Origin of the sequence: Streptomyces sp. NPDC048290 (genome assembly GCF_040652095.1) — a bacterium.
In the GTDB taxonomy this organism is placed as follows: domain Bacteria; phylum Actinomycetota; class Actinomycetes; order Streptomycetales; family Streptomycetaceae; genus Streptomyces.
Genome location: NZ_JBEZLM010000017.1, coordinates 1 through 204,705, shown reverse-complemented (window position 1 = coordinate 204,705; position 204,705 = coordinate 1). Strand labels below are relative to the sequence as shown.

The 204,705-nt window shown below is 72.5% G+C and carries 170 protein-coding genes, 3 tRNA genes and 3 pseudogenes; 84 read left to right on the top strand and 92 right to left on the bottom strand.

The window, feature by feature from the left end; all coding sequences use genetic code 11:
- The first annotated feature begins 403 nt into the window (after window positions 1-403).
- Window positions 404-1,009: a lytic polysaccharide monooxygenase gene (locus tag AB0D49_RS27550; protein ID WP_362762118.1), complete on the top strand. Its 606-nt coding sequence runs from the start codon at window positions 404-406 to the stop codon at window positions 1,007-1,009.
- Window positions 1,010-1,205: 196 nt separating this feature from the next.
- On the top strand, window positions 1,206-2,894 hold the full coding sequence (locus AB0D49_RS27545; RefSeq protein WP_362762116.1) for an AMP-binding protein: 1,689 nt from the start codon (window positions 1,206-1,208) through the stop codon (window positions 2,892-2,894).
- Here the strand turns inward: AB0D49_RS27545 and AB0D49_RS27540 are convergent.
- The 6 genes from AB0D49_RS27540 to ehuB all read right to left on the bottom strand — a co-directional run bounded on the left by AB0D49_RS27540 (window position 2,860) and on the right by ehuB (window position 7,054).
- Window positions 2,860-2,933, bottom strand: a tRNA-Lys gene (locus tag AB0D49_RS27540). The genes AB0D49_RS27545 and AB0D49_RS27540 overlap by 35 nt on opposite strands.
- 86 nt (window positions 2,934-3,019) lie before the next feature.
- Complete coding sequence (locus tag AB0D49_RS27535) at window positions 3,020-3,778, bottom strand: IclR family transcriptional regulator C-terminal domain-containing protein (RefSeq protein WP_362762114.1); 759 nt, start codon at window positions 3,776-3,778, stop codon at window positions 3,020-3,022.
- A 183-nt stretch (window positions 3,779-3,961) separates the two neighbouring features.
- The gene (ehuA, locus tag AB0D49_RS27530; RefSeq protein WP_362762112.1) at window positions 3,962-4,783 is read right to left on the bottom strand and encodes an ectoine/hydroxyectoine ABC transporter ATP-binding protein EhuA; all 822 of its coding nucleotides are present in this window, start codon (window positions 4,781-4,783) and stop codon (window positions 3,962-3,964) included.
- Window positions 4,773-5,417 (bottom strand): ectoine/hydroxyectoine ABC transporter permease subunit EhuD, encoded by a 645-nt coding sequence (ehuD, locus tag AB0D49_RS27525; RefSeq protein WP_362762110.1) that lies wholly within the window; start codon window positions 5,415-5,417, stop codon window positions 4,773-4,775. The genes ehuA and ehuD overlap by 11 nt, the downstream gene beginning before the upstream one ends.
- Window positions 5,414-6,142, bottom strand: coding sequence for an ectoine/hydroxyectoine ABC transporter permease subunit EhuC (ehuC, locus tag AB0D49_RS27520; RefSeq protein ID WP_362762108.1), 729 nt, complete (start codon window positions 6,140-6,142; stop codon window positions 5,414-5,416). Before ehuC ends, ehuD begins: the two co-directional genes overlap by 4 nt.
- A 15-nt stretch (window positions 6,143-6,157) precedes the next feature.
- Window positions 6,158-7,054 carry an ectoine/hydroxyectoine ABC transporter substrate-binding protein EhuB gene (ehuB, locus tag AB0D49_RS27515; protein WP_362762106.1) on the bottom strand — a complete coding sequence of 299 codons (897 nt, stop codon included), beginning with the start codon at window positions 7,052-7,054 and terminating at the stop codon, window positions 6,158-6,160.
- A gap of 247 nt (window positions 7,055-7,301) precedes the next feature.
- Here ehuB and AB0D49_RS27510 point away from each other — a divergent pair, with 247 nt between their 5' ends.
- Window positions 7,302-7,961 carry a decarboxylase gene (locus AB0D49_RS27510; protein WP_362762104.1) on the top strand — a complete coding sequence of 220 codons (660 nt, stop codon included), beginning with the start codon at window positions 7,302-7,304 and terminating at the stop codon, window positions 7,959-7,961.
- Between the two features lie 172 nt (window positions 7,962-8,133).
- Window positions 8,134-9,264 (top strand): LLM class flavin-dependent oxidoreductase, encoded by a 1,131-nt coding sequence (locus AB0D49_RS27505; protein WP_362762102.1) that lies wholly within the window; start codon window positions 8,134-8,136, stop codon window positions 9,262-9,264.
- Here AB0D49_RS27505 and AB0D49_RS27500 read toward each other — a convergent pair.
- Complete coding sequence (locus AB0D49_RS27500; protein WP_362762100.1) at window positions 9,261-11,171, bottom strand: EAL domain-containing protein; 1,911 nt, start codon at window positions 11,169-11,171, stop codon at window positions 9,261-9,263. The genes AB0D49_RS27505 and AB0D49_RS27500 overlap by 4 nt on opposite strands.
- Window positions 11,172-11,504: 333 nt before the next feature.
- Here AB0D49_RS27500 and AB0D49_RS27495 point away from each other — a divergent pair, with 333 nt between their 5' ends.
- A complete protein-coding gene (locus tag AB0D49_RS27495) occupies window positions 11,505-12,770 on the top strand; it encodes a M6 family metalloprotease domain-containing protein (protein ID WP_362762098.1) in 1,266 nt (421 codons plus the stop codon).
- Between the two features lie 79 nt (window positions 12,771-12,849).
- Here the strand turns inward: AB0D49_RS27495 and AB0D49_RS27490 are convergent.
- From AB0D49_RS27490 to AB0D49_RS27460, 7 genes are all read right to left on the bottom strand, one after another.
- Window positions 12,850-12,923: transfer RNA gene (locus AB0D49_RS27490), tRNA-Lys, on the bottom strand.
- Entirely contained in the window at window positions 12,914-13,615 is a 702-nt protein-coding gene (locus AB0D49_RS27485; protein WP_362762097.1) for a hypothetical protein, read from the bottom strand. The genes AB0D49_RS27490 and AB0D49_RS27485 overlap by 10 nt, the downstream gene beginning before the upstream one ends.
- A 1,019-nt stretch (window positions 13,616-14,634) precedes the next feature.
- Window positions 14,635-15,003 carry a hypothetical protein gene (locus AB0D49_RS27480; protein ID WP_362762095.1) on the bottom strand — a complete coding sequence of 123 codons (369 nt, stop codon included), beginning with the start codon at window positions 15,001-15,003 and terminating at the stop codon, window positions 14,635-14,637.
- Window positions 15,004-15,126: 123 nt separating this feature from the next.
- Complete coding sequence (locus tag AB0D49_RS27475; RefSeq protein ID WP_362762093.1) at window positions 15,127-16,479, bottom strand: AAA domain-containing protein; 1,353 nt, start codon at window positions 16,477-16,479, stop codon at window positions 15,127-15,129.
- Complete coding sequence (locus tag AB0D49_RS27470; RefSeq protein WP_362762091.1) at window positions 16,476-18,098, bottom strand: hypothetical protein; 1,623 nt, start codon at window positions 18,096-18,098, stop codon at window positions 16,476-16,478. Before AB0D49_RS27470 ends, AB0D49_RS27475 begins: the two co-directional genes overlap by 4 nt.
- A complete protein-coding gene (locus AB0D49_RS27465) occupies window positions 18,089-19,225 on the bottom strand; it encodes a hypothetical protein (RefSeq protein ID WP_362762142.1) in 1,137 nt (378 codons plus the stop codon). Before AB0D49_RS27465 ends, AB0D49_RS27470 begins: the two co-directional genes overlap by 10 nt.
- Window positions 19,164-20,159 carry a phosphatase PAP2 family protein gene (locus tag AB0D49_RS27460; protein WP_362762089.1) on the bottom strand — a complete coding sequence of 332 codons (996 nt, stop codon included), beginning with the start codon at window positions 20,157-20,159 and terminating at the stop codon, window positions 19,164-19,166. The genes AB0D49_RS27465 and AB0D49_RS27460 overlap by 62 nt, the downstream gene beginning before the upstream one ends.
- A gap of 324 nt (window positions 20,160-20,483) precedes the next feature.
- Between AB0D49_RS27460 and AB0D49_RS27455 the strand changes: the two genes are divergently transcribed.
- On the top strand, window positions 20,484-21,077 hold the full coding sequence (locus tag AB0D49_RS27455; protein ID WP_362762087.1) for a histidine phosphatase family protein: 594 nt from the start codon (window positions 20,484-20,486) through the stop codon (window positions 21,075-21,077).
- Window positions 21,078-21,720: 643 nt separating this feature from the next.
- Here AB0D49_RS27455 and AB0D49_RS27450 read toward each other — a convergent pair.
- Entirely contained in the window at window positions 21,721-23,124 is a 1,404-nt protein-coding gene (locus tag AB0D49_RS27450; RefSeq protein WP_362762085.1) for a tetratricopeptide repeat protein, read from the bottom strand.
- Window positions 23,125-23,400: 276 nt separating this feature from the next.
- On the opposite strand from AB0D49_RS27450, the gene AB0D49_RS27445 reads away from it, so the two are divergent.
- Together AB0D49_RS27445 and AB0D49_RS27440 are read left to right on the top strand one after the other, a co-directional pair.
- A complete protein-coding gene (locus AB0D49_RS27445) occupies window positions 23,401-23,841 on the top strand; it encodes a hypothetical protein (RefSeq protein WP_362762083.1) in 441 nt (146 codons plus the stop codon).
- A gap of 103 nt (window positions 23,842-23,944) precedes the next feature.
- The gene (locus AB0D49_RS27440) at window positions 23,945-24,820 is read left to right on the top strand and encodes a fused MFS/spermidine synthase (RefSeq protein WP_362762081.1); all 876 of its coding nucleotides are present in this window, start codon (window positions 23,945-23,947) and stop codon (window positions 24,818-24,820) included.
- Between the two features lie 305 nt (window positions 24,821-25,125).
- Here AB0D49_RS27440 and AB0D49_RS27435 read toward each other — a convergent pair whose 3' ends face one another.
- Complete coding sequence (locus AB0D49_RS27435; RefSeq protein WP_362762079.1) at window positions 25,126-25,674, bottom strand: hypothetical protein; 549 nt, start codon at window positions 25,672-25,674, stop codon at window positions 25,126-25,128.
- Between the two features lie 110 nt (window positions 25,675-25,784).
- Between AB0D49_RS27435 and AB0D49_RS27430 the strand changes: the two genes are divergently transcribed.
- Both AB0D49_RS27430 and AB0D49_RS27425 read left to right on the top strand, forming a co-directional pair.
- Window positions 25,785-26,489, top strand: coding sequence for a response regulator transcription factor (locus AB0D49_RS27430; protein ID WP_362762078.1), 705 nt, complete (start codon window positions 25,785-25,787; stop codon window positions 26,487-26,489).
- Window positions 26,486-27,889, top strand: a complete 1,404-nt coding sequence (locus AB0D49_RS27425; RefSeq protein ID WP_362762076.1) for a HAMP domain-containing sensor histidine kinase — start codon at window positions 26,486-26,488, stop codon at window positions 27,887-27,889. The genes AB0D49_RS27430 and AB0D49_RS27425 overlap by 4 nt, the downstream gene beginning before the upstream one ends.
- A 214-nt stretch (window positions 27,890-28,103) precedes the next feature.
- Here the strand turns inward: AB0D49_RS27425 and AB0D49_RS27420 are convergent, their stop codons facing one another.
- The 4 genes from AB0D49_RS27420 to AB0D49_RS27405 form a co-directional block, all read right to left on the bottom strand.
- Window positions 28,104-29,594 (bottom strand): GH1 family beta-glucosidase, encoded by a 1,491-nt coding sequence (locus AB0D49_RS27420; protein ID WP_362762074.1) that lies wholly within the window; start codon window positions 29,592-29,594, stop codon window positions 28,104-28,106.
- Window positions 29,595-29,894: 300 nt separating this feature from the next.
- Window positions 29,895-30,806: a carbohydrate ABC transporter permease gene (locus tag AB0D49_RS27415; RefSeq protein ID WP_362762072.1), complete on the bottom strand. Its 912-nt coding sequence runs from the start codon at window positions 30,804-30,806 to the stop codon at window positions 29,895-29,897.
- Between the two features lie 10 nt (window positions 30,807-30,816).
- Window positions 30,817-31,830, bottom strand: coding sequence for a sugar ABC transporter permease (locus tag AB0D49_RS27410; RefSeq protein ID WP_362762140.1), 1,014 nt, complete (start codon window positions 31,828-31,830; stop codon window positions 30,817-30,819).
- Between the two features lie 5 nt (window positions 31,831-31,835).
- A complete protein-coding gene (locus tag AB0D49_RS27405) occupies window positions 31,836-33,149 on the bottom strand; it encodes an extracellular solute-binding protein (RefSeq protein WP_362762070.1) in 1,314 nt (437 codons plus the stop codon).
- Between the two features lie 393 nt (window positions 33,150-33,542).
- On the opposite strand from AB0D49_RS27405, the gene AB0D49_RS27400 reads away from it, so the two are divergent.
- A complete protein-coding gene (locus AB0D49_RS27400; RefSeq protein ID WP_362762068.1) occupies window positions 33,543-34,598 on the top strand; it encodes a LacI family DNA-binding transcriptional regulator in 1,056 nt (351 codons plus the stop codon).
- A gap of 229 nt (window positions 34,599-34,827) precedes the next feature.
- Here AB0D49_RS27400 and AB0D49_RS27395 read toward each other — a convergent pair.
- The 4 genes from AB0D49_RS27395 to AB0D49_RS27380 form a co-directional block, all read right to left on the bottom strand.
- A tRNA-His gene (locus tag AB0D49_RS27395) sits at window positions 34,828-34,900 on the bottom strand.
- Between the two features lie 115 nt (window positions 34,901-35,015).
- Entirely contained in the window at window positions 35,016-35,618 is a 603-nt protein-coding gene (gene orn, locus AB0D49_RS27390) for an oligoribonuclease (protein WP_362762066.1), read from the bottom strand.
- 178 nt (window positions 35,619-35,796) lie between these two features.
- A complete protein-coding gene (locus tag AB0D49_RS27385; RefSeq protein ID WP_362762064.1) occupies window positions 35,797-37,008 on the bottom strand; it encodes a helix-turn-helix domain-containing protein in 1,212 nt (403 codons plus the stop codon).
- A 379-nt stretch (window positions 37,009-37,387) separates the two neighbouring features.
- The gene (locus tag AB0D49_RS27380; protein ID WP_362762062.1) at window positions 37,388-37,828 is read right to left on the bottom strand and encodes a hypothetical protein; all 441 of its coding nucleotides are present in this window, start codon (window positions 37,826-37,828) and stop codon (window positions 37,388-37,390) included.
- Between the two features lie 316 nt (window positions 37,829-38,144).
- Between AB0D49_RS27380 and AB0D49_RS27375 the strand changes: the two genes are divergently transcribed.
- On the top strand, window positions 38,145-38,672 hold the full coding sequence (locus tag AB0D49_RS27375) for a universal stress protein (RefSeq protein ID WP_362762138.1): 528 nt from the start codon (window positions 38,145-38,147) through the stop codon (window positions 38,670-38,672).
- Between the two features lie 188 nt (window positions 38,673-38,860).
- On the opposite strand, the gene glmS is transcribed toward AB0D49_RS27375, so the two are convergent.
- The gene (glmS, locus tag AB0D49_RS27370) at window positions 38,861-40,678 is read right to left on the bottom strand and encodes a glutamine--fructose-6-phosphate transaminase (isomerizing) (protein ID WP_362762060.1); all 1,818 of its coding nucleotides are present in this window, start codon (window positions 40,676-40,678) and stop codon (window positions 38,861-38,863) included.
- 55 nt (window positions 40,679-40,733) lie between these two features.
- The gene (locus AB0D49_RS27365) at window positions 40,734-40,991 is read right to left on the bottom strand and encodes a hypothetical protein (RefSeq protein WP_362762058.1); all 258 of its coding nucleotides are present in this window, start codon (window positions 40,989-40,991) and stop codon (window positions 40,734-40,736) included.
- Between the two features lie 171 nt (window positions 40,992-41,162).
- Here AB0D49_RS27365 and AB0D49_RS27360 point away from each other — a divergent pair, with 171 nt between their 5' ends.
- On the top strand, window positions 41,163-42,776 hold the full coding sequence (locus AB0D49_RS27360; protein WP_362762056.1) for a metallophosphoesterase family protein: 1,614 nt from the start codon (window positions 41,163-41,165) through the stop codon (window positions 42,774-42,776).
- Here the strand turns inward: AB0D49_RS27360 and AB0D49_RS27355 are convergent.
- Entirely contained in the window at window positions 42,763-43,632 is an 870-nt protein-coding gene (locus tag AB0D49_RS27355; protein WP_362762054.1) for a DUF4429 domain-containing protein, read from the bottom strand. The two genes, AB0D49_RS27360 and AB0D49_RS27355, sit on opposite strands and share 14 nt — an antisense overlap.
- A 136-nt stretch (window positions 43,633-43,768) precedes the next feature.
- Here AB0D49_RS27355 and AB0D49_RS27350 point away from each other — a divergent pair, with 136 nt between their 5' ends.
- Window positions 43,769-45,373 (top strand): beta-N-acetylhexosaminidase, encoded by a 1,605-nt coding sequence (locus AB0D49_RS27350; protein WP_362762052.1) that lies wholly within the window; start codon window positions 43,769-43,771, stop codon window positions 45,371-45,373.
- Between the two features lie 196 nt (window positions 45,374-45,569).
- On the opposite strand, the gene AB0D49_RS27345 is transcribed toward AB0D49_RS27350, so the two are convergent.
- From AB0D49_RS27345 to AB0D49_RS27305, 9 genes are all read right to left on the bottom strand, one after another.
- The gene (locus AB0D49_RS27345; RefSeq protein WP_362762050.1) at window positions 45,570-47,336 is read right to left on the bottom strand and encodes an IucA/IucC family siderophore biosynthesis protein; all 1,767 of its coding nucleotides are present in this window, start codon (window positions 47,334-47,336) and stop codon (window positions 45,570-45,572) included.
- A complete protein-coding gene (locus tag AB0D49_RS27340) occupies window positions 47,333-47,872 on the bottom strand; it encodes a GNAT family N-acetyltransferase (protein ID WP_362762048.1) in 540 nt (179 codons plus the stop codon). The genes AB0D49_RS27345 and AB0D49_RS27340 overlap by 4 nt, the downstream gene beginning before the upstream one ends.
- Window positions 47,869-49,146 (bottom strand): SidA/IucD/PvdA family monooxygenase, encoded by a 1,278-nt coding sequence (locus AB0D49_RS27335; RefSeq protein WP_362762046.1) that lies wholly within the window; start codon window positions 49,144-49,146, stop codon window positions 47,869-47,871. Before AB0D49_RS27335 ends, AB0D49_RS27340 begins: the two co-directional genes overlap by 4 nt.
- On the bottom strand, window positions 49,130-50,572 hold the full coding sequence (locus AB0D49_RS27330) for an aspartate aminotransferase family protein (RefSeq protein ID WP_362762044.1): 1,443 nt from the start codon (window positions 50,570-50,572) through the stop codon (window positions 49,130-49,132). Before AB0D49_RS27330 ends, AB0D49_RS27335 begins: the two co-directional genes overlap by 17 nt.
- Window positions 50,573-50,867: 295 nt before the next feature.
- The gene (locus AB0D49_RS27325) at window positions 50,868-51,929 is read right to left on the bottom strand and encodes an ABC transporter substrate-binding protein (protein ID WP_362762042.1); all 1,062 of its coding nucleotides are present in this window, start codon (window positions 51,927-51,929) and stop codon (window positions 50,868-50,870) included.
- 129 nt (window positions 51,930-52,058) lie between these two features.
- Entirely contained in the window at window positions 52,059-53,219 is a 1,161-nt protein-coding gene (locus AB0D49_RS27320; RefSeq protein WP_362762040.1) for an acyl-CoA dehydrogenase family protein, read from the bottom strand.
- 14 nt (window positions 53,220-53,233) lie between these two features.
- The gene (locus tag AB0D49_RS27315; protein WP_362762038.1) at window positions 53,234-54,202 is read right to left on the bottom strand and encodes a hydroxymethylglutaryl-CoA lyase; all 969 of its coding nucleotides are present in this window, start codon (window positions 54,200-54,202) and stop codon (window positions 53,234-53,236) included.
- A complete protein-coding gene (locus AB0D49_RS27310) occupies window positions 54,199-56,220 on the bottom strand; it encodes a biotin carboxylase N-terminal domain-containing protein (RefSeq protein ID WP_362762137.1) in 2,022 nt (673 codons plus the stop codon). The genes AB0D49_RS27315 and AB0D49_RS27310 overlap by 4 nt, the downstream gene beginning before the upstream one ends.
- A 50-nt stretch (window positions 56,221-56,270) precedes the next feature.
- Complete coding sequence (locus tag AB0D49_RS27305; protein ID WP_362762036.1) at window positions 56,271-57,887, bottom strand: carboxyl transferase domain-containing protein; 1,617 nt, start codon at window positions 57,885-57,887, stop codon at window positions 56,271-56,273.
- Window positions 57,888-57,980: 93 nt separating this feature from the next.
- On the opposite strand from AB0D49_RS27305, the gene AB0D49_RS27300 reads away from it, so the two are divergent.
- Window positions 57,981-58,604 (top strand): TetR/AcrR family transcriptional regulator, encoded by a 624-nt coding sequence (locus AB0D49_RS27300; RefSeq protein WP_362762034.1) that lies wholly within the window; start codon window positions 57,981-57,983, stop codon window positions 58,602-58,604.
- Between the two features lie 28 nt (window positions 58,605-58,632).
- Here AB0D49_RS27300 and AB0D49_RS27295 read toward each other — a convergent pair whose 3' ends face one another.
- The gene (locus AB0D49_RS27295) at window positions 58,633-59,874 is read right to left on the bottom strand and encodes a helix-turn-helix transcriptional regulator (protein ID WP_362762032.1); all 1,242 of its coding nucleotides are present in this window, start codon (window positions 59,872-59,874) and stop codon (window positions 58,633-58,635) included.
- A 102-nt stretch (window positions 59,875-59,976) separates the two neighbouring features.
- On the opposite strand from AB0D49_RS27295, the gene AB0D49_RS27290 reads away from it, so the two are divergent.
- From AB0D49_RS27290 to AB0D49_RS27270, 5 genes are all read left to right on the top strand, one after another.
- Window positions 59,977-60,159, top strand: a complete 183-nt coding sequence (locus AB0D49_RS27290; protein ID WP_362762030.1) for a hypothetical protein — start codon at window positions 59,977-59,979, stop codon at window positions 60,157-60,159.
- Window positions 60,160-60,170: 11 nt separating this feature from the next.
- Window positions 60,171-60,626 carry a DUF6415 family natural product biosynthesis protein gene (locus tag AB0D49_RS27285; protein WP_362762028.1) on the top strand — a complete coding sequence of 152 codons (456 nt, stop codon included), beginning with the start codon at window positions 60,171-60,173 and terminating at the stop codon, window positions 60,624-60,626.
- 110 nt (window positions 60,627-60,736) lie between these two features.
- Window positions 60,737-61,894, top strand: a complete 1,158-nt coding sequence (locus tag AB0D49_RS27280) for an acyl-CoA dehydrogenase family protein (RefSeq protein ID WP_362762026.1) — start codon at window positions 60,737-60,739, stop codon at window positions 61,892-61,894.
- 46 nt (window positions 61,895-61,940) lie between these two features.
- Entirely contained in the window at window positions 61,941-62,810 is an 870-nt protein-coding gene (tesB, locus tag AB0D49_RS27275; protein WP_362762024.1) for an acyl-CoA thioesterase II, read from the top strand.
- An 11-nt stretch (window positions 62,811-62,821) separates the two neighbouring features.
- Window positions 62,822-63,802 carry a cation diffusion facilitator family transporter gene (locus AB0D49_RS27270; protein WP_362762022.1) on the top strand — a complete coding sequence of 327 codons (981 nt, stop codon included), beginning with the start codon at window positions 62,822-62,824 and terminating at the stop codon, window positions 63,800-63,802.
- Window positions 63,803-63,813: 11 nt separating this feature from the next.
- On the opposite strand, the gene AB0D49_RS27265 is transcribed toward AB0D49_RS27270, so the two are convergent.
- Entirely contained in the window at window positions 63,814-64,614 is an 801-nt protein-coding gene (locus tag AB0D49_RS27265) for a phosphatase (protein WP_362762020.1), read from the bottom strand.
- Between the two features lie 323 nt (window positions 64,615-64,937).
- Complete coding sequence (locus AB0D49_RS27260; RefSeq protein WP_362762018.1) at window positions 64,938-66,530, bottom strand: PucR family transcriptional regulator; 1,593 nt, start codon at window positions 66,528-66,530, stop codon at window positions 64,938-64,940.
- 195 nt (window positions 66,531-66,725) lie between these two features.
- On the opposite strand from AB0D49_RS27260, the gene AB0D49_RS27255 reads away from it, so the two are divergent.
- The 3 genes from AB0D49_RS27255 to AB0D49_RS27245 are packed head-to-tail and all read left to right on the top strand — an operon-like array spanning window position 66,726 to window position 70,895.
- A complete protein-coding gene (locus AB0D49_RS27255; RefSeq protein WP_362762016.1) occupies window positions 66,726-68,195 on the top strand; it encodes a sodium:solute symporter in 1,470 nt (489 codons plus the stop codon).
- A gap of 49 nt (window positions 68,196-68,244) precedes the next feature.
- Window positions 68,245-69,213, top strand: coding sequence for an agmatinase (gene speB, locus AB0D49_RS27250; RefSeq protein ID WP_362762014.1), 969 nt, complete (start codon window positions 68,245-68,247; stop codon window positions 69,211-69,213).
- Complete coding sequence (locus tag AB0D49_RS27245; protein ID WP_362762012.1) at window positions 69,210-70,895, top strand: thiamine pyrophosphate-binding protein; 1,686 nt, start codon at window positions 69,210-69,212, stop codon at window positions 70,893-70,895. Before speB ends, AB0D49_RS27245 begins: the two co-directional genes overlap by 4 nt.
- Before the next feature lie 93 nt (window positions 70,896-70,988).
- On the opposite strand, the gene AB0D49_RS27240 is transcribed toward AB0D49_RS27245, so the two are convergent.
- Window positions 70,989-71,798: an endonuclease gene (locus AB0D49_RS27240; RefSeq protein ID WP_362762010.1), complete on the bottom strand. Its 810-nt coding sequence runs from the start codon at window positions 71,796-71,798 to the stop codon at window positions 70,989-70,991.
- 199 nt (window positions 71,799-71,997) lie between these two features.
- Here AB0D49_RS27240 and AB0D49_RS27235 point away from each other — a divergent pair, with 199 nt between their 5' ends.
- The 3 genes from AB0D49_RS27235 (at window position 71,998) to AB0D49_RS27225 (ending at window position 75,342) form a co-directional block, all read left to right on the top strand.
- The gene (locus tag AB0D49_RS27235) at window positions 71,998-72,840 is read left to right on the top strand and encodes a serine hydrolase (RefSeq protein ID WP_362762008.1); all 843 of its coding nucleotides are present in this window, start codon (window positions 71,998-72,000) and stop codon (window positions 72,838-72,840) included.
- 83 nt (window positions 72,841-72,923) lie between these two features.
- Entirely contained in the window at window positions 72,924-73,979 is a 1,056-nt protein-coding gene (locus AB0D49_RS27230) for an esterase-like activity of phytase family protein (RefSeq protein ID WP_362762006.1), read from the top strand.
- Window positions 73,980-74,253: 274 nt separating this feature from the next.
- Window positions 74,254-75,342, top strand: a complete 1,089-nt coding sequence (locus AB0D49_RS27225; protein ID WP_362762004.1) for an extracellular solute-binding protein — start codon at window positions 74,254-74,256, stop codon at window positions 75,340-75,342.
- Window positions 75,343-75,630: 288 nt separating this feature from the next.
- On the opposite strand, the gene AB0D49_RS27220 is transcribed toward AB0D49_RS27225, so the two are convergent.
- Window positions 75,631-76,467 (bottom strand): undecaprenyl-diphosphate phosphatase, encoded by an 837-nt coding sequence (locus tag AB0D49_RS27220; RefSeq protein ID WP_362762002.1) that lies wholly within the window; start codon window positions 76,465-76,467, stop codon window positions 75,631-75,633.
- A 204-nt stretch (window positions 76,468-76,671) separates the two neighbouring features.
- Between AB0D49_RS27220 and AB0D49_RS27215 the strand changes: the two genes are divergently transcribed.
- From AB0D49_RS27215 to AB0D49_RS27205, 3 genes are all read left to right on the top strand, one after another.
- On the top strand, window positions 76,672-80,508 hold the full coding sequence (locus AB0D49_RS27215; protein WP_362762000.1) for an ABC transporter ATP-binding protein: 3,837 nt from the start codon (window positions 76,672-76,674) through the stop codon (window positions 80,506-80,508).
- Window positions 80,509-80,610: 102 nt separating this feature from the next.
- Window positions 80,611-81,009 (top strand): hypothetical protein, encoded by a 399-nt coding sequence (locus AB0D49_RS27210; protein WP_362761998.1) that lies wholly within the window; start codon window positions 80,611-80,613, stop codon window positions 81,007-81,009.
- Window positions 81,010-81,193: 184 nt separating this feature from the next.
- Complete coding sequence (locus tag AB0D49_RS27205) at window positions 81,194-82,621, top strand: S28 family serine protease (protein ID WP_362761996.1); 1,428 nt, start codon at window positions 81,194-81,196, stop codon at window positions 82,619-82,621.
- Between the two features lie 155 nt (window positions 82,622-82,776).
- Here AB0D49_RS27205 and AB0D49_RS27200 read toward each other — a convergent pair whose 3' ends face one another.
- The gene (locus AB0D49_RS27200) at window positions 82,777-84,660 is read right to left on the bottom strand and encodes a glycoside hydrolase family 3 protein (protein ID WP_362761994.1); all 1,884 of its coding nucleotides are present in this window, start codon (window positions 84,658-84,660) and stop codon (window positions 82,777-82,779) included.
- A 271-nt stretch (window positions 84,661-84,931) separates the two neighbouring features.
- Window positions 84,932-85,849, bottom strand: coding sequence for a LysR family transcriptional regulator (locus AB0D49_RS27195; RefSeq protein WP_362761992.1), 918 nt, complete (start codon window positions 85,847-85,849; stop codon window positions 84,932-84,934).
- Window positions 85,850-86,095: 246 nt separating this feature from the next.
- Between AB0D49_RS27195 and AB0D49_RS27190 the strand changes: the two genes are divergently transcribed.
- Together AB0D49_RS27190 and AB0D49_RS27185 are read left to right on the top strand one after the other, a co-directional pair.
- Entirely contained in the window at window positions 86,096-87,094 is a 999-nt protein-coding gene (locus AB0D49_RS27190) for an EamA family transporter (RefSeq protein WP_362761990.1), read from the top strand.
- Between the two features lie 78 nt (window positions 87,095-87,172).
- Window positions 87,173-87,751 carry an alpha/beta hydrolase gene (locus AB0D49_RS27185; protein WP_362761988.1) on the top strand — a complete coding sequence of 193 codons (579 nt, stop codon included), beginning with the start codon at window positions 87,173-87,175 and terminating at the stop codon, window positions 87,749-87,751.
- Window positions 87,752-88,080: 329 nt separating this feature from the next.
- On the opposite strand, the gene AB0D49_RS27180 is transcribed toward AB0D49_RS27185, so the two are convergent.
- The 4 genes from AB0D49_RS27180 to AB0D49_RS27165 form a co-directional block, all read right to left on the bottom strand.
- The gene (locus AB0D49_RS27180) at window positions 88,081-88,902 is read right to left on the bottom strand and encodes a sugar phosphate isomerase/epimerase family protein (protein WP_362761986.1); all 822 of its coding nucleotides are present in this window, start codon (window positions 88,900-88,902) and stop codon (window positions 88,081-88,083) included.
- Window positions 88,903-88,913: 11 nt separating this feature from the next.
- Window positions 88,914-89,894: a bifunctional helix-turn-helix transcriptional regulator/GNAT family N-acetyltransferase gene (locus tag AB0D49_RS27175; protein WP_362761984.1), complete on the bottom strand. Its 981-nt coding sequence runs from the start codon at window positions 89,892-89,894 to the stop codon at window positions 88,914-88,916.
- A gap of 149 nt (window positions 89,895-90,043) precedes the next feature.
- Window positions 90,044-90,487, bottom strand: a complete 444-nt coding sequence (locus tag AB0D49_RS27170) for a nuclear transport factor 2 family protein (protein ID WP_362761982.1) — start codon at window positions 90,485-90,487, stop codon at window positions 90,044-90,046.
- Between the two features lie 598 nt (window positions 90,488-91,085).
- Complete coding sequence (locus tag AB0D49_RS27165) at window positions 91,086-92,138, bottom strand: LacI family DNA-binding transcriptional regulator (protein ID WP_362761980.1); 1,053 nt, start codon at window positions 92,136-92,138, stop codon at window positions 91,086-91,088.
- Between AB0D49_RS27165 and AB0D49_RS27160 the strand changes: the two genes are divergently transcribed.
- The 4 genes from AB0D49_RS27160 to AB0D49_RS27145 all read left to right on the top strand — a co-directional run bounded on the left by AB0D49_RS27160 (window position 92,137) and on the right by AB0D49_RS27145 (window position 95,729).
- Entirely contained in the window at window positions 92,137-92,424 is a 288-nt protein-coding gene (locus AB0D49_RS27160) for a hypothetical protein (protein ID WP_362761978.1), read from the top strand. The two genes, AB0D49_RS27165 and AB0D49_RS27160, sit on opposite strands and share 2 nt — an antisense overlap.
- Before the next feature lie 127 nt (window positions 92,425-92,551).
- Window positions 92,552-93,703: a Gfo/Idh/MocA family oxidoreductase gene (locus AB0D49_RS27155; RefSeq protein ID WP_362761976.1), complete on the top strand. Its 1,152-nt coding sequence runs from the start codon at window positions 92,552-92,554 to the stop codon at window positions 93,701-93,703.
- Window positions 93,700-94,875 carry a dihydrodipicolinate synthase family protein gene (locus AB0D49_RS27150; RefSeq protein ID WP_362761974.1) on the top strand — a complete coding sequence of 392 codons (1,176 nt, stop codon included), beginning with the start codon at window positions 93,700-93,702 and terminating at the stop codon, window positions 94,873-94,875. The genes AB0D49_RS27155 and AB0D49_RS27150 overlap by 4 nt, the downstream gene beginning before the upstream one ends.
- Before the next feature lie 53 nt (window positions 94,876-94,928).
- A complete protein-coding gene (locus AB0D49_RS27145; protein ID WP_362762135.1) occupies window positions 94,929-95,729 on the top strand; it encodes a sugar phosphate isomerase/epimerase family protein in 801 nt (266 codons plus the stop codon).
- A gap of 263 nt (window positions 95,730-95,992) precedes the next feature.
- Here AB0D49_RS27145 and AB0D49_RS27140 read toward each other — a convergent pair whose 3' ends face one another.
- Window positions 95,993-96,895, bottom strand: a complete 903-nt coding sequence (locus tag AB0D49_RS27140; protein ID WP_362761973.1) for a ribokinase — start codon at window positions 96,893-96,895, stop codon at window positions 95,993-95,995.
- 99 nt (window positions 96,896-96,994) lie between these two features.
- Window positions 96,995-98,035 carry a LacI family DNA-binding transcriptional regulator gene (locus tag AB0D49_RS27135; RefSeq protein ID WP_362761971.1) on the bottom strand — a complete coding sequence of 347 codons (1,041 nt, stop codon included), beginning with the start codon at window positions 98,033-98,035 and terminating at the stop codon, window positions 96,995-96,997.
- A gap of 190 nt (window positions 98,036-98,225) precedes the next feature.
- Between AB0D49_RS27135 and AB0D49_RS27130 the strand changes: the two genes are divergently transcribed.
- Window positions 98,226-98,828, top strand: coding sequence for a GNAT family protein (locus tag AB0D49_RS27130; RefSeq protein ID WP_362761969.1), 603 nt, complete (start codon window positions 98,226-98,228; stop codon window positions 98,826-98,828).
- A gap of 53 nt (window positions 98,829-98,881) precedes the next feature.
- Here the strand turns inward: AB0D49_RS27130 and AB0D49_RS27125 are convergent, their stop codons facing one another.
- The 3 genes from AB0D49_RS27125 to AB0D49_RS27115 all read right to left on the bottom strand — a co-directional run bounded on the left by AB0D49_RS27125 (window position 98,882) and on the right by AB0D49_RS27115 (window position 100,944).
- On the bottom strand, window positions 98,882-99,649 hold the full coding sequence (locus AB0D49_RS27125) for a hypothetical protein (protein WP_362761967.1): 768 nt from the start codon (window positions 99,647-99,649) through the stop codon (window positions 98,882-98,884).
- 220 nt (window positions 99,650-99,869) lie between these two features.
- Window positions 99,870-100,379: a TetR/AcrR family transcriptional regulator gene (locus AB0D49_RS27120; protein WP_362762132.1), complete on the bottom strand. Its 510-nt coding sequence runs from the start codon at window positions 100,377-100,379 to the stop codon at window positions 99,870-99,872.
- A gap of 88 nt (window positions 100,380-100,467) precedes the next feature.
- Entirely contained in the window at window positions 100,468-100,944 is a 477-nt protein-coding gene (locus AB0D49_RS27115; protein ID WP_362761965.1) for a DUF4260 family protein, read from the bottom strand.
- Window positions 100,945-101,293: 349 nt separating this feature from the next.
- Between AB0D49_RS27115 and AB0D49_RS27110 the strand changes: the two genes are divergently transcribed.
- From AB0D49_RS27110 to AB0D49_RS27100, 3 genes are all read left to right on the top strand, one after another.
- Window positions 101,294-102,433, top strand: a complete 1,140-nt coding sequence (locus tag AB0D49_RS27110; RefSeq protein ID WP_362761963.1) for a class I SAM-dependent methyltransferase — start codon at window positions 101,294-101,296, stop codon at window positions 102,431-102,433.
- 574 nt (window positions 102,434-103,007) lie between these two features.
- The gene (locus AB0D49_RS27105) at window positions 103,008-103,337 is read left to right on the top strand and encodes a hypothetical protein (protein ID WP_362761961.1); all 330 of its coding nucleotides are present in this window, start codon (window positions 103,008-103,010) and stop codon (window positions 103,335-103,337) included.
- A 20-nt stretch (window positions 103,338-103,357) separates the two neighbouring features.
- The gene (locus tag AB0D49_RS27100; protein WP_362761960.1) at window positions 103,358-104,188 is read left to right on the top strand and encodes a cytochrome P450; all 831 of its coding nucleotides are present in this window, start codon (window positions 103,358-103,360) and stop codon (window positions 104,186-104,188) included.
- 144 nt (window positions 104,189-104,332) lie between these two features.
- On the opposite strand, the pseudogene AB0D49_RS27095 reads toward AB0D49_RS27100, so the two are convergent.
- Window positions 104,333-104,443 (bottom strand): annotated as a pseudogene (locus AB0D49_RS27095) (ATP-binding protein); the annotation flags it as partial.
- Between the two features lie 172 nt (window positions 104,444-104,615).
- Between AB0D49_RS27095 and AB0D49_RS27090 the strand changes: the two are divergent.
- The gene (locus AB0D49_RS27090) at window positions 104,616-105,452 is read left to right on the top strand and encodes a helix-turn-helix transcriptional regulator (RefSeq protein WP_362761958.1); all 837 of its coding nucleotides are present in this window, start codon (window positions 104,616-104,618) and stop codon (window positions 105,450-105,452) included.
- Window positions 105,452-105,655 (top strand): DUF397 domain-containing protein, encoded by a 204-nt coding sequence (locus tag AB0D49_RS27085; RefSeq protein ID WP_362761956.1) that lies wholly within the window; start codon window positions 105,452-105,454, stop codon window positions 105,653-105,655. Before AB0D49_RS27090 ends, AB0D49_RS27085 begins: the two co-directional genes overlap by 1 nt.
- Window positions 105,656-105,792: 137 nt before the next feature.
- Here AB0D49_RS27085 and AB0D49_RS27080 read toward each other — a convergent pair whose 3' ends face one another.
- Together AB0D49_RS27080 and AB0D49_RS27075 are read right to left on the bottom strand one after the other, a co-directional pair.
- Complete coding sequence (locus AB0D49_RS27080; RefSeq protein ID WP_362761954.1) at window positions 105,793-106,404, bottom strand: dihydrofolate reductase family protein; 612 nt, start codon at window positions 106,402-106,404, stop codon at window positions 105,793-105,795.
- A 12-nt stretch (window positions 106,405-106,416) separates the two neighbouring features.
- Window positions 106,417-107,334: a metalloregulator ArsR/SmtB family transcription factor gene (locus AB0D49_RS27075; protein WP_362761952.1), complete on the bottom strand. Its 918-nt coding sequence runs from the start codon at window positions 107,332-107,334 to the stop codon at window positions 106,417-106,419.
- A gap of 317 nt (window positions 107,335-107,651) precedes the next feature.
- Here AB0D49_RS27075 and AB0D49_RS27070 point away from each other — a divergent pair, with 317 nt between their 5' ends.
- Together AB0D49_RS27070 and AB0D49_RS27065 are read left to right on the top strand one after the other, a co-directional pair.
- Complete coding sequence (locus AB0D49_RS27070) at window positions 107,652-109,907, top strand: ATP-dependent RecD-like DNA helicase (protein ID WP_362761950.1); 2,256 nt, start codon at window positions 107,652-107,654, stop codon at window positions 109,905-109,907.
- 273 nt (window positions 109,908-110,180) lie between these two features.
- Window positions 110,181-111,470 (top strand): citrate synthase, encoded by a 1,290-nt coding sequence (locus tag AB0D49_RS27065; protein ID WP_362761948.1) that lies wholly within the window; start codon window positions 110,181-110,183, stop codon window positions 111,468-111,470.
- A 1,127-nt stretch (window positions 111,471-112,597) separates the two neighbouring features.
- Here AB0D49_RS27065 and AB0D49_RS27060 read toward each other — a convergent pair.
- The 3 genes from AB0D49_RS27060 to AB0D49_RS27050 form a co-directional block, all read right to left on the bottom strand.
- Window positions 112,598-112,837, bottom strand: coding sequence for a heavy-metal-associated domain-containing protein (locus tag AB0D49_RS27060; protein WP_362761946.1), 240 nt, complete (start codon window positions 112,835-112,837; stop codon window positions 112,598-112,600).
- A gap of 89 nt (window positions 112,838-112,926) precedes the next feature.
- On the bottom strand, window positions 112,927-113,880 hold the full coding sequence (locus tag AB0D49_RS27055) for a PrsW family intramembrane metalloprotease (protein ID WP_362761945.1): 954 nt from the start codon (window positions 113,878-113,880) through the stop codon (window positions 112,927-112,929).
- A gap of 170 nt (window positions 113,881-114,050) precedes the next feature.
- Window positions 114,051-114,659 (bottom strand): TetR/AcrR family transcriptional regulator, encoded by a 609-nt coding sequence (locus tag AB0D49_RS27050; RefSeq protein WP_362762130.1) that lies wholly within the window; start codon window positions 114,657-114,659, stop codon window positions 114,051-114,053.
- 524 nt (window positions 114,660-115,183) lie between these two features.
- On the opposite strand from AB0D49_RS27050, the gene AB0D49_RS27045 reads away from it, so the two are divergent.
- A complete protein-coding gene (locus tag AB0D49_RS27045; protein ID WP_362761943.1) occupies window positions 115,184-117,475 on the top strand; it encodes an MMPL family transporter in 2,292 nt (763 codons plus the stop codon).
- A 321-nt stretch (window positions 117,476-117,796) separates the two neighbouring features.
- On the top strand, window positions 117,797-118,876 hold the full coding sequence (locus AB0D49_RS27040; protein ID WP_362761941.1) for a zinc-dependent alcohol dehydrogenase family protein: 1,080 nt from the start codon (window positions 117,797-117,799) through the stop codon (window positions 118,874-118,876).
- 342 nt (window positions 118,877-119,218) lie between these two features.
- Here the strand turns inward: AB0D49_RS27040 and AB0D49_RS27035 are convergent, their stop codons facing one another.
- On the bottom strand, window positions 119,219-119,422 hold the full coding sequence (locus AB0D49_RS27035) for a MerR family transcriptional regulator (RefSeq protein WP_362761939.1): 204 nt from the start codon (window positions 119,420-119,422) through the stop codon (window positions 119,219-119,221).
- Window positions 119,423-119,861: 439 nt separating this feature from the next.
- Here AB0D49_RS27035 and iolC point away from each other — a divergent pair, with 439 nt between their 5' ends.
- From iolC to mmsA, 5 genes are all read left to right on the top strand, one after another.
- A complete protein-coding gene (gene iolC / locus AB0D49_RS27030) occupies window positions 119,862-120,812 on the top strand; it encodes a 5-dehydro-2-deoxygluconokinase (RefSeq protein ID WP_362761937.1) in 951 nt (316 codons plus the stop codon).
- A 146-nt stretch (window positions 120,813-120,958) separates the two neighbouring features.
- On the top strand, window positions 120,959-121,834 hold the full coding sequence (locus AB0D49_RS27025) for a deoxyribose-phosphate aldolase (protein WP_362761935.1): 876 nt from the start codon (window positions 120,959-120,961) through the stop codon (window positions 121,832-121,834).
- Between the two features lie 8 nt (window positions 121,835-121,842).
- Window positions 121,843-122,706 carry a 5-deoxy-glucuronate isomerase gene (gene iolB, locus AB0D49_RS27020; protein ID WP_362761933.1) on the top strand — a complete coding sequence of 288 codons (864 nt, stop codon included), beginning with the start codon at window positions 121,843-121,845 and terminating at the stop codon, window positions 122,704-122,706.
- Window positions 122,703-124,691 carry a 3D-(3,5/4)-trihydroxycyclohexane-1,2-dione acylhydrolase (decyclizing) gene (gene iolD, locus AB0D49_RS27015; RefSeq protein WP_362761932.1) on the top strand — a complete coding sequence of 663 codons (1,989 nt, stop codon included), beginning with the start codon at window positions 122,703-122,705 and terminating at the stop codon, window positions 124,689-124,691. Before iolB ends, iolD begins: the two co-directional genes overlap by 4 nt.
- Window positions 124,692-124,705: 14 nt before the next feature.
- Entirely contained in the window at window positions 124,706-126,208 is a 1,503-nt protein-coding gene (mmsA, locus tag AB0D49_RS27010) for a CoA-acylating methylmalonate-semialdehyde dehydrogenase (protein WP_362761930.1), read from the top strand.
- Between the two features lie 147 nt (window positions 126,209-126,355).
- Here the strand turns inward: mmsA and AB0D49_RS27005 are convergent, their stop codons facing one another.
- Window positions 126,356-127,762 (bottom strand): condensation domain-containing protein, encoded by a 1,407-nt coding sequence (locus AB0D49_RS27005; RefSeq protein ID WP_362761928.1) that lies wholly within the window; start codon window positions 127,760-127,762, stop codon window positions 126,356-126,358.
- A gap of 285 nt (window positions 127,763-128,047) precedes the next feature.
- On the opposite strand from AB0D49_RS27005, the gene AB0D49_RS27000 reads away from it, so the two are divergent.
- From AB0D49_RS27000 to AB0D49_RS26985, 4 genes are all read left to right on the top strand, one after another.
- A complete protein-coding gene (locus AB0D49_RS27000; protein WP_362761926.1) occupies window positions 128,048-130,708 on the top strand; it encodes an alpha/beta fold hydrolase in 2,661 nt (886 codons plus the stop codon).
- Between the two features lie 53 nt (window positions 130,709-130,761).
- Entirely contained in the window at window positions 130,762-131,640 is an 879-nt protein-coding gene (locus AB0D49_RS26995; protein ID WP_362762129.1) for an ABC transporter permease, read from the top strand.
- Window positions 131,641-131,815: 175 nt separating this feature from the next.
- The gene (locus AB0D49_RS26990; RefSeq protein ID WP_362761924.1) at window positions 131,816-133,357 is read left to right on the top strand and encodes a von Willebrand factor type A domain-containing protein; all 1,542 of its coding nucleotides are present in this window, start codon (window positions 131,816-131,818) and stop codon (window positions 133,355-133,357) included.
- A 182-nt stretch (window positions 133,358-133,539) separates the two neighbouring features.
- Window positions 133,540-135,462, top strand: coding sequence for an AMP-dependent synthetase/ligase (locus AB0D49_RS26985; RefSeq protein ID WP_362761923.1), 1,923 nt, complete (start codon window positions 133,540-133,542; stop codon window positions 135,460-135,462).
- Between the two features lie 87 nt (window positions 135,463-135,549).
- Here AB0D49_RS26985 and AB0D49_RS26980 read toward each other — a convergent pair whose 3' ends face one another.
- Together AB0D49_RS26980 and AB0D49_RS26975 are read right to left on the bottom strand one after the other, a co-directional pair.
- Complete coding sequence (locus tag AB0D49_RS26980) at window positions 135,550-135,957, bottom strand: rodlin (protein ID WP_362761921.1); 408 nt, start codon at window positions 135,955-135,957, stop codon at window positions 135,550-135,552.
- Between the two features lie 362 nt (window positions 135,958-136,319).
- Window positions 136,320-136,730 carry a rodlin gene (locus AB0D49_RS26975; protein ID WP_362761919.1) on the bottom strand — a complete coding sequence of 137 codons (411 nt, stop codon included), beginning with the start codon at window positions 136,728-136,730 and terminating at the stop codon, window positions 136,320-136,322.
- A gap of 298 nt (window positions 136,731-137,028) precedes the next feature.
- Between AB0D49_RS26975 and AB0D49_RS26970 the strand changes: the two genes are divergently transcribed.
- The 5 genes and pseudogenes from AB0D49_RS26970 (at window position 137,029) to AB0D49_RS26950 (ending at window position 139,130) form a co-directional block, all read left to right on the top strand.
- On the top strand, window positions 137,029-137,442 hold the full coding sequence (locus AB0D49_RS26970; RefSeq protein WP_362761917.1) for a rodlin: 414 nt from the start codon (window positions 137,029-137,031) through the stop codon (window positions 137,440-137,442).
- A 376-nt stretch (window positions 137,443-137,818) separates the two neighbouring features.
- The gene (locus AB0D49_RS26965; protein WP_362761915.1) at window positions 137,819-138,046 is read left to right on the top strand and encodes a chaplin; all 228 of its coding nucleotides are present in this window, start codon (window positions 137,819-137,821) and stop codon (window positions 138,044-138,046) included.
- Window positions 138,047-138,179: 133 nt separating this feature from the next.
- Window positions 138,180-138,380, top strand: a pseudogene (locus tag AB0D49_RS26960) (chaplin); the annotation flags it as partial.
- Window positions 138,381-138,657: 277 nt separating this feature from the next.
- A complete protein-coding gene (locus tag AB0D49_RS26955) occupies window positions 138,658-139,077 on the top strand; it encodes a hypothetical protein (RefSeq protein WP_362762144.1) in 420 nt (139 codons plus the stop codon).
- Window positions 139,044-139,130 (top strand): hypothetical protein, encoded by an 87-nt coding sequence (locus AB0D49_RS26950; RefSeq protein WP_362762127.1) that lies wholly within the window; start codon window positions 139,044-139,046, stop codon window positions 139,128-139,130. The genes AB0D49_RS26955 and AB0D49_RS26950 overlap by 34 nt, the downstream gene beginning before the upstream one ends.
- A 76-nt stretch (window positions 139,131-139,206) precedes the next feature.
- Here the strand turns inward: AB0D49_RS26950 and AB0D49_RS26945 are convergent, their stop codons facing one another.
- Window positions 139,207-140,466 carry an ATP-grasp domain-containing protein gene (locus tag AB0D49_RS26945; protein WP_362761913.1) on the bottom strand — a complete coding sequence of 420 codons (1,260 nt, stop codon included), beginning with the start codon at window positions 140,464-140,466 and terminating at the stop codon, window positions 139,207-139,209.
- A 170-nt stretch (window positions 140,467-140,636) separates the two neighbouring features.
- On the opposite strand from AB0D49_RS26945, the gene AB0D49_RS26940 reads away from it, so the two are divergent.
- Window positions 140,637-142,046, top strand: coding sequence for a glycosyl hydrolase (locus tag AB0D49_RS26940; RefSeq protein ID WP_362761911.1), 1,410 nt, complete (start codon window positions 140,637-140,639; stop codon window positions 142,044-142,046).
- A gap of 31 nt (window positions 142,047-142,077) precedes the next feature.
- On the opposite strand, the gene AB0D49_RS26935 is transcribed toward AB0D49_RS26940, so the two are convergent.
- The 9 genes from AB0D49_RS26935 to AB0D49_RS26895 form a co-directional block, all read right to left on the bottom strand.
- Window positions 142,078-143,205 (bottom strand): GNAT family N-acetyltransferase, encoded by a 1,128-nt coding sequence (locus AB0D49_RS26935; protein ID WP_362762126.1) that lies wholly within the window; start codon window positions 143,203-143,205, stop codon window positions 142,078-142,080.
- 101 nt (window positions 143,206-143,306) lie between these two features.
- Entirely contained in the window at window positions 143,307-144,014 is a 708-nt protein-coding gene (locus AB0D49_RS26930; RefSeq protein WP_362761909.1) for a lipopolysaccharide biosynthesis protein, read from the bottom strand.
- Window positions 144,011-145,363 carry a glycosyltransferase gene (locus AB0D49_RS26925; protein WP_362761907.1) on the bottom strand — a complete coding sequence of 451 codons (1,353 nt, stop codon included), beginning with the start codon at window positions 145,361-145,363 and terminating at the stop codon, window positions 144,011-144,013. The genes AB0D49_RS26930 and AB0D49_RS26925 overlap by 4 nt, the downstream gene beginning before the upstream one ends.
- A 1-nt stretch (window position 145,364) precedes the next feature.
- A complete protein-coding gene (locus AB0D49_RS26920) occupies window positions 145,365-146,054 on the bottom strand; it encodes a polysaccharide deacetylase family protein (protein WP_362762124.1) in 690 nt (229 codons plus the stop codon).
- Between the two features lie 70 nt (window positions 146,055-146,124).
- On the bottom strand, window positions 146,125-147,816 hold the full coding sequence (locus AB0D49_RS26915; RefSeq protein WP_362761905.1) for a lipid II flippase MurJ: 1,692 nt from the start codon (window positions 147,814-147,816) through the stop codon (window positions 146,125-146,127).
- Window positions 147,813-149,147 carry an O-antigen ligase family protein gene (locus AB0D49_RS26910; RefSeq protein WP_362761903.1) on the bottom strand — a complete coding sequence of 445 codons (1,335 nt, stop codon included), beginning with the start codon at window positions 149,145-149,147 and terminating at the stop codon, window positions 147,813-147,815. The genes AB0D49_RS26915 and AB0D49_RS26910 overlap by 4 nt, the downstream gene beginning before the upstream one ends.
- Window positions 149,148-149,338: 191 nt before the next feature.
- Window positions 149,339-150,775, bottom strand: a complete 1,437-nt coding sequence (locus AB0D49_RS26905; protein ID WP_362761901.1) for a sugar transferase — start codon at window positions 150,773-150,775, stop codon at window positions 149,339-149,341.
- Window positions 150,772-151,938, bottom strand: coding sequence for a glycosyltransferase (locus AB0D49_RS26900; protein WP_362761899.1), 1,167 nt, complete (start codon window positions 151,936-151,938; stop codon window positions 150,772-150,774). Before AB0D49_RS26900 ends, AB0D49_RS26905 begins: the two co-directional genes overlap by 4 nt.
- Before the next feature lie 52 nt (window positions 151,939-151,990).
- The gene (locus AB0D49_RS26895; protein ID WP_362761897.1) at window positions 151,991-153,076 is read right to left on the bottom strand and encodes a DUF3344 domain-containing protein; all 1,086 of its coding nucleotides are present in this window, start codon (window positions 153,074-153,076) and stop codon (window positions 151,991-151,993) included.
- Between the two features lie 255 nt (window positions 153,077-153,331).
- Here AB0D49_RS26895 and chpG point away from each other — a divergent pair, with 255 nt between their 5' ends.
- The 7 genes from chpG to AB0D49_RS26860 all read left to right on the top strand — a co-directional run bounded on the left by chpG (window position 153,332) and on the right by AB0D49_RS26860 (window position 158,224).
- Entirely contained in the window at window positions 153,332-153,571 is a 240-nt protein-coding gene (chpG, locus tag AB0D49_RS26890) for a chaplin ChpG (protein ID WP_362761895.1), read from the top strand.
- Between the two features lie 289 nt (window positions 153,572-153,860).
- Window positions 153,861-154,724, top strand: coding sequence for a hypothetical protein (locus AB0D49_RS26885; RefSeq protein WP_362761893.1), 864 nt, complete (start codon window positions 153,861-153,863; stop codon window positions 154,722-154,724).
- Between the two features lie 216 nt (window positions 154,725-154,940).
- Complete coding sequence (locus AB0D49_RS26880) at window positions 154,941-155,228, top strand: hypothetical protein (protein WP_362761891.1); 288 nt, start codon at window positions 154,941-154,943, stop codon at window positions 155,226-155,228.
- 265 nt (window positions 155,229-155,493) lie between these two features.
- Window positions 155,494-155,991, top strand: a complete 498-nt coding sequence (locus AB0D49_RS26875) for a DUF5949 family protein (RefSeq protein ID WP_362761889.1) — start codon at window positions 155,494-155,496, stop codon at window positions 155,989-155,991.
- 248 nt (window positions 155,992-156,239) lie between these two features.
- Window positions 156,240-156,755 (top strand): hypothetical protein, encoded by a 516-nt coding sequence (locus AB0D49_RS26870; RefSeq protein WP_362761887.1) that lies wholly within the window; start codon window positions 156,240-156,242, stop codon window positions 156,753-156,755.
- Between the two features lie 163 nt (window positions 156,756-156,918).
- Window positions 156,919-157,374, top strand: a complete 456-nt coding sequence (locus AB0D49_RS26865) for a tyrosinase family oxidase copper chaperone (protein WP_362761885.1) — start codon at window positions 156,919-156,921, stop codon at window positions 157,372-157,374.
- Complete coding sequence (locus AB0D49_RS26860) at window positions 157,358-158,224, top strand: tyrosinase family protein (RefSeq protein WP_362761883.1); 867 nt, start codon at window positions 157,358-157,360, stop codon at window positions 158,222-158,224. The genes AB0D49_RS26865 and AB0D49_RS26860 overlap by 17 nt, the downstream gene beginning before the upstream one ends.
- A 100-nt stretch (window positions 158,225-158,324) precedes the next feature.
- Here AB0D49_RS26860 and AB0D49_RS26855 read toward each other — a convergent pair whose 3' ends face one another.
- The 3 genes from AB0D49_RS26855 to AB0D49_RS26845 form a co-directional block, all read right to left on the bottom strand.
- Window positions 158,325-158,624 (bottom strand): chaplin, encoded by a 300-nt coding sequence (locus AB0D49_RS26855; protein WP_362761882.1) that lies wholly within the window; start codon window positions 158,622-158,624, stop codon window positions 158,325-158,327.
- A gap of 134 nt (window positions 158,625-158,758) precedes the next feature.
- Window positions 158,759-159,718 carry a D-2-hydroxyacid dehydrogenase family protein gene (locus tag AB0D49_RS26850; RefSeq protein ID WP_362761880.1) on the bottom strand — a complete coding sequence of 320 codons (960 nt, stop codon included), beginning with the start codon at window positions 159,716-159,718 and terminating at the stop codon, window positions 158,759-158,761.
- Between the two features lie 333 nt (window positions 159,719-160,051).
- Window positions 160,052-160,597 carry a PadR family transcriptional regulator gene (locus tag AB0D49_RS26845; protein ID WP_362761878.1) on the bottom strand — a complete coding sequence of 182 codons (546 nt, stop codon included), beginning with the start codon at window positions 160,595-160,597 and terminating at the stop codon, window positions 160,052-160,054.
- A gap of 245 nt (window positions 160,598-160,842) precedes the next feature.
- Between AB0D49_RS26845 and AB0D49_RS26840 the strand changes: the two genes are divergently transcribed.
- The 4 genes from AB0D49_RS26840 to AB0D49_RS26825 all read left to right on the top strand — a co-directional run bounded on the left by AB0D49_RS26840 (window position 160,843) and on the right by AB0D49_RS26825 (window position 164,612).
- Entirely contained in the window at window positions 160,843-161,406 is a 564-nt protein-coding gene (locus tag AB0D49_RS26840) for a hypothetical protein (RefSeq protein WP_362761876.1), read from the top strand.
- A 26-nt stretch (window positions 161,407-161,432) separates the two neighbouring features.
- A complete protein-coding gene (locus tag AB0D49_RS26835; protein WP_362761874.1) occupies window positions 161,433-162,812 on the top strand; it encodes a carotenoid oxygenase family protein in 1,380 nt (459 codons plus the stop codon).
- A gap of 198 nt (window positions 162,813-163,010) precedes the next feature.
- On the top strand, window positions 163,011-163,757 hold the full coding sequence (locus AB0D49_RS26830) for a sigma-70 family RNA polymerase sigma factor (RefSeq protein ID WP_362761871.1): 747 nt from the start codon (window positions 163,011-163,013) through the stop codon (window positions 163,755-163,757).
- Window positions 163,758-163,922: 165 nt separating this feature from the next.
- On the top strand, window positions 163,923-164,612 hold the full coding sequence (locus tag AB0D49_RS26825; protein ID WP_362761869.1) for an alpha/beta hydrolase: 690 nt from the start codon (window positions 163,923-163,925) through the stop codon (window positions 164,610-164,612).
- A 134-nt stretch (window positions 164,613-164,746) separates the two neighbouring features.
- Here the strand turns inward: AB0D49_RS26825 and AB0D49_RS26820 are convergent, their stop codons facing one another.
- The 4 genes and pseudogenes from AB0D49_RS26820 to AB0D49_RS26805 form a co-directional block, all read right to left on the bottom strand.
- Complete coding sequence (locus AB0D49_RS26820) at window positions 164,747-166,066, bottom strand: amidohydrolase (protein WP_362761867.1); 1,320 nt, start codon at window positions 166,064-166,066, stop codon at window positions 164,747-164,749.
- Window positions 166,067-166,189: 123 nt separating this feature from the next.
- Entirely contained in the window at window positions 166,190-166,621 is a 432-nt protein-coding gene (locus AB0D49_RS26815) for a hypothetical protein (protein WP_362761865.1), read from the bottom strand.
- 113 nt (window positions 166,622-166,734) lie between these two features.
- Entirely contained in the window at window positions 166,735-168,087 is a 1,353-nt protein-coding gene (paaK, locus tag AB0D49_RS26810) for a phenylacetate--CoA ligase PaaK (protein WP_362761863.1), read from the bottom strand.
- 44 nt (window positions 168,088-168,131) lie between these two features.
- Window positions 168,132-168,299: pseudogene (locus AB0D49_RS26805) on the bottom strand (phenylacetic acid degradation protein PaaD); the annotation flags it as partial.
- A 283-nt stretch (window positions 168,300-168,582) separates the two neighbouring features.
- On the opposite strand from AB0D49_RS26805, the gene AB0D49_RS26800 reads away from it, so the two are divergent.
- From AB0D49_RS26800 to paaE, 8 genes are all read left to right on the top strand, one after another.
- Complete coding sequence (locus AB0D49_RS26800; protein WP_362762122.1) at window positions 168,583-169,821, top strand: acetyl-CoA C-acyltransferase; 1,239 nt, start codon at window positions 168,583-168,585, stop codon at window positions 169,819-169,821.
- Window positions 169,818-170,573 carry an enoyl-CoA hydratase/isomerase family protein gene (locus AB0D49_RS26795; protein ID WP_362761861.1) on the top strand — a complete coding sequence of 252 codons (756 nt, stop codon included), beginning with the start codon at window positions 169,818-169,820 and terminating at the stop codon, window positions 170,571-170,573. Before AB0D49_RS26800 ends, AB0D49_RS26795 begins: the two co-directional genes overlap by 4 nt.
- A complete protein-coding gene (locus tag AB0D49_RS26790; protein WP_362761859.1) occupies window positions 170,570-171,436 on the top strand; it encodes a 3-hydroxyacyl-CoA dehydrogenase family protein in 867 nt (288 codons plus the stop codon). Before AB0D49_RS26795 ends, AB0D49_RS26790 begins: the two co-directional genes overlap by 4 nt.
- 488 nt (window positions 171,437-171,924) lie before the next feature.
- Entirely contained in the window at window positions 171,925-172,869 is a 945-nt protein-coding gene (paaA, locus tag AB0D49_RS26785) for a 1,2-phenylacetyl-CoA epoxidase subunit PaaA (protein ID WP_362761857.1), read from the top strand.
- On the top strand, window positions 172,866-173,168 hold the full coding sequence (paaB, locus tag AB0D49_RS26780; protein WP_362761855.1) for a 1,2-phenylacetyl-CoA epoxidase subunit PaaB: 303 nt from the start codon (window positions 172,866-172,868) through the stop codon (window positions 173,166-173,168). Before paaA ends, paaB begins: the two co-directional genes overlap by 4 nt.
- A 12-nt stretch (window positions 173,169-173,180) precedes the next feature.
- Window positions 173,181-174,020 (top strand): 1,2-phenylacetyl-CoA epoxidase subunit PaaC, encoded by an 840-nt coding sequence (gene paaC, locus AB0D49_RS26775; protein ID WP_362761853.1) that lies wholly within the window; start codon window positions 173,181-173,183, stop codon window positions 174,018-174,020.
- A complete protein-coding gene (gene paaD / locus AB0D49_RS26770) occupies window positions 174,014-174,529 on the top strand; it encodes a 1,2-phenylacetyl-CoA epoxidase subunit PaaD (protein ID WP_362761851.1) in 516 nt (171 codons plus the stop codon). Before paaC ends, paaD begins: the two co-directional genes overlap by 7 nt.
- On the top strand, window positions 174,529-175,653 hold the full coding sequence (gene paaE, locus AB0D49_RS26765; protein ID WP_362761849.1) for a 1,2-phenylacetyl-CoA epoxidase subunit PaaE: 1,125 nt from the start codon (window positions 174,529-174,531) through the stop codon (window positions 175,651-175,653). The genes paaD and paaE overlap by 1 nt, the downstream gene beginning before the upstream one ends.
- Before the next feature lie 28 nt (window positions 175,654-175,681).
- Here paaE and AB0D49_RS26760 read toward each other — a convergent pair whose 3' ends face one another.
- The 12 genes from AB0D49_RS26760 to AB0D49_RS26705 all read right to left on the bottom strand — a co-directional run bounded on the left by AB0D49_RS26760 (window position 175,682) and on the right by AB0D49_RS26705 (window position 194,109).
- A complete protein-coding gene (locus AB0D49_RS26760; RefSeq protein WP_362761848.1) occupies window positions 175,682-176,368 on the bottom strand; it encodes a TetR/AcrR family transcriptional regulator in 687 nt (228 codons plus the stop codon).
- 162 nt (window positions 176,369-176,530) lie between these two features.
- The gene (locus AB0D49_RS26755; RefSeq protein ID WP_362761846.1) at window positions 176,531-177,556 is read right to left on the bottom strand and encodes a hypothetical protein; all 1,026 of its coding nucleotides are present in this window, start codon (window positions 177,554-177,556) and stop codon (window positions 176,531-176,533) included.
- Window positions 177,557-177,701: 145 nt separating this feature from the next.
- Window positions 177,702-178,502: a hypothetical protein gene (locus AB0D49_RS26750; RefSeq protein WP_362761844.1), complete on the bottom strand. Its 801-nt coding sequence runs from the start codon at window positions 178,500-178,502 to the stop codon at window positions 177,702-177,704.
- A 175-nt stretch (window positions 178,503-178,677) separates the two neighbouring features.
- A complete protein-coding gene (locus AB0D49_RS26745; protein WP_362761842.1) occupies window positions 178,678-182,007 on the bottom strand; it encodes a right-handed parallel beta-helix repeat-containing protein in 3,330 nt (1,109 codons plus the stop codon).
- Between the two features lie 708 nt (window positions 182,008-182,715).
- Window positions 182,716-183,057 carry a hypothetical protein gene (locus AB0D49_RS26740; RefSeq protein ID WP_362761840.1) on the bottom strand — a complete coding sequence of 114 codons (342 nt, stop codon included), beginning with the start codon at window positions 183,055-183,057 and terminating at the stop codon, window positions 182,716-182,718.
- Complete coding sequence (locus tag AB0D49_RS26735) at window positions 183,050-183,487, bottom strand: YbaB/EbfC family nucleoid-associated protein (protein ID WP_362761838.1); 438 nt, start codon at window positions 183,485-183,487, stop codon at window positions 183,050-183,052. Before AB0D49_RS26735 ends, AB0D49_RS26740 begins: the two co-directional genes overlap by 8 nt.
- A gap of 40 nt (window positions 183,488-183,527) precedes the next feature.
- The gene (locus tag AB0D49_RS26730) at window positions 183,528-187,046 is read right to left on the bottom strand and encodes an AAWKG family protein (RefSeq protein ID WP_362761836.1); all 3,519 of its coding nucleotides are present in this window, start codon (window positions 187,044-187,046) and stop codon (window positions 183,528-183,530) included.
- Window positions 187,047-187,100: 54 nt separating this feature from the next.
- Window positions 187,101-187,526: a type VII secretion system-associated protein gene (locus AB0D49_RS26725; protein ID WP_362761834.1), complete on the bottom strand. Its 426-nt coding sequence runs from the start codon at window positions 187,524-187,526 to the stop codon at window positions 187,101-187,103.
- A 130-nt stretch (window positions 187,527-187,656) separates the two neighbouring features.
- Entirely contained in the window at window positions 187,657-187,959 is a 303-nt protein-coding gene (locus AB0D49_RS26720) for a WXG100 family type VII secretion target (protein ID WP_362761832.1), read from the bottom strand.
- A gap of 57 nt (window positions 187,960-188,016) precedes the next feature.
- Window positions 188,017-188,361, bottom strand: a complete 345-nt coding sequence (locus tag AB0D49_RS26715; RefSeq protein ID WP_362761830.1) for a hypothetical protein — start codon at window positions 188,359-188,361, stop codon at window positions 188,017-188,019.
- A 400-nt stretch (window positions 188,362-188,761) separates the two neighbouring features.
- Window positions 188,762-190,510 carry a hypothetical protein gene (locus AB0D49_RS26710; protein WP_362761828.1) on the bottom strand — a complete coding sequence of 583 codons (1,749 nt, stop codon included), beginning with the start codon at window positions 190,508-190,510 and terminating at the stop codon, window positions 188,762-188,764.
- Between the two features lie 473 nt (window positions 190,511-190,983).
- Window positions 190,984-194,109 (bottom strand): hypothetical protein, encoded by a 3,126-nt coding sequence (locus tag AB0D49_RS26705; RefSeq protein ID WP_362761826.1) that lies wholly within the window; start codon window positions 194,107-194,109, stop codon window positions 190,984-190,986.
- Between the two features lie 257 nt (window positions 194,110-194,366).
- Between AB0D49_RS26705 and AB0D49_RS26700 the strand changes: the two genes are divergently transcribed.
- Window positions 194,367-195,629, top strand: coding sequence for a S8 family serine peptidase (locus AB0D49_RS26700; RefSeq protein ID WP_362761824.1), 1,263 nt, complete (start codon window positions 194,367-194,369; stop codon window positions 195,627-195,629).
- An 8-nt stretch (window positions 195,630-195,637) separates the two neighbouring features.
- Here AB0D49_RS26700 and eccCa read toward each other — a convergent pair whose 3' ends face one another.
- Window positions 195,638-199,675 (bottom strand): type VII secretion protein EccCa, encoded by a 4,038-nt coding sequence (gene eccCa, locus AB0D49_RS26695; RefSeq protein ID WP_362762120.1) that lies wholly within the window; start codon window positions 199,673-199,675, stop codon window positions 195,638-195,640.
- Window positions 199,676-200,289: 614 nt separating this feature from the next.
- Between eccCa and eccD the strand changes: the two genes are divergently transcribed.
- The 4 genes from eccD to AB0D49_RS26675 form a co-directional block, all read left to right on the top strand.
- Complete coding sequence (gene eccD / locus AB0D49_RS26690) at window positions 200,290-201,702, top strand: type VII secretion integral membrane protein EccD (RefSeq protein WP_362761822.1); 1,413 nt, start codon at window positions 200,290-200,292, stop codon at window positions 201,700-201,702.
- Window positions 201,703-201,777: 75 nt separating this feature from the next.
- Window positions 201,778-203,328, top strand: coding sequence for a type VII secretion protein EccB (gene eccB, locus AB0D49_RS26685; RefSeq protein WP_362761820.1), 1,551 nt, complete (start codon window positions 201,778-201,780; stop codon window positions 203,326-203,328).
- A gap of 235 nt (window positions 203,329-203,563) precedes the next feature.
- Entirely contained in the window at window positions 203,564-204,229 is a 666-nt protein-coding gene (locus AB0D49_RS26680; protein ID WP_362761818.1) for a response regulator transcription factor, read from the top strand.
- Between the two features lie 144 nt (window positions 204,230-204,373).
- The coding region (locus AB0D49_RS26675; RefSeq protein ID WP_362761816.1) for a hypothetical protein at window positions 204,374-204,705 on the top strand (332 nt) is incomplete at its 3' end.

Genomic DNA, 204,705 nt, shown 5'->3' with positions numbered 1-204,705 from the left:
GGTCGTAGTCGTGGTCCCAGCGGGCCGTGTGGAAGACCTTGCCGGGGAAGGTGTCGAGTCCGGGGACGTCGGGGACCTTGGGGTCGCACGCCCCCCGGGACTCCCCCCCGGGGGACGCCCCCCGGGACGCCCCCCCGGGGACGCCCCCGGTCACCCCCCCCGACTCATCCCCGCCGTCATCACCCAGCCCCCCACACCGGAAGAACACCCCCCGAACACCCCCCGAACACACCATCCCCGCACCATCGCCACGCACCCCCACAACCACCGCTGACACGTGCCCAGCCCGCCGCTCGCTTCTGAGATTGGTATGGACATGTTCAACTCGCGGCCATACATTGATGCTTGGTCTAGACCTGCACGGCTCACTGATCCACCCCCACGTTCTCCAGGAGCGGCAGACATGCGCACTAGGACCAAGATGTACGCCGCCGCGGTGGGACTGGCGACCACCGGAGCCCTTGTGCTCTCGTCCGGCGGCGCCACCGGCCACGGCTACACCGATCTCCCCCTCAGCCGTCAGAAGGCGTGCCAGAACGGCACCGTCACCAACTGCGGCAACATCCAGTGGGAGCCGCAGAGCGTCGAGGGCCCGAAGGGCTTCCCGTCCGGCGGCCCCGCCGACGGCTCGATCTGCAACGCGGGTCTCGGGCAGTTCTCCCAGCTCAGCGCCCCGCGGACGCCGTCCGGCGCCGCATGGCCGGCCACCCGGGTCACCGGCGGCCAGAGCTACAGCTTCCGCTGGCAGTTCACCGCCATGCACGCCACGACCGACTTCAAGTACTACATCACCAAGCCGGGCTGGAACCAGAACCACAACCTCGCCCGGTCCGACCTCAACCTGACCCCGTTCCTCACCGTCCCCTACAACGGCCAGCGCCCGCCGGCCACCCTGTCCCACTCCGGCACGATCCCCTCGGGCCTGAGCGGACGGCACGTCATCGTGGCGGTCTGGACCGTCCACGACACGACGAACGCCTTCTACGCCTGCTCGGACGTCACCTTCTGACACCTCCCGAGTCCTCCGGCACAGACGGCGTACAAGGCGCACGCGGCGCACACAGCGCACACAGCGCAGACCGCGTAGACCGCGCCGACCCGCGCACACACCGGCACCGGCCCCCCGGTGCCGGTGTGTCCCCTCCGTCCCTCCCCCCCGTCATGACCCTCCCTATCTGACGACTCGTCAATTACCGTGCGCTCCCATGGAGCCCACGGCCGCCACCGCCCCCACTCCCACCCCCACCGTCGCCGAACTCGTCCTCGCCCGCTGGGGCGACCACCGGCCCGGTCTGTGGTGCGGGGACCTCACGCTCACCCATCACCAGGTCGCCGCCGGTGCCGCCGTCCGCGCCGCGCTGCTCGACGATCTGCTGCCCCCGGACGCCGTACCGCATCTCGGGGTGCTGCTGGACAACACCCCGGAGTACCCGCTGTGGCTGGCCGCCGCCGCTCTCGCCGGGGCGGCCGTCGCCGGGGTCAACCCCACCCGGCGCGGCCCGGAACTCGCCCGGGACATCCGCCACACCGAATGCCGGGTCCTGGTCACCGAACCCGCCCACCTCCCCCTGCTGGCCGGGCTCGACCTGCCCGGCGTCCGGGTCCTGGTCACCGGCACACCCGACTACGACACGCTCCTCGCCGCCCGCGCCGGTGCCCGTCCCGACGCCTCCCGCGCCACCGCGGCCGACCGCCTCCTGCTGTACTTCACCTCCGGTTCTACCGGCGCCCCCAAGGCCGCGATCTGCACCCAGGGCAGGCTGGCCGCGGCGGGCCGCTCCCTCGCCGACCACTTCGCCCTCGGCCCGGACGGCGTCCACTACATCTGTATGCCGATGTTCCACGGCAACGCGGTGATGGCCGACTGGGCCCCGGCGCTCGCCACCGGCGCCGGTATCGCCCTGCGCCCCCGCTTCTCGGCGTCCGCCTTCCTCTCCGACGTACGGCGCTACCGGGCCACCTACTTCACCTACGTCGGCCGGGCCGTCCAGTACGTGCTGGCCACCGAGCCCCGTCCCGACGACCGGGACAACCCGCTGCGGCTCGGCTTCGGCACCGAGGCGGGCGCGGTGGACGCGGCGGCGTTCCAGCAGCGCTTCGGCGTCCGGCTGGTCGAGGGGTACGGCTCCTCCGAGGGCGGCGCGGCGGTGCAGTGGACGCCCGGCACCCCGCCCGGCGCGATCGGCCCGGCCGGTCCCGGGCTGGCCGTCCTCGACCCGGCGACCGGTGCCGAGTGCCCGCCCGCCCGGCTGGACGGGCACGGCCGGCTGCTCAACGGGGCGGACGCCATAGGTGAGCTGGTCAACCGCGCCCCGAGCCCCTTCGAGGGCTACTGGCGCAACGCCCCCGCGGAGGCCGAGCGCCGCCGCGACGGCTGGTACTGGACCGGCGACCTCTTCTACCGCGACCCCGACGGCTATCTCTACTTCGCGGGCCGTACCGACGACCGGCTACGGGTGGACAGCGAGAACCTGTCGGCCGCGATGATCGAGAACATCCTCGCCCGCTACGAGGGCGCGGCGGCGGTCGCCGTGTACGCGGTGCCGGACCCGGTGACCGGCGACCAGGTGATGGCGGCTATCGCCGGGGACTTCGAGCCGGACGGGTTCGCCCGGTTCCTGCGCGCCCAGCCGGATCTGGGGACGAAGATGGCGCCGCGGTTCGTCCGGGTGCTGGCCCGGATGCCGGTCACCGCCACCCACAAGATCCGCCGGGCGGAGCTGCGCCGGGAGGGGCTCGGCTGCGCCGACCCGGTGTGGTGGTGTCCGCCGGGGGAGGGGACGTACCGTCCGCTGAGCGCGGCGGACGCCCGGACATACGTCGAAGGGCCCCCCGCTCCCACGGAGGGCCCTTCGTCGGTGCGCCGCCAGGGACTCGAACCCCGGACCCGCTGATTAAGAGTCAGCTGCTCTAACCAACTGAGCTAGCGGCGCATGACTCCCGCCGTCCGCTTTCGCGGGTGGCGACGGAGAAAATACTACCCGGTCCGAGGGGGTGCTCCGGACCGCCGCCGGGCGGCTCAGAGCGCCAGCGACAGCAGAAGCGGCGCCGCGTTGCGGTTGAGGGTGTCCGCCGCCTGGCGCAGCCGGTGCACATGCTCGACGGGCAGCGACAGGGCGAGGCAGCCGGTAGCGGACCCGGCCGTGAGCGGTACGGCCGCGCAGACCGTACCGATCGCGTACTCCTGGAGGTCGAGGACCGGTACGGTCGGCGGCTGGGCGGCGAGCCGGGACAGCAGCAGCTTGTCGCTGGTGATGGTGCGCGAGGTCAGCCGGACCGCGCGGTGCCGGGAGAGATGGTCGCGCCGCCCGTCGTGGTCGAGCTGGCCCAGCAGGCTCTTGCCGAGCGCGGTGGCGTGCGCCGAGTGGCGGAAGTCCACCCACTCGTTGACCACGGGGGTGCCGGGTCCGGCCGCGTACTGGGTGATCTTCACCTCGCCGTCGATGTAACGGCTCAGATAGACGGCGGCGCCGACCGAGTCCCGCAGCCGGTCCAGGGTGCGCTGGATCTGGGCCCGCAGCGCCTGCTCGCGTCGGTGCGCGGAGCCGAGCCGGGCGAGCGCCTCGCCGGTGACATGGGTGCCGTCGGCGGTCTGCTCGACGTACCCCTCGCGGCGGAGCATACGCAGCAGGGGGGTGAGCCGGTCGGCGGTGAGGCGGGTGGCGCGGGCCAGTTCGGGGCCGGTGATCCCGGCCGGGTGCCGTGCCACCGTCTCCAGGACCCGCAGGGCGTCCTGGGCCGAGTGGTACGGGGCGGTCGGCTCGTGCGTCAGCGCCACGGTGTCCCCCCGGTCGCTTGGGCCGTGATCCGGTCGGCGAATCCTTTCCACGATAACCGGCAAGTAGCCGGAGCGGAGCGGTTGTTGGCGAGAACCTGTCGTTTCCGACCGCGGGAGACGTCAGGCGGCAGCCGCTCCGGGCGTGCTCCGGAGCGTGCCGCGCGCCCTTTCCCTACCCCTCCCTCACCGCACCGCGCCCAGGAATTCCCGGGTGCGGGCGTGCTCCGGGTCACCGAAGATCCGCTCCGGCGGACCCGACTCGATCACTCGCCCCGAGTCGAACATGAGTACGGTATCGGAGATGTCCCTGGCGAAATTCATCTCATGGGTGACGCACAGCAGCGTGATGTCCGTACTGCGCGCGATGTCCCGCAACACGTCCAGCACTCCCGCCACCAGTTCCGGGTCCAGCGCCGAGGTCACCTCGTCCAGCAGCAGGATCTCCGGGCGCATGGCCAGCGCGCGGGCGATGGCCACCCGCTGCTGCTGACCGCCGGACAGCTGGGTCGGATGGGCGTCCACCTTGTCGCTCAGCCCGACCAGCTCCAGCAGTTCCCGGGCCCGCTCCTCGGCCTGGGCGCGCTCCATGCCCAGCACCGTGACCGGGGCCTCGGTGATGTTCCGCAGCACACTCATGTTGGGGAACAGATTGAACTGCTGGAAGACCATCCCGATCTTCCTGCGGATCTCCCGCTGGTACTTCTCGCTCGCCGGGCGCAGCCGCCCGTCCGGGCCCGGCATGTGCGACAGCGGGGTGCCGTCCACGGTGATGGTCCCGGCGCTGACCTGCTCCAGTGTCATCAGCAGCCGCAGGATGGTGGTCTTGCCCGAGCCGCTCGGCCCGATCAGCGTCACATGCTGCCCGCGCTCGACGGTGAAGTCGAGATGGTCGAGCACCACCTGGTCGCCGTACCGCTTGACCACCTGGGCGAACTCCACCAGGTGCCCGGACGTGGCGGGGGCCGGGACGGTCTTCTGCAACGGGTCGGTGGCGTCAGTGGCCAAGGCGCTTCTCCAGCTTTCTCATCAGCAGCGAGGTCGGATAGCTCGCCAGCAGGAAGATCAGTCCGGCGAGGGTGAAGGTCTCGACATAGGCGAAGTGGTACGCCCCGTACTCACGGGCCTCGGCGACCAGCTCGGTGACCGTGATCACGGCCAGGAACGGCGTCTCCTTGAACATGGAGATCGCGTAGTTGCCCAGCGCGGGCAGTACGTTGCGCACCGCCTGCGGCAGGATCACCGACTGCCAGGTGCGCCGGGGCGACAGCGACAGCGCCCGGCACGCCTCCCACTGTCCCTTCGGCACGGCGTCGATCCCCGCCCGGTACACCTCGGCCAGATAGGCCGCGTAGTGGACACCGAGCACGACGACCCCGATGGTCAGCGCGCCGACGCTGGGGAACACCGCGTACGCGCCCACCAACTGCACCAGCAGCGGCGTCGAGCGCACGAACTCCATGACCGCCCGCACCGGCACCGACACCAGCCGGCTCGGCGCCCGCCCCGCGATCGCCACCACCAGCCCCAGCACGGCCGCCACCAGCGTGCCCAGCACGGTCGCCAGCAGCGTGGTCCGAAACCCCTCCCACAGCAGCGGCAGCGAGTCGCGTACGGCGTTCCAGTCCCAGTCGTAGTTCATCGCGCGCCCCCCGCCGCCGTGCCGGACTTGACCGGTGCGGGCCGGGTGCGGCGCTTGCGGCGGCCGGTCAGCTTGGCCCTGGCGTGCCGCTCCAGCGCGTTCATCAGCAGGGTCAGCGTGTAGGCCAGCACGAAGTACAGGACCAGCAGCGTCAGATACGCCGCGGCCGACTCACCCGTCCGGTCCCGCATCTGCTGGACCACGGTCGTCAGATCCGCCGCCGAGATCAGCCACAGCAGCGGGGTGCACTTCAGCAACTGGATCAGCAGATTGGTGAACGACGGGATCATCTGCGGCCACGCCTGCGGCAGCACCACCCGCCGCATCCGCTGCGCCGGCGACAGATTCAGCGCCACCGCCGCCTCCCACTGCGCCTTCGGTACGGCGTTCAGCGCGCCCCGCACCACCTCCGAGCCGTACGCCCCGTAGTTGATGCCGAACGCCACCACGCCGCACAGCAGCGGGGTCAGCTCATAGCTGGTGACCAGCGGGAACGCGTAGTACAGCCAGAACAGCTGGACATAGAGGGAGGTGCCGCGGAAGAACTCCACACAGACCCGGGAGAAGCCGCGCACCACCGCGTGGCGACCGCGCGCCATGAAGCCGAACGCGAAGGCCAGCACGAGCGCGAGGGCCGCGCCGAGGACGGTGGCCGCGAGGGTCACCCCGAGGCCCGACCACACATCGGGCAGATGGTCGAAGAAGTACCCGTAGAAGTCACCCATGCGCGCCGGTCCCCGTCACGCCCGGCACAGGCCGGCGGTCTTCAGACCGGCCGGCGGGATGGTGTCCTCGCCGAAGCCGTACGCGCCGAGCAGCTGCACATACCGGCCCCGGTCCGAGACGATCTTCTTCAGCTCGCGGTTGAAGGCGTCCCGCACCTCCTCGGCGCCCCGCCGGAACACCGCGCCGCCGGGGCTGTACTGCTTGACCCCGTCGATCTCCGGCACGAACGACTCGGTCACCTCCAGACCGCTGTTGTTGCGCGCCAGCCAGTTCAGCGAGATCCCGGTCAGCAGGAAGGCGTCGACCCGGCCCGCCTTGACCGCGTCCGCCCCGTCCTGCGGCTTCTGGAGCGTGGTCAGCGCGTCCTCGGAGATCCCGGCGCCGATGGCGTAGCTCTTCTCCACCGCGCCCGACATCACCCCGACCACCGCCCCCGACTCCTTCGCCGACGCCAGATCGGTGAGCTTCTTCGGATTGCCCGCCTTGACCATCAGCGCGGTCGGCGAGATGAACTCCGGGTCGGAGAACAGCGCCTTGGCGCAGCGCTCCGGGGTGATCGCCATCCCGGCGCTGATCACGTCGTACTTGCCCGCCTGGAGCCCCGGGATCAGCCCGTCCCACTCGGCGAACGTGGGCCGCAGCTCGGGCACGCCGAGCGCGGTGAAGATCTCCCGGTGCAGGGTCGGTGCCTCGCCCTTGAGCTGCCCGTCCTCCTCATAGCCGTACGGCGCCTCATTGGCGTAGGCCACCCGGACGTACCCCTGCTTCTTCAGCTTCGCCAGCCCGGCGGCCTCCTGGCCCGCGTCGGTCTTGCTGCACGCGGAGAGCAGCCCCGGCACGGCGAGCGCGCCGGTGACGGCGGCCGTTCTGGTGAGGAGGACCCTGCGGGACGGATACGGGATGACGGACATGGACGTGCCTCCAGAGGGGGTGCCTGCGAACCGGTCGCGACCAGTTCCTCCGCCTGCCCGATGGCTGGAAGCTATGCCCCGACCCGGTCCGATGTGACGAAACAGTCACCGAAATGAGACCTTTACGTTTGCTCGGGCGCCGGAACGCGAACCTCCGCCGACCGGGTGACCCTGGAGGTGTCGGCGTGCCGGACGGGTACCCGGGCAGTGGAGCCCCAGGCCCTGAGGCGCAGCAGGAAGGCAGGACATGACCGCACTCGGATTCCTCCACCCGGGCGACGCCCCCGCGGACGACTACCCGCGCATCGAGCAACTGCTGGGCAGCGACATCCGGCTCGACGTCATCCCGGGCGACCTCACCGACCTGGACTCCCGCGACCGGCTGGCGGCCACCGCGGAGCGGCTGCGGCTGACCGGCGCCGAGGCGGTCGTCTGGACCGGCCCGGCGCCCGCCGACCCGGCCGCCGCCCGTACCCAGGCCCGCACCCTGGCCCTGGCCACCGGGATGCCCGCGTCCGCCACCCCGCTGGCCTTCGTCAACGCGGCGAGGGAACTGGGCGCGACCCGGGTGGCCGTCGCGGCGACCGGCCCCGAGGCGGAGACGGCCCGTCTCACCGGCTTCCTGACCGCCGCCGGGCTCCAGATCACCCGGGTGGCCACCGGCGCCGCGACCGACCTCGCGGCCCTGGCGGACGACGCGGCCACCCCTGACACCCAGGCGGTCCTGTTCCCCGATCCGGCGCTCCAGGCCGCCGCCCACATCGACGCGCTGGAGGCCCGGCTGTCGCTGCCGGTCCTCACCGCCAGCCAGGCCACGGTGTGGGAGGCCCTACGCCTGACGGACCGCCGGGTGAACGCCCCGGGCCTGGGCCACCTGTTCACCCGAGAACCGATCGTGCAGGTGTAGGGACCGGGGCGCGCGTTCTTCAGGGGCGCTGGGGGTACCCCCTCTGGGGGAGGAACTGCGCGACCAGCCCCCACCCACCCGCACCCGACATCGGACCTCCTCACGGAATAACCGGAGACACTCTCCTGTTAGTGCCGGGGAAGCTGACCCCTAGGCACCCCGGAGGCAACCGGTGACGGCAGAAGAAGTCCGCGGTATCCCACACGGCACGGCCCCGGTCCCCCTCTCCGTCCTGGACCTGGCCACCGTCGCGGCCGGCCGCACCGCCACCGACGCGCTGCGCACCAGCGTCACCCTCGCCCGCCTCGCAGAGGACCGCGGATTCCACCGCTACTGGGTCGCCGAACACCACTCCATGCCCGGCGTCGCCAGTTCCTCACCGGCCGTGATCCTGGCCCACCTCGCCGCCCACACCACCCGTATCCGGCTGGGCTCCGGCGGGGTGATGCTGCCCAACCACGCCCCCCTGGTCATCGCGGAGCAGTTCGGCACGCTGGAGGCGCTCGCCCCCGGCCGGGTCGACCTGGGTCTCGGCCGCGCCCCCGGCACGGACGGCGCCACCGCCGCCGCCCTGCGCCGCAGCGACACCCTGAACGAGGGCGCCGACGACTTCCCCCAGCAGCTCGCCGAGCTGACCCGCTTCCTGGACGACGACTTCCCCGACGGCCACCCCTACGGCCGTATCCACGCGGTCCCCGGCCCGGTCCAGGGCACCGTCCCCGGCGGGGTGCAGTCCGCGCACCGCCCGTCGGTCTGGCTGCTCGGTTCCTCCGGCTTCAGCGCCCGGCTGGCCGGAACGCTGGGTCTGCCGTTCGCCTTCGCCCATCACTTCTCCGCCCGCAACACCGTCCCGGCGCTCGATCTGTACCGCGAGTCCTTCCGGCCGTCGGCGGTCCTGGCCGAGCCCTACGCCCTGATCGGGGTGAACACGCTGGCCACCGAGGACCCGGCCGAGGCCCGCCGTCAGGTCCTGGCGTCCGCGCTCGGCATGGTCCGGCTGCGCACCGGCCGCCCCGGGCTGATCCCGACCCCCGAGGAGGCGGAGGCCCATGTGTTCAGCCCGATGGAGCGGGACTTCGTCGACACCTGGAACGCCGACATCGTGCACGGCACACCGGACGAGGTGGTGGCCGGGCTTGACGACCTCCAGAAGCGCACCGGCGCCGACGAACTGATGCTCACCGGCAACACCCCGGGCGCGGAGCTGCGGCTGCGCTCGTACACACTCATCGCCGACGCCTACGGACTCCCCACCTCGTCCGGGACTTCCGCAACCCCGGTTGCGGAAGTCCCGTCCGCCTAGGCGTTCCCCACGGCCCGACCCGACCCCGTGGGGCTGGCGTCGGCGGCGGGGCAGGTCAGCAGCTCGGAGATACGATCCGGCGGCACCGGCCGTGAGTACAGCCACCCCTGGCCGGTGTCACAGCCGATCCGCCGCAGCCGTCCGGCCTGCGCGGAGGTCTCCACGCACTCGGCGGTGACGGTCAGCCCCAGCCGGTGGGCGAGCTGGATCATCGCCTCGACGACCACCTCGTCGGCGGGGTTGGTACCGGCCGCGCCCGCCTCCCGCTCCTCGTACTGGAAGCCCCGGACGAACGACCCGTCCAGCTTCAGCACCGACACCGGCAGCCGGCTCAGATAGGCGAGGTTCGAGTAGCCGGTGCCGAAGTCGTCGATGGCGATCCGCACGCCCATGTCGCTGAGCGCCTGGAGGGCCTGGAGCGGGCGCCCGGAGGAGCCCATCACGGCGGACTCGGTCAGCTCCAGCTGGAGCAGATGCGGGGCGAGCCCGGTCTCGGCGAGGATCCGGGCCACGTCCGCCACCAGGTCCGAGTCCCAGACCTGGCGGACGGCGACATTCACACTGACGAAGATGGGCTGCTCGCCGGGGTGGTCGAGCTGCCAGCGCCGGGCCTGGCGGCAGGCGGTGGCCAGCACCCAGCGGCCCAGCGGCACGATCGCGCCGTCCTCCTCGGCCAGTGTGATGAAGCGATTCGGCGTCAGCGTCCCGAACTGCGGATGGTTCCAGCGCACCAGCGCCTCGACCCCGCTGAGCCGCCCGTCGGCCATCCCCACCAGCGGCTGGTACTCCAGCACGAACTCCCCGCGGTCGATCGCGGGCCGCAGGGTGGAGGCGAGCGCCTGACGGGTCATCCGGTGCGCGTTGCGCTCCGGGTCGAACAGTGTCCAGCGGTCCTTGCCGTCGGCCTTGGCCCAGTACAGCGTGGTGTCGGCGGCCTGCATCAGCCCGGTCGCGCTGGTCCCGGCCGCGAGCCGCTCCACCACCCCGATCGACGCCGACACCGACAGCCGCCGCCCGGACAGGTCGAACGGCGCCTGGAGCGCGGTGAGCACCGACTCGGCGAGGTCGGCGAGCTGCTCGGTGCCGGTGGAGTCCTCCACCAGCAGCGCGAACTCGTCACCGCCGAGCCGGGCCACCAGCGGCGCGCTCGCCCGGGTGTGCCCGGCCGCGTTGGCGCAGCGGGTGAGTCGCTGGGCGACCGCGGTCAGCAGCCGGTCGCCGATCCGGTGGCCGAGGGTGTCGTTGATGGCCTTGAAGCCGTCGAGGTCGAGATAGCACAGACCGATCCGCCCGGTGCCACCGGTGACCTCGGGCTCCGCCTCCAGCGCGGCGGTCAGCCGCTCGAAGAACAGGGTGCGGTTGGGCAGCCGGGTCACCGGGTCGTGCATCTGCAAGTGCCGCAGCCGCGCCTGGAGTTCCCGGCGGGCGCTGATGTCCCCGGCCGACAGCAGCACCGTGTGCGGATCGCCGGGCAGCGGGGCGACGGTGATCTGCACCCACACCGCGTGTCCGTCGTCGGGATGCTTGAGCCGCCGGGTGCAGCGCAGCCGCGCCTGCCGCCCACGCAGCACCTCGCGGTACGCGTGCCAGGTACGGGCGTCGGAGGTCAGGTCCACCAGATCGGCGGCCACCTTCCCCGCCAGCCGCTCCGGCGCGGCCCCCAGCAGCTCGCCGAGGGCCTCGTTGGCACTGACGACCAGCCCCTGGCGGTCCACCACGGCCATGGCGAGCGGAGCGGCGTCGAACGCCTCCCGATACGGGTCGCCGGGCGTGCGCGGACCGTCGGAGCGGGTACCACCGTTCACTTCGGTGTCTCCCGCACGACGAGCCCCTCTGTGCTCACTCTCTGTGACGGCCGGCCGGATGAGGTCTGCCGCGGGCGTCGGCCCTTCGGACGTTCCGCTCACCGCTCGCTCCCGCAGTGCACTCGATCCGCTCGATCTCTGTCCGGGCAGGAAAGTGTCAGGAAAGTGTGCCGATCATAGAGGTTGGTCCCCGGCCCTTCCAGCCACTGTCCAGTGTCGCGGATTGCCCTACTGTCCTGACAGATCGTTTCTGCCCGTGCGGAGACCGGTTTCCACAACCACCGACCGATTGTGACGGACCGTGAACATTCCCGGGGTGTCGACCCGGCGACTGTGACCGGCCCCTCACCCGGGCGGGGGAGACAAACAGGGCATACAACCTGAAATTCCCACAGGCTGGGTGCGGTGTCCCAAGAACCGCTCCCGGAGGTCTCTGTGCCGCGACCGCTTCCGCGCCCCCGACTGCGCAGTACCGCGGCCGTGTTCACCGTCCTGTCGGCCGTCGCCGCCACTTCCTTCATCACCGCCCCCTCCATCGCCGAGCCCTTCGCCGCCTCACCCTGTGCCCTCGCCCGCACCGCCGCCCATCACTCCGAGGGCCTCGACACCTGGAACGCGGCCTATCCACGGCCCACCCGGGCGCTGGACGCGGTGATGATCTTCCTGTCCTTCCCGGACGCGGCGCCCCGCACCACCCCCGCCGAACTGACCGCCGATCACTTCCCCGCCACCTCCGACTTCTTCGCCCGCGCCTCCTACGGCCGCTTTACCCTGCGCGCCCACCCGCAGCGCCGGTGGACCCGTATGCCGCGCCCGTCCACCGCGTACGCCATACAGCGGGACTGGAACGCCGCCCATCGGGCCGCCTATCTGCGGGACGCGCTGGCCGCGGCCGACGCCGAGGTCGACTTCTCCCGCTATGACGTCGTGTACTTCGTCGCGGACCCCGACGCCCCCGGTGTGGACTCGGACGCGACCAAGGTGGTGAATCTGGACACCCCGCTGCGGGCCGACGGCGCCGACATCAACCGGGTGGTGACCGTCTTCGAGCAGCACCCGCCGGACCGGCTGGTCCTCGCCCATGAGACCGGCCATGTCTTCGATCTGCCCGACCTCTACCACCGCCCGGTCGACGGCCATGGCGACTGGGACACCCATGTCGGCGACTGGGACCTGATGGGCAGCCAGTTCGGACTGGCCCCGGACCTCTTCGCCTGGCACAAGTGGAAGCTGGGCTGGCTGGACGACCGCCAGGTGGTGTGCGTTCCCGGCAGCGGCCCCACCCGGCTCACCCTGGAGTCCCTCGGCACCGGCCCCGACACCCCCGGCACGGCCACCGCCGGCTCCCCGGCCTTCGGCACCGGCCGCGGCACCAAACTGGCCGTCGTGCGCACCGGCCCGGACACCGCCCTCGCCTTCGAGGCGCGCGGCGCGGTCGGCAACGACACCACGGCCTGCCGCCAGGGCGTCCTGGTCTACCGCATCCGGTCCGACGCCCCCTCCGGCACCGGCCCGGTCCAGGTCGTCGACGCCCACCCCGGCGCCGAGTCCTGCTGGCGCAGCTCCGTCTACCCCCCGCTGGCGGACGCGCCGGTCGCCCTGGGCGAACGCTTCACGGTCCCCGGCGAGCGGGTGACGGTACAGGTGGAGGACCGCACGCCCACGGGGGCCTGGACGATCCGCGTCACCCCACCGGACTGACCCGCACTGACTCCGGGCGGAGCGGGAAAAACAATGACGGCCGGTCCGCGTTTCCGCGAACCGGCCGTCACCGATGTCGTGCGCCGCCAGGGACTCGAACCCCGGACCCGCTGATTAAGAGTCAGCTGCTCTAACCAACTGAGCTAGCGGCGCCTGCTGACGTCGTAGACCTTAGCACCCTGCTCCTGAGGAGGAGAAATCGAAATCCGTACGCCGCGGCGGGCGGCCCGTACGGCGGCCCACAGCAGTACCTCGGGGCCCGGCAGCCAGGGGTGACGGGTGTCCGGGGCGACCAGCCAGCGGTTGCCGGACGGGCCGTCGCAGGCGTCGCCGCCGAGGGGCGGCGGGACGGTCACGGCGTCGCCGGTGCCATGGCACAGCAGCGGCGGAATGCCCCCGGCACGGCCACCGCGGGACGGGTCCCCGGCGCGGGCGCCCCACTCCTCCCAGTGCAGCAGCGACGGCAGCCGCTGGGCGGTGCCGGACGCGGCGAACAGCAGCACCCGGCCCCGGTAGACGGCGACCGGACCCGAGCCGGGCCCGTCGTCCCACATCCGGTCCAGCATCCGGCGGCCGAACACCACGGGTGCGCTCACCACGTCGAAGGCGGTCCCGCAGGGCAGGACGACGGGGGCGTCCGGCTGCTCCTGCCACCCGGCGAGCGTGCTGCGCGGATACGTTCCGGCGGAGGCCAGCCAGGCGGCGCCGTCGGGGGTGACACCGGTGACATCGGCGCCGTGGCCGCTGTCGGCGTCCTCGCTGCCCAGGGGGGAGGGGAACGCGGCGAAGATCGCGGAAGGGGGTGCGGTGGATGTGCAGAAAGGTTCATTCCCGGCGCGGCTCATGTCATCCAGATGTACCTGCTGTGAGCGGTCGGTCTCCATCAGTTGCGGAAAGCCGGGACAGGGGTTGGTGGGGGGAGGTATCTTGCCCGCCTGGCATATGCGGGGTGCGCGTTGCCGGGGGTTCTGAGGGTTGTGGGCTTCTGGGGGTTCCTGGGCTTGCGGGGGTTCTGGGGGTTTCTGGGTGTGCGGGGGTTCTGGTTCTCCTGACCTCCTAGCGCTCCCGGCGCTCCCGGTGCTTCAGCCGGTCAGGCCCTCCTGGTGCTTGTGCCCTCCCGGTCCTGCGGCTTCCCCCGGCCTGGCGGGGCTTTCCGGGTGTCCGGCCCGTTCGGCTTCCCGGTCCTTGCCGCCTTACGGATCTCCTGGCCTGCGGTCCTGCGGCCGCCTCTCGGCCCTGCGCATCTACGGGCCTGTGCGGTCGTTCGGCCGTCCAGCCCTCTCGGTCACCGGGACCCCGGTCCTCAGCTCTTCCCGGTCATCTCCGGGGCGTCCGGACCGCCCGGCTCATCCAGTTTCCCGGGCCGATCCGCCCGCCGGGCTCGCGTGGCGGAGGCGTACGTCTTCCTGGCCGGTCTGGCTTCGCGCCCTGCCCAGGTCCCCCGATCTCGCCCGGGTCTCCGTATTCCTGGCTCGTTCAGCTTCCCCGGGTCCTCCGGGCTCGCGTACCGGAGGTGTATGTGTTCCCGGCTGGTCCGACTTCGGGTCCGGCCCAGATACCCCCGTCGCGCCCTGCTCAACGCGTTCCCGGCTCGTCCAGCCTCTCCCGGTCCTCCCGGTCCTCCCGGTCCTCCCGGTCCACCCTGGTCCTCCCGGTCCTCCGGGCCGTCCGGGTTCACGCGGTCGGGTCTGCATGTTCCGGGCCGGTCAGGGCTTCCGCCCCGCCCAGGTCCCCGGGCTCGGACGGGTCCCACATGTGCCAGGTCCGTCCGGCCCGGCCCCGCCCTCCCGGTCGGCCGCCCCGCACGGCGGGTTCCGTCTGCTCCCGCCCGTCCAGTCGCCGCCCCGCGTGGGAGGCCCTGGTGTCACACCGGGTCCACGTGTTCCCGGCCGCCCTCCACGCCGCTCAGCAGGTCGCGGCCGAACTCGACCATCTTCTTGGCGTAGTCCTCGGTCCACTCGGCCCGCGCGGCGATGTCCGCGGGGGTCAGCCGGTCGAACCGGCGTGGATCGGCCAGCTGGGCCGCCGCCATCGCCTGGAACTCGACCGCCCGGTCGGCCGCCGCACGGAACGCCTGGGTCAGCTCCGTCGCCCGCGCCAGCAGCGCCCGTGGGTCGTCGATCGACTCCAGGTCGAAGAAGTGCTCAGGGTCGGCCGCCGCCTGCACCGGCTCGAAGAGCAGGGGCGCGGGGCGTAGCCGCGGTTCCTTACGGCGCGGCGTGGGCTCCGCCATGTCGTTCCTCCCGATGGTCCCGGTGCGGTCCGCGTACGTCACGGGCCACCGTCCATTGTCCCGCGTGGGCGCAAGAGGGCCCGGCGCCCCGGACGCCCTCCGTGCCGCCACACCGCGCCGACCTCAGGGCTTCCACCTCACCCGGTGTTCGGCCAGATGGGACAGCACCGCGTGATTGGCCTCCCAGCCGTCCGGAAACTTCACCAGTGTGCCCAGCTGCACCGGCTCCGTCGACGGGTAGGCGTCGAGCAGATCGGCCACGCCCGCCCGGCACACCACCACACAGGCGTGCCGGTGGCGGGAGGCCAGCACGCACAGCCGACCCGTCTCCAGATGGAAGGCCGTGGCGTCGGGCCGCCCGGACAGCGGATGCAGTACGACCGTGACGTCGAACTCCATGCCCTGGAGCCGGTTGGCGGTGTCCACGGTGACCCCGGCGACCCCCAGCTCGGCGAGGGCCGCGCGGACGGCCGCCGCCTGGTCGCGGTGCGCGGTGCCGACCGCGATCCGCCCCGCCGTGAGCGGTACGGGATCGGCGGCCCGCTCCGACACGGCCGCCCCGCCCCGGTCGAGGAGCCGCCGCACCACCACGGCCACCGCGCGGACCGCCTCCGGGTCCGTGCGCGGGGTGTGCCGGGCGGGCAGCTCCAGCAGCCCCCAGCCGGATTCGGCCGCCGCGTCGATCACCCGGTCCGGCCCCGACCCGTCGCCCGGCACCGCGAAACCCAGCCGCCGGTCGTCGTGCGTGGTGCCGCTGCGGAACGGGGTGTAGGGGTAGAACGCGTCGGACACCAGCGGCGCCGCCGACGCGGGCAGCCGCCAGGACACCGGCAGCCGGTGCTGCGGCAACTGCGGATTGTGCGCGAGCAGTGTCGTCACGGCGGACGCCGACGGGTCGTACGACAGCCCCGCCCACTGGTCGCCGCCCACGATGGAGAACGGGTCGAGCTGGCCGGGGTCGCCGACGAACAGCGCCCGTTCGAACAGCCCGGCCACGGCCAGCAGCGAGTCCGAGCGCATCTGGTACGCCTCGTCCACGATGGCGTGGCGCCAGGGCTCGTCCACCGTGACATGCGCCCACTTCGCCGCCGTCGAGATCACCACCGGCAGCCCCGCCAGCTCGGCCGCCTTCGCCGACGGACGGACCTGCGGGTGGGCGTCGAGGGCCTTGTCGTACGGGTCGGTGTCGCTGCTGTGCAGGCGTCCCACCGGCAGGTCGGGGCGTTTGTCGGCGAGCCGCAGCACCAGGTCGTCGACCTGCGCGTTGGTCTGCGCCACCACCATCAGCGGGCGCCCGGCGTCGGCGAGTTCCAGCGCGGCGCGGACCACCAGCGTGGACTTCCCGGCACCGGGCGGGGAGTCCACGACGACTCCGCGCTCGGTGCCGCGCAGGGTGTCGGCGAGGATCGCCTCGGTGGCGCGGGAGGCCGCGGCGCCGGGGTCGAGCGGCACCGGGGCGGGGGAGGCGAGGGTCACAGCACATCCTCCTCGGTGACCGGGTCGGCCGCCGGGACGGCCGTCTCGTCCGGTGGTCCGCCATGGGTCCACGGGGTGTCCTCCGGCTCCGGCAGCCGGGCACCGCCGCGCTGCTCGTGTTCGAACAGGGTGAAGCACACCCGGTCGCCCTTCTCCGGCACCGACCCCTCCTCGGGCTCCTTGCCCCGCCCCATCTTGTCGACGATCCGCAGCACGACCAGCAGCTCCGCCGACGCCCCGGCCGCCGCGGCGTCCTCCTCGCCTTCGAAACCGGCGAACTCCGCGGCCTGCGGCTTGCCGCCCAGCGAGCGGTACACCCGGGCCCGCTCGCCCAGATACGGCCGGTCCCCGGTCCGGACCGTGACCAGCGGACGCGGAGCGGGCCGCTTGCCCTCGCTGTACGCCATCACCACGTCCACCACCTCCCCCGCGAACGCCTCCCCGGCCAGCCGCCGCCCCGCCATCACCAGCGGATCGTCCAGCGCCTCCTGCGCCTCCAGCCGGGCCTGTTCCCGCTCCCGCGCGGCGAGTTTGTTCGCGGCGGTCACCGCGTCGTCGTGGCGCGGCTGCGGCGGCTCGCCCGCGACCACCCGGTCGCGGTGACCGGTGAACGACCAACGGTCCCGCGTCCAGCGATCCGCCACCCGCGCCCCCTCCGGCAGCTCCCGCAGCAGATCGAGACCGCGCCACACGGCGTCCCAGGTGGGCCGGGTCCGGGACGCGACCAGCTCCTCGATCCGCCGCTCGGCGGCGGTCATCGAGGCGAGCCGCTCATCGGCCTGAAGGCCGTCCTCGGCGGCGGCGAACTCCGTACGGGCCCGGTCGTAGCGCTCGATGGCCGGGGCGAGCAGCTTGTTGTCGAACGCCGGGTCGGTGGCCGGGCCGGCCGGGGGACAGCGCAACTGACCCTCCGGATCCCGGTCCAGCTCCGCGCGGAGCGCCGCCTCGGCGCCGGAGCCCTCCTCGGGCGGGTCGAGCCAGGCGAGCAGCGCGCCCAGATGCTGGTCCTCCATGCTCGACTGGCCGGTGGCCCAGTGCCGGGCCAGCAGGTCGGTCATGCCCAGCAGCAGCGAGGAACCCGGCACCCGGGCCCGCTCCCCGTAGTGGGTCAGCCAGCGCCCCAGCAGCGGCACCCGGGGCGGCGCCGGATAGGGCGCCTCGGGGTCCTGCTCGGCGGTCCGCCGGAACCGCGTCGAACGGCCCAGCAGCCGGACGTACGCGATGCCCGCGCGGTTCGGCACGATCAGCTGCGGGGCGTCCGCGCACAGGTCGACCTGGACCTTGACACGCTTGCCGGTCTCCGGGTCGGTCTCGGTGCGCTCGGCCGCCTCCACCGACCCGGCGTAGCCGTCGACGTACGGCAGCACGATGTCGGCGAGCCGGGCGAGGAACGCGAACCGCAGCTCCCGGTCGCGGGGCTGGGCCACGGCCAGCAGCCGGGGCGCGTCCCGGTCGGTGCCGACCAGCGCCCCGAGCGGCGCCCCCGCCTCACCTGCGGTGGTCAGCGGCACGAACACCAGGGGGTGCGCGGACACATGCCGGTGCCGCACGGTCGCGGCGGCCTGCGCCCGCCCGCTGCGCACCGCCTCCAGCCGCCCCAGCGCGGAGATCAACGACATGCCGCCCCCTCCGCCAGCGCCTCCGCGCGCAGCCGGGCCGCCCGGCGCAGCGCCCTGACCGTCGGGTCCCCGGGGTCGCCGTCCTCGCCCCGGGACGTGGCCAGGACGGTGTCGATGTCGGTCAGGGCGCCGAGTTCGGCGCGCAGGGGGCGGCCGAGGGCGGTCACCGCGCCGGACTCGCGGGCCTGTGCCCGGCAGTGGAAGGCCAGCTCGCAGGCCGACAGGCACTCCGGGGCGTAGGCCGCCGGGACCGCCTCCACGGCGGCGGTGAGCCGCTCGGCGGGCAGGTCGGGGGCGAAACAGGTGTCCGGGGGCAGGGTCGCCGCGATCTCGTCCAGCCGGGTCAGCCGGCGCAGCTGCCGCGCGGTGACGGCCCGCTGCTTGCGGATGTCGACGGCGGAGCCGGTGGGCAGGTTGGAGAAGTCCTTGGGGCACACCAGCAGCACTCGGTGGCCCACGCGCGGGGCGGGGTCGAGCCGGGCGGCGACGCCCTCCAGCGCCAGCACGTACACGGCCGCCTGCCGGGCCGCCGCGCCCACTTTCGCCGGGTCCGCCGAGCCGTCCAGCATCGGGAACGACTTGATCTCCACGACCGTCCAGCGCCCGTCCGGGTGCACCACCACCGCGTCGGGCTCCAGGAAGGCGGGGGCGCCCGCGACCTCCAGGGCCAGCATCGGATGGTCCAGCAGCGTCCATCCCCCGGCCTCCGTGGCCTCGCGCAGCGCCAGCGCCGTCCGCGCGGTGCGGCCCTCGGGTCCGGCGGCGGTGAGGTCGGGCACCGCGGCACCGGTGGGGGGCTCGGCGCCGGGGTCCAGGGCCCGGTGCACCAGCGTCAGCAGCTCCGCGCCGCCGTCCGCCTTGACCCGCGCCTCGAAGGCGTTGCCCCGGGCGAAGGCGAACTGCGACTGGCCGAACGCCGACGGCGAGCCCAGCGCGCTCGCCAGCCCGGCCTTGTTCACCCCGGCGCCGTCCAGGACGGCCCGGCGGTCGCAGCCGGGGTTGGCGGCCAGCGCCGCGAGGGCGCGCGCGTCCAGCGCCTTGGGCGGGACGCCGGGGCCGCGCAGCTCAGCGAGCCTTGCCCACGCTTTCGGCGCCGCCGCTGCGGGAGAGTCCCCATCCGGTGACACCGTCGTCGCCCGGGTCCGCGGGGGCGGCACCCGGTCCGGCACCCGGTCCGGTACGTGACTCTCGCTGCCGTGGAATTCGTTCACCCGGGGAAGTCTGGCATCCGGCACTGACAACGGGGGTCACAGCGCCCCGCGCGCCCGAAGTGAGCGCCGGAACACGGCGGATGACCAGCGCCCGCACCCGGTCCGCGGCCCGCAGTACGTACGGCGTCAGCAGCAGCCCGGCGCCCATCACGGCCGCGCCCGCGACCGCGTCCAGGAAGTAGTGGTTGGCGGTGCCCATCACCACGACCGTGGTCACCAGCGGGTAGAGCACCGCGGCGACCTTCGTCCACCGCCGCCCGCCGTACCGCCACAGGATCACCCCGCACCACAGCGCCCAGCCGACGTGCAGGCTCGGCATCGCCGCGTACTGGTTGGTCATCCCGCCCAGACCGCGCGGCGCGCTCGCCTCGCCCGCCCACCAGCCGTACGCGCTGTACTGGGCCATCGTGTCGACGAACCCATAGGCCGGGTCGAGCAGCCGGGGCGGGCAGGTGGGCAGCAGGGTGAAGCCGATCAGACCGATGAAGGTCGAGGCCATCAGCCAGGCGCGGGCGGCCCGGTAGCGCACCGCGCGGGAGCGGAACAGCCAGATCAGCAGCGCCGGGGTGACCAGATAGTGCAGCGACGCGTACCAGAAGTCCGCCGGTATGCCGATCCACGCCTCCCGGGTGAAGAGCCGGTTGAGCGGATGCTCGGCGTTCAGCCCGAGCGACTTCTCCAGCCGCAGGATCGCGAGGCCGTGGTCGATCGCGGTGTTCTCGTCGCCCCGCACGAGCAGCCGTCCCGCCGAGTAGCAGCCGTACACCAGCAGGATCAGGGGCAGCTCGGTCCACCAGCGCGCCCGGTACGGCGGGGCTGCCCCGGTGTCCGCTATGTCGGAATGCGGCATCCGATCGCCCTCCCCCTGGTCCTGTTCACGCGGCGCCCGGCGTACCGGACGAGCCACTCTACGGCGTACACCCGCGGCTCCGATGGGGCGCTCCAGCCCGGATAGACGCAGAGATCGCCCACCGGGTTGCGCTCCTCAGGCGTGGGCGATGATGGAGGGGCGTCCCGGGGACGTCCGCCCCGGGAAAGGTCCGCGACCCCACCAGGACGCCCGACCGACACCGGCGGGACACCGCCCGGGACTCAGGCAGACGCCCCTGAGACCACCTGGCAGCACCTGAGTCGATCTGAGACGACCTGAGACGACCCGAGACGAAAGGCCCCCATGGCACCGCGCATCCTGTTGGCCCGGCACGGACAGACCGCATGGTCGCTGGCCGGTCAGCACACCGGCAGGACCGACGTCCCGCTGCTCGACGAGGGCCGGCGCGGCGCGAAGCTGCTGGGGGAGCGCCTGCACCGCCCGCCCTTCGCGGGCCTCACCGGCGCCGAGGTCCGCACCAGCCCCCTGGTCCGGGCCCGTGAGACCTGCGAACTCGCCGGGTTCGGCGACCGCGCCACCCCCTGGGACGCCCTCCTGGAGTGGGACTACGGGGCCTATGAGGGCATGACCCCGGACGAGATCCAGGCCGTGAGCCCCGGGTGGCTGATCTGGCGCGACGGCGTCCCGGACGGCGAGACCGTCGCCGCGATGACCGCCCGCGCGGACGAGATCGTGGCCTGGGCCCGCTCCGCCGACCGCGATGTCCTGGTCTTCGCCCACGGCCACATCCTGCGCGCCCTCGGCGCCCGCTGGCTCGGCCTCCCCCTCGACTTCGCCGCCCGCATCCGCCTGGCCCCCACGTCCCTGTCCATCCTGGGCTGGGCCTACGGCGACCCGGCGATCGACAGCTGGAACGACCGCGGCCATATGGGCTAGGAGGCAGGTGAGGCGGCCCACCTCGCCCGCGCCCGCGCGGGCGCCCCTGGCGGGTCGATCGATCTCCTGGCGCGGTTCGCCTCGCACCCGCGCGCCTGTGCGGGCGGCCCGGCCTGGGGGCCGGCCCGAGCGGCGTGGACTTGTGTGCCCGCGCAGGGGCCCTCGTGGGGTCGGACACCCACACAGCGGTGACGACGCACCCGCGCGGGCGCGCCGCGGATCACCGTGCACGGCCCTGGGCTCGGGCCCGCCTCGCCCCCGCCCGCGCGGGCGGCCCCATGTGGACACCCTGCCTCGGAGGCAAGGTGGAGCCTCGCATCCTCTCGCCCCGCGGACGGCCCGCGGGTACGGAGTGCGGCGTACAGCGATTGCGCGCCTCGCCCCGCCCGCGCGGGCGGCCCGTCAGCGCCAACCTTGCGTACGCCGTCTTCCTCGCCTCGCCCCCGCCCGCGCGGGCGGCCCTTGACGGGTGCCGGTGTGGCGGGGTGCCCGGCGCCTCGCCCGCGCCCCCCAGAGGCCCTCCCGGCTCGACCGAGGCGTGCGTCAGGGTCGCCACCTCGCCCCGCCCCCGCAGGGAGCAGCCGCCGTCGACCGCTCCGGAACCCACTCAGCCGGGCGCGGCCCCGCCCGCGCGGGTGCCCCCTCACACCCCCCGCGGCAGCGACGCGTGCCGGTCCAGGAAGTCCGACACGCCCGAGGCACGCCGGTGCGGGAGCAGCACCCGCGCGGTACCGGCCAGCATGGTCTGGATACGCGACGACTGGACCTGCTCCAGCAGCTCCAGCACCTTCAGTCCGGCCTGGGCGGCCTCGTCGGGGCAGCCCCCGCGCGCGAGGTCGTCGGCGAGTTCGGCGGTGTAGAGGGCGGTGTTGCGGGTGAAGTGCGGGTCCTGGAGGTGGGCGGCGCGCCGGGCGTGCCGGGCCGCGCGGACCCAGTCGCCGAGCGTCGACCAGCACTGCGCCTCCAGCCCCTCCAGCTCGGCCTCCCCGTAGAAGCTCATCCACTCCGGATCGGCCGGGGAGTCGCCCCGCTCGAAGAGGGCCTGCGCGCGGGCCAGGGCCTGGGCGCAGCCCGTGCGGTCGGCGAGCCCCGCCCAGCCGCCCGCCTCGCGCAGCGCGAGCAGCGACATCAGCCGTGCCGAACCGAGCGGCCGGGCGATCCGCTGGGCCGCCTGCGCCGCCCGCACGGCCTCGCGCGGGCGCCCGGCGTCCCGTGCGAGGAAGGCCGTGTTGCAGAAGGCGTGCGCCTCAAGACCCGGGTCGCCGGAGACCCGCGCGGTGGCCAGTGCCTCCGCGTAGTGCGACCGGGCGTCGTCGAACCGTCCCGAGTCGTGCGCCAGCCAGCCCACCGAGATCGCCAGTTCCCCGGCGCCCGCGTGCAGCCGGTCCGTGGTGGTCTGCCGGGTCGCCCCGGCGTCCAGCAGCGCGTAGGCGGCCCGCAGCGGGGCGGCGGCGCGCCGGTAGAGGCCGTCGGCGCCGTGCCGGTCGTCCAGCAGCCGGATACGGCGGACCGCCTCCTCCAGGGCGCCCGCCTCGCTCGATCCGGCCCGCCGCGCGGTGTGCTGTACGGCGAGCGCGTCGGGGGCCAGGGCGAGCGGACCCAGCGAGGCGGCGGCCACGGTGGCGCCCCCGCCGGTCATGAATGCGCGACGCAGCACGTCGCTCTCCTCGTAGTCGTGGTGCCGGTCGGACGGGTCGCCCGGTGTCCCCCGCGCAGGACCGGCGGGCGGTGCCTGCGGCGCCGTCCTGCGCGCGCCCCGGCCGCGGACGGACGAGCGGGGAGCGAAGCCCAGATCGGTCAGCGTGCGGCCGGGGAACATGTGCAGGAACACCCGCTCGTACGCGTAGTTGGGACAGCGGATCTCACCCGCCTCGACCCGGCCGATGTACCGCGCGTCACAGCTCACCTGCTCGCCGATCTCCCGCGCGGCGCGCCGCACCTCCGCCGCGAACTCGGCGGGCGAGCGCCGTCCCCGTAGCCGCCTGAAGGCGGGATTCGGCCGGGCCGGCCGATCGGGCTGGGACGAGGTCACCGTTGACGACGTCATGGCCGGGTCCTCTCATGCGAACCGTCGAACCCTGCCGGATTCGAGTGGCGTTGACCCGGTTGTCGGGTTGGTGCCCTTGTGGTCCGGCGGCATGAAGGTACCCGTTGTGCCCGGTCCGCCACGCTGTGTTTGGCTACAAACCGGATATCTCATCCGTGATCTGCCATGAACTGCCATCCTTTGCGGCGCACTTCCGGCGTAGCCGTTGACGCCTGAGCGGCGTTGAACACGCGGACCGGGAGCCCCCGACTCCCGACCGCATGCCCAAGGAGGTTCGTGGTGGAGGCCGGGATGGAGATCAGGCAGAGTACCGATTTTCGCGGTGCGCGCGGGCTGTGCGGTGCCCCTGGCGGACCGCCTGCCGCGTGGGATCTGGTGACCGTCCCCGCGCGGCAGGGTCTTGAGGCGGTCGACATCCTGCGCCGGGGCGCCCGCGACGGAGTCGGGCCGGTCCTGCACGACGACGGCTGCGACACCCTCGGCTTCCTCGTCCCGCCCGGCACCGCCGCCGCCTGGGACGTCCCCGGCTCCGTCTGTACGGAGACCGACGGCCGCGGTCTGCGGATCGCGCCCGAACCCCCCGTAGAGGGCTCCGGCTGGCTGTTGCCGCCCGCCGACACCGGCCACGGCAGCGATCTCGCCACCGACCCCGCCGTGCTGCGCGCCGCCCTCGGCGAGGCGGCCCGGCTGATCGAGGCGGCCGACAACTGCCGCTGACCGCGAACCGGGACCCCGACGCAACCCCGACGGCCCCTGACGCGACCCCGTGATCCGGCGCCCAGCGCGGGCGCCGCCCCCGGCCCCCTGTGACAATGGGCCCATGGGGAAGTCGGCACAGTCCAGGAACGGCACCCGGCGCCGACCCGCCGGGGCGGTCGTCGAGCCCGTCGACGGCGGACTCGCCGAGCTGATCCCGGACCGCGACCGGCCCCGCGCGAGGACCCTGCTGATCGACGGCGCCCCGCAGTCCCACGTCGATCCGGACGACCCCACGTTCCTGTCCTTCGAGTACCAGCGCCGCCTGGGCCATGTCATCGACCTCGCCGCCCCGCCCGGCGCTCCCCTGCGGGCCGTGCATCTCGGCGGCGGCGCCCTCACCCTGGCCCGCTATCTCGCCGCCACCCGCCCCCGCTCCACCCAGCAGGTCGTCGAGCGGGACGCCCCTCTCGTACAGCTCGTCCGGCGCGAACTGCCGTTGCCGCCCGGCGCGCGCATCCGGGTGCGGTCGGCGGACGCCCGTGAAGGGCTCGCCAAGGTCGCCGACGGCTGGGCCGATCTCGTCCTGGTCGATGTGTTCAGCGGCGCCCGCACCCCCGCGCATCTGACCTCCACCGAGTTCCTCGACGAGATCCGCCGTGCCCTGCGCCCCGGCGGGGTGTACGCCGCCAATCTCGCCGACGGTCCGCCGCTGGCCCATCTGCGGGGCCAGATCGCCACCGCCGCCGCCCGGTTCACCGACCTCGCCCTCATGGCCGACCCCGCGGTGCTGCGCGGCAGACGCTTCGGCAACGCCGTGCTGGTCGCCTCCGACCATCCCCTGCCGCTGGCCGACCTCACCCGCCGCGCCGCCTCCGACCCGCACCCCGCCCGGGTCGAACGCGGTCGGGCGCTGGCCGACTTCACGGGTGGCGCCCGCCCGGTGACGGACGCGGCGGCGGTCGCCTCACCGGCGCCCCCACCGTCGGTGTTCCGCTGAACCCCCATACATGAGGGCCGTCGGGTGTTCCGCTTAACCCCCATACATGAGGGCCGTTGGAGTTCCGCTGAACCCCGGCCATATGGCGGGGCAACGCAAAAGACCCCGTCCCGCGTGAGCCGCGGGGCGGGGTCTTTCGTCTGGAGCGCCGGGCAGGCCTTGCACCTGCATTTCCCCGCAGGAAGCGGGGCGTCTTTCCTTGGACCACCAACGCAGAGGCAGTTTCCCGGAGTTCCGGTGGGCTGCTCTGTGATCAGCTTACCCCATGGCCGGGACGCGAACGGCCAACGGCCCACGCCCCGCGGCTAGTACGTCCCCACCTCCACCCGCGGCGGTCCGTCGTGCCAGGTGCAGAAGACCGACACCCGTTCGGCGCCGGACGAGAACTCCACCCGTATCCAGGTCTCCAGCTTCCATACCTGCATCGACCAGTTCGGGCCCGGGGTCGCGGACACCAGGGTCGCGGAGGCGGCGCCGATAGCGAACACCGCCCGGCCGCCCTCGGTGTCGAAGCTCTTGACCGTGTCGGACACGGCGGGCGGGCTCGTCGACGGCGGGCTCGGGGCGGGCGCGCTGGTGGTGGGCGTGGGGGAGGCGGAGCGCGGGGTCCGCGCGGGGGCCGGGCGCTCGCCGGGGGCGGTGGACGGGGCGCTGTCGGCGCGCGGTTCGGGTGTGGCGGGCGGGTCCGGCGACGGCGTCCCCCCGCCGGACTCGGCGGACACCGCCAGCGGCAGGGCGCGCGGCGGGTCGTAGGCCGTCGCGACCATCACCGTGTGGACGCCCCACCAGGACAGCGTGACCGCCGCGCCCGTGGCGAGCGACCAAGCCAGTACGTGTACGAGTCCTCGGAGCATCGGGGTCATCCTGCCCCACCCGCCCCGGTGGTGTCCCGCCCCCGTCCACAACCCGGGAGTTGTCCACAGGCGCCGGATGCGTGTCGTCCGTATGGCGTACGGTGCCGCGCATGGCAAGTGTGCTCGTGGTCGAGGACGACCAGTTCGTACGCTCGGCGCTCATCCGGCATCTGACCGACGCCGCGCACACCGTGCGCAGCGTCGGGACAGCCCTGGAGGCGCTGCGCGAGGTCGCCCATTTCCGCTTCGACGTGGTCATCCTCGACCTCGGACTGCCCGATCTGGACGGCGCCGAGGCGCTGAAGATGCTCCGCGGCATCACCGACGTCCCGGTCATCATCGCCACCGCGCGGGACGACGAGACGGAGATCGTGCGGCTGCTCAACGACGGGGCGGACGACTACCTCACCAAGCCGTTCTCCGTGGAGCACCTGTCCGCGCGGATCGCCGCCGTGCTGCGCCGCTCCCGGGCCACGGCGGGCGAGGCACCGCCCTCGCCGGTGCTGCGGGTCGGCGGGCTGACCGTCGACCCACTGCGCCGCCAGGCCGAACTGGACGGCGAGCGACTCGACCTGACCCGCCGGGAGTTCGACCTGCTGGCCTTCCTCGCCGGCCGCCCCGGCGTGGTGGTGCCCCGGCGCGAACTGCTCGCGGAGGTCTGGCAGCAGTCCTACGGCGACGACCAGACGATCGACGTCCATCTGTCCTGGCTGCGCCGCAAGCTGGGGGAGACCGCGGCCCGGCCGCGCTATCTGCACACCCTGCGCGGTGTCGGAGTGAAGCTGGAACCACCGGGAGCGGAGCCGCCGCGATGAGATGGGCACTGGTCAAGGTCTCCCTGGCGGTCACCGCGATGGTCGTGGTCGCGTTCGCCGTACCGCTCGGCCTGGTCATCAAGGAGATGGCCCGCGACCGCGCGTTCTCCAACGCCGAACGGGACGCCGCCGAGATCGCCCCCGCGCTGTCCATCACCACCGACCGCGAGCAGCTCAAGCTGGCGATGGCCTCGGCGGGCTCCGGCGACCGGATGGCCGTCCACCTGCCCACCGAGAGCGGCACGGCGACGGCCGGGATCGGTATGCAGCGCGCGCTGCCCGAGGACATCGAGGCCACCCGCAGCCTGGGCCGCGCCTCCACCGCCGAGGTCCCCGACGGCTCCGCGCTGCTCCAGCCGGTCGCCCTCAGCTCCGGCCAGATAGCCGTCGTCGAGGTGTTCGTGGCCGACGCCGCCGTCGGCCGGGGCGTGCGCACGGCGTGGGCGGTCCTCGCCGGGGTCGGTCTCGCCCTGATCGTCGGCTCGGTCGCGGTCGCCGACCGGCTCGGCGCCCGGCTGGTCCGCGCCGCCCAGCGGCTGGTGGCGGGCGCCCGCGAACTCGGCGACGGCAGACTCGGCGCCCGCGTCCCGGAGGAGGGCCCGACCGAACTGCGGCTCGCGGCGGTCGCCTTCAACTCCATGGCCGACCAGGTCGTCCAACTGCTGGCCAACGAACGGGAGCTGGCCGCCGACCTGTCCCACCGGCTGCGCACCCCGCTGACCGTGCTGCGGCTGAACGCGGCCTCACTGGGCGAGGGCCCCGCCGCCGACCAGACCCGCGCGGCCGTCGCCCAACTGGAGCGCGAGGTCGACACCATCATCCGCACGGCCCGGGAGGCCAAGCCGCAGACCGTCGCCGCCGGACCGGGCGCCGGGTGCGACGCGGCCGAGGTGGTGCGCGAGCGGATGGCGTTCTGGTCCGCGCTCGCCGAGGACGAGGGCCGCAAGTGGCGGGTGGCGGGAGCGGAGACACCGGTACGGATACCGGTGGCGCGGGCCGACCTGGCCGCCGCGCTCGACGCGCTGCTCGGCAATGTCTTCCGGCACACCCGGGAGGGCACCGCCTTCGCGGTCGATCTGCACAACGGGGAGGACGCGGTGATCGTGCTGGTCTCGGACGCCGGGCCCGGTATCGAGGATCCCGAGGGGGCGATGGCCCGGGGGCGGGGTTCGGGCAGCGACGGGTCGACCGGGCTCGGCCTGGACATCGTGCGCCGCCTCGCCGAGTCCACCGGCGGGGACGTACGGATCGGCTCCTCCGTGCTGGGCGGCACCGAGGTGCGGATCTGGATCCAGCTCGACGGGCGCCGCCCCGAGCGCCGGGGCCACCGCGGCGGGGTGCGCAGACGCCGCCCCCGGCGGCTGGTGCCTTCGCTTAACCGGCCCCGATCCCTTCCTTAAGCCCACCCTAAGGATGCCGACCCCCGCCCGGTACAAGCGATTTGCCCGGTTCCGCTTGGCTAGCGTAGGTCCCGTTCCCCCAAGAGGGCATCGCCTCGGCGCCCCGACCTCCCCTGGCTAAGGCGCCCTGACACGCCCGGACCCCGAGGGGAGTCGACGGGGCGCGACACCTTCCCCCCCAACCGGTGTCGCGCCCCGCTTCCCCACCCGGCCCCTACACCGCGCCCACCCCCGGCAGGACCCCGGTCCGCGCCGCCTGTCCGTACCAGTGCGCACTGGACTTCGGCGTCCGCTCCAGCGTCGCGTAGTCCACGTACACCGCGCCGAACCGCTTCCCGTAGCCGTACGCCCACTCGAAGTTGTCCAGCAGCGACCACAGGTAGTAGCCCCGCACATCGGCGCCGTCCGTCAGCGCGCGGCGCACCGCCGACAGATGGCCGTGCAGATAGGCGATCCGCTCCGGGTCGTGCACCCGGCCGTCCGGCCCCGGCGCGTCCTCGTACGCGGCCCCGTTCTCCGTGATGTACAGCGGCAGCCCCGGCGCCTCCCGCGCGTACCGCATGATCAGCTCGTGCAGCCCGCCCGGGTCGATGGTCCAGCCCATCTCCGTGCGCTCGCCCGGCGTCTGATGGAACACCACGTCGTCCGCGCCCGGCCACGGCGAGTGCGCGCTCGCGCCATGACCGTCGGCCCGCGCACCCGACCCCGGCGCACCGGCCACCGGCCCGGAGACCAGCGCGGGCGTGTAGTAGTTCAGCCCCAGCGCGTCCAGCGGCTGATGGATCGCCGCGAGGTCACCGTCCCGGACGAACGACCAGTCGGTGAGCGCCGAGGTCGCCTCCAGCAGCGTCCCGGGGTACGCGCCGTGCAGCATCGGCCCGTGGAACACCCCGTTGGCCAGGTCGTCGATCCGCCGGACCGCGGCCAGATCGGCGGCGTCCCCCGACAGCGGACGCACCACCGAGGAGTTGAGGCTGACGGCGACCGTGTCGTGCCCCGGCAGCACCGACCGCAGCGCCGACGCGGCCAGCCCGTGCGCCAGATTGAGATGGTGCGCGGCCCGCAGCGCGGCCACCGGATCGGTCCGGCCCGGCGCGTGCACGCCCGAGCCGTACCCCAGGAACGCGCTGCACCACGGCTCGTTCAGGGTGATCCACTGCTCCACCCGGTCGCCCAGCGCCTCCCCGACCAACCGCGCGTACTCGGCGAACCGGTACGCGGTCTCCCGCTCCGGCCAGCCGCCCGCGTCCTCCAGCTCCTGCGGCAGATCCCAGTGGTAGAGCGTGACCGCCGGTTTGATGCCCCGCGCCAGCAGCCCGTCCACCAGCCGCCGGTAGAAGTCCAGCCCCACCTGCACGGCCGGCCCCCGTCCGGTGGGCTGCACCCGGGGCCAGGACACCGAGAACCGGTACGCGTTCAGCCCGAGGTCCGCCATCAGCGCCACGTCCTCGCGGTAGCGGTGGTAGTGGTCGACGGCCACGTCCCCGTGCTCACCTCCCGCCGTACGCCCCGGCGTATGACTGAAGGTGTCCCAGATCGACGGCGTACGTCCGCCCTCCCGCGCCGCGCCCTCGATCTGATACGCGGACGTGGCGGCCCCCCACAGGAACCCGGCCGGGAAGACGACCGGGCTCCCCACCGCGACGGACTCGGCCGGGGACCCTGACGGGGACCCGGACGGGGCCGGTGATCCGGACGCAGACATGGACGACATTGACGGTGTCGACGATGTTGACGACATGGATGACATGGACGGCATGGATGACATGGAAGCGCTCCCATAGAAGGTCGGGACGACGGGGACCGGGACAAGGAGGAGACCGGGAAGGAATCGGGGCCTGAGGGCAGGACAAGAACGGCAGGACAAGGGTGGCCGGGCGGCGGGACGAGGGAGAGACGGGGACGGGACCGCTCGGCCCCTCACCGGGAACGGCCCCCACTCCCGCCCGGCGAAGGAGCCCCGCCCCGGGAAGGCCCCCCAGGGCCCCCACCCCCGAAGCACACCTCAGCCCTTCACCGCCCCCTGCATGATCCCGCCCACGATCTGCTTGCCGAACACCGCGAACACCAGCAGCAGCGGCAGCGTGCCCAGCAGCGCCCCCGCCATGATCAGCGACTGGTCCGGCGTATAGCCGCGGCCCAGCCCCGCCACGGCCACCTGCACGGTCGGGTTGCCGGTCTGGGTGAGGACCAGGAACGGCCACAGGAAGTCGTTCCAGGTCTGGACGAACACCAGCATGCCCAGCACGGCCATCGCCGGACGGGCCGCCGGGAACACGATGTGCCACACCACCCGCCAACTGCTCGCGCCGTCCACCCGGGCGGCCTCGATCAGCTCGTCCGGCAGCGCGGAGATCAGATACTGGCGCATGAAGAACACGCCGAACGCGCTCACGATCGACGGCAGGATCACCGCCTGGAGCTGATCGGTCCAGTCCAGCTCGGCGACCATCATGTACAGCGGGATCACACTGAGCTGCGGCGGCACCATCATGGTCCCGATCACGATCAGCATCAGCGCGCCCCGCCCCCGGAACCGCAGTTTGGCGAAGGCGAACCCGGCGATGGTCGACAGGAACACCACCGCCGCGGAGGCGATCCCGGCGACGACCGTGGTGTTGAGGAACGCCTCACCGAGGTTGGCGTCCGTCCAGGCCGTCTCCAGGTTGTCCAGCAGATTGGCGCCGAACCAGAACGGCGGCGGGGTCTCGGCGAGCCGCTGGTTGTCGCGCGAGGCGGCGATGGCCGTCCACACCAGCGGGAACAGCGAGCCCACGGTGAACAGCGCGAGCACCACATAGGCGATCGGCCCGGCGTGCAGCTGGCCGCCCGCGCGGGCCGCCTTCGACCGCCGCCGGGCGGGGCGTTCGCGCACGGCGGGCCGCGGCTGCTCCGGGGGAGTCAGTGTCGTCGTCACGGCCGGTCTCCTAACCACTGGCACTACTGGCGCGCAGCCGGCGCGAGATGACGTAGTTGACGATGCCGATCACGATCAGGATCAGGAACATCGTCCAGGCGATGGCCGAGGCCCGGCCCAGGTGCTGGTTGATCCAGCCCTGTTCGTACAGATACAGCCCGAGCGTCTGGAACTGGTGCTGGGAGCCGCCCGACGCGCCCTTGTTCGCATCGAACAGCAGTGGCTCACCGAACAGCTGCGACGCTCCGATGGTCGAAACGACACAAGTGAACAGAATGGTCGGGCGCAGCGACGGCAGCGTCACATGCAGGAACTGCTGCCAGCGGCTCGCCCCGTCCAGCGCCGCCGACTCGTAGAGATCGTTCGGGATCGCCTGCATCGCGGCCAGATAGATCAGCGCGTTGTACCCGGTCCAGCGCCAGATCACGATGGTCGACACGGCGATCTGGGACGGCCAGGTGTCGTTCTGCCAGTCGATGTGATCGATCCCGATCGCCCCGATCGCCCAGTTGATCATCCCGTAGTCCCGGCCGAAGAGCAGCACGAAGACCAGCGACGCGGCGGCGATCGAGGTGGCGTACGGGGCCAGCATCACGACCCGGTAGAAGGTGGACGCCCGCAGCCGGTAGTTGAGGATGTGGGCGAGCCCCAGCGCCATCAGCAACTGGGGCACGGTCGAGATGATCCCGATCGTGAGGGTGTTGCGGGCCGCGTTCCAGAAGAAGTCGTCGTCGAAGATCCGGGTGTAGTTGCGCAGCCCCACCCAGTCCATGTCGGTCGGCGCGGTCAGCTCCACCTGGTGCAGCGAGGCCCACCCGGTGTAGAGCAGCGGAAACAGCCCGAACGCCAGGAACAGCAGGAAGAACGGCGAGACGAACGCGTACGGGCTCCAGGTGCGGTCCCGCTGCCAGCGCCGGGACAGCCGGGCGCGGCGCCGGGCTTCGGCGTCCGGGTCCGGCCCGGCCGGGGCCGCGCCCCCCTCCTCGGAGCGGGGCGCGGTGGCGGTGTCGTGCCGGGTGGTCATACCGGTCACTGGTCCAGGTTGTTGTCGATGGTCTTCACGGCGGTCTCCCAGGCGTCCTTCGCCGACTTGCCCTGGGCGACCAGGATGACCCCGTTGTCGGTGAGGCCCTGCTGGATGATCTGGTCCTTGGGGCCGATCACCTGCACCGGGCTGTTCTTGGCGGCCTCGGCGAAGATGGCCCCGATCGGCGCGTCCCCGGTCATCTCGTTCTTGGCGTTCTTTACGACGGGCATCTCATACGCGGCCGGGGCGCTCGGGAAGCTGCCCTGCACCTCGAACAGCTTGGCCTGCTGCTCGGGCGCGGTCAGCCAGGCGGCGAGCTTGGCGGCGGCCTCGGTGTTCTTGCCGGACTTGGGCACGGCGAGGAAGGAACCGCCCCAGTTGCCGGCCTGCGGCGCCGCGGCCACGTCCCACTTCCCGGCCGCGTCCGGCTTCGACTTGCCCTTGATGTAGCCGAGCATCCACGGCGGACAGGACATCGCGGCGAACTTGCTGTTGGCGATGGTGGTGTCCCAGGCGGGCTGGAACTGCGTCTGGTTGCCGACCAGTCCGTCCTCGGCGGCCCGCGCGGTGAGGTCGAACGCGGCCTTCACCGCGGGGTTGGTCTTGTAGACGACCTCGCCGGAGGAGTCGTAGAACCGCTCGGTCTCGCTGCCCAGGATCGCCTGGACCAGGCCGCCGGGGGAGTCGAGGAAGGTGGTGCCGTCGGGCGCCTTGTCCTGGTACTGGCGGCCGACTTCGATGAACTTGTCCCAGGAGCCCGCCCACAGCTTGCCCACCTCCGCCCGGTCGGAGGGCAGTCCGGCCGCCTCGAAGAGGTCCTTGCGGTAGCAGATGGCCATCGGGCCCACATCGGTGCCGAGCCCGATGGTCTGGCCGTCCTGGGTGGTGGCCTGCTGCCACTTCCACTCCAGGAAGTCGCCCTTCTTCCCGTAGGTGGACAGGTCGAGCAGCTTCGCCGACTGGGTGTTCACCACCTCGGCGATATTGCCGACCTCGACGGCCTGGATGTCCATCAGCCCGCTGTCGGTGGTGAGGTGGTTGACCAGCGCCGGATAGTAGTTCTCGTTCCGCTCGGTGACGTTCTCCTTGATGGTGATGTCGGGGTGGAGCTTCATGTACGCGTCGTAGAGACCGGCCTCCTTGAAGCCCATCGCGCCGAACAGCCCCAGTGTGATGGTGGTCTTGCCGCCACCGCCGTCCGAGGTGTCCGACTCGTTGTCGCCGTCGTCGGCACAGCCGGCCAGCAGACCGGCGCCCAGCGACGCGACGGCCGCGAGGACCAGCGCCTGGCGGCGGATCCGGGAAGGTGCTCGCATGTGCGTCCTCCTGTTGCCCTGACGTGCCGACCCCCCGGCCGGAAAACGCTGCTCGGGCCCGTTGTACGTCCTGCGTACGTCTCGCTGCGGCGCGGGCGGGGAACGTGCGGGATTGAGTGCGGGATGTGTATGGGGCAGCTGTCGTGGGAGGCGTGGGAGCGCTCCCATCGATGATGTGTTGAAGGGTCGTGGCTCCCGGCGGGGGTGTCAAGGGACCGCACACGCCGAGCTGTGTTCAGTTATCGGCCCGTTAACTCGGCGGTACGGGGACCGTATCGGGCCGGTGTGGGGGCGGCGGGAGGACACCGTAAGGGGTGTGGGCGTGGCCCGTACCCCCCGGGTGACCGGCGCCACTGTTACATTCCAGGCCAGTGACCGACGGGAGGGCAGCCGATGGCAGGCCAGGGAACGCGCGGCCGAGGGGCCGGGCGGCCGACCCTTGAGGAGGTCGCCGCACGCGCGGGCGTGGGCCGCGGCACGGTCTCGCGCGTGATCAACGGCTCGCCCCGGGTCAGCGACGCCACCCGCGCCGCCGTCGAGGCCGCCGTCGCCGAACTCGGATACGTCCCCAACACCGCCGCCCGCGCGCTGGCCGCCAACCGCACCGACGCCATCGCCCTCGTGGTCCCCGAGCCGGAGACCCGGTTCTTCGCCGAGCCGTACTTCTCCGACATGCTGCGCGGGGTGGGCGCCGAACTCGCCGAGACCGAGATGCAACTGCTGCTGATCTTCGCGGGCAGCGACCGCGAGCGCGCCCGGCTCGCCCAGTACCTCGCCGCCCACCGGGTCGACGGTGTCCTGCTGGTCTCGGTGCACGCCGACGACCCGCTGCCCGATCTGCTGGCCGAGCTGGAGATCCCCGCGGTGATCAGCGGCCCGCGCTCGGCGGCCGAGGCGCTGCCCTCCGTCGACTCCGACAACTACGGCGGCGCCCGCTCGGCGGTGGAGCACCTGCTCGCCCGGGGCCGTACCCGCATCGCCCACATCACCGGCCGCCTCGACGTCTACGGCGCCCAGCGCCGCCTCGACGGCTACCGCGACGCCCTGCGTGAAACCGGCCGCCCACCGGACGAACTCCTCGTGGAACAGGGCGACTTCACCGAGGACGGCGGTGCCCGCGCGATGGCCGCGCTGCTGGCCCGCCGCCCCGATCTGGACGCGGTGTTCGCCGCCTCCGACGTCACCGCGGCGGGCGCCCGCCAGGTGCTGCGCGAGTCGGGCCGCCGCATCCCGGACGATGTGGCCCTGGTCGGCTACGACGACTCGGCCATCGCCCGCCACATGGACCCGCCGCTGACCAGCGTCCGCCAGCCCATCGAGGAGATGGGCCGCAGCATGATCGACCTGCTGCTCACCGAGATAGCGGCCCGCCGCCCGGCCCCGCCGTCCCCCCGCGCCCACCACCAGGTGGTCCTGGCGACGGAACTGGTGGCCCGTACGTCGTCCTGACCTCGTCCGCCGCGACCGCCGGACCGGTTTGCCGCGCTACCGCGCGGAACGCCGGGCCCGGACCTCGTGGCAGAACTCGGTGCCGATCCAGGCCGCGGCGGCGATGAGGACCGCCACGACGAGCTGCCCCACCAGGAACGGGATGATCACGGGACACTCCTTGCGGCGAACGGGACGGAGACGCACCAAGGGCCGGTCCGATGTCTCGGACCGGCCCTTGGTCGGTGAGGGTGAGTGACGGGACTTGAACCCGCGGCCACCTGGACCACAACCAGGTGCTCTACCAACTGAGCTACACCCACCATGACCGGCGCTGGAGACTGGCGTCTCTCCGACCGGCCGAGAAAAAGTGTACAGGGTCCGAGGGGGTGCTCGCGCCCGGCTTTTCCGGGGCCCCGGAAAAGGCCCGCCGCCCGGCTACTGCGCAGGCAGGACGTGGTGCGCGGCGATCGCCCTGGCCGTGTCGGAGTCGGGTCCCGGCTGGGGTACGAAGATCGCCTCGCGGTAGTAGCGCAGCTCCGCGATCGACTCGCGGATGTCGGCGAGGGCGCGGTGGTTGCCCTTCTTCTCGGGGCTGTTGAAGTAAGCCCGCGGATACCAGCGGCGGGCCAGCTCCTTGACGCTGGAGACATCCACGATCCGGTAGTGCAGATAGCCCTCCAGGGTCGGCATGTCCCGCAGCAGGAAGCCCCGGTCGGTGCCGACGGAGTTCCCGCACAGCGGCGCCTTGCCGGGCTCCTTGACGTGCTCGCGGATATAGGCGAGGACCTGTTCCTCAGCGTCGGCGAGCGTGGTGCCGCCGGGCAGTTCGGTGAGCAGCCCGGACGCGGTGTGCATCTCCCGCACCACCTCCGGCATCGTCTCCAGGGCGGAGTCCGGCGGACGGACGACGATGTCCACGCCGTCGCCGAGCACATTCAGCTCGGAGTCGGTGACGAGGGCGGCCACCTCGATGAGCGCGTCGTCGGACAGCGAGAGGCCGGTCATCTCGCAGTCGATCCACACCATGCGATCGTTCATGCGACCACCCTACGGCCGACATGGGCGGATACGGTCCCCCGAGTCGCCCCGGACGTCGGCCCGGACGTCGGCCCGGACGCTGCGCGCGCCGCACCGCACGGCGAAGGGGAGGGACCGCCGGGTCCCTCCCCTCCACTGATCCACCGTTCAGCGCGAGCCCGCGCTCACGGTCCGGCCGTCACATCCCGCTGCGCTGGCCCGGCAGGCTCGCCAGCGGCGACCCTCCGCCCATCGCGCCCGCCCCCGCCGGGGTGCGGCGGGTCTGGAGCGGCACCGCGTCCGGATGCAGGGCATGCGGCGCGGAGAGCGGGGAGTGCGTGGGCGGGCCCGGCGGCGGTGACCCGTGGTCCTGGTCGGACTGCTTGTCCGACTGGGGCCGACGGGCGCGGTACGCGGCCCGGTAGGCGGCCGGCGACGAACCGAGCTGCCTGCGGAAGTGACCGCGCAGCGCCACCGGTGAGCGGAAGCCGCAGCGTCCGGCCACCTCGTCCACCGAGTAGTCCGACGTCTCCAGCAGCCGCTGCGCCTGGAGCACCCGCTGGGTGATCAGCCACTGGAGCGGCGCACTGCCGGTCAGCGACCGGAACCGGCGGTCGAACGTACGGCGGCTCATATAGGCGCGGGCCGCCAGTGTCTCCACGTCGAACTGCTCGTGGAGGTGCTCCAGCGCCCAGGCGACGACCTCGGCCAGCGGGTCGGCGCCGATCTCCTCTGGTAAAGAGCGGTCCAGGTAGCGCTCCTGGCCTCCGCTCCGGCGCGGTGGTACGACCAGCCTGCGGGCGAGCGCCCCGGCGGCCTCGTTGCCGTGATCGGTGCGCACGATGTGCAGACACAGATCGATTCCGGCGGCGGTGCCCGCCGAGGTCAGTACGTCGCCGTCGTCCACGAAGAGTTCTCTGGGATCGACATGGACGGACGGATAGCGCTTGGCCAGCGTCGGCGCGTACATCCAGTGTGTGGTCGCCGGGCGGCCGTCCAGCAGGCCCGCCGCCGCGAGGACGAAGGCGCCGGTGCACAGACCGACGATTCTCGCGCCTTCCTCATGCGCCCGGCGCAGTGCGTCGAGCGCCTCCTCCGGCGGCGGGGAAGTGATCGAGCGCCAGGCCGGTACGACGACCGTGCCCGCCCGTGCGATCGCTTCCAGGCCATGCGGTGTGCTGAGTTCCAGGCCCCCCGTGGTCCGCAGCGGGCCGTCCTCGCCCCCGCAGACCAGCAGTCGGTAGCGCGGTACGCCGGCGTCCTGGCGGTCGATCCCGAACACCGACAGTGGTATGGAACTCTCGAAGATGGGGCCGCCGCTGAACAGCAGCACCGCGACGATCTCCTTGCGCCGTCGCCCGGACAGCTTCCTGGCCGCGGCTTCCGGCGCGGCAGTGGAGTCGTGGCTCATCCTGCTAAGCCCCCCTCGGTGGTCGCGGCTCCTCGGTTGTGTCGCTCCTGCACGTTTCCCCTTGGTCCTGCACGAGTCCCCCGCCATACGACAGTCAAGATCGAATCTACTGCGTCCCGCGCCGCGGAGGTGACCGGATTGGCACCCCTACGGAGGGTCGACTTGGCAACTTGGCGTAAAGCATTCGATCACGAAGCGTTGCACTCCCGCGACGTACAGGGAAGTGCGCCTTGTCGCGGTGGCCAATCCGCGTAGGGTGCGGAGGCTGGCTGAGACCCTTTCCGTGCAGGTGGAACGGTGCGTGGGGGGTATCAAGACCAGTGGATGTACCGCATGCAGAAGTTGGCTGAAAAGATATGGACCGGGGTGCGGAAACCGGTCAGCCGGAGGAACGGTCTCCGCCCCTGCGCCGCTGCGGGTGCGACTCCGCACGGTGTCCCGCGTGTTGCCCCGCGTGATGCCCCGCGCGCTGTCCGAGGTGGTGTCCCGGGTGCGGAACCGGGTGCGGATCCGGGTGGTGTCCCGACGGGTCGTCGCCGGTCAGCGCCGCGCAGCGCTCGGCCCGGCGCAGCAGCAGCCGGCACACCGCGGTGACCGCCGCCAGCCCCAGCGCCGTACCGGCGGCGCCGGCCAGCGAGGTGCCGTACCAGAGGAGGACCAAGGGGACGAGGGCACAGCTGAAGACCGCCCAGCGCACCACGTCCCCGGCCGGGTCGGTCAGCGGGTCGGGACCGGCCGGGGGGTCCTGCGGGGCCGGGGTCCGGGGCGGCTCCCCGCCGGGGGCGCGGTGCGCGGTCGGGGCGGTGCGGGGTACGGACATGGCGTGCTCCCTGTGGCGTGGTTCACGCATTTCAACGCCCGCGTCCCGGGAGGGTCACTGTCAGCGAGCGGCCGGGCGATCACCCTCCCGCGCGGTGAATCCTGTGCAAACCGCCTGTACGGGGCAGCAACCATTGCGTGACGGGCGCCCCCTCGTGCATGCTCCACGAAACCCGCCGGGCAGCCGTGCGGGATCTGGGCGAAGGAGGCGTGCCGCCGTACCCTTGGGGGTATGGGGTTGGGAAGATGATTCCCGGACACAGCGCGGACGACCCGGTCGTCCCTCCCCGATGAAGGATCACGACGCCGAGACAGCCATGGCCGGTCACGAATTCTCCGAACCCGCGGACCGCAAGCGGCCCGTCGCCGATCCCACGGCGGCTGAGCCCCTGGCGGCGGAAGAACCACGTCATGCGTGCGATCCCGCCTTCAAACATGGTGTCGTCGTCGGTTTCGACGGCTCCACCTCCAGTGAGCGTGCCCTCGCGTACGCCATCGGCATGGCCCGCCGTTCGCACGCGGGCCTGATCATCGTGCATGTCGCCAACCGGCTGCCCACCACCGTCTGGGCGGGCTGTGAGCCCCCTGTCTTCGTGGATGTCCCGGACCACCGCACCGAGGTGCTCGGGCTGGAACTGGCGTGTGCGGACTATCTCGCCGAGGTGCCCTGGATCCTGGTCGAGCGCGGCGGGGACATCTGCCATGAACTCGAAGAGGTCGGGCGGGAGTACGAGGCGGACGCGATCGTCGTGGGCTCGACGCACGGGCTGGTGGGCCGGATGTTCGGCTCGGTCGCCGGGCGGCTCGCCAAGCGGGCGAAGCGGCCCGTGGTCGTCATTCCGTAACGAGGCCGGGCGGTTGCGGACGCGGTGAGTCCGGCGCGGGCCCCCTGTGACGTGGCGTCATGTGGGGGCCCGTTCCGTTGTGTGGCCTGTGCGGGTGGGTGGGGGCTGGTCGCGCAGTTCCTCCCCCAGAGGGGGTACCCCCAGCGCCCCTAAGGAGTCGGTATCCCCCGGGGTTTTGAGTGCGGGCTCTACTCCACCGTTACCGACTTCGCGAGGTTTCTCGGCTTGTCGATGTCTCGGTTCAGGGTCAGGGCCGTGTGGTAGGCGAGGAGTTGGAGGGGGATGCCCATCAGGATGGGGTCGAGTTCGTCCTCGTTCTTGGGGACCAGGATGGTGTGGTCGGCCTTCGGCTGGGGCTGGTGGGCTACCGCCAGGATCTGGCCCTCGCGGGCCTTGATCTCCTCCATCGCGGCGCGGTTCTTCTCCAGCAGGTCGTCGTCGGGGACGATCGCGACCGTGGGGAGCGCCGGTTCGATCAGGGCGAGGGGGCCGTGCTTCAGCTCGGACGCCGGGTAGGCCTCGGCGTGGATGTAGGAGACCTCCTTGAGCTTCAGGGACGCCTCGCGGGCCACCGGGTAGCCGCGCACCCGGCCGATGAACAGCATCGAGCGGGCGTCCGCGTAGCTCTTGGCCAGTTCCTCGATCTCCGGCTCCTGCTTCATGATCTCGGCGATCTGGGCGGGCAGTCGCCGCAGGCCCTCGATGATCCGCTTGCCGTCGCGGACCGAGAGGTCCCGGACCCGGCCCAGGTGCAGGGCGAGCAGCGCGAAGGCGACCGTGGTGTTGGTGAAGCACTTGGTGGAGACCACGCAGACCTCAGGGCCCGCGTGGACGTAGATGCCGCCGTCCGCCTCGCGGGCGATGGCCGAGCCGACCACGTTCACCACGCCGAGGACCTTGCCGCCCTTGCGCTTCAGCTCCTGCACGGCGGCCAGCACGTCGTAGGTCTCGCCGGACTGGGAGACCGCGATGTAGAGGGTGTCGGGGTCCACGACGGCGTTGCGGTAGCGGAACTCGGAGGCCGGTTCGGCGTCGGCGGGGATGCGGGCCAGCTCCTCGATGAGCTGGGCGCCGATCATGCCCGCGTGGTACGAGGTGCCGCAGCCGAGGATCTTGACCCGGCGGACCGCGCGGGCCTCGCGGGCGTCCAGGTTGAGGCCGCCGAGGTGGACGGTGGAGAAGCGGTCGTCGATCCGGCCGCGCAGGACGCGGTCCACGGCCTCCGCCTGCTCGTGGATCTCCTTGTGCATGTAGGTGTCGTGGCCGCCCATGTCGTAGGAGGCGGCCTCCCACTCGACGGTGGTGGGTTCGGCGGTGGTGCGGGTGCCCTCGGTGGTGTACGTACGGAAGTCGTCGGCCTTGAGGGTGGCCATCTCGCCGTCGTCCAGGGTCACTATCTGCCGGGTGTGGGTGACCAGCGCGGCGATGTCCGAGGCGACGAACATCTCCTTCTCGCCGATGCCGAGCACGACCGGGGAGCCGTTGCGGGCGACCACGATCCGGTCGGGGAAGTCGGCGTGCAGTACGGCGATGCCGTAGGTGCCCTCGATCAGGCGCAGGGTCTCGCGGACCCGGTCCTCCAGCTTCTCCGCCTGGGAGCGGGCGATGAGATGGGTGAGGACCTCGGTGTCGGTCTCGGAGAGGAAGACCACGCCGTCCGCCTCCAGCTTGCGGCGCAGGTCGGCGGCGTTGTCGATGATGCCGTTGTGGACGACGGCGACCTTGCCCTCGGCGTCCAGATGCGGGTGGGCGTTGACGTCGGAGGGGGCGCCGTGGGTGGCCCAGCGGGTGTGGGCGATGCCGGTGGTCCCCTTGAAGCGGGCCGGGACCTTGGCCTCCAGGTCGCGCACCCGGCCCTTGGCCTTGACCGTCCGCAGCCCGGCGGCCTTGGGGGAGGTGACGACGATGCCGGCCGAGTCGTAGCCGCGGTACTCCAGGCGCTGGAGGCCCTCCAGGAGCAGCGGGGCCACATCACGCTTCCCGATGTATCCGACGATTCCGCACATATAGGGGCATTCCTAGCCGTAGAGGGTGGGTGTGGAGGGGGAGGGCGGTGGGCCGTCAGCCGTAGACGATGCGGCGTAGCTGGCGCTGCGACAGGTCCGGGGGGGCCACCGCCCGGTACTTCAGATCCGTCTCGATCCGCTCGAAGATCACCGCGTTCACCAGGCCCTGGGCCTGGAGTTCGCGGTGGCGGCGGCGGACGTATTCCGTGGTCGTCTCGTCGAAGTAGGCGAGCACGTCCTGGACCACCCGCAGGGCCTCGCCCCGGTTGAGGGGCGTGGAGCGTGTCAGATGATCGACGAGTTCCTCGTGCACCCGGTTGATCCTGGAGGAGCGGCAGGGGTTTCGCAAGAAATCTGCCCGATTCCGGGCAGGATCGTGTCGGGGTCGTATCGGGGGCGTTTGGGTGAGTCATGGGGCACCCATGGGAGGTCTTTGGCGGGTTGTTCCGTGTCCCGATGGGTGCCGTGGGCACCTTCTTGGGTCATGGACCTTCCTCGTATGGGCGTACCCGAACGGCTCGCCGGGCGCCTGAGCATGGCCGAGCAGCACGCGTATCTCCGCGCCCGGTTCTCCCGGCGCACGATGATCAGGGGCGGTGCCGTCACGCTCGGCGCGGTCACCGGCGGGGCGTTCGTGCCCGGCGCCACCGCGCGGGCCGGCGTGCCTGCCGCCGTGCCCCGTCCGGCGTCCGCCACCGTGGACGGGGCGTATGTGGCGCCCTTCGGGCGGCATCTGGCGTACGGCGACGATCCGCGCACCGAGATGACCGTCTCCTGGCAGGTGCCGCTCGCCGTCAGGCGGCCCTTCGTGCGGATCGGCGCCCAGCCCTGGGGCCTGTCCCGGAAGATCGACGCCGAGGTCCGCACGCTGTTCACCCCGGCCGGGGTCGGCACCGGCGGCGACCACACCCAGTACTACCTGCACGCCCGGCTGACCGGGCTGCGCCCCGGACGGACCTACTACTACGGCGTCGGCCACGACGGCTTCGACCCGGCCGCCGCGCACCTCGCCGGGACCCTCGGCACCTTCACCACCGCCCCAAGCCGGGCCGAGCCGTTCACCTTCACCGCCTTCGGCGACCAGGGCGTCAGCTACCACGGGCTCGCCAACGACGCCCTGATCCTCGGCCAGAATCCCGCCTTCCACCTGCACGCCGGGGACATCGCCTACGGCGACCCGACCGGGCTCGGCAAGCCCTCCGACACCGGCTACGACGCCCGGATCTGGGACCAGTTCCTGCACCAGACCGAGTCGGTCGCCCGGCAGGTCCCGTGGATGGTGGCGTACGGCAACCACGACATGGAGGCGTGGTACGCGCCCCACGGCTACGGCGGCGAGGCGGCCCGCTGGCAACTGCCCGGCGACGGGCCCGACCCGGCGGACCTGCCCGGCGTGTACTCCTTCACGCACGGCAACACGGCCGTCATCGCGCTGGACGCCAATGACCTCTCCTTCGAGATTCCGGCCAATCTCGGAATCTCCGGCGGCGCCCAGACGGCGTGGCTGGAGCGCAGACTGAAGGCGTACCGGGCCGACCCGGACATCGACTTCATCGTCGTCTTCTTCCACCACTGCGCCTACTGCACCTCCACCGCGCACGCCTCCGAGGGCGGGGTCCGCGACGCGTGGGTGCCGCTCTTCGACACGTACACCGTCGACCTGGTCATCAACGGGCACAACCACGTCTACGAGCGGACCGACGTGCTCCGGGGCGGCGCCGTCGCCAAGGAACTGCCGATCGGCGGGACCGCCTACCCGGAGACCGACGGCGTGGTGTACGTCACCGCCGGTGCCGCCGGGCGCGGGCTGTACGCGTTCAGCGCCGACCCGTCCTACGCGGGCCATGAGAAGGACGTCGAGTCGGTCGCCTCGTTCGTCTGCGTCGAGGGCGGCGGGCACCGCGCCGAGACCGTCCCCTGGTCCCGGGTCCGCTACCTCGACTACTCCTTCCTCAGGGTGGACGTCACCCCGGCCCCCAGGGGGCGGCTCGCCACGCTCACCGTGCGCGGGATCGCCGAGACCGGCGCCGAGGTCGACCGCTTCACCGTCGCCCGAAGGGTGCGCCAGCGGGGGCGGGCGGTCCTCACAGGCGTTTGAGGACCGCCTGCTTGGCCAGGGCGAACTCCTCGTCGGTCAGTACCCCCGAGCGGTGCAGGTCGCCCAGTTCCCGCAGCCGCCGCAGCAGCGCGTCATGGCCGTCGTCGGGCTCGGCGGCGGCCGGGGCGAGGCGGGGGCGGGCGTCGCCCGCCGTGGTCGCCGGATGCGCCAGCCGGGCCTGTACGGCAGCCGCGATCAGCGCCATCAGCGGGTCCTTCTTGAAACCCCACAGGTCCACCGAGTTGGGGTCGTACTTCGGTGGCGCCTTCGTCGGTGAGCTGCGCACCGTGAACCGCAGGAAGCCGTTCTCCAGACCCGCCGCCGGATGCCACTCCACGGCCGTGATCTCGGTGACGTCGATGGTCCGGGTGCCGGACGCCGACTTCGCCTCCTCGGTCTTCCAGTTCCACTCCAGGCGCACCCGCTCCCCGTCGAAGCTCGCCGTGGCGTCCCCCGCCGAGAACGACAGCGGCACCGCCGGGCCCGGCAGCAGATAGGCGTCCACCGGGTCGCCCGGCACCTGCTCCAGCAGCAGCGCGTTGCGCACCTCGTCCACGAAGTACTCCGCGACCCCGTACCGGTCCGACTCCACGGCCAGCTGATACGGGTCGTGCGGCTCCGCCAGCCGCCCGCCCGTCGCCAACTGGAGCGGATCGGCGCCGTCCCGCAGCCGCAGCCGCAGCCGGCCCGCGCGTCTGCCCTGCTCGAACGAGATCCCGGCCAGCGCGCCCAGCGGGACCACCAGTTCCCCGAGGGTCCTGCGCAGCAGACCGACGGACTTGTCCCGACCCGGTGTCAGCCGTAGCGCGTCGCCGTCGAACTCCCAGGTGCCGTCCCGCTGGATGATTTCCGCCATGAGAGCGATTGTTCCACCGCCGTCGGGAGACAGTGGTCCACACCTGTAGGACGCTCTCTTCTGCTCCCTCTGTTCTCAGTTCTGCGTTCTCAGTTCCCTGTGTGTTCTCTGTCGGGTTGAAGGAAGGACCGGTTGGGTGAGACAGCACAGCAGAACGTTCCGCCTCCTGGGTTGCCTGCTCCTGGTCGCCGGTGCCGGCGCCTCCGTCAGCGGCGCCGCCCCGCCCGACCCCGCCGCCGGGGGCGTCGTCCCGCTCGGCCGGATCGTGCCCGCGCCCGCCTCCGTCGACCCGGGCGGACTGCCGTACCGCATCACCGACCGCACCCGGATCAGCGTCGGCGAGAGCCGCGAGGAGCGGCGGGTCGGTGACTATCTCGCCGGGCTGCTGCGCCCCGCCACCGGCTACCCGCTGCCCGTCACCGCCCAGGGCGCGGGCGGCATCCGGCTGCGGCTCGCCAAAGGCCCCTACGGCGAGGAGGGTTACCGGCTGGACAGCGGACGCGGCGGCGTCACCATCACCGCGCAGCGGCCCGCCGGGCTGTTCCACGGCGTGCAGACCCTGCGCCAGCTCCTCCCCGCCGCCGTCGAGCACGACTCCGTACAGCCCGGCCCCTGGCTGGTCGCGGGCGGCGCCATCGAGGACGCCCCGCGCTACGGCTGGCGCGGCGCCATGCTCGATGTGTCCCGGCACTTCTTCTCCGTCGCGGAGGTCAAGCGGTACGTCGACCAGCTCGCGCTGTACAAGTTCAACAAGCTGCATCTGCATCTCAGCGACGACCAGGGCTGGCGGATCGCCGTCGACTCCTGGCCCCGGCTGGCCACGTACGGGGGCTCCACCGAGGTCGGCGGCGGGCCCGGCGGGTACTACACCCAGGCCGACTACCGGGAGATCGTGGCGTACGCGGCCGACCGCCACCTGGAGGTGGTCCCCGAGATCGACATGCCGGGCCACACCAACGCCGCGCTCGCCTCCTACGCCGAGCTGAACTGCGACGGCGTGGCTCCGCCGCTGTACACCGGGACCGAGGTCGGCTTCAGCTCGCTGTGCGTGCCGAAGGAGGTCACCTATGACTTCGTGGACGACGTGGTGCGGGAGATCGCCGCGCTGACGCCCGGCCGGTATCTGCACATCGGTGGGGACGAGGCGCATTCCACCAGCCATGAGCACTATGTGGCCTTCATGGCGCGGGCCCAGGCGGTCGTCGCCCGGTACGGCAAGACGGTGGTCGGCTGGCATCAGCTGACCGGGGCGACGCCCGTGCGGGGCGCTCTCGCGCAGTACTGGGGGCTGGACGGGACGGACGCGGCGGAGAAGGAGCGGGTCGCCGCGGCGGCGCGGGCGGGTACGGGGGTGATCCTTTCGCCGGCGGACCGGGTGTACCTGGATATGAAGTACGACGCGAGTACGCCGCTCGGGCTGGACTGGGCGGGGTATGTGGATGTGCGGCGGTCTTATGACTGGGAGCCGGGGGCTTATCTTCCGGGGGTTCCGGCTTCGGCGGTGCGGGGGGTTGAGGCGCCGTTGTGGTCGGAGACGTTGGAGAACTCCTCGCATGTGGAGTTCATGGCGTTTCCTCGGTTGCCGGGGGTTGCGGAGTTGGGGTGGTCTTCGGTGGGGGTGCGTGGGTGGGAGGGGTATCGGGTTCGGCTTGCTGCGCAGGCTGAGCGGTGGGGGGTGTTGGGGATCGGGTTCTATCGGGCGCCCGGGGTTCCTTGGCCTACGCCTGCGCCTACGGAGTGAGGTGGGGGCGGTTGTGTGGCGGGTGCGGGTGGGTTGTGGCTGGTCGCGCAGTTCCTCCCCCAGAGGGGGTACCCCCAGCGCCCCTATAGCCATCGGTTGTGGGGCGCTGGGGTTGTGTGGGCTGTGCGGCTGAGTGGGGGCTTGTCGCGCAGTTCCCCGCGCCCCTGGGGCGCTGCCCCTGCCTGCGTTTTCAGGCTTAAGTCAGCGGGTTTTTCAAAGTGCCTGTTAGTTGTAGGGCTGCTGTGGGGTTGGTTAGGTCCAGCATTTGGGTGTTGTTTTGGAGTTGTAGGCGGTTTAGGCAGGAGAGGGGGAAGGTGGGGGTGAAGAGGTTGTAGTGGGTGAATTTTTCGGTTAGTTCGGGGGTTGAGGACTGGTACTCGTGGATTGTTTCGGCGACCGTCTGCCAGAAGTCGGGCTCCTCCAGGACGCCCTCCGCTGCCAGGTGGGCGGAGAGGAAGCGGAAGAAGCAGTCGAAGATGTCGGTGAAGATCGACAGGAGTTTCATGTCGTCGGGGACGTCCACGCGGAGTCGTTCCACCGCCGGGGGCAGGATCGCGTCCGGGTCCATGACGGCGATCTCCTCGGCGATGTCCTTGTGGATCACCCGCCGTACCACCCCGTCCTCCAGGACCAGGATCACATTCTCGCCGTGCGGCATGAAGACCAGGTCGTAGGCGTAGAAGCAGTGGAGGAGGGGGGTCAGGTAGGCGTCCAAGTAGTGGCGGAGCCAGGTTCGTGGGGGGAGGCCCGAGCGGGTGATCAGGGCCGCCGTGAAGGAGTGGCCCGCCTCGTCCTGGTGGAGTAGGGAGGCCATGGTGGCGAGGGTTTCGCCGGGCCTCAGGGACGGTACCGGGCTCTCGCGCCACAGTGCGGCCAGCATCTTGCGGTACGGGGAGTGGCGGTCGGTGGCTCGCTCGTACTCCAGGTGTCGGTATCCGATGGCCGCGCGTTCGCGGATGATCGACATGCCGGATGACTTGAGCGTCTGGTCGTTGTCGATGAGCTGGGCGAGCCAGTCGTTGATGGCCGGGGTCGCCTCCATATAGGCGGCGGACAGGCCGCGCATGAAGCCCATGTTGATGACCGACAGGGCGGTCTTGACGTAGTGCTTGTGTGGGCTGGTGGTGTTGAAGAAGGTGCGGATGGATTGCTGGGGCAGATACGTGTCGTTGCCCTCGCCCAGGCAGATCAGGCGGTGTTCGGCGATCTCGGCGGCGAAGGTGATGGTGAGTTTGTTCCACCACTGCCAGGGGTGTACCGGGAGGAGGTAGTAGTCCTCCGGGTTAAGGGACTGGGCGAGGAGGGTGTCGTGGAAGCGGGTCACCGTTTCGGGAGTGAGTTCCGCGCGGACGAAGGTGTCGTACGCGATGCCCGCGCCCGCCGTGAATGTGGCGCGGGAGCGGTGGGCCGCCAGCCAGATCAGCCGGACCGGGCTCGCGGTCTCGGGGGCGTACGACAGGTACTCGTGGACACCGAAGCCGAGGCGGCCGTTGTTGGCGACGAAGCAGGGGTGGCCCTCGGTCATGCCGGTCTCGATCTCCTGGAAGGAGCCGGAGGCGAGGCGGGCGGCCGGGATCTGCGGCTTGCCCAGCTTGAAGCAGAGGCCCGCCAGGGTGGACGAGATCTCCTCCAGGTAGACCGGGAGGACCGTGTCGGTCAGGCCCAGGGGCGTGCGGACGTCGAGGATGAAGTCGAGGGCGGAGAGGGGGCGTTCGCCGTCCGGGGTGTGGCGGGTGATCGAGTCCGGTTCCACCTGCCAGTGGTCCAGGGCGCGCTTTGCCGCAGTGAAGCGGTAGGTCGTCCGGCCGTCGTCGGAGCGGACGGTGTACGTGTCGGTGCCGTCCGGCTCGGGGGTCAGGAGGCGTTCATGGGCGAACTCGGCGAGGGCCTTGCGGATCAGCAGCCGGTTGGCCCGCGCCCAGTGCTGGGGGGTCAGATGCGCCACGGCGTCGGAGAGGGTCATACGGCGGCTCCTCGGGCGGCCAGGAACTGGGCGCGGGTGCAGAAGGACAGCAGGGCGCGCTTCTCGGGCTTGTCGATCTCCCGCTCGGGGACGAAACCGACCGCCGCGTTCAGGGTGTGCACGGCCGTGTTGGTGACGTCCGGCTCGACCACCACCCGCCGGGTGCGCGGGTCGGCGAACAGCGCGTCCATGACGGCGGTGAGCACGGCCCGGGTGAAGCCGTGCAGCGGGCGGTCGGTGGGGGCGACCAGGAAGTGCATACCGACATCGCCGGGCGCCGGCTCGTACAGGCCGGTCAGCTCGACGTACCGGGGGTCGTACCGCTCCATCAGGAAGGCCGGGGTGCCGGCGTGCAGTCCGAGGTGGGCGTGATGGTGGGGGTGGGCGGCGATGCGCATGTACTCGCGCTCCACGTCCTGGAGCCGGGCGTCGCCCATCATCCAGAACGCCGCCTTGGGGTGGGTCACCCAGCCGTGCAGCAGTTCGGCGTCGGTCAGCGGGTCGAGGGGGCGGAGAGTGAGGGGGCCGATGCTCATACGGCGAACTCCTGGAAGGCGATGGTCTTCTCGACGGGGTAGGGCTCGGCCCCGCCCAGCAGCTCGCGGATGATGCAACTGTTGCGGTAGGCGCCCATGCCGAGGTCGGGCGAGGTGACGCTGTGGGTGTGGACACCGGCGTTCTGGAGGAAGACCCCGCGCCCGGTGGTGTCGATGGCGTAGTTGCGGGCCACGTCGAAGTTGCCACGGGAGTCGCGCAGCAGCCGTCCGGCGATCGGGGCGAGGAAGTCCGGCTCGGTGTAGCGGTAGCCGGTGGCGAGGACCAGTCCGTCCGAAGCCAGCTCGAAGTGCTTGTCCTGCTCCTGCTGGTGGAAGCCGAGGGTGTAGGTGCCGTTCGCGTACGAGGCGGTGGTGAGGGCTGAGTTGGTGAGCAGGCGGGTGGGGACCGGGGCGGCCAGGTTCTTCTGGTAGAGGAGATCGAAGATGGCGTTGATCAGATCGCCGTCGATGCCCTTGAACAGGCCCTTCTGTTCGGCGGTGAGCCGGTAGCGGGTGTCCTCGGGCAGCTCCCGGTAGTAGTCGATGTACTCCGGGGAGGTCATCTCCAGGGTGAGCTTGGTGTATTCGAGGGGGAAGAAGCGGGGGGAGCGGGTGACCCAGTTCAGCCGGTAGCCATGGACGTCGATCTCGCCGAGCAGGTCGTAGTAGATCTCGGCGGCTGACTGGCCGCTGCCGACCAGGGTGATCGACCTCTTGCGCCGCAGCTCCTCCCGGTGCTGCCGGTAACGGGAGTTGTGCAGCAGGTCCCCGCCCAGGCCGCGGCAGGGCTCGGGGACGTACGGCGGGGTGCCGGTGCCCAGGACCAGGCGGGGGGCGCGGTATACGGCTCCGGCGGCGGTGCGGACGGTGTACAGCCCGCTGCCGTCGTCGTACGTGACCTCGGTGACCTCGGCGTTGAAGCGGACGCTGGTCAGCCGGTGCGCTGCCCAGCGGCAGTAGGCGTCGTACTCGGCGCGCAGGGGATAGAAGTTCTCCCGGATGTAGAAGGAGTAGAGGCGGCCCTGGTCCTTCAGATAGTTCAGGAAGGAGTACGGGGAGGTCGGGTCGGCGAGGGTGACCAGGTCCGACAGGAACGGGGTCTGGAGGTGGGCGCCGTCCAGGAACATGCCCGCGTGCCACTCGAAGTCCGGCTTGGCCTCCAGGAAGACGCCGTTCAGCTCGGCCAGGGGCTCGGTCAGACAGGCCAGACCCAGGTTGAAGGGGCCGAGACCGATGCCCACGACGTCATGGGTGGTCTCAGGAAGCGCGGTCAAGGGAGTCTCCCAGGTACTGCTCGGCGTGCCCGGCGAGCAGGTCGAGGACGGCGGCGATGTCGGACGGTGTGGTCTCGGGGTTGAGCAGGGTGAACTTCAGGTACTGCCGGCCGTCCACCTCGGTGCCCGCGACCACGGCCGCACCGGAGGCGGCCAGCGCCGTACGGGCGTACCGGTTGGCCCGGTCGGTCAGGGCCGGGTCGGTGGCGGCGGCCGGGACCCAGCGGAACACCAGGGTGGACAGCACCGGCTCGCACACCACGTCGTAGCGCGGATCGGCGGCCAGCAGCCGCCAGCCCTCGGCGGCCAGCTCGCACACCTCGTCGAAGAGTTCACCGACACTGTCGGCGCCCATGGTGCGCAGGGTCATCCAGAGCTTGAGCGCGTCGAACCGGCGGGTGGTCTGGAGCGACTTGTCCACCTGGTTGGGGATACGTTCCCGGACCGTCCGGCGCGGGTTGAGGTACTCCGCGTGGTAGGTGGCGTGGCGCAGGGTCGTCGCGTCCCGCACCAGTAGCGCGGAGGAACTCACCGGCTGGAAGAAGGACTTGTGGTAGTCGACGGTGACCGAGTCGGCGTGCTCGATCCCGTCGAGCAGATGACGGCGGGTCGGGGAGGCCAGCAGTCCGCAGCCGTAGGCCGCGTCCACATGCAGCCAGGTGCCGTACCGGGCGCACAGGTCGGCGGTCTCCGGCAGCGGGTCGAGGGAGCCGAAGTCGGTGGTCCCGGCGGTGGCGACGACCGCCATCGGGACCAGTCCGGCGCGGGCACAGCGCTCCAGCTCCCGGGCGAGGACGACGGTCCGCATCCGCCGGTCCCGGTCGACGGGTATGGACACCACCGAGTCGGCGCTCAGCCCGAGCAGCCTCGCCGACTTCAGGACGCTGAAGTGACCGGCCTCGGAGGTGAAGATCCGCAGCTTGGCCGGGGAGTCGGTCTTGCTCTCCTCACGGGCCAGCAGCAGCGCCTGGAGGTTGGACTGACTGCCGCCCGAGGTGAACACCCCGTCGGCCGCCTGACCGAGCCCGAGCCGCCCGGCGGTCCACTCCACGAGCCTGCGCTCGATGAGCGTGCCGCCCGCCGACTGGTCCCAGGTGTCCAGCGAGGAGTTGACGGCCGACAGCACGGCCTCACCGAGCACGGCCGGGATGACGACGGGGCAGTTGAGGTGCGCGAGATAGCGGGGGTGGTGGAAGTAGACGGCGTCCCGGAGGTAGACGTCCTCCAGTTCGTCCAGCACGGCGGTGGTGTCGTACAGCGGCCGGTCGAGGTCGATCCGCTCGATGAGCGGGGCGAGGGCGTCGGGCGTGACTCCGGTGAACGGCCGGTCGGTGGCGGCGAGCCGGGCGGCCACCCGCTCGACTCCATCGGTCACGGAGCGGCGGTACCGCTCCGTGGTCATGCCATTGAGTAGCTGGGAGCGCATGGGGGGCCTCGGAGGGGGAGGAGGGGGGAGGGGATGGGGAGGAGATGGGGAGGGGACGGAAGCGGGGCAGCGCCTTCCGCTCATCAATTTAGGCAAGCCTAACCTAACTTTCCAGTCCCATTCGATCACCCTCCTGTAACCCCGGTCACAGCGGCGACCCTTCACCCAGGCAAGCGAAAACCCCCGTACGGAACCCATACGGGGGCAACCATCAAACGCGGTCGGGGGCAAGGCTTTTAGGGGCGTGGGGAACTGCGCGACCAGCCACAACGAACCCGCACCCGCCCCCCAACCGTCACCCCCCACTCACCTTCCGCGCCCCCTCCAACACCTCAGCCAACGCAACCAACATCGGCTCACACTTGTCATACGACAACACCGGCTCCGTATCCCGAGCCACCACCTGCCCCGCAGCAACCGCAGGCAACCGCTTCCACGTCCCCTCAACAATGTCAGCCGGCTGAATCGCGGACGTCCGGTTGTCCATCAGAATCACATCCGCCGCATACTTGTCCACGTTCTCCCAGCTCAGCGACTCGAACCAGCCCCCCGTCTCCGCCATCGCCGCGGCGGACGGCTCCACGAAGTTCACCCCGAGCGACTTGAAGTACTCCAGATCGACGGAGAGATTCGACCCGGAGACGTAGAACATGTCCTGGCTCGCGGAGCCCACCAGCACCTTGATGTCCGGCTTCGCCTTCGCCGCCGCCCGCAGCCGCGCCGCCGCGTCCTCGAACCGCTTCTTCGCGTCGGTGACCTTCGCGGCGGTGACATCCCCGCCCAGCGACTTCGCCAGTTCGACCATCCGCTCCAGCGGCTGGGTGAGGAGCCGGTCGTAGACGGAGATGCCGACGCTCGGCGCGCCCACGGCGAGGATCTTGTCCTTGGACTCGTCGGGGACGTACCAGAGCGTGCCCTGGTCGTCGAACATCGTGGAGATCAGGGCGTCGGGGCGCAGGGCCGCGTACTTCTCGATGTTGAACTGGCCCCACTCGTTGCCGAGGTTGGTGACCTTGGTGATGTCGAGGTCGCCGGCCTGGACGTCGGGCTTGCCGTCGGCGGTCTCGGTGGGGCCGAAGACGCCCTTGACGGTGACGCCGTAGTCGTGGAGGGCGGCGGCCACACCGATGAAGGCGACGATGTTGGCCGGCGTGCTGTCGGCGGAGACGGTCTCCCCCCGGTCGTCCTTGAACGACCAGGGCCCGGAGTCCTGGTCGGCGCCGGAGGCGCCGGAACCCGTACCGCCCCCGCTGTCACCACCCCCGCACGCCACGAGCGCGGCACCGAGGCCAAGGGCGCCACCGGCGGCGAGTATCCCGCGGCGGCTGGGACGGGGCGTACGGGCGGCGAGGGGCATGGCGGCGCTGCTTTCGGGGAGGCGGAGGGGACGGCCGGGGCGGAGGGCAACCCTCCGGACAGCCGCAGCCAGGTTAGCCTAACCTAACCATCTGTCCAGAAGGCCCCGCCCCGGTGCCGCCTTCGATCCTCAGCCGGTGAGCCCCAACTCCCGTGCGATCAGCATCCGTTGCACCTCGCTCGTGCCCTCCCCGATCTCCAGGATCTTGGAGTCCCGCCACATCCGGGCCACCGGGTACTCGTTCATGAAGCCGTAGCCGCCGTGGATCTGGGTGGCGTCCCGGGCGTTGTCCACGGCGATCGTGGACGAGTACAGCTTGGCGAGGGCCGCCTCCTTCTTGAACGGCTCGCCCGCCACCAGCCGGTAGGCCGCGTCCCGCCAGGCCAGCCGGGAGGTGTGGGCCCGCATCTCCATGTCCGCGATCTTGAACTGGATCGCCTGGTAGCCACCGATCGCCCGGCCGAAGGCGTGACGTTCCTTCGCGTACTTGATCGACTCGTCCACACAGCCCTGGGCCAGCCCGGTGGCGAGTGCCGCGATGGCGATCCGCCCCTCGTCCAGGATGCGCAGGAACTGGGCGTAGCCCCGGCCCTCCTCGCCGAGCAGGTTCTCGCGCGGGACCCGGACGTCGGCGAAGGACAGCTCGCGGGTGTCGGAGGCGTTCCAGCCGACCTTGGAGTAGGGCGCGGCCACCGTGAGTCCGGGGGTGCCGGACGGGACGATGATCGAGGAGATCAGGGGCTTGCCGTCGGGCTTGCGGCCGGTGACCGCGGTGACGGTGATCAGGCCCGTGATGTCGGTGCCGGAGTTGGTGATGAAGCACTTGGTGCCGTTGATCACCCAGTTCTCGCCCGACTCGTCGAGCCGGGCCGTCGTCCGGGTCGCGCCCGCGTCCGAGCCGCCGTCCGGCTCGGTCAGCCCGAACGCGCCGAGGATCTCACCGGAGCACAGCCGGGGCAGCCAGGTCCGCTTCTGCTCCTCCGTGCCGAACACATGGACCGGCATCGCGCCCAGGGAGACGCCCGCCTCCAGCGTGATGGCGACCGAGGAATCGACCCGGGCCAGCTCCTCCAGGGCCACGCCGAGCGCCAGATAGTCGCCGCCCATCCCGCCGTACTCCTCGGGGAAGGGCAGTCCGAACAGGCCCATCCGGCCCATCTCGCGGACGATCTCGTACGGGAACTCGTGCCGCTCGTAGTGGTCGCCGATCTTCGGGGCGATGACGTCGTGGGCGAACTCCTCGACCGTGCGCCGGAGTTCCTCCAGCTCGGGGGAGAGGCGGTGATCCATGGTCGTCACTCCTGTTACTCCTGGTGCTCCGGGCGCTCCTGCTGCTCCTGGTGGGAGAGGGCGCGGACGGTACGGGACGGGCTGGGGCGGCCCAGTTGTTCGGCCATCCACACGCTGGTGGCGGTGAGCCGGCCGAGGTCGACCCCGGTCTCGATACCGAGGCCCTGGAGCATCCAGACGAGGTCCTCGGTGGCGAGATTGCCGGTGGCCGACTTGGCGTACGGGCAGCCGCCGAGGCCGCCCGCGGAGGCGTCGACGGTGGTCACGCCGTGTTCCAGGGCCGCGTAGGTGTTCGCGAGCGCCTGGCCGTAGGTGTCGTGGAAGTGCACACCGAGCACATTGGTCGGCACGCCTTCCTCGTTGAGCAGGGAGAGGAGTTCGAGGACATGGCCCGGGGTGGCCACGCCGATGGTGTCGCCGAGGCTCAGTTCGTCGCAGCCCATGTCCCGCAGGGCCGTGCACACCCGGGCGACCTGGTGGAGGGGGACGGCGCCCTCCCAGGGGTCGCCGAAGCACATCGACACATAGCCGCGGACATGTGCGCCCGCCTCCTTCGCGCGCCGGACCACCGGGTCGAACACGGCGAGGGACTCGTCCAGGGACCGGTTGAGGTTGGCGCGGGCGAAGGACTCGGTGGCGCTGGCGAAGACGGCGACGCGGTGGGCGCCCAGGGCGAGGGCGCGGTCAAGGCCACGCTGGTTGGGTACCAGGACGGGCAGGTGTACGCCCTTGAGGTCGCCGAGCCGGGGGTACAGCTCCTCGGCGTCGGCGAGCTGGGGCACCCACTTGGGGTGGACGAAGCTGGTGGCCTCGATGGTGGTGAGTCCGGCGTCGGCGAGGCGGTGCACGAACTCCGCCTTGACCTCCGTGGGGACGGTCGCCTTCTCGTTCTGGAGGCCGTCGCGGGCACCGACCTCGTGGATACGGATCCGGGCGGGGAGGTCGGTGGCGGGGACGACCATGGGGAGCGGGGGTGTCGTCATGGGGTGCCCTCCGGGGTCTTCTGCGCGGAGGTCTTCTGCGCGGGGGTCTCCTGTGCGGAGGTCTCCTGCGCCGGGGTCTCCTGTGCCGGGGTCTCCTGCGGAGCCTCCGGAGCGTCCGGCACCGGTGTGATCACCGCGAGGACCTGGTCCATCGCGACCGTGGCGCCGGGCGTCACGTCCAGCTCGGCGACCGTGCCCGCGTGCGGGGCGGAGATCACGTGCTCCATCTTCATCGCCTCCACCACCAGCAGGCTCTGACCGGCGGTGACCTCGTCCCCGACGGCGACCTTCACCACCGTCACCGTGCCGGGCATGGGGGCGGTCAGGGAGTCGGCGCCGGAGCGGGCGGCGCCCTGGAGGGAGGCGGCCACCGGGTCGTGGTCGCGGACCTGCCAGGCGTCGCCGTCCCGGCCGAGCCAGTCACCGGCGCGGTGGAAGGTGTGGCGCAGTCCGTCCAGGGTGACCGAGACCTGGTCGGCGGTGACGGAGTGGGTGCCGCGCGGGGCGTGGACGACGGGCTCGGTCACCCGCAGCGGGAACGCCACCGGCCGCGGCGTACCGCCGAGGCGCCAGCCGCTCGGCACCGCGAACGGGTCGACCCAGCTCCCGGTGTCGGGGCGCAGTGCGTCCAGCCGGACGGCCGCCGCCGCCTCATACACCTCCTCCGGGACGCCGGGGGCGAGCAGGTCGTCCACCACGCGCTCCACCAGGCCGGTGTCCAGGTCGCCCGCCATCACCGCCGGATGGGCGAGCAGCCGCCGCAGGAACCCGGCGTTGGTGGTCACCCCCAGCGTGACCGTGGCCGCCAGGGCGGCCCGGAGTCTGCGCAGTGCCGTCGGCCGGTCCGGGCCGTAGGCGATGACCTTGGAGAGCATCGGGTCGTACAGGCTGCCGACCGCGACGCCCTCGCTCAGCCCGGAGTCGGTGCGGACGCCGTCCCCCTGCGGCTCGTCCAGCAGCAGGACCGTGCCGCCGGTGGGGAGGAAGCCGCGCGCCGGGTCCTCGGCGCAGATCCGGGCCTCGACCGCGTGTCCGGTGAGCGTGATGTCGTCCTGGCCGAACGGCAGCGGCTCCCCGGCGGCCACCCGGAGCTGCCACTCCACCAGGTCGAGTCCGGTGACGAGTTCGGTCACCGGGTGCTCCACCTGGAGCCGGGTGTTCATCTCCATGAAGCAGTACGCGGACGGGTCGCCGCCGGGGACGATGAACTCGACCGTGCCCGCGCCGACATAGCCGCAGGAGCGGGCCGCCTGGACGGCCGCCTCGCCCATCGCCGCGCGGGTCGCCGCGTCCAGCAGGACGCTGGGCGCCTCCTCGATCACCTTCTGATGGCGGCGCTGGAGGGAGCACTCGCGCTCACCGAGGTGCACCACCTGGCCGTGGGCGTCGGCGAGGATCTGGATCTCGATGTGCCGGGGCCGGTCGATCCAGCGTTCGACCAGGAGTGTGTCGTCGCCGAAGGAGGCGGCGGCCTCGCGGCGGGCGGCGGCGATCTCGTCGTCCAGCGCGGTGAGGTCGCGGACCAGGCGCATACCCTTGCCGCCGCCGCCCGCGCTGGGCTTGAGCAGCACGGGGGCGCCGAGCGCGCGGGCCGCCTCGGCGAGGTCCGGGTCACGGCCGCCGGGGACCACGGGGACGCTGGCCGCGCTCACCGTCTCCTTGGCGCGGATCTTGTCGCCCATCAGGGCGATGGCCTCGGCGGGCGGTCCGACGAAGGCGAGCCCGGCGGCGGCGCAGGCGCGCGCGAAGGCGGCGTTCTCGGCGAGGAAGCCGTAGCCGGGATGGACGGCCTGGGCGCCGGTGCGGGCGGCGGCCTCCAGGATGCGGTCGATGGACAGATAGCTCTCGGTGGCGGGCGCGGGGCCGATCCGGACCGCGGTGTCGGCCTCGCGCACATGGCGGGCGTCCGCGTCGGCGTCGGAGTACACGGCGACCGAGCGGACGCCGAGGGCGCGCAGGGTGCGGATGACACGGACGGCGATCTCGCCGCGGTTGGCGACGAGGACGGTGTCGAACATGCGCGGCGCGTCCGTCGTGAACGGTGTCGTGGGCACGGTGATGGGTCCCCTCACATCCGGAAGACGCCGAACTGGGGCTCGCCCAGGGGCGCGTGGGCGCACGCGGTCAGGGCCAGGCCGAGCACCTGGCGGGTCTCCAGGGGGTCGATGACCCCGTCGTCCCAGAGCCGGGCGGTGGCGTAGTAGGCGCTGCCCTGACGCTCGTACTGGGCGCGGACCGGGGCTTTGAAGGCGTCCTCGTCCTCCGCCGGCCAGGACTCGCCGCGTGCCTCCAGCTGGTCCCGCTTGACGGTGGCGAGGACCGAGGCGGCCTGTTCGCCGCCCATCACGGAGATCTTGGCGCCGGGCCACATCCACAGGAAGCGGGGGGAGTAGGCCCGGCCGCACATCGAGTAGTTCCCGGCGCCGTAGGAGCCGCCGACGACGACCGTCAGCTTGGGGACGCGGGTGGTGGCGACGGCGGTGACCATCTTCGCCCCGTGCTTGGCGATGCCCCCGGCCTCGTAGTCCTTGCCGACCATGAACCCGGAGATGTTCTGGAGGAAGACGAGCGGGATGCCGCGCTGGTCGCACAGCTCGATGAAGTGGGCGCCCTTCTGGGCGGACTCGGAGAACAGGATGCCGTTGTTGGCGACGATCCCGACCGGGTGCCCGTGGATCCGGGTGAAGCCGGTGACCAGGGTCTGCCCGAACTCGGCCTTGAACTCGGCGAAGCGGGAGCCGTCGGTGATCCGGGCGATGATCTCCCGCACGTCGTAGGGCGTGCGCGGATCGGCGGGCACCGCCCCGTACAGCCCGTACGGGTCGACCTTGGGTTCGACGGCCGGGGCGACCTCCCAGGGCAGCGGGCCCCGCGCGGGCACGGTCGCCACGATGTCCCGGACGATCCGCAGGGCGTGCGCGTCGTTCTCCGCGAGGTGGTCGGTGACGCCGGACACCCGCGCGTGGACGTCCCCGCCGCCCAGCTCCTCGGCGGTGACCACTTCGCCGGTCGCCGCCTTCACCAGCGGGGGGCCGCCCAGGAAGATCGTCCCCTGATTCCTTACGATCACGGCCTCGTCGCTCATGGCGGGCACATACGCGCCGCCCGCCGTGCACGATCCCATGACCGCCGCGATCTGCGGAATCCCGGCGGCGGACATACGGGCCTGGTTGAAGAAGATCCGCCCGAAGTGGTCCCGGTCGGGGAAGACCTCGTCCTGCATCGGCAGAAAGGCCCCGCCGGAGTCCACCAGGTACACACAGGGCAGCCGGTTGTCGAGGGCGACCTCCTGCGCGCGCAGATGCTTCTTCACCGTCATGGGGTAGTACGTCCCACCCTTGACGGTGGCGTCATTGGCGACGACCACGCACGCGCGCCCGCTGACCCGCCCGATCCCGGCGATCACCCCCGCCGCCGGGGCCTGTCCCTCGTACATCCCGTCCGCCGCGAGCGGGGCCAGCTCCAGGAACGGCGAGCCCGGGTCCAGCAGCGTGTCCACCCGGTCCCTCGGCAGCAGCTTGCCCCGCGCGGTGTGCCGCGCCCGCGCCCGCTCCCCGCCGCCGAGCCGGGCCGCCGCCAGCTTGCCCTGCAACTCCGCCACCAGCGCGCGCTGTGCCGCCTCGTTGGCGCGGAACGCCGCCGACGCGGGGTCCGCCGCGCTCGACAGCTCCGGTGCCTGATCCATCCCGGGGGCCCCTCACCTTGTCCAGGGTTAATGACCGTTAACGTATGTCACTCAGGTTAACGACCGCTAACCTCCCTGTCTACAATTGCCGTCATGGCCACCAGAACCGACGCCCCCACCCGCCGAGAGCAGATCCTCAAGGAGGCCGCCCGGCTGTTCGCCGAGCGCGGCTTCCACGGCGTCGGCGTGGACGAGATAGGCGCCGCCGTCGGGATCAGCGGCCCCGGCCTCTACCGGCACTTCCCCGGCAAGGACGCGATGCTCGCCGAGCTGCTGGTCGGCATCAGCGGCCGGCTCCTCACCGGCGCGAAGCACCGCGTGGCGGAGGCGGGCGCGGACTGCCCGCCGGAGAGGCTCCTCGACGCGCTCATCGAGGGCCATATCGACTTCGCCCTGGACGACCGCCCCCTGATCACTCTCCATGACCGCGAGCTGGACCGCCTGCGCGACAGCGACCGCAAGCTGGTCCGCCAGCTCCAGCGGCAGTACGTCGAGCTGTGGGTGACGGTGGTCCGTGACCTCTACCCGGCCCTCCCGGAACCGGCCGCCCGTTCCGCCGTCCACTCCGTCTTCGGCCTGCTCAACTCCACCCCCCACCTCGGCCGCCGAGGCTCCCTGCCGGGCCGCTCGACCACGGCGGAGCTGCTCCGCAGGATGGCGAAGGGGGCGTTCGAGGCGGCCGGGGGCTCCATCGACGGGGAGGCCCCTTTCGGGTGACGCCGGGTCCCTCCGGGGAGGGGCCAGGTCAGTCGTGGTCCCTGAGGACGGTGGCGAGGTGCCGTCCTTGGGGCGCGCCCCGGCGGAGGAGGGCGGCGGCGGTGATGTGGAGTTCGTTCCAGGTGTGCGGGCGGCCTACGGTCGCGGCGTCGGGGACGCTCGTCAGGGCCGTGGTGAGTGCCTGCTCGGCCTCCCCGGTGCCCGCGAGGGCATGGGCGAGACAGGCGCGGAACCATGCCTTGTCGCGGCGGTAGTCGTCCGGGAGGGCGGCCAGACCGGTGCTGAGGTGGGACACAGCCGTCTGCCAGTCGCGCACATGCATCGAGGCCATGCCCCGCTGGAGGAGGAACCAGGTCTCGCCGTAGAAGTACATCCAGGGCGGTTCGTCCTCGGGACGCTCCGCCGCGCGGCCGATGAGGCTCTGTGCCTCGTCCAGCAACTGTTCGGCGATGTCGCCGTCGCCGTGGAGGGCGTGGCCCCGGGCGGCCATCTGGGTGGCCATCCCCCGGACGCCGAGCGAGGTGTCCGGCGTGGCCCAGCGGGCGGCGTCGGCGAGCCGGATGGTGCGGTTTCCGTTGCCCTTGGACCAGGCCATGTGCGATTTCATGCTGAGGGTGGTCGCGGCCATGTTCATGTCCCCCGCTTCGAGGGCCCACTCGTGGCTGCGGTCGTACCAGGCGAGCGAGGCGGCGTCCGCTCCCTGGTCCCCGGCCATCCAGCCCAGGAACTGGGCGTGCTCCGAGGCGAGCCGTACGACCCGGTCGGCCAGGGGGCCGCGTGCGCTCGCGTAGAGGTCCACGACGTCCCGTAACTGGTGTTGCATGAGGCCGATGAGGGGGCGGGAGCCGATCTCGTCCTCTGCCCGGCGGTGTTCGGCGAGCAGCCGCTCAAGCCAGTCGAGGGTGGGTGCGTCCACCCGGCGTCCGCCGTGGACCACCCCGTTCACCCGGGTCAGCAGGTCTTCGTCGGGACCGGGACCGGAGAAGGCGAGGGAGGGAACGGGAGACGAGTGCGCGACCGTCTCCAGGAGGTGCGGGGGGATGCCGAGCCCCGCCGCGATGCGCTGACGCACCTCCACCGATGCCACCCGTCGCCGTCCGCGCTCGATGTCGGACACCTCCGGCTGCATCAACCCGACCCGCTCCCCGAGCTTGGTCTGGCTCGTCCCGGTGAGCCGGCGGTACGTCCGGAAGACCGCGCCCCAGTCCCTGTTCACGACGGCCGCCGCGAGGGTCGGGTGGGACCAGAGATTGATGCGGGAATCACCCATAGGCCAAATATAGGGGGGTCTATAAGCCGGTGGGATGGGAGCAAAGGACGGGCACCGAAAGGGTCTTGGCCAGTTGCCGTCCAGCTCTCCAGGAGCCCCCCCATGGCCAGCCGCCCGTCCGACGTGAAGATGACCATCGAGGTCTACACCGTGAACCGGCACGGGGAGGTGATCCGCCCGCCCCGGGCCACCGTCGTCGTCCCCGTCGGCTATGAACCCCCGGCCCACCTCCTCGGCACCGCCCTCCCGCCCTGCGCCTGCCCCCTCCACCGCGCCGCCCGGTGAACCTCGACCCCATGCGGCGCACCGCCCGTACCCTGCTCGACCCGGACGCCGCCCCCGACGTCCTCCCGCCCGGCCCCGCCGAGACCGCCGCCCTCACCGAGACCCTCCGCCACCACCTCGCCCTCCTCATGCCCGAGGTCGAACGGCTCGCCCAGGACGCCGACCCCGCCAGCGTCACCCGCTACTGCGCGCTCGCCTGTCTCAAGGAGACGGAGGGGCGGCTGCTCGCCGGGCCGGGGGCCCACGGTGCCGTGTTCCACGCGCGACGCCTCGCCCGGCTGCTGTGGCTGCTCTGCGACCACCGGGACCGGCTGAAGGAGGGGAGTGAGTGGCCGGAGTATGTGGCGTACCGGCGGCTGATGCGGCACCTCGGGGGGTGTGTGCGGTGCGGGGTGGAGGGGCGGGGGGTGTGTGGGGTGCGGGAGGGGTTGCTCGCCGCCTACCGGAGGGAGAGGGGGCGGATCTGAGTGAGCGAGACGGGTGGGTGGGTGGGCTGGACGTCGTACCTACTCGCCGGTACCGTACGAAGTGAGCAAGCGCTTAGATACCCGGTACCCATCCGGCAGGAGGAGGCGGCGTGCGTCGTACGGTGTTCAACGAGGATCATGAGGCGTTCCGGGAGACCCTCCGCGCCTTCATCGAGGCCGAGGTCGTGCCCGTCTACGACGAGTGGTTCGCCGCCGGCCAGGCACCCCGGGAGTTCTACCAGCAGCTCGCCGAACTCGGGCTCTTCGGGATCAACGTCCCGGAGGAGTACGGCGGTGCCGGGCTCGACAGCCACAAGTTCGAGGCGGTGCAGTACGAGGAGACCGCCCGTGCCGGGGTCACCTTCGGCGGCTCCGGTGTGCATGTGCTGCTCGCTCTGCCGTACATCAAGATGCTCGCCAGTGATGAGCAGAAGAAGCGGTATCTGCCCAAGTTCGTCTCCGCCGAGGAGATGTGGGCCATCGCGATGACCGAGCCCGGCACCGGCTCCGACCTCGCGGGCATGAAGACCACCGCCAAGCTGTCGGAGGACGGCACGCACTATGTGCTGAACGGGTCCAAGACCTTCATCACCGGCGGGGTCCACGCCGACCGGGTCATCGTCTGCGCCCGTACCGCGCCCGCCACCGCCGAGGACCGGCGGCACGGGATCTCGCTCTTCGCCGTCGACACGAAGTCCGAGGGCTACTCCATCGGCCGCAAGCTGGACAAGCTCGGGCTGCGCACCTCCGACACCGCCGAGCTGGCGTTCGTCGATGTGAAGGTGCCGGTGGAGGATCTGATGGGGGAGGAGAACAAGGGGTTCTCCTATCTCGGTGCCAATCTGCCCTCCGAGCGCTGGGGCATCGCCTTCGGTGCCTACGCGCAGGCCAAGGCCGCCGTCCGGTTCGCGAAGCAGTACGTGCAGGAGCGGACCGTCTTCGGTAAGCCCGTCGCCCACTTCCAGAACACCAAGTTCGAGCTGGCCGCCTGCCAGGCCGAGGTGGATGCCGCCGAGGCCGTCGCCGACCGGGCGCTCGAAGCCCTCGACGCCGGGGAGCTGACCGCCGCCGAGGCCGCCAGCGCCAAGCTGTTCTGCACCGAGGTCGCCCACCGTGTCATCGACCGCTGCCTCCAGCTGCACGGCGGCTACGGCTATATGAACGAGTACCCCATCGCCCGCCTCTACGCCGACAACCGGGTCAACCGGATCTACGGCGGCACCAGCGAGATCATGAAGACGATCATCGCCAAGGACATGGGACTGTAATGACCGCGCTCCCCGCGGCCAGAACCATGCACGGTACAACTGGCTCATGAGCCAGGCACTTCAGTCCCTTCTCGATCTGCTCGACCTGGAGCAGATCGAGGAGGACATATTCCGCGGCCAGTCCCGCTCCGCCGTCGTCCCCCGGGTCTTCGGCGGACAGGTGGCCGCCCAGGCGATGGTCGCCGCGGGCCGCACGGTCCCCGCCGAGCGTCTCCCGCACTCCCTGCACGCCTACTTCCTGCGCACCGGCGACCCGGGCGCCCCCATCGTCTACACCGTCGAGCGGATGCGCGACGGACGCTCCTTCACCACCCGCCGGGTCGTCGCCGTCCAGCACGGCCAGCCGATCTTCGCCCTCTCCGCGTCCTTCCAGACCTACGAGGACGGGCTCGACCACCAGGCCGCCATGCCCCCGGCACCCGACCCGGAGACCCTCCCCACCGGCGAGGAGCGGCTGCGCGGCTACGGCCATCTCCACCCCCGGGTGGTCGAGCACATGCTCGACGCGCGCGACGCCGTCGATCTGCGGTACGTCGACGAACCGCCGTACGGCCGCTTCGGCGAGCCCCGTCCGCCGCACTCCCAGGTCTGGTTCCGCGCCAACGGCAAGCTCGCCGACGACGACCCGCTGCTGCATGTCGTTCTCGCGACCTACGTCTCCGACATGACGCTGCTCGACTCCGTGCTGCTCGCCCACGGCCGGGGCGGCTGGGCCGTCGGCGATGTCGTCGGGGCCTCCCTCGACCACGCCATGTGGTTCCACCGGCCCTTCCGCGCCGACGAATGGCTGCTCTACGACCAGGAGTCGCCGTCGGCCGCCGCCGGGCGCGGGCTCGGCCAGGGGCGGATCTACACCCGCGACGGCCGACTCGCCGTCTCCGTCATCCAGGAGGGCGTGGTCCGCGTCCCTCGGTGACACTGGGGCGCATGGCCGACGTTCCCGACTTCTCAGACGACCCCTCCGGCGGCGAGAGCGTCGCCACCGTGCTCGTCGCCGCCGGGGCCAATCTCGGCATCGCCGTCGCCAAGGCCGTCGCCGGGGTGATCAGCGGCTCCAGCGCGATGCTCTCCGAGGCGGCCCACTCCGTCGCCGACACCGTCACCGAGCTGATGCTGCTGGTCGCCCTGAAACGCGGGGTGAGACCGGCCACCGAGGACCATCCCCTCGGCCATGGCGCCGAGCGGTACATCTGGGCGCTGCTCGCCGCCGTCGCCACCTTCGTCGGCGGCGCCGTCTTCTCCTTCTACGACGGCGTCCACACCCTCGTCGTCGGCGAGGAGCCCGGCGACCCCCTCGTCTCGTACATCGTGCTGGGGGTCGCCTTCCTGCTGGAGGGCTACTCCCTGCGTACGGGGGTGCGGCAGGCGCGCGGTGAGGCCGCCCGGCTGGACACGCCCTTCCGGCGCTATCTGCGGCACACCCCCGACACCGCCGTGAAGGCCGTCGTCCTGGAGGACACCGCCGCCCTCGCCGGGCTGCTGCTGGCCGCGGGCGGGCTGCTCGGCGGCCAGCTCACCGGCTCCGGTGTCTTCGACGGCGTCGCGTCCCTGCTCATCGGCTCGCTGCTGCTCTGGGTGGCCTGGGTGCTCGGCCGCTCCAACGCCGAACTCCTCATCGGGCGCGCCCTGCCCGCGCCGATGCGTGAGCGCGTCCGGGCCGAACTGCTCGCCGTCGAGGACATCGAAGCCGTACTGGAGCTGACCACCCTCGTCCAGGGGCCCCGGCAGGTGCTGATCGCCGCCAAGGTCGACTTCCGGGACGTGGCGACCGCCGCGCAGGTCGAGTGGGCCTGCGAGAGCGCCGAGGCGCGGCTGCGGGCCGCGTTCCCCGGCATCGGGCGGGTCTATCTCGACCCGACACCGGGGTACGCGCAGCGGCGTGACGAGGGGCTCAACCCCTGGCCGTGAGGGGGCTGGCCCTAGTTCCCGCTCAGGCCCGCCTCCGACAGCAGGTACGCCGTCATCGGGTCGTAGTACCGGGGGCTGACCACATGGTCGTCCAGCGGTACCACCACCTGGACCGTGCCCTCCGACTCGGCGAGGAACAGCGCCGGGTCGTTGCAGTCCGCGTAGCCCACCGAGTCCACCCCGTGCTGGCCCGCGTACCCGGCCCAGCCGTGGTCGGCGACCACCAGGTCGGGCAGCGGGCGGCCGTCGCGCTCCAGCGCGGTAAGGATCGCCTTCATCGGCTCCCCGGAGTGGGTGTGCCACAGCGTCGCCCCGTGCTCCAGCATCGCCACGTCCGCGAACTGCATGACGTACCCCTCCTCCGTCTGGAGGCCGTCCGGGATGACGACGATGTCGCAGCCTGCGGCGCGCAGCGCGGCGGCCGTCGCCCGGTGCACATCCAGCAGCCCGCCCGGGTGGCCGGTGGCGAACAGCACCCGCTGCTCGCCCGCCGCCGCCTTGCGCAGCCGGGCCGCCATCCGGTCCAGCGCGGCCACCGTCAGATCGGGGTCGATGGTGTCCTGGCCGTGCCGGTGCTCCGGGTCGTCCACCACACCGACCCGCTCGGCCATCACCGCGAGCACGTCCTGCTCGTCGGTCCAGCGGTCGCCCAGCTCCAGACCGAGCCAGAAGTTGCGGACGCCGTTGGCGAGCTGACGGTAGTGGGAGAGATTGTTCTCACGCGGCGTGGCGACCTCGCCGGCGATACGGGTCTTGACGAGATGGTCGACGAGTTCGGCGCGGCTGGGTGGCGGAGTCCCGGGTATCGGCATGGCTCCCATTGTGGGCCACGTCCCCCCGCCCGTCCCGGGCGTTTTGCAGGCTGGGACCCGCGTCACCTGTCTCCCGTGTATCTCCTGTGTCTCCAGTGCCGCCACGGTTCCGTGCGCTCGGACCCGCGTCACCGTCTCCGGCGTTCCGCGTGCCGCGACCCGCCGCCTTACCTGTGCGCGGCGTCGCGCGTGCCGGGGCCCGCGTCACCCGTCCCCGGCCGTTCCGTGCGCCGGGGCCCGCCTCTCCCGTCCCCGGCGTTCCGCGCGCCGGGACCCGCGTCACCGTTCCCGGCGTTCCGCGCTCCAGGACCCGCGGCACCCGGTCACGCCCGCCGCAGGGCGAACCACAGCTCCATCCGTACGTCCGGGTCGTCCAGGTCCGCCGCCAGGAGGGTCGCGCAGCGGGTGATGCGCTGGCGGACCGTGTTGCGGTGCACGGACAGGGCGACCGCCGTGCGGTCCCAGCTGCCGTGCAGGGACAGCCAGGTGCGCAGGGTGTCGGTCAGGGCGGGGCTGTCGGCGAGCGGCGCCAGCAGCGCGTGGGCGTGCGCGGTCGCCTCGTCCTCGGTGATCAGCTCGGCCAGCGCGGGGCGTGCGCCGTGCCGGACCAGGGGCGCGCGGGTGGCCCGCGCGCGGGCCAGTGCGCGGGCCGCCTGGGTGTCGGCGGCGGGCCAGTCGGCGGGCGCGGCGGGGGCGCTCACCCCGAGGGTCCAGCCCGGCTGGGGCAGCGGCTCGCGCGCCGGGGGCAGCAGGACCCGTACGACACCGTCGGCCGGGTCGGTCAGATCGGTCAGCGGGGAGCCGAGTGCCGCGCCCAGGCCGGAGGCGCCCATCGGGTCGGCGGGGCGGGCCGTGGGGCGGGCGTGCACCACCAGCCAGGGGGCGTCCCCGGTGCCGTCCGTGAGCAGCGGGGCCACCTCGGGGACGGGGGCGCCCAGCAGCAGCCGGACCAGCGCGGCGGAGCGGGTGGCCGCCGTACCGCTCTGGTGCTCGCCGGTCAGCAGGGTCAGCAGGACCGCCGCCAGTGAGGCGATGGCGTGGTCGGCGGGGTCGCGGCGCCGGGACGCCAGTCCGAGGGCGAAGCCCTGGCCGGAGCCGAGGGCGTACGCCGTGAGGTGGACGCCGTCGGCGGTGTCGGTGGCGGTGGTGGAGGTGCGGCCCGTGACCACCCGGGTCAGCCGGGTCAGCGCCTCGGTCACGGGGGTCACAGGGGTCACAGGGGTCACAGGGGCGCCCGGTGTGGCGGCCGCGCGCGCCTCGGTCACCGGCTCGCCCGGCGCGGCGCCCGCGCCCGCGATCTCCCGGCCCTCCGGCCCGTACAGCACCGCCCGGCCGCCGATCCGCTGGGCGAGCTGGCGCAGCACGGACGGCACCGGGTCGGGGCGGGCCGCCGCCGCGGCCAGGCTCTGCTGGGCCTCGCTCACCCGGCGCAGCTCCGCGTGGCGCACCCGGGCCATCAGCTGCCAGACCGCGCGGCCCACCGCCGCGAACGTGGTCGGCGGCGGCACCTCCAGCAGCGGCATCCCATGGCGGTCGCAGGCCGCGACCAGCGCCCGGGGTACCGTGTCGTGGACCGGCGCCACCCCGAAGCCGACGGCCGCCCCGCCCGCCTGGGCGACCCGGGCCACGTAGTCGTCGAAGTAGGTGCCCGAACCGGCCGCCTCCGTGATGTGCACGCCCGCCGTCAGCAGCAGCTCACCGCCGAGCAGGTAGGGGTACGGGTCGGACATCTCCGAGGTGTGCGCGCCGTGGATCACCACACCGGACGCGTCCGGGCCCGCGATCTGCCGCAGCGCGAGGTCTTCGCGGGCCAGCAGCGCGGAGAGCGGGACGGGCGGAGTGGGCGGGACGGGCAGCGCCGCCGGCGATGGTGCCGGTGATGCCGGTGATGCCGGTGGTGTGACCTGGTCGGGCATGGTGTGCGTTTCCTCCACCTCGTTTCGCCGGAATGGATGAAACGTACACTTCGCAGCCGCTTTCCGGCCACCTAAGGTCGGTCCAGACCGGCGGTGCCGGGTCCGCGGGTACGGGCGTATGTCCCCGCGGCGGCCACCGCGGACCACGTCCCCATCTGCACGACACGCCACCCGAGGTGCGCGAAGGAGGGCCCTATGGCCGTCGACTACATCGTGATCGTCGTCTATCTCGGCGGCATGCTCGCCATGGGCTGGTGGGGTATGCGCCGCGCCAAGTCCAAGAGCGAGTTCCTGGTCGCGGGCCGCCGCCTCGGCCCCGCCATGTACTCCGGGACCATGGCGGCGATCGTGCTCGGCGGTGCCTCCACCATCGGCGGTGTCGGTCTCGGCTACCAGTACGGGCTGTCCGGCGCGTGGCTGGTGCTCACCATCGGGTTCGGGCTGCTCGCCCTGTCGATCTTCTTCTCGGCGCGGATCTCCCGGCTGAAGGTCTACACCGTCTCCGAGATGCTCGACCTGCGCTACGGCGGACGGGCCGGGGTCATCTCCGGTGTGGTCATGTGGGCGTACACCCTGATGCTCGCGGTCACCTCGACCATCGCCTACGCCACGATCTTCAACGTCCTCTTCGACGTCAACCGCACCCTCGCGATCGTCCTCGGCGGCTCCATCGTCGTCGCCTACTCCACGCTCGGCGGGATGTGGTCGATCACGCTCACCGACATGGTGCAGTTCGTGGTGAAGACCATCGGTGTGCTGCTGCTCCTGCTGCCCATCGCGGTCGTCAAGGCGGGCGGCTTCGCCGAGATGAAGGCGCAGCTGCCGACGGAGTACTTCGACCCGCTGGGCATCGGCGGCGAGACCATCTTCACGTACGTCCTGATCTACAGCTTCGGCATGTTGATCGGGCAGGACATCTGGCAGCGGGTGTTCACCGCGCGCAGCGACAAGACCGCCAAGTGGGGCGGCGCCATCGCCGGTACCTACTGTCTGGCGTACGCCATCGCCGGTGCCGTCATCGGGACCGCGGCCAAGGTGATGTACCCCGACCTGGCCTCCCCGGACGACGCCTTCGCCACCATCGTCAAGGACGAACTCCCCATGGGGGTGCGGGGGTTGGTGCTGGCCGCCGCGCTCGCCGCCGTGATGTCGACCTCCTCCGGCGCGCTGATCGCCTGCGCGACCGTCGCCAACAACGACATCTGGTCGCGGCTGCGCGGCCTGGTCAGACCACAGGCCGCGGCCGGCGAGCCGCACGACGAGGTGAAGGGCAACCGGGTCTTCATCCTCGTCATGGGCGTCGCCGTGATCCTCGCGGCGATCGCGCTCAACAATGTCGTCGAGGCGCTGACCGTGGCGTACAACCTGCTGGTCGGCGGGTTGCTGGTGCCGATCCTCGGCGGGCTGCTGTGGAAGCGCGGCACCGTGCAGGGCGCGCTCGCGGGCGTCGCCGTCGGCGGTGTCTCCGTGGTCGTCCTGATGGCGACCTTCGGCATCCTCGCCAACGAGCCGATCTACTACGGGCTGCTCGCCTCGCTGGCCGCCTATGTGATCGTCTCGCTCGCCACCCCGCCCACCGACGCGGCCGTGCTGGCGGCCTGGCGGGAGCGGCTGGCCGGGCGGGCGCCCGAGCCGGACGCCGAGCCGGTACCGGCCCCGCAGTAGAGTCATAGAACAAATGCCATAAGGCAGAGTGAAAGTAGGCAAACCCATTATGAGCAGCAGCGAGACGCCCCGCGGCCCCGTCGACTCCTCCCGGATTCCCCGGTACGCCGGGCCCGCCACCTTCGCCCGGCTGCCCCGCCTCGACGAGGTCGGCACCGCCGATGTCGCCGTCGTGGGCGTGCCGTTCGACTCGGGCGTCTCCTACCGGCCGGGCGCCCGCTTCGGCGGCAACGCCATCCGCGAGGCGTCCCGGTTGCTGCGCCCCTACAACCCCGCCCAGGACGCCTCCCCCTTCGCGCTCGCGCAGGTCGCGGACGGCGGGGACATCGCGGTCAACCCGTTCAACATCCACGAGGCCGTCGAGACCATCGAGGCGGCGGCGGACGACCTGCTCGGCACCGGCGCCCGGCTGATGACGCTGGGCGGCGACCACACCATCGCGCTGCCGCTGCTGCGCTCGGTCGCCCGCAGGCACGGCCCGGTCGCGCTGCTGCACTTCGACGCCCACCTCGACACCTGGGACACCTACTTCGGCGCCGAGTACACCCACGGCACCCCGTTCCGGCGCGCGGTCGAGGAGGGCATCCTCGACACCTCCGCGCTCTCCCACGTCGGCACCCGCGGCCCGCTGTACGGCAAGCAGGACCTGACCGACGACGAGAAGATGGGCTTCGGCATCGTCACCTCCGCGGACGTCTACCGCCGGGGAGCCGACGAGATCGCCGACCAGCTCCGCCAGCGCATCGGCGACCGCCCGCTGTACATCTCCATCGACATCGACTGCCTCGACCCGGCCCACGCGCCCGGCACCGGCACGCCCGAGGCGGGCGGCATGACCTCCCGCGAACTGCTGGAGATCCTGCGCGGTCTGGCATCGTGCAACCTGGTGTCGGCGGACGTGGTCGAGGTCGCGCCGGCCTACGACCACGCCGAGATCACCTCGGTCGCCGCGTCCCACACGGCGTACGAACTCACCACGATCATGTCCCGTCAGATTGCCGAGGCCCGCGCGAAGTGACTCACGACCACGACCTGGTGCTCCGTCCGACCGAGGCGCAGACCGCCAGCGCACTGAACCCGCCGCCCGGCCGCAACGGCGGTGACCTGGTCGTGGAGACCCTGTCCGGGCTCGGCGCGACGACCGTCTTCGGGCTGCCCGGACAGCACGCGCTCGGCATGTTCGACGCGCTGCGCCGCAGCGCTCTGCGGTACGTCGGTCTGCGGGTGGAGAACAACGCGGGGTTCGCGGCGGACGCGTACGGCCGGGTGACCGGCGAGGCGGCCCCTCTGCTCCTCTCCACCGGCCCCGGCGCGCTGACCTCGCTGGCCGCGCTCCAGGAGGCACGGGCGGCCTCCGCGCCGGTCGTCGCGATCAGCAGCCAGATCCCGGTGGCGGGCCTGGGCGGCGGACGCCACGGCTATCTGCACGAACTCCCCGACCAGGCGGCGTCCTTCCGGGGCGTGGTCAAGTCCGTCCACCAGGTCCGTACGGCGTCCCAGATACCGTCGGCCCTCGCCGAGGCGTGGCGTTCGGCGCTGACCGCCCCGCACGGCCCGGTATGGGTGGAGATCCCGCAGGACGTACTCCTCGCCGAGACGTCCCTCCCGGTGGTGACCGGCGTGGACGCGACCCCGGAGGACCTGGTCCCCCGGGTGGAGCTGACGGCGGTCGCGGCGGCGCTCCTCTCGGCGGCCGAGCGCCCCGCGGTCATCGCGGGCGGCGGAGTGGTCCGCGCGGACGCCTCCGGCAAGCTCCTCGCCCTCGCGGAGAAGCTGGACGCGCCCGTGGTGACCACGTTCGGCGGCAAGGGCGCGTTCCCCTGGGACCACGACCTCTCCCTCCAGTCCTGGCTGGAGGACCGCCACATGACCGACCTCCTGGAGGACGCCGACGTCCTCCTGGTCGTCGGCTCGGGCCTCGGTGAACTCTCCTCGAACTACCACACCTTCAAGCCCCGCGGCCGGGTGATCCAGATCGAGGCGGACCTCGGCAAACTGGAGTCCAACCACCCGGCCCTCGGCATCCACGCCGACGCCCGCCTCGCCCTCCAGGCCCTCCTGGAGACGGTGGAGGAGCGCAAGGACGACACGGCGAGGGACCGCGTCCGCGTGACGCTGGAGAAGATCGCCGCCCGCATCACCGCCCAGGACCTGACCCTGGAGCAGAAGGTCCTCGCGTCGGTCCGCGCGGCCCTCCCGGACACCTCCCCGTCCTTCTGGGACATGACGATCCTGGCGTACTGGGCCTGGTCCGCCTTCGACCCGCGCGCCACCAACGCCATGCACTCCGCGCAGGGCGCGGGCGGCCTCGGCTACGGCTTCCCGGCGGCTCTCGGCGCGGCGGCGGCCGACCCGTCCCGCCCGGTCCTGGCCGTCTCCGGCGACGGCGGCGCCCTCTACTCCATCGCCGAACTGGCCACGGCCCGCCAGTACGACCTCCCGGTGACCTGGCTGATCGTCGACGACGGCGGCTACGGCATCCTCCGCGAGTACATGACCGACGCCTTCGGCGAGGCCACGGCGACGGAACTGACCCGCCCGGACTACGCGGCCCTCGCCCAGTCCTTCGGCGTCCCCGGCGTCCACACGACCCCGGAAACCCTGGAGACGGACCTGCGCGCTGCCCTGACGACACCTGGTCCGTCGGTGGTGGTGCTTCCGGCGGTACTGCGGATGTTCGCGGCTACGCATCTGGGGTGACGGGGGGTATCGCTCCGGGTGACGGGGGAGCCCCCGTCACCCCGCCTCGCGTGATGACGGCCGCATCCCGACCGGGGTGCGGCCGTCACGCGTCTACCAGATCGCCTCCACCCACTCCGGATGGTCGATGAACGGGTTCCGGTTGTTCTGGTAGTTCGTGTAGATCAGGTCGTTGCGGCGCTTTTCCGTGGTGTCCGGGGGGTCCTCGTCGTTCCACTGCTTCAGGACCGTGAGGCGGCCGTGGTAGGGGACGCTGCCGTTGCTGACCGTGTCGTTGGGCTCCAGGTTCGGCCAGCCGTCGGTGCCCTCGTAGCGGACCGCCATGTAGAGGATCATGCGGGCCACATCGCCCTTGACGGCGTCGCGGGGCTCGAAGGAGTTGGAGTCGGTCAGGCTGCCGCCGCTGTTGGTGAAGGGGGCGCCGCCGTTGTCGAAGTCCTTGTTGCCGCGTACCGAGTTGACCTGGACGTCCTCCGGGCGCAGATGGTGCAGATCGGTGCCGGGGCCGGTCGCGGTGCCGAAGTTGCCGTGCGACTGGGCCCAGACGTGCTCCCGGTTCCACTGGCCCGTGCTGCCGCCGTTGGACGACTTCGAGCGGGAGATGCCGGAGTAGAGCAGGACCACGTTGGCGCTGTTGCGGGGGTCCTGGTCGGTGACCTTCAGGGCCTCCCAGACGGCCGAGTAGGAGATCTTCGTCTGCCTGCTGATGATCGTGTTCAGCGCGGACTTCAGGGCCGGGCCGGTCTTGCCGATCGCGGTGGCGTAGTAGGTGTCGTCGTAGGCGGCGGTGGTGGTGGTTGCCGCGGTGGCGGGGGGTGCCGACAGGGCGGGGACTGCCAGGGTCAGCAGGACGGCCGCCGTGGCGAGGGCGACCGGGCGGCGGCGGAGGTGCGTCACGGGCATGGGGTGTCCGTTCTCGCGGGCGTTCTACGCGGGTTGACGAGAGGGTGCTCCGAGCGTGACATGGACATGATGAAGGAAGGGTGTCCATGGGGTGACTGTTGTGTGTCGGGTGTCACGGACCTGTCCGCTCCGGTAACGGAACGGCCAGCTTTGGCCATGACGTACAACCGTTCCCACCGGTCCGCGAGTCATAGCGGGCATGACTTTCGGGATATCCAGAAGCGCGCGATGGGTCGCCGGCGGCGTCCTCGTCGCCAGCGTGGCCGCCATCACCCCCGCGTCGGCCGCCGCAGCGCCCACCGTCGCCTGCACCTCCGCCAAGGCGGGCCTCGCCGCCAAGCTCAAGAAGGACATCACCGCCGCCCTCGCCAACCGCGCGGGCACGGTGGCCGTCGGGGTCTACGACCGCTCCACCAACACCACGTGCACGCTCCGCGCGTCCAGTGCCTACGACTCCGCCAGCGTCGTCAAGGTCACCGTCCTCGCCGCGCTGCTCTGGGACGCGAAGAAGACCAACCGGTACCTCACCACCCGCGAGACCCAGCTCGCCACCGCCATGATCACCAAGTCCGACAACGCCGCGACCTCCACCCTGTGGCGGCAGCTCGGGCTCACCAAGATCAAGGGCTTCCTGACCGCCGCCAAGATGACCCAGACCAAGCCCGGCGCCAACGGCTACTGGGGTCTCACCCAGATCACCGTCACCGACGAGCAGAAGCTGCTGAAGCTGATCACCGCCAAGAACAGCGTCCTCAGCGACAACGCGCGCGCCTACATCACCAAGCTCATGGGCAAGGTCGTCGCCTCCCAGAAGTGGGGCACCCCCTACGGTGTGCCGTCCGGCGTCACCGTCGCCGTCAAGAACGGCTGGCTCCAGCGCTCCACCCACGGCTGGCGGGTACACAGCGTCGGCACGTTCAAGGGACGCGGCCACGACTACTCGATCACCGTGCTCACCCATGGCAACAGCACCATGAACTACGGGATCGCCACCATCCAGGGCGTCGCCAAGGCCGTCCACAAGGATCTGGCCGCCAGCTGAAATTGGCCAACTCGCGGCCCTGACCGGCCATCCCTTCACGGGATGTCCCACCCCCGGACACCCGCTCGTCCTACCGTGCGGCCATGCGCCCCAGAACCGCACACACCGTACGTACCGTACGCACCGCACTGGCCACGCTCACCGCGGGCGTGGCCGCCGCCACGTGTCTGACGGCCGCCGGGCCCGCCACCGCGGCCGCCAGGAACGAGTGCTCGCCCGCCGTCACCATCCAGGGCTTCTCCGACGCCCTCGACGAGACGACCTTCGAGGGCACCTTCGTCGGCAACCTCTCCGCGCTCGCCGTCGACCGGCGCGGCACGCTCGCCGCCCTCTCCGACCGCTCCGCCCTCTTCTCCCTGGACGGCCGCACCCTCCAGCCCCGCGCCGTCACCCCGCTCGCCGACGAGAACGGCGCCGCGCTCGACTCCGAGGGCCTGGTCGTGGACCGCGACGGCACCTACCTGGTCTCCACCGAGGGCGAGCCCGCCGTACGCCGCTACTCCCCGGGCGGCGAGATCCTCGGCCGCCTCGCCGTGCCGGACGCCCTGCGGGTCGCCCCCGCCGGCCGGGCCGTCAGCAACGGCACCTTCGAGGGGCTCACCCTGCGCCCGGACGGCCGTACCCTCACCGCCGCCATGGAGTACGCGCTCAGCGGCGACAGCCCCGGCACCGTCCGCTTCCAGACCTGGCGGCGCGACGCGCGGGGCGGCTTCGCCCTGGGCGCCCAGTACGCCTACCGGACCGACGCCGGGCTCGGCGTCCCCGAGATCACCGCCCTCGCCGACGGCCGCCTCCTCGTCCTGGAGCGCGGCTACACCGCCGGGTACGGCAACACCGTCCGCCTCTACCTCGCCGACCCGCGCCGGGCCACCGACACCAGTGGCGTCGCGTACCTCACCGGGCAGCCCGGCGTACGGACCGCCGCCAAGACGCTCCTCGCCGACCTGGTCGACTGCCCCGACCTCGGCGCCACCGCCCGCCAGCCGCAGCCCAACCCGCTCCTCGACAACATCGAGGCGATGGCGGTCACCGGGAAGCACGGCGGACGCCTCGACGTGGTCCTCGCCAGCGACGACAACCAGAGCGTGAACCAGATCACGCGGTTCTACCGGCTCACGGTCCGTCCCGGCGGCCACTGACCCCTTCGACACCGGCACCTCGCCCCGACAGCCCCGGCCGCGCACCGGGGCTTTCGTGCGAGTGGGGAAATCCCCCCCCGGACGGGTATCGGTTCCGGAATGCCCGTCGGTGAGCGAGGCCGGTTCGCTGTCGAACTCCTGTCGTCGGCTTTCAGCCGTCTATCAAACTCCTGTCGTCGGCTTTCCGGCGCCCACCGCTGTGGCAGTGTCGTCATGTCAACGCATGACGCTGCCATTCCCAAGGGCCGCACAATGAGAGCTTACGGAGAGTGCCTTGAACGCTCCTGATTCGGTGTCGCATGGATTCGGGCGACGTAACATCCTCAAATTCGGGGCGGTCGGCGCGATAGCCGCTGGCGCCACGGCATTCGCGCAGAAGAGCGCGTTCGCGGCGCCCGCCGACTCCGCTCAGCATCTCCAGGCGCTCTACCAGGACGCGCTCGACGAGGGCGGTCGGCTGGTCGTCTGGGCCGGGGGCAGCAACCCCAACCAGGAGGCCGCGACCCGCGCCGCGTTCCTCGCCGCCTTCCCCGGCACCGACGCCACCTTCACCGTCCGCTACAGCCCCGTCCAGGCCGCCCTGGTCAACCGGCAACTGGCGCTCGGCGGCCTGGAGCCCGACGTGGTCCAGCTCCAGACGCTGTACGACTTCGACCACTGGAAGGCGGCCAACGCCCTTCTGCCCTACCGTCCGCCGGGCGCGACGAAGGTGTTCCCGGGGTACCGGGACCCTGACGACACCTATATCGGGATCAACGTCCGCTCCTTCGGCCGTACCGTCAACAGCGCCCTGGTCGGCGCCGCCGAGGCGCCCGGGGACGCCACCGACTTCCTGGCGCCCGCGTTCCTCGACAAGATCGTGTTCCCGGACCCCACCGCCGAGGACGCCGTCCTTTTCGCGTTCTACCTGATCACCCAGAAGCACGGGCTGGGCTATCTGGAGCGGCTCATGGCGCAGCGCCCCCTGGTCGTCGCCAACGCGGGTGCCACCGCGGCGGCGCTGAACAGCGGCCAGCGCACGGTCTCCCTCGCCCATCTCGCCCCGCTCGCCCCCGTCACGGGCCAGTCCCTGCGCTATGTCGTGCCGCGGACCGACGCGTTCATGAGCTGGCCGCAGACGGCGGCGATCCTGCGCCGGGCGGCGAACCCGGCGGCGGCCAAGCTGTACCTCGCCTGGCAACTGAGCGCCGAACGGCAGGGCCTCGGCCCGCAGTGGCCGGCCCGCCGCGATGTGACGCCCCCCGGCGGCTGGCGGCCCATCACCGCGTACAACACCTCACGGACCGCTTTCCGGGAATTCCTGCGCGACCGCGAGGAGGTCGAGCGCTACCGTGCGGTGATCAGGACGTTCGTCGCCCCCTGACGGAGCGGGTGATATCGCGGCGCGGGGTGGTGATGAATTCCGGGCCGCGTTTCCTGGGAAGGTGAGGCGGTGGTGATTTCCTGCGCCGCGTTTCCCGGGAAGGTGGGGCGGTGGTGAATTGCCGCGCCGTATTTCCCGGGAAAGCGTGAGGGCCGTCCAGGTTTCCTCGGACGGCCCTCATTTCTTCTGTTCCCCGACCTCTGTTCCCCGGCTTCTGTCCTCCGACTTCTGTCCCCCGACTTTTGTTCTCCCGCAGGCCCTGCCGTTCTCCCGCAGGTCCGCCTCGACTCAGGTCGCCGGGACGACCCCCGTCGTCAGCAGCACCAGGATCACCACGCCCACCACGACCCGGTACCAGATGAACACGCTGTAGCTGTGGTGCGCGATGAACCGCAGCAGCCATGCCACCGCCGCGTACCCGACGACGAAGCTCACCACCGTCGCCGTGATCGTCGCGGGCCAGCCCACGCCGTTGGAGATCGCGTCGAACTCGGTCACCGTCTGGAGCACCGCCGCGCCCGCCAGCGCCGGGATCGACAGCATGAACGACAGCCGGGTCACCGTCACCCGGTCGAGGCCGCGCAGCAGACCCGTCGACGTCGTCGCACCCGACCGCGAGACGCCCGGGATCAGCGCCATGCACTGCACCAGGCCGATGATCAGGGTGTCCTTCCAGGTCACGTCCCCCTCACCGCGCGTCTGCGTGGCCCGGCGGTCCGCGAACCACATCACCCCGGACCACAGGATCAGCGCGATGGAGACGACGTACAGCGTGCGCAGGGTCGTCTCGATGTGGTCCTTGAAGATCAGCGCGACGATCCCGATCGGGATCGAGCCGATGATCACCGCCCAGGCGAACTTGTAGTCCGGCTCCCGGCGGGCCTCACGCCGGGTGAGTCCGCGTACCCACGCCGTGATCAGCCGCGCGATGTCCTTGCGGAGATAGATGATGGTCGCCAGGACTGCGCCGATCTGGATGATCGCCGTGAAGGCCGTGATGTCGGGATCGTCCGGGGAGTGGCCGAGCAGCCGCTCCAGAATCGTCAGATGCCCGGTACTGGACACCGGCAGGAACTCGGTGAGCCCCTCGACCGCCCCCAGGAATACCGCCTCGAATATGTTCACGCAGCCCTCGTCTTCCCCACACGTACCAAGAACACCAGGAGCCTAGGGACCCGCCCGGCCCGCCCGTACCCGACCCCCGTCAGGAGCCGCCCCCGACGATCGGCAGGGGGCACGGACCGCCCGAGAAATGTTGCGGTGGGATGAAATCCGCCCCGCCCGGCGTTGCGAGATGCGGAGCACCCGGCACAACGGAGAGGCGGCGGCGTGGCAGCGAGGCGGGGATGGATACGGCGGCTGGCCGCGTACGCCTGGCGCCATCCGAAGGACGTGATCCTCGCCCTCGGCTCCTCCCTGGCGGGCATGGCGGTCATGGCCGTCGTCCCGCTGATCACCAAGGTGATCATCGACGATGTCATCGGGGACAAGTCCAGGTCCATGGGCACCTGGGCCGCGCTGCTGGTCGTCGCCGCCCTCGTCGTCTACGTCCTGACCTACATACGGCGCTACTACGGCGGCCGGCTCGCGCTCGACGTCCAGCACGATCTGCGCACCGAGATGTACGACACGATCACCCGGCTCGACGGACGCCGTCAGGACGAGCTGTCCACCGGACAGGTCGTCGGCCGTGCCACCAGCGACCTCCAGCTGATCCAGGGCCTGCTGTTCATGCTCCCGATGACCATCGGGAACGTCCTGCTGTTCGTGATCTCGCTGGCCATCATGGCGTGGCTGTCGCCGCCGCTGACCCTGGTCGCCATCGCCGTCGCGCCCGCCCTGTGGTGGATCGCGAAGCGCTCCCGCTCCCGGCTGCACCCCGCCACCTGGTACGCCCAGGCCCAGGCCGCCGCCGTCGCCGGAGTGGTCGACGGGGCCGTCAGCGGCGTCCGGGTCGTCAAGGGGTTCGGCCAGGAGGAGCAGGAGACCGGCAAGCTCCGCGAGATCGGACGCAAGCTGTTCGCCGGGCGGCTGCGCACGATACGGCTGAACTCCCGGTACACCCCCGCCCTCCAGGCCGTGCCCGCGCTCGGCCAGGTCGCCATGCTCGCCCTCGGCGGCTGGCTCGCCGTCCGCGGCAACATCACCCTCGGTACGTTCGTCGCCTTCTCCACCTATCTCGCCCAGCTCGTCGGCCCGGTCCGGATGCTCGCCATGGTCCTCACCGTCGGCCAGCAGGCCCGCGCGGGCACCGAACGCGTCCTGGAGCTGATCGACACCGAGCCGTCCATGACCGACGGCACCAAGGACCTGCCCGCCGACGCGCCCGCCACCGTCGAGTTCGACGACGTCTCCTTCGCCTACCACGACACCACGCCCGTGCTGCGCGGACTCAGCTTCGAGATCCGCGCCGGGGAGACCCTCGCCGTCGTCGGCTCCTCAGGCTCCGGCAAGTCCACCGTCTCCCTGCTCCTGCCGCGCTTCTACGACGTCACCCACGGGGCCGTGCTGATCGGCGGGCACGATGTGCGCGAGCTGACCCAGAGCTCCCTGCGCGCCGCGATCGGGCTGGTCCCCGAGGACTCCTTCCTGTTCTCCGAGACCGTCCGCGACAACATCGCCTACGGCCGCCCCGACGCCACCGACGAGCAGATCCACGCCGCCGCCCGCGCCGCCCAGGCCGACACCTTCATCAGCGAGCTGCCCGACGGCTACGCCACCAAGGTCGGCGAGCACGGACTCACCCTCTCCGGCGGCCAGCGCCAGCGCGTCGCCCTCGCCCGCGCGATCCTCACCGACCCCCGCCTCCTCGTCCTCGACGACGCCACCTCCGCCGTCGACGCCCGCGTCGAGCACGAGATCCATGAGGCCCTGGGGCAGGTCATGAGCGGCCGTACGACCCTGCTGATCGCGCACCGCCGCTCCAGCCTCAACCTCGCCGACCGCATCGCCGTCCTCGACGGGGGCCGCCTCGCCGACCTCGGCACCCATGAGGAACTCCAGGAGCGGTCCGCCCTGTACCGGCGGCTGCTCACCGACCCCGACGAACTCGGCGGGGTCTCCCCGGGCCACGCCCCGCCCGCCGCGCCCCGCGAGGACACCACCCTGCGCGCCGAACTCGACGCCGAGTTCGACGCCGAGCGCGGTATCACCCCCGCCCTGTGGACCGGCGACCGCGAGCCCAAGGACCTCGCCCTCACCGGCACCCCGGCCACCCCCGAACTCCTCGCCCAGGTCGACGCCCTGCCCCCGGCCACCGACGTCCCCGGCGTGGACGAGGCCCAGGCCGTCCGCCCCGAGGCCCACTACGGGCTGAGGCCGCTGCTGCGCGGCTTCGGCCGCCCCCTGCTGATCAGCCTCGGGCTGGTCGCCCTGGACGCCGGGATGGCGCTGCTGCTGCCGGTGCTGATCCGGCACGGCATCGACAGCGGCGTCACCGAGGCCGCCCTCGGCGCGGTGTGGGCCGCCTCCGCGCTCGGTGTGATCGCCGTCCTCGCCCAGTGGGCCGCCCAGACCGGCGAGATCCGGATGACCGGCCGTACCGGCGAACGGGTGCTGTACGCGCTGCGGCTGAAGATCTTCGCCCAGCTCCAGCGGCTCGGCCTGGACTACTACGAGCGTGAGCTGACCGGGCGGATCATGACCCGGATGACCACCGACGTCGACGCCCTGTCCACGTTCCTCCAGACCGGTCTTGTCACCGCGTTCGTCTCCGTGGTCACCTTCTTCGGCATCATGGGCGCCCTGCTGGTCATCGACGTCCAGCTGGCCCTGGTCGTGTTCGTCACCCTGCCCCCGCTGATCGTCGCCACCTACTTCTTCCGCAAGGCCAGCGTGAAGGCGTACGAACTGGCCCGTGAGCGGGTCTCCGTGGTCAACGCCGACCTCCAGGAGTCGGTGTCCGGGCTGCGGATCGTGCAGGCGTTCGGGCGGGAGCGGGACGGCGGGCGGCGGTTCGCCGAGCGCAGCGCCGACTACCGGCGGGCCCGTGTCCGTGGACAGTGGCTGATATCCATCTACTTCCCGTTCGTGCAGCTGCTGTCGTCGGTCGCCGCGGCGGCCGTGCTGATCGTGGGCGCCGGACGGATCGAGGCGGCGACGCTCACCACCGGTGCGCTGGTCGCCTATCTGCTCTACATCGATCTGTTCTTCGCGCCGGTCCAGCAGCTGTCCCAGGTCTTCGACGGCTACCAGCAGGCGTCCGTCTCGCTCGGGCGCATCCAGGAGCTGCTGCGTGAGCGGACGTCGACGGGGGCTGTGCGGGAGCCGCGGGAGGTGCGCTCGCTGCGGGGGGAGATCGCTTTCGAGGACGTCCACTTCGCGTACGGCGGTGGGGTGGATGGCGTGGATAGCGTGGATGGCGTGGATGGGGGGAACGGGGAGGCCGGTGACTTCGGGAAGTCCGGGGCGTCCGGGAAGTCCGGCGCGTCCGGCGCGTCCGGCGAAGAGGCGCTCACCGGCATCGAACTGCGTATCCCCGCCGGGCAGACCGTCGCTTTCGTCGGTGAGACCGGCGCCGGGAAGTCCACCCTGGTCAAGCTGGTCGCCCGGTTCTACGACCCGACCGGCGGCCGGGTCACCGTCGACGGCGCCGATCTGCGCGACCTCGACCTCACCTCGTACCGTCACCGCCTCGGGGTCGTCCCCCAGGAGGCGTACCTCTTCCAGGGGACCGTGCGGGACGCCATCGCCTACGGGCGGCCCGACGCCACCGACGCCCAGGTGGAGGCGGCGGCCCGCGCGGTCGGCGCCCACGAGATGATCGCCACCCTGGACGGCGGCTACCTCCACGAGGTCGCCGAGCGGGGCCGCAACCTCTCCGCCGGACAGCGCCAGCTGATCGCGCTGGCCCGCGCCGAACTCGTCGACCCGGACGTGCTGTTGCTCGACGAGGCCACGGCCGCGCTGGACCTGGCCACCGAGGCACAGGTCAACCAGGCCACCGACCGGCTCGCGGGCCGCCGTACCACGCTGGTCGTCGCCCACCGGCTGACCACCGCCGCCCGTGCCGACCGGGTGGTCGTCATGGACCACGGCCGGGTCGCCGAGGACGGCACCCATGAGCAACTCCTCGCCCTCGACGGCCGGTACGCCCGGCTGTGGCGCACCTTCACCGGTGCCCCGGAGGCACCCGAGGAGGGCGAGCCGGTGGCCGCCGCCCGCTGAACCGCCCGTCCGGCCGCCCGACCGGGCCGGTGCAACCATCGGACGGGCCCGCGGCGTCCGTACACCCGTACGGCGGTGTCGTCGGACGTGGGAGGGGCGGTCGTGGGCTGGGGTGTGCTGCACCGGTGGCTGATGGTCGGCGTGGCCACGCTCTGCGCGTCGGCGCTGTTCGCCCTGCTGACCCCGGCGCAGGCGCGGGGCGAAGCCGCCGCCGGAGTGGGCTGCGCCGGGCGCAAGGTGCGCAGCCTGCCGTTCGCGACCGGTTCGGTCCAGGTCTTCAAACGCGGCAGCTATGTGTGCGCCATGACCCTGCCCAAGACGGTCGGTGGCCGGAAGCAGATGTCCGTGTCCGTACAGGCGCGCGGCAACCGTCCGGTGGTGGACGGGGGGCGCTACGTTCGGCGCGCCGGGCCGGTCACCGTCCACGCGGGGCAGCGGTGTGTCCGGGTGCGGGGGGCGGTGGGGAGCGGGAGCGTCAGCTCCGGCTGGATCCTGTGCTGAGGGCCGGGCACGAGGGGCTGGGCACGCCGGGGCCGGGCACGCCGGGCCGGGCACCTGGCCGGATCTGCCTTTCTGACGAACGGTCCCGCAGGGAGGGAAACCCCTAGGGATCGTCAGCACCCCTTGGTGGGAACGGTGTTGCTCCGATAGCTTCCGGCGCACATCTGTTTCACAGGGAGGGTGCATGAGTAAGGCGCTCAGATGGCTGCTCGCGCTCACGGTGTTCGTCGGGACACTGAGCACGGCAGGGGCGGCCACCGCCGCCCAGCAGCCGGAGGCCACGGACATCAAGGACCGGCTGCTCGCGATACCCGGTATGAGCCTGGTCCAGGAGAAGCCGTACCCCGGCTACCGCTTCTTCGTCCTCAACTACACCCAGCCGATCGACCACAAGAGGCCCTCCCAGGGCACCTTCCAGCAGCGCGTCACCGTGCTGCACAAGGACGTCTCCCGCCCCACGGTCTTCTACACCGGCGGCTACAACGTCTCCACGAACCCCAGCCGCCGCGAGCCCACCCAGATCGTGGACGGCAACCAGGTCTCCATGGAGTACCGCTACTTCACCCCGTCCCGCCCCAGCCCGGCCGACTGGACCAAGCTGGACATCTGGCAGGCCGCCAGCGACCAGCACCGCATCTTCAGCGCCCTGAAGCCGATCTACAGCGAGAACTGGATCTCCACCGGCGGCTCCAAGGGCGGCATGACCGCCACCTACTACGAGCGCTTCTACCCGCGTGACATGGACGGCGTGGTCGCCTACGTGGCCCCCAACGACGTGGTGAACAACCAGGACAAGGCGTACGACCGGTTCTTCGCCGGGGTCGGCACCAAGGAGTGCCGCGACCGGCTGAACGGCGTGCAGCGCGAGGCGCTGGTCCGCCGCGAGGCGCTGGAGGAGCGGTACGCCGCCTACGCCGCCGAGAACGGCTACACCTTCACCACCGTCGGCAGCCTCGACGAGGCGTACGAGGCCACCGTCCTGGACTATGTGTGGGGCTTCTGGCAGTACAGCCTGCTCGCCGACTGCGCCACCATCCCGGCCGACGCGAAGAACGCGACGGACGACGACCTGTGGAACACCATCGACACCATCGCGGGCTTCTCGTTCTACACGGACCAGGGCCTGGCGCCGTACACCCCGTACTACTACCAGGCGGGCACCCAGCTGGGCGCGCCCACCATCACCTTCCCGCACATCGAGAAGAAGTACGTCCGCTACGGCTACCTGCCGCCGCGTTACTTCGTGCCGCGCTCCATCGACATGAAGTTCCAGCCGAACGCCATGCGGGACATCGACAGCTGGGTCCGCCACAACGCCCGTCAGATGCTGTTCGTGTACGGCGAGAACGACCCGTGGGGCGCCGAGCCGTTCCGCCTGGGCAAGGGCGCCCGCGACTCCTACGTGATGACCGCGCCCGGTGCCAACCACGGGGCGAACGTGGCCGGTCTGGTCGCCGACGAGAAGGCGCTCGCCACGGCGAGGATCCAGAAGTGGGCGGGGGTCGCCCCGGCCGCCGTCCAGCAGGACGCCGACCGTGCGAAGCCGCTGGCCCGCTACGACGCGAAGCTCGACGTGCGGGATGTGGAGCGGGAGCTGACGCTGCGGCCGTGACGCTCCGCTGAGTCTCCTGGGCTTCTCGCGGAGCCTTTTGTGGAGCTTCCTGTGGGGCCTCTTGAGGAGCCTCTTGTGGGGGCTTCTCGCGGGGCCGGTCCTTCCTCTCGGGGAGGGACCGGCCCCCTTCTTGTTCTGTGGTGGTGGTGCTCCGGTCAGTAGGACAGGCCGTGGCCGAGCGGGTACAGGTCCTCGCCGGGGGCGTCCGCGCGGGGCACCGGTACGGGGAGGCGGCCCCGGGGGCGGACCCGTCCGGCGATCACCCGTGCGGCGGCCCGCAGTTCCACGTCCGTCCAGGAGTAGGTGGCGAGGGCGGCGCCGACGCCGGGCAGCTGGGCGATGTCGTACGGGTTGCGGATCGCCACGGTCACCACCGGCTTCCCGGTGGCCAGCAGCCGGTTCACCAGGGTGCGCTGACCGCTCGCCGCCGAGACGTTGTACGTGGCGACGACCACCGCGTCCGCCCCGGCCGCCGCCGTCACCGCGCGCTCGATCGCCGCCGAGGTGGGGGAGATGCCGGTGGACAGCGCGGTGGCGCCGAAGCCCTGCCCGGTGAGGGCGTCGGCCAGCACGGTGGTGGGCGGGCCGGTGGTGCCGGACGGCGAGGCCGGGTCGGCGCCCACCACCAGCAGCGCGGGGTGCGCCGTACGGGCCAGCGGCAGCAGCCGGTCGTTGTTGACCAGCAGGGTGGTGGTGCGCTCGGCGATCCGGTCGGCCGCCGCCAGATGGGCCGGGGCGCCGACCGTGCGGTCCACCCCGGACCGGGTGACGTACGGCGCCTCGAACAGCCCCAGCCGGGCCTTCAGCCGCAGCATCCGCAGGATCGATTCGTCCAGGCGTGATTCCGGCAGCTCGCCGTCCTGGAGGGCGTTCAGTACGGCGTTCCACGCCACGTCCAGCCGGGGCGCGTTCAGCAGGACGTCCACCCCGGCGCGCAGCGCCAGCACCGGCACCCGGTCGTCGCCGTACTTCTGCCGTACGCCCGCCATGTCGAGGGCGTCGGTGACCACGAGCCCGTCGTAGCCCAGTTCCTGACGGAGTATCCCGGTGACGACCGTGCGGGACAGGGTGGCGGGGTCGCCCGAGTCGTCCAGGGCCGGGAACAGCAGGTGCGCGGTCATGATCGAGTCGACGCCCGCCTTGATCGCCGCGCGGAACGGCGGCGCGTCCAGCGCCTCCCACTGGGCCCTTGTGTGGGTGATCACCGGGAAGCCGTAGTGGCTGTCGACGGCGGTGTCGCCATGGCCGGGGAAGTGCTTGGCGGTCGCCGCGACCCCCGCCGCGCGGTAGCCGGTCACCTCGGCCGCGGCCAGGGCGGCGACGGCGTCCGGGTCGGAACCGAAGGAGCGGACGCCGATCACCGGGTTCGCCGGGTTCACGTTCACATCGGCGACGGGGGAGTAGTCCTGGCGGATGCCCATCGCGCGCAGCTCCGCGCCCGAGATCCGGCCGAGCAGACGGGCGTCGCCGCGCGAGCCGCCCGCGCCGATCGCCATCGCGCCGGGGAAGAGCGTCGCCGGGCGGCCGATCCGGGCGACGATGCCGTGCTCCTGGTCCGTGGAGATCAGCAGCGGGAGGCCGCGCGGGCGGGTCAGGGAGGCGTTCTGGAGGCCGTTGGAGAGCGCCGCGATCTGGTGGGGGTCGCGGGTGTTGTGTGCCCAGCCGAAGTAGATGACTCCGCCGAGGTGGTACTTGGCGACCAGCTCGGCGGGGGTGCGTACGCCCAGCTCCCGCAGGTTGGCATCGATGTCGGCCTGGTCCGGGGCGGTCGCGGAGTGGCCGTAGGCGCGGGAGACGAAGAGCTGGCCGACCTTCTCCTGCGGGGTCATGCGGGAGATCAGGGCGCGGAGGGTGCGGTCGGAGGGGCGGGTGGGGTGGGCGTCGGGGTGGCGGCCGGGACGGTCGGCGGCCGGGTGGGTCGCCGGGTGGGTTGCCGGGTGGGTTGTCGTGTGGGGGGAGGCGGCTTGGGTGTCCGCGCCGATCGTCAGGGCGGCGGTGACTCCGGCCGTGGCGGCGAGAACGGTACGTCTGGAGGGCACGTGCGCTCCTTCCGGAGGTGATCCATTGAAGGAAACTTCCGAGACGTCACCAGTATCGGGGAAGTTTCCTTCAGTCAAGGGAGTGCACGGTAACCGGTGCGGGGGTGGGGGTGGGGGAGGGGAGGGTGGGGGTGGGGAGGGAGTGTCGGAGGGGGCGTTGGGGGAGGTGGCGGAGGGCGTGTTGGGGGGGGGCGGTGTCGGAGGGGGCGTTGTGGAAGGTGGGGGAAGGTGTCGGGGGGGCTCCGGCGTCAGGGGTGTGGGGCGGGTGGGGTCAGCCGGAGGAGCGGGCCGACGCCTCCGGCCAGCGGGCGCGCAGGGTCCGTACCGTCTCGGCGATCGCCGGACGGCGTGCCGCGCCCTCGCGCCACAGCGCGTACAGCCGTCGTACCGGCACCGGGTCCAGCGCCAGTTCCACCACGCCGGGTGGCAGCGGGCCCCGGCCCAGGCGGGGGATCAGGGCGATTCCGAGACCGGCCGCGACCAGCGCCACCAGGGTCGGGTTCTCGTCCGCCTGATGGGCGATCTCCGGTTCATGCCCGGCCGCGCGCAGGGTCCGCAGCAGCCAGTCGTGACAGATCCGGCCGGGCGGCTGGCACACCCATCGGTGTCCGCCCAGGTCCGCCCGCCCGACCGTCGTACGGTCCGCCAGCGGATGGCTCTCGGGCACCAGCAGGGTGCACTGGTCCTCGCCGATCGCCGCCCGCTCCACCCCCGGCGGGACCCGCAGCGGGGCGATGTCCCAGTCGTGCACCACCGCCATGTCCACCGCGCCCTTGGCGACCATGCCGACCGAGAGATGCGGATCGACCTCGCTGAGCCGGGCGTCCAGCGCCGGGTGCCGGGCGGCGAGATCGGCCAGCACGTACGGCATCAGCCCGCGCGCCGCCGACGCGAACGCGGCCACCGTCAGCCGCCCGGCGGGCTGCCCGCGCCGTTGCTCCAGATCCGTCTCCGCGCGCTCCACGATCGCCAGCAACTCCCGTGCGGCGAGCACCAGTTGCTGTGCCTCGTCGGTGAGCCGCACGCCCCGGCCCTCCCGCTCCAGCAGGACCGTACGGGTCTCCTTCTCCAGCTTGGTGATCTGCTGCGAGACGGCGGAGGGGGTGTAGCCGAGGGCGGCTGCGGCGGCGCCGACCGTGCCGTGCAGGGCGACGGCGTGCAGGGCGCGGAGGCGCTGGAGATCGAGCATGACCGGCACGGCTCCGTTCGGGTCGTTGTTCGGGTTGTTGTTCAGGTCGTGTTCGGGTGACGGTTTTGGTGATCGTTCGGGTGACTGTTCTGAATGGCCGTTCTGGTGGCCGTTCCGGTGGTCGTTCGGGTGTTTGTTCGGGTGCTTGTTCTGCTGATCGTTCGATCATTGTTCAGGAACGCTGAATCCAAGCATGCATCAATCATTGCTGGTGCTTCACGACCGGTCCGGGTCATTCTCGTTCGCATGCGCCCCTCCCATCTGCTGCTCGCCGTTCTCGTCGCCGCCGTCTGGGGCGTGAACTTCACCGTCATCGAGATCGGTCTCGACCACTTCCCGCCGCTGCTCTTCTCCGCCCTGCGCTTCCTGGTCGCGGCGGTCCCGGCGGTCTTCCTGGTCGGCCGCCCCAAGGTGGCGTGGAAGTGGATCGTGGCGGTGGGGCTGGTGCTCGGCGTGGCCAAGTTCGGGCTGCTGTTCATCGGCATGGACGTGGGCATGCCCGCCGGGCTGTCGTCCCTGGTGCTCCAGATCCAGGCGGTGTTCACCGCGCTGATCGCGTTCGTCGCGCTGGGCGAGCGCCCCACCCGGTGGGGAGTGGTCGGCATGGCGGTCGCGCTCGCCGGGATCGCGGTGGCGGCGGTGGACGAGGGCGCCTCGGGACCGCTCGGCGCGTTCGCGCTGGTACTGGTCGCGGCGGCCTGCTGGGGCGCGTCCAACGTCCTGACCCGCAAGGCCGCGCCGCCGGACGCCCTCAACTTCATGGTGTGGGTCAGCACGGTCCCCGTGCTCCCGCTGCTCGCGCTGTCCCTCCTCACGGAGGGGGTGGACCGGGACATGGAGGCCCTGCGCTCACTGGACTGGCAGGGCGCGGGCACGGTCCTCTATGTCGCCTGGGTGACCACGGTGTTCGGCTTCGGGGTCTGGGGGTGGCTGCTGCGCCGCCATCCCGCGTCCACGGTCGCGCCCTTCTCGCTGCTCGTCCCGGTGTTCGGGATGTCGGCGGCGGCGCTGTTCCTGGGCGAGACGGTGACACCGCTGCGGTGGTGCGCGGCGGTGCTGCTGGTGGCGGGGGTGGCGCTGACGTCGCTGGCACCGCGGGGGCGGAAGCCGGGGGGCGTGTCCGGGGCACGGGGGGAGGGGGTGCGTGAGCCGGAGGGGACTGGCGGGGTCCGTGAGCCGGAGGGGGGTGACCGGGTGGGCGAGTTGGAGGGGGCTGATGGGGTCCGTGAGCCGGGGGGGGGATGACGGGGCTGATGGGGTCCGCGAGGCGGAGGGGGATGACGGGGCTGGACGGGGCTCCGGGTCCTCCACGACGATCACGGCATGACCTCGACGTCCTTCCTCATCCTGCACGGCTGGCAGAACCACCGCCCCGCCGGGCACTGGCAGCACTGGCTCGCCGACCGGCTCGGTGAACGCGGCCACCAGGTCGTCTACCCGCAGCTCCCCGACCCCGACGAACCCGAACTGGAGGCGTGGCTCGCCGAGTACGGCCGGCTGCTCCCCACCTTGGAGGGGCCGGAGCGGGTGGTCGTGACCCACAGCCTCTCCGTGCTGACCTGGCTGCACGCGGTCGCCCGGGACATACCGGGCGTGCGGGACGTCGACCGGGTGCTGCTGGTGGCTCCGCCGTCCTACGACGTGGTCGCGAGGGTCCCGGAGGTCGCCGGGTTCGGGTCGCCGCCGCTGGACATCACGCTGACCGGCGTCCGGATGGTCGCCACGGACAGCGACCCGTACTGCCCCGAGGGCGCCGACCGGCTCTATGCCGGGCCGCTCGGCATCCCGGTCGACGTGCTGCCCGGCGCCGGGCACCTGGACCTGGTGGCGGGGTACGGGGAGTGGCCGGGGGTGCTGGACTGGTGTGTCGGGGGGTCGGTGGAGGTGGTGGGGCGGAACTGAGGTCTGCGGCGGGGCGGGGGCCTGTGGCGGGTCGGTCGGAACGTGCCCGGAACGCTGACGCCGTGCCGCGCGGGCGTCTTCCGGGACGCTCAGGTCGGGCTGGGCGCTGCGGCCGGGATACTCACATCGGGCGGTGCGGCTGCCGCCCGGAGACTCGCGTCGGCGTCTGTGCCCGGCGCGCCTGGAGACTCGCGTCGGCGTCTGTGCCCGGCGCGCCCGGAGACTCGCGTCGGCGTCTGTGCCCGGCGCGCCCGGAGACTCGCGTCGGCCTCTGCGCCCGGCGCGCCCGGACACTCGCGTCGGCCCCTACGCCCGGCGCGCCAGGAGACTCAAGCCGCCTCATGCAGCAGCCTCCCCAGATGCTCACGCCCCTCCGCCAGCAACCCCGGCAGGGGCGCCGCGGCCTCGTACCACCGCTTCTCGTACTCCCAGCACAGCCAGCCGTCCCAGCCGCCCCGGGAGAGCACCTCGACACACTCGGCGAGCGGCAGGACGCCCGCGCCGAGCGCCAGCGGGGTGGTGTCCTCGGCGGACGCGATGTCCTTGACCTGGACATAGCCGAGGTGCGGGGCGAGCGCGGCGAAGGTCCGGGCGGGCTGCTCTGAGCCGAGCCAGGTGTGCATGACGTCCCACAGGGCGCCGACGCTCTGGTGGTGCACCGGCCCGAGCTGATGACTGACCGGGCCCAGGACACGGACCGCCCGCTCGCCCGTGCGGTGCGAGTCATGGGTCTCCAGGAGGATGCGGACCCCGGCGTCGGCGGCGTGCGAGGCGCCTTCGGTCAGCCGTCGGGCCGCCGTCGCGTCCGCCGTGGCGGGGTCCTGGTCGGGGTCGCCGCCGGGGAAGACCCGCACATAGGGGGCGCCCAGGTCGTGGGCGAGGTCGAGGAGGGTGCGCAGTTCGTCGAGTACGGGCGTGTCGTCGCCGGGCGCGGCGACGCGGACGTACCCCGCGAGACCGAGGACCTCGACGCCGGAGTCCTCGAACGCGGCCCGCGCGGTGGCCCGTTCGGTGGCGCCGATGCCGGGGTGGACCGGCTCCTCGGGGTGGGCGCGCAGTTCGACACCGTGGTAGCCGTGCCGGGTCGCGAGGGGCAGGACGTCGGAGAGCGGGAGGCCGGGGACTCCCAGCGTGGAGAAGGCCAGCTTCATACCGTCGGACCCTACTCGTCGGCGACGGCTGTCGCCGCTGGCGCTGGCGCTGTTGCTGTGGCCGTCGCTGCCGCGCGGAGATCCAGCCGCCAGTCCTGGCCGGTCAGATCGTGCCCGAAGGAGTGGTGCGGCTCCTCCGAGACCAGCTCGAACCCATGCCGCTGGTAGATCCGCCGGGCGCTGCCGAGGATGTCGTTGGTCCACAGCACCAGCTCGTCGTACCCGGTCTCGCGGGCGAAGTCGACGACCGAGGTGACCAGCCGGTCCCCGATGCCGAGTCCGCGCGCGTCGGGCTCCACCAGCAGCAGCCGCAGCCGCGCGGTGGCGGGCGCCTTGTCCCGGACGCACATCACGCAGCCGACCGGGCGGCCGTCCAGCTCGGCGATCCAGACCCGCTCCGCGCGCGGGTCGTGGTCCGCTGCGAAGTCGGCGACGATCCGGGCGACCAGGCCCTCGTAGTCGTCGTTCCACTGGTACTCCGCCGTGTAGAGCGCCGCGTTGCGCTGCACGATCCAGCCCAGGTCGCCGGGGGCGGGCGCGCGCAGCCGTACGTCCTCCGGGCCGGGGGCGCGGCCGTCGCCGAGGAGCGTACGGACCGTGCGCAGGGCGTCCGCGAGCCGGTCGCGCTCGGCCGGGGGCACGGTCGCCAGCAGGGCGCCCACGCTTTCCCGGGACCGCTCCTCCAGCAGGTCGGCCGCGCTGCGCCCGCGCTCGGTCAGGCCGATGCGGCGGCGCCGGGTGTCCTGCTCGGAGCGGGCGCGCAGGATCAGCCCGTCGTCCTCGAACTTGTTGAGTATCCGGCTGAGATAACCCGCGTCCAGATGCAGCTGGGCGCGGAGGTCGGCGGCGTCCACCTGGGCCGCGTGCGCCAGCTCGTACAGGACGCGGGACTCGGTGAGCGTGTAGGGCGCGTAGGTGTGGCGGCCGTAGTCGAGGGCGCCGATGAGGTGGGTGTAGAAGCGGTTGAAGGAACGGATGTCCTGGATGGTCATGGTGGGCCCTCGGGATGCCTGTCTACCGGGTCGTGGACGGATCGACCACCCGGACCATTTCTCTGACTCAGTCAGAGAAATTCTAGGCGAGGGCCCGGCGGCACGTCCACAGACTTCTCTCACCGCCCCGGCGCCCGGACCCTTCCCCCCTACCGCTGCTTGACCTGCGGCGGCGTCCCCTGCGTCCAGACGGGCTTGACGGCGATCCGGCTGAACCGCCAGCCGTCCGGCGACCACCGCAGATCGGCGTCCCAGAGACCGCCGACGGTGAACACCGTCCCGTCCGCGTAGACGTGCGTCATGAGGGCGTTCCAGGACGCGCGCGCGGAACCCGCCCCAGGGTCGTGCCCGTCGACCAGAACCCCGGACGCGATGTGCTGGGTACGGACGAACGGCGCGAGCGCCTCCAGCGCCCCACGCCGAGCCTCCTCGGCCCCCTGCCCGGCCCCCACGGGCGTCTCCATCCGTACGTCCTCGGTGACGAACCGCCCCATGTGCCCCGCCTCCAACTCCCGCGCGTCCAATGCCCGGAAGAGCCGGTGCACCAGATCGGGAACGGGGCTCGTGTCGATGGCCTGCGTGATGTCGTCCATGGTCCGAGCCTCGAACATCAACCGCCCTTGAGGTCAAGGCCCACCCCGGAGTTCTCACGCCGGGGGGCGTCCGGGGTCCGCTCGGCTGGCCGCGCGTGTCTCTCCCCCGGCGCCTACGGGGTCGTGGCTCGGGTGGGCTGCGAGCGCCTTCATATTCCGGGCGCCCGGCACTCGGTCGGCTGGCGCGCATGCCCCTGCGTCGGCGGCTACGGGCTCGCCGCACGGCTGGGCTGCCAGGACCGTCGCGTCACGCGGGCGCCCGGCGCTCGGTGGGGTGGGTCCGCGCGTGTCCCTGCTCTGGCGCCTACGGGGTCGTCGCGCGGGTGGGTTGTGGGGGTCTTTGCGTCACTGGGACGTCCGGTGTTCGGTGGGGTGGGTCCGCGCGTGTCTCTGCTCTGGCGCCTACGGGGTCGTCGCGCGGGTGGGCTGCCAGGACCTTCACGTCACGCGGGCGCCCGGTGTTCGGTGGGGTGGGTCCGCGCGTGTCCCTGCCCCGGTGGTTACCGGGTCGTCGCGCGGGTGGGTTGTGGGGGCCCACGCGTCACTGGGACGTCCGGTGTTCGGTGGGGTGGGTCCGCGTGTGTCCCCCGCCCGGCGGCTACCGGGTCGTCGTCACCGGACCCGACGACCCCCGCACCACCAACACCCCCGCCGCCTCCTCGACGCCCTCCTCCGGTGCCGTCTCCCGTCCCGCCGCGATCCGGCCCGCCCGTGCGCCCGCCTCCGCGAGGGGCAGCCGGACCGTGGTCAGTGCCGGAGCCACGTCCTCGCTGAACGGCAGATCGTCGAAGCCGACCACCGACACGTCCTCCGGGACACGCCGGCCCGCCGCCCGCAGCGCGGCACATACGCCCAGCGCCACCGTGTCGTTCGCGGCGACCACCGCCGTCAGGGACGGGTCCGCGTCCAGCAGCGCCCGCGCGGCCGTGTGTCCCGCGCGCCGGTCGTACGCGGCGTGGACCGTCCGGGCGGGGTCGTCCGCCACGCCCGCCGCCGACAGCGCGGCCCGGTGTCCCTCCAGCCGGTGCCGGGTCGTCGTCCGCTCCGCGGGGCCCGCGATGTACCCGATCCGGCGGTGCCCCAGACCGAGCAGATGCTCCGTCAGCTCCCGGGCGCCCCGCCGGTTGCCGAAGGGCAGCGCCACGGAACCGGTGTCCGGCACGGGAGGACGCCCGCACAGCACCACCCGCGTCTCGGCCTCCGTCAGCCTGCGCAGCTTCGCCGCCACGGCCGCCTGGTGCTCCGGGTCCTCCATCGCCGCTCCCGTGAGCACGACCGCCGCCGCCCGCTGCCGTTGCAGCAGGGTCAGATAGGTCAGCTCCCGCTCGGGCGAACCCCCCGTGTTGCACACCACCGCCAGCCGCTCCCCGCCCGCCCGGCCTCCCGGGCCGCCGATCTCCGCCTGGATCGCGCTCGCCATGACACCGAAGAACGGGTCCGCGACGTCGTGCACCAGGATGCCCACCAGGTCGGACGTGGCCGCCGCCAGCGCGCTCGCGGGCCCGTTGACCACATAGTCCAGCTCGGCGACCGCCCGCAGCACCCGGTCCCGGGTCGCGGCGGCCACCGGGTAGTTGCCGTTCAGCACGCGCGACACCGTCGCGGGGGAGACCTGCGCGCGCGCCGCCACGTCCGCCAGGGTCACCGTCATGTCGCCGTCCTCAACTCGTCAACCCACCCGGCTCGCGATCAACACACCCGGGCACACCGTCAACACAGTCAATGCTGTCAACGTCGTCCATGGCGTCAACTCCGTCAACACAGTCAATGCCGTCAGCGCGGTCCACATCATCCACGACCACCCGGGCAACCCGTCACGCCACCCGGTCAAGCATGACGACGACTGGTCAAGGCAGGACGGCGGATCAAGCCATGACGGCGACTGGTCCATTCATGACTCCGCCCACGCAACCCATGACGGGCTGCGCAACCCATGACCCCGCCCGGTCAACACTTGACGCCGTCCACCCACCACGACGCTTGTCCACCCCGCCCGCAGAGGCTATCTTCTCCCTCCATAGAAAGCGCTTTCTATCATCCACTGTCCATAGGGAAGGGAACGACGTGACACGCAAGACGGTCCGCATCGCCATGAACGGCGTCACCGGTCGCATGGGCCTGCGCCAGCACCTCGTCCGCTCGATCCTCGCCCTGCGAGATGAGGGCGGTCTCGATCTGGGCGACGGCACCGTGCTGTGGCCCGAACCGATCCTCGTCGGACGGCGCGAGCACGCCGTGAAGGCGCTCGCCGCACAGCACGGCCTCGATCACTTCTCCACCGACCTGGACGCCGTCCTCGCCGACGACAGCGTCGACATCTACTTCGACTCCCAGGTCACCTCCGCCCGCGAGACGGCGATCCGGAAGGCGATCGACGCGGGGAAGCACGTCTACACCGAGAAGCCCACCGCCACCGGCCTGGACGGCGCCCTCGCCCTGGCCCGACTCGCCGACGCCCGGGGCGTCAAGCACGGCGTCGTCCAGGACAAGCTCTTCCTGCCGGGCCTGCGCAAGCTGAAACGGCTGATCGACGGCGGCTTCTTCGGCCGGATACTGTCCGTCCGGGGCGAGTTCGGCTACTGGATCTTCGAGGGCGACTGGCAGCCCGCCCAGCGCCCCTCCTGGAACTACCGCGCGGCGGACGGCGGCGGCATCGTCGTCGACATGTTCCCGCACTGGGAGTACGTCCTCCACGAACTCTTCGGCCGGGTCACCTCCGTACAGGCCCTCGCCACCACCCACCTCCCGCGCCGCTGGGACGAGCGGGGCGAGCCCTACGCCGCCACCGCCGACGACGCCGCCTACGGCATCTTCGAGATCGAGGGCGGGGCCGTGGCCCAGATCAACTCCTCCTGGGCGGTCCGGGTCCACCGCGACGAACTGGTGGAGTTCCAGGTGGACGGCACGGAGGGCTCCGCCGTCGCCGGACTGCGCACCTGCCGGATCCAGCACCGCGCGGCCACCCCCAGGCCCGTCTGGAACCCGGACCTCCCGGCCGCCCACGCCTTCCGGGACCAGTGGCAGGAGGTCCCCGACAACGCCGACTTCGACAACGGCTTCAAGGCCCAGTGGGAGCTGTTCCTGCGCCATGTCCACGCGGACGCCCCCTACCGCTGGGACCTGTTCGCCGGTGCGCGCGGGGTGCAGCTCGCCGAACTGGGCCTGAGATCCTCCGCCGAGGGCCGCCGGATCGACGTACCGGAGGTCCCGCGATGACGGCGGCCATCCGGCTCCCCGGCACGGACGGCGGTCTGCGCGCCTACCGGCCCCGCTCCGAGCCGCTCACGCTCCCCCCGGGCCCCGCCCCCCGCTCCCGTACGGTCTTCGCCGCCGCGCATGTCGTGGCCGATCCGTTCGCCGACGTCGGTCCCGACACACCGGCCGTCCTCGACTGGGACGCCACCCTCGCCTTCCGCCGCCATCTGTGGGCGCACGGACTGGGCGTCGCCGAGGCCATGGACACCGCCCAGCGCGGCATGGGCCTGGACTGGGCGGGCGCGGCCGAGCTGATCCGCCGCAGCGCCGCCGAGGCCCGTTCCCTGGGAGGCCGGATCGTCTGCGGCGCCGGTACCGATCACCTGCCCGCCGCCGGGAACGGCCGCACCTACGCGCTCGATGAGATCCGCCGCGCCTATGAGGAGCAGTTGGCGGTGGTGGAGGACGCGGGCGCGCGGGCCGTGCTCATGGCGTCCCGCGCGCTGGCCGCCGCCGCCCGTGACCGCGAGGACTATCTGGAGATCTACGGGCAGTTGCTGCGCCAGGCGCGTGAGCCGGTCGTCCTGCACTGGCTGGGGCCGATGTTCGACCCGGCCCTGGAGGGCTACTGGGGCGCCACGGACCTGGACACGGCGACGGGGACGTTCCTGGAGGTCGTCGCCGCGCATCCGGACAAGGTGGACGGCGTCAAGGTCTCCCTGCTGGACGCCCGGCGCGAGATCGGTCTGCGCCGGCTGCTCCCGGACGGGGTGCGCTGCTACACCGGCGACGACTTCCACTACCCCGAGCTGATCGCCGGGGACGAGCAGGGCTTCAGCCACGCCCTGCTGGGCGTCTTCGACCCGCTGGGGCCGCTCGCCGCCCACGCCGTGCGGACGCTGGACGCCGGACACATGACCGGCTTCCGCGCCCTGCTCGACCCGACGGCGGAGTTGTCCCAGCACCTGTTCCAGGCCCCCACCCGCTTCTACAAGACCGGTGTGGTCCTCCTGGCCTGGCTCGCCGGTCACCAGGACCACTTCGCCATGGTCGGCGGCCAGCAGTCGGCCCGCTCCCTGCCGCACCTGGCCCGCGCCTACGAACTCGCCGACACGCTCGGCCTGTTCCCCGACCCGAAGCTCGCGGAGGACCGCATTCGCGCCCTGCTCGCCGTGTACGGGGTGACCGGGTGAACGGACCGGCCCGTGAGCCGGGCGCCGCCCTCAGCCGCCTCTCCATCAACCAGATGACGGTCAAACAGCTCTCGCTGCCCGACCTCGCCGAAGCCTGCGCCGGCCTGGGGGTGCGCGCGGTCGGCCTGTGGCGGGCACCCGTCCACGCGTACGGCGTCGCCGCCACCGCCCGGCTCATGCGGGACGCGGGACTGCGGGTGACCACGCTGTGCCGGGGCGGCTTCCTCACCGCCACCGACGCCGGGGAACGCGCGGCGGCCCTTGACGACAACCGCAGGGCCGTCGACGAGGCCGCCGCCCTCGGCACGGACACCCTCGTCCTGGTCTCCGGCGGACTGCCCGCCGGGTCACGGGACCTGTACGGCGCCCGGGAACGGATCGCCGACGCGCTCGGCGTACTCGGCCCCTACGCGCGGGAACACGGGGTGCGGCTGGCCATCGAACCACTGCACCCGATGTACGCCGCCGACCGGTGTGTCGTCTCCACCCTCGCCCAGGCCCTCGATCTCGCCGAACGGTTCCCCGCCGAGCAGGTCGGCGTCACCGTGGACACGTACCACGTGTGGTGGGACGACCGGGCGCCCGGAGAGATCGCCCGCGCGGGGGCGGGCGGACGCCTGCACGCCTTCCAGCTCGCCGACTGGATCACCCCGCTGCCGGAAGGGGTCCTGGAGGGGCGCGGCCAGCTCGGGGACGGATCGATCGACCTGCGCGCGTGGCGCGGCCACGTCGAAGCCGCCGGATACGGCGGGCCGATCGAGGTCGAGCTGTTCAACGCCGGACTGTGGGCCCGGGACGGAAGGGAGGTCCTGACGGAGACCGTGGAACGGTTCCGTAGGCACGCGATGGACTGACCGACCATATGTACGGGACGGGCCGCCCCCTGGCCGACCGCCTGCACGCGAGGGACCGACCAGGCCCTTTCTGTCCGGCCCCGCCCCAGCGATCGGCCGCCCGAAAAAATCATGGCGCCCATGCAACCGTTTCCCGCCCAGGCGGGTCGTAGTCAGCGTCAGAACTTCTGGAGGGGGGCTCCGGGGGGATCGCGGAGTTCTGACGCAGGAGGGGAAAGCAGGGGGGCCCGGTCCAAGGACCGGGTCCCTCCCGTTTCTCCCGGTCAGAGCGCGGCCACCTCCTCGGCCGTCGGATACGACTCCTGAGCACCGGCGCGCGTCACCGCCGCGGCCCCCACCCGCGCCGCGTAGGCGGCGGCCTCCGCCAGCGACTCGCCGCGCCCGAGCCGCCACGCCAGCGCCGCCGTGAACGCGTCCCCGGCGCCCGTCGTGTCCACGGCGTCCACGGCCACCGACGGCACCGGTACGACGCCGTCCCCGGTCGCCACCAGGGCCCCTTCCGCGCCCAGCGTCACGACCACCGAACGGGGCCCCTTGGCCAGCAGCAGCCGGGCCCAGTCCTCGGGCGCGTCGCTCACACATGACTCGCCCAGGATCACCCGCGCTTCGTGCTCGTTCACGATCAAAGGATCACAAGCGGCCAGGACTTCGCCCGGCAGCGGACGCGGCGGCGACGGATTGAGCACGAACCGGCTGTCCGGCGCGAGCGCCCGCACCACCTCCACCACCGTCTCCAGCGGGATCTCCAACTGCGTGGACACCACCCGCGCGGCATGGAACAGACTGCCCGCGGCCCGCACGTCCCCGGGCACCAGCCGCCCGTTCGCCCCCGGCGACACCACGATGCTGTTGTCCCCGGACGGGTCGACGGTGATCAGCGCGACCCCGGTCGGCGCCCCGCCCACCAGCACCCCCACCGTGTCCACGCCCGCCGCCCGCTGCGCGTCCAGCAGCAGCCGCCCGTGCCCGTCGTCGCCCACCCGCGCGAGCAACGCCGTACGGGCCCCCAGCCGGGCCGCCGCGACCGCCTGGTTGGCGCCCTTGCCGCCCGGATGGACCACCAGATCGGACCCGAGGACCGTCTCCCCGGCCCCGGGCCGCCGCTCCACCCGGACCACCAGATCGGCGTTGGCCGATCCCACGACCAACAGGTCGTAGTCGTACATGAACTGTCTCCCTCGATCGGTCGGCCGCCGGAGCCGGCCGCACGGTCCTGTGCGACCGCTTTCCAGCGGCATCATCGCCGTTGCTCACGGCGTCCTTCGTCATACGGCGGGGGAGCGGGGGACGGCCGAGCCGCGTCCGGGCGTGTCGGGCGAGGCGCCGCAGGACCGGCGGACGACCAGCCGCGCGGGCAGGGTCACCGACTGAGGCCGCCGCCCCTCCCTCAGCTCGACCAGCGCCCGCACGGCGGCCCGCCCCAACGCGCCGGTCGGCTGCGCGATGGCGGTGATCGGCGGATCGGTGTGCACGAACCACCGGATGTCGTCGAACGCGACCAGCGCGATGTCCTCCGGAACGCGCAACCGCGCCGCGCGTACGGCGTCCAGCGCGCCCAGCGCCGTCGGGTTGTCCGCGCAGAACACCACCTCGGGCGGCTCGTCCAGCGCGAGGAACCGCTCGGTCGCCCGGCGCCCGCTCCCGGCCTGGAAGTCGCCCTGTCCGACGTACGCGTCCGGCACCGGCAGCCCGTACCCCGCCATCGCCGCCCGGAACGCGTCGACGCGCTCGCTGCCCGTGGTGGTCGTGGCCGGTCCCGCGATGATCGCCACGCGCCGGTGCCCGAGCCCGCGCAGATGCCCGACCAGCTCCCGTACGGCCGCCCGTCCGTCCGACCGCACGACCGGCACGTCGACGCCGGGAATCCACCGGTCGACGAACACCATCGGTGTCCCGCCCCGCGCCGCGTCCGCCAGCAGCGCCGATCCCCCGTCGGCGGGCGCCACGAGCAGCCCGTCGATCCGCCGGTCGAGCAGGGTCCGTATGTGGTGGTCCTGGACTGTGGGCCGTTCACCGGCGTTCCCGATGATCACGCTGTAGCCGAGCGTGCGCGCCTCTTCCTCGACGGACCGGGCGAGTTCGGTGAAGTACGGATTGAGCACATCCGGGATCACCAGACCGAAGGTGCGCGTCTGATCGGTGCGCAGCGAACGGGCCACCGCGTTCGGCCGGTACCCGAGCGACTCGACGGCGGTCAGCACTCTGGCCCGCGCGCCGGCGCTCACCGAGGGATGCGCGTTCAGCACCCGCGACACCGTGGCGACCGACACCCCCGCCACGGCGGCGACATCCTTGATCCCCGCCATGAGCCGACCCACCTCCCCTCGGACGACCTCGATGGAATCGATTACATCGCCCCGTACGGGGGATTGGAATCGATTACACGAACCGAGGGCAAGGGGTACGAGGCCCACGCAACCCAATCGTGACCGGCGCCCCTCGGAGGGCACGAAAACGGCTTGCCGCGCGGGGCGACGAACCCCCTAGCATCCGCCCATGACCGAGGACAGCACGCTCACGGGTGACGGGCACGGCACGGCGGACGGCAGACGGCTCTCCTGGCGGGCCGGGCCGATCGGCCTCGCGGCCCTCGACCCGGACGACGCGGAGTTCCTGCACGACCTGCGGTCCGACCCCGTCAACGCCCACCACCTGGGCATCTGGCCGCGTGCGCGCACCTCGGTGCGTGAACGGATCGAACGCGACCTGGACGACGACGATCGCGACGACTTCCTCGTCCTCCTGCCCGACGGCACCCCCGTCGGTCATGTGGCGCTGACCGGTCAGAACCTGGTCGACGGCACGGCGGAGGTCGAGCTGATGCTCGCCGCCCGGCATCGCGGACACGGCCATGGCAGGGCCGCCCTCGACGCCGTGGTGGACCTCGCGTTCGGGGAACTCCCCATGTACCGGCTCACGGCGGAGACCCACACCGACAACGCCCCCGCGCTCGCCGTCCTGGCCACGTCAGGCTTCACCCAGGAGGGCGTCCTCCGCGCCGCCTGTCTCCATCGCGGCCGTCGCCTGGACGTCGCCGTGTGCGCGCTGCTCCGCCCCGAATGGGAGACGCTGGCCCGGCCGCGCGCCTGGGACGCCTGAACGTCCGACGCCCCGCGCGGTACGGGACCGTCACCGCCGACCGCCCCCGGACCTCAGCCCTCCGCCGTGCCGCTGGACCGGGTGAAGCGGACCCAACGGCAGCTCCAGTCGTCGTCCACGGAGGACCACTGTGCGCCGTACTGCTCCTCCTGGGACATGTACCGGCCCCGCGTCCCCTCGTGCCCTCCGCAGGTGACCCGATAGGTGCCCGGAGTCACCCACAGCACGGTGCCGAGTCCCACCTGGCCGTCCACGTTGAGCGGCACAGGGGGGTGCAGCCGGGCCAAGGCGCCGAGTGTGGCGGCGCGTTCCTGGGGCGTCGCGTAGGAGCCCGTCTCGTCGGCGCCGACCGCCGCCCAGGCGACGACGGCCCGCCCGCTGGGGAACACGACCTCACCCATGTCGCTCTCCTCAGCCGCGGAGGCACCCGCCGCACGCCGCCGGGGCGCGGCCGACCGGCCCGACGGAAGCCAGGAACGCAGGAGCAGAAAACCGTCACTCTCCGAGCCGCCCGCAGCGGCACCCCGGGACGGTGACAGAGCCACCTCGGCGCGGCCCTCACCGTCCATCTCCCAGACGAGGCCCACATGTTCCGTGCCGTCGCCGAAGCCCAGGAGAGCCGCTTCGAGGTCGTCGTCGTCCGTGTGGACCGCGGCCAGGGCACGGGCGTAGTCGCAGCCCGGGAGCAATGCGTAGGCGGAGTCGTGCACCGCGCCGCCCCACTCGGGGAAGGCGGCGAGGTCGCAGACGAGGAGCGGCCCACCCAGGGAACCGACTGTGGAGGACGTCCACATGTACGCGGTCCGAGCCGGGGAGTCCATGGCGCTCATGTAGGTCGACCACCGATCAGTGAGGAACCGCGGGAAGCGGGGGACGGGAGGCAGTGTGAGCCGTCGAAGGACCGGGCCGGCCCGGCCCCTGGTGCGCGTTGTACGCGGTCCGGTCGGCGCACGCCTGGTGCGGCGCGAGTGCGTGCATGGCGTCTCGACGCGGGCGGGAAGGGCGTCGCGACATGGGCGGGAAGGGGCAGACCCGCCCCAACTACCGCTCCAGCGCCTCGATCCCCGCCCGCCAGGCCGCCGTCAGGTCGGCGCCCTCCGGGAACCGTCCCCGGATCTCCAGGATCACCATGCCGTGCGCGAACGCCCAGACCGCGCGGGCCTTGTCCATGTCGAAGTCGCAGGCGCGCAGCAGCGGCATCGCCGCCCGCTCCTCCACTCCCTCGGGCAGCGCGTGCCGTGGCAGCGGCCCCTCGGTGGCGAGGCAGTACAGGTGCGGATGGGTGAGGGCGTCCGCGCGGTAGGCGTCGGCGAGGGCGGTGAGGAGTGTGGACCCACCGGAGGGGGACCGTGCGTACCGCTCCTCCGCCGCTTCCAGCGCCTGCGCCGTCTCGACCAGACCGAGGGCGATCAGTTCCACCTCCACGGCCGCCTTGTCCGGGAAGTGCTTGTACAGGGAGGGCGCCTTGATGCCGAGTTCGTCGGCGAGCGCGCGCATGGTGAGCGCGGCGGGCCCGGACTTCTCGACCAGGCCCCGCGCGGCGTCCACGATCTCCCTGCCCCGGGGCGTGAGCCGGGACGCGGGGCCGGAAGCACCGGAGGGGTCGCCCTGGGCACGGTTCGCTGTGCTCCGCCGCCGCTCAGCCACGCTGGAAACCGTCCTTCGTCCGCAGTCCGTACCCGAAGGCGCGATCGTACGAGATGTGCGCGAGCCAGCCGCACAGCGCCGCGAAGAGCGGTGCCCACTCCTTGGGCGCGGTGAAGGAGTACAGCACGGCGAGGCTGAACGGGATCACCGCGCGGTGCGCCAGGTTGTAGAACGGCACCGCGCGGGGCGCCAGCCGGCCCTTGGTCAGCCGGGCGCTCTCCCGCGCCGAGATCAGCAGGGTCAGATCCGGCGCCAGCAGGAACAGCACGGCCATGACGATCGCCGCCGTGCCGTGGTTGATGCCCTCCAGGACCGCGAAGGCCGTCCAGAAGAGCGCGGCGGCGAACCACAGCGCCCTGCGCGCTCCCTTCAGCGCGGAGGCGCCGCCGGGGGAGGGGGCGAGGTCCGGGGTGGACGCGGGGGCGGTCGGGGTCTGGAGCGGGCTGGTGAGTGTGGGCGTCGACTGCATGAGCGGGGCCTGCCTTCCTGGCGATCAGTGGCTAACGCTGTTAGCTACACCGTAAGGCTAACGCTGTTAGCTGTCAACGGGTGGGTCGCGCACCCGGCAGGACGGCACAGGGACGGCGCAGGCCGCGGGACGCGCCCTTGTGCGAACATGCCGGGGACCGCTCCTCCGGAAGGGCTCACTGATGCTCGGCATGGTTCTCTGGGACGTCCGCTTCCGCGCTTCGACGCGAGAGCGGTACTGACAGCGGCGGCGACCCACAGCCCACCCCGCCCCGCACCACCCCGCTCCTCGTCGAAGTGCTCTTCGTGCCCCGCACGTTCGATCACGTCCGATCACGAGGAGTACACCCGTGTCCACGATCCGCTGGACCGAGCACAACACCCCGCACAGCGCCCGCTGGCACTCCGAGAACGGCACCCCGCCCCCCACCCGAACCGTCCTCGCCGACGACCGGACGACAGCCGACGACGCCCACCGCCACGCCCGCCGTGGAACGGCCCTCCTGTGGCGCGGCGACTTCCACAACGCCCGGCAGCTCCTGCGCGCCATGGGCCGCCGCGCCGACCCCGCACCACGCCCGTTCAGCGGGCCCCTGACCGACGCCTTCCACCGTCAGCGACACACGGCCGCCCACCGCGCCCGCGTCCTGGGACGGCTCCTGGTGCTGCTGGACGAGGACCACGCCCTGACCGCCGTACGCCGGGCCCCCGATGTCCGCCGGGCCTGCCAGGAGGCGTACGGCCCGTCCACAGGGCCGATGGTGGTCTCCCTGCGCGAACTGCTCGGAGTGATCGGCGCCCACCAGTGGCGGCTGAAGGGGATCGACGTCCCGGCACTCGGTGCGCGCATCCACCCCCACTACGGCGTGTTCGCGCCGACCCGGAGCGAGTACGTCGACCTGGTGGCGCGCGCTCCCCTGCCCCCGACCCTCCGCAACGCCTCTGCCACCGGTAAGGCTTTCGACCTGGGCACCGGAACCGGTGTCCTGGCCGCGCTGCTGGCCCGCCGAGGCGTCCCCCATGTCACGGCCACCGACATCAGCCCCCGCGCGCGGGCGTGCGCCCGGGACACCGTCCAGCGGCTCGCCCTGACCGGTCAGGTCGAGGTGACCGGCCCGGACCTGTTCCCCGACGGCCGCGCCGACCTCGTCGTCTGCAACCCGCCCTGGCTCCCGGCCCGGCCGACCAGCCCCCTCGAACAAGGCGTCTACGACCCGGACGGCACCATGCTGCACGGCTTTCTCGCCGGACTCTCCGCCCACCTCCGCCCGGCGGGCGAGGGCTGGCTCATCCTGTCCGACCTCGCCGAACACCTCGGTCTGCGCACCCGCCGACAGGTGCTCGACGCCATCGCTGCGGCAGACCTGCGCGTCGTCGCCAAGACCGACGTCAGACCCCGGCACCCACGCGCCAGGAACACCACCGACCCGCTCCACGCGGCACGGGACGCGGAAACCACGTCCCTATGGCGCCTGACCCCGAGGAAGTGACCCGGCGTGTCCCGTGTCCTGTGGGCACCTCCCTGACACCCGCAGGACACAGGACACAGGACACAGGACACGGGGCACGGGACACGGGCAACCAATAGTCGGCACGGGCGATGACCATGCCGAGCCCGCGCCCGCCTTCCCGCTCCGCCGCGATCCGGGCCAACGGCTCAGGTGGGCAAGCTGGTTCGGGGTCATTGTCCCAGGCGTCCGACCCATACGGCGTGCCCGACCCACACGCCGCCCTGCTCATCCCGGCGCACCCGTAGCGTGGCGGACCCGTACATGTGCCGCACAGCGTTCGACACCAACTCGGCGGCGAGCAGCTCGCCGGTGTCCACCAGCCCTCTCCGCGTCCCCAGGTCACCCACCCTCGTAGCGGTCAGCTGTCCGGGTGAGCGGGAGTACGCGGTCTCTGAACCCAGCCCGTCCTGCACCTCGTTGCCCTAGTCACGTGGTCGACTCGGGGGCAGCGACTGTGATGCGTGACGGGGACCACGTGCGGTGGAACTCGATGACCGGACCTGGAGACCGTCTCAGGTGGTGCCTCCGAGGCCGATGACTGGAGCTGGTGGTCTTGCCGAAGCAGTTGCCGTTCGACCGGCCTGATCCGACGAGGGTGGCGCCGGAGTTCCGTGAACTCCAGATGTCCGGCCCGATCGCGAGAGTCCGCACGTTCGCCGGGCATCCCGCCTGGCTGGTGACACGGCGCGACGACGTCATCCGCATGCTCTCGGACGACCGTTTCGGCCGGGTGCACCCCGACCCCTTCTCGGCTCCGGTCCTGTCCGCGATCGGACAGTTCTACGGGCCGCAGGGCACCGACCACGAACGGCTCGAGGCGGAGTTCCGCATCCTGCGGCGCGTCACGCCAACACTCTGTCCGCGCATCGGGTCCGGACGCTGAGGCCCCGGATCGAGGCCCTTGTGGGCCGCCGGCTGGACCAGGTTGCCGAGGCCGGTGCGCCGGCCGACCTGCACGCCCTGCTCGCCGAGCCACTGCCCGTAGAGGTGGTCTGCGAACTTCTCGGCGTGCCGTTCGCCGACCGCGAGGACTTCCAGCTCTGGACGGCGGATGTCGGCCACCTGTCCGAGCCGGCCCGCGTCTGCGAGGCGCTGGTCCACCTGAACGACTACATGCGCGCGCTGATGGCACGCAAGCGCACCGAGCCCGCCAAGGACGCGCTCACCGACCTGGTCCAGGCCCAGGCCGATGGAGTCATCAGCGAAGACCTCGCGGTGCTGTGGTCCGTCGCGCTGCTCTTCGCCGGCCACGCCACCACCGTGACCCGGATCGGCACCGGTGTGCAGTACCTTCTCAGCCACCCCCAACAGCGCCGGGCGATGCTGACCAGCCCGGAACTGCTCGCGGCGACCGTGGAGGAACTCCTGAGGGTCAGCCAACCGGACCTGGGCCTGGTATGGCGGTGGGCCCGCACCGACGTCGACTCCCCGGACGGCCGGATCAACGCCGGTGACCTGGTGCTGTTCGCCCAGGGCCCGGCCTGCCTCGACCCGACCGCCTACCCGGAACCCGACCGGTTCGACATCCACCGCGCCCAAGGCCAGCACACCGCCTTCGGCGCCGGACCCCACCTCTGCGTGGGAGCCGCCCTCGCCCGGCTGGAACTACAGGTCGTCTTCGACATGCTGTTCCGCCGCTTCCCCGGGCTCCGCCTGGCCGTGCCGGAGCAGGACCTGCGGTGGCAGGACTGCCAGCTGACCGGCGGACTGCTCGAACTGCCCGTCACCTGGTGATGTCCGCCGCCCGCGTGGCCGACAGAGGGGGCTCCACGGGCGGGCGGCTGCGCCCCGGGGGCACTCGGTGGGCCCCGACGTTCCTCAGCCGCACACCACGAGTCGGGTCGAGTCGAATCGATCGTCGTGTTGGTGCCGTCGACCGACCAGACCGTGCACGGTCAGGGTCAGACGCAGGGTCCGACGGCACATCGTGACCGCTCTCAGGTCGTTGGGGATGCGGAGCGCGCAGTCCCCGGTTCCGGCATGGGCCACCAACTCCGGTGAGATGTAGGGGATTTCGCGCACAGCGACATCTCGCGCCGCACTGGCGGGGCGAGGCGACGCCCCTCCCCTGCGTGATCGAAACCTCACTGAGGGTAGGGGTATCGTGATACGCAACGCAAGCCGATCGCGGAAACCGCACCCCGAAGAGGAGAAGTGACCCATGGTCCAGAGGCGCGAGCCGACGGCACGTCAGATGCGCCTGGGCGCGGAGTTGCGCCGACTGCGCGAGGCGGTCGGACTCAACACCGTCGAGTCGGCGGCGCTGCTCGGAGTGAAGCGGGCCCAGATCACCCACATCGAGCTGGGCATGGTCGGGGTGAGTGAGGAGCGGCTACGACGGTTCGCCTCCCACTACGGCTGCGCCGACGCGGAGTTCATCGACGCGCTCGCCGCCATCGCCACCGACCGGACCCGGGGGTGGTGGGAGGAGTACCGGGGGTTACTGCCGACGCCGTTCCTGGACCTCTCCGAGCTGGAACACCACGCACGGGTGCTGCGCCACGTAGCCGTCCTGTATGTGCCCGGTCTGCTCCAGACGGAGGACTACACGCGGGCCGTCTTCTCTGCGAGGCTCCCGGAGCTGACCCCGGAGGAGCTGGAACTGCGTGTCCAGCACCGCAAGGCCCGTCAGCAGGTCACTGTCCCGTACGAAGCCGTGCTACATGAGGCGGCTCTGCGCATCCGGGTCGGCGACCGGGCGACGTCGAAAGCTCAGCTCGCCCAGCTCCTGGAACTCTCCACGGCGGACCACATCACCCTGCGTGTCATCCCGTTCGACCTGGACGGCTTCGCCAGGGCGTCCAGCACCATGACCTATGTGGAGGGCCCTGTGCGCAGGTTGGACACGGTGGTCAGGGACGCGCCCCATGGCGCGGGCCTCCTGGACTCCGCAGCGGAGTTGAGCGGCTATCGAACGCGCTTCCTCAAGGTGGAGGCCGTATCGCTCGAGTCGGACCGATCGCGGGATCTCATCCACCGTCTGACGAAGGAGCTGTGATGCACTCGACGGTCACCGGCATGAACTGGCGAAAGTCGTCCTACTCGGGCGAGGGCGACGGCAATGAGTGCGTCGAGGTCGCCACCACTCCCACCCGCACCGCCGTCCGCGACTCCAAGCATGTCGGGCACGGCGCCCTCACCTTCCCCCGGGCAGCGTTCGCCGCCTTCCTCCAGACCTTCGCGGAATCCAACAGAACCTGAGGTCAGGCCGATTGTCAGTGGGGTGTGTCAGGCTTGCCGCATGACTGACGACCGCACTGTCCGAACGGCGCGCGGCCGACGGACACCAAGTCCGTCGGCCACGCCTCCAGCGACCCCCGTGACCGTCGGGCAGTCGGTCAGCGGACCCGGTCGTAGACCATGGCCAGCTCCCCCGACTCACCCCGCTCCTGCGCCGCGAGTCGCCAGCGCGTGCCGGGCAGACCGTCCTCGAAGAGCCGGCCTCCACCCCCGGTGATCTCGGGGAACACCATCAGATAGAGCCGGTCCAGCAGATCCGCCGCGAGCAGCGGCTTGATGATGCTCGCGCTGCTGTTGACCAGGATGTCGCCCGCCCCGTCCGCCGTGTCCGCCTTGAGTCCGGCGACGACCTCCGGGACGGACCCGCTCACCACCCGGGCCCGTTCCCATGGCGCCGCCGCCAGCGTCGTGGAGAACACCACCTTCTCCGTGTCGACCAGCCACCGCGCATAGCCCCGGTCCCGCGCGTCCGCACTCTCGTCCGCCGCGACCGAGGACCAGTACCCGAGGAACCCCTCGGCGTTGACCCGCCCCAGCACCGCCGTGGTCGCGGTCTGCCAGATCCGGGTCATCTGATCCCGCGCGACCTCCGAGGTCACGTACGGGGCGAACGCGGCGAAGTCATGTGCCCCGCCCGGCCCGTGATACCGCCCGTCCAGACTCAGCCCCAGATTCGCCGTCACCAGACGCCCGCCCGTGTTCCCACTCATGTCCCGACTCCCTCAGCTCTGCTCGATACCGGTGCCGGACCCGTGTGCGGAACCGGCACCATCCGTCCCCTCATCGGCCGCGACCGCCGCCGCCAGCTTCTCCAGACTCTGCGCGAAACCGATCTCGATCCCGGCGACGAAATCCGCCGCCTCGACCGTCGAATCGGCCAGCCGCCATCGCACCTCCAGATCCGTACCGGCGTCCGTCGCCCGCAACTCCATGTCCACCTGGGCCGTGAAGGCGACCCGCCCGTCGGGCAGCAGCGGAGAGCTCCGGTAGGTCAGCCGCTCACCACGGCGTACGACCTCCACGACCCCCTCCGCACGCCCCACCACCGCGTCCGAACCGTCCGTGTCCTCCACGTCCCGGTACTCCTGGACGATCCGCCCGCCCGGCCACGCCTCGAAGACCAGCTCGGAGATCCGCAGATCGTCCGGGACCCACCAGCGCGCGAGCAGCGCCACCTCGGTCAGATACCGCCACACCACTTCCGGCCGCCCGGCGAACGACCGCGCGAAAGCGAAGGAGCGCCCATCCGCCCACCCCGCCCCCCGTACGGCCGCCAGCCGCTCCGCATCGACGCTGCGCCCATAGCGCTCGTACGTCTCCTGCGAGCCGCCGATCCCGCCGACACCGCCGACCCCGGGTCGCGCCGCCGCCCCGCCGCCGTCCACCGTGTCGGCCAGCCGGACCAGCGCCGTCGCCAGGTCCCGCAGCGGCGCGGACCGCAGCGCGTAGACCCGCCGCTGTCCACTGCGCCGCGAGGTGACGATCCCGGCCCGCTCCAGCGTCTGGAGGTGCTTGGTCGTCTGCGGCTGCCGCGCCCCGGCGAGCTGCGCGAGCACACCGACCGGGCGTGGCCGCTCGGCCAACAGCGTCACCAGCCGCCAGCGCGCCGGGTCGGCGAGCGCGGTGAGGAGTTCATCCATGACTGAAGCATTCCCTAAGACGAATATTCGTGTCAAGGAATATGTGAGGGCGGACCTATGACGGGATTCCATGACGCACATCAAGGACGGCACACATCCACGACGGCGCATCCAGGGCGGCACATCCACGACGACGCACGGGCGACGACCCATCCACGACGGCACATCCAGGGCGGCGCATCCACGAAACGACGCACCGGCGACGACACATCCACGAACGACGCATCCACGAAGGGCGCACGCGCATCCCCGCCCGCCCGCCGGAGTTATCCACAGCCCCACCACCGCTGTCAGCGCCCGGCGGTACTGTCGATCGCATGGCTCACCAGGCGGGGAACCCCACGACCGAGCACCGGTTCGCCGTGCTCGAAGGCGTGTTGGAGCGGATCACATACGCCAACGAGGACAACGGCTACACGGTCGCGCGGGTCGACACGGGCCGTGGCGCGGGCGATCTGCTCACGGTCGTCGGCGCGCTGCTCGGCGCACAGGTGGGGGAGTCGCTGCGGATGGAGGGCCGCTGGGGCTCCCACCCCCAGTACGGCAAGCAGTTCACCGTGGAGAACTACACGACGGTGCTGCCGGCCACCGTCCAGGGCATCCGCCGCTATCTGGGCTCGGGGCTGGTCAAGGGCATCGGACCGGTCTTCGCCGACCGCATCACCCAGCACTTCGGCGTCGACACCCTGAAGATCATCGAGGAGGAGCCCAAGCGGCTCATCGAGGTGCCCGGCCTCGGCCCCAAGCGCACCCGGAAGATCGCCGACGCCTGGGAGGAGCAGAAGGCGATCAAAGAGGTGATGCTCTTCCTCCAGACCGTGGAGGTCTCCACCTCCATCGCCGTACGCATCTACAAGAAGTACGGCGACGCCTCCATCTCGGTCGTCAAGAACCAGCCCTACCGGCTGGCCGCCGACGTGTGGGGCATCGGCTTCCTCACCGCCGACAAGATCGCCCAGTCCGTCGGCATCCCGCACGACAGCCCGGAGCGCGTCAAGGCGGGCCTCCAGTACGCGCTTTCGCAGTCCACCGACCAAGGGCACTGCTTCCTCCCGGAGGAGCGGCTGATCGCCGACGCCGTGAAACTGCTCCAGGTGGACACCGGCCTGGTCATCGAGTGCCTCGCCGACCTCGCCGCCCCGCCCGAGGACAGCGAAGACCCCGGTGTCGTACGGGAGTCGGTCCCCGGCCCGGACGACGGCGGGGCGCCGGTCACGGCCGTCTACCTGGTGCCGTTCCACCGCGCGGAGCTGTCCCTGTCCGCGCAGGTGCTGCGGCTGCTGCGCACCGACCAGGACCGGATGCCCGCCTTCCGGGACGTGCCCTGGGACAAGGCACTGACCTGGCTGAAGGGGCGTACGGGCGCGGAGCTGGCGCCCGAGCAGGAGGCCGCCGTCCGGCTGGCGCTGACCGAGAAGGTCGCGGTGCTCACCGGCGGTCCCGGCTGCGGCAAGTCGTTCACGGTCCGCTCGATCGTGGAGCTGGCCCGAGCCCGCAAGGCGAAGGTGGTGCTGGCCGCGCCCACCGGCCGGGCCGCCAAGCGGCTCGCCGAGCTGACCGGCGCCGAGGCGTCCACCGTGCACCGCCTGCTGGAGCTGAAGCCCGGCGGGGACGCCGCATACGACCGGGACCGGCCGCTGGACGCGGACCTGGTGGTGGTGGACGAGGCGTCCATGCTGGATCTGCTGCTCGCCAACAAGCTGGTCAAGGCCGTACCGCCGGGGGCGCATCTGCTGTTCGTGGGGGATGTGGACCAGTTGCCGAGCGTCGGCGCGGGGGAGGTGCTGCGGGATCTGCTGGCCGACGGGTCACCGGTCCCGGCGGTCCGGCTCACCCGGGTCTTCCGGCAGGCCCAGCAGTCCGGGGTGGTGACCAACGCGCACCGGATCAACGCGGGGCAGCATCCGGTGACGGACGGTATGAAGGACTTCTTCCTCTTCGTGGAGGACGACACGGAGGAGGCCGGGCGCCTCACCGTGGATGTGGCCGCCCGTCGTATTCCGGCCAAATTCGGCTTCGATCCGCGGCGGGACGTCCAGGTGCTCGCGCCCATGCACCGGGGACCCGCGGGGGCGGGCACCCTCAACGGGCTCCTCCAGCAGGCCATCACCCCCGCACGCCCCGACCTCGCCGAGAAGCGGTTCGGCGGACGCGTCTTCCGCGTCGGCGACAAGGTCACCCAGATCCGCAACAACTACGAGAAGGGGGAGAACGGCGTGTTCAACGGCACCGTGGGGGTGGTCACCTCGCTCGACCCGGTCGACCAGCGGCTCACGGTACGGACCGACGAGGACGAGGAGGTTCCGTATGAATTCGATGAACTGGACGAATTGGCGCACGCCTACGCGGTGACCATTCACCGCTCCCAGGGGAGTGAATATCCCGTCGTGGTGATCCCCGTCACCACGGGAGCATGGATGATGCTTCAGCGGAACCTGCTCTACACGGCGGTCACCCGGGCGAAGAAGCTGGTCGTCCTCGTCGGTTCGCGCAAGGCGATCGGCCAGGCGGTGCGTACGGTCTCGGCAGGTCGCAGATGTACGGCGCTCGACTTCAGACTCGCGGGGTCCTGACCCGGCGGCGCCCTGGGAGCCCTTCGGGGCCTCTTAGGGCCGTGGCCCTGCCCAGCCGGGGGCCCGCCGAAAGATGATCGATCAAATGAGTCACAAAGGTCACAGACCACTTCCGGATGCCGGATCGAGCGGGCAGGATGGCAAGTTGGCGGCACTGAGTGCCGTCAATAAGCCCAATGGTCGACCCCGAGTGCACTCTCCTGCGCCAAATGGGGGATGGTAGAGACAGTCAGGGCACCTCGAAGATGAGGCACTACGTCGGTGAGGGAAGACGTGAGCGACAACTCTGTAGTACTGCGGTACGACGGCAGCGAGTACACCTACCCGGTGATCGACAGCACCGTCGGGGACAAGGGCTTCGACATCGGGAAGCTGCGTTCCCAGACCGGGCTGGTGACCCTGGACAGCGGCTACGGCAATACCGCGGCCTACAAGTCCGCCATCACCTATCTCGACGGTGAGCAGGGCATCCTCCGCTACCGCGGCTACCCGATCGAGCAGCTGGCCGAGCGCTCCACCTTCCTGGAGGTCGCCTATCTGCTGATCAACGGCGAGCTGCCCACGGTCGACGAGCTCAGCGTGTTCAAGAACGACATCACCCAGCACACCCTGCTGCACGAGGATGTCAAGAACTTCTACAAGGGCTTCCCGCGTGACGCCCACCCGATGGCCATGCTGTCGTCCGTGGTCTCGGCGCTGTCGACCTTCTACCAGGACAGCCACAACCCGTTCGACGAGAACCAGCGCAACCTCTCCACCATCCGGCTGCTCGCCAAGCTCCCGACCATCGCCGCGTACGCGTACAAGAAGTCGATCGGTCACCCGTTCGTCTACCCGCGCAACGACCTCGGCTACGTCGAGAACTTCCTCCGGATGACGTTCTCGGTCCCCGCGCAGGAGTTCGAGCTGGACCCGACGGTGGTCTCCGCCCTCGACAAGCTGCTCATCCTGCACGCGGACCACGAGCAGAACTGTTCGACCTCCACGGTCCGCCTCGTCGGCTCCTCGCAGGCGAACATGTTCGCCTCCATCTCGGCCGGTATCAGCGCACTGTGGGGCCCGCTGCACGGCGGCGCCAACCAGTCCGTGCTGGAGATGCTCGAAGGCATCCGCGACACGGGCGGTGACGTCGACACCTTCATCCGCAAGGTGAAGAACAAGGAGGACGGCGTCCGCCTGATGGGCTTCGGCCACCGGGTCTACAAGAACTTCGACCCGCGCGCCAAGATCATCAAGGCCGCCGCGCACGATGTCCTCTCCGCGCTCGGCAAGTCCGACGAACTGCTGGACATCGCGCTGAAGCTGGAGGAGCACGCGCTCTCCGACGACTACTTCACCGAGCGCAAGCTCTACCCGAACGTCGACTTCTACACCGGGCTGATCTACCGGGCCATGGGCTTCCCGACCGAGATGTTCACGGTCCTGTTCGCCCTCGGCCGGCTCCCCGGCTGGATCGCCCAGTGGCACGAGATGATCAAGGAGCCGGGCTCCCGCATCGGCCGCCCGCGCCAGATCTACACGGGCGTCGTCGAGCGCGACTTCGTACCGGTCGAGGCGCGCTGAGTGACCCGCCTCACGCGGCCATGACGACCGGCCCTTGAGAAGAACGCCCCCGGGCCCCGTACTCCACGGTGAAGAGGAGTACGGGGCCCGTCGCGTGGAGCCGGTTCGGAGGCGGCGAGTGGGAGCGGCGGGCGGTACAGGCACGGCGGTAAGGGCTGTTACGGCCGTGGCGGTCGAGTGCCGGGAGAGGGTGGGGTGATGGTGAGGTCCGCGCGGTTCCCGGCACGGCAGAAGGCGCCCCGGCACGCCAGTCCCCCCACGGGCCGACGACCAGGGCGCCTTCCCATGTCCCGGTGCGGATTCCCCCCACGGGATCCGGCCGGGCGTCTCTGAGGACCAGCGCCTGAATTCGCTGTCGTGGGCACAACGAGCAAAACTCGCCGTACCCGGGTGCCGCCACAAGGCGGCTGTGCGGTTGTGCTGAGCAGTTGTGTTCCTGCGGTGGTGCTCGATGGTGCTCGGTGGTGCCGTGCGGTGATGCGGCGCGCGATCCGGCCACCGGAGCGGCCGGTGCATCTGCCGGGACAGCGCACGCTGGGAGGGCCGCTCAAAGCTCCCCGGTGTACGTGTCCCGGCAACGCAATTCCGAGGAAGTCCCCCAAGACATCCTCAGACGCCATCCGACGCCCCCCAAGACGCCGTCTGACATCGTCAACTTAGACCTTCGAACCCCTTCGATGGTTACGTTCGCATCACTGTGATCTGCGTCTCTTGCATATGTCCCGTTTGCTACGCAAGAGGCCCGATGGGGTGAACGGGTTCCAAGCGTAAGGAAGATGCGCGAGCCTTGTGAAGAGCTTATGTGAGGGTCGCGCCGGACTCCAGAGGGACCCAGGTCACGACTTCGGCGAACCGTCGGTAACTTCCTCGCGGACTGACCCGCGGTTCAACGGAACGTACGTGATCGCGGTCTGTTCGTCACCGCGAACGCGGACTGTGAACGACGGCGGATCGGCTGTGAACAAGACCGGCCGGGGGACGCCCCCCGGCCGGTGTGCTCGGCTGAGTCGCCGGGTGCCGGACATGGCCGACGCAATGACCGGAACACCCGGAACACCCGGAACGACAGGAACAGCCGGAATAGCTGGAACGGTCGGAATAACTGGAACGGCCGGAATGGTCGGCTGTCAGGCGCGGCCGGCCAGCTCGTACCCGGCCTCGTCCACCGCGGCGCGGACGGCCTCCTCGTCCAGCGGGGCGGCGGAGACGACGGTGACCTCGCCGGACGAGGCGACGGCCCGCACCGAGCTGACGCCCGCGAGCTGGGAGATCTCCTCGGACACGGCCCCTTCGCAGTGCCCGCAGGTCATTCCGTTCACCTGGTAGACGGTGGTGACGGAGCCGGTGGTGTCGGTCTGGGTGGTCATGTCGTACTCCTCGTCGAAGCGGGTGACGTATGGGTCGGGTGGGGCAGCCGTGGCCTCCAGCGGGTCACGACACCACTCACTGTATACCCCTAGGGGGTATTTCTCCAAGAGGGGTCCCGCCGGGTGAGCGACCGGGCCCAGACCAGTCCCAGCAGCGCCACCACGACCATGCCGCCGACCGAGAAGACCGTGAACAGATGCTGCTGCCCGGCGGTCGGATGCGGGATGTAGCCCTCCGCGAACAACGCGCGCTGCAACCCGGTCTCCGTCAGCAGCGTGACCAGCCAGACCGCGATCCCGTGCGTCGAGTCCCACAGCGCGTGCAGCGCCGACACGCCGAGATACGTCCACACGACCGGCCCCGTGATCCGGAAGCGACCGTCCGGGCGGCGGTACGACAGCAGCACGGCACCGGCGATCGCCGTCCACAGCCCGTGCCCGAACGGGGCCAGCACGCCGCGCAGGATCTCGGTCTCCAGCAGCGCCCGCAGATCGATGCCCCGGGTCGAGACGGCCGCGTTGAAGGCGTATCCGGCGCTCTCCAGGGCGGCGAAGCCGAAGCCCACCGTCGCGCCGAGGACCAGCCCCGCGCGGGTGCCGCGAATCCAGGTCTGGCGGCGCAGCACGAACATCAGCGCGCCGAGCTTCACCGCCTCCTCGATCAGTCCGACGCCGATGAACATCCACAGGGACGGGTGCAGCAGGTAGTACTCCATCACCGAGGCGCCGAGCACGCCGAGCGTGCCGCCGGTCAGGAAGCAGCCGAGGATCACCCCGGCCCCGAGATCACGCCCGTGCCGCTCGTAGGCCCACAGGGCGAAGGTGACCGGCACCAGGAAGCTGCCGAGCAGGATCAGGGTGGGCAGCAGCGTGGTGTTCTTCGTGGCGTATGTGACCAGTGCGGTCAGCACCCACAGGGCGAGCCCGCCCCATAGGCAGCGTTTCCACAGTCCCGCCCGGATCTGCGGCGGGGCCGGTGGCGGCTGCTGCGGACCGGGGATACGGGCTCGGGGTGTGCCGGACGGCGGTGGGGTGTGGGTCACGGTGGGTCCCTCGTGCTCCAGGCTGCCGCACTCCCGAGGCAGCGTTGTCTTTCCCGGTCATGGCCGATTTGTCCGACCCTATGAGGGGTTGGGGCGATGCGCAGGCTGGAGAAGACGGGAGGAGGGTCATGTACGGGGCGTTCCGGTGGTGCCGGGCCCCGGTCCCCGGGTCAGGGGGCCGGGTCGGCGGCGGCCTTCGCGCCGGGCCCGTCGCCGCCAGCGGTGGCGAACGGCTCCAGGTAGCGGATCAGGACCGACTTCAGCTCGGCGACATACGCGTCCCGTTCGGCGCCCTCGCTGGCCAGGACCAGTTCCAGACCGGCCTTGTAGATGCTCAGACAGACGTTGGCGACGCGGGCGATGTCGGCGTGCGCGGCGGTCGGAACGATCGTCACCAGCAGGTCCTCGACCCGGCCGAGCAGCGTCACATGCAGGGCGTCGTGCTCCTCGGCGAACCGGCCCGGGGTGTCGGGGCCGTGCATCAGCGCGTAGAACACAGGGTGCTGGCAGTTGAAGGCGATGAACCGGTCCACGGCCGCGCCGACCATCACCTCCAGCGGGGTGTCCGGCGCGGCCGGGCTGAGGGCCTCGCCGTACGCCTCCCGCATCTCGCGCATCAGCCGCTCGCCCAGCTCGATCGCGATTGCTTCCTTGTTCGGGAAGAACTGGTAGAGCGTGCCCGGCGAGACACCCGCCTCACGGGCGATGGCGTTGGTGCTGGCGGCCGTGTAGCCCGTCGTGGTGAAGACGGTGGCGGCGGCCTCCAGGAGCTGCGCGATACGGCGCTCACCGCGCGCCTGGCGGCGTTTGGGGCGCTCTTCCGGGGCGGCGTCGGGATCGGGGGCGGGGACGGGAGCGCGGGCGGGGGTGCGGGTGGGAGTGGTGTGTGACGACGCGGCGCGCGGTGTGGCGGGGGGTGCGGCTGAGGGTGCCTCTGCCGGGGGCGCGGTCTCTTCCGTCTTCGGGGCGTCCGGGTCGGCCGCCCGACCGGGTGATGTCGGGCCGCCGTCCGGCGCGGGGGTCTTCCGTCGCGCGGCCGACTGGCGCGGTGTCGCGGACTCTTCCGGCGCCGCGTGCTCATCCGCCGTCGTGGACGCGGGTGTGTCGGGCACGAGTTATCCCCAGTTCTCCGAACGCGATTGACAAACGCGAGCGGTCACTCGCATTCTGGTGAAACGCGAGCGATCTCTCGTGTTTGCCAGTCTATTGGCAATGGCAGACCCATGCCGCCTGTCTGCGCTGTCCGCGCACACGCACGTCCGGCACACACCAGCACGGGTCATGGTGAAGGGGACACCGCAGGATGACCGAAGTCAACACGCCACCGCGACCGCCGGGGCCGGGCGGCTGGACCCGGTTCGTCACCGCCCGGCCCCGGCTGTCGCTGCTGGTGGCGCTGGTGATCACCGCGCTCGCGGTGCTGGCCGGCGGTGGGGTCGCCGACCGGCTGAGCAGCGGCGGCTGGGAGGACCCGAACGCCGAGTCGACGTATGCCACCGAGGCTCTGGAGCGTGAGTTCCCGGACTCCCAGCCCAACTTCCTGCTGCTGGTCGACGCCGGAGAGGCGTCCGTGGACGATCCGGCGGTCGCCGCCGAGGCCGACCGGCTGAGACGGCGGCTCGCCGCCGAGGAGGGCGTCACGGGCGTCAGCTCCTACTGGCAGTCCGGTTCCCCCGCCCTGCGCGCCGAGGACGGGCGCGAGGCGCTGATAGCCGCCCGTATCACCGGCGAGGAGAGCGAGGCCAACAAGACCCTGGAGCGCATCGCCCCCGACCTGCGCGGCACCCATGGCCCGGTCGACGTACAGCTCGGCGGCCGGATCTCCGTACAGCACGAGATGCAGACCACGATCCAGGAGGATCTGCTGCGGGCCGAGATGATCGCCCTGCCGGTCACGCTGGTCCTGCTGGTGATGGTCTTCGGCAGCGCGGTCGCCGCCCTGCTGCCGCTCGGCATCGGCATCGTCGCGATCCTCGGCACCAACGCCGTCCTGCGCGGCCTCTCCGAGATCACCGACGTCTCCGTCTTCGCGCTCAACCTCACCACGGCACTCGGCCTCGGCCTGGCCATCGACTACGCCCTGTTCATCGTCCGCCGCTTCCGCGAGGAGCTGGCGGCCGGACACGACCCGCTGACCTCCGTCGGCACCACCCTGCGCACGGCGGGGCGCACGGTCCTGTTCTCCTCCCTCACCGTGGCGGTCTCGCTCGCCGCGATGCTGCTCTTCCCGATGTACTTCCTGCGCTCCTTCGCCTACGCCGGGATAGCGGTGGTCCTGCTGGCCGCCGCCGCGGCCCTGATCCTGCTCCCCGCCGCCCTGCTGCTGCTCGGCCACCGGGTCAACGCGCTGGATCTGCGCCGGCTGCTGCGCCGCGGCCGGACACCCCGGCCGGCGGCCGAGGAGGGCCGGGCGTGGGGGCGCGCGGCGACGCTGGTGATGCGCCGGGCCCCGTTCTTCGCCCTGGGCACCACGGCCGTACTGGTCCTGCTGGGCCTCCCGTTCCTGGGGGTCAAGTTCGGCACGGCGGACGACCGCCAGCTCCCGGCCACCGCCGAGTCCCATGTCGTCCAGCAGCACATCCGCGAGGGCTTCCCCGGCAGCCCCGGCGGCGGGCTCGAAGTACTGGCCCAGGGCGCCGCCACGGAGGCCGAGTACGCCGACTACAAGGAGCGGATCTCGGCCCTGCCCGACGTCCAGCGGGTGGACGGCCCGCTGGTGGCCGGGGACGCGGCGTACTTCACGGTGCTGCCGAGCGGCGAGGCCGTCGACGAGCCCGCCCAGCGGCTGGTGGGCGAACTCCGCGCGGTGGACGCCCCGTTCGACACCAGGGTGACGGGCACGGCGGCGGTCCTGGTCGACGCCAAGGACGCCATCGCCGACAAACTGCCGTGGGGCGTAGCCTTCATCGCCGTCGTCACACTCGTCCTGGTCTTCCTGCTCACCGGCAGTGTGCTCATCCCGATCCAGGCGGTGCTGCTCAACGCGCTCAGTCTCACGGCGATGTTCGGCGCGATGGTGTGGGTCTTCCAGGACGGACACCTCTCCGGTCTGCTGGGCTTCACCAGCCCCGGTTCCATCGAGACCACGGTCCCGGTCCTGATGTTCTGCGTCGCCTTCGGCCTCTCCATGGACTACGGGGTGTTCCTGCTCTCCCGCATCAAGGAGGAGTACGACAGTACGGGCGACCACGAGGGCGCGGTGCGGCACGGTCTCCAGCGCACGGGCGGTCTGATCACGGCCGCGGCGGTCATCCTCGCGGTGGTCCTGATGGCGATCGGCACGTCCAGGGTCACCAACACCAAGATGCTGGGCCTCGGTATCGCCTTGGCGGTGCTGATGGACGCGATGGTGGTCCGCGCGCTGCTGGTCCCCTCGGTGATGCGCCTGACCGGCCGGGCCACGTGGTGGGCGCCGGGGCCGCTGCGGAGACTGCATGAGCGGTTCGGGATGAGCGAGGGCGGGGGTGGGGCGGCCGGTGACGAGAGCGAGGGGAAGGGCGCGCCCGACGCCCCGGACGCCCCGGACGCTCCAGACGCCTTGGATACGCCGGACGCGTCCGAGGAACGGCGGGAGGAGACAGCCGGGCGGAGATAGCGGGGAATGGGGTGAGGGCGCGGGGGAGAGGGGGCGGCGGCTGGGGTGATGCCGGTGACTGCGGGGGACGGGAGCCCGACACCCGTACCGCCCCGCGCCCGCCCCACTCTCGCCCGCCTCACCCGGGCCCACCACGGGCCCCACCTCGGCCCGCCCCGCACCTTTGACCCTCCCTCACCTCCGTGCCACCGACGCCGCGTTACGGTTCGCTCGAAGACCGCCAGGCCCCGGCTCCCGAGCCCCGGCCCGCAGGCCCCTGGCCACCGGCTCAGGTTCCACGCCTGGCGGTCATGGCGGCGACGACGACACGTGGAGCGGCGGATGCGGGCGGTGGTGTTCGAACGGTTCGGGGTTCCGGCCGAGGTGCGGGACGTACCGGAGCCGGAACCGGCGGCGCACGGTGTGGTGGTCCGGGTCGAGGCGACCGGGCTCTGCCGGAGCGACTGGCACGGCTGGCAGGGCCATGATCCGGACATCACGCTCCCACATGTGCCGGGACATGAACTCGCCGGAGTGGTCGCGGCCGTGGGCGACCGGGTGGCCCGCTGGCGGGTCGGTGACCGGGTGACGGTCCCCTTCGTCTGCGCCTGCGGACAGTGCGCCGCGTGTGCCGCCGGGGACCAGCAGGTGTGCGAGCGGCAGACGCAGCCCGGCTTCACACACTGGGGTTCGTTCGCCGAGTATGTGGCGCTGGAGCAGGCGGATGTGAATCTGGTGGCGGTGCCGGAGGGGATGACGTTCGGGACGGCGGCGTCGCTGGGATGCCGGTTCGCGACGGCGTTCCGGGCGGTGGTGCGGCAGGGGCGGGTGTCGGCGGGGGAGTGGGTCGCGGTGCATGGCTGCGGCGGGGTCGGACTGTCGGCGGTGATGATCGCGGCGGCGGCCGGGGCGCGGGTCGTGGCGGTCGATGTGTCGGCGGGGGCACTGGAGTTGGCGCGCGGCGTCGGAGCGGCGCGGTGTGTGGACGCCTCCGGGTCGGCCGACACGGCGGCGCTGGTCCGGGAGGTGACCGGCGGTGGGGCGCATCTGTCGCTGGACGCGCTCGGTTCGCCGGTCACCTGCGCGGCGTCGGTGGACGGGCTGCGGCGCCGGGGCCGGCATGTCCAGGTCGGTCTGCTGCCGTCGGACACCGGGACGACCCCGGTCCCGATGGCCCGGGTGATCGCCCTGGAGCTGGAGATCCTCGGCAGTCACGGCATGGCCGCGCACGACTATCCGGCGATGCTGGAGCTGGTGGGCGCGGGGGTGCTGCGGCCGGAGTCGCTGGTGACGCGGGAGATCGGCCTGGACGCGGTGCCGGGGGCGCTGGAGGCGATGGGGACGGCGTCGGGGGCGGGGGCTGGTGCTGGAGTCGGTGTCGGTGCCGGTGTCGGAGTGACGGTCATCAATCCGCGAAGGTGAGGGCGGAGCGGACCGGGCGCTCCTGACCAGACCGGGCGCTCCTGACCAGCCCTCCACCGTGACCGGGCTCCCTGCCGGCTCACCCCACCGACTCTCCGCCGCCACCGGCCATCCACCCTGACCGGCCCTCTACACCGCCGGGCTCCCGCCCGGGGCTCCCGCCCCGCTCCCTGCCGACTCTCCCAAACGCCCCGCCCCTCACCCCCGCTCACCCCACCCCCCACTTCACCTCGCCCCCGCTCACCTCACTCCCACCAACTCACCTGCCTGCCCCCCACTCACCTGCCCCCCCGCCCACTCCCCCCCACTCACCTGCCCCCCGCCCACTCCCCCCCGCTCACCTCACCCCCCGTCCCGCCGGTTCCGGTTTCCCGGGCGGGCGGCGACCCAGGCGCGGACGGTGTCGGCGTACCAGTACGGCTTGCCGCCCTCGACATGGTCCGGCTCCGGGAGGAGCCCGTGCTTGCGGTAGGAGCGCACGGTGTCCGGCTGCACCCGGATGTGCGCGGCGATCTCCTTGTAGGACCAGAGCCGTCGGTCGGTCATGAGGCGCACCTCCCCGCGCGTGCCGCGGCGGCGGCCCTGGGGCGGCCGACGAGAAAGCCGGGCACTGCGCTGGCGATCACCCACCCTGTGCCCGATCGGCGACACACAGTGAGGACAGAACCGCGGCTGTAGACCGGGTGTGACGGAGAACCTGCGTATACGGGACAGATGTGACACACAGGTGTTGTTTGTGACGGAAGTGATGCAAACGCTCATGGGAAGATCAACCGAGCTTAGAAGTCAGAATGTCCGGACAAAGCATTGACAGGACCACCGGCACGCGACTAGAAACCGGAGTGGGCCGACCCGACGACCGGCCGCAGCCGCACCGGCACGCATCACAGCGCATCGGAGCGGTCGCGGTGACCCGGCGACGCGATGGCGCAGTGAACGCGAAGTGACGCGAAGTGAGCCGCACCGGCGGCACGAAGGGAACTCGATGGCGTACGACCTGATCACCATGGGGCGGATCGGCGTGGATCTGTACCCGTTGCAGACCGGGGTCCCGCTGCCGCAGGTGACGTCCTTCGGCAAGTTCCTCGGCGGTTCGGCGACCAATGTCGCGGTCGCCGCCGCCCGCCTCGGCCGGAGCACCGCCGTGATCACCCGCACCGGGGACGACCCCTTCGGCACCTACCTCCATGAGGAGTTGCGCGGCTTCGGCGTGGACGACCGCTGGGTGACCCCCGTGCCCGGACTGCCCACCCCGGTCACCTTCTGCGAGATCTTCCCGCCGGACGACTTCCCGCTGTACTTCTACCGGCGGCCCAAGGCCCCGGACCTGGAGATCCACCCCGCCGAGCTGGACCTCGACGCGATCCGCGCCGCCCGGATCTTCTGGGTCACCGGCACCGGACTGAGCGAGGACCCGAGCCGCACCGCGACCCTGGAGGCGCTCGCCCACCGGAACCGGTCCGGCATCACCGTCTTCGACCTCGACTGGCGCCCCATGTTCTGGCCCGACCCCGACCAGGCCCGCGCCCACTACACCGAGGCCCTGCGCCACACCACCGTCGCCGTCGGCAATCTGGACGAGGTCGAGATCGCCACCGGAGTCCGCGAACCGCACGCCGCCGCCCGCGCCCTGCTGGCCGCCGGGGTCGAACTCGCCGTCGTCAAACAGGGACCCAAGGGTGTCCTCGCCGTCCACCGCGACGGCACCACCGCCGAGGTCCCGCCGCTCCCGGTGACCGTCCTCAACGGTCTCGGCGCCGGAGACGCCTTCGGCGGCTCCCTCTGCCACGGACTGCTGTCCGGCTGGGACCTGGAGCGGATCATGCGGCACGCCAACGCCGCCGGGGCCATCGTCGCCTCCCGCCTGGAGTGCTCCTCCGCGATGCCCACCCCGGCCGAGGTCGAGGCCGCCCTCACGGCGGGAGCCGTCAAGTGACCAAGCCCCAGGCCCAGCCTCAGCCCCAGGCCCAGCCTCAGTCCGAAAGCCAGCCCCAGTCCGAAAGCCAGCCCCAGTCCGAAAGCCAGGCCCGGCCCCAGCCGCAGCCCCCCACCCGCAGGGAAACCCCCACCACCCCCGCCGACGTGAACGTCGCCCACCTCACCGACCTCCGCACCCACCACCCCGAAGCCATCGCCGAGGCCGCCGCCCGCCGTACCCGACGCCCGCTCGTCGGTCCCAGCGGCCGGCTGATGATCGTGGCCGCCGACCACCCCGCGCGGGGCGCGCTCGGCGTGGGCGACCGCCCGTTCGCCATGGCCAACCGCGCCGAACTGCTCGCCCGGCTCTGCCTCGCGCTCAGCCGCCCCGGCGTGGACGGCGTCCTCGCCACCGCCGACATCCTGGACGACCTGCTCCTCCTCGGCGCCCTCGACGGCAAGGTCGTCATGGGCTCGATGAACCGCGGCGGACTCCAGGGCGCCGCCTTCGAACTGGACGACCGCTTCACCGGACACCGCCCCGCCGACCTCCAGCGCCTCGGCTTCGACGCGGGCAAACTGCTGCTGCGCATCGACTACGCCGACCCGGGCTCGCTCACCACCCTGGAGTCCACCGCCCGCGCGATAGACGCCATGGCGGAACACCGGCTGCCGGTCTTCGTGGAGCCGTTCCTCAGCCGCCGCGACGACGGCGGACGGCTGCGCAACGACCTCTCCGCCGACGCCGTCACCCGTTCCATCGCCATCGCCTCCGGCCTCGGCGGCAGCTCCGCCTACACCTGGCTCAAGGTGCCGGTCACCGACGACCCCGACGACATGGCCCGGGTCATGGAGACCTCCTCGCTCCCCGCCGTGCTGCTCGGCGGAGACGTCGGCAAGGACCAGGACGGGGCGTACGAGAAGTGGCGCGGCGCGCTGCGACTGCCCACCGTGCGCGGCCTCGTGGTGGGCCGTTCGCTGCTGTACCCGGCGGACGGCGACGTGGCCGCCGCCGTGGACACCGCCGTAGGACTCCTGTGAGGCCCACCATGCCCGACGCCCCGAAGCGGCCCGCCACACCCGGCGCCCCGACGCCGCCCACCCCCACCGACCTGCACATCCGCCACGGCGCCACCACCACCCCCGACCACACTCTCGCCATCGACCCGGAGTTGGCCGGCTGGTCGCACAGTGGCCTACGGATCGTCGCCCTGGAGCCGGGCGGCCGTCATACCCTCACCGCCGGTGACAGCGAGTGGATCGTGCTTCCCCTCGAAGGCGGATGTACCGTACGAGTTGGGGACGAAACCCTCCGACTCCTGGGCCGCGACAGCGTGTTCGCGTCGGTCACCGACTTCGCGTACGTGCCCCGCGACGCCCAGGCACAGATCTCCTCCGACGCGGGAGGCCGCTTCGCCCTGGCAGGAGCGAAGTGCGAGCGACGACTCCCCGCCCGCTACGGCCCCGCGTCGGAGGTCCCCGTCGAGTCGCGCGGCAGCGGCGACTGCGCCCGCCAGGTGCGCAACTTCGCCTCCGCCGACGCCTTCGCGTGCGACAAGCTGATCGCCGTCGAGGTGATCACCCCCGGTGGCAACTGGTCGTCGTACCCGCCGCACAAGCACGACGAGCACCGGCCCGGCGTGGAGGCCGAGCTGGAGGAGATCTACTACTTCGAGATCGACGGGCCGAACGGCTTCGGCTACCAGCGGGTGTCCCCGTCCCGCGCGGGCGGCGCGGACGTCCTCGCCGAGGTCCGCTCCGGTGACGCCGTCCTCGTCCCGGACGGCTGGCACGGCCCGTCCATCGCCCAGCCCGGCCACGACATGTACTACCTGAACGTCATGGCGGGCCCGGGGCAGACCCGGGAGTGGCGGATCTGCTTCCACCCCGACCACACGGAGGGATACCGATGACCGCCCCCACCGAACCCGGCACCGGCCCCGGCACCAACACCGGCACCGGCACCGAACCCGGCACCAACACCGCCCCCCGCCCCGCCCCCGCACCCGCCCCCGAACCCGGTACGACCCGCCTCACCGTCGCCCAGGCCCTCACCCGCTTCCTCACCGCCCAGTACACCGAACGCGACGGCGTCCGTCACCGCCTGATCGCCGCCACCTGGGGCATCTTCGGCCACGGCAATGTCGCCGGACTCGGCCAGGCGCTGGTGGAGCACGCCGACACCATGCCGTTCCACCAGGGCCGCAACGAGCAGTCCATGGTGCACGCGGCGGTCGGTTACGCCCGCCAGTCCAACCGCCTCTCCACGCACGCCGTGACCACCTCCATCGGCCCCGGCGCCACCAACCTCGTCACCGGCGCCGCCCTCGCCACCATCAACCACCTGCCCGTCCTCCTGCTCCCCGGCGACACCTTCGCGACCCGCCCCGCCGACCCGGTCCTCCAGCAGCTCGAAGTCCCGTACGCGGGGGACGTGTCGGTCAACGACACCCTGCGCCCGGTCTCCCGCTACTTCGACCGGATCACCCGTCCCGAGGCGCTGATCCCGGCCGCGCTCCAGGCGATGCGGGTGCTCACCGACCCGGTGGAGACCGGCGCGGTCACCCTCGCCCTCCCGCAGGACGTCCAGGCGGAGGCGTACGACTGGCCGGACGACTTCTTCGCCGACCGGGTGTGGACGGTCCGCCGTCCCGGCGCCGACCCCACCGAACTCGCCGAGGCCGTCAGCGCGATCCGGGCCGCCCGCCGCCCCCTGATCGTCGCGGGCGGCGGGGTCCACCACAGCCGTGCCGAGACCGCGCTCGCCGAGTTCGCCGCGGTCACCGGCATCCCGGTCGCCGCCACCCAGGCGGGCAAGGGCTCCCTGGCGTACGACCATCCGCAGGACGTCGGCGGGATCGGCCACACCGGCACCGCCACCGCCGACACGCTGGCCCGCGCCGCGGACCTGGTGATCGGCGTCGGCACCCGCTACACCGACTTCACCACCGCCTCCGGCACCCTCTTCACCGGCGACGGCGTCCGCTTCCTCAACCTCAACATCGCCCCCTACGACGGCCACAAGCTGTCCGGTCTCCCCCTGGTCGCCGACGCCCGCAGCGGCCTCGCGGAACTGACGGAGGCGCTCCTCGTCCACGGCCACCGGGTCCCGGACGCGTACATCGAGGACTACACCCGGGACAAGGCAGCCTGGGAGGAGCGCGTCACCGCCGCCTACACCGCCGACGACCCGGACGCGATCCCCACCCAGCCCCAGGTCCTCGGCGCCCTGGACGCCCTCGCCGACCCCTCCGACGTACTGATCAACGCGGCCGGTTCGATGCCCGGCGACCTGCACAAACTCTGGCGCGCCCAGTCCCCGGACCAGTACCACGTGGAGTACGGCTACTCCTGCATGGGCTACGAGATCCCCGCCGCGATCGGCGTGAAGCTGGCCGCCCCGGACCGCCCGGTGTGGGCGCTGGTCGGCGACGGCACCTATCTGATGCTCCCGACGGAGATCGTCACCGCCGTGCAGGAGAACATCGCCATCAAGCTGGTGCTGATCCAGAACCACGGGTACGCCTCCATCGGCGGACTCTCCGAGGAGACCGGCGGCGAGCGCTTCGGCACCGCCTACCGCTACCGCGCCCCCGACGGCACCTTCGCCGGTGCCCCGCTCCCCCTCGACCTGGCCGCCAACGCCGAGAGCCTCGGCATGTGGGTACTGCGCGCCCGTACCGTCGGTGAGCTGCGGGTCGCGCTCGCCGAGGCCCGCCAGGCCGACACTCCCACATGTGTCTACGTGGAGACCCAAACCTCCGACACAGTGTCGGGAGCGCCCCCCGCCCAAGCCTGGTGGGATGTCCCTGTGGCCGAGACCGCGACCCGACCCTCCGCGATCAAGGCCCGTGAGCTGTATGAACGGCACGTCTCCACCCGACGCCGCCATCTGTGAAGGAGTACTCGGTCATGACGAAGATCGTCAACCACTGGATCGGCGGGAAGACCGTCGAAGGCGCGTCGGGCACGTTCGGGCCGGTCACCGACCCGGCGACCGGCGCGGTCACCACCAAGGTCCCGTTCGCGACGGTGGCGGAGGTGGACGCGGCGGTGGCCGCGGCCAAGGACGCGTTCGCCACCTGGGGCCAGTCCTCGCTGGCCCAGCGCACCACCATCCTGTTCAGGTTCCGCGCGCTGCTGGACGCCCACCGCGACGAGATCGCCGAGCTGATCACCGCCGAGCACGGCAAGGTGCACTCGGACGCGCTCGGCGAGGTGGCCCGCGGTCTCGAGATCGTGGACCTGGCCTGCGGTATCAACGTCCAGCTCAAGGGCGAGCTGTCGACGCAGGTGGCGAGCCGGGTCGACGTGGCCTCGATCCGCCAGCCGCTCGGCGTCGTCGCGGGCATCACGCCGTTCAACTTCCCGGCGATGGTCCCGATGTGGATGTTCCCGCTGGCCATCGCCACCGGCAACACGTTCGTGCTCAAGCCGTCGGAGAAGGACCCCTCAGCGTCCCTGAAGATCGCCGAGCTGCTGGCCGAGGCCGGACTGCCCGACGGTGTCTTCAACATCGTGCACGGCGACAAGGTGGCCGTCGACCGCCTCCTGGAGCACCCGGACGTCAAGGCGGTCTCGTTCGTCGGCTCCACCCCGATCGCCCGCTACATCCACACCACCGCCTCCGCGAACGGCAAGCGCGTGCAGGCCCTCGGCGGCGCCAAGAACCACATGCTGGTGCTGCCCGACGCCGACCTCGACGCCGCCGCCGACGCCGCGGTCTCCGCCGCGTACGGCTCGGCGGGCGAGCGCTGCATGGCGATCTCCGCGGTCGTCGCGGTCGGCGCCATCGGCGACGAACTGGTCGACAAGATCCGCGAGCGCGCCGAGAAGATCAAGATCGGTCCGGGCAACGACCCCACCTCCGAGATGGGCCCGCTGATCACCGCCGCCCACCGCGACAAGGTGGCGTCCTATGTCACCGGCGCCGCCGCCGAGGGCGCCGAGGTGGTCCTCGACGGCACCGGCTACACGGTCGAGGGCCATGAGAACGGCCACTGGATCGGCATCTCCCTGCTGGACAAGGTGCCGACCACCGCGAAGGCGTACCAGGACGAGATCTTCGGCCCGGTGCTGTGCGTCCTGCGGGTGGACACCTACGAGGAGGGCGTGGCCCTCATGAACGCCTCGCCGTTCGGCAACGGCACCGCGATCTTCACCCGGGACGGCGGCGCCGCCCGCCGCTTCCAACTGGAGATCGAGGCGGGCATGGTCGGCGTCAACGTCCCGATCCCGGTCCCCGTCGGCTACCACAGCTTCGGCGGCTGGAAGGACTCCCTCTTCGGAGACCACCACATCTACGGCAACGACGGCACGCACTTCTACACCCGCGGCAAGGTCGTCACGACCCGCTGGCCGGACCCGTCCGAGGCCCCCACGGGCGTGGACCTGGGCTTCCCGCGCAACCACTGAGCACCACACACGAGAACGCCCCCCGCCTTTATGACGGGGGGCGTTCGTATCGCTCATCACAGGGCGCTGGGGGTACCCCCTCCGGGGGTGGGGGTGCCCCCTCTGGGGGAGAACTGCGCGACCAGCCCCCACCGGACCCGCACGCACTCACTGAACGGATGCCACCTCCGCGATCACATCCCGCAACCGCTCCACATACAACCGCATACTCTTCTGCGCCACATCCGTGTCCGGATACCGACTGGCCAGCCACAACCCCTCATGCAGCCGGTTGATCCACACGCACACCTGATCCCCGTACGACACCCGGATCAACGCGTACGCCGACATCGCCGCCCAGTCCCCCGCCCCCGGCAACCCCCGCGCGTCCACGTACGACACGATCGAGTACAGATCGGGCGAGGTAGGCCGAAAATCCGCGCCGAGCAGCCGCAGCACCCGCGCGAGCGGCATCCGCGCCAGCGCCCGGTTCGCGTGCACCTGCTCCCGTACCGCCGCCAGCGCCCCCGTGAAGTCGAGGTCGGCGTCGAGCGCGATCTCGATGGGCGCCCCGCCGACGTACCACCCGACCGACTCCGACCAGCGGGACTTGACCCGGGTGTGCAGCGGCAGCACCGTCCGGTACACGTCCCCCGCGCCCAGCTCCCCCATCTCCCGCAGCACCAGCGCGGTCGCGGCGAGCACCCCGATCCCGCTGCCCCCGTACCGCCGGCAGCGCGCCTCGAACGCGGCGGCGGTCGCCGCGTCCACCAGCGGCTCCCGCATCAGCCGCTGGGTCGGCAGCGGCCCGCCCGCGCCCGGTTCGAGCCCCAGATCGACGGGGAACGACGGCAGCCGCCCGTCACAGCGCCGGATGAAATCCCGCCAGCGCCCGACGATCTCGTGGTCCGCGCCGATCCGGTCGGCGTCCGCCCGCTCGCTCTCGCAGAAGTCGACATAGCTGCCCACCGCCGGTTCCGCCAGCTCCCGCCCCGCCACGGCAGCCGCGTACAGCTCGTGGACCTCGGAGGGGATGCGGTGCAACGAGTAGGCGTCGACATTGCTGTGGTCGAAGGCCATGTAGACCCGGGTGTCGTCGTCCCGGACGACCGCCGCGTAGATCAGATTCGGCCAGCGGAGCGCGTCCGCGGCGACGTCGAAGCGGTCCTGGAGATGCTGGACCAGGGCGTCCGGGTCGGTGAAGTCGCCGACGACCTCCCGGTGCAGGGTCACCGACGCGCGGTCCAGGGTGAAGCGGCGCAGTTCCCCGCCGGACGACTCCCTGAAGCCGCTGCGCAGCGTCTCGTGGCGCAGGGTCCAGCCGCGCAGCGCCTCCTGGAGGGCGTCCAGATCGACCGGACCCGGCAGATCGAAGGCGGTGCCGAGCCAGGTCGGCACGAACAGGCCGTCGTCCCGCACGGATCGGGCCGTTCTGATGTGCGACTCCTGGATGTACGCCGGGGGCCGGGTGTCGTCCGGCAGGCCCGCGGCGGTCGCGACGGTCGCCGGACTCAGCGTCCATTCGACGAGCCGTCCGGGCCGCACCTCGCAGCGCTGGATGTCGGTGATGCGCACGGGAGGTCTCCGTTTCCAAGGGGCCGATCCTTCCAAGGCAAAGCCGTGAGCGGGGAAGACGCCCGGGAATGCCGGTTTCTTCAGCGCATCGAGTGGCCTCCTCGAACGACGGACTGAATACGATCCCGGCCACCGCACCCACCCCGCACCCACCCTGAGCCCACCGCGCGCCCACCCCACGTCCACCCAGCCCCCACCCCACGCCCACCTCACGCCGGTCCCGCCCCCCCCAGGCGCCCGGAAGCTGACACAGAGCTGACAGACAAGCCCCGTACATTGACCCCCATGGATCTTCGACTCCCCGGACTGCGCGGAATACGGCGCTCCCGGCGGTCCCGGCGGCTGCTGGCCGCCGCTGCCGCCGCAGTCGTCGTACTCGCCGGTGCCGGGACCTGGACGGCCGTCGCGTCGGAGGACGCGGCCCCCGTGCGGCGCGGTGACCGGATGCTGGACATGGGCGGCGGAGTGCGGGTCGACACCTCGTACTTCACCTCCGGCGCCACCGACACCAGGCGCCCCGCCGTGCTGCTCGGTCATGGCTTCGGCGGCAGCAAGGACGATCTGCGCGCCCAGGCCGAGGACCTGGCCCGGGACGGCTACGCGGTGCTCACCTGGTCGGCGCGCGGCTTCGGCGAGTCGACCGGCCGGATCGGGCTGAACGACCCGGACACCGAGGTGGCCGACGTGTCCCGGCTGCTGGACTGGCTGGCCGGACAGCCCCAGGTCGAACTGGACGCCGAGGGCGACCCCCGGGTCGGCATCGCGGGCGGCTCCTACGGCGGCGCCATCGCCCTGCTGGCCGCCGGGTACGACGACCGGGTGGACGCCATCGCCCCGGCGATCACCTACTGGAACCTGTCCGACGCCCTGTTCCCCGACGGTGTCTTCAAGAAGCTGTGGTCCGGGATCTTCTTCAACACCGGCGGCGGCTGCGACCGCTTCGAGGCCGAGCTGTGCGCGATGTACGACCGGGTCGCCGAGTCCGGTGTCCCGGACGCCGCGGCGCGTGAGCTGCTCGCGGCCCGCTCGCCGTCGGCCGTCGGCGACCGGATCGACGTACCGACCCTGCTGTTCCAGGGCCAGAGCGACTCCCTCTTCCCGCTCGGTCAGGCGGACGCCGCCGCACAGGCCATCCGCGCCAACGGGGCCCCCGTCGAGGTCGACTGGATCTCCGGTGGACACGACGGCGGTGACCTGGAGACGGCCCGCGTCGAGCAGCGCGTCGGCGCCTGGTTCGACCGGTATCTGAAGCAGGACACGGGCGCCGCCACCGGCCCCGCCTTCCGCTCCACCCGCACCGGCGGCTTCGACTCCACCGACGGCGAGGCCCGGCTGCGCGGCGCCGAGTCCGACAGCTACCCGGGGCTGCGCAACGACCCCCGGGACATCGCCCTGCGCGGCCCCGAGCAGCAGGTCCGCAACCCGGCCGGGGCCAGCCCGCCCGCCGTCTCCGCGCTGCCCGGCCTCGGCGCGGGCGGCCTGTCGCAGCTGTCCGCGCTCGGCGTCGGGGTCTCCCTGGACTTCCCCGGCCAGTTCGCCGCGTTCGAGTCGGCTCCCCTCACCGAGGACCTGCGCATCACCGGCTCCCCGACCGCCACCGTCCGCGTCGCCTCCACCTCCCCGGACACGGTCCTGTTCGCCAAGGTGTACGACGTCGGCCCCGACGGCGGCCAGCAGGTGCTGCCGTCCCAGCTGGTCAGCCCGGTCCGGGTCACCGACGCCGGCCAGGGCACGGACGTCGAACTGACCCTCCCGGCCATCGACCACGAGGTCCAGCAGGGCCACCGGCTGCGCCTGGTCCTGTCCTCCACCGACCTCGGCTACGCCTCCCCGCTCGCCGCGGCCACGTACACCGTCTCCCTGCGGAGCGGGCTGAGCGTGCCGACCGCGCCCGCGGTCGTCACCGGGGCGACCGGACTGCCGTCCTGGGTGTGGTGGCTGCCCGCTGGGGCGGTGGTGGTCGCCGCGCTGCTGCTGCTCACCGCCCGCCGCCGCACGGACGCCCCGCCGCCCGACCCGGCCCTCGCGGATGTCCCCCTGGAGATCACCGGGCTGAGCAAGCGCTACTCCCGCTCCAGCGACCGCTACGCGGTCCGGGAGCTGTCGTTCCGGGTGGAGAAGGGGCAGGTGCTGGGGCTGCTCGGACCCAACGGGGCGGGCAAGACCACCACGCTGCGGATGCTGATGGGCCTGATCACCCCGGACGGCGGTGACATCCGGGTCTTCGGCCACGCCATCCGGCCCGGCGCCCCCGTGCTGTCCCGGGTGGGCTCCTTCGTCGAGGGCGCCGGTTTCCTGCCGCATCTGTCCGGCCGGGAGAACCTGGAGCTGTACTGGGCCGCCACCGGCCGCCCCGCCGAGGACGCGCACATCGAGGAGGCGCTGGAGATCGCCGGGCTCGGTGACGCGCTGGCCCGCGCGGTGCGCACCTACTCGCAGGGTATGCGCCAGCGGCTGGCCATCGCCCAGGCCATGCTGGGCCTGCCGGACCTGCTGATCCTGGACGAGCCGACCAACGGGCTCGACCCGCCCCAGATCCGGGAGATGCGCGAGGTGATGATCCGCTACGCGGCGGCCGGGCGGACCGTGATCGTCTCCAGCCATCTGCTCGCCGAGGTCGAGCAGTCCTGCACCCACCTCGTGGTGATGGACCGGGGCCGCCTGGTGCAGGCCGGACCGGTCGGCGAGATCACCGGCTCCGGCGACACGCTGCTGGTCGGCACGGGTACGCCGGTGGCGGACCCGCTGGTGGAGAAGGTCGCCGCGCTGCCCGGCGTCGCCTCGGCGGTCCGTACCGACGAGGGGCTCCTCGTCCAGTTGGCCGCCACCGGCACCGCCGCGGGTCTGGTGCCCGAACTCGTCCGCCTGGAAGTGCCCGTGGAGTCGGTCGGCCCCAACCGCCGCCTGGAGGACGCCTTCCTGACCCTGATCGGAGGCTCCGCGTGAGCACGGCCGTCGAGCACACCGAGTCCGGGCCCGCCGAGTCCCCGGCCCCCGGCATCCCGTCCGGCGGCCCCCCGGCCACCGGTACGGCCCCCGGCTACCGACCCGGCCGCACCCTGCCGATCCGGGTCGAGCTGGTCCGCCAGCTCAAGCGGCGCCGCACCATGGTGATGGGCGCGGTGCTGGGCCTGCTGCCGTTCGTCCTGGTCATCGCGTTCGCCGTGGGCGGCGACACGGACGACGGGGGCGACGGCGGCGGCAACCGCATCAACCTGATGGACACGGCCACCGCGTCCGGCGCCAACTTCGCCGCGGTCACCCTGTTCGTGTCGGCCAGTTTCCTGCTGGTGATCCCGGTCGCCCTGTTCTGCGGGGACACCGTGGCCTCGGAGGCGAGCTGGTCCTCGCTGCGCTATCTGCTGGCGGCGCCCGTGCCGCGTACCCGGCTGCTGTTCTCCAAGCTGGTGGTGGCGCTCGGCATGAGCCTGGCGGCGATGGTGCTGCTGCCGCTGGTCGGCCTCGCCGTCGGCACGGTCGCCTACGGCTGGGGCCCGCTGCACATCCCCACCGGCGGTCAGCTGGACCCGGCGACGGCCGCGCAGCGGCTGGTGATCATCGTGGCGTACATCTTCGTCTCCCAACTGGTCACCGCCGGGCTGGCGTTCTGGCTGTCCACCCGGACCGACGCCCCGCTGGGCGCGGTGGGCGGCGCGGTCGGTCTGACCATCGTCGGCAATGTCCTGGACCAGGTGACCGCGCTCGGCGACTGGCGGGACTTCCTGCCCGCGCACTGGCAGTTCGTCTGGGCGGAGGCGGTCCAGCCGCGTCCGGAGTGGGACGGCATGATCCAGGGCGCGGCGATCTCGGTGACGTACGCCGTCATCCTGTTCGCGCTGGCCTTCCGGGGCTTCGCCCGCAAGGACATCGTGTCGTAGCGGGACGGGAGACCACTCCCGCCGCCCCCGGGGCCGGAGGTCACCCTCCGGTCACGGCGGACGGTCTCCGTGCCCGCTTCGAGACCCATCCGCAACCGCCCCGCGCGCACGTTCCACCCCCCGATGCCGTCACAGTCACAGACATCGGCATCAACGGACGCTGGGGGCAACGGAGATGAAGCGATACCGCACAGCACGGCTCGGCGGCGGGGCGCTCGCCCTGACGACAGTCTGCGCACTGCTACTCGCGGGTTGCAGCGGAGGCGGCGACAGCGCGGACAGCGCGGAGGGCGCCGCGGAGCGATGGCCCCGCAACACCGCCCCCGGCGGCGGCGAGGCCCGCCCCGACGACGACCCCTGGCAGCCGGACGGCACCGCACGCGACTTCGCCCCCGCCCCCGACCAGCTCTCCACCTTCGCCCTGGACGTCGACACCGCCTCCTACGGCTACGCCCGGCGGCTGCTCGCCGAGGGCACGGCACCGGACCCGGCGACCGTCCGCCCGGAGGAGTTCGTCAACAGCTTCCGCCAGGACTACGACCGCCCCGACGGCAATGGCTTCACGGTCACCGTGGACGGCGCCCGCACCTCCGAGGACGACTGGTCCCTGGTCCGGGTCGGACTCGCCACCCGCCCCGCCGAGGACTCCGGGGAACGCCCCCCGGCCGCGCTGACCTTCGTCGTCGACGTCTCCGGCTCCATGGCCGAGCCCGGCCGTCTCGACCTCGCCAAGCGGTCCCTGGGGATGCTGACCGACCAGCTCCGCGACGACGACTCCGTCGCCCTGGTCGCCTTCACCGACGAGGCCGAGGAGATCCTGCCGATGACCCGCCTCGGCGGCGGGCGCGACACCGTGCACGACGCGATCGACGCGCTGGAGACCGAGCAGTCCACCAACCTCGGGGCGGGCATGGAGACCGGGTACGCCACGGCCGTCGAGGGTCTGCGCGAGGGCGCCACCAACCGGGTCGTGCTGATCTCCGACGCGCTCGCCAACACCGGTGACACCGACGCCGACACCATCCTGGAGAACATCGCCGAGGCCCGCACCGAGCACGGCATCACCCTGTTCGGCGTCGGCGTGGGCAGCGACTACGGCGACGACCTGATGGAACGGCTCGCCGACCGCGGCGACGGCCACACCGCCTATGTGGCCACCACCGAGGAGGCCCGCGAGGTCTTCGTGGAGCAGCTCCCGCGCCATGTCGACCTGACCGCCCGCGACGCCAAGGCCCAGGTCTCCTTCGACCCGGAGACCGTCGAGGAGTTCCGGCTGATCGGCTACGACAACCGCCAGGTCGCCGACGAGGACTTCCGGGACGACTCCGTGGACGGCGGCGAGATCGGCCCCGGCCACACGGTGACCGCGCTGTACGCGGTCCGCACCGCGCCGGACGCGGCCGGGCACCTGGCCACCGCCACCGTCCGCTGGCAGGACCCGGAGGGCCGCACCCCGCACGAGGAGTCCGGCGATCTGGAGGCCGCCGACCTCGCCGACGGCGTGGGCAGCGCCTCCGACCGCTTCCAGGTCACCGCCGTCGCCGCCTACTTCGCCGACGCCCTGCGCCATGGCGACGACCGCTGGTCCCCGCTGCCGGGCGCCCCCGCCCTGGACGACCTCGCCGGGATCGCCCACGACCTGGCCGAGGACACCGAGGACGAGGCGGTCGGTGACCTCGCCGAATCCGTCGACCGGGCGGCCCGGCTGCTGCGCTGACCCGCGCTGACCCGCGCTGACCCACCGGCCCCACCCGTCCCGACAGCCCTGGCGCCGCCCGGGAACCGGCGCCTCCGGCCCATTTAAGTGAACAACTGTGCGCGCAAACCATTGACTCCGTCTTACGCAGCGGTAAGTTGACCTCGCGTCACCGACAGGGCAACCGGAAGCGGGGAACGGCCATGGGCGTACGCGGAGATCTGAAGAGGGCGAGGCGGCGCACCGACCTCGCGGGCCGTACCCGCACCGAACTGGTCCGGGACGACTCCGGGACGGTGCGCGAGGCACGGGTCGCCGCGCTGGCGGCCCCGGCCACCACCGCCGTCACCGCCGACATCCCGTTCACCAACGCGGCCGAGGCGCCCGACGCGGTGGTGGTGCGCCGCCGGACGGCCGAGGGCACCTGGCGCCCGGTCACCGCCGCCGCCTTCGCCGCGGAGATCGCCGCCGTCGCCAAGGGCCTGATCGCGGCGGGCCTCCAGCCGGGCGACGCGGTGGCGCTGATGTCCCGCACCCGCTACGAGTGGACCGTCCTGGACTTCGCCGCCTGGGCGGCCGGCGCCCGCACGGTCCCCGTCTACCCGACCTCCTCCGCCGAGCAGGTGGAGTGGATCGTCCGGGACTCCGGCGCCACCTTCGTGATCACCGAGACCGCCGAGAACACCGCCACCGTCCGCGCCGCCACCGCCGACCACCCCGGACAGCCCCTGCTGTGGGAGCTGGACGGGGACGCCGTCGCGGAGCTGACCGCGCTCGGCCAGGACGTCCCCGACGCGGAGATCACCCGCCGCCGCGCCGCCCTCACCCCCGACACCATCGCCACGATCTGCTACACCTCCGGCACCACCGGCCGCCCCAAAGGCTGTGTCCTCACCCACGCCAACCTCCACGCGGAGGCCGCCAACACCGTCGAACTCATGCACCCGGTCTTCAAGGCCGTCACCGGTCAGGCCGCCACCACCCTGCTCTTCCTGCCGCTCGCCCATATCCTCGGCCGCAGCATCCAGATCGCCTGTCTGCTGGCCCGCATCGAGGTCGGCCACTTCCCGAGCGTGCGACCCGACGAACTCCGCCCCGTCCTCAAGGAGTTCCGCCCCACCTTCCTGGTCGGCGTCCCCTATCTCTTCGAGAAGATCCACGACGCCGGACGCGCCACCGCCGAGAAACTGGGCCGCGGCGCCTCCTTCGACCGCGCCGACCGTGTCGCCGTCCGCTTCGGCGAGGCGTACCTCGCCAAGTTCCTCGGCACCGGCAAGGGCCCCACCCTCACCCAGTACGCCGCCTGGGCCCTGTACGACCTGCTGGTCTACCGCCGTATCCGCAAGGAGCTGGGCGGCCGGATGCGCTACGCCATCAGCGGCGGCTCCCCCCTCGACCGCGACCTCAACCTCTTCTTCTACGCCGCCGGAATCATCGTCTACGAGGGCTACGGCCTCACCGAGACCACCGCCGCCGCCACCATCGTCCCGCCCCTGCGCCCCCGCCCCGGCACGGTCGGCCAGCCCATCCCCGGCAACCGGATCCGGATCGCGGACGACGGTGAGGTCCTGCTCCACGGCCCCATCGTGCTCGGCTCCTACTGGAACGACCCCGAGTCCACCGCGGGCTCCCTCACCGACGGCTGGTACGCCAGCGGCGACCTCGGCGCCCTGGACGACGAGGGCTATCTCACCATCACCGGCCGCAAGAAGGACCTGCTGGTCACCTCCGGCGGCAAGAACGTCTCCCCGGCGCTTCTGGAGGACCGGCTGCGCAGCCGCGCCCTGATCGGCCAGTGCCTGGTCGTCGGCGACAACCGCCCCTTCATCGCCGCCCTGGTCACCCTCGACCCCGAGGCGGTCGCCCACTGGCTCGCGGTCCGCAAGCTGCCCCCGGACACCCCCCTCGCCGACCTGCTGGACGACGCCGCCCTGCGCGCCGACGTCCAGCGCGCCGTCGACCACGCCAACCTGGCCGTCTCCCGAGCCGAGTCCATCCGCGCCTTCACCCTGGTCGAGGGCGCCTTCACCGAGGAGAACGGCATGCTCACCCCGTCCCTGAAGGTCCGCCGCCACGCGGTGACGACGGCGTACGAGAAGGAGATCGAGCAGCTGTACGCCCGCTGACCGGGCCACCTGGAACGACCCGGACATACGACGACGGCGGGTCACCGGGGAGACCGGTGACCCGCCGTCGCGGGAGCGGGGTACGGATCAGTTGTTGCCGGCGCCGTTGCCTGCCAGGACGGAGATGTCGTCCAGGATGTGCGACAGCGGCTCGTCGCCCTTGGCCTGGGTGGAGTTCTCCACGCACTGCTGGTTCTGCGGGGCCGACAGGATCGGGATGTCCTGGACGGCGATCGGCACCACGCCGATCAGCGAGCCCACGTTGGCCTTCAGCGGCAGACCGACACAGGGCTTGTTCAGCGAACCCTGGACCAGCGAGAGCTGCGGGCTCATGTCACCGAACGTGGCCGAGTTGCCGAACACCTGCGAAGCGCCGTTGCCGCTGGCGGAGGTGGTGCCGTTGTCGTTGCCGATGGCCATGGCCGACGGGGCGGCCGTGGCCGACAGACCGGCGACGGAGGCGGCGATAGCCGCGGTGGCCCACAGCTTCTTCATGTTCTTTCCCTTCGAAAAGCGGACTCCGGTGGGGAGTTGCGTGATCATCAACGGTTCCGGAGCGAAATGGGTTGCGGTTTTTGACCCGAACAGCGCAGTTTGTTCCCGGTGTGGGTGAACATCGGGCGCCAGGTTCACGCCCGGGGTCACCGGGGGTGAGGTCCGGGCCCGCGCGGTGCGGTCGGGGCGGCGATCGGGAGGCGACCGGTGCGCGGTGGGGGCGGCGATCGGGAGGCGACCGGTGCGCGGTGGGGGCGCGTCCGGACAGAGAAAGCGGGCCGCCGGAAGACCGGCGGCCCGCTGTGCGGGAGCGGTGGGGCACCCCCGCGGGTCCGTCACCGGACCCGTGGCGCGCGACCGACTCAGTTGTTGGCGGCGCCGTTGCCCGCGAGCACCGCGATGTCCTGGAGGATGTGCGACAGCGGCTCGTCACCCTTGGCCTGGGTGGAGTTCTCGACACACTGCTGGTTCTGCGGGGCCGACAGGATCGGGATGTCCTGGACGGCGATCGGCACCAGGCCGATCAGCGAACCGATGTTGGCCTTGGCGGGCAGACCGATGCAGGGCTTGTTGAACGAACCCTGGATCAGCGCCATCTGCGGGCTCATGTTCCCGTAGGTCGCCGAGTTGCCGTACACCTGCGAAGCGCCGTTGCCGCTGGCGGAGGTGGTGCCGCTGTCGTTGCCGATGGCGAGCGCCGACGGAGCGGCGGCGGCGGAGGCACCGACGACGGAAGCGGCGACCGCGGCGGAAGCCAGAACCTTCTTGATCACTTGCTAGTCCCTTCTGGAGAAACCCCGTCCACCGGAGCGTTCTGGACAACTGCCGGACGCCCGCTTGGTTGCCCCCATTCACTCCATTGGCCCACGGCGTGCGCGCGGTCGCCGAGCGCCCCCGAAATGCGCTCCCTGATTCCCGCCGCCCCGCGCCGGGGTCGCCGGAACCGTACGAGTGAAAGGCCGCAACCATTCGCCGTGCGCCGGGTTGATGCGAGGGCAGGAACACCCGTGACGACCGGGCCGGAAAATATGCGGGCCGGAAGCGGGTGTCCTCGTCGGAAAGGAAACGGAAATGCTGAAGAAGGCAATGGCCGCGGCGGCGGTCGCCGCCTCCGTGGTCGGTATGACGGCGATGGCCGCCCCGCAGGCGCTTGCCATCGGTGACGACTCCGGCACCACCTCCGCCAGCGGCAACGGAGCCCACTCCGCGTTCGGCAACTCGGCCACGTTCGGTGACCTGAGCCCGCAGGCCAGCCTGGTCCAGGGTTCGGTGAACAAGCTCTGCGTCGGGCTGCCCGCCAAGGCCAACGTCGGTCCGCTGCTCGGTGTGCTGGTCCCGGTCTCGGTCCAGGACATCCCGATCCTGTCGGCCCCGCAGAACCAGCAGTGCGCCGAGAACTCCACCCAGGCCAAGGGCGACGAGCCGCTGTCGCACATCCTGGACGACATCTCCGCGCTGTCCGGCAACGGCGTCGCCAACCGCTGATCGGGCGCCGTACCCCGATCGGCCCGGACGGTCCACCATCCCCCCGGTGGGCCGTCCGCGGCGGTTTCCCGGCGGTCCAGCCGGGTCCGGAATCCGGCAAAACATTGTGGAATTTGATTTACCGACATCTCGTCAATTTCCCTCCGCCACTTAGGCGAAGCGTTTCCTCACCGATCGGCACGGTATTCGGTGCGGTGCGACAAAGGGCGAGTCAAGGTATTTTGGCGTTCGAGTGAATTACCGGGCGACACACGTTCCTTAGTTTCTTCAGCTGTCTATCCCTCGTTCTACAGCCTGCCGGTCATGGTGCGAGCCATCCGTTGTGCTCGCTCGGTTTCGGCCGTCATAGGGCATGACCGCAGAGAAGGGAAAGTCCATGAAGAAGACCGCTGCCGTGTTCGCGGGCGCGATCCTCGCCCTGGGCGGGGCCGCCCCGGCGTTCGCCGACTCCGGTGCCGAGGGTGCCGCGATCGGGTCCCCGGGTGTGCTGTCCGGCAACGTCGTCCAGATTCCCGTGCACATCCCCGTGAACGTCTGCGGCAACAGCATCAGCATCATCGGGCTGCTGAACCCGGCGTTCGGCAACATCTGCGCCAACGGCTGACCAGCCGCTCCGGCTGCGCCACGGCCGGCCCTGGACCGATCTTCCGGTCCAGGGCCGGCCTTTCCCGACTCTGAAGCTCTTTGATCGAGCAGGACAGGAAAGATTGAGATTGCGACAGACCTTGAGCAGGTCGATGGTCGCGGCTGCCGCCGCGACCGGCATTCTGTCCCTCTGCGCCACACCCGTACTCGCCGACAGCTCGGCGAGCGGGGGCGCACAGGGCTCGCCCGGTGTGGTCTCGGGCAACGCGGTCGAGGTCCCGGTGAACATCCCGGCCAACCTCTGCGGCAACACGGTGGACCCGGTGGGCCTCCTCAACCCCGCCTTCGGCAACACCTGCGCGAACACGGGGGCCGGGGACACGGAACGGGGGCCTTCTTACGGGGATGACTCCGGCTACGGGGACTCCCAGCCCGGGTACGGCGACTCGGGCTACGGCGACTCGGGCTACGGGGACTCCGGACACAGGGACTCGGGGCACAGGGACTCCGGCTACGAGGAGTCCGGGTATGGAGACTCGGGCTACGGGGACTCGGGCCATGGGGACTCCGGGTACGGGGACTCCGGCTATGGGGACTCCGGGTACGGAGGTGACGACTCGCCTGGTGGGTATGGGGAGCAGCCGCCTGGGGGAGGTGAGCAGCCGCCCGGTGGTGGCGAGCAGCCTCCCGGTGGGGGTGAGTCACCTCCTGGCGGAGGTGGGCAGCCGCCGGGTGGTGGGGAACAGCCTCCTGGTGGGGGTGAGTCACCTCCCGGTGGTGGTGGGCAGCCGCCTGGCGGTGGCGAGCAGCCCCCTGGTGGGGGTGAGTCACCTCCTGGCGGAGGTGGGCAGCCTCCCGGTGGCGGTGAGCAGCCCCCCGGCGGTGGCGAGCAGCCCCCAGGTGGGGGTGAGTCACCTCCCGGTGGTGGCGAGCAGCCTCCCGGCGGAGGCGGGCAGCCCCCCGGCGGAGGTGGGCATCACCGGCCGCCCTCCCTCGCGGACACCGGTGACGACACCGTGTTCGGAGCCTCGTTGGCCGGGGCCGCGCTGATCGCGGGTGGGGCCGTGCTGTACCGGCGAGGCCGGGCCGCCGCGCGTCCGTGACGGGCGGGACACCAGGGCCCCGGACGACGGCCGACCGTCGTCCGGGGCCGACGTGTGTCCGGACCCGTTCCGCCGGTCAGGGGCGGCTCGCGCGTTCGTCGGTGGGCGGGGACGGCTGGCGGATGATGTGCGGGCGGGGGCCGTCCGGGTCGGCGGGGACCGGCGCGGCGGGGCGCAGCCGACGGGTGAGACGGCGGGGCCACTGGAGCCACAGGGCGCGGGCGGGCGCCCGGTCGTCGGCGGCGTACCAGGCGAGTTCGCGGCTGGTGCGGGACGGGCGCAGGGCGGTGAGCGGGGCGTAGTTCTCGACCAGGAACCGGCGTCCTGGGCGGGGGCGCGGGGGCGGCAGCGGACGGTCCGTCAGGTCGAGGTGCAGGGCGCGTACGACGTCCAGACCGGCGCCGTCGGCGAAGAGCCGGAACTGGGCGCCGGGGCGGGGGTTGAAGTCGAGCAGGTGATAGGCGCCGGTGCGGTCGTGGCGGCGGAAGTCCAGGTCGAGGACGCCCCGGTAGCCGAGGGCCTCGACCAGACGGCCGGTCAGCTCGTCCAGCGCGGGGTTGGGCGCCCACTCGCCGACCGCCGTCAGGCCCGCGCCGCGCGGCCAGGACAGCAGCTTGCGCCCGGTGCCGCCGCCGTGGCGGGTGCCGTCACGGGTGGTGTGGCCGTGGCAGAACCAGTCGAGGCCGGGTCCCGGCGGCAGGAACTCCTGGAGGAGCAGCGGGCTGCCCGCCTCGGCGCCGCGCCCGTACAGTTCCCGGGCCTGTTGCGCGGACCGGACGACGGTCGTGCTGCGCAGTCCGCTGCCCGCCGGGAGCAGCCAGGGGCGGCTCCACTTGGCGACCACCGGCAGCCCGAGGCGCCAGGCGGCGCGGCCCGCCTCGGCGGCGCTGCCGGGGACCAGGGTGGTGGGGTGCGGGATGTTGAGGCCGGTGCACAGGGCGGCGAGTTCGGCCTTGTCGGCGACGCGTTCGGCGAGCGGGCCGGGGAGCGCCGGGAGCCGGAAGGCGGGGGCGAGCCGGGTCCGCAGCCGGGCCGTGGCGAGCGCGCTCGCGTCGTCCAGCGGGACCAGGACGGCGGGCCGGGCGATCCGCGCGGCCACCTCCGCCAGCACCCGGGCGATCTCCTCGTCCGGGGCGCCCGGGGCGGGCGGTTCGTGGACGGCGGTCAGGTACCGGGAGGCGGCGACCGGACTGGCGGTGCCGTCGGCCACCACATGGGTCTCCACGCCCGCGCGGCCGAGCGAGCGGACGGCGCCCAGCGTGCCGTGGTGGAAGGGGTTCCGGTCGATCCGCAGCAGTACGGCGGGGACCCGGGTGTCTAACGGCGGCGCGGACACTTTTCCTTCGGTTCCTTCGGTCGGTGTCACCCGTGCGGGCGAGCGGGGCACTCGGACGCCGCAATGGCGGTGGCGTGAGGGTCTTTCATATGACTGAGTGTCAGTAACTGGCGTTCGAACGGCATGAGAGTGCGCGTCAGACAGCGCGGTTGGCGAGGAGAGGAGCAGGCATGGCCCCACAGCAGCAGCGACGGTCCCGGTCCAAGCGGCTGGCCCTGATCGCGGCGACGGTCACCGCGTCGGCGGCCCTGGCGTCCGGACCGGTGTTCGCCGCGGGGCTCGGAGTGGCGGTCGTCGCCGATCCCCCCGCTCCGGACCCGGCCGCGACGGCGGCGCCCGCGAGCGGCACACCGGCGCGGGAGGCGGCCGGGACGGCACCCGAGACGGCACCCGCGAAGGTGCCTGAGCAGGCGGCCGGGACGGTGGCTGAGAAGGCGCCCGGGAACGCGCCCGGCAACGCGACCGGCAACACGGCCGGGAACGCGGCCGTCAAGGAGCACCCCGCCTTCGGCGCCTATCTCGACTACGGCCCCCGTGGGGTCTCCCGGATCGCCGAGCTGAGCCGCTGGCTGGGCGGGGCCGATCTGCGGGTCGGGCACACCTATCTGCCGGGCGACCTGTGGTCCAACATCGAGGGGCGGCCCGACTTCCTCGCCTCGTGGGCCGACTGGCGGCGGGCCGACCCGGACCGGATGTTCGTGCTCAACGTCCCCATGCTGGAGCGCAACGAGGAGGGACTCTCGGACGCCGAGGTGCGCCGGCTGCTGCGGCAGGGCGCCGCCGGACGGTTCGACCAGCACTACCGGGCGCTCGCCGAGCGGCTGGTGGACCTGAAGGTGCCGGACACGGTGATCGTGCTCGGCTGGGAGATGAACGGCATCACGTACAGCCACCGCTGCGGGCCCGATCCGCAGGCGTGGAAGAAGTACTGGAACCGGGTCGTCACCGCCATGCGGGCCGTACCCGGCCAGAAGTTCAAGTTCGACTGGACGCCCAGCCGTGGCCGGGACGCCATCGCCTGGACGCGCTGCTACCCCGGTGACGCCACCGTGGATGTCATCGGCATGGACTCCTACGACCAGCCGTCCGGGATGTCCTTCGACCAGCAGGTCAGCGAGCCGTACGGGCTGCGTGACCATGTGGAGTTCGCCAAGGCGCACGGCAAGGCGATCTCGTACCCGGAGTGGGGGCTGTTCCGCAACGGCGACAACCCGGAGTACATGCGGCGGATGCTGGCCTGGATGGACGAGCACAAGCCGCTCTACAACACCCTCACCGACTACTGCCCGCACGGTGTGTGGCAGTGCGGCACCAACCCGCGCTCCTCCGAGGTGTACCGCAGCGTGCTGTCCGGACGCGGCGGACCGGTCGTCGGGCCGACGCCCGAGCCCACCCCGAAGCCGACGCCCGAGCCGACCCCGGTACCCACTCCGGTGCCGACGCCGGAACCGACGCCGGTGAAGCCGACCGACCCGCCCGGCACGCCCGACTGCACACCGCTGGACCTCGGCGACTGGGTCGAGCACTGGCTTGGCGGCAAGCTCTGCGTCCGCCTCGACTGGTGGTCGCGCAACCGCTGAGCGCGGGCCGGACGCACGGCGGCGGGGCCGGTCAGGTCCCGCCGCCACCGTCGCGCTCCTTCCAGCGCAACAGCAGCTCCTTGCCGCGGGCCCGCGCCCGCGCGTCGGCGAGCGCCGCCGCGAGCAGCGGGGCGGTGGTGGGACGGGCCAGCAGCAGCCGCCGGTTGACGACCCGCTCGGGCCGCCAGTGGTGCTTGTACGGTTCGTCGCCGCGCAGCAGGCTGAGCGTGGCGATGCCTCCGGCGGCGCCGGTGTGCCCGGTGCAGGCGTCCAGCAGCATCACCGCCACGTCCGCCTTCAGCTCCCGCAGCCGGGGATGGGCGCCGTAGAGGTAGCCGCCCGCCAGGCGCGGGGACATCAGGGTCAGGTCGACGGCCACCACCTCGTCGTCCAGCCGGAACTCGGTGACGACCGCCGTGCCGGAGCGGACCATCGGACCGGCGGAGCGCACCAGATGGTCCCGGAAGCGCGGCTGGAGGTGCTCGGTGGTGACCCGGCGGCCCTGCCACTGGAGCCGGTGCAGCTCGACCAGGCGGCGCAGCGCGCCGTCCACCTCGTCCGGTCCGGCGACCCGGCGGCGCACCCCGAGCGCCTCCAGCTTGCGCAGCTTGGCCCGGACCCGCTGCTGGGCCTTGGCCGAGGGCAGCCGGGTGATCAGCTCGTCCAGCGGGACGGCGGGCAGTTCCAGACAGACCGAGTCGTCGATCCGGCGCCGGGGTCCGCGCCAGCGGTCGTAGATCTGCTCGGCGGCGGCGCCGGGGCGGACCTCGCGCAGATCGAGCAGCGCGGTGCGGGCGGCGGCGGCCAGGGCGGCGGTGAGCGCGTCGGCGGCGGCCGGGCCGTGCTCGTCGTCCAGCAGGACATCGGTGTAGTCGGAGATGGCTCCGCCGAGCGGGACCAGCGCGGGCAGCGGACGCCGTACGCGCATCAGGGGGGCCGCGGCGACCAGCGTCCCGGCCGGGTCGCGGACCAGGATCAGGCGCAGCCGCCGGGGGCCGCCGTAGGACAGCCACCAGGAGTGCAGCCAGGCGTGGCTCTGGAACGGGGTCGCGGCGGCGCACCGGGTGTAGAGGCGGTGCCAGTCGGGGGCGAGCGCGGCGAAGGCGTCGGGGTCGGTCACCACCTGGGTGGTGTGACCGGTGCTGTGGACGCAGTCCACGCGCGGGCCGGGCGGGTCCGGTCGATCCGTACGGGTGTGAACGCGTTGCACCGCCGGGCCGCCGTCCCCCCGCTTCACACCCCGTGTATCGAATCCCGGCTTCACAGCCGCCCGCTCGCGTCCGCCGCGACCGCCGGACCCGGCACCGCCGTCGCCGTCCGGCCGCCGCCGCCCTCGCCGCCCCCGTCCCGGCCCGCGCCCGACCCGTCGCCGCCGGTCGCCCGGCGCGGCCGGACCAGCAGCGCCAGCCCGCCCAGCAGCCCGCCCGCGCTCGCCCCCACCAGACCGGTCAGCTCCGGTCCGGCGGACGAGGGCGCGGCCGGCTTCACCGCCCGTGCGAACTGCTGGAGTTCGACATGGGTCGCGTCCTCGCTGTCACTGGCGTGCCCGGTCAGTGCCTTGGCCACCGCGTTGGCCATGTCGGCGGCGAGGTCGGGGCGGTGGGAGGTGGCGGTGACGGCGACCATCGGCGCGTCCGGCGAGGTCGCCGTGGTCACACTGTTCTGGAGGGTGCGGACCGGTACCCCCGCCCACACCTGGGCGTCGGCCAGCACCGCGAGCTGGTCGGCGACCCGCCCGTACGCCTGGGCGAAGCCCAGCGCGGCGGCGGAGTCGGAGCGCTCGGTGGGGACGGCCACGACATAGCTGGTGGCGCTGTACACGGGGGTGCTGAGCGCGCCGTAGCCGCCGCCGATCAGCCCACCGGCCACGACCCCGGCCGCGAGCAGCGACCAGGGCGGCAGCCCCTTGGTACGGGCGAGGACACGGAAGGCGGGGCGCTGCGCCCGGGGGGAGCGGTCGGACTTCACGGGCTGACTCCAAGGGCTGACGGGGACGGGGAGGACGGGGAGGTGGGGGAGGACGGGGAGGACGGGGATGGGGGTGAGGCGGACGAGGTCACGGGCGTCACGTGCGTCACGTGCGTCACCGGGCTCACAGGTGTCACCGGGCTCACAGGTGTCACGGGCCCGTGCGGCTCGGGTACCGGGTGGCGGGGGCCCGGCGTCGCCGCGGTCCGTGCGGACGGTGACGGGGGTGTCGGCGTTCCGTCCGTCACCCGGGCGTACACCTCCATCAGCCGGGCCGCGCTGCGGGTGATGGCGTAGTGGTGGGCGGCGCCGGGGACGGTCCGGGGGCGTGGCGGGCGGGCGTGGATCTCGGTCAGGGCGGCGGCGAAGGCGGCCGGGTCGCAGGCCACCGCGGCGGCGTCGGTCGCGGAGCCCGGCGGCAGATCGGCGACGGCCGGGCAGGACACGTACCGCACCGGCAGTCCCGAGGCCAGCGCCTCCACGACCGCCAGGCCGAACGCCTCCTCGGGGGACGGCGAGGCCAGCGCGTCCATCGCGGAGAGCAGGGACGGCAGATCGGGTCCGGGCGTGCCGTCGGAGACATAGGGCCGCTCCCCGGCGAACAGCACCCGGTCGGCGACCCCGGCCTCCTGGGCGGTGCGCCGCAGCACGTTCTCCTCGGCACCGCCGCCGACCAGCAGCAGCCAGCAGTCCCGGGGCAGCGCGGCGAGCGCCCGGACCGCCACGTCGAACCGCTTGCCCGCCGTGAGCCGGCCGATCGCGCCGACCACGAACGCCTCGTCGGGCAGTCCTAGGCGGCGCCGGGTGCGGTGGCGCAGCACCGGGTCGAAGCGGAACCGGTCCAGGTCGATGCCGTTGGGCACCACCTCGATCCGGGACGCGGACACGCCCCAGCGCAGCAGCCGGTCGGCGACCGTCGGGGAGACCGCCACCGTGGTCCGGCCGAGCCGCTCCCCGGCGAGATACAGCCCCCGTACGCCCCGGGTGAGGGGGCGGCCCTCCATCTGGGAGTCGCCCAGGGAGTGTTCGGTGGCGACGATCGCCCGTACCCCGGCGAGCCGCGCGGCCAGCCGCCCGTACAGACAGGCGCGGTACAGATGGGTGTGGACGAGGTCGTAGCCGCCGGAGCGGATCAGCCGCACCAGCCGGGGCAGCGCCCCGAGGTCACGGTTGCCCGCCATGCCGAGGTGGGTGACCCGTACCCCGTCGGCGAGCAGTCCGGTGGCGACCGCGCCGGGGTGGGTGAGGGTGACCACGTCCGCCTCGACGGGCAGATGCCGCAGCAGCAGCCGCAGTTGCTGCTCGGCGCCGCCGACCCCGAGGCCGGTGATGATGTGCAGGGCCCGCATCTCACACCCCTTCGGCGGCCCGGCGCCGCAGCCCGTGCAGCCGGTACTTGAGCCCCAGACGTACGGCGTTGTCCCGCTGCCCGATGTGCACCCGGGGCAGCGCGTGGCGGGAGGTGAGCGGGCCGGGGTCGATGGCGACGGCGTAGTCGTACCCGGCCGTGCGCACCGCGCCGACCACCCGGGCGTCGACCGTGCCGTACGGATAGCAGAACCCGGTGACGGGGGCGCCGGTCAGGGCGGTGAGGCGGGCCCGGCTGTCGGTGACCTCGGCGGTGAGGTTCGCGTCGTCGACGCGGGTCAGGTCGAGGTGGGTCAGTCCGTGCGAGCCGATCTCGATCCCGTCGTCGGCGGCCCGGCGCACCCCGGCCTCGGTCAGCAGCGGCTTGCGCGGGCCCAGCGGGTCCCAGGCGTTGTCGCCGCCGAACCGGCCGGGCAGCACGAACAGGGTGGCGCCGCAGCCGAACCGGCGCAGCAGCGGCAGCGCCTGCTCGGTGAAGTCGGCGTACCCGTCGTCGAAGGTGAGCCCCACCAGCCCCTGGCCCGCCCCGCGCGCCCGCGCGGCCAGCAGGTCGCCCACCGACACCCCGCGCAGCCCGTGCCGCCCCAGCCAGCGCAGTTGGCGCTCCAGCCGGGCGGGGGTGACGGTGATCCGGTAGGGGTCGTCGGAGCAGTCCCCGACGGAGTGGTACATGGCGACCCAGGGGATGCCGGCGGGCGGGGACGCGGCGGGGGCGGCGGTGGGGTGGGGGGCCGTGGCGGGGTCAGCGGGAGAGCGCATGGCGGAGCCTTCGGGTCGCGGTGCGGATGGTGTGGAGTACGGGGGCGCAGCCCTGGGCGCCCAGGCCCGCGCCGGTCAGGACGTAGACGACGGTCACCGCGGTCCCCCCGGCGGCCAGTCCCCCCACCGCCGACTCCGGGCCGCCCGCCGCGAGCGCCCCGGCCGCCGTGGCGACCAGCGCGGCCCGCACCGGGCGGCTCAGTTCGGTCAGCACCGCCCGCCGCCGCACCGGCAGTTCCCGCGCCCGGGTCCCGGACAGCAGCAGGACGGCCGTGACGGTGATCCCGGCCGCGTTGGCGGCGGCGATGCCGAGCACGCCCCACGCGCCCACGGTCAGCGCGCCGGTCCACGCGGTCACCACCACCCCGGCGGTCATCGCCGCCAGCGGGTACCAGGTGGGGCGCCCGGCGCAGAAGTACGCCCGGATCAGCGCCCCCACCAGGGTCTGGGCGAGCAGTCCGAGCGCGTACACCCGCATCACGGCGGCGGTCGCCGCGGTGTCCCGGGCGGTGAACGCGCCGCGCTGGAAGAGGAGTTCGACGATCTGCGGGGCGCAGGCGACGACCGCCGCGGTGCCGAACAGCACCATGCAGGTGGCCAGCGCGAGATCCCGCTCCACCCGGTCGCGGGCCCGTTCCGTGTCGCCCTCGGCCAGCGCCCGCGCCACCACCGGGAAGGTGACCGTGACCAGTATCAGCGACAGCGTCATGGGGATCTGCGCGACCTTCTGCGCGTAGTTCAGATGCGAGATCGCCCCCGACGGCAGGTTCGAGGCGAGGAACCGCTCGATCAGCACCTGCGACTGACGGCACAGCGCGAACGTCAGGATCGCCGCGATCAGCCCCAGCCCGACCGCCGGTTCCGGCTCCCCGTCGCCCGGCACCGCCTCGGCGACCGCCCGGCGCCGCAACCGCCGTACGAACGACGGGAGTTGGACCGCCACCATCAGCAGGCTGCCGACCGCCACCCCGGCCGCCGCCGAGCGCACCCCCCAGCGCCCGCCGAGGACGAACATCGCGGTGATGATGCCGGTGTTGTAGGCCACGTAGATCGCCGCCGGGGCGAGATAGCGGCGGTGGGCGCGCAGCGCGGCACTGAAATACCCGGCGAGCCCGAACCCGACCACGCACACCGCCGCCAGCCGGGTGCAGTCCACCGCGAGCCCGGGATCGGCGAGACCCGGGGCGAGCACGTCCACCAGCCAGGGAGCGAGCAGGACGACGGCGGCGGCACCGGCGATCAGGACCAGCGTCAGCCGGGGCAGCGTGCGCGCGACCAGCGCCCGCACCGGGTCCCCGGCGGCCCCGCGCGCCCGCCGGGCCAGCGCCAGACTGAACGCCGGGATCAGTGCGAACGCCAGCCCGTCCTCGATCAGCAGCGTCGAGGCGAACTCCGGGACGGTCCACGCCACCAGGAACGCGTCCGTCTCCGCGCCCGCCCCGAACAGCCGGGCCAGCGACTGGTCCCGCACCAGCCCGAGCAGCGCCCCCGCGACCGACAGCGCCCCGGTGAGCAGCGCGGCACGGGCGAGGAAGCCGCGCGGCTCACGCGGGGCCGCGGGGGTCGCGCGGGGCGCGGGCAGCGCGGGCGGCCCCTCGCGCGGGGAGACCGGGGGGAGGGGCCCGCCGGGGGCGTCCGGCGCCGCCTCCGTCCGGGACGGATCACGTACGGTCATCGCCCGCCTCCCGCCGCCCGGGGCGCGCCCAGCAGCGCCCACCAGGCCGCCAGGCCCAGGCAGACGGCGGTCAGCACGGTCGCGGGGCCGCCGATGTCGGCGTAGCAGAAGTCGGTGAGCTGCCAGGTCAGCAGGCCGATGGCGATCAGCGCGCAGTCCGGGGAGCGGCCGTCACGGCGTCCGCGCGCCAGCCCGGCGACGGCACAGGTCAGCAGGGCCAGCCAACTGCCCGCCAGGGCCAGCAGCCCGAGCAGTCCCTGCTCGCTGAGGATCAGCAGATACATGTTGTGCGGGGACAGCAGCGGCTGACGGCGGAACGCCTCGCCCGCGCTCTCCGTGTCGCTGCCGGAGGACAGTGCCAGCGAGGCGTGCGCGTCCCGGTGTTCGGGGAAGCCCTTGAGGCCGACGCCGGTCACCGGGTGCTCGCGCCACATCGCGGTCGCCGCCGCCCACATCGCGTACCGGTCCGTCACCGACTGGTCCGGCGCGTCCGTGACCTGGCCGATGCTGCTGATCCGCTCCTGGAGCATCGCCGAGCCGACCCCCAGACCGCCGACCAGGACGACCCCGGCGGCGAGCAGCGCCGCGCCCACCTTCAACGCCCTGCGCGGTCCGGCCAGGGCCAGTTGGAGGGCGCAGGTGACGGCGGTCGCGATCCAGGCGCCCCGGCTGAAGGACAGGGCGAGGGGCAGCGCCAGCGCGAGCGCGCAGCCGGTGGCCAGCGCGCGCTGCCGGGCGGGGGCGTCACCGAGCGCCAGCCCGGTCGCGCAGACCAGGCCCAGGGACACCACGGTCGCCATCCCCATGACGTCCTGCGCGCCGAACGTGCCGACGGCCCGGATCAGCTGCCCCTGGTAGGAGGCGCCGGTGCCGGTGACGTACTGGTGGACGCCGACCGCGCCCTCCCAGCCGGCCAGGGCGACGAACGCCCAGGCCAGCAGGCGGAAGTCGGCGCGGTCCCGGATCAGCAGGGCGACCGCGGCCGGGACCAGCACGAAGATCTGGAGATAGCGGCCGAGGCCGGTCAGTCCGGCGCCCGCCGAGGACGCCCCGGCGGCGGCCACCGCGAGCCCGACCACCGGCAGCGCCAGCACCGCCGCCGCCGTCCGGGACAGCGGACGGCGCCGGGCGCGCAGCAGCCGGACCGCGCAGAACCCGACGACCAGCGCGGACAGCGCGTCGGCCGGACCCGCCCCGCCGCCCGCCGAGGGCAGCCCCAGCAGGGCGATCACGGCGACCACCGGCCACACCGGCGACAGCGTCCGGCGCGCCGGAGCGGTCCGGCGGGGCGGCAGGGTCCGTGGCGCCGGACCGGGCGGAGCGAGCGTCATCGTCCCGGCTCCCTGGGGGGCGCGGCCCGCCGGGGGCGGGGGGTCGGGGCGGCCGGGAGGGTGCGCAGGGTCCTGGTGCGGGCCGTGGCCTCCGGCCGGGGGCGGGCCGGGGGGCGTTCGCCGTGTGCCGCAGCGGGCCGGGTGCCGGGGACGCCGGGGACGCCGGGGAAAGGGGAGAGGGTCGGCATGGGTCAGCTTCCCGCCGAGCGGACCAGCGCGGTCGCCGTGCGCAGCAGGATGCAGACGTCCTGCCACAGCGACCAGTTGTCGATGTAGGCGTTGTCGAAGCGGGCCCGGTCCTCGATGGAGGTGTCGCCGCGCAGTCCGTTGATCTGGGCGAGGCCGGTGATGCCGGTCTGCATCCGGTGGCGGGCCGCGTAGCCGGGGTAGGTCTGGCTGAACTGGGTGACGAAGAAGGGCCGTTCGGGGCGCGGCCCGACCAGGCTCATGTCGCCGCGCACCACGTTCCACAGCTGGAGCAGCTCGTCCAGCGAGGTGCGCCGCAGCAGCCGGCAGAACCAGGACATGCCGTGCTCGCCCGCGACGCTCCAGCGGGTCGCCGACTCGGTCTCGTCGACCGGGCGGTGGGTGCGCAGCTTCAGCAAGGTGAAGGGGCGCCCGTCCTTGCCGATGCGCTCCTGCCGGAACACCACCCCGGGCCCGTCGATCAGCCGCAGCGCCAGCGCGCAGCCCAGCAGCAGCGGGCCGACGGCGACCAGTGCCGGTCCGGCGAGGGCGATGTCCAGGAGGCGCTTACCGGGGCTGCCGCGCCGTCCGGAGCCCAGCTCAAGGCGGCGGCAGGCGAACCCGGCGAGCTGGTCGCGCGCCGGATGCGTGGGCGAGTCGGCGTCCAGTTCCCACAGCGCGCAGCCCGACTCGGCGAGCGCCCGCAGCAGCGGCCCGTGCTCGCCGCGCACCCCGGGATGGACGGCCAGCACATCCCGTACGCCGTTCTGGATCAGGGCCCGCTGCACCTCCTCGCCGGTGGTCAGCACGGGCAGTCCGTCCGGGCCGCCGGGCAGATGGGCGACCACCCCGACCGGGCGCACCCCGCATCCCGGGTGGCGCAGGATCGCGGCGGCCACCCGCTGGGCGACCGGCGCCGGGCCGATGACCAGCGCGGCGCGCGGACGGCGCAGCAGCAGCACCCGGCGCCGCTGGTGGACCACGGCCCGGCCGACGCAGGCGGCGGTCATCTGGGTGGCGACGCCGAGCGCCAGGGTGTGCGGGGTCAGCGCGTGCTGCGGGGCGAGCGCGGCGACCACGGTGGCCAGGCCCAGCCAGCCGACGGCGATCCGCCCGCAGACGGAGGGCAGTTCCTCAAGCACCCCCTGGAGGCGGCGGGGCGTCCGGTGCGGGCGCAGCAGTATCGAGACCGCCACCAGCAGGGCGAGCAGCAGCGGACGGTGGCCGAGCAGCGCGAGCGAGCCGAGCAGGGCGGCGACGCCGTCCGCGAGCAGCAGCGGCAGCAGCACCGGGGGCCGGGCCGGGGGGCGCCGCCGCACCGGCATCCGGAAGCCGCCGTCGCGGCGCCGGGGCGGCAGCACGGACAGGGCCGAGGGTCTGTGCTCCAGGGGCGTGGCCCCGGGGGACGGTACGGGACTTGCCGCAGTGCTTTCCGCAGTCACGAGTGGATCGACTCCCTGTTCTCGGGGGGAGCTACGCGCTCCGCCTGACCGGCGCCGAGCACGTCGCCGTACACCTGGGCGACCGCCTCGGTCATGTGCCGCACGTCGTGCGCGGACCGGACGTGCGCACGCCCCCGGGCGCCCAGTTCCGCGCGCAGCTCCCCGTCGAGCAGCAGCGCGGTGAGGGCGCGGGCCAGCGCGGCCGGGTCGCCCGGCGGCACCAGACCGTGCGCCGCGAGCGCGGGCGGCAGGGCCTCGCGGGCGCCGTCCACCTCGCTCACCACCACGGGCCGCCCGCACGCCATCGCCTCCAGCGGCGCCAGCGCCATGCCCTCCCAGCGCGACGGCAGCACCACCAGGTCGGCGGCCCGGTACCAGGGCACCGGGTCGGCGACCGGGCCGGTGAACAGCGCCCCGCCGTCGAGCGCTTCGAGACGCTCACGGTCGGGTCCGTCGCCCACCAGCACCAGCCGCGCGCCGGGCACCCGGTCGCGGACCGACCGCCAGGCGGTCAGCAGGACGTCCTGGCCCTTCTGCGGGCACAGCCGCCCGACGCACACCACCAGGGGCGCGCCGGGAGCGACGTCCGGGAGCAGGGCCGCGCGGTCCACGGGGGCGGGGCGGAAGCGGGCGGTGTCCACGCCGTTGGGGACCACGCTCCAGCGGGCGCCGATCCCGGCGGCGGCGCCGGTGTCCCGCTCGGCCGCGCTCACACACACCGTGCGGTCCGCCCAGCGCGCCCCGAACCGCTCCCAGCGCAGCGCCAGCGCGGCGGTCGCGCCACCGACGGCCTCGAAGGACCAGGCGTGCGGCTGGAACACGGTGGGGACGCGCCCGCGCACCGCGAGCCGCCCGGCGAGCCCCGCCTTGGCGCTGTGCGCGTGCACCAGATCGGGCCGAACGTCCTCGATCACCCGTACGGCCGCACGGACCTCCCCGGGCAGCGAACGACCCGGCGCGCGCGCCGCGTGCCAGGGTCGCGATCCGGCGCCGAGCGCCCTCGCCTCCTGGGCCAGCGCCCCCTCGGGACAGGCCACCGTGACCGCCCATCCGGCGGCCAGCTGAGCGCGGGTCAGGTCGGCGACGACCCGGGCGACCCCGCCGTCGACCGGCTGCGTCAGATGCAGGACACGCGGCCCGGGGAGGGGTGGTGGCTGGTGCATGGCGCGGTTTCCTCGCTCACGGGCGGTGCTGGTAAACGGGCGGGAACGCGCGCTATTTCCGGGCTTCGACGGCGACGAAGAGCACGCCGGCCCACGCCGCGTCCGGCTGGGAAACGAGCCGGAAGGCCAGCTGGTCACCACCGCGCTCCAGCGCGTGTCCGAGTTCGAACACATCGGAGTCGTAGCCGAGTGTCTGCTCGAACGCGGGTTCGCGGCGTCCCGGAGAGCCGGTGACGGTGGCGTTGAGGATGTCCCCGTCCGGGTTGGAGGCGTCGGCGAGCGGGACCGGGGCGCGGCGGTCGGCGGAGACGGTGAGAGTGTCGGCGCCGGTGCCGCGTAAGCCGTTGTAGGCGACCAGGCCGATCTGTCCGGCCGCGCCCGCGGGGGCGCCGAGGCCGGTCACCCGGATCTCGTGCCCGGCCCGGTCCAGCGCCTCGAACCCGTCCCACAGCGCCAGTCGGCGCAGCGGCTCGGCGGCGTGCTCGTAGGCCACCACCAGGGTCCAGCCCGCCCACGCCCCGCCGTGCGGTCCGCCGCGCGCGGCGTTGATCCCGGCGACGGTGTAGAGCCCGGCGCCGCCCGCGCGCACCCGCCGGGTGACGTCCGCCGACGCCTGGTAGGCGTCCGCGCCCCGGGCCGCGCGTCGGCCGACGGCGGTGTCGGCGAGGACCTCGCCGTAGCCGCCGCCGGGCGCGGCCAGCAGCACCCGGGCGTTGTCCCGGGCGGGCCGGTGCTCCCCGGCGAGCAGATTGCCGCCCCAGTACAGCCGGGCGTACGTCACCGTGGCGCCGGTGGGCAGCCGGACCTCGGCGCGGGAGGAGTTGGCGGTGCCGGGGTCGTCGTCGATGTCGACGTACTCCATGGCGAGGCCGCCGCCGTCGCCGGGGCCGCCGTCCCGGGTGGCCTGGCAGGCGGGGGTCGCGGCGCAGGTGACGGAGGTGTTGGCGGCGCGGACGAAACCGCCGTGCTGGACGGCGCGGTGGCGTTCGGCGAAGGCGATGCGCTCGCTGTCGGCGGCGGGCGGGGCGAGGGCGGGGGCATCGCCGGGGGCGGCGGGCCCGACCGCGCAGACGAGACCGGCGAGGGCGAGGGCGCCGACCGTCGCGCGGCGCAGCAGCGATCCGGGGGAGTGCGGCATGACCGGCGTGCCCTTTCCTGCGGTGTCTCGCGGTTCATGGGATGGACGGGCCATACGGGTATGTCGAACGGTCCGCAACTCTAGTCGCTATCCGTATTAATCCATCGAAACCGGACAAGTGTGTCGGAATCGTGAAGCCCGACCCCGGGGGTACATCACCCCTTTGGCGGCACAACCCGGCGGAGCGTGGTGCGTTGACACAGCGCTGGGCATCCCGCCCGGATGTTTGTGTCAACCCCCAAGGAGCACCTCTCCATGTCGCGTATCGCGAAGGGCCTGGTCCTGACCACCGTTGCCGCCGCGGCCGTCGCCGGCGGCGCCGGTGTCGCCGCCGCCGACAGTGGCGCCCAGGGCGCTGCGGCCCACTCCCCGGGCGTGCTGTCCGGCAACGTCGTGCAGGTCCCGGTCCACGTGCCGGTCAACGTCTGCGGCAACACCATCAACGTCGTCGGTCTGCTGAACCCGGCGTTCGGCAACACCTGCGTCAACCACTGACGTCACGACGTCTCTTCGTGGCCGGCCGTCCTCCCCCTCGGCGGGGAGGGCGGCCGGTTCGTCATGTGTGGGGGTGCCCCGAATGGGGGTGCGCGGAGGTGTCGCCCGGCCCGGCCTCAACTCGCCGTCGTCCGGCGGCGGATGGTCCGGCGCGGAGGGCGGCGCGCCGGTCAGGTGATGACGTGATGTGTCCGCTCGGTTGCGGAGCGCGATGGTCACTCGCACGGTGGAGTCACGGCCGCGCACACCAGTGCGGCCGGGATGTGTGCATCACTCGAAAGGAAGTCCCATGCGTGGTCTGCCCCAGCGGCGTATCGCGTCCACCGTTCTCTGCGCCGCCCTCGTCCTCGGACTCGCCGCCCCGGCGGTCGCGGCCGAGCACGCCCTGTCCGGGGAGCGCGTCGCCGCCACCCGGGCGCCCGTCCCCGGCGCGGACGCGCTGCTCGCCCAGACCCGGAGCCTGAGCGACATCGGCGGGGTGCTCACCCCGGTCACCGAACTCCTCAGCACCGCGCTCAACGCCGACAACGGCCAGCTCACCCCCGACCAGGCGACCCGGCTCGCCGACGCGGCAAAGAGCGCCATCACCGAGGCCGGTGCCACGGCCGCCCCGTCGGCCGCCCCGCCGGTCGCCCTGCCGGACCCGGCCGCGGACACCCGCGACGGCCGAGGCGCCCGCAAGGTGCCCGCCGACCTCAAGGACGACGCCCTCGCCGCCCTCCAGAAGGCGGTGGCCGACCTGATCGCGGCGACCACCTCCGGCGACGTCGGCCAGGTCGTCCCGGCGGCGACCGGCGTGGTCACCGGCATCGTCAACGTCCTCGCCGCGGTGCTGCTCGGCGGCGGGCTGCCCGCGCCGGACCTCGCCGGACTCCCGTCACTGCCGACCCTGCCGGTGTCCCTCCCGGCGACCCCGGCCCTCCCGGCGACCCCGGCGGCACCAGCGCTCCCGGCGGCGCCCAACCTCCCGGCGGCGCCGAACCTGCCGGCCGCCCCCGCGCTCCCGGCGGCGCCCAACCTGCCCGCCGCACCGGACGCCCCCGCGGCACCGGCCCTCCCGGCCGCACCGGACGCCCCCGCCGCCCCCGCTCTCCCGGCCGCACCGGACGCCCCCGCCCTCCCGGTGACGGCCCCGAACCCCCCGGCGTCGTAACCCCCGGCGTCGCCACCGCGCACCGCGCACCGCGCACGGCACTCCGCGCACCGCGCATCGCCCCGGGCCCGCTCCGTCGAGAAGCGGGCCCGGGGTTCTTATGACTTCTGCCGATTTCCGCGCGACGGAGTTTCCCTCCCGGTGAAGGGTCGTTAGGCACGGCGGCAGAATTCCCCGCGGCAGCCGGCAGTCCCGGTCGCCGAAGAAAGGAACCCGATGAAGTCGCTGAAGGCCGCCGTTGTCGTCGCCGGAACCGTGGCCCTCGCCGGTGCCGCCGCGCCCGCGTTCGCCCACAACACCGCCGATCTCACGCCGACCAGCCTGAACGGCGCCGTGAACACCCTCACCAGTGGCCGTCTGACGCCCGCCGACGCGATGCCGCTCCAGCACCAGTCCAACGCCCTCGACACCGAGAACAAGGACTCCGCGCTCAGCACCGTCAAGGGTGCCGCCACCGCTCTCAACAAGGGCGGGCTGCTCGGCGGGCTCCCGCTCCAGAGCTGAGCCCCGGCGATCCGGCGCACATTACCGAAAGGGCCGATTCCATTCCCCGGGAATCGGCCCTTTCGGTATTTCGGAATTACCCCGGCACCGCCCCCGGCGTCCTTCGCCAGGCATATTCCCCCGGCCTCCCGGAAGGCATGTCCGCCCCCGCCACGGCAGCGGAAACCCCCCGTTTCCCTCGTTCGTGTGGAGCGGCGCCGCGCCATCCCCCGGTCGGGTGAGAACGCGCCGGGCGGTGTTCGGACCCGGGGCTAGGGTCGCGCGGGTGACCACAACCTCCGGCGCAACCCGCCCCTTCCACCCCGCCGACCTCGGCACGCTCGTCGTGATGGCCTGGAGCGGCGAAGCCCCCGACGGCGACATGCCCTACCTCCTCGCCTACTCCCTCGGCGACGCCGCCGACGGCCCCGAGGTGACCACCGCCGCCGTCGAGCGGCTGCTCACCGACAACGGCCTCCCGGTCGGCGGTGACCTCGTCGACGGCAACGTCACGCCCAGCCTCCCGGTCAGCCTGCTGGTCGAGGCCGGTACGGCGGTCGTCGCCATGCCCCACCTCAACGCCACGGTCACCCCGCCCCCGGAGTGGCTGGACGCGGTCGGCGAACGCGGCTTCGCCTACTTCGTGTTCACCACCCGCCCCTGGCCCGAGGCCGAGCCGGGCAAGCCCGTCGAGCCCGAGGCGCTCGCCGCGTTCGCCGGTGCCGAGGAGACCCTGGACGCCGCCGCCCACGTCGTCCTCCCCGCCCGCAGCCTGCGCGTCTGACCACCACCACAGGGGCACCAGCGGCCGGACCGCCGCCCCGGGTCCCCCGACCCGGTGCCGGTCCGGCCGCTCCCGCGTTCACCCGCCGGGAGGACCTCCGGCCGGGCGGCGACGGCCGCCCGACGAACCGACCATCACCCCGTCCCACAACTGCGGCACCCGGGCGAATTGTGCGCTCGTCACGCGCCCGCCCTCGTTGGGCCTGTGGACGTCGATCCCAGGAACCGATTCGAAGGACCGTAGCTGACATGAAGCCGAGCACCCGAGGAACCCTCGCCGCCCTCGCCACCGGAGTGGCCGCCGCCCTCGGCGCCGCCGCCACCCCCGCGACGGCCGCCGAGACGGTTCCCGTCCCCGTGCCGCTGGACGGCGTCGAGTACTCCCTCGGCATGGAAGTGCCCACCCTCTCCGCCGAACTGCCGCTGCCCACGCCCGGCGCCCCCGACGGCCCCCGCTATGTCGAGGGCCGGCTCCTGCCCGACCGCGCCCTGCCGCAGCTCCCGGTCAGCACCGGACTGCCCGGCGCCCGGCTGCGCGCCCCGCTGCCCCGGGTCCTCGGCGACCAGTTCGACCACCTCGCGGTCGACGCCCCCGCCGCCGACGTCCGCGCCCTCGCCCCCGGCCTCACCGTGGACGCCCCACTGACCGCCCCCAACCCCGACAACTTCGGCCTGCCCGACCCGAAGCTGCCCCAGGCCGGGGTCCTCACCCCGGTCCTCCAGACCGTCCCCGGCGCGGACATCGTCATGGGCCCGGGACTCTGACGGACGGCCACCACCACCGGTCACGACACCCTGACGTTCGACTGCCCGGCCCCTGACTGACACTCCATCAGCCTCCGCCCGGCCCCTTCGACGGTGACCGTGCGCCTCCTCGTGCGGTTAGCGGTAGCGACACACAGCACCGGGCAACGGACGAGGAGCACACATGGTCGTCAGCGTCGGAGGGGTACGTCGGGGGCCGGGCGGCAGAGCGGGACGGGGCCGCGGCGGACGGCGGGAGGTGCTGCGCGGGCTGTTCGCGACGGTGGCCGCGCTGGCCGTCGCCCCGCTGGTGGCCGCCTCCCGGCCCGCCCGCCGCGAGGCCGCGCCGCCCCCGGACACGGCCTTCGACGAGATCCACCGGGGCCGCCGGATCAGAGGCGCCCGCACCACCGTGGCCGGTGCCCTGGCCGCCGGTGCCTGGCACGTCACCGTCGACGGACGGCCCCTGCCGCTGATGCGGCGGGCCGACGGCGGCTGGCTCAGCATGGTCGACCACTACCGCTCGTACCCCACCCCCCTGGACGCGGCCCGTGCCGCCGTCGACGAACTCGGTCCGGGCGAGCGGCTGCGCGAGACGGTCATGAGCCACGAGGGGGGCCACCATGGTCTACACGCGTAAGGACGTCAGCAGCCTCACCGCCGCCGAGAAGCGGCGGTTCGTGACGGCCCTGCTGGAGCTGAAGCGACGCGGCGAGTACGACGAATTCGTGCGGATGCACATCGACTACTACGTCTCCGACGGCGAGGGCGGGCTGCGTACGGCCCATATGGCGCCCTCGTTCCTGCCCTGGCACCGCCGCTTCGTGCTGGACCTGGAGGAGGCGCTGCGCCGGATCGACCCGGCGGTGAGTGTGCCGTACTGGGACTGGACCCGGGACCGGTCCGCGAAGGCGGCGCCGTGGAGCAAGGATCTGCTCGGCGGGAACGGGCGGTCGGGCGACCGGCAGGTCACCGAGGGGCCGTTCGCGTACCGGGAGGGCGGCTGGACCCTGCGCGAGGGGGTCACCGACGCCGAGTACCTGACCCGGGACCTGGGCCGGGCCAAGGACCCGATCGAGCTGCCCACCAAGGACGACGTGGAGTGGGCGATGAAGGACGGCACGTACGACGTGGCGCCCTGGAACTCGACCTCCGCCAGCGGGTTCCGCAACCGGCTCGAGGGATGGGGCAGCGGTCGGGGCGCGGTGTCCTGGCGCAACCACAACCGGGTGCACCGCTGGGTCGGCGGGGCGATGCTCGGCGGGGCGTCCGTCAACGACCCGGTGTTCTGGCTGCACCACGCCTTCGTCGATCTGCTGTGGCTGCGCTGGCAGCAGCGGCACAAGCAGCACCGCTATCTGCCCGACAAGCCGCCCGCGTCCGGCGACGCCCAGCACGGCCGGATCGTCGCCCGGCACGAGAAGCTGCCGCCCTGGGACCTGACCCCGGACCAGTTGGAGGACACCGGCGGGATCTACCGCTACGGATAGCCCCGTCAGGGGCGGCCCCCGGGAACGGGGAGAGCCCCGGCGCTCGGAGGTGCCGGGGCTCTCGGGGGTCGTCGTGCGGGCACGACGGGTGGGGGTGGGCTCAGTGGCCGTAGCCGCCCTCGCCGTAGCCGCCGCCGTCGCGGTGGTCGCGGCCGTGGTCGCTGATGTTGAGGCAGGTGTTGCCGAAGGCCGGGTTCAGCAGGCCGATGACGTCCACGGTGTTCCCGCACAGGTTGACCGGCACGTGCACCGGGACCTGGAGCAGGTTGCCCGAGAGCACACCGGGCGAACCGACGGCAGCGCCCTCGGCGCCCGCGTCCGCCATGGCCATGCCGGTGCCGCCCAGAACCACGGCGCCCGCGCCGAGAGCGACCCCGGCGACCTTCGCGATGCGAGACATCACGTTCTCCTTACTGACTCGATGAGCGCGGGGGCAGGACTCGCCGCCGCACTTCTCCTTCAACGCCGGGGGCGGGGGCGGGTCACGGTGTGTGAGTGGGGATCACCCCGTTGTCCGTCGGGTCGGGCCGCCGGTCAGGGGAGGCGGCGTACGGGAGCGCCGTCCAGGTAGGCGCGGATGTTCTCCACCGCCTGGCCGTAGTACGTCCGGTAGTTGGCCTCGGTGACATAGCCCAGGTGCGGGGTGGCCAGCAGCCGGGGTGTGGTGCGCACGGGGTGGTCGGCGGGTAGCGGTTCGAGGTCGAAGACATCGAGTCCGGCGCCCGCGATCCGGCCCTCGCGCACCGCGGCGAGCAGCGCGTCCTGGTCGACGATCGCGGCCCGTGAGGTGTTGACGAGATACGCGGTCGGCTTGAGCAGGGCGAGTTCGGCCGCCCCCAGCAGCCCCCGGGTGCGCTCGCCCAGCGCCAGGTGTACGGAGACGAAGTCGCTGTCGGCGAGCAGGGCTTCCATGGACGGGGCGAGGTCGGCGCCGTGCTCCCGGGCCCGTTCCTCGGTCAGGTGCCGGCTCCAGGCCGTCACGCGCATACCGAAGGCCAGGCCGACGCGCGCCACCCGGCTGCCGATCTTGCCGAGGCCCAGCAGTCCCAGGGTGCGGCCGTGCAGATCGGCGCCCACCGTGGACTGCCAGGGGCCGCCCGCGCGCAGCGCCGTGTGCTCGGTGGTCAGCCCGCGGGCCAGGCCCAGCAGCAGCGCCCAGGTCAGTTCGACCGGCGGGGTCTGGGCGCTCGCCGTGCCGCACACGGTGACCCCGTGGTGTTCGGCGGCGGTGTAGTCGATGACCGAGTTGCGCATCCCGGAGGCGATCAGCAGCTTCAGCCGGGGCAGCCGGGAGAGCACGGTGGCGGGGAAGGCGACGCGTTCGCGCAGGGTCACCACGATGTCGATGTCGGCGAGCGCCGCCACCAGGGCGTCCTCGTCGGGGAAGTGGGTACGGAACGTCACCGTCTCCACCCGGTCGGCCAGCGCCGTCCAGTCGGCCAGCTCGGTGGCGATGCCCTGGAAGTCGTCGAGCAGGGCGCAGCGCAGACGCACGGTGGTCTCCCAGGGAGGGGCGGGGCGGGGCGGGGACAGGGCGGGGACAGGGGAGGACCGACTGTAGTGCGCACGGCCGGTGGGGGCGACGGGCCCCGGTCCGGTTCCGCGACCAGGACCCGGCGACCGGGACCCGGGAGGTGTGGGCCGGGTCGGACGCCGGGCCGCTGCCCGGGAGGTGGTCCGACCTGTCCGGCCGCTGTCATGGCTGTCCGGGGACTGTCGTTCCGGTGCGGAACGTGGAAAGGGCCGGGTGGACCGGCCGGTTCGGTGGGCGCGGGCGACGGGAGCGGTGTAGCTTGAACTGGAGAAAAAATCTCCAGTTATGGGGGGTCAGGTGGCCGCGGGCGACGACGGTTCGGGGGGGTCCAGCAGTCGTTCGGCGGCCCAGCGGGCCCATTCCTGCTCCAACTGGCGCTGGCGCAGCCCGTGTTCCAGGACGAGACCGCCGAACAGGCTCAGTTCGTCCCGCTCCCAGTCCACGGTGTCCCGCAGTGCGATCAGCGCCTCGTACTCCTTGGTCATGGTGTCCGCGTGGTGCAGCAGGCGCTGGGCGGCCTCCTCGCGGGGGAGCAGGCCGAGGAAGAAGGTCTGGAGCAGCATCGGGTTGCGCTGGGCGCGCGGGGCCTCGGTCTCGCCGACCCAGCGGCGCACCTCCGCGAGGCCCTCAGGGGTCAGCTCGTACTGCTTACGGCCCCGAGGGCCTTCGTCCGTGACCGTGATCAGACCGGCCGCGTCCAGCTTGGTCAGCTCGCCGTAGATCTGGCTCTGCTTGGCGGGCCAGACGTTGCCCAGGGAGGTGTCGAAGATCTTCAGCAGGTCGTAGCCGCTGCCGGGGCGGTAGACGAGGAGCCCGAGGAGGGCGTGGCGAAGGCTCATGACCACCAGCCTAACGCGTGTCACTCCAATGTTGACAGGTCGAGATTTACCGATCGGGAGGGGAAGGTGCTGGGTGGGTCCGTCAGGGAGGGTCTCCGGAGCGGGGTCTCCGGCCGGAGCGGGGTTCCCGGGGCGGGGTTCCCGGAGTGACGTTCCTATCTTGACATGTTGCTTATGGAGCTTCTAACTTCCACCTGTCAAAGTTGGAACATGAGGAACCTGGGCTGAAGCAGGGGGCAGGCGGCATGGGCTATGTACGCGGGTTCATTCCCTGGGTCGTCTCGGGCGGGGTCTCCGCCTGGGACTGGCGCTGGGGCGCGGTGGCGGGCTTCGTCACCGGAGTGCTGCTGTTCGTCCAGGACCGGCGGCGCGGGGTCGCCGCCGACGCGCTGGTGCTGGAGGCGGGCAGCATCCTCTTCTTCATCCTTCTCGGCGGCTACGCCTTCGCCGACCCGGACTCCCCGGCCGAGCGCTGGAACGGTGTGCTGTCCTTCGCCTGGCTGGCCGGGATCGCCTGGGGCAGCCTCGCCCTGCGCCGCCCCTTCACCCTCGGCATCGCCCGCCGCCAGACGCCGCCCGAGTACTGGGACCACCCCGGCTTCGTCGCCGTCAACCAGGTGATCACCGCCGTCTGGGCGGCCGGGTTCACCTTCATCCTCGGCGTGCTGGCGGTCTGCGAGGCGACCGGTGCGCCGGACTGGATCGGCTGGACGGCCCGGATCGCCGGTCTGCTCGCACCCGCCCTGTTCACCAAGGTCTACCCCGCCCGTGTCCAGGCCAGGATGCAGGCACAGGCGCCGGACGCCTGACCGCCACACCCCAGGGAGCACACCCCATGAGCACCGACCGCGCCTCCGCGCCCCCGTCCGTCCCCCCGCATCTCGCCGGGAACTTCGCGCCCGTCCCGGACGAGGTCACCGTCACCGAACTCGCCGTCACCGGCGCCGTGCCGCCCGAGCTGACCGGCTGGTACCTGCGCAACGGACCCAACCCGCACCAGGCGGCCTCCGCCCACTGGTACACCGGCGACGGCATGGTCCACGGGATACGCCTGGAGGGCGGCCGGGCGGTCTCGTACCGCAACCGCTGGGTGCGTACGCCCACCTTCGAGACCGGGGCGAGCGTCTACGGGCCCGACGGGACCATGAACCTCGCGAACGCCAAGGCCAACACCCATGTGGTGCGGCACGCCGGACGGACCCTCGCCCTGGTGGAGACCTCCCTGCCCTACGAACTGAGCTGCGCCCCCGGCACCGAACTCGACACCCTGGGCGCCCATGACTTCGGCGGGCGGCTGCACACCCCGATGACCGCCCACCCCAAGACCTGCCCGGACACCGGCGAACTCCACTTCTTCGGGTACGGCGGACTGCGACCGCCGTACCTCACCTATCACCGCGCCGACGCCACCGGTGAGCTGACCGTGAGCCGTCCCGTCGACGTCCCCGGGCACACCATGACCCACGACTTCCATCTCACCCGTCACCATGTGGTGTTCATGGACCTGCCCGCCGTGTTCAGCATGGAGCGGGCCGTCGACCCGGCCGGGGGTATGCCCTACGTCTGGTCCGACACCTACGGCGCCCGGCTCGGTGTGCTGCGCCGCGACGACCCGTACGGCGCGGTGCGCTGGTTCGCCATCGAGCCCTGCTATGTCTTCCACACCCTCAACGCCCACGAGGAGGACGACGGACGGCGGCTGGTCCTGCTCGGGATGCGCTACCCCAAGCTGGAGGACGGCGCCCTCGTCTCCTCCCCCGCCGTCCTGTGGCGCTGGACCATCGACCTCACCACCGGCAGCCTCACCGAGGAGCAACTCGACGACCGCCCGGGGGAGTTCCCCCGGGTCGACGACCGGCTCACCGGCCTCGACGCCCGCTTCGGCCACGCCACCGCCGCGCCGCTCCCCGAACTCAGCCCCTACGACCCCACCGAGCCGCGTGCCGCGATCCACCGCTACGACCTGCGCGGGTCCACCGTCGCCAGCCACTGGTTCGCCCCCGGACGCCAGCCCGGCGAGGCTGCCTTCGCCCCCGCCGACGACCGCCCCGGCGGCCCCGGCTGGCTCATCACCTTCGTGTACGACGCCGCCACCGACCGCAGCGACCTGGTGATCCTGGACGCCGACCGGCTCGCCGCCGACCCCGTGGCCACCGTTCATCTGCCCCGCCGGGTCCCGGCCGGGTTCCACGGCAACTGGCTGCCGGACGACTGACCGGCAGCCGTCCGGCCGGCCTCACCTGACCCGCTCCGCAGAATCTGTGCCCGTACGCGCAAGATTCGAGCGCGGACGGGAAAGAATCCGCGCCCCGTGCTCACCAGCATGGACGCTGAGCGAGAGCCGGTACCTCCCCAGAGTGCTGACGCCCATGGCGCCGAGTCCCGCCACGGCCGGGTGCTGGAAGGAAAACTCATGCTGATCCCTGACACCGCCGACACCGCGCCGCCCGACGACGCGACCCTGACCCGGGCCGCCCAGCGCGGCGAGGTGACCGCGCTGGGACATCTGCTGGAGCGGCACCGGGCCGGGATGCGGGCGGTCGCGCTGAGCATCCTGGGCCCCGGCGCCGACGCCGACGATGTGCTCCAGGACGCGGCGCTGACCGCGCTGCGCCGGATCGGGGACGTCCGTGACCCGGCCGCCGTGGGTGCCTGGCTGCGCATGGTCGTGCGCAACGCCGCCCGGTCCGTGCTGCGCGAGTCGGCGGTGCTGCGGTCCCTGCCGGTGGACGAGGTGCACCTGCCGTCCACCGACATCGGGCCCGAGCAGTGGCTGGAGCGCAGCGCGCTGCGGGACTGGGTGTGGGCGGCGCTGGAGGAGTTGTCGCCGGTGCTGCGGATGCCGCTGGTGCTGCGGCACTTCACGGCGTCGGTGACGTCGTACGAGCAGATCGCCTACGCCTGCGGGGTGCCCGTCGGGACCGTGCGCAGCCGGCTCAGCCAGGGCCGGGCCAAGCTCGCCGACGCGCTCGCCGCGACCGCGGACGCGCCGCACGGGGACGCCGAACAGCGGGTGCGGGCCAGTCGGAACGAGGCGCGGCGGATGCTGGCGGCGGCGCGGGACCGGTCGGGCGGGGCGGTCGGGGCGGGTGGGTCGAGTAGGTCGGTCGGGTCGGGCGGGGCGGTCGGGGGGTGCCGGGAGTTGGCTCGGGCGTCGTGATGTCGGCCTGAATTCACCCTTCGTTCACCCGGTGTCGTGAACCGTCGTGGCGCGCCCACCAGTTCGGTTGCCCGCTTAGGTCATTTGAGCGAAGCCTGCGGGGACGACGAGATCTAGTGTGTACCCCGGCTGGCACGACTCACCGACGACAGGGGGAGCCGGCACATGAGCACCGTCAAGAACATCGTCCTCGTGCACGGGGGGTTCGTGGACGGGTCCGGATGGTGGGGGGTGCACGAGCGGCTGGTGACCGACGGCTACCACGTCAGCATCGTGCAGAACCCCACCCAGTCGCTGGCCGACGACGTCGCCGCGACCCTGCGGGTGATCGCGCAGCAGGACGGTCCCGTGGTCCTCGTCGGGCACTCCTACGGCGGGGTCGTCATCACCGAGGCCGGGCGGCACGAGAAGGTGGCGGCGCTGGTGTATGTCGCCGCGTTCGCGCCGAAGGCGGGGGAGTCGGTGAACTCACTGATCGCCGATCCGCCGGTGGGGGCGCCCGCGGCGCCGCTGCTGCCGCCGCAGAACGGGTTCCTGTTCCTGGACCGGGAGCGGTTCCGGGCGTCCTTCGCGGACGATCTGCCGGCCGCGCAGGCGCGGTTCATGGCGGATTCACAGGTGCCGTGGGGGGTGGAGGCGCTGAACGGGGCGGTGGGGGAACCGGCGTGGGCGCGGAAGCCGGCGTGGTATCTGGTCGCGGGGGACGATCGGATGATTCCGCCGCTCGCTCAGCGGGCGATGGCGGAGCGGGCGGGGGCGACGGTGGCTGAGGCGGCGGGGAGCCATGCGATTTATGTGTCCCGGCCTGATGCTGTGGTCGATCTGGTGAAGCAGGCGGCGTCGGTGGGGGTTTGAGGGGGCTGTTGTTGTGTGTTGGGTGCGGGTCGGTGGTGGGTTCTCGCGCAGTTCCCCGCGCCCCTGAGAGGGGGGGTGCTGTTGCGTGTTGGGTGCGGGTTGGTGGTGGGTTGTTGCGCAGTTGCCCGCGGCCCTCAGGGGTGGGGGGTGATGCGGGTTGAGGCCTTCTTGGCTGCTTGTTGGAGTTGGTTCAGGTCTACGGTGGTGGGGGTGCCGGAGGATATGGCCTTTTCGCCTGCTACCCAGGTGTCTGTGACCGCTCGGGAGCCTGCTGCCCAGAGGGTGTTGGACAGGAGGTGGGGGGCGGGGACGTCCAGGCCCGCCGGGAAGTAGGGGTTGTCCACCGACAGGTGGATCATGTCGGCCCAGTTGCCCGCGCGCAGAGCGCCGATGTCGGTACGGCCCAGGGCCGCCGCGCCCGCCGACGTGACCATCAGGAACGCCTCCTCGGCGCGCAGCGCCATCGGGTCGGCGGCCGTCAGCCGGGCGAACATCATCGCCAGTCGCGCCTCCTCCCACAGATCCAGGTCGTCGTTGCTGGCCGGGCCGTCCGTGCCCAGGCCGACCGGGACCCCGGCGGCGCGCAGCGCGGTCAGCCGGGCCGTGCCGGACGCCAGTTTGGCGTTGGAGCCGGGACAGTGCGCGACCCCCGCCCCGGCCGCCGCCAGGGTCGCGATGTCCCCGTCGGAGAGGTGCACCGCGTGCGCGGCGAGCAGGCGGCCTTCCAACAAGCCTGTTTCTTTGAGGAGTTGGGGGACCGAGCCGTAGCGCTCGCGGGTCGCCGTGTCCTCGGCGAGGGTCTCGGCGACATGGATGTGCACCAGCGCGCCCCGCGGTCCCGCCTCCTCCGCCGTCCGCCGCAGCGCCTGGGGCGGCAGGGTGTACGTGGAGTGCGGGCCGTAGCCCAGCTCGATCCGCTCACCGGGGCCGAAGCGCAGTCCGTCGGCGTCGATCCAGCGGCTCACGGCGTCGAGGTCGGACCGCCAGTCCCGGCCGGGCAGGTCGAAGTAAGCGGGCGCCAGCAGCACCCGGCTGCCCGCCCGCAGCGCCGCCTCGGCGACCTGCTCGCCGTGTGTGTACATCTCGGCGCTGGTGGTGATGCCGTGGCGGAGCATCTCCACACAGCCCAGCAGCATTCCGGTCCCGGCGTCCGCCGGGGTCATGCGGGCCTCGGCGGGCCAGATGGCCTCCTGGAGCCAGCGCAGCAGCGGCAGATCGGCGCCCAGGCCGCGCAGCAGCGACATGGGGGAGTGGGCGTGGGCGTTGACCAGGCCGGGGGCGAGGATGCCGGTCAGCCGGGTGCGCGGACCGGCGTGGGCGGGGGCGTCGGCGGCCGGGCCGCAGTAGGTGATCCGGCCGTCCGCGCCCACATCGACGGCCGCGTCCCGCAGGACGGAGCAGTCCGGGTCGGCGGGCAGCGCGACGGGGGCCAGATAGCGGTGCGGAGTGGGCATGGGGGTGGGGGGTCCTGGTTCCTGGGGCGGGAGGGCGGGAGGGCGGGAGGGCGGTCGACGGGGCCGTACGGGGCCGTATGGGGCACAGTCAATCCGTACGGGGTCAGTCAACCGTGACAGGCCCTAGCGGCCCCAGGCGGACAGATCGATCCGGCCATCGCTGTCCCCGCCGCGGGTCAGCAGGTCCGTGCGGCCCGATGACCAGACCACCGCGACCCGGTCGCCGTCGTTGAGTTCGACCGTGCCCCGGGTGCGGGTGGTGTCGTCGGGGTCGGTGCAGCGGAGCAGCAGGGTGTCCGCCTTCAGCAGGCCCTCGCACGCCTGCCGCCCGCCGCCGTCCGGGCGTTGGGACGCCAGCCGTACGGTGCCGTCCTTCACGACCATGGCCACCTGGTCGACATCCGTCTCACCGAGCCAGTCGCCGTCCAGGGCCAGCGACGGGGGCCGGCTGACGGGGGCCGCCGGGGCCGCGGCGGGGGACGGGTCGTCGCCGCCGCAGCCGGTGAGGGCGAGGGCGCCCAGGGCGGTCAGGGCGCCGAGGAAGGGTGTGCGCATGAGTCGGTCTCCGGGGGAGGGACGGTGGGGAGCGCCCACAAGACGGCCCGGACGCCGCCGAGTTCGCTCCCGGCGGCGTGACTCCGCTCACAACCGGCCCCGCGCGGGGCGGCTCAGTCCGTACGCAGGTCCTTGACCCGCTTCAGCTTGCCCACCGACCGTTCCAGCGTCTCCGGGTCGACGACCTCCACGTCCACACTCACCCCGACCGCGTCCTTGACGCCCCGCGCGATGTCCCGCGCGGCGGCCTCCCGCTGGTCCGGGCCGCTGGTGGCACGGGCCTCGACCAGGACCGTCATATGGTCCATCCGGCCCCGGCGGCTCAGCCGGATCTGGAAGTGCGGGGCCACCGCGGGCAGCCGCAGCACGATCTCCTCGATCTGGCTGGGGAACACGTTCACCCCACGCAGGATGATCATGTCGTCGGAGCGGCCGGTGATCTTCTCGATCCGGCGGAAACCCGGCCGCGCGGTGCCCGGCAGCAGCCGGGTCAGATCCCGGGTGCGGTAGCGGACCACGGGCAGCGCCTCCTTGGTGAGCGAGGTGAACACCAGCTCACCGGAGTCCCCGTCGGGCAGCACCGCGTCGCCCAACGGGTCCACCACCTCCGGGTAGAAGTGGTCCTCCCACACATGCAGCCCGTCCTTGGTCTCCACGCACTCCTGCGCCACCCCCGGGCCGATCACCTCCGACAGCCCGTATATGTCCACCGCGTGGAGGTCGAGGCGCTCCTCCATCTCCCGGCGCATCTCCTCCGTCCACGGCTCGGCGCCGAAGATGCCCACCTTCAGGGAGGTGGTCCGCGGATCGATGCCCTGGCGCTCGAACTCGTCGATCAGGGTGAGCATGTACGACGGGGTGACCATGATGATCTCGGGCCGGAAGTCCTGGATGATCTGCACCTGGCGCGCGGTCATCCCGCCCGAGGCGGGGATCACCGTACAGCCCGCCCGCTCCGCCCCGTAGTGCGTGCCCAGGCCGCCGGTGAACAGGCCGTAGCCGTACGACACATGGACCTTGTGACCCGGGCGGCCACCGGCCGCGCGGATCGAGCGGGCCACCACGTCCGCCCATATCGACAGGTCGTGCTCGGTGTAGCCGACGACCGTGGGGCGGCCGGTGGTGCCGCTGGAGGCGTGCACCCGGCGCACCTGGTCCATCGGCACGGCGAACATCCCGAAGGGGTAGGTGTCGCGCAGATCGGCCTTGGTGGTGAAGGGGAAGTGGGAGAGGTCCTCCAGGGTCCGGCAGTCTCCGGGCTCCACCCCGGCCGCGTCGAACTTCTTGCGGTACAGCTCCACGTGGTCGTACGCGTGGCGCAGGGTGGCGCGCAGCCGGGTCAGCTGGAGCGCCCTGACCTCCTCGCGCGACAGCCGCTCGGCGTCGTCCAGCAGCTCCTTCGGCAGGGGTTCGCCCCGGCGCCGCCCACCGTCCCCGGCCGGTCCCGGCGCGGTCGCTTCGCTCATCACGGCTCCTCGTGCTGGTGCTGCGGTGTCCCGCGCGGGGTGCGGGCGCGGGCGAACGCCATGTCGGCGAGCAGGCAGACATGCCCGCCGTGGGCGATCCGGTGCCCGTTGACCTGGTCGGCGGTCACCGTCATCCGGGTCACGGCCGTCCCCGGGCCGTGCTCCAGGAGTGCGATGCCGGCGTGGTGCGAGGCCCGGTCCGCGGCGAACATCGTCGCTACCGGGTCGGCTGCGGGGCAGGGCACGGGAGTGGGAGCGGGAGCGGGTGCGGGGCTGGTCGCGCGGGGTGGCCGGGGGGTCATCTCCATCGCCTCTCCACCGCCTCGTGGGACGTCGGGGCGGGCGGGGCCGCCGGGGGCACGGGCCGCCCTTGTGAACCGACCGAACATTCGGTTAGCGTGCGGCGTGGTCAAGTAATCCAGCAAGACCCCCGCCTGTCAAGGGGGGCTTGAGGGGCTCGGCGTCCGTCCGGGGCGCCCGTCGCAGTGGAGGAGCCTGCCGATGTCCGAGGTGTATCTGGTCGACGGGGCCCGCACCCCGCAGGGCCGCTACGGCGGTGCCCTGGCCGCCGTACGCCCCGACGATCTCGCCGCGCTGGTGGTGGGCGAGGCCGTCCGCCGGGCCGGGGTTCCCGGGGACGCCGTGGACGAGGTGATCCTCGGCGCCGCCAACCAGGCGGGCGAGGACAACCGGGACGTGGCGCGGATGGCCGTACTGCTCGCCGGACTGCCGCACACCGTGCCCGGCTACACCGTGAACCGGCTGTGCGCCTCCGGGCTCACCGCCGTCGCGTCGGCCGCCCAGACGATCCGCGCGGGCGAGGCGGACCTGGTGGTCGCCGGGGGCGTGGAGTCCATGACCCGGGCGCCCTGGGTCATGGAGAAGCCCGGCACGCCCTGGGCCAAGCCGGGCCGGACGTACGACACCGCGCTCGGCTGGCGCTTCACCAACCCGCGCTTCACCGCCGCCGACCGCGCCGCGGAGCCCGGCGCCGGACCCGACACCCTCCGGTACACCCTCTCCATGGGGGAGACCGCCGAGGAGGTCGCCGCCCTCGACGGCATCACCCGGGCCGACTCCGACGCCTTCGCCCTGCGCAGCCACCGGCGGGCCGTCGCCGCGCAGCGGGCCGGGCACTTCGACCGGGAGATCGTGCCGGTACCGGTCGGCGACGGCGAGGTCACCCGCGACGAGGGCCCCCGCCCCGGCACCACCCTGGAGAAGCTGGGCGCCCTGCGGACCGTGTTCCGGGAGAACGGCATCGTCACCGCGGGCTCCTCCTCCCCGCTCTCCGACGGGGCCGCGGCGCTGGTGGTGGCGGGCGCGGCGGCCGTCGAGCGGTACGGGCTCACGCCCCGCGCCCGGATCGTGGCGTCCGCCTCCGCCGGGGTGCCGCCCCAGCTCATGGGCCTCGGCCCGGTCCCGGCCACCGAGAAGGCCCTCGCGCGGGCCGGGTGGCAGACCGGCGACCTGGACGCCGTAGAACTGAACGAGGCGTTCGCCGCGCAGGCCCTCGCCGTGATCCGCCGCCTCAAGCTGGACGACGGCGAGGACGCGGCGCGGGTCAACGCCGACGGCGGGGCCATCGCGCTGGGCCATCCGCTCGGCTGCTCCGGCGCCCGCGTCCTGCTCACCCTGCTGGGGCGGCTGGAGCGGGAGAACGGCCGCCGGGGTCTCGCGACCCTCTGCGTCGGCGTCGGCCAGGGCATGGCACTGCTGGTGGAGCGGGTGTGAGCGCCCCGGAGCGGTACGAGACGCTGCTCGTGGACGAGCGGGACGACCGGGTGGTCGTCACCCTGCACCGGCCCGAGGCGCGCAACGCCCTCAGCGGACGGATGATCGCCGAGCTGCACCAGGTCTGCGAGCTGCTGGAGCGCACGCCCCGGTTGCTGCTGCTCACCGGGCACGGCGGGGTCTTCGCGGGCGGCGCCGACATCGCCGAGCTGCGCGAACGCGGCCGGGACCAGGCCCTCCAGGGCATCAACAGCCGGCTCTTCGAGCGGGTACGGCGGCTGCCGATGCCGACGCTGGCCGCGGTGGACGGCTGGGCGCTGGGCGGCGGCGCGGAGCTGGCGTACGCCTGTGATCTGCGGATCGCCGGGCCGGACGCGGTGTTCGGCAACCCGGAGCCGGGGCTGGGGATCATCGCCGGCGCGGGTGCCTGCTGGCGGCTGCCCGAGCTGGTCGGCGAGTCGCTCGCCAAGCAGATCCTGCTGGCCGGGCGGAACCTGGACGCCGAGCGGGCGCGGGCGGTCGGGCTGGTCATGGACGTCGTACCGGCGGCGGAGCTGCTGGAGCGGGCGCACGCGGTGCTGGACCGGATGGCCCGCTCCTCCGCGCTCGCGCTGCGGCTGACCAAGCTGGTGGTGGACGCGCCGGGGGCGCATCCGGTGGCCGACGACCTCGCGCAGGCGGTGCTGTTCGAGGGGCAGGACAAGCGGGACCGTATGACGCGGTTCCTGGAGCGGAAGGGGAGCGGGGCGTGACGGGAGCGGGTTCGGGGGCGCCGGGGGTCGTGGGGGTGCTCGGGGGCGGTCGGATGGGCGCGGGGATCGCCCAGTCCTTCGCCGTCGCCGGGTCGCGGGTGACCGTGGTGGAGAGCGGTACGGAGGCCGCGGCGGCGGCGCTGGAGCGGATCGCCGTGAGTCTGCGGCGGGCGCAGGAGCGGGGGCATCTCGCCGGGGCGTCGGCGGACGAGGTGCTGGCCCGGATCAGTGCCGCGGCCGGTCCGGAGGGGCTGGCGCGGGACACCGAGCTGGTGGTGGAGGCGGTGCCGGAGGACGCGGGGCTGAAGGCGGGGCTGCTGACGCGGGTCGAGGCGGTGGTGGGGGATTCGGCGGTGCTGGCCACCAACACGAGTTCGCTGTCCGTGACGGATCTCGCGGCGGTGCTGCGGCGGCCGGAGCGGTTTCTCGGGATGCACTTCTTCAATCCCGTGCCGGCGTCCGCGCTGATCGAGATCGTGGTGGCGCCGGAGAGCACGGACGCGGTGGTGCGGTTGGCGTTGGGGTGGACCGCGGCGTTGGGCAAGCGGGATGTGGTGGTGAAGGACTCGCCGGGGTTCGCGAGCAGTCGGCTGGGGCTGGCGCTGGGGCTGGAGGCGATCCGGATGGTGGAGGAGGGGGTGGCTTCGGCGGAGGCGATCGATGACGCGATGTGTCTGGGGTATCGGCATCCGGTGGGGCCGTTGCGGTTGACGGACATGGTGGGGCTGGATGTGCGGTTGGCCATCGCCGAGTACTTGCAGGTGACGCTGGGTGAGCGGTTTGCTCCGCCGGGGTTGTTGCGGGAGATGGTGGGGCGGGGGGAACTGGGGCGGAAGTCTGGGCGGGGGTTCTATGAGTGGTGAGGTGGGGTGAGGTGAGGTGCGCGGGAGGGGGTGCCGGGTGGGGTGCGTGGGCGGGTTCCGGGTGAGTGGTGGGTGTTCGCGCAGTTCCCCGCGCCCCTGAGGGGGGTGGTGGGTTGTGGTGAGTGGGTGGGTTCCGGTGCGTTGTGGCTTGTCGCGCAGTTCCCCGCGCCCCTAAAAGGTTGAGATTCGGGTGCGGGGCCGTGGGGGCTGGTCGCGCAGTTCCCCGCGCCCCTAGGGGGTGGTGGGTTGCGGTGGGTGGGTGGGTTTTCGTGCGTCGTGGCTTGTCGCGCAGTTCCCCGCGCCCCTGAAAGATGGGCGTGAGTGCCAGGGCATTTAGGGGCGCGGGGAACTGCGCGACCAGCCCCCACTCGGCCGCACCCGGCGATGATGCCCGGCGAGCCCATCCCCTCGTGGGGACTTGCCAGTACCCCCCGTTCGCGCCGTATGATGAACCGAACGAATGGTCGGTTGGGAAGGTGGGAGGGCGGATGGAGGACCTGGAGTCCTACTTCGAGGGCACGATCGCGCGCGACCAGCGCATCGAGCCCCGCGACTGGATGCCGGACGGCTACCGCAGGACGCTCGTGCGTCAGATCGCCCAGCACGCGCACTCGGAGATCATCGGTATGCAGCCCGAGGGGGAGTGGATCACCCGGGCCCCGTCGCTGCGCCGTAAGGCGATCCTGTTCGCCAAGGTCCAGGACGAGGCCGGGCACGGGCTGTATCTGTACGCCGCCGCCGAGACCCTCGGCGCCGACCGCGCCGATCTCACCCAGCGGCTGATCGAGGGACGCCAGAAGTATTCGTCCATCTTCAATTACCCGACACCTACCTTTGCCGACGTCGGGGTCATCGGCTGGTTCGTGGACGGGGCCGCGATCTGCAATCAGGTGCCGCTGTGCCGCAGCTCCTACGGGCCGTACGCGCGCGCGATGGTCCGGGTCTGCAAGGAGGAGTCGTTCCACCAGCGCCAGGGCTATGAACTGCTGATGACCATGATGCGCGGCACCGACGCCCAGCGGGCCATGGTGCAGGACGCCGTGGACCGGTGGTGGTGGCCTTCGCTGATGATGTTCGGGCCGCCCGACGACGATTCGCCCAACTCCGCCCAGTCCATGGCCTGGAAGATCAAGCGGCACAGCAATGACGAGCTGCGGCAGAAGTTCGTGGACATGACCGTGCCGCAGGCCGAGAAGCTCGGGGTCACCCTGCCCGATCCGCGACTGCGCTGGAACGAGGAGCGCGGTCACCATGACTTCGGCACCCCGGACTACGCCGAGCTGAAGCGGGTCATCAGCGGGGACGGGCCGTGCAACGAGCAGCGGATGCGGCGGCGGACCCAGGCCCATGAGGACGGCGTCTGGGTCCGGGAGGCCGCCACCGCCCATGCCGCCAAGCAGGCGGCCCGAGCCCGCGCGGAGGCCGTGGCATGACCGGTACCCCCCACCCCCAGGACGGCTGGCCGCTGTACGAGGTGTTCGTGCGCGGCAAGCGCGGACTCAACCATGTCCACGTCGGCTCGCTGCACGCCGCCGACGACGAGATGGCCCTCACCCACGCCCGCGACCTCTACACCCGCCGCAACGAAGGCGTCAGCATCTGGGTCGTCCGCTCCGCGCACATCGCGGCCACCAGCCGCGACGAGAAGGACCCCTTCTTCGCGCCCAGCGCCGACAAGGTCTACCGCCATCCGACCTTCTACGACATCCCCGGCGATGTCCCGCACATCTAGGAGCGGCGGACCATGAGCGACGATCACGACGACCACGTCTACCTCAGTCTTGCCGAAGGGCATGACGACAGTGATGCCCGGTGGGCCTTCGGCACCGGGTTCGAGGACCCGCTGCATGGTGTCGACACCGCTGTGCCCGTCGGGGTGGACGCCATCGAGCTGGCCGATCTGTGCACCACCCTCGGCGACGACGCCCTGGTGCTGGCCCAGCGGCTCGCCGAGTGGGTGACCCGCGCCCCCGAGCTGGAGGAGGAGGTCGCCCTCGCCAACATCGGCCTCGACCTGCTCGGCCAGACCCGGCTGCTGTACTCCCGCGCCGGACAGGCCGACGGCACGGGGAGGGGGGAGGACCAGTACGCCTACTTCCGTGATGCCGACGCCTTTCGCAATGTGCGTCTCGTCGAACTGGCCAACGGGGACTTCGCGTTCTCCGTCGGGCGGCTGCTGATGTTCGCCAGCTGGCGGCTCGCCCAGTTCACCGAGCTGGCCGCGTCCCCCGACCCGGTGCTCGCCGCCATCGCCGCCAAGGGCGTCAAGGAGCTGACCTACCACCGGCAGTACGCCGCCGAGTGGATCGTCCGGCTCGGTGACGGCACCGAGGAGTCGCGGGCCCGGACCGTCGCGGCGCTGAGTGCGCTCGCGCCCTATCTCGGTGAGTTGTTCCGGGCCTTCGACGGCCGGGACGCCGTCCTCGGTGATCTGCGTCAGGTCCTCACCGCCGCCGGGCTCGAACTGCCCGAGGCGGACCCGCTGCCCGGCGACGGCCGCGCCGGACAGCACACCGGCCAACTCGCCCCGCTGATCGCCGAGTTGCAGAGCGTGGCCCGCGCCCACCCGGAGGCGACATGGTGACCGCGCCGACCGACGCCCGCCGCGCCCGCCAGGTCGCCGAGCGGGTACCGGACCCGGAGCTGCCCATGCTCACCCTCGCCGACCTGGGCGTCCTGCGCGAGGTCAGCGTCCAGGCGGACGGCACCGTCGTCGCCAGCCTCACCCCGACCTACTCCGGCTGCCCCGCGATGGCCGAGATGCGCGCCGGTGTCGCCGCCCGGCTGCGCGCGGCGGGCTTCGCCCGGGTCGAGATCCGTACCGTGCTCGACCCGCCCTGGACCAGCGACTGGATCACCCCGACCGGCCGCCGCAAGCTCACCGAGCACGGCATCGCCCCGCCCGGCCCGGCCCCCCGCCACCCGGCGGGCCCGGTCCCCCTGGTCCTCGCCCCGACCCGGCACACCGTCCCCTGTCCGCGCTGCGGCTCCGCCGACACCGAGGAGACCTCCCGCTTCGCCGCCACCTCGTGCAAGGCCCTGTGGCGCTGCCGCGCCTGTCACGAGCCGTTCGAGTACGTCAAGGAGATCTGATGGCCGAGCTGACGGCACAGACCCCGGCGGAAAGCGGTGCCGCCGTGGCGCGCCGCCGTACCCGGCCCGTCTTCCACACCCTGCGGATCGCGGACGTCGAGCGGCTCTGCGCGGACGCGGTGGCCGTGACGTTCACCGTGCCCGAAGCGCTCGCCGGGCAGTACGCGTTCCGGGCCGGGCAGTCCCTCACCCTGCGCCGCCGGGACGGCGGACGGGACGAGCGGCGGTCGTACTCGATCTGCGCGCCGGTCGGTGCCGCGCCCCGGATCGGGGTGCGCGAGGTGCCGGGCGGGCTGTTCTCGTCCTGGCTGGTGCGCGAGGCACGGCCCGGCGACCCGGTCGAGGTCATGGTGCCCACCGGACTGTTCACCCCCGACCTCACCGTCCCCGGACACCATGTGCTGATCGCCGCCGGGTCCGGCATCACCCCGATGGTCTCCATCGCCGAGTCGGTGCTCGCCGCCGACGACCGCTCCCGCGTCACCCTCTTCTACGGCAACCGCCGCACCGACACCGTGATGTTCGCCGATGAACTCGCCGACCTGAAGGACGCGTACCGTACGCGCTTCCAGCTCGCCCATGTCCTCTCGCGCGAGCCGGGTGAGGCGGACCTGCTGTCCGGGCGGCTGGACAGGGAACGGCTCGCCGCGCTGGTCGGCGCCCTGATCGACGTACCCGGCGCCGACCACTGGTGGCTGTGCGGGCCCTACGGCATGGTCGGCGACGCCCGGGAGGTGCTGGACGGGCTCGATGTGCCCCGTGAGCGGGTGCACCAGGAGCTGTTCTTCGCCGACGACGCCGAACCGCCCGCCCCGCCGCGCCGGGCGGAGCCCACGGCCGACGGACCGGTCAGTGAGGTGACCCTCACTCTCGACGGCCGCTCCACCACCGCCGCGCTGCCCCGCGACCGCTCCCTGCTGGACTCCGCCGCCCGGGTCCGCGCCGATGTGCCGTTCGCCTGCAAGGGCGGGGTGTGCGGGACCTGCCGGGCCCGGATCACCGACGGCGAGGCGGACATGCGGCGCAACTACGCGCTGGAGCCGTCCGAGGTGGACGCGGGATATGTGCTCACCTGCCAGTCGTACCCGGTGTCGGAGCGGCTGACGGTGGATTTCGACAGCTGAGCCGGGCGCCGTCGGGTCAGGGTCAGGGTCAGGGGGTCCGGTCGCTGGGCTTGCGGAAACCCATCGCCTGCTCCACCACCTCGTCGCTCAGACTGGGCGTCGTCAGGGGCGGGTCGTCGGGGCGCTGCCGCATCCCGTTCAGCAGGATCTCCAGATAGCGGCGCCAGATGTCCGGCCGCATCCCCCGGGTGAACGCGGTGGTCCCGGCCAGCATGTGCACGATGACCGGGAGGTCGGACGCGGTCACCTCGGGCCGCAGATCACCGCTCTCCTGCGCCCGGCGGATCAGCTCCGCCAGGAAGGGGCGCAGCCCGCCGCGCGCCCGCTCGATGGGCGCGGAACTGTGGGTGCCCATCATGATGACCTCGTGCAGCCCCCGGTTCTCCGCGAGGTCGCCCGCCATCAGCAGCAGGAAGTCCACCAGCCCCTGCCAGGGGTCGGGATGGGCGAGCGCCTTCTCGGCGGCCTCCTGGCGCAGTGTGAGGTCATGCTCGAACAGGGCCCGCACCAGGGCTTCCTTGGTGGGGAACCGGCGGTAGACGGTGCCGACCCCGACGCCCGCGTGCCGGGCCACGTCGTCCAGGGTGACCTTCAGCCCGCGCTCGCCGAAGATCTCCCGCGCGGCCTGGAGGATCTTCTCCCGGTTGAGTGCGGCGTCCCGCCGCAGCGGACGACCGCCGTCCGTCGATCCGGTGTCTCGGGACATGTCAGTCATGCCCTCATGCTAGCGCCGGGCCGTCGGCCACCGGCCCCCGTCGCCCCCGTACGCCGTCCCTGTGCCTTCTCGTCGGCCCGCCCCGCTCCTCCCGCCCGGGGACCGTCCCCCGAGGCGATGAGGTCTTCCGGGCGGGCCGACAGCGCCGGGACGTGACCGGACTCAGGCGGGTGCCTGCGCCCCGTCCCCGGCCGGTCCGGTGTAGAACACCGACGAACCCTGCTTGGAGCGCTGCGCCTGGCTCCGCGCCACCAGACCCTCCAGCGTGGTCCGTACGACGGTGATCTTCACCGTGCGGTCGGGGTGCTGCTCGCTGAGCGCACCGGTGATCTCGGCCGCCGAGCGCGGCTCCTGCTGACCCGAAAGGTGCTCGCGGATGAGCTGCACCAGGGTGGGCTGACCGTTCGCCGCGTCGGTGGCCGCCTCCTTGGCCGCTTCCTTGGCCGCCTCGGGTGACCCGGTGCCGTTCTTGGCGGCCTTCGCGGTCTTGGCGGCGGCCGTGGCGGTGGCGGTGGCGGGCTTGGCCGCCGTCGCCGTCTTCTTGGCCGGGGCGGCCTTCTTGGCGGGCGCCGCCTTCTTCGCGGCGGCGGCGGTGGTGGTGGCGGCAGCAGCCGGCTTCTTGGCCTTGGCGTCGGCGGCGGGCTTCTCCGCCGTCTTGTCAGCCGTCTTGGCAGTGGCCTTGTCAGCCGTCTTGTCAGCCGTCTTGACCGTGGTGGAGTCAGCCGCCTTGTCTGCTGCCTTCTCCGTTGCCTTCTCCGCCGTCTTCTCCGCTGCCTTGTCGGCCGGCTTGTCGGCCGGCTTGTCGGCGGGCTTGGTGGCCGGCTTGGTGGTGGCCGACTTGGCGGCGGGCTTGGCCGTGGCCGCCTTGGTGGCCGTGGACTTGGCGGCCGTCTTCGCCGGGGCCTTGGCGGGCTTCTTGCGCGGGGCGGGCACCGCCGGTGCCGCCTCGGCCGGCGCGGACTCGGTCACTTCCTCGGCGGGGGTGACTGACTCACCCTCCGCGGACACGGCTTGGGTCTCCTCCGCCGGGACACCCAATGCGTCCTGGAGGCTGTTCAGCACCACCTGGTCGCCCTGGAGCCCGGTCAACCGCTGCTGAAGTGCGGCGATGTCGGAACTGACCTGCTCCTGCTCCTTGAGGTTGTGCTCCAGATCCTCGGCTACCTTGGCGGCGTACTGCGTTGTCACCCCAGGCACGGACGTGGTGGGTTCGGACATAGTGTTCACAACCTTCCTGACACGCTGATTGACCCGATAGTACGGAACCGATGCCCCTACTGACATCAGGGTCCGGTTCATGAGTCACCCAAGAAGGCACTGTGCTAAGGCTCAGTCACTGACTCGGTCCCCCAAGGGGCCCCGGGGGACGGGCCCTTGGGCCCGGGAAGGGGGTGACCGTGGGTGCGGACGACTGTTCCAGTGCCGTACGCAACTGCGCCACCGCCGTCCGGTCAAGCCACTCGTCCGGGGAGTCACCCCCGGCGGCGGGAGTGAGTGGCTCACTTGGTGACATGTCCCGGAGCAGCACCAACGGCGTCCGTCCGCCGCGCACATCGAGCACCTTGAACCGGGTGCCGGGAGCGAACACCAGCCGATCGGGTGTGTACGGGTCGACCTCACCCATAAGCCGCCCGGTCGAGGACCAGACCGCGTACCCCGGTCCACCGGCCCCCAGGTCGGCCCGGGACACCAGCGCGCACCACAGCCCCGGGTCGGTCACCACGGCCTGGTCCATGAACCGGCTGGCCAGGGACGCCGGGACCGGGGTGCGGACGATCGCCGCTCCCCGGTAGGGCGGCAGCCTGCGCAGCGCGGCGGCGGCACAGCGGGTGAGCGGCAGACGGGCGACCGTGCCGCCCTCGTGCAGCGCCGGTTCGGCCCAGGCCCACTCACCGCCGAGATACAGCCGCAGCGCGGCCAGGTCGGCGCGGGCACCCACCCGCCCGTCGAGGTCTGTGGCGCCGTCCCCGACCTGACCCAGGGCGGCCATGGCGGCGCGGTAGCGGTCGCCGTACGCGCGCCACAGCCGCATACGGTCCCGGGCCAGTCCGCCCGTGCGGGCGCCGGGGACCGGCGGCGGGGACAGCTCCCCGGTGACGAGGGGGGCGGCGGACGGGGGACGGGTCACCTTCATGGCGGCTCCCGGTGCAGGACGGGGCGACGGACGGGCCGCGCACCCGGCGGCGGACGCCTCCGACGATGACAGCCGGACGCCGCCGCCACGACGGGTTCGCCGCCCGCCCGGTGCGAACGGGCACCGGGCCTGCCCTTCCGTACGCCCGGCACGCCCCGGCACGGCCCGGCACGCCCTACGACACCTGGCGGGCCGCCTCGGGCTGCGGGAGGTCCTCCGGGAGGAGCAGGGTGAGCGCCTCCAGGTCGGGGGAGACGACCGAGCCCAGACGGCCCGCCTGGCGGGTCATCATCGTCTCCACCAGCTGCCGGGCGAGACGCGCGTTGCCGAAGGACCGGGTGCGCGGGATCGCCGCCAGATGGGCGCGCAGGCTCTCCAGGGTGTCCGGGGCGCACTTGTAGCCCGCGCCGGACGTCATCTCCTCCACGATGGCGACCAGTTCGTCCGTGCTGTAGTCCTCGAACGCCACATGACGGGTGAACCGGGACGCCAGACCCGGGTTGGACTCCAGGAAACGGCCCATCTCCGCCGGATAGCCCGCCACGATCACGATCGTCTCGTCCCGGTGGTCCTCCATCAGCTTCAGCAGCGTGTCCACGGCCTCCCGGCCGAAGTCCTGCGGGGAGTGCTCCGGGGTCAGCGCGTACGCCTCGTCGATGAACAGCACCCCGCCCCTGGCCCGCTCGAACGCCTCCGTGGTGAGCTGCGCGGTGTGCCCGATGTACCGGCCCACCAGGTCCGCGCGGGCCACCTCGATCAGCTGACCGCGCTGGAGGATGCCGAAGGAGCGCAGCAGATCCGCGTACAGCCGGGCCACCGTGGTCTTGCCGGTGCCGGGCGGGCCGGAGAAGACCAGATGGTGACTGACCTTCGGGGTGGGCAGCCCCACCGCCTGCCGCTGCCGGGTGGTGGTCAGCAGATCCAGGATGCCCCGCACCTCCCGCTTGACCGAGCCGAGACCGATCATCCCGCCCAGCCGGGCCAGCACATCCGAGTCGCCCGGCCCCGACCGGCCGTCGCCGCGCACCTCCGCCGCCTCCTCCTCGCCCACGTCCTCGGGCAGGATCAGCAGCAGATCCGCCTCGCCCGGGTCCGGCACCGACGCCAGCCGGAACGACTGCCGGTCCACCATCTCCTCGAACACCCGCCGCGCCGCCCGCCCGTTGCCGAACGTGGCGTCCCGGGGCATCGCCGTGAAGTGCACATGCAGCGCCTGCACGGCCAGCGGATCGAGGACATAGCTGTGCGCGGCACACATGTTCTCGGTGATGGTGACCAGCTCGTCCACCGCGTAGTTGGTGAACTCGATGGTCCGGGTGAAACGGGAGGCGAGCCCCGGGTTGGCGGCCAGGAAGTCCTGCATCTCCCGGGAGTAGCCCGCCACGATCACCACGACCTCGTCCCGGTGGTCCTCCACCAGCTTCACCAGGGTGTCGATGGCCTCCCGGCCGAAGTCCGCGCCCGAGCCCTTGCTGTCCGACAGCAGGGTGTACGCCTCGTCGACGAACAGCACCCCGCCCAGGGCCCGTTCGAAGACCTCCGTGGTCTTGATCGCCGTACCGCCGATGACCTGGGCGACCAGGTCCGAGCGGGACACCTCCACGATATGGCCGGACGACAACATGCCGAGGTCGGCGAGGATGCTGCCGTAGAGCCGGGCCACCGTCGTCTTGCCGGTGCCGGGCGGGCCCGCGAACACCAGATGACGGCTCATCGGCGGCGCCGGGATGCCCAGCTGGGCCCGGCGCTGCGACAGCCGGGCCAGATTGACCAACGTGCTGACCTGGTGCTTCACCCCGGCGAGACCCACCAGGGCGTCCAGTTCGGCGAACGGGCCCTGCGGCTCGGCCGGAGCGCCCTCCTCGCCGGTGGCGCCGGGCGCCAGGGTCTGCTCGGCCGGGTCGGCGCCGGGCCAGGCGTCCGGGGCGTGATTGCCCGAGCTGGTCAGGTCGGACACCGTCAGACGGGGTCCCGGCTTGCCCGCGCGCAGCCCCGCGCCCTTGTTGTCCTGGCTGGCGCAGCCGGTCACCGACACCTGCTCGGCACTGTCGATCCGGATGCCGTCCGCGCCGTTCGCGGTGGTCTCACAGCCGGTCAGGGTGGCCCGGCCGCCGCCCGCGACCAGCACCCCGTGCCGCCCGGACGCGGAGATCCGCAGCCGGACGAGGGTCACCTCACCGCCGTCCTCCACACTCACCCCGCACTCGGCCGCGCCGGACACCTCGCTGTCCCGGAGCTGGCCGAGTCCGCGCGGGCCCACCGACACCCCCGACTTGCCCGCGCCCCGCACCACCGAGTTGCCGATCTGCGGGTTGCCGTGCCCCTCGATCCGTACGCCATGACCCGTGGCCGACTCGATCGTGCAGTCCTCGACACGGCCCCGGCCGTCCTCGGCGACCTGGATGCCGGGGCCCTTGCTGCCGGTGATCAGGGCGCGGCGCAGCAGCGGGTTGGCGCCGGAGCGGATCGACACCCCGATGCCGCCCGTGTCGGCCACCGTCAGCCGGTCGAACTCCGCCGCCGACTCATTGACCAACTGCACCCCGATGCCGGTGCAGTCCGCGACCCGCGCCCCGGTCAGCGTCGGCGCGCTGGACTCGTCCACATGGACCCCGGCCTGGGTCGCCCCGGTGAACTCGCAGTCCGTGTAGGTGCCCCGGGAGCGCTCGGTGACGACCAGACCGCCGCCCCCGGTGCGGGCCGTGCCGCAGGTGCGCAGCTGGGGGTCGCTGCCGCCGGCCACCACGAAGCCGTGCCCGGTGGTCTTGCTGACCCGCACGTCCTGGAGCACGACCCGGCTGGACGAGGCGAGGTAGGCGCCCACCGACCCGCCGTGCACCTCGGTCCGGGTCACCGACACCGACGTACCGCCCTCCAGGGCGATGGCCGGCTTGTCCGTCCCGGAGATCTCGCAGTCCTCCACCGCACCGCGCGAGGTGCCGTTGGCCAGCAGCCCGTTGCCACGCGCGTCCCGCAGGGTGCAGCCGCGCAGGGTGGCCCGGCCCTGCTCCCCGATCACCACCGCCGAGGTGCCCAGATGCTCCACCAGGCAGTCCTCGACGATGGAGCCGGTCGGGCCGGTCTCCACGATGCCCGCCCCGACCGGGTTGGTCACCCGGCAGTTGCGCATCGCCAGCGAGCCGGTGCCCCGGCTCAGCACGGCCGCCCAGCCCGCGCCGATCACCTCGCAGCCGTCCAGCGCGACCTGGCCGCGGACCGCGTCCACCACCGGCAGATCGCTCTCGCCCGCCCGCAGCACCAGATCGGTCAGCATCACGGCGTCCGCGGCGAGCGTGATCGCGCTGCCCCGCACGGGTTCGATCCGCACCGAGCCGCGCGGCCCCTCGGCGACCAGAGTCACCCGGGTGCGAACGGTCAGCGCCTCGGCGTAACTCCCGGGCTGGATGCTGATCACCGCACCGGACTGGGCCCGGTTCAGCGCGTCTCCGATCGTCCGGAACTCGCCCGCGCCGTCCTGGCCTACGGTCAGAAGCTGGCGTGCCACGGGCCCGTCCTCCTCAATTCTGGTGCTGCGTCGGTGGGTTCCGAGATGGTCGGGTTGTCATATGGGTTGTTGTGCAGGATACGGCGTGGGGCCGCCGCTCAACCCTCGTTGTCGGGTCTTGTGCGAACTACCGGCCCGGTGGTGGGTCCGCCGGGAGGTGGCCGACTGGGCGCCGGGTGGGGTGACCCGGGTGCGGAGTCGGTCCGCGAGCCGGTCGGACGTAGGTGTCGAAGGACCTGGCCATCCGGTGGGCGACCAGCGCCGTGATGTCCGTGTACAGCCGCCGGTACGATCACGCACTCGCCGAGCACCAGGGGACGGCGGGCGTCGGTACCAGTGACTGTCCCGTCCTCGCGGGCGGCGCTCCGCACGGCCAGGTCCGCCGCCGAGTACGGGTCGGGGGACGGGACGACGCCGTCCTCGCCGGGGCGGACGCGCGCGGTGCCGCCGAACTCCGCGCGCATCCGGCGCCGGCTCCGGCGCCCGCACCACGGGCGGACGCGGATCGTACGGCGACCCCGAACTTCCCGGCCCACGCGTCCGGCCCGGCATGCCCCCGCAACTCACCCGACCGCGACTCGAGCCCACGCTGAGGCGCTACCAGACGCGCGCGCATCAGCGCCGGATCGGCATCCGGCATCTCCGAACCCGTCAACGCGGGAAACAGACCACTGAGTGAGTCCGAGGCCATGGGGCTGTCAGTTGCCGCTATGGCCTGGGGCGGCTGCTGTTGACGATGTCGGAGGTGTTCTGGTCCTGCTGGTCCTCGAAGTTGTTGGCCGCGCTGTACGTCAGATCGCCGGACTTGAGAATGGCGCCCACCGTGCCTTCCAGTCCCTCCGCGATGGAATTGCGGAAGGGCACGTACTTCTCCAGCGTGGCGATGACGGTGTCGTCGTCGGCGTCGCCGAAGGTGGGGTTGCGCGGGAACTGTTCCGACTTCGAGTACGCCGTGAGGATCTTGTCGGCGAGGGACGCGATCTGGTCGGTGATCCGCGTCCCCTGCTTCATGCCGTACGTGGACGCCTCGAAGGTGTTGTTGTCAGGCACGACGCTCACCCCACTCCGGGCTGAGCGGGCCGCCCGGCGCCTTCAGGGGCTTGAGCAGTTCCTCCAGGCCGAAGCCCTCCAGCCGGTCCAGGGCGTCGGGGCCGTCGGTGGACACCTGGGCGCCGGTCGTCGGGGTCAGCTCGCCGAACCGGGAGTAGACCCGGCTGGACAGCTCCTGATGGGCCCGGCTCATGGTCTCCATGATGGTGTTGGCGAGTTCCTTGCCGGACATGGACTGGTGCTTGGTACCGATGAAGCGCAGGCCGGTCGGCTTGCCGTCGGCGCCGAGGGTGACCTCCACGACCCGGTCCTTGGAACGGGCCGTCACGGAGATCGACGCGATCTCGTCCCGCGCCTTGACGATGACCTCGCGCTGCTTCTCGAACTCGGCCATGGCCTGGTCGATCTGCTGACGCAATGACTCGTTCATGCTGGTCCTGCCTTTCTGTGCGGTGCGGAGGGCCGGGCGGTCAGCGGCCGATGGAGGCGGGCAGGCCCTCTTCACCGGTGCCCCAGACGTCGTCCTCCTCGTCCCAGCCGGAGTCCTGGGTCTCCGGGCGCCAGCCCCCGCCGCTCTCGCCGGGCATTCCGCCCTGCCCGGTGGTGGGGGTGCGGCTGGGCACCTCGTCGGGGTCCTGGTCCTCCTCCTCGAAGGCCTCCGGGACCTGGGCCGGCTCGGGCCGCTGCTGGTAGCCGTTCGCGGCGAGGAAGGCGCCGTCGGCGTCGTTGTCGAGGTAGGTCTCGCGGGTGCGTTCGTTCTGGCCCTGGCCCTGGCCGCCCTGGTTGGCCATCCGGGCCATGCCCATCATCATCATCATGGGAGACATCAGGCCGCCCAGGGCGGAGAAGCCCGCTTCGTCGCCCGTGCCGCCGGAGGGCGGGACGGAGGGGACGGAGGACCCGAGGGGCTGGGCGACCGACGAGCCGAGCGCCGCGGTCTCGGGGCTGGGCACCGCTTGCAGTTCGCCGTCGGGGCTGCTGATCGTGGAGCTGCCGTCCGGGAAGTTGGTGGTGGTGAGCCCGTCCGTGCCGGTGATCGAGGTGGTGCCGGACGGGTAGGTGGTCGACAGCGAGCCGTCGCCGTTCTGCGTGGTCAGCCCGGCGGGGTCGTAGGACGGCAGGTCCACTCCGCCGCCCGAGCCGGTGGTGGGGATGTCGATGCCGTTGGTGCCGCCGCCGAGCGACGGGAGCAGGCCGAGCCCCGAACCGGAGCCGGTGTTCGTGCCGGTGCCGGTGCCGAGTCCTGAGGTGGTCGGCGGGGTGGAGGAGACCGTGCCGTCCGGGTTGACCGTGACGCTGCTGCCGTCGGGGTAGGTGGTGGTGAAGCCGCCGTCCGGGGTGATCGACGTCCTGGAGCCGTCCGGGTTGACCAGGCTCTGGCCCTCGCCCAGTTCGCTGGTGACCTCGGAGCCGTTCGCGGTGGTGGTGGTGACCGTGCCGTCCGGATTGACGGTGGTGGCGCTGCCGTCGGGGAAGTCCATGGTCAGGCTGCCGTCGGGGTTCTGGGTGGAGACCGTCCCGTCGGGCGTGGTGAGCTGGGTCAGCCCCTCGGGGGTGGTCGTCCCCACCACACCGTTGGGCATGGTGGTGACCTCGTTGCCGTCGGCGTCGGTGTTGGTGATGCTGCCGTCGGCGTTGTGGGTCACCGAGGTCCCGTCCGGGTACTCGGTGGTGATGTTGCCGTCGGCGTCGACGCTGCTGACCGAGCCGTCCGGGTTGATCAGCGATTCGCCGGGGGCCAACTGGTCGGTGCTGATGGCGCCGGACGGGTCGGTGATGCTCACCTCGCCGTCGGGGGAGACCGTGGTGGAGCTGCCGTCCGGGTACTCGGTGGTGACATTGCCGTCGGCGTCGGTGCTGGTCACGCTGCCGTCGGCGTTGTGGGTGAGTGAGCTGCCGTCGGGGAACTGGGTGGTGATGTCCCCGTTGGAGTCGATGCTGGTGACCGAGCCGTCCGGGTTGAGGAGCGACTGACCCGGGGCGAGCTGGTCGGTGCTGACCGAGCCGTCCGGGTCGGTGGTGGTGATCTCGCCGTTGGGGCTGACCGTGGTGGAGCTGCCGTCGGGATACTCGGTGGTGAGGCTGCCGTCGGGGTTCAGGGTGGAGACACTGCCGTCCGGGCCCACGTTGGTGAAGGGGTCGTCGCCCAGGCCGTTGACCCCGGTGGGGACGGGGTTCGACCCGGGGGCGAGCGGGGGGATCACGCCGGGCAGCGCGCCCAGGGCGTTGCTGCCGTCGCCGAGCGGGATCTCGGTGCCCGGGGTGCCCGAGGTGTCCGGGACGCCGTCGCCGTTCAGGTCCATTCCGCCGGTGCTGTCGGTGGCGAAGGAGTTCGGGTCGGGCAGGTCGCCGAGGGCGTCGGTGCCGGTGGGGAGGTCGCCGAGGGCGTCCGTACCCGTGGGGAGGTCGCCGAGGGCATCGGTACCGGTGGGCAGGTCGCCCAGGGCGTCGGTCCCGGTCGGCAGACCGGAGGCGGGGTCGTTCAGGCCGCCCAGCGCGTCATCGAGGTTGCCCCCGAGGTCGTTCACGCCGTCGCTGAGGCTGTTGCCGAGGTCGTCCATCCCACCGCTGAGGTCGTTCCCGAAGTCCCCGAGGCTGCTCCCGAGGTCGTTCATCCCGTCGCTGAGGTTGTCCCCGAAGTCACCGAAGTTGTCTCCGAGGTTGTTCATCCCCTCGCTGAAGTTGTTCCCCAGGTCGTTGATGCCGTTGCCGATGTCGTCGCCGAAGTCACCGAGGTCGTTGCCGAGGTTGTTCAAACCCTCGTTGAACTTGTTGCCCAGGTCGTTGATCGCGTCATTGAAGGCTTCGTTGTCGCTGCCGCCGTTCGCGGCGTCGGACTCCAGCTTGTCGTTCTGCACCGCCTGGGTGAGGGTGACGGTGGAGGTGTCGTCGAAGGCGAACGCGGTGTTCCAGCCCGGGTTGAGGACCCGGGACCAGGTCTCCTGGAGGGTCTGGACCTCCTGACGGGCCGGAACGTCCAGATTGGTCTCGACATTGACCCGCCACCGGTACTGCGCCTCGGCGGCGATCGCCGACCATGTGCTCTGATCCCTGAGGTTGCCCCAGACGGTGGTGTCCTGGAAGCCGTCGTCAGGCACCAGACCGCGACGCTGGCTGAACTTGACGTTGCTGGTGTTGTACGTCTGCACCCATTGGGCGACCTCGGACATCAGATGGTTCAGCACATTGCGGGTGTCACCGTCGACGTTCATGCTCGACTGGGTGCCATCGGGGTGGGTGACGGGGATCGGGGTGGCGGAGCGGCTGATGAACCGCATGAACTGGTCGTACATGTTCGACAGCGCCGTGTGCAGCGCGCGCTCGGCCTGGAGCAGCGAGTCGCCGTGCAGGGTCCGGGCGTTGTAGCCGGTCGACACGGACGTGAACGACGGGGAGAAGCCGGGCGGTGCCAGCTCGCTCTTGAAGTTCTCGTATTTGTCGTACAGCTGGTTGACCAGGTTCCAGAAGACCCCGGCCGCGGTGCCCTTCCAGGACGCGTTCTGGTCGCCGAGGCTCTCCGACCACTGCTTGAGGATCTCGGCGTGCTGGTTGAAGAACGCGCCCGCCGTGTCGAAGGACTGGGCGAGCGTGGTGAAGGAGGTGAGGTCGACGCCCGTGTCGACGCTCGGTGAACCCCCGTAGTTGCTGGACACCCCGAGGGTCTTGTACGGCGGCTGCACCAGGGACCGCAGCGCGTCCGCACTGCGCTGCCAGTAGTGCCGGCCGGCTGTCGTGTCCGTGAACGAGACATTGGCCTCGTACTTGCTCACTCGGTTGCCATGGCGGCCGTAGAACTGGATCCAGACGCCCTGACCGTCGTTCTTGGGCCACTGGTTCGCCGGACTGAGGGCGAGCCCACCGTGATTCTCGATGTCGACGGCCAGCCAGGGAATCCCGCCGTCCCCCTTGGCCCCCATGATGTCGCCGCGTTCACCCAGGGTGAACCCAGTCATCAGGTTGATGATGTGTTCCCAGTTGTCCACGGCCATGAGGGATGCTCCGCCTCTTGTCTCGGTGGGGTCGTCGGATCAGCGGCTACTGGATCAGGTACCGGTGGACTGGTTGCCGCCGGTGCCGCCGTCCATCTGCCCCACGTAGTCGTCGATGGCGGACATGAACTTCTGCGCCTCGACGTTCACCAGGTTGTCGTCCTGGGTCTTGAGGAACTTCTTGATGACATCCCGCAGCTCAAGCTCCAGGTCCCGCAGCGCCGACTGGTGCTTGTTCAGGACCTTGTCGATGGCGCCGGCGGCGGTCACCGCGTTGCTGAGCACGCCCTCGCCACCGGTGTCCGAGTCACCGTTCATCTGCCCGAGGACCAGCGGCTTGGGCATGCTGGACACATCGAACAGGGACGGCGGGGTCTGCCCCGGTGCGCGTAGCTGGACGAGCCGTTTGTAGAACGCCACCAGCTCACTGTCGATGAACGCCTGGAGGTTCGCGGCGTTCAGCTCTGTCAGATTCGGCATGCTGATCCTTCTTCACAGCGGTACGGCACGGAGGCGAAGGGGGGAGAGGTGGACGGCGGGAGACGCGCATCCGGGCCAGGGCCGGGGTTCCCGGATGCGCGCTCCGGCCCGAGCGGGACCGGGGGCGGGTTCAGAACCTGATGTTCTGGAAGCCCTCGGCGTTGCTCCGGTCCGTGGTGACATAGTTCTGCGAGATGTTGCCCAGCACCTCGCCATGGCTGGCCAGGATCTGGGCGAGCGACCTGACCTGGGCCTCCCAGGCCGGCTGCACCTGGGTGGTGTACACCTCGCGGTCCATACCGGCCCACTCCGCGACGCGGGCGTTCAGCGCCTGCTGGAGTTCGGTGATGACCTGCCGGATGTACTGGTTCTCCATCGCCATGTCTTCGACGGCGTTGTTGGTGCCGGTGTGATTGATGTAGATGTCGGGCACGGGTGGCTCCTTCGAACGGGCTGGTTCCGGAACGGCGGACGGGGTGGTGCGCGGCGGTCAGCCCGTGAGGGTGTTGTACGCCTGCTCGGTGGCGCTCAGGTTGCCCTGGCGCTGCACCAGCTGCTCGGCGTCGGCCTGGGTGGTGCCGGAGGTCGACATGCTGGTGCTGAGCTGGTCGATCATCCGGTCACAGGTGAACTTGATCTGGTCGACCTCGTTCATCCACTTCTCCAGCACCTGCTGGAAGGCCCGCCCGTCCGGGCCGCTGTAGTCGACGCTCAGCTGCGCGGCCGAGTCGCGGACGCGGCCCTGGCTGCTGGACAGGTTGCCCTTGGCGCCCTCCAGCAGGGTGATCGCGCCCTGGTAGATCTCGGTGGTAGATGCCTGCAACGGCGTGCCCATAAGGGGTCTCCCGATCGTGATGGGTGTTCCAGGGGTTGCGTGATACCTAGCGGCGGCCTCAGGGGCTCGCGCCGTGACCGTCCTGTGGCGAACGGCGACGCGTTCGAAGGATCAGTGGCACCTGCTGGATCGAAGGTGAAGTGCCTTGCGGCGCACGGGAAGCGCTATCGCGACGCTAGGTCTCGGCTCGTGCGACTGGCAATCGGCCCCGTCCAGCCGGGTCCACACGGGCAGGCCGCGTGCACCAACGGGAAGCCTGTCCCCGGTGGTGGAACCGGGCCCCACGCACCACACCCCGGCACCCACTCGTCCATGACGGTGTCATGTACGGGCAGGTGCCGGGGTGCGGCGGACGGCGGCCCTCAGCGGTCACCGCGGGCCCGGTGCCGTCCTACGGTGCTCAGTGCTGGGTCCCCGCGGACCACAGGACCCCGCCGCCCGCACCCAGGATGGTGACGTTGCCGTCCTCCTGGATGACCAGCCGGGCACCGGGGTTGCCCGCGGTCCCGGAGGACCACAGGGTCTTGTCGTCGGAGCTGTAGACGACGAAGTGACCGTCGGCCTGGAAGACCGCGCGGTTGCCGGAGCCGGAGGTCCCGGAGGACCAGCGCACCACACCGTTCTCGTCCGTGATGACCAGATCGCCGCTGCCGCGCAGGGTGATCTTCATCCGGTTCGACGCCACCGACTGGCCCGGGTCGAGCCGGTAGGTGCCGGAGACGACCCGGGTCGACCAGTCCGGCGTGGCCGGCTTGGCGACCGGCTTCGGCGCGGGCTTCGGCTTCGGCTTGGGCGCGGGCTTCGGCTCGGGCTTCGCCACCGGCTTGGCGGCGGGCTCGTCCGTGGCGGCCCGGGTCTCGGCCTTGATCGGGGTCTTCGACGCGCTCTGCGGCTGTGCCTTGGGCTGCGCCTTGGGCTCGGCCTTGGGCGCGGACTTGGGCGCCGCCGCGGACTGGGCCTTCGGCTGCGCCTTGGGCTCGGCCTTGGGCTGTGCCTTGGGCTGTGCCTTCGGCTCGCTCTCGGTCGCCGGGATGGCGTCGATGGCCGGGATCAGCGGACGGCCCCGGGTGGGCTGGAGCACGGCGTCGTCGCGCAGCTCCCCCGCCGGGGCTTCCACGGACGAAGGGGAGTCCGACGTACCCGAGTCGGTGTCGTCGGTCTTGCCCGGCTTGGTCTTGCCGTTGCCCTGGTTCCCGGAGGGGCCGGGGACGCCTAGGACGGACGGCGGGCCGAACAGGGTGCCGCCGGGGGCGCCGCCCTTGACCGGTGCCGGGCCGTCGGCCTCCGCCGGGCCGCTCCCGGTGGTGCCGGGAAGCGTGCTGCCGGGGAGCGTGCTGCCCGGGACCGTCTTGCCGGGGACCGTCTGGAGGTTGTCGTCCAGGGTCGTGTCACCGGACGGACCCGACCGGGTCGGACCGACGCTGGTCAGCAGCGGCGCGCCCGAGTCCGGGTTCGGCTCCGGCTCCGGGACCAGCGGGGTCGCGGCGCCGTCCTGCGGTTCGTGCGTCGGCATGTCGCTGGCGTAGGCGTCGGCGGTGCTGTTCAGCTCGTCGAGGCCGGTGACCGTCTTGGTGCCGGGGTTGTTGTTCAGCAGCGGCACCGACACCAGCATGGCGCCCGCGAACGCGGCGGCCATCAGCGGCCACTTGCCCCGCCGGGGCCCGCCGTGTCCGGTCGCGGTGCGCCCGGGGCGGTTCTGCACCGCGCCCTCGGCCGCCGCGGCGGCCAGCCGGCCCTCGGGGCCCTCGCCGTCGGCGGTCGGCGGCACCACGGTGAGACCGGGCCCGCCGGGCGCGCCCGCCGCGGTCTGCTGACGGCGCGAACGCCCCCGGAACAGCCGCCCGGAACGCCCCTCGCCGGCACCGGACGCCGTGGCCGCCGCGGCGGCGGCGGCGGAGGGCGCGAAGGTCGCGGGCACGGCCGCCGTGGCCGTACCGCCGGACCTGGACGCCCGGCCGCCGGTGGCGGAACCGCCGTCCCCGGCCGTGGCGGTGGCGCTGCGCGCCGCCTGTCCGGCGGAGAGCAGCGCCGAGGCAGCGCCCCCGCCGGAGTCGTCCTCGTTCAGGGGCAGCGCGATCGCCCGTCGGATCGACGGGGCCGCCCCCATGGTGGGCGGCGCGGTACCGCCCACCGGACTGTCTATGGCCATCTTGGCTCCTTGTTCGTCTTGCTCGCTCTCGCTCCGCTGCGGGAGGCGCGGGCCGGAAGACAGGACGACCGCCGCCTCCCCCACGAAGCGACGGCCGTCCTCACTTCGCCTAGGACCTGGACGGGCCCGGGGAAGCTGTCTGTGGTGTTGTCGACCTGCCGACTGGAGAGGTGGCGGGCGAAGAGGAGCACCGCTGACGCGGGCGCTCGCCCGGAGGGGAGGCGTGGCGGCTGGGTCGGGAAGCCGGTTCCTCTCCGAGCCCGGCTTCCCGATGGGCTCCACTCTCGCGCCACGCAACGGCTTTGCCTACGACGGCCGGGCCGATGTGCCTGTTGAACGGACACCTCTGCCCATAGGGGAAGAACACCCGCCGCTTTCACCCTTCCACCCCCTTTCCGGGACGTGCCCCACCCCGTGCCCCACCCCGTGACCAGCCCCGTGACCGGCCCCGTGACCAGCCTCTGATGCCGGTCTCACAGGTCGTCCGGAGTCAGCACCCCCAATGCGCCCGTGCGGCGGTCCGGCCATCCGCCGCCTGTGCCGGTGCCCGTGCCCGGTGCGGTGGGCAGGTCCAGCAGCCCGAGCAGCCGCTTGAGCACCGTGTTGTCGGTGTCGTCGAGCCGTCCGGGCGCGGCGGCCGGTGCCGCCTCGGGGAGTTCGCGCAGCAGCACCGCGTGGGCGCCGCCGCGCCGGGTGATCTGGAGGACCCGCAGCCGGGTGCCGGGGGCGAACAGCACCTCGCCCGCCGGGTCGTCCGCCGCGCCCGCCGCCGGGTCCGGCTCGACCAGCGCGGCGGCGGCCTTGCGGCCGGTCATGGACCAGATCAGATAGTGGTCGGCGGGCACGGCCGGGTACGCCTTGTCGAAGCCGAGGGCGGCGATCGGCGCCGCCTCGCCCAGTTCCTCGCCCGGCAGCAGCAGTTCGGCGGCCTCGCCGAGCGACCCGCCCGCCGACCGCACGGCCGCCCCCCGGTACGACGGCAGGCGGCGCAGCCCCGACGCCACACAGCCGAGGAACGGCAGCAGGTCGCCCCGGCCCGCCGCCAGCGCCGCCAGCAGGGTCTGCCGGGCGCCGGACTCCTCGGTGAGATAGGCGTGCACGGCCGTCAGATCGGCGGCGGCGTCCTCGGGGTCCGTGGTGTTGCGCAGCGCGGGCAGCCGGGTCAGCGCCCGGCTCACCGCGCCCGCGTGACCGTCCCACCGCGCGCCGAGCGCGCCGCGGACGGTGTCGCGGTCGGCACCGGAGGGGCGGTGGGAGAGGCGGACGGGGAGCCAGGTGACGGTACGGAGGTCGGTGCCGGTGTCGGCTCCGGTGTCGGTGTCGGTGTCGGTGTCCGTTCCGGTGTCGGTGTCGGGCTCGGGTGCCGGGTCGGGGGTGGTCTCGGGGGCCATCTCCGAGGTCGGCTCCGGCTCCGGTGCCGGGTCCGGGGCCGGGGCCCGGCCGCCGTCCGGGGTCAGTGAACTCATCAGCCCCGCCATGGGGGTGGCCGGGAGGGCGAGGTCCGAGTCGTCGAGGGGGTCGGGGGCGGGGTCGGGGGCCGCGTCGGGGGTCTCGGGGTCGGCGGCCGGGGGGAGCGGGGGCCACGGGGTCCGCTCGGTGTCGGTGCCGCGGGGGAGCGCGGACTTCCAGGTCGGCTCGGTGCGGGTGGGCCGGGGGAGCGCGCCGGGCTCGGCGGTGCCCGCCGTCGCCTGGGCGGTCCGGGTTCCGGAGGCCCCTTCCGTGCGGGCCGGGGCGTTCACGGTCCCGGTGTTCGTGCCGGTGTGTGCGGCGGGGGCGGGGCCGGTGGAGCCGAGGGGGGTGGTAGGGGGAGCGGCGGGAGCGGGTTCCTCGTACGCCGGGGCCGCGGCCTCCTCGTCGTCGTGCTCGGCGTCGGTGTCCGGGTCGGTGTGGTGGCCCAGGCCCAGCAGGGGGTTGGGCGGCTCGGGGGTCTCTTCCGGCGCCGGGGTCTCTTCCTGTGCCGGGGCCTCTTGCCGTGCCGGGAACTCTTCCGGCTCGGGGAGCGGGAGTTCCACGACGGCCGGTGCGGGAGCCACAACGGGCGCCGGGGCAGGGGCGGGCGCGGGCGCGGGTGCCGGGGCAGGCGCGGGTGCCGGAGGCGTGACCGCAGCCGTCGTCGCCGCCGGAGCCGGAGGCGTGACCGTCGCCGGCGCCACCGGCGTCGCCGGCGCCACCGGTGCCGGGGCGACCGTGCGCACGGTGGCCGGCGCCGGTGCCATGATCCGCGGGGCCGCCGTCCCCTCCGGGCGTCCCGTCTGCGACCGCAGGGCCACCTGGTGCCGGACCGCCAGCCGGCGCAGCGCCCGCAGGGTCTCGGGGGCGGGGTCGCCGAGGAGCTGGATGAGGGTGTGGGCGCGGACGTCGTCCTGGAGGGAGGTGAACAGCCGCTCCAGGGGCTCCAGCAGGGAGTCGTCCAGCGGCAGCCCAGGGACGCCGATGTCGACGGCCATCACGTCCGGGCGCACCGGGCGTTCGGTGGCGCCGCGTGGCGGGGTGGACTTGTGGGGGCCGATCCACAGGCCCGCGCGGACCACGGTGACCTGCCATTTCTTGTCCAGGAGCAGGGTGCCGGTCCCGTTGCCGGGGCGCAGTCCGCCGATCGGCGCGCGCCAGTTGTCGATCCGGGGCGCGGCGGGGACGTTCCCCTCCGTGGGGCGGCAGGTGACCGTCCGGATGTACGGCTGCCAGGACGGGTTGCCGTCGCCGTCGAGCAGTACGGTGCGCGGGGCGCCGCCGCCCTCCTCCAGCAGGACGGTCACCCCGTTGGCGACCTGCACCTCCGTGCCGAGCAGCTCGGCGACCTCCTGGGCGACGGCGAGCGGATCGGTGCCGTCGCAGGAGGCCAGCCGGACGGTGCCGCGCACGGCGGCGGGCAGCGCGGCCAGGACGTCGGCGAGGGCATCGGGCGGGACCTCGCCCCGGCCCGCGGTGTCCACCAGCAGGACCGGGCCTTCGGGGTCCACGGGCAGCGCGTACCGGATGGCGTCGACACCTTCCGGGGGCGCCCCGGCGGGCTGGACGAGCAGCCCGGCCGGGATGTGCTCGACGACACAGCCCGGTACGCCGTCCAGCGGGACCCGGTCGAGGGCCGCCTGCCAGCCGGGCACGGGGTGGCGGGGGCCGAGGTGGCGGGGGCGCCGGCTGGCGGAGTGCTGCCACCAGCCGCCCGCGCGGCCCGGGAGTTCGGGGGCGAACAGGGTGCCGCCGGGCACGACGACGGCGACCCCGGCGGGGGCGAGGACGTCCACGCCCCAGCGCTCGCTGAGGGCGCGGGCGGGCGCGGGACGGTCGGCCGACTCCCCGGCGCCGCCGGACATCACCAGCCGCAGCAGGGTGGTGCCCGCCTCCCGGCACTCCTTGAGCGCGGGCTCCAGGGTGTCGTACAGGGCGTCGAGGTCGTCGAACCCGGCGCCGACGAGGACGGTGGCGGTGGCCGGGAAGGACCAGGCGCCGGTGACTGCGTCCAGGGCCCGCGCGGCGGCGGTGAGGGGCTCGGGGACGGATCCGGAGCCGTGCACGGCGTAGACGCCCCGGGCGCCGGTCAGACGGAGCGGGCCGGTACGGGTACGGCCGGTGCCGCGGCGGGTGCTGTGCGGGCTCATTGGACGGCCTCTTTCACGGAGAGGAAGGGGAACGCGGATGGGGACGGGGACGGGGACGCGGACGGGGAGCAGATGGTCTGAGAGGCGAGGAATATGTGAATGGCCGGTAAAGTCACGTAAGTTGAGAACGCGTGGAATATGCTGCGGCACCAACACCCGCCCCGGCACCGGCACCAAGACCGGCACCACCACCGGCACCGGCCACCCGGCAGCCGGACGAAGCGGCCACCCCGCAACCGAAGAAAGGCGGCACCGCCTTGACCACCGGCATACGACGTTCCCGACCCACCGCCGTCACGCTCGCCACGGCCCTGCTGTGCGGCGCGGCGGCCGGCGTCACCACCGGCACCACCGCCTGGGCCGCGCCCCGCACCGAGACCCGTACCGAGACCCTGGCCGAGACCCCCGTACCGCTGCCGTCGGCCGGGGCCAGTGCGGCGCCCGCGCCCAAGTTGCCGGTCATGCCGCCGTACTTCGATCTCACCCGGGAGCCCTGCACCGCGGGGTCCGGCCGGACGGTGACCGCCGTGCCCTGGGCGCAGCAGCGGCTGGAGATGACCCGGGCGCACCAGCTGAGCACCGGCGCCGGGGTGACCGTGGCCGTTGTCGACACCGGGGTGGAGAGCGGGGTGTCCGCGCTGGCGGGACGGGTCGGCGGGGTGGGCGCGGGCGCCACCGACGACTGTGTGGGGCACGGCACGTTCGTCGCCTCGGTGATCGCGGCGAAGCCCGCGCCGGGCAGCGGGTTCGGCGGGATCGCGCCGGGCGCGCGCATCCTCGCGGTGCGCGGGATCGACTCCGCCGGGGCGCCGGACCAGGCGCGGGTCGCCGAGGGCATCCGCGCGGCGGTGGACGCCGGGGCGGACGTCGTCTCGGTGTCGCTGGGGTTCACCACCGCGTCCGGGGCGCTGAAGTCGGCCCTCGCCCACGCCGCGGACCGGGATGTGCTGGTGGTCGCGGCGGGCGTCCCGGACGGGGTCACCGACAGCGCCCCGGCGGAGGAGCGGCGGCCGGTGGCGTTCTATCCGGCCGCGCAGCCGGGCGTGCTGTCCGTGGTCGACGTCGACATCGCCGACGCCCGGCCGGACGGGGCGATCCAGCCGGTCCGCGCCGACCTCGCCGCGCCCGGCCAGGGCATCACCGGCGTCGGCCCGCGCGGCAGCGGCAACTACCTCGCCAACGGGGCCTCGGTGGCCGCCGCGTTCGTCGCCGGGGCGGCGGCCCTCGTCCGCTCCTACGACCCCGGGCTGTCGGCGCCGGAGGTCGCGGCGCGGCTCACCGCGGGCGGCTACCCCGCTGACGTGCCCCGGCTGAACCCGTACGGCGCCCTGTCCGCCGTACTGTCCACCGCGCCGCCGCGACTGCGCGCCGACGCCTCGGACATCCGGCTCAGCCCGGTCGTCGAGGACCCGGCCCCGGCCCGCCGCGCGTACACCGTCCTCGGTGGCTCGGTGGGCGCGGCGGCGGTGCTGACCGGTGCGGTGCTGCTCGCCCGCCGCCACCGCCGCGACCAGGTCTGACGGCCGGGTCACAGCAGGCCCGGGTCGGGCTGGTCCTCGTCCACGACCGAGGTCTGGATCTGGAGGGTGGAGCGGCGGGTGATGTAGAAGCCCCGGCCGGGCGGCAGCAGCTTCGGCTTGACGTTGGAGAAGAGATAGCCCTCGGAGGGCGGGCAGGACAGCAGCAGTCCGGGGGCGTTGTTCTCCAGCAGCCGCCGCACGGTCGGGTCGTTGACCCCGCGCATACCGCCCGCGGCGGCGCGGGTGAGGACCATGTGGAAGCCGACCTCGTAGCCCAGCGGGAGGTGTTCCAGCAGGGCGTCGAACGGGTTGCGCAGCGGGGAGGCGATCAGGTCGTAGTCGTCGACGAGGACGAACAGCCGCGGGCCCCGCCACCAGTCGGCGAGCTTCATCCGCGACGGTGAGATGTCCTGGCCCGGGGTGCGGGTCTTCAGGGCGCGGGCGGCGCCGTCCACGAGTTCGGAGAGCTGGTCCAGGGAGACGGCGTGTCCGAGCCGGTACTCCTCGGGGACCGACTCGACCAGGGTGCGGCGGAAGTCGACCACCAGGATGCGGGCCTCGGCGGGGGTGAACCGCTCGGTGATGTTCCGGGTGATCAGCCGCAGCAGATTGGTCTTGCCGCTCTCCGTGTCGCCGAACGCCACCAGGTGCGGGACCTCGGAGAAGTCGTGCCAGGCGGTGCCCAGTTCGCTCTCCTCGACGCCCAGCGGCATCTTGAAGCGGCGCACCGCCTCGGCGGCCGTGACGGGGGCGTCCGTGCCCTGCGGGGCGGGGGTGTAGGGCGGCAGCTCGGCCGCCTTGTGGTGGGTGGGCAGCATCCGCACCGGCGGCGCGGGCGGGCCCGCCCAGCTCTCGGCGACCGCCGCCACCAGGTCGGCCACGCCGTCGGCGAGGTCCTCGGCGTCCTCCACTCCGTCGATGCGCGGCAGCGCGGCCAGGAAGTGCAGCTTGGTGTCGATGGTCAGACCCCGGCCGGGGATGCGCGGCACCTCCTTGGCGCGCCGCATGTCGGCCAGCGAGTCCAGCGCCTCCCCCATACGCAGTTCGAGCCGGGTCGCGGACTGGTCGCGGACCTGGGCCGTCAGCTCCACCCAGCGGGTGGTGGTGGTGATGAGATGGATGCCGTAGTTGAGTCCGCTGGTGGCGATCTGGTTGAGGGTCGGCACATGGTCCTGGAAGTCCTGGCGGACCGTGGCCCAGCCGTCGATCACCAGGAACACATCGCCGTGCGGCTCGTCGGGGAACTCACCGGCCGCGCGGCGCCGCCGCAGGGTCGGCATGGAGTCGATGCCGTGGTCCAGGAAGAGCCGCTCCCGGCGGGCCAGCAGGGACGTCACCTCGGCCAGCGTCCGGCTGATGCGCTCGCTGTCCAGCCGGGCCGCGACCCCGCCGACATGCGGCAGCCCGGCCAGCGAGGCGAGGGCGCCACCGCCGAAGTCCAGGCAGTAGAACTGCACCTCGGCCGGGGAGTGGGTGAGGGCGAGCCCCGCCATGAGGTTGCGCAGCAGGGTCGACTTGCCGCTCTGCGGGCCGCCGCAGATCGCCACATGCCCGCCCGCCGACGACAGGTCCACGGTCAGCAGATCGCGCCGCTGCTCATAGGGCTTGTCGATGATGCCGACCGGCACCGTCAGCCGCCCGCGCTTGGGCCAGTCCAGGGTGGTCAGCCCCAGGTCGGGGTCGGGCGACAGCGGCGGCAGCAACTGGTCCAGCGTCGGCGGCTGGCCCAGCGGCGGCAGCCACACCTGGTGGGCGGGCGGCCCGGCGTCCCGCATACTGCCGATGGCCACCGCCAGCAGGGACCCCGCGCCGCCCTCCGGCTCGCTCACCCCCGGATCGGGCTCCGGCTCCGGCGCGGGCACCGGCGCCTGCCGGGCGGCCACGTACTCACCCGTCCACGGCACCACCTGGCTCTGGATCTGCGCCTGCACCGCCGCCGCCGACCGCTGCCGGTAGGTGCCCGACACATACGCCGCCCGGAACCGGGTCAGCGGCTCCACCCCGCTCTTCAGGAACCCGCTGCCCGGCGCGGACGGCAGCTCATAGGCGTCCGGCACCCCGAGCACACCCCGGGACTCCATCGCGGAGAACGTCCGCAGCCCGATCCGGTACGACAGATGGCTCTCCAACTGGTGCATCCGGCCCTCGTCCAGGCGCTGCGACGCCAGCAGCAGATGCACCCCGAGGGAGCGGCCGAGGCGCCCGATCATCACGAAAAGATCCATGAACTCCCGGTGTGCGGCGAGGAGTTCGCTGAACTCGTCCACCACCACGAACAGACTGGGCAGCGGCGCCAGCGGGGTGCCCGCGGCCCGCGCCCGCTCATATTCGAGGACCGAGCTGTAGTTGCCGGCCGCGCGCAGCAGCTCCTGGCGGCGGATCATCTCCCCCTGGAGGGCGTCCTGCATCCGGCCCACCAGCGCCGCCTCACCGGCCAGGTTGGTGATGACGGCCGAGGTGTGCGGGAGTTCGTCCAGACCGAGGAAGGTCGCGCCGCCCTTGAAGTCGACGAGCACGAAGTTGAGGGTCTCCGAGGAGTGCGCGAGGGCCAGTCCGAGGACCAGGGTCCGCAGCAGCTCCGACTTGCCGGAGCCGGTCGCCCCGATCAGCATCCCGTGCGGGCCCATGCCGCCCTGCGCCGACTCCTTGATGTCCAGGTCCACCGGATGCCCGTCGGCGCCGATCGCGATCGGCACCCGCAGCCGCCCCGACTGCGACCCGGCCCGGCGCTGCCAGTAGGCCACCGGGTCGTGCCGGTGCAGATCGGGGATGCCCAGCAGACTGGTCAGCTGGATGTCCGACTCCAGCGGCCGGGCCGCCTCCCCGACGTCGCCGATCCGCCGGGAGGCGAGCAGCGCGGCCACCGTGCGGGCCGCCGCCGGGCCCAGGGTGTCCGCGCGGCCCAGCGGGGTGGTGGCCTCCTTGCGGTTGCGGTCGGTGCGCACCAGCGACACCGTGTCCTCGCCCAGTTCGAGCCGCAGCACGGTCCGGCCGGGCCGCCAGGTCAGCGCCTCCGACAGATCGAGCACCAGCGCGTTGCGCACGCCCTGCCGGTCGAAGCGGTGCCCGGCGGGCACCTGACCGCCGTCCAGCACGACCACCGTGAACGGCTCGTCCTTGGCGATCTCCGCCGCCACGTCGAACGGCCCGCGCTCGGTGAAGGCGTCGCCCAGCAGATCCTCCAGCTCGCTCGCGTTGCCCGCGATCAGCCGGGCCGGTCCCGCCCCGTCCGTCTCGTGCGGATGCAGACTGTGCGGCAGCCACTTCGCCCAGTCCCACTCCTCGCGGCGGTCCGCCGACACACAGAACGCGATCATCAGGTCCTGCGGGGCGTGCGCCACCGCCAACTGCGCCAGCAGGGCCCGCGCGGTGCCCGTCACCTGGTCGCGCCCGCCGCGCAGCAGCACCCGCGCCCAGGTCCGCAGGAACACCGCGATCGGCTGGTCCGGCACCGTGGAGTAGGCGTTGATGAAGGCGCGCAGCGCGTGCGCGGTCAGCGGGTCCAGGTCGTCCACCGGGGTCTTCGCGGTGGTGGTCAGCTTCAGCCCGAGCCGCTGGTCGCCGACCGCGATCCGGACCTCCCCGAAGTCGTCGTCGCCGGGCCGCCGTTCCCACAGCCGGGAGCTGCGCGCGAACGACCACAGCGCGGCCGGTTCCGGATGGCGCCAGGCCAGCGCCCGCTGCTGCTCGGCGACCGCCCGCCGCACCCGGCGCCGCACCCCCGACAGATAGCGCAGATAGTCCCGGCGCGAGCCCTTGAGGTTGTTCTTGCGCTCCGCCGCCGTCCGCATCAGCTGGCCGATCAGCATGGTGCCCATGGCCAGCGCCATCACCCCGACGATCACATAGGTGATCGGGCTGGAGGTGGAGCCGGGACGCATGTACAGCAGCACCATGGCGCCGGTCATCATCGCCATCGGCAGATACGTCATCACGCCGCCGTTGCCCGGCGCCGGTTCGGTCACCACCGGCGGCTCCTGGAGCGCGAGGTCGCCCGAGGGCATCTCGGGCCCGGTACGGCGGGTGGGCCGGCGGAAGAGGACCACACTCAAGGGAACGTCACCTCTGGCTGTTCGGACCGACCCGGCCGGGGCCGGCGGTTCGGCGGTAGCGGCTGCCGCACCATGTCTGACACATATGTTCCGGCCGACGGAGCCCCGGGGAGCGCCCTTGCCCCATGGGGCACAGTTAGTGCGCCCGACGGTGCAGGATCGGCCGCGCCGGGCGAGCCGGGCGGGCGTCATGCCATGTCAACTCGGGCGGAAACCGCCGCCCGAGCGGTCATCGTCGTCCGGCGCGCCGCCCGCCGCGCTTCCCAAGCGACGCGCGCAGACCCCACTATGTGCACCGGGAACCGCCCCGCAGTCAACGCCCCCCCTAGGGGATGTCTGACGGATCTCCGTGGCGTCGCGACGCCCGGCACGCACTCTCGCCGCACCGGACAAAAGCCCTAGTAGCTCCGCTACGAGGGCTTCCGCCCGGCACACCGAGAGCACGCACCGAACGCCGCTCCTTCGCCCACGGAGATCCATCAGACACCCCCCATGCCACCCATCGGGCGGGTCCGGGCCGCGTCCCGGTGCTCCGCGGGCCGTCCGCCGGTGAGCGCCGCACGGGTGGACCTCACACGAACCGACTGTCCGGAGGGTGGGCACTGCCGATGAGCGAGACCCAGGTGGCGGCGCTGCCCGGTACGACCGGACTGTGCCGGCTGACCGTGCGGGCACCGGAGAAGCTGCTGGACCTCGCGGTCCCCGCGGACATCCCGGTCGCCGACCTGCTGCCGGTGATCGTGGGCTACGCCGGGGACGACCTGTACGAGACGGGCCTCGAACACGGCGGCTGGGCCCTCCAGCGCATCGGCGGCGACCCGCTCGACCCCGAGGGCACCGCCCAGTCCCTCGACCTGCACGACGGGGACACCCTGCTGCTGCGACCGGTCGCCGAGACCCTGCCGCCGGTCCGGTTCGACAACCTGGTCGACGGGGTGTCCAGCACCATCCGCGCCCTGCCCAACTCCTGGTCGCCCGAGGTCAGCCGGTGGGCGCTGCGGTCCGTGCTGCTCGCGGTGCTGGCCGCCGTGCTGGTCCTGCTGACCCTCGCCGACGGGGCGGGCACCGACCGGGCCGTGGTGTGCGGCGGCGCCACCCTGCTGCTGCTCGCCGGGGCGGGCGCGGCGGCCCGCGTCCTGGACGACATGCCCGGCGCGATCCTGCTGGGCCTGGCCGCCGGACCCTTCGCCGCGCTCGGCGGGACCCTGGTGGTGGGCGACGCGACCGGCGTCGACGGCTCCTCGCTGACCGGCGCCCGCTGGCTGGCCGGGGCCGCCCTGTGGGGGCTGGCCACCGCGCTGGCGATGACGGTGGTGACCAGTTGGCCGGTGGCGTTCGCGGCGAGCATCGTGGTGGCCGTCGCCGGGGTGCTCGGCGGGGTGCTGATGCTGACCCTCGGGGAGGGCGTGGACGGCGCGGCGGCCGGAGTCACGGTCGTCGTCGTGCTGTTCGGCGCGTTCGTCCCCACCATCTCCTTCGCCCTGTCCGGCTTCCGGCTGCCCCCGTTGCCCACCACCTCCGACGAACTCCAGGAGGGCATCGACCCCTACCCCAGCGACGAGCTGACCGCCCGCACCGCCGCCACCGACCGCTGGATGACCGGCCTGTACCTGGCCGTCGGCATCATCTGCTCGGCCTGCTTCGCCGGACTCGCCCACGCCCTGAGCACCCCGCAACTGCTCACCGGCGCCCTGCTCGCCGCCGTGCTGCTGCTGCACGGCCGCAACCTCGGCAACGCCTGGCAGCGGCTCGCCCTGGTCGTGCCCGGCGCGCTGGGCGCGGTGCTGCTCACGGTGTGCGCGGCGCTCCAGCGCGACTGGGACGGCCAGCTCACCGCCGTCGGGCTGCTGCTGGCCGCGGTGGCCGTCGCGATCGTCCTGTGGACGGTGCCCGGCCGCCGGCTGCTGCCCTACTGGGGCCGCGCCGGTGACCTCTTCCAGTCGGCGGCGGCCATCGCGCTGCTGCCGATGGTGCTGTGGGTCCTGGACGTGTACGCCGACCTGCGCGGCATCAAGGGCTAGGGGACCGACCGCGCGCCGGGGGCCGCCCGCGACACCGAGCCGAGATCCGCGATCCGAGAGCGAGACCCGACACCCATGCAGACCCGCCGCGACCAGGTCCAGGCCCACCGCTTCGTCGTCAACCGGCTCACCACCGGTCTGCTGCGCACCGACCCGGACTTCCCCGAGAGCCCCAACCGCCGCACCAACATGGGCATCGGCATCGGCGCGGGCATCGGCGTCGTGGTCTCCATCGGCTTCCTGGTGTACGGGTTCATCTCCCCGGGCGGCAACAACACCTGGCGCAACGGCACCACCCTCGTCGTGGAGAGCGGCACCGGCAACCGCTACCTCTACGACGGCGCCCTGCGCCCGGTCCGCAACTACGCCTCGGCCCGGCTGATCGTCGGCACCGGCATGAAGACCCGGACCGTCCCCGCGAAGTCCCTCGCCGACACCGCGCGCGGCGGCGCCGTCGGCATCGAGGGCGCGCCCGACACCCTGCCCAAGGCGTCGTCGCTGGACACCGGCCGCTGGGAGGTGTGCGCCACCACCCGCACCACCGACAGCAACCAGCGCACCGCCGCCACCACCCTCGTCGTGGACGGCGAGACCCCCGGCCCCGGACTCGGCGCGGACGACGCCCTGCTGGTGACCGCCCCCGACGACACCCACCACCTGGTGTGGCGCGGCAACCGCTACCGCCTCGCCGACGGCACCGCCACCGCCGAGGCCCTCGGCTACGGCGCCGGCGCCCCCCTGCCCGTCTCCGCCGCGTTCCTCGACGCCCTCCCCGCGGGCCCCGACCTCGCCCCCACCCCGGTCCCCGGCCAGGGCGAGCAAGGACCCGCGCTGGACGGCCGGGAGACCCGGGTCGGCCAGGTCTTCGTCGTCCGGACCCCTGGCTCCGGAGAGCGCTACTACCTCCTGCTCCGCTCCGGCCTCGTCCCCCTCACCGCCACCCAGGCGGCCCTGTCCCTGAGCGGCCCCGGCGTCCGAGAGAAGGCGTACGACGGTGCCGCCCCGGTCGCCGTGCCGATCACCGCCGACAGCCTGGGCGGGCGGCTGACGTCCGGCTCGCCGGTGGAGACCACCGGCGCGTCCCTGCCGGGGACCCCGCCGAACCTGCTGCCGGTGAGCAGCGGTCAGGCGGTCTGCGTCCGCTGGGAGGGCGCCGGGGCGGTCGGTGAGGAGGGCGGTGAGGAGGGCGGTATGTCGGTGGGCGTGGCGCTGGTCGACGCGGGCGTCCTGCCCGCCGACGCCAAGGCGCCGACCCGCCCCGCCTGTGTGCCGGTGGACGCCGTGGCGGTGGAACCGGACGGCGGCAGCCTGGTCCGGGCGCTGGGCGCGGGCGGCGGCGCGGTCGGCACGACCACCTATCTGGTGACCGAGACCGGACTCAAGTACCGCGTCCCCACCCCGGAGGCCGCCGCCGCCCTCGGCTACGACCTGGCCACCGCGCGCGGACTCCCGTCCAGCCTGCTGGCGATGGTGCCGACCGGCCCCGACCTGTCACCGCAGAGCGCGCTGTCCGGCCGGCCGGTGATCAGTACGGCGCCGGGCTGCGCGGGATCGGGCGGCACCGGCGGCGAGGGGGCGACGGGCGCGCCGACCGCGCCCGGTTCCGGCCCGGTCAAGATCCGCTGACGGTTGCTTGAAAACAACCCAAAAGGGTTGAGGTCATGGCGGAACGGGTGAAGTGACACTCGGTCATTTGACGGAAGCTCAGCGCTTCGACCGTCGCCTACGGTGCAGGAGTGCCTAGTCACGCATCGACACGCGGATGCCGCTCGGAGTCGGCGAGTGTGGCGGGGAGGGGTGCAAGGCACAGAACCGAGCTTCGTATGTCGGCTCTATGTGGGGAACCGAAGTGACAGTGACAATGACTCAAGCGGATGGCATCGCCGGCTCGCTGGGCGTACCGATCTCGGTCGTACTGCGTGCCAGTGACACCATCCTCGAACACGCGACCAGCGCCTATCTTCAGGCGCGGGCGACCGTGACCATCCTGCCCCAGCAGGGGCTGGCCGAGGCGGACGTGTCGGTCATGCTGCTCCACAGTCTGGACGACGACTGGCTCAGGGTCCTGAAGCAGGACGCGGCACGGGCCGGGGACGCGCCCGTCCCCGTGGTGGTGATGGCGGACCGGGTCAACGAGCGTCAGCTGACGCTCGCCGTCGAGTACGGGCTGACCAGCTTTCTCTACCGGAGCAGCTCAAGCCTGGAGCAGTTGCTCCACGCGACCATGGAGGCGAGTTCTGGACGCAGCCGGATGCCGGACGAACTGGTGGGCCACCTCATCGCGGAGCTGGGCCACCAGCAGCGGCAGCAGACGCTGGCGCGGCTCACTCGACGCGGTGGGCTCTCCGCCCGCGAGATCGAGGTGCTGCGCATGTTGTCCGAAGGGTTGAACACGGTGGAGATCTCCGAGCGGATGAGTTATTCGGAGCGCACCATCAAAGGCATCATCCATGACAGCGTCAAACAGCTGAAATGCAAGAACAGGACACAGGCCGTGGCCCAGGCGGTACGGACGGGGATTCTCTGACACCCGTCCGGTGACCCCGCTTGATTTCAGGGAGCGCACCGTTGGAATGGCCGACGGTGTGCCCCTTTCCGTTGTGGAGTATCCGGTAAGTGGCGGCTCAGTGTCGGTGATCAGGGACGACACCGGCGACTGGGAGGGATTTCGATGGCTTCGGATGCGCTCAATGGTCTGTTTCTCGCGTTGACGGGTTCGGAGATGCCGGATGCCGATCCGGTGTTGATGCGTGCGCATCTGGTGGCGCCTCAGCGTGAGCTGGAGTCGCAGTTGGGTGAGTTGCAGGGGTTGTTGGCGGAGTTGGCGACGTCGGTGTCGTCGATGTCGTCGGGGGAGTGGGGGGACGCCTATCTGGAGGCGATGCTGACATTGGCGTCGCCGGACGGGAAGGCGGTGTTGCAGGGGCTGGTGGATTCGGCGCGGGAGCTGGGGGATTTCGCGGACGAGTCGGCGTATCAGGTGGAGTACACGAATCTGATGAT

Coding starts and splice junctions, on each gene's coding strand:
- AB0D49_RS27330 (WP_362762044.1), bottom strand. CDS start 50,572: ATGCGCTCCCAGCTACTCAATGGCATGACCACGGAGCGGTACCGCCGC.
- AB0D49_RS26715 (WP_362761830.1), bottom strand. CDS start 188,361: ATGGGCACGCCGTTGCAGGCATCTACCACCGAGATCTACCAGGGCGCG.
- AB0D49_RS27420 (WP_362762074.1), bottom strand. CDS start 29,594: ATGTCTGCGTCCGGATCACCGGCCCCGTCCGGGTCCCCGTCAGGGTCC.
- AB0D49_RS26955 (WP_362762144.1), top strand. CDS start 138,658: ATGGGGAGCAGCCGCCTGGGGGAGGTGAGCAGCCGCCCGGTGGTGGCG.
- AB0D49_RS27240 (WP_362762010.1), bottom strand. CDS start 71,798: ATGCCCGTGACGCACCTCCGCCGCCGCCCGGTCGCCCTCGCCACGGCG.
- AB0D49_RS26915 (WP_362761905.1), bottom strand. CDS start 147,816: ATGACCGTACGTGATCCGTCCCGGACGGAGGCGGCGCCGGACGCCCCC.
- AB0D49_RS26855 (WP_362761882.1), bottom strand. CDS start 158,624: ATGTCTCGCATCGCGAAGGTCGCCGGGGTCGCTCTCGGCGCGGGCGCC.
- AB0D49_RS27375 (WP_362762138.1), top strand. CDS start 38,145: ATGGCCGGTCACGAATTCTCCGAACCCGCGGACCGCAAGCGGCCCGTC.
- AB0D49_RS26865 (WP_362761885.1), top strand. CDS start 156,919: ATGGTCGTCAGCGTCGGAGGGGTACGTCGGGGGCCGGGCGGCAGAGCG.
- AB0D49_RS27340 (WP_362762048.1), bottom strand. CDS start 47,872: ATGAGCATCGGCCCCCTCACTCTCCGCCCCCTCGACCCGCTGACCGAC.
- AB0D49_RS27425 (WP_362762076.1), top strand. CDS start 26,486: ATGAGATGGGCACTGGTCAAGGTCTCCCTGGCGGTCACCGCGATGGTC.
- AB0D49_RS27410 (WP_362762140.1), bottom strand. CDS start 31,830: ATGACCACCCGGCACGACACCGCCACCGCGCCCCGCTCCGAGGAGGGG.
- AB0D49_RS27355 (WP_362762054.1), bottom strand. CDS start 43,632: ATGGCGGAAATCATCCAGCGGGACGGCACCTGGGAGTTCGACGGCGAC.
- AB0D49_RS27545 (WP_362762116.1), top strand. CDS start 1,206: ATGGAGCCCACGGCCGCCACCGCCCCCACTCCCACCCCCACCGTCGCC.
- AB0D49_RS27000 (WP_362761926.1), top strand. CDS start 128,048: ATGGATCTTCGACTCCCCGGACTGCGCGGAATACGGCGCTCCCGGCGG.
- AB0D49_RS27305 (WP_362762036.1), bottom strand. CDS start 57,887: ATGGATCAGGCACCGGAGCTGTCGAGCGCGGCGGACCCCGCGTCGGCG.
- paaE (WP_362761849.1), top strand. CDS start 174,529: ATGGCCGAGCTGACGGCACAGACCCCGGCGGAAAGCGGTGCCGCCGTG.
- iolC (WP_362761937.1), top strand. CDS start 119,862: ATGGCGTACGACCTGATCACCATGGGGCGGATCGGCGTGGATCTGTAC.
- AB0D49_RS26710 (WP_362761828.1), bottom strand. CDS start 190,510: ATGGCCATAGACAGTCCGGTGGGCGGTACCGCGCCGCCCACCATGGGG.
- AB0D49_RS27180 (WP_362761986.1), bottom strand. CDS start 88,902: ATGAAGCTGGCCTTCTCCACGCTGGGAGTCCCCGGCCTCCCGCTCTCC.
- AB0D49_RS26885 (WP_362761893.1), top strand. CDS start 153,861: ATGCGTGGTCTGCCCCAGCGGCGTATCGCGTCCACCGTTCTCTGCGCC.
- AB0D49_RS27265 (WP_362762020.1), bottom strand. CDS start 64,614: ATGCCGATACCCGGGACTCCGCCACCCAGCCGCGCCGAACTCGTCGAC.
- AB0D49_RS26825 (WP_362761869.1), top strand. CDS start 163,923: ATGAGCACCGTCAAGAACATCGTCCTCGTGCACGGGGGGTTCGTGGAC.
- AB0D49_RS27115 (WP_362761965.1), bottom strand. CDS start 100,944: ATGCAGTCGACGCCCACACTCACCAGCCCGCTCCAGACCCCGACCGCC.
- AB0D49_RS26870 (WP_362761887.1), top strand. CDS start 156,240: ATGAAGCCGAGCACCCGAGGAACCCTCGCCGCCCTCGCCACCGGAGTG.
- AB0D49_RS27430 (WP_362762078.1), top strand. CDS start 25,785: ATGGCAAGTGTGCTCGTGGTCGAGGACGACCAGTTCGTACGCTCGGCG.
- AB0D49_RS26980 (WP_362761921.1), bottom strand. CDS start 135,957: ATGAAGAAGCTGTGGGCCACCGCGGCTATCGCCGCCTCCGTCGCCGGT.
- AB0D49_RS26750 (WP_362761844.1), bottom strand. CDS start 178,502: ATGAAGGTGACCCGTCCCCCGTCCGCCGCCCCCCTCGTCACCGGGGAG.
- AB0D49_RS27160 (WP_362761978.1), top strand. CDS start 92,137: ATGTCGCCGTCCTCAACTCGTCAACCCACCCGGCTCGCGATCAACACA.
- AB0D49_RS26835 (WP_362761874.1), top strand. CDS start 161,433: ATGAGCACCGACCGCGCCTCCGCGCCCCCGTCCGTCCCCCCGCATCTC.
- AB0D49_RS26895 (WP_362761897.1), bottom strand. CDS start 153,076: ATGCCGCACTCCCCCGGATCGCTGCTGCGCCGCGCGACGGTCGGCGCC.
- AB0D49_RS26830 (WP_362761871.1), top strand. CDS start 163,011: ATGCTGATCCCTGACACCGCCGACACCGCGCCGCCCGACGACGCGACC.
- AB0D49_RS26820 (WP_362761867.1), bottom strand. CDS start 166,066: ATGCCCACTCCGCACCGCTATCTGGCCCCCGTCGCGCTGCCCGCCGAC.
- AB0D49_RS27170 (WP_362761982.1), bottom strand. CDS start 90,487: ATGGACGACATCACGCAGGCCATCGACACGAGCCCCGTTCCCGATCTG.
- AB0D49_RS26940 (WP_362761911.1), top strand. CDS start 140,637: ATGGCCCCACAGCAGCAGCGACGGTCCCGGTCCAAGCGGCTGGCCCTG.
- AB0D49_RS26900 (WP_362761899.1), bottom strand. CDS start 151,938: ATGCACCAGCCACCACCCCTCCCCGGGCCGCGTGTCCTGCATCTGACG.
- AB0D49_RS27550 (WP_362762118.1), top strand. CDS start 404: ATGCGCACTAGGACCAAGATGTACGCCGCCGCGGTGGGACTGGCGACC.
- AB0D49_RS27435 (WP_362762079.1), bottom strand. CDS start 25,674: ATGCTCCGAGGACTCGTACACGTACTGGCTTGGTCGCTCGCCACGGGC.
- AB0D49_RS27060 (WP_362761946.1), bottom strand. CDS start 112,837: ATGACCACCCAGACCGACACCACCGGCTCCGTCACCACCGTCTACCAG.
- AB0D49_RS26735 (WP_362761838.1), bottom strand. CDS start 183,487: ATGAACGAGTCATTGCGTCAGCAGATCGACCAGGCCATGGCCGAGTTC.
- AB0D49_RS27290 (WP_362762030.1), top strand. CDS start 59,977: ATGGCCAGCCGCCCGTCCGACGTGAAGATGACCATCGAGGTCTACACC.
- AB0D49_RS27140 (WP_362761973.1), bottom strand. CDS start 96,895: ATGTACGACTACGACCTGTTGGTCGTGGGATCGGCCAACGCCGATCTG.
- AB0D49_RS26860 (WP_362761883.1), top strand. CDS start 157,358: ATGGTCTACACGCGTAAGGACGTCAGCAGCCTCACCGCCGCCGAGAAG.
- AB0D49_RS27405 (WP_362762070.1), bottom strand. CDS start 33,149: ATGCGAGCACCTTCCCGGATCCGCCGCCAGGCGCTGGTCCTCGCGGCC.
- AB0D49_RS26680 (WP_362761818.1), top strand. CDS start 203,564: ATGACTCAAGCGGATGGCATCGCCGGCTCGCTGGGCGTACCGATCTCG.
- AB0D49_RS27380 (WP_362762062.1), bottom strand. CDS start 37,828: ATGTCCGTACCCCGCACCGCCCCGACCGCGCACCGCGCCCCCGGCGGG.
- AB0D49_RS27185 (WP_362761988.1), top strand. CDS start 87,173: ATGACCTCGACGTCCTTCCTCATCCTGCACGGCTGGCAGAACCACCGC.
- AB0D49_RS27035 (WP_362761939.1), bottom strand. CDS start 119,422: ATGACCGACCGACGGCTCTGGTCCTACAAGGAGATCGCCGCGCACATC.
- AB0D49_RS27315 (WP_362762038.1), bottom strand. CDS start 54,202: ATGACGACACCCCCGCTCCCCATGGTCGTCCCCGCCACCGACCTCCCC.
- AB0D49_RS27040 (WP_362761941.1), top strand. CDS start 117,797: ATGCGGGCGGTGGTGTTCGAACGGTTCGGGGTTCCGGCCGAGGTGCGG.
- AB0D49_RS27230 (WP_362762006.1), top strand. CDS start 72,924: ATGCGCCCCAGAACCGCACACACCGTACGTACCGTACGCACCGCACTG.
- AB0D49_RS27470 (WP_362762091.1), bottom strand. CDS start 18,098: ATGTCGTTGATCTCCGCGCTGGGGCGGCTGGAGGCGGTGCGCAGCGGG.
- AB0D49_RS27190 (WP_362761990.1), top strand. CDS start 86,096: ATGCGCCCCTCCCATCTGCTGCTCGCCGTTCTCGTCGCCGCCGTCTGG.
- AB0D49_RS27320 (WP_362762040.1), bottom strand. CDS start 53,219: ATGGATCACCGCCTCTCCCCCGAGCTGGAGGAACTCCGGCGCACGGTC.
- AB0D49_RS27130 (WP_362761969.1), top strand. CDS start 98,226: ATGACCGAGGACAGCACGCTCACGGGTGACGGGCACGGCACGGCGGAC.
- AB0D49_RS27255 (WP_362762016.1), top strand. CDS start 66,726: ATGGCCGTCGACTACATCGTGATCGTCGTCTATCTCGGCGGCATGCTC.
- AB0D49_RS26845 (WP_362761878.1), bottom strand. CDS start 160,597: ATGAGCCTTCGCCACGCCCTCCTCGGGCTCCTCGTCTACCGCCCCGGC.
- AB0D49_RS27460 (WP_362762089.1), bottom strand. CDS start 20,159: ATGCCGCATTCCGACATAGCGGACACCGGGGCAGCCCCGCCGTACCGG.
- orn (WP_362762066.1), bottom strand. CDS start 35,618: ATGAACGATCGCATGGTGTGGATCGACTGCGAGATGACCGGCCTCTCG.
- iolB (WP_362761933.1), top strand. CDS start 121,843: ATGCCCGACGCCCCGAAGCGGCCCGCCACACCCGGCGCCCCGACGCCG.
- paaD (WP_362761851.1), top strand. CDS start 174,014: ATGGTGACCGCGCCGACCGACGCCCGCCGCGCCCGCCAGGTCGCCGAG.
- paaK (WP_362761863.1), bottom strand. CDS start 168,087: ATGAGCGAAGCGACCGCGCCGGGACCGGCCGGGGACGGTGGGCGGCGC.
- AB0D49_RS27400 (WP_362762068.1), top strand. CDS start 33,543: ATGGCAGGCCAGGGAACGCGCGGCCGAGGGGCCGGGCGGCCGACCCTT.
- ehuD (WP_362762110.1), bottom strand. CDS start 5,417: ATGAACTACGACTGGGACTGGAACGCCGTACGCGACTCGCTGCCGCTG.
- AB0D49_RS27485 (WP_362762097.1), bottom strand. CDS start 13,615: ATGAGCCGCGCCGGGAATGAACCTTTCTGCACATCCACCGCACCCCCT.
- AB0D49_RS26985 (WP_362761923.1), top strand. CDS start 133,540: ATGGGCGTACGCGGAGATCTGAAGAGGGCGAGGCGGCGCACCGACCTC.
- AB0D49_RS27450 (WP_362762085.1), bottom strand. CDS start 23,124: ATGACGTCGTCAACGGTGACCTCGTCCCAGCCCGATCGGCCGGCCCGG.
- AB0D49_RS27455 (WP_362762087.1), top strand. CDS start 20,484: ATGGCACCGCGCATCCTGTTGGCCCGGCACGGACAGACCGCATGGTCG.
- AB0D49_RS27150 (WP_362761974.1), top strand. CDS start 93,700: ATGACGGCGGCCATCCGGCTCCCCGGCACGGACGGCGGTCTGCGCGCC.
- AB0D49_RS27295 (WP_362762032.1), bottom strand. CDS start 59,874: ATGGGTGATTCCCGCATCAATCTCTGGTCCCACCCGACCCTCGCGGCG.
- AB0D49_RS27235 (WP_362762008.1), top strand. CDS start 71,998: ATGACTTTCGGGATATCCAGAAGCGCGCGATGGGTCGCCGGCGGCGTC.
- AB0D49_RS27510 (WP_362762104.1), top strand. CDS start 7,302: ATGACCGCACTCGGATTCCTCCACCCGGGCGACGCCCCCGCGGACGAC.
- AB0D49_RS27285 (WP_362762028.1), top strand. CDS start 60,171: ATGCGGCGCACCGCCCGTACCCTGCTCGACCCGGACGCCGCCCCCGAC.
- AB0D49_RS27195 (WP_362761992.1), bottom strand. CDS start 85,849: ATGCTCGATCTCCAGCGCCTCCGCGCCCTGCACGCCGTCGCCCTGCAC.
- paaC (WP_362761853.1), top strand. CDS start 173,181: ATGAGCGACGATCACGACGACCACGTCTACCTCAGTCTTGCCGAAGGG.
- AB0D49_RS26970 (WP_362761917.1), top strand. CDS start 137,029: ATGCTGAAGAAGGCAATGGCCGCGGCGGCGGTCGCCGCCTCCGTGGTC.
- eccB (WP_362761820.1), top strand. CDS start 201,778: ATGCAGACCCGCCGCGACCAGGTCCAGGCCCACCGCTTCGTCGTCAAC.
- AB0D49_RS26760 (WP_362761848.1), bottom strand. CDS start 176,368: ATGACTGACATGTCCCGAGACACCGGATCGACGGACGGCGGTCGTCCG.
- AB0D49_RS27260 (WP_362762018.1), bottom strand. CDS start 66,530: ATGCCCGACCAGGTCACACCACCGGCATCACCGGCATCACCGGCACCA.
- AB0D49_RS27325 (WP_362762042.1), bottom strand. CDS start 51,929: ATGCCCCTCGCCGCCCGTACGCCCCGTCCCAGCCGCCGCGGGATACTC.
- ehuC (WP_362762108.1), bottom strand. CDS start 6,142: ATGGGTGACTTCTACGGGTACTTCTTCGACCATCTGCCCGATGTGTGG.
- AB0D49_RS27145 (WP_362762135.1), top strand. CDS start 94,929: ATGACGGTCAAACAGCTCTCGCTGCCCGACCTCGCCGAAGCCTGCGCC.
- AB0D49_RS26990 (WP_362761924.1), top strand. CDS start 131,816: ATGAAGCGATACCGCACAGCACGGCTCGGCGGCGGGGCGCTCGCCCTG.
- AB0D49_RS27135 (WP_362761971.1), bottom strand. CDS start 98,035: ATGGCGGGGATCAAGGATGTCGCCGCCGTGGCGGGGGTGTCGGTCGCC.
- AB0D49_RS26965 (WP_362761915.1), top strand. CDS start 137,819: ATGAAGAAGACCGCTGCCGTGTTCGCGGGCGCGATCCTCGCCCTGGGC.
- AB0D49_RS27440 (WP_362762081.1), top strand. CDS start 23,945: ATGGGGAAGTCGGCACAGTCCAGGAACGGCACCCGGCGCCGACCCGCC.
- AB0D49_RS26840 (WP_362761876.1), top strand. CDS start 160,843: ATGGGCTATGTACGCGGGTTCATTCCCTGGGTCGTCTCGGGCGGGGTC.
- AB0D49_RS26815 (WP_362761865.1), bottom strand. CDS start 166,621: ATGCGCACACCCTTCCTCGGCGCCCTGACCGCCCTGGGCGCCCTCGCC.
- AB0D49_RS27175 (WP_362761984.1), bottom strand. CDS start 89,894: ATGACCATCCAGGACATCCGTTCCTTCAACCGCTTCTACACCCACCTC.
- AB0D49_RS27165 (WP_362761980.1), bottom strand. CDS start 92,138: ATGACGGTGACCCTGGCGGACGTGGCGGCGCGCGCGCAGGTCTCCCCC.
- eccD (WP_362761822.1), top strand. CDS start 200,290: ATGAGCGAGACCCAGGTGGCGGCGCTGCCCGGTACGACCGGACTGTGC.
- AB0D49_RS27075 (WP_362761952.1), bottom strand. CDS start 107,334: ATGGATGAACTCCTCACCGCGCTCGCCGACCCGGCGCGCTGGCGGCTG.
- AB0D49_RS27360 (WP_362762056.1), top strand. CDS start 41,163: ATGGACCTTCCTCGTATGGGCGTACCCGAACGGCTCGCCGGGCGCCTG.
- AB0D49_RS26880 (WP_362761891.1), top strand. CDS start 154,941: ATGAAGTCGCTGAAGGCCGCCGTTGTCGTCGCCGGAACCGTGGCCCTC.
- AB0D49_RS26910 (WP_362761903.1), bottom strand. CDS start 149,147: ATGACGCTCGCTCCGCCCGGTCCGGCGCCACGGACCCTGCCGCCCCGC.
- iolD (WP_362761932.1), top strand. CDS start 122,703: ATGACCGCCCCCACCGAACCCGGCACCGGCCCCGGCACCAACACCGGC.
- paaB (WP_362761855.1), top strand. CDS start 172,866: ATGACCGGTACCCCCCACCCCCAGGACGGCTGGCCGCTGTACGAGGTG.
- AB0D49_RS26725 (WP_362761834.1), bottom strand. CDS start 187,526: ATGCCGAATCTGACAGAGCTGAACGCCGCGAACCTCCAGGCGTTCATC.
- AB0D49_RS27270 (WP_362762022.1), top strand. CDS start 62,822: ATGGCCGACGTTCCCGACTTCTCAGACGACCCCTCCGGCGGCGAGAGC.
- AB0D49_RS27300 (WP_362762034.1), top strand. CDS start 57,981: ATGGCCACCAGAACCGACGCCCCCACCCGCCGAGAGCAGATCCTCAAG.
- AB0D49_RS26920 (WP_362762124.1), bottom strand. CDS start 146,054: ATGTACCACTCCGTCGGGGACTGCTCCGACGACCCCTACCGGATCACC.
- AB0D49_RS27345 (WP_362762050.1), bottom strand. CDS start 47,336: ATGACCCTCTCCGACGCCGTGGCGCATCTGACCCCCCAGCACTGGGCG.
- chpG (WP_362761895.1), top strand. CDS start 153,332: ATGTCGCGTATCGCGAAGGGCCTGGTCCTGACCACCGTTGCCGCCGCG.
- speB (WP_362762014.1), top strand. CDS start 68,245: ATGAGCAGCAGCGAGACGCCCCGCGGCCCCGTCGACTCCTCCCGGATT.
- AB0D49_RS27310 (WP_362762137.1), bottom strand. CDS start 56,220: ATGTTCGACACCGTCCTCGTCGCCAACCGCGGCGAGATCGCCGTCCGT.
- paaA (WP_362761857.1), top strand. CDS start 171,925: ATGGAGGACCTGGAGTCCTACTTCGAGGGCACGATCGCGCGCGACCAG.
- AB0D49_RS27045 (WP_362761943.1), top strand. CDS start 115,184: ATGACCGAAGTCAACACGCCACCGCGACCGCCGGGGCCGGGCGGCTGG.
- AB0D49_RS27125 (WP_362761967.1), bottom strand. CDS start 99,649: ATGGACTCCCCGGCTCGGACCGCGTACATGTGGACGTCCTCCACAGTC.
- glmS (WP_362762060.1), bottom strand. CDS start 40,678: ATGTGCGGAATCGTCGGATACATCGGGAAGCGTGATGTGGCCCCGCTG.
- AB0D49_RS26730 (WP_362761836.1), bottom strand. CDS start 187,046: ATGGCCGTGGACAACTGGGAACACATCATCAACCTGATGACTGGGTTC.
- AB0D49_RS27080 (WP_362761954.1), bottom strand. CDS start 106,404: ATGAGTGGGAACACGGGCGGGCGTCTGGTGACGGCGAATCTGGGGCTG.
- AB0D49_RS27085 (WP_362761956.1), top strand. CDS start 105,452: ATGCACTCGACGGTCACCGGCATGAACTGGCGAAAGTCGTCCTACTCG.
- mmsA (WP_362761930.1), top strand. CDS start 124,706: ATGACGAAGATCGTCAACCACTGGATCGGCGGGAAGACCGTCGAAGGC.
- AB0D49_RS27205 (WP_362761996.1), top strand. CDS start 81,194: ATGAGTAAGGCGCTCAGATGGCTGCTCGCGCTCACGGTGTTCGTCGGG.
- ehuB (WP_362762106.1), bottom strand. CDS start 7,054: ATGTCCGTCATCCCGTATCCGTCCCGCAGGGTCCTCCTCACCAGAACG.
- AB0D49_RS27480 (WP_362762095.1), bottom strand. CDS start 15,003: ATGGCGGAGCCCACGCCGCGCCGTAAGGAACCGCGGCTACGCCCCGCG.
- AB0D49_RS27070 (WP_362761950.1), top strand. CDS start 107,652: ATGGCTCACCAGGCGGGGAACCCCACGACCGAGCACCGGTTCGCCGTG.
- AB0D49_RS27385 (WP_362762064.1), bottom strand. CDS start 37,008: ATGAGCCACGACTCCACTGCCGCGCCGGAAGCCGCGGCCAGGAAGCTG.
- AB0D49_RS26925 (WP_362761907.1), bottom strand. CDS start 145,363: ATGCGGGCCCTGCACATCATCACCGGCCTCGGGGTCGGCGGCGCCGAG.
- AB0D49_RS27090 (WP_362761958.1), top strand. CDS start 104,616: ATGGTCCAGAGGCGCGAGCCGACGGCACGTCAGATGCGCCTGGGCGCG.
- tesB (WP_362762024.1), top strand. CDS start 61,941: ATGAGCCAGGCACTTCAGTCCCTTCTCGATCTGCTCGACCTGGAGCAG.
- AB0D49_RS26705 (WP_362761826.1), bottom strand. CDS start 194,109: ATGAGCCCGCACAGCACCCGCCGCGGCACCGGCCGTACCCGTACCGGC.